Raw genomic sequence first — 230,686 nt, forward strand, 5'->3', positions numbered from 1 at the left:
TATCGATATTGGGGGCGCGGAGAAATTACTTGGCCGTGGTGATATGCTATTTTTAGGAAACGGCACGTCTAAACCAGTTCGTGTACAAGGTGTATACGTATCAGATGATGAGATTGAAAGAACAGTTGATCATGTGAAAAAGCAAATGAAGCCAAATTACTTATTTAAGCAAGAGGATTTATTAGCAAAATCAGAGCAGAGTGAGTCTGAAGATGAACTATTTTTTGATGCATGTCAATTTGTTGTAGAGCAAGGGGGAGCGTCCACATCTTCTGTACAGAGAAAATTCCGCATTGGTTATAATCGCGCGGCACGTCTAATTGAAGAGATGGAATCGCAAGGGATTATTTCTGAAGGAAGAGGAACGAAACCGAGAGATGTCCTTATTTCTGAGGATGAATTCGCCGCTATGCAGGAAACAAATGTATAGGAAACGGTTTTGCTGTATACTAAGAGAAAATGTTGGATAGTAAAGTAGGGAGTAAAGCGACATGAAAGAAATTGAATTAAAATTAAAAGGTGAAATAAATCGACTAACAAATAAAACATTTAAATTTGATGAACGTGTTGGAGAAGGCTGGTTCTCTGCCGTTTACTTTTTAAAAACTAGAGAAATCATTGAAGAATTTCGCCCGAAAAGTGTTGTAACAATGCAGTTTTTCCAAAAAGAACATGCAGTTCTTTGCGGAGCAGATGAGGTAATCGCATTGCTACAAACATTCGCCAAAAATCCTGAGGAATTAGAAATTCATTCTTTAAAGGATGGCGATAATATTAGTCCGTTTGAAACAGTTTTAACAATTCATGGTCCTTATGAATACTTTGGCTTTTTAGAAGGTGTAATTGATGGGATTTTAGCTCGTCGTACATCAGTTGCGACAAACGTATATAACGTTGTCCAAGCTGCACGTAGTGTAGATAAAGAAAAACCGGTTATTTTTATGGGAGATCGTGACGATCATTATACTCAACAAGCTGGTGACGGTTATGCGGCATACATCGGAGGTATGAGCGCACAAGCGACGCATGCAATGAATGAATGGTGGGGCAGAAGTGGTATGGGGACGATGCCTCACGCTTTAATTCAAATGTTTAATGGTGATGTTGTTGAAGCAGCAAAGGCATATCATAAAAAATTCCCAGAAGATGAATTAGTCGTACTAATTGATTACAACAATGATGTCATTACAGATGCACTTCGTGTAGCGCGTGAATTTGGATCAACATTAAAAGGTGTACGTGTAGATACGTCTCGTACAATGATTGATCAATACTTCATTCGTCACCCAGAAGTACTTGGAACATTCGATCCGCGTGGTGTAAATCCATCACTTATATTTGCACTTCGTAAGGCTCTTGATGATGAAGGGTTCCAACATGTAGATATCGTTGTAACTGGTGGATTTGATGAGAAGCGTATTCGTGAATTTGAAGCTCAAAATGTTCCTGTCGATATATACGGAGTAGGAAGTAGCTTATTAAAAATGAATATTGGTTTTACTGGTGATAACGTAGAATTAAATGGAAAACCAGAAGCGAAAGCTGGTCGTAAATACCGTCCAAATCCACGTCTAGAGCGTGTTCAATTGGAAACAAAAGAAGATATGTAAAAGCGAGAAAAACTGATAGGTGATTGACCCTATCAGTTTTTCTGTTATCATAGTATAGCGGCTTGTTTTTTGCTATAATAAATGTGTTATGGACATAAAAGAAGTACGTACGAGTTTATCACTGATAAGTGAATATAAAAAGAAATTCACTGCATCAGAAATGTATGATGATTACCAAAATAAGAAAAGATTCATATACTGTCTTATAGATAGGCCGTTGTATTAGTTCGAAATGTTGGAGGTTCTTTAAGATGACAGTTTACCATTTTGTAGGAATTAAAGGAACAGGAATGAGTTCATTAGCACAAATGCTTCATGACATGAAGCATACTGTTCAAGGGTCTGATTATGAAAAGCGTTTCTTTACACAAACAGCATTGGAAAAGCGTGGTATTTCCATCCTTCCTTTTGATAAAAATAATATTAAAGAAGGACAAGTGATTATCGCGGGAAACGCATTTCCTGATACACATGAAGAAATCGTAGCAGCAAAAGAATTAAATATCCCAGTACATCGTTATCATCACTTCTTAGGTGACCTTATGAATCAGTACACAAGTGTTGCAGTAACTGGTGCACATGGAAAAACATCAACTACAGGTTTGTTAGCCCATGTAATGCAAGGTGCACACCCGACATCTTACCTTATTGGAGATGGAACTGGGCATGGGGTAGAAAATAGTAAGTATTTTGTATTTGAAGCTTGTGAGTATCGTCGTCATTTCTTGTCTTACTATCCAGACTATGCAATCATGACAAATATCGATTTCGATCATCCGGATTATTTTGCAGACATCAATGATGTATTTAATGCATTCCAAGAGATGGCATTGCAAGTGAAAAAAGGTATTATTGCATGTGGTGATGATGAAGAACTTCAAAAAATTCAAGCGAAAGTACCTGTTATTTTCTATGGATTTGGAGAAGATAATGATTTCCAAGCACGTAACATTCAAAAGAGAACTGATGGTACTATATTCGATGTATTCGTTCGTAATACGTATTATGACACGTTCAAAATTACAGGATACGGCGATCACAGCGTATTAAATGCATTAGCAGTTATCGCGCTTTGCCATTACGAAGACGTTGATGTAGAAGCGGTTAAACATCAACTAACAACATTTGAAGGTGTTAAACGTCGCTTTAATGAAAAACCGATGGGAGAGCAAGTTATCATTGATGACTATGCACACCATCCGACAGAAATTAATGCAACGATTGAAGCAGCTCGTCAAAAACATCCAGAGCGTGAAGTTGTCGCTGTATTCCAGCCACATACATTCTCACGTACAGAAAAGTTCTTAGATGAGTTCGCAGAAAGCCTAAGTAAAGCTGACCAAGTATACTTATGTGATATTTTCGGATCAGCACGTGAAAACAAAGGTGAATTAACAATTGAAGATCTGCAAAAGCGTATTGATGGCGCAGAACTGATTACAGATACAACAACAGAGGTATTAAAGAAACATAAAAACGGCGTTCTTATTTTCATGGGCGCAGGTGACATCCAAAAATTCGAAGCAGCTTACGTAAAAGAAGTTCAAGTTGCAGAGAAGTAAGAAGCAAGACGCATAGCTATGGCTGTGCGTCTTTTTTATGCTGAATTTAGTCGGTAAGTTGATATATTATGGTGCATTTCTTTAATTTTAAATGTTAGAATAATAAGAAAACTAAAAAGGGGCTAAAAAACCATGTTCACACTTCGAGTAGATGACGAAATCGAACTACAACTATTAGAAAAACATTATAAAGAGGGACTATATGAATTAATAGATCAAAATCGTAATCATTTAAGAAGATGGCTTCCGTGGGTAGATGGGACGAAATCTGCTGATGCTTATGATGAGATTTTTCCGATGTGGTTAAAGAAATTTGCAGAGGGAGACGGTTTTGAAAGTGGTATACGCTACAAAGGGAAGCTCGTTGGGATGGTGGGCATTCACCCAGTAAGCTGGGGCAAGAAAGCGACGAGCCTTGGATATTATCTTGCAGAAGATGCTGGCGGAAAAGGTATTATGACGCGAAGTGTGAAGACTGTGCTTCACTATGCATTTGATAATTTAAAGCTGAATAAAGTTGAAATTCGTTGCGGTGTTGAAAATGCGAAAAGCCGTGCAATTCCAGAACGTTTAGGTTTTAAATTAGATGGTATTTTAAGAGATGAAGAATGGATATATGATCATTTCCAAGATATCGCTGTGTATAGTTTACTAGCTTCAGAATGGAAGAAGATTCGATGAACGAGAAGATTTGTATTATTCCGTATGAAAGTATGTTTCAAGAGGAAGTAGTAGATCTTATCGTTCATATTCAGCAAAAAGAGTACAATGTCCTTATTACGAAAGAAGAGCAGCCGGACTTACTAGAAATAGAAACGTTCTATCAAAGAGACAGCGGAAACTTTTGGGTAGCAATTTATGATGGTAAAGTAGTTGGAACGATAGCTTTATTAGATATTGGGAAGCATCAAGTAGCGCTAAGAAAAATGTTCGTGAAGAAAGAGTTCCGCGGAAAAGGATGGGGCGCATCAAGTATGCTACTTCAAACAGCAATTTCTTGGGCGAAGGAAAAGAATTTGGAAGATATTTATTTAGGAACAACAGTAAAATTTCTAGCGGCGCATCGCTTTTATGAGAAGAATGGTTTCCAAAGTGTGAGTATAGAAGAGTTGCCAAAAAGTTTTCCGGTGCTAGAGGTAGATAAGAAATTTTATAGGTATACTGTTTAAAAAGGTCATTCATAAATGGCCTTTTTTCATGAACTAAAATGGAAAACATGGTATAATTTGGTTAATGGGGGTGTGGGTATGAACTTTCCAATTCAGAGAAGTAAGTTAGGAATAATTTTCATTAGTATAACGTTAGCTTTTATGGTGATATATCCAATAGTTATGTTCTTTACAAGAAAAGGGGATTGGGCTTCAGCTCTAATTGGGATGGGATTATGTTTTATTGTAAATGTCCCTCTCGTTTGGGAAATGTTTATTAAAAAACATAAAGTAGAAAATGGTGTGCTAAAATACGGCGTTTTAAATGAAGATGTTGTATTGAAAGATATTATAATTATTCGCCAAGTTGGGAAGTCTCTTGAAATTACGACGAATGCATATAAGGTACATATGATTGGGATGCCGCAAGATATGAATGAATTCTTGGTGCTTATTGAGAAAGAAAATCCATATGTGAAAATAGAAATGGTAGGTAAGAAATGAAATATGTAAAATCTTTACCCCGCATTAACGGGCAGTAAGACTCCCACCTCAAAATTCGGCAGGAGAAAAGAAGTTAGGTGGGAGATCAACTGCCCGTAAAAGCCCGATTGGTTCAACTAATAATCAGTGGGGGATGAACAAAACCCCCACTGATTAAAGTTTCACTTTATTTTGTTTGGAAATTTTGCTGGTGCTTGCTATTTGCACTAGAGTATATATTAAATGGGACTTGCCTTTATATGTCCCAATATTAATAGGGATTATTGCAGTGACACTTTTATTTTATTTCCATTCGCAGCAAATGAAGAATGAGAAACATAGCTCTATATAGTGCAGGAGGATTAGAAATGAAAAAAATCTGTATGCTGTTTTTGTTGCTGTTAACCACATCTATTCTCTTAATAGGATGTAGTGCGAAGAAAGAGAAGTCTGATGTTAGCTTAGAAAAGGCACAAAAAATTGAAGTTGAATCCCTTATTGATTCGAGTGATAAAAAAACAATTACCGATAAGAAAAAAATCAAAAAGTTGTTTGAATCAATCAAAATGGATGAGTGGGAAATGGAATCGGCTCCTATGGATACTCCGCAAGGGAAAACGTTTAAAATGTATCAAGAGGATACACCGAAATTATTGGATTCGGGTAAAGATAAAAAAGAGTTACATGAAATTGGTACTATGACAGTATATAAAGATGTTCCTTATGTTGAGGTTGAATTGAAAATTAATAAAATAAAAAATAAAAATAGTTTTAAAGTACCAGAAGATGTAGCTAAAAAATTATTAGAGTATTAATGAAAAAGCGCTCGGATAGAATTCCGAGCGCTTTTCATATTATTTTAAGTTCTCTGGGTTTAAAGCTTCTAGTTCAGTTACAACGAAGCGTCCGTCTTTACGGATTAGTACGTCGTCGAAGTAAATTTCGCCGCCGCCGTATTCAGGGCGCTGAATGCATACTAAATCCCAGTGAATGTTCGAGTTGTTGCCGTTCCATGCATCATCATAAGCTTGTCCAGGTGTGAAGTGGAAGCTGCCATCGATTTTTTCATCGAATAGAATGTCTCCCATTGGATGTAAGATGTATGGGTTTACGCCGATTGCGAACTCACCAACGTAGCGTGCGCCTTCGTCTGTATCGAAGATTTTGTTAATGCGTTCTGAATCGTTTGCAGTTGCGTCAACGATTTGGCCATTCTCAAATTTAAGTTGTACATTTTCAAATGTATAGCCGTTGTAAGGTGATGGTGTGTTATAAGAAACTGTACCGTTAACAGAATCGCGAACTGGTGCAGAATATACTTCACCATCTGGAATGTTTAAATGACCTGAGCATTTAATAGCTGGAATGTCTTTAATAGAGAATGTTAAGTCAGTTCCAGGGCCAGTTAAGCGAACCTTATCTGTTTTATTCATTAATGTAACAAGGCTATCCATTGCCTTATCCATTTTACCGTAATCTAAGTTACATACCTCGAAGTAGAAGTCTTCGAAAGCTTCTGTGCTCATTTTAGCAAGCTGTGCCATAGAAGCATTTGGGTAGCGAAGAACAACCCAGCGTGTTTTCGGAACACGGATGTCTCTATGAACCTTTTTACCAACTGTTTGGCCGTGAACTTTCATACGTTCACTTGGAACGTCAGCTTGTTCGTTAATGTTATCACCAGAGCGAAGGCCAATGTAAGCATCCATATCTTTCATTACACTAGCTTCATATACAGCGATTTGTTCGAAATGTTCTTCAGTAGCACCCATTAATAAAGAGCGATCTACTTGATGATCTTTTAAAGAAACGAATGGGAAACCACCAGCTGCATATGCTTCTTTTACAAGTGCTGTTACAAGTTCTTTTTGTAAGCCAAAGTTTTCAATTAATACTTTCTCACCTTTTTGTAAGCGGATAGAGTAGTTAATTAAATTGTATGCTAACTTTTCAATACGTGGATCTTTCATATGTAAAGCCTCCCTACTAATTATGTATCCTCTCCTATTGTAACCTACTTAGTGGAATTTGTTGAATGATTTATGTTACAGTTAACGAATAAGTATGAAAATTCTAATGATAAGATAGGGATTAGAACGAAACGGAAAATGATTGTATAATAAGAGAAAGTATGAAAAAGATAAAGGAAGTGATGAAATGCAAGTTCTTTTATATGTAAGTGCGGCCATTATTGCAGTTGCTTTCGCTGTATTAGTAGTGTATGTATGCAGAACGTTGTTATCGGTTCAGAAGACGTTAGAAAATGTTGCAAGTACGTTAGAAGGTTTAGAAAAGCAAATGCAAGGAATAAGCGTAGAGACGGAGCAATTATTACATAAGACAAATGCGTTAGCTGATGATATTCAACAGAAGTCACAGTCGCTAAATAAAGTAGTAGAAGGTGTAGATGGAATCGGAACGACGATCCACTCTTTAAATACGAAGCTTCGCAACGTTTCAGAGTCTGTTACAGATGAAATTGAAAATAATGCAGATAAAGTGGCACAAGTTGTACAGTGGAGCAGCGCAGCAATTGAAGTATATAATCATTACCGTACTACGAGACAAGAGAAAAAGATTGAAAAAGAAGAGCGTAAACTTGAGAAAGCTGAGCAGAAGGCTGAAAAGAGAGAGAAGCGCTCTAGACTTCGCATGAGAGGTGAGTAATGATGAGTATGATGAAGATTGAAACAATTGAAGAACTTGAAGCTTTAGTAGAAAAGAACGAGCCTTACGTTCTTTTTAAACATAGTACGACATGCCCAATTAGTCACGGTGCATATACAGAGTTTCAAGCGTATTGCGGTGAAGAAAGAGAAGTACCAGCATATTACTTATACGTACAAGATGCGAGAGATGTTTCGAACCATGTTGCAGATCAGTACAGCATTAAGCATGAATCTCCGCAAGTGTTATACATAAAAGATGGAATGGTAGTATGGCATACATCGCACTGGAATATTAAAAAAGAAGCTTTAGAAGAGAATGTAAAATAGGGAGAGGCAAGCGAAGGGCTTGCTTCTTTTTTATTTTGTTGCAATATATTTAATGGTACACTATAGATACATTAAAACTAAGTAAATTGACTTTTGAAAGTGGGTTTTAAGCAATGAAGAAAATGGCGTTATGCATCGCAAGCTTAAGTTTATTACTGGGGGCTTGCAGCAATAATACTATTGAGAAGAAAGATGAAGTTGTACAGAAAGATACGAAAGAAAAAAGTATGATTCCAAGAACTGCTGTTTCTAAGGATTACTATAGAACTGTTATTCCTTTAAAAGAACAAAAGGTAATTAATACAGTTAATGTTCAAACTAATTCTAAACTAGATTTAGCAGAATATGAAAATGGTTTAATGGATATTGCTTCAAAACAATTCGATACAGAAAATTACGTATTACAATTAAATCAATATATTCCAGAGAAAACAATTGATGAATTAGTTACGAAACAAGCAGTACCGGTTGTGACTAATATTATCGAACAGGACTACTTCGGCAAACAGAATTCAAATGAACTAAGCTTATCTGGTGTTGTTATTGGGTTAGCTATGTCTTCAAGTGTATCTAATGAGGAAGCTATTTCTAAAGGCGCTGAAGTCGCTAAGGGGCTTATAGAGGCTATTAATAAAAATGATAAATATAACAAATCTCCAATTACGTTTGCTATATTCAAGCAAGAAAGTACAAGTTCTTTAAAGAATGGTACTTATATTTCAAGCGCTACTGTTCAGAAGAACGAGACTAACCTTGGAAATTGGGATACTATTGATGAAAAATCATATTCGTATCCTTCTCAAGAATTTGAGGGGGCACATGGAGAAGATAATGATAAACTAAAGAAATTTTCTGAAGCAATGAAGGCATTTTCTCCAGGAGATTATATCCCTGTTAATGCTAAGATTTCTTATAAGCAAAATAAGATGGATAAATTAAAGATGGATATTGTCGTTAAATATAACGGTAAGTCAGAATTAATGGCACTCTCTCAGATTGCTGCTCAAAGTATGTTAGAACAATTTCCTAAAGATGCTAAAGTTCAATTACAGATAAAGTCCGAGAGTAAAATTGAGGCTGTTATTATAAAAGAGAAGAACAGCGATAAACCGTTTGTTTCTTTCCTATAATGAAAAAAGACAGTATTTAAACTGAGGTTACTGAAAAAGTAAATACTGCGAAAAAAACATTACGAATTTCCTAAGACGTTGAAAGAAGAAAGGAGGTCATCACCTGTACATAGTAGGGAATGACCTCCTTTTTCTTATGAAGTGGCCTCTTTTAGTGCCCTCTTTAAAGTATCAGATTATTTTGATGTTATTCAAATTGGCGCTCGCAATATGCAAAACTTTGAACTGTTAAAGGCAGCTGATGCTGTAAATAAACCAATAGTATTAAAGCGTGGTGTATCAGCAACAATTGAAGAATTTATTAATGCAGCAGAATATATTATGGCAGAGGGGAATGGTAATATCATTTTATGTGAGCGCGGTATTCGCACATATGAAACAGCAACGCGTAATACGCTTGATATTTCCGCTGTGCCAATTTTAAAGAAAGAAACACATTTACCTGTCGTTGTCGATGTAACACACTCTACAGGGCGACGTGACCTTCTATTACCGGCTGCAAAAGCGGCTATGGCAATTGGTGTTGATGCTATTATGGCTGAAGTACATCCAGATCCAGCAGTTGCATTATCAGATGGAGTACAGAAAATGAACATTCCAGAATTCAATGAGTTTATGAAAGAATTAAAAGCATTCGGAAGTAAATTATAAAAAGATTTCTTAGTCTATGTAGCCCTTGTTACATAGATTTTTTACAAAAATTGACCTTTTTTGCATAAAAAATACGAAAATACGAGAAAAGAAGCGAATTTTTTCGAAACTTTTGCGGGAAAATATTGTATGACCCTGCGTTTTTATCGTATCATTAGTAAAAGGAAGAACTCGGGACGATTGTTGGCATCTGCAAATAGAGTTGATGTCTTTTTTTCATTCAAGTGAACCGATACATAAAAATAGATAACATAAATAGAAGGAGTGTGCGAAGAGATGAACGTAACAATCTATGATGTAGCGCGTGAAGCAAATGTTTCAATGGCTACCGTATCACGTGTTGTGAACGGTAACCCAAATGTAAAGCCTACAACAAGAAAGAAAGTATTAGAAGCAATTGATCATTTAGGATACCGCCCAAATGCGGTAGCACGTGGACTAGCAAGTAAGAAGACAACTACAGTGGGTGTTATTATTCCTGATATCTCAAATACGTTTTATGCAGAACTTGCTCGTGGAATTGAAGATATCGCAACAATGTACAAATATAACATCATTTTAAGTAACTCTGACCAGAACAAAGAGAAAGAGTTCCATTTATTAAATACGATGCTTGGGAAACAAGTGGACGGGATTGTTTTCATGGGTGAAGATATTACAGATATTCACGTTGAAGAGTTCAAAAAATCTCCAGTACCAATTGTATTAGCAGCGTCATTTGATGAGCAAAATGAAACGTCATCAGTAAATATTGATTATACACAAGCGGCTTACGATGCAATGAAGCATTTTATTGAGCAAGGACATAAACGTATCGGTTTCGTCTCTGGTCCTTTCATTGATAAAGCAGGAAGTGCGAAGAAGTTAAAAGGTTATAAAAAAGCTTTAGAAGAAGCAGGTATTTCATATGATGAAAATCTTATAATTGATGGAGATTACACATATGATTCAGGTATAGAAGCATTTGAAAGACTTTGGAGCATTGATGAAAAACCAACAGCGATCTTCGTATCTTCTGATGAAATGGCACTAGGTGTAATCCACGCAGCACAAGACGCGGGATTAAACGTACCAACTGATATCGAAGTGCTTGGTTTTGACAACACACGTCTTGCATTAATGGTACGCCCACAGCTTTCGACAGTTGTACAACCAATGTATGATATCGGTGCAGTAGCAATGCGTCTACTAACGAAATATATGAACAAAGAAAAAGTAGAAGATCACTCAGTTATCTTACCTCACCGTATCCAATTTAGAGATTCAACGAAGTAAGAATAAGAGAGCTCACAGCGATAGCTGTGAGCTCTTATTCATATTCAGGATAATAGTGTTTAACTACTGTATCTACACTTTCAGTTTTCTTAACATGTAAAAAGCGTGCATATAATTCTTTTCCTGCCTCAAATGGTGTGTCATCTAATTCGAAAACATGCAACACTTTTCTAAACGTCCATGTTACTTGCACATCGTACATATTATCGTACGTATCTTCAGACTGTATAGCTATCTTTTCACCTAGCTCGTGGGCTTCCTCTAAACTGTTCGCCTTAACGAGAATGATACTTTCTTCAAAAAGTGTATCGTGATTCTCTTCATAATGTTCATCAATTTTACTAGGATTAGGTTCACCTGAATGAACAGATTCAAATAATAATTTTACAGCGTACATATGAGGTCAGTCTCCTTATGCTGAATGTTTTACTTTATAAACAATACTCGCGATAAGTGAAGCCGGTATTGTAAATACGTTGCTTTGATAATGTATTTGGGATTCTTCATAAGACATTTTTTCGTAAAGTTCATCTTGTGACACGTTCATTTTTTTCTGTTTTGTCTTGAGCATCTTAATGTAGTTATACTGTATTGGGACGAGAATAATGAAATAGGCTAATACGATTAGTGAAATCCAGATCATTATGAATACTCCCTTGTAAAGAATTTATATATGGTAATCATATCAATTTATAGAAAAAATAACCATTTTTTTATGAGGGCTAATTTTCTTCTAGAAATGCGAATAGTTCTTCTTGGTTTCTTAAATTACAATCAATACATGTTTGAGCAATACATTTTAATCCTTGTAATAATGCGTTTATGTGCAAAGTATCGTACTGAATTATATTTCCCTCTACCAGCGTTTCGTCTTTTTCCAAGTTAATTGATATTTTTAGTACAGCTTTATTGCTTTGTAAATTTACAACTTCGATGCAAAAAAACTGTTTGTCTAAGTCAATCGTAACATAATCGAATCGCTCGACTAGCTCCAAGTTCCCCACGGTAGTATATTTCAAATGAAACCCTCCTTATTGTGTAAATAGTGTATTTTGTAAAGCCTTCGCTACAGTTGGGCTTATTCCTTGTTATATGTCACACAAGTGCAAATTTAACTATTATAGGGCAATGTCATGTATAATAGAAAGAAAAGGCTTGTGAGGGGGGGAGAAGAGATGATCGTTCTTTGGATAATTACGCTTTGCATGACCGCTATTTTTGCATATATGACGTTAAAACAAAATGGCTTAAAGCGATTTGTTCCAGGAAGTATTCTTGCAGGAATCGCCCTTATCACGTATGTAATTTCAATTTTTACTGAAAGTATTTCGATAGATTTAAGTACGAGTTTAATGTTTATCGGTATTACACTATTTGCAGGTAGCATTATGGTACTTATGGTTGCAGGTATTATTGCATTTATTCATATGAATTCGGAAATGTTATAGCATATAAAAAAAGGCATGTCCCGAGAGGGACATGCCTTTTATCCGTTCAATTATGCTCTATCTTTAGAAGAGTTTTGTTGTTTTAGTAAGTCGCGAATTTCGCCAAGAATTTCTTCTTCTTTTGTTGGTTCTGGAAGTTCTTCTTTCTTTTCTTCTTCTTCTCTTTTAGATGTTAGTTTGTTGAAAACTTTAACAAACATAAAGATAGCAGCTGCAATAATTAAGAAATCAAAAATAGTTTGGATGAAGTTACCATACATAATAGATGATTTACCGAATGTAAGTTTTAAATCTGTAAAGTTAACGCCGCCCAGTATCATACCAAGTAATGGTGTGATGATATCTTTTACTAAAGAACTAACGATTTTACCAAATGCAGCACCGATTACAACCCCGACAGCTAAATCGATTACATTCCCTTTGAACGCGAATTTTTTAAACTCGTTCCACATGTGTCAATCCCACCCTTTCCACGATTCATTATGAAATTTATAATTCCTATCAACATATTCTATAGAAATTTGTGATAGAAATAAAGAGGAAATGGGAATGAAAGTAAATTCTGAAAAATGTATCCGTTTTAATTTTTGCTTACAGCTTGTAGTAGAGATTGGAGCATTTGTTGAGATTTTAATCCTTCTAATCCATCTACAATAGGCTTTGTATCACCTTGTACACATTCGATAAAATGATGAACAGCATCTTCAAATCCGCGCTGCTTTAACGTTGTTTCCCATGATGGTGAACCACTTTGTGAAACGGAGTTTTCTTGCTCAATTTCAAATGTGTTCATATTTTTTACGCGAATGATTTTACCTGTCGTTACAAGTTCAATTTGTTCTAAATTTGTACCTGCATGGCGGTGCATCGCCGTAGAAAGTAAAAGTCCATTTGCAGTTGTATATGTATGATGTCCGTAAAGAAGTTCATTCTTTTCATTTATTTGCATCATATTGTGAACGACGTTAAGGTCATCATTAGCTAGCCAACGAGCAGTATCTACAATATGTAAGTAATCATCTAGCATAGTAAAGTCGTACGTATATGGCCCCACTTTATTTGTGCGGTGCTTTTCAATTCGAATCCATGAAATATCGTTAGCTTGCTCTTTGGCAGTAACATACATAGGAACGAAGCGGCGATTAAATCCAACCATTAACTTTCGATTATACTTTTCACTCATTTCTACTAGTTTTTCAGCCTGTTCAACTGTAGCTGCTAACGGTTTATCAACATAAACATCGATTCCTTTTTTCAGAAGTTCAGAAACGATTTCATAATGTGTAGCAGTTGAACTATGAACGAAAATTGCATCACATTCAGAAGCTAGTGTTTCCACAGAATGAAAGTCTTGAATACGATATTGCTCGCAAATTTGTTTTCTTTTATTAACATTAGGTGTAAACGCTCCCACAAAAGTCCAATCGCTTTCCTTTGTCAGTGTTGGAAGGTAAGCCTTTTGTGCAATACTACCTAATCCAATCATTCCAATACGAGGTTTGCTCATGTTTTTTCCCCCTATTATAAATATATAAGTTGTCTAGCTGTATAGCTATGTGACGAAATAACTGTAGCATAGACTTGGGAGAATGGCAAAAATAGATTTGAAAATGATACGTTTTTTATAGGGAATGAGCTTTTATTTATTTGTCGCTAATAAAATCTTCTCTATCTCTTCAAAGTTATGAGCACGAGCGTGCTCTAGCGGGGTAACATCATCATTGTCGGGAATGTTTACATCTGCACCGTGTTCAATCAGAAGGCGAATGACTTGTTGCTGTGTTTCATCTCCGTTGCTTAGTACGATGGCCTCCATTAAAGCTGTCCATCCGAGGTTATTTACATGGTTTACATCGATATTTGTTCGAGTGAGGAGTTCTTTTATAACATCAATATAGCCATGTTCTGACGCGGGAATAAGAGCTGTCCCTCCGTAACGATTCGTAAGCGCTGGATCCGCACCAGCATCAATCGTTAGTTTTAAAATGTCCAAGTAACCTTCTGCACCGGCGTATAGAAATGGATTGTTTTTCATATCATCTTGGATATTTACGTCAGCACCAGCGTCGATAAGAGCTTTGGCGGTTTTTACATCATTTTTGTATGTAGCAATCATAAGAGGAGTACGTCCTTTATTGTCTGTTATATTTATGACAGCCCCTTTTTTGAGTAATGATATAACAGTATTCGTTTCTTGTTTCTCAGTAGCTGTTAGTAGTGCTGTTTCCATGTTTGTCATCTCCTTTTTAACTTCTTGTTCTTGCGAGCACCCTTGTAAAAAAATTACGCAACATATCATGCTTAATGTTTTTTTGAACATAGAATTTCAACCTCCTTTTGTAAGCAGTGCGGCATCTTAATTTAAACTGTAAAATAGGAACATTAAATTTTTATAAACTGGCGCTAAAATTACTATAAAATCGCTTGAGTATTTGAACATATATTTTTATGCTTATGAATATGAAGGATGGGTAAAGTGAGGTTGTAAATGATGTCTATTAAAACAAGGTTTTTATTTTCTTATATCGCAGTTATTCTCGTCTCCATTACGCTCATTTTAGTTGCGGGATTTTTAATTGTATTTTCAATAACGGGCGACTTGGAATCAGTGAAAAATTTTTATAAAAGTTCTTACATTCAAAAGCCGATTACGCCAGAAGAAGAGAATGCTTTTCTTGAATTGAAACTAGCGGCAAAGCAACATCAATCTCAACTATTAGATGAATCGTTCATTTCACCAATTGAAAAAGAAGGTGTGAAAATAGTTGTAAGAAAGGGAGAAAACATTTCATATGCTTCAAAAGTGTTTGAAAGTTCGGCTTTAACGGAAGCACTCCCGAAATTTGAAGCGACAAATATTAATAGTCGGGGCACGACAGAATTAAATGGTACATTTTATCGATATGTAAAATTTGATTTTTATTTTCCGGAGAATGAAAAAGGGAGTATATTTGTACTAAAAGAGCAAAGTTCGTACGTAGACCTTACACAAAAATTATTTCCGATTTTGTTCGTAGCACTTTTACTGTTAGCTATTTTGCTCATTGGGTTAGTAAGTTATTTCGTCTCAAAAAGTGTGGTAAAACCAATCTTTATATTGAAAGATGCAACGGAGAGAATTAAAGAAGGGAATTTAGAATTTCAAATTCCAGTTACATCGCATGATGAAATAGGCCAATTAAATCAAGGATTTGAGGAAATGAGGAAGAAGTTAAAAGAGTCGATTGAAGTACAAACGCAGTATGAAGAAAATCGAAAAGAGCTCATTTCAAACATCTCCCATGATTTGAAAACACCGATTACATCTATTATCGGATATGTGGAAGGAATAAAAGATGGGGTAGCAAATACGCCAGAAAAAATGGATAAGTATTTAACAACGATTCATACGAAAGCAAAACATATGGATACACTCATTGATGAACTATTTTTATTTTCGAAGCTCGATTTAAATCGAGTTCCATTCCAGTTTGAAACGGTTGAATTAAATATGTTTATGCAGGAACTAATAGAAGAGATGCAGATGGATTTAAGTGAAGAAGGTATAGAAGTGTGCTTACAATTACATCCATCACCACTATATGTAACGGCTGATTGCGAAAAGATAAATAGAGTGATATCAAATTTAATTCATAATAGTGTGAAATACATGGATAAAGAAGAGAAGGAAATTGCTGTAACAGTATCGAGTGATAACGATAAAGTTATTGTGAAAGTGATGGACAATGGGGCAGGTATAGAATCTGATACACTTCCTTATATTTTTGAACGGTTTTATCGTGCAGAGCAATCGCGAAATTCTAGCACAGGTGGAAGTGGACTTGGCTTAGCGATAGCGAAGCAAATTGTTGAAGAACATGGCGGGGACATTTGGGCGGAAAGCGAGCTTGGGGAAGGCACAAGCATTTTCTTCTCACTGGAAAAAGTAGAGAAATGTGGTGAGTGAATTGAAAAAAATTTTACTAATAGAAGATGAAGTAAGTATTGCAGAATTACAGAGAGATTATTTAGAAATTAATGATTTTCATGTTGATGTTGAGCATTCTGGAGAGACAGGTTTACAAATTGCCCTGCAAGAAGACTACGATTTAATTATTTTAGATATTATGCTTCCGAAAATGAATGGATTTGAAATTTGTAAACAAATACGCGCTGTAAAAGATATTCCAATTTTACTTGTTTCGGCAAAGAAGGAAGATATAGATAAAATTCGCGGACTCGGATTAGGTGCGGATGATTATATAACGAAACCATTTAGTCCAAGTGAGTTAGTAGCAAGAGTTAAAGCACATATTTCTCGTTATGAAAGATTATCAGGAAATATGGTCAAGAAGCGTGATACATTATATATTCACGGGATTTCTATTGATCAGCGAGCGAGAAAAGTTTTTATAAACAATGAAGAAATCGCGTTTACAACGAAGGAATTTGATTTATTAACATTCTTTGTAACACATCCAAACCAAGTATTAAATAAAGAACAGTTATTTGAACGTATTTGGGGATTAGACTCAGCTGGCGATTTAGCTACTGTCGTCGTTCACATTAGAAAGCTACGTGAAAAAATTGAAAGAGATCCTGCTCACCCGCAATATATTGAAACAGTATGGGGAGCTGGTTATCGTTTTAATGTTTAATGTACCTGCCGAGTAATTGGCAGGTTTTTTATGTTATTCGAATAAAAAGGAAATAATAGGTAATTTGTGTTAATATATAAAGGGAAATAAAACATAGGAGAGCATGAGAGGGTGTGCTACATTTTGGGGGATACATTAAAAGATAATAAATCAAACAAGGCTTTAAAGATTGGAACTAATATCGTACTTATTTTATTAATTATTGGTGCAATACAAATGTTTTATGATGAAGATTCTACGAATGATCATTTCGGTGGGTTATTTATGATGGTCTTTTTTGGAATTAAAATAATTTCTAGTTTTATGATAAGTTTAAAAGAAGGAGATAAAAAGGCAGTATTACTTGATGTGGGTTTAGTGTTATTTCTTGTGTTCTTTTATTTGTTTTTAGTGTGAAATATTTCTTTTGAAAAAAGCTCATAGTCTTATAGAGGCTGTGAGCTTTCCTTAATAATAACGGTACTGGCGTAATGATTTATAAAATGTTTGAGTAGAAGAAGTAAACGGAGTTGCTTCTTCTAAAAAAGGATAATGGTTGCTGTTCTCAAATGGAATGAAGATAGAATTACATATGCCATCATGCATCTCGATAGAATATTGAATTGGGCACTGTACATCATGTCTTCCGCATATAATAAGGGTCTTTGTTTGGATGGAAGGTAAATTCTCTCTTAAATCAAATGACGGATATTCATTGGCGAAAGCATTCATCCGGCTAGCGGACATTGTTTTTTGGATTGGTTTACAAAAATAAGAGTTGTAGTTTTCGGGTTTATATAATGATAATTTTGTTCTCTTAGTAGATAGTTCTTTCCGTTCTTCACTTGTAAGGTGAGGGATTTTTAAGTTTTCGATGAGTTGTTGCATATAATAAAACTGCGGATGTACTGGGTTATAGATACAAAATGGTGTTTCGGTATAGTTACTTGCTGCGGCTCCGGCCACGACTAATGATTGTAAGGAAGTTAGATATGTAATCGCATATACAAGTCCAAGCATACCACCTGTTGAATGACCAGCGAAGTGCCATGTTGGAAGTTGTAAAGCTTCTCGTATTGCTTCTAAGTCGTGAATTGTTTCAATCATACTTAATTCGTTTTCTGTCTGGGCTTTTACAGAGCTACCAACGTCTCGTAAATTAATAAGGAATACACGATGCGTAGAAGTGAAAACATCCGCAAAGTAATCACCAGTTTCATTAAATTGTGAATAGTGATGTGTAATGCAAAGTGGTTCGCCATTTCCTTTTGTAAAGAGTTCGAATGTGCCACGTTTCGTGTGGATCATTTGTTGTGTCCACATAATATCACTCCTTTTTATAAGAGTTCGGGTAGTCCATTAGGAACTAAAAAATATCAGCGATTCGACATGGAATATCGACTTATCAATAAAAAACGACAATAATAGCAAACTATAAAAGAAAGGAGACCGTTCAAAAACGAGCCTCCTTTTCGTTTAGTACAAAGATTTTGTCATATTATTCCGAATAATTTCAAGGGATTTCGCTACAGTTAATGCATTCTTTTCTTCAATTTCTGGTTTACGGGGGATAGGTTTATACATGTTGTCTGGATCTTCCCATGTGAGGGGAAGTTCTGTTTCTGCTTGTCCTTTCCAAGCGTCAATCCATTCTGGAGGGAGATAACCTGAGATGTTTTGGATGTTGTTCATTTCGAGCCAAATAAGTGCCCAAGCTCTTGGGACGACGCGCCAGTGGTCATAGCCACCGCCGCCGACAGCGATCCAGCGACCATCGCAATATTCATTAGCGATTTCGCGAGCGAGCTTCGGTATTTCACGGTAAATGTTCATCGTTGCGCAAAGGTGTGTAAGTGGATCGTAATAATGTGCATCAGCGCCATTTTGCGTTAAAATAATATCCGGTTTAAAGTATGCTGCCACTTCTTTTACAACTGTTCGATATGAATCTAAAAACGATGCGTCCTCTGTAAAAGCGTCGAGCGGAACGTTAAAAGAATAATTATATCCATTTCCTTGTCCACGTTCATTTACTGCGCCAGTTCCAGGAAATAAATAACGCCCAGTTTCGTGTAATGAAATGGTGCATACGTTAGGATCGTCGTAAAAAGACCATTGTACCCCGTCACCGTGATGAGCATCTGTATCAATATATAAAACGCGTAAACCGTATTTCTTCTGAATATATTTCATTGCGATAGAGCTATCGTTATAAATACAAAAGCCAGATGCTTTACCACGGAAGCCATGATGTAAGCCGCCGCCTAAATTGAGGGCGTGCTTTACTTTTCCGGAAAGAACAGCATCGACAGCTGTTAATGTTCCGCCAACGAGTAATGCACTTGCTTCGTGCATATTTGGAAACATCGGTGTATCTTCTGTTCCGAGTCCATATGTCATCGCAATTGATTTTTCTAACTTACCTTCTCCAGCACGTTTTACCGCATTTATGTACTCCTCTGTATGAACGTAGGCAATCTCTTCATCTGTAGCCATCCGTGGCGCGATGACTTGAGAAGGAGAGATAAAACCGCTCTTTTGTAATAAATCATACGTGAGTGTGACGCGCAGTTGGTTAAAAGGATGATCAGGACTAAATGAATAGCCCCGAAAGTCATCCGAATAAATGAAGGCGCTACTCATGCTTGCATCCCCATTATGTTCGGCCATAAAACACGATAGCCTTCTGCTTCAAGTGCATCAATCACTTTTAGCGGATTCATCGTTTGAATGCGGAAAACGAGTACTTTATCATTCTCATCTTTTGCTGGATAGACGAGAACGCTCACGATATTTATTTGTAAATCACTAAAAATAGCAACAACTTTTCCGAGAATACCAGGTTCATTTTTTACTTGAATTTCAATTTGTGAACTTGGTTGATGTGCTCCTGTTAATTTCACTAACGTGTGCAGTACCGTAGATTCAGAAATGATTCCAACTAACTTTCCAGCCTTTGTAACAGGGAGACAGCCAATTTTATTTTCAAAAAATAAAGTAGCAATTTCCTCAACGAAATCAAGAGGATGGCAAGTCATAACAGGATGTTTCATAATAAGTTCAAGTGGTTGCTTCAGCATATCGAGTGAAACTTGTTCATCTAAAATAGACGGACTTGCATCTCTTACATCCCGATCAGAAATAATTCCTACGACATGATTATTTTGATCGACAATTGGAATGTGCCGAATGCCTTTCGTGCGTATCGTTCGGATTGCTGTTTCAATTGTATCGTTTGGATGCAGTGTCACTACATCTTGATTCATAATTTCTTCTACAATCATTCCAGTTGCCCCCTTTATTAATACATAAAACGATTGTGAAAACGTAGACGATCAAATGCTTGAATAGAATCCGTATCAACACGTTTACCGATGCGGACCATTAAACAGTTAGCAGGATGTGAACAAATTTCAGGATCATCTGTAGCCATCCATTGTAAGCCACCAGCATTCATCATTTTTTCCATTACTTTTCGGTACTCCCAAACATTTAAGCCTGTTTGTTTTAAATCCCAGTGCCAATAATATTCAGTCGTCAATATAATGTAATCCTCCATATGATCGTCCATCATTGAAACTTCTAATAAGTTTTTTCCGACAGAGCAACCGCGAAAGGCTGGGACAACTTCAATCGCCCCAAGTTCAATTAAGTTTTCAATCTTTCCTTCTGACCATCGCTCGAGCGGATCAGGATACAAGTATGTAACATATCCAACAATCGTTTGGTCATGTCTAGCAATAATGAGACGAGCTTCTGGTAATTTAGAAATTTCGACAATTGCTTTATATTGCTGCTCGGCAGGACGAAACGCAATTAAGTCTGGATGAAATTCATACATTTCTAAGTTATGTGTAGAGACAGGACCTTCAATAATTAAAGTGCCTTTCGCTGTTTTTAAGTTTCTGGCATTATATATTTTTTTATGAATCAATTTATTGCTCACCACCTTGAGGGTTTGTGAATCTATTAATATCGTACTTTATAATATATGCGATGTGAATCGAATTTTGTCATTAAAAATTTGTCTAAAAATCAACAAAAATACTGAAAATTTTAAATAATGTTATTATAATAGATAATAGAATACATAGGAGGGGGATGTAAAGTATGAAAGTGGAAACGCTTCCTGTCATTAAAGGAGAAAATAATTTGCCGAATTATGAAGAGGCATACGCGAATTTTAACTGGGAAGAGGTTAATAAAAATTTTACTTGGAATGAAACTGGCCGAGTAAATATGGCGTATGAGGCAATTGATAAGCATGCGAAATCCGATCGAAAGAATAAAGTAGCACTTTATTATCAAGATGGATCGCGAAAAGAGAAATATACGTTTAAGGAAATGAAGGATTTTTCTAATAAAGCAGGAAATGTCCTGAAAAATTATGGCGATGTTGAAAAAGGCGATCGCGTTTTTATTTTTATGCCGCGTTCCCCAGAATTATATTTCGCACTTCTTGGTGCAGTGAAATTAGGAGCAATTGTTGGACCATTATTTGAAGCATTTATGGAAGGCGCAGTTCGCGATCGTTTGGAAGATAGCGAAGCAAAGGTGTTAATTACAACTCCTGAATTGTTAGAGCGCATACCATTAAATGATTTACCAGCTTTAAAAACAGTCTTTCTTGTTGGAGATAATGCAGAAGAAGGCGGTAAAACTGTAGCGTTCAATCCTTTATTTGAACAAGCTTCAAAAGAATTACATATTGAGTGGTTAGGTCGTGAAGACGGTTTAATTCTTCATTACACATCGGGTTCTACTGGTAAGCCAAAAGGCGTCCTTCATGCTCAAAATGCAATGGTTCAGCACTATCAAACAGCGAAATGGGTATTAGATTTAAAAGAAGATGATGTATATTGGTGTACAGCTGACCCGGGCTGGGTAACTGGAACAGCTTACGGTATTTTTGCACCGTGGTTAGTAGGGGCATCAAATGTTATTTTAGGTGGACGCTTTAGTCCGGAAGCGTGGTATGAAGCGTTACAAGATTACGGTGTAACAGTTTGGTATAGCGCGCCAACAGCGTTCCGTATGTTAATGGGAGCTGGACAAGACGCAATTAAAAAATATGATTTATCACAAGTTCGTCACGTATTAAGCGTTGGTGAACCGTTAAATCCAGAAGTAATTCGCTGGGGTATGAATGCATTTGGACTTCGCATTCATGATACGTGGTGGATGACAGAAACAGGTGGACAAGTTATTTGTAACTATCCTTGTATGGAAATCCGTCCAGGTTCAATGGGGAAACCAATTCCAGGTGTGAAAGCAGCGATTGTTGATAATGAAGGAAATGAAGTGCCTCCATACACAATGGGGAACTTAGCAATTGGTAAAGGTTGGCCAGCTATGATGCGTGGAATCTGGAATAACCCACAAAAATATGATTCTTACTTCATGCCGGGAGATTGGTACGTATCAGGAGACTCTGCCTATATGGACGAAGATGGATACTTCTGGTTCCAAGGACGTATTGATGATGTAATTATGACATCAGGTGAGCGCGTTGGTCCGTTTGAAGTAGAAAGTAAATTAATCGAGCACGCTGCTGTAGCAGAAGCTGGTGTAATTGGCATTCCTGATCCAGTACGCGGTGAAATCATTAAAGCATTTATCGCGCTTCGCGTGGGATACGAACCGTCTGATGAATTAAAAGAAGAGATTCGTCAATTTGTGAAAAAAGGTCTAGCAGCTCATGCAGCGCCAAGACAAATTGAATTTAGAGATAAATTACCGAAAACGAGAAGTGGTAAAATTATGCGACGCGTATTAAAAGCGTGGGAATTAAATTTACCAACAGGCGATTTATCGACGATGGAAGATTAAGAGAGAAAGGTCTGAACGATGATACGTTCAGACCTTTCTTTTTTGTGATATTATAAACTTATATATACGTGTTGGGAGGGGAGAAGGAAATGAAAACAGAAAAAGAAAAGATGATCCAAGGGGAAATGTACATACCAGCTGATCCAGTTTTAGTACAAGAGAGGGAGCAAGCTCGTATATTAACAAGAAAGTTAAATGAAACATCAGAAGTGAAATTAGAAGAACGTAGTGCAATCGTAAAAGAATTATTCGGAACGACAGGAGATAATATTCATCTTGAATCTTCTTTTAGATGTGATTACGGTTATAACATTCACGTTGGCGAAAATTTTTACGCGAATTTTGATTGTACGATTTTAGACGTATGCCCGGTGACAATCGGAGTGAACTGTATGTTAGCTCCAGGTGTTCACATTTATACAGCGACGCACCCGCTTGATCCGATAGAACGCATAAGTGGATCAGAGTACGGAAAGCCAGTTACAATTGGCGATAATGTATGGATTGGCGGAAGAGCGATTATTAATCCGGGCGTAACAATCGGAGACAATGCTGTCATCGCATCTGGGGCTGTTGTAACGAAAGATGTGCCGGATAATGTAGTAGTTGGCGGGAATCCTGCAAAAATTATTAAAAAAATAAAATAATATTTGAACGAAGCGCCTTCCCCGTCTGTATACATTTATGAAAGAATAGATGAGGGAGGCTTTTATATGTCTAATAAGTTACTTCTTACTTTTGCTTTAATTGGAATTATAGTCGTATTTTCTTGTGGTCTGTTATTACCGATGCCGATTGGATTTAAAGTTTCAATGATTACAGTTGGAGTCATAATGATTGTTATGTTTTCAATCATTATTCCGTTTGATAGAAAACATATAGTACGGAAAAAAGGATATAAAATTGATTTTACAAAAACAAAAGTGTATTTTCGCTGGAATGTATTTGATACGATTTCGGCTTGTCTTGCAGTGTATGCATGCATATGCGTGCAAGCATTAAATATTTTAGTGTTAAGTGGTCATACAATACAAAACTCATATGTTCAATTTTTTACGCTTCAATCACAAGCGTGGATTATTGTCGCAAGTGTATATTTAATTTCCCGCATTTCGTTAACGTTAAAAGGAATAAAGGAGATCAAAAATCATGGCGCAGATTGGGATTGAGGAGGACCTCATGCTTGCGTACCAAAAGGGAGATAAGCAGGCTGGGGAAAAACTATACGTTTTAATTAAACCAGCGCTATATACATTTTTGTATCGCTTTAACCGAGATGAACAATTAAGTATCGACCTTGTGCAAGATACGTTTTTGACGTTAGAACGAAAGAAACATATGTATGAACCTGAAAAGGGTAAAATAAAAACGTATTTATTTCAAATCGGTTATCGTCTTATGATTAATAAATTAAATAGAAGAAAAAAGTGGAGGACGCTCTTACCATTTTTAGTACCAGTTCAGGAGGTAGAGTTTTCACAAGAAGACCGTCTTACTGTAAGGGACGCAATTTTGAAAGTTCCTGAAGAACAGCGAGCTGTCCTCATCCTTTTTTATTATCATGATATGCAGCAAAAAGAGATTGCAGAGGTACTGGATATTCCTGTTGGAACAGTGAAATCGAGACTTCATAACGGGATAAAGAAATTGAAACAATTGCTGGAGGTGGATGAAATTGAGCGAAAATCCTTTTAAGAATGAATATAAATTAAAGCAGCATTTAGATAGTGACCATGTAGAAATACCAGATTTTCCAAAAACGGTAAGTCGCTTCGATCGATTACTTGGATTTCTTGCTTCTCCGGCGAAAGATCCTGTGGAAGCGACGATTGGGAATGATTTATCGGTTTTGTTCCATGTATCGTTATTAGTTGGTGTTCCAGTTCTTTCTTTGCTGATAATACTATTATTAGTTTGAGTGAAAAACATACCGTATTTGAAAACGGTATGTTTTTTTGTTAGATCTAAAATTATTCCATTTATTATGGCGTTTTATGTTAATATATTAATGTTTAATGTGGAATAGAGGTGGGAAAAGTGAGACATTGTTCTAATTGTGGAAGAAAAATTCAAGATTACGATAATTATTGTAGCGGTTGTGGTCATTATTTAGAGAAAGTAAGAAAAGATGATTTCGTGACTGAAGTAGACAATAAAGAAAAATTACCTGTAAAGAGTAAGATGGCTATGTTATGGGAGCAAAAATTAGTAAAAAGAGGTTTGCTTGCTTTCTTAATTATCATTAGTAGTATTGTTCTTATTTATATGAATTCATCTCCGTTTAATACGATGAAAGGTTATTGGTATACGGAAAAATATCATAACTATATTCAAATTCGAGAAATAAACGATGAATATATTGAAATGGTCTTCTATGATAAAGGAAGAAAAGAAAAAGTTATTCAAGGAAATGTCGTAAATCATAAAAGAGATACTGTGAATTTCTACGTGACTGATCGCGGGAAAAATGTAATGACAACATTAGAATTAAAAGATGGAATGCTTTATTATTTTAGTCCAGAAGATACTGCTTCAGGAAGAATGGAATTTACAAAAGGGACGAAAGAGGAATTTAATAATTTCTATAACGTAAAAGACTTTTATAATTCGAATTAAATTTCCTATTTTCTTCAATTTGACACATACTAGTAAATAATGATATAAAGAAAAGTATATGAATAATTGAGCGTGGAAAGGGAGAAGTAGTGATCATTTCCCTGTTTTAGAGAGCTGATGGTCGGTGAAAATCAGCACATAGATGATCGCGAATTACGCCCCTAGAGCATCTTTTTTCGATTGAATTGTATTCAAAAGGGAAAAGACGGTGCTAAGCCGTTATAAAAATAAGGTGGTAGGCTTTTTTTGCCTGCAACTAGGGTGGTAACGCGATGATTAAAATCGTCCCTTATTTGAAGGGGCGATTTTTTTATGTTTTCAACCTTCACGCCAGTAATGAACTTAAAGGAGAGTATGTAGGACATGGGTATTTTACAAGATCTTGAATTTCGCGGGCTAATTAATCAGCAAACAGATGCTGAAGGATTAGAGCAATTATTAGAAAAAGAAAGCGTTAAATTATACTGTGGTTTCGACCCGACAGCGGATAGCTTACATATTGGTCATATGTTACCAGTATTAATGTTACGTCGTTTCCAATTAGCTGGTCACCAACCAATCGCACTTGTTGGCGGTGGTACTGGTATGATCGGTGATCCAAGTGGTAAAAAAGCAGAGCGTACATTAAATACGAAAGATACAGTTGCTTACTACACAGAAAGCATTAAAAACCAACTTTCAAACTTCTTAGAGTTTGAAAACGTGGAAAACCCAGCAACAATGGCTAATAACTATGATTGGCTTGGTAACTTAGATGTAATTTCATTCTTACGCGATATCGGTAAAAACTTCGGTTTAAACTATATGTTAGCAAAAGATACAGTAGCATCTCGTTTAGAGACTGGTATTTCATTCACTGAGTTTAGTTATATGATTTTACAATCATACGACTTCTTAAACTTATACCAACACCATAATTGCCGCTTACAAATCGGTGGTAGTGATCAATGGGGTAACATTACAGCTGGTCTTGAATTAATCCGTAAATCAGAAGAAGATGCGAAAGCATTCGGTTTAACAATTCCGCTTGTTACAAAATCTGACGGTACGAAGTTTGGTAAAACAGAGGGCGGCGCAATTTGGTTAGACCCAGAGAAAACAACTCCTTATGAGTTCTACCAATTCTGGATCAATACAGATGACCGCGATGTAGTTAAATACTTAAAATACTTCACATTCTTATCTCATGAAGAAATTCTTGAGCTTGAGAAGCAAGTAACTGAAGCACCAGAAAAACGTGCAGCACAAAAAGCATTAGGATCTGAAATGACAAAACTTGTTCACGGCGAAGAAGCGTTAGAGCAAGCAATTAAAATTTCAGCTGCATTATTCAGTGGTTCTGTAGCAGAACTTACTGCAAGCGAAATCGAGCAAGGATTCAAAGATGTACCATCTGTAGAACGTACTGCAGAAGATACAGTATTAATCGACTTACTTGTAGAAAGCAAAATTTCACCATCTAAACGTCAAGCACGTGAAGATGTAACGAACGGTGCAATCTACGTAAACGGTGAGCGTACACAAGCATTAGATTATGTTGTAACTGAAAACGACCGCATCGAAGGTAAATTTACAATCATTCGCCGCGGTAAAAAGAAATATTTCTTAATTCGTTACTAATCAAAAAAGAATTTAAAACAAATAGTACCCCGAATTGTAGGCTGAAAAGTCTATGATTCGGGTTTTTTTATTTATACATTTAGATTGCCTCATGATTTCTTTTAAATAGAATATGAAAAATTAATACGAGCATATAAAGTAAGCTAATTAACATAACGATAAATGCTGTTGGATAAAACTTTGCCGCATATATAAAGAAATCGATTTGATAAATATCTTGGTAATTTGAAACGGTACCTTTAAAGTGATTCGTAAACTTAGCGCTATATTTCCATTCATCAGGATAATCTATTAAATTACTCCCCTGATACCAACTTATAAGTGCTGAAGTAATAAACAACATAAATGAACTTCCGAGTTGAACCATTTGGTTTATTGTCAAAAAGAATCCACCTCCTATTTTATGGTTATTATAGCGTGCATTCGTATGCCTGTAACCTTTTGTTGTAATCTCCTTTTCGAGTTCATACGGAAATCACATGTAAGCGGTATGATAAACGTATAACAAATAGAAAGGAGTGGTAAAACAAAATGTCACTAGAAGCGCTCATTATTTTTTCTTTGCTAAATGCGGGTCAGCTTGCAGAGAACACGAAGGTTGATATACATAAAGAGCAGAAAGATGCTTATGTATATGTTCAGAAAGAGGAAAATAAATAATTTTATTTTATATATAAACGAAAAAAAGCCAATCCAGAGGATTGGCTTTTTGTCATTAACGAGAGTAGAACTCTACGATTAATGCTTCGTTGATTTCAGCTGCTAACTCAGAACGCTCAGCGTGACGAGTGTAAGTAGCTTCTAACTTATCAGCATCGAAAGTTAAGTATTCTGGTACGAAGTTGTTAACTTCGATCGCTTCTTTAACAACAACAAGGCTGTTAGATTTTTCGCGAACGCTGATAGTTTGGTTAGGTTTAACGCGGTAAGATGGGATATCTACGCGAGATCCATCAACCGTGATGTGACCGTGGTTTACTAATTGGCGAGCTGCACGACGAGTGCGAGCTAAGCCCATACGGTAAACTAAGTTGTCAAGACGAGCTTCAAGAAGGATCATGAAGTTTTCGCCGTGCTTACCAGGCATTTTACCTGCTTGGTCAAATGTGCGACGGAATTGACGCTCAGTCATGCCGTACATGTGACGAAGTTTTTGTTTCTCTTGTAATTGTAAACCGTATTCTGAAAGTTTCTTACGTTGGTTAGGACCGTGAGGACCTGGTGCGTAAGGGCGTTTTTCTAATTCTTTTCCTGTGCCGCTTAGAGAGATTCCAAGACGACGAGACAGTTTCCAAGCTGGACCTGTATAACGAGCCATAGTTGACTCCTCCTTTAAAAATGTTTTTATTTACGTAAAATAAAAACAGACGTAATCGATATTTACGGGCATTTTGTTTTCATGTACCTTCGCTCCAGCAGCAGGGAGTTACGAGATACACCTCCGCAGAGGAACAAAATACAAACGATAAACTCACATTACAAGGCTGCCTTTTTATTTTACACAAACGCTATTATATCTTTTACCCAGAGTTTCGTCAAGCGACTCCCTTTTTGTTTTATGCATATAAATTTTGGAAATTAACAAGAAGGAATTTAAAACAATATAAAAGAAAAGATAGAAACACAAATAAAACGCTTACATAAAATGTAGTAAAAACGTTCATCAGTTTTTTACTGGTGGATATGTGGCAATAAAGACATAAGGGGGATGTTTTTATGAAAAAGAAGCATATGGAGACAGCGTTAATTCATCACGGTTATACATCAGAGGAACATAAAGGAAGTTTAACACCACCTTTATTTCAAACGTCTACATTCACATTTGAGACAGCACAGCAAGGTGAAGCGAGTTTTGCGGGAGTAGATCCATCTTATATTTACTCAAGGCTTGGAAATCCAACTGTGAAATTATTTGAAGAGCGTATGGCTGTTTTAGAAGGTGGAGAGGAAGCGCTGGCGTTCGGTTCAGGTATGGCAGCCATTTCAGCAACGTTAATCGGTTTTCTAAAGGCTGGAGATCATATTATTTGTTCAAATGGATTATATGGGTGTACTTACGGTTTTTTAGAAGTATTAGAAGAAAAATTTATGATTACTCATTCGTTTTGTGATATGGAGACAGAGACTGATATTGAAAATAAAATTCGCCCTAATACAAAGCTCATTTTCGTTGAAACACCGATTAATCCAACGATGAAATTAATTGATTTAGAAAAGGTGATCGGGGTAGCGAAGCGCAATGACTTGCTTGTTATTGTCGATAATACGTTTTGTTCACCTTATTTACAAAGACCTCTTGAACTCGGTTGTGACGCCGTTGTTCACAGTGCGACAAAATATATTGGTGGTCACGGGGATGTTGTAGCGGGTGTAACAATTTGTAGAACGAAAGCGTTAGCTGACAAAATTCGTCCGATGCGAAAAGATATCGGCGGTATTATGGCGCCGTTTGACGCATGGTTATTGTTACGCGGATTAAAAACATTAGCAGTAAGAATGGATCGTCATTGTGATAATGCGGAAAAAATTGTATCGTTTTTGAAAAATCATGAAGCAGTAGAAGGTGTTTGGTATCCAGAAGGGGAGTTAGCATCCCGGCAAATGAAACGAGGCGGGGGCGTTATTTCTTTTTCAATTAAAGGTGGAAAAGAGGAAACACAGTCGTTTATCAATGACCTTCATTTTATTACAATTGCCGTAAGTTTAGGTGATACAGAAACGTTAATTCAGCATCCAGCGACGATGACGCATGCAGCTATTCCAGCTGAACTAAGAAATGAAATGGGTATTTTCGATAATTTAATACGCCTATCTGTCGGCTTAGAATCATGGGAAGATATCGTTTCTGATTTAGAACAGGCGCTAAAGAAGATATCTACTGTGAGTAATCAATAAAAAAGAGTGAGCTATCGGTTTCGTACGTTACGTACTTAATCGATAACTCGCTCTTTTCTTTTTTAAATATGTTTTAGGAGTGTTTCCACAAATTTTTCTAAATAATGCTGATCTACTTCATCGAAACGATTTTTTTCAGGACTATCAATATCAAGTACACCAATGATATTTCCTTCTTTCATAATCGGTACAACGATTTCAGAATTAGAGGCACTATCGCAAGCGATATGTCCTGGGAATTGGTGAACATCTGCTACAAGCTGCGTTGTTTTCGTTTCAGCTGCTACGCCGCAAACACCGCGTCCGAATGGAATACGTACGCAAGCTGGCATTCCTTGGAATGGTCCAAGAACAAGCTGATTTCCTTCTGTTACATAAAAGCCAACCCAATTAACGCGATCTAAAAATTGGTTTAATAATGCGGACGCATTTGATAAGTTTGCGACTACGTTCGGTTCGCCAGTTAATAATGCATCCAGTTGTTTAATTACTGTCTCATACTGTTTTTCACGAGAACCTGCATAACTTTCTTTTGTAAACATGGAAACAACTCCTTTTTTATCGAGATGTGTAAAATATTAGCAAAATACGATGTATTTCACATGACTTTGTCGATAGAAAATTAAAGGAATTTGTCTTAAAAGTCAAGAAATTTAAACTATAGCTGTTCAGTGAGGGGAAGTGAGCGCATGAAGCAGACGAGACAAAAGGTAATTGATGCGGCAATATCGTTGTTTAATACGAAAGGTTATGACGGGACATCGGTGCGAGACATTGCAAAGCGAGCGGATGTGAATGTAGCGAATATTTCATATTATTTTGCTGGAAAGCAAGGATTATTAGAACGGCTTATTACTGATTTTTTAGAGGGGTATATTCACGTAATTGAAACGTCATTTGAACAGAGAGAATATTTATCGGCTAAAGATGTGATGGTGCAAATGGTGCGCGGGATTTTACGATATCAATTTGATAATAGAGAACTGACACGTTTTTTTTATAGAGAGCTTTCGCTTGATACGACATTAATTCGTGAAGTGATGACTGTTTATTTTTCTAGAGAAAGATATTATATAGAGCAAATCATTAAACAAGGACAAATGAAGCAAGAATTTAAAAAGATATCTTTTACAATGTTTATGACGCAATTAAAAGGCATGATGAATATGCCGTTTTTATATCCACAATATATATCAGAGGTGCTACACTCGTTTCCATCTGAGACGTTTTTCTTAGAAATGTATACGAAGGAAATTGAGCAATGGATGGAACGAACATTATATAAAGTGAGTATGTATTATGAACTGCCAAGAGCTGTTCATATGTGAAAAATCCCCACCTAACGAACTGAGGTGGGGATTTTTATATGTTGTTTTCTTTGCCATAAATTGTTGCATAATAGTGCAATAATCGTTAATGAGGCGCCGACAATTTCTATGTTATCGACAGTATAACCTTGAAACATAGAACCGATAAGTGCAAGTACAGGAACTAAATTCATAAATAATATGCCGTTAATAGATGAAATATACCGATTTCCTGTGTTCCAGCAAAATACAGCGATAACGCCAGCAACAATCGACATATAAAAGAGTTCAAAACGAACGCTCATAACTGTATGCAGTGACGGTACAGAAATTATATTCGTGATTGTTAATGCAGTAACGGTTATAACGAGTGAAATAGAACCGAATAAACAAGTTAATGTTGTGTATCTAAGTGGTGACCAAGACTTGAAATTAGCACCGCCATTCGTGTAAATTACCCAGCAAGTAACGCCGCATAACATAAATATATTCGTTGATACGTGACTTGCAGCTCCGAATAATAAGTCAATATTTCCTTTTGAAATGACAAGCATAACACCGAGTAATGCAACGAACATACAGAGAAATGTGTAGTACCCTGGCCGGAGATTTTTTGTTATCCATTGTAATAACAGAGCGATAAGTGGCATAAGAGACTGAATCATAGCGGCATGAATTGCTCCGGAAGGTCCGGCAAGTTGTTGTCCGTAGAAAATGAGAAATCCATACCCAGCGAAACCGAATGTTCCGTAAAACAATAAAGAAAGTGTTCTTTTTTCTAAGCGGAGAGAATTTTTCCCTTCGATAATTAAGAGCAGAATAAGGAAAATAATAGCTGCTGATCCGTATCGGATAGTTGTGAAGAAGAATGGATCTATAAATTGCAAGGCATTTGCCATCACAGGAAACATAAATCCCCAAGCTGTTACAGCGAGTAAGCATAGAAGAGATCCGAGTAACATTTGTTTTTTGTCCAAGAGTATCATTCTCCTTTCTATTTCGTTATAGTAAGTTGATGAAATAAGTATAAAGAGTAATTCTTTGTAGAAGGAAATATCGATTTTTTATGGCGGTTATAACTTTTGGTTAGAGGTGTGTAGGATGGATTTGGAGGCAGTACGATCGTTTATTGAAGTAAAGCATACGCGAAGTTTATCAAAAGCGAGTAAGCTTTTACATATTTCACAACCAGCGCTTAGTAAACAAATTCAAAGATTAGAAGCTGACTTAGAGGTCACTTTATTAAAACGTTCCGCTCAAGGGGTAGAATTAACAAAAGCTGGAGAGTTATTTATAAAAAGCATGTTACCGATTTTGGAGCAAATAAATGCAGTGAAAACGGAAATGAAGGAATATCAAGAGAAGCGGAAAATTTCAATAGGTATATTACCGAGTTTAGCGGCTCATTACATATCAAAGTGTAAAGACTTATTAGAGGATACATATGAAATAGAATGGCAAATTGAGCATACGAAAGTATTAATGGAGTTATTTAAAGAGCGAAAAATTGAAGCGATGTTCATCGATTCAGTAGTAGAAGGTGCTACCTATATAAAAGAAATGCGGGAAGAAAAAATCGTTTGTGCTGTTTCGAATGATCATCCGTATAGAGCGAAACGGGTAATCCAAATGGAAGAGTTGCAAAATGAAAAGCTAATTGTATACCCAGAAATATGCGATGTAAGGAAAATGATTATGCATGTGTTTCAATGTATGGGTGCGAAGCCAATAATTGCAGTTGAAACATCTTATGCAGAACCGATGATTGCGATGGTAGGAGCTGGACTTGGTATAACATTGCTTCCGGAAACCGCTGTACAGCAAGCCGTAATACAAGGTAACGTGCGTGCGATTTCTGTAGAACCACCATTAATGCGAAAGATTTATTTCGTCTCTCATATGAAAGAGAGCTCTTTATCCTGCATTAACTGCCCGTAAAAGCCCGATTGGTGAGGGCTAATAATTAGAGGGGATAGACACCCACCTCTGATTAAAGTTTCACTTTATTGCATTCATTTGAGGACGGAGAATAAAATAAGCGGAATATTAAGAAAGATTGCATTTACATTTAAAGAAACATGAAATTTTAAAAAAAACTAGGTCAAAAACACGTCATTACATGGTATGATTAGAACATTGTTAGTTGTTAAATATAGGGGAATTCCCTTTTTATACATAATGCCTTCCATTTCATAAACGGAACGGACAAAAAAAGAGATATAACTAGGAGGCTTTTTTGCATGGATTCTATCCTGACGATCGTTATCATTGTAGTAAGCTCTATTCTAGTGCTGCTCATGATAGAGCTTGTGATAAGAAATCGTTCATATAAAGATATTGAAGCACTGGAGCAGTGGAAACAAGAGATAAAAGATAAACCTGTGGCAGATGAACTAAAGCGGGTAAAAGATTTAAATATGACAGGTCAAACAGAAGAATTGTTTGGTAAATGGCGTGAAGAGTGGGATGAAATTGTATCAACAACTCTTCCGAAAGCAGAAAAAGATTTAGGGCAAGCGCGAAAATTCGCCTCGCAATTCTCCTTCCGCAAAGCAAAGCATGCGATGAAAGAATCCATAAGTGGTTTAGATGACGCTGATAATCGTATTACAGACATTTTAAATGAATTACAGCAACTGTTAGAAAGCCATGAGAAAAATAGCTCGGAAATTGAAGGGTTACGTGATACATATCGTAGTATGAAAAAGAGCGTTCTTGCTCATCGACACATGTATGGAGTAGCTGAGCAAAAAATTGAAGAGATGTTAGATGTTGAATCCGAGAAGTTCAAAACTTTTGAAGAGGCAACAGATAATGGTGATTATTTAAAAGCGAGAGAAATTGTTATTAGTTTAGAAGAAGGTTTAGCAGGTTTAGAAATCGTTATTCATCAAATTCCAGATTTATTGGTAGAGTGTCAAGCGACATTACCAGTTCAGCTGGAAGATTTATTACAAGGCCATGATGATATGATAAGACAAGGCTATGTATTAGAGTATTTGGAAATTCCTAAAGAAGTCCGCGATATGACAACGCAACTACACACATGTTTAATGGATATACAGGAGCTTCATATAACGGAAGCAGCAGAAAAAGTAGAGAACTTAAAAACTCGTTTAGACAGTTTTTATGATCAACTTGAACAAGAAGTGCATGCGAAACATTATGTGGAGCAAAAAACACTGTCTGTTTATGAAGATTTAGAAGAAATTCGTACAGAAACAATTGAAACGAAAATAGAAACACAACTTGTGAAACAAAGTTATCAATTACAAGACAAAGACATTGAGTCACAAAAAGTAATTGAAAAGCAAATGCACATTTTAATGAAACGTTTTGAAGTGCTACAAATACGCGTTGCTGAACAAGATATTGCATTCTCTATTATTCGTGAGGAACTAGAAGAGGTTTATGAACAATGTGAAACTTTAAAAGTACTTCATGCAGAATATAAAGAAATGCTGCAAACGATGCGCAAAGAAGAATTTGAAGCACGTGAGAAGTTACAAGAAATGCGAAATACAATTTTTGAGACGAAACGTTTTATGCAAAAGTCGAATTTACCAGGTCTTCCAGAGAGTATTATGGAAGATTTACAAAAAGGGCAAATGGCGATGCAAGCTGTATATGAGCAATTAGAAGTAAAGCCGTTAAATATGAATACTGTAAATAGCAGTTTAGAAGAAGCATACACAGTTGTGAATGGTGTATCTGAAATGACGGAAGAATTGATTGGACAAGCGTATTTAGTTGAAAAACTAATTCAATACGGTAACCGATACCGCAGTCATGATGAGAATCTTGCAGAAAGCTTAAATTATGCGGAGAAATTATTCCGTGAATATCAATACGATGCAGCTTTAGAACAAGCGGCTTCTATATTAGAGCAACTTGAACCCGGTGTTGTTCAAAAAATAGCTGAATATGTAGACAATGAGCAAACCCTTTAATAAAGGGTTTGTTTTTTTGTGTAATTTTGAAGGCGATGTTGCTATAATGAATAGCGGAATACAGTAAGGTTGTTCGTTTCAAAATAAAGTGAAACCATAAGTGATGGGGTTTTATCCACCACTGATTATTAATCTTCACCACTCAGCATACCTGCAAATGGCGGGGGAAAATGTACACTTTTATATAAAAACGGAACCTTTGAGTAGTCTTAGCGTAATTACACGTATTTGTGATATGATTATATGATGTGATAGCGCTGAAAGGGGAAGAACGATGATCTATTTTGATAATAGTGCGACGACGAAGCCATATCCAGAAGCTCTTCAATCGTATGTAACGGTTGCGGGGAAATATTTTGGTAACCCTTCTTCTATTCACTCGCTTGGAGGAGAGGCAGAGCGTCTATTAACACAATCGAGAACGATTGCGGCACAGCTCCTTCACGTTAAACCTTCTGAAATTATTTTCACATCAGGTGGAACGGAAGGGAATAACCTTGCGATTAAAGGGATAGCGATGAGGAATCGTTCGCGCGGCAAACATATCATTACAACAAATATTGAACACGCGTCTGTGTTTGAGGCATATAAACAATTAGAAGATCTCGGTTTTGATGTAACATATTTACCGGTTAACGAGCACGGTGTTGTATCGGTAGAAGATGTAAAACGAGCACTTCGTGAAGATACGATTCTTGTGTCAATTATTCACGTGAACAACGAGACTGGAGCGATTCAGCCTGTTACTGAAATTGGAACATTATTATCGAACTATCCGAAAATAAGATTCCACGTGGACCATGTACAAGGGATAGGAAAAGTACCACTTGATTTATACGCTTCTCATATTGACCTTTGTTCAATATCTGGACATAAATTTCATAGCGTAAAGGGGACAGGTCTTCTTTACGTACGTGATGGTGTAAGATTAGATCCAATCTTATCAGGTGGTCAACAAGAGCTCAAGTATCGTTCAGGTACAGAAAATTTACCTGGTATTGTAGCGATGGTGAAAGCACTTCGTATGACGATGGAACAAGTGAAAGAAAAGGTAGTTCATTTGCAAAATTTACAAACAGAGCTGGTCCGTTTCTTTAAAGAGATGGAAGCTGTAACGATTAATACATCACTTGAATATGCGGCACCGCACATTTTAAATGTATCATTCGTCGGTTTAAAACCAGAAGTAGTCGTTCATGCTTTAGAAGAGCATGGTGTATATGTATCGACGAAGTCTGCTTGTTCTTCAAAAGCAAATGAAGTGAGCCGAGTACTAGTGTCAATGGGAGTACCGCACGCCGCAGCTACAAGTGCGATTCGCATTAGTTTAGCACCAGACAACACGATGGAAGAAGTAAAACAATTTGAAGGTATTGTTAAAGAGACAATGCCAAAATTATATGAAGTGATGAGGTAAAGAAATATGATGACATATGAATATATTTTAGTTCGTTATGGAGAGATGACGACAAAAGGAAAGAACCGTTCTAAGTTTGTAAGTACGTTAAAAGATAATGTGAAATTCAAATTGAAAAAATTCCCAAACATTAAAATTGATGCAACACATGATCGTATGTACATTCAGTTAAATGGTGAAGACCATGAAGCAATTTCTGAAAGATTGAAAGATGTATTTGGTATTCATAAGTTTAACTTAGCAATGAAAGTACCATCAGAATTAGAAGATATTAAAAAAGGTGCATTAGCAGCTTTCTTACAAGTAAAAGGTGATGTGAAGACATTTAAAATTACAGTGCACCGTTCTGATAAGCGCTTCCCAATGAAGACGATGGAGTTACTTCCAGAAATCGGTGGGCACATTTTAGAAAATACAGAGGATATCACAGTAGATGTTCATAATCCAGATGTGAATGTACGTATAGAAATTCGCAGTGGTTACAGCTATATTATGTGTGGTGAGCACATGGGAGCTGGCGGTTTACCAGTTGGCGTTGGCGGAAAAGTAATGGTACTTCTTTCTGGTGGTATCGATAGCCCGGTAGCAACGTACTTAACGATGAAACGCGGTGTATCTGTGGAAGCAGTTCACTTCCATAGTCCACCTTTCACAAGTGAGCGTGCAAAACAAAAAGTAATCGATTTAGCACAAGAGTTAACGAAATACTGTAAACGTGTAACACTTCACCTTGTTCCATTTACTGAAGTGCAAAAAACGATTAATAAAGAAATTCCATCTAGCTATTCTATGACAGTTATGCGTCGTATGATGATGCGTATTACAGAGCGTATTGCAGAGGAGCGTAATGCACTTGCAATTACGACTGGTGAAAGTCTTGGACAAGTAGCGAGCCAAACGTTAGATAGTATGCATACAATTAACGAAGTGACAAACTATCCTGTTATTCGTCCGCTTATTACGATGGATAAATTAGAAATTATTAAAATTGCAAATGAAATTGGAACGTATGATATTTCAATTCGTCCATATGAAGACTGCTGTACAGTATTTACACCAGCAAGTCCATCGACGAAACCGAAGCGTGAGAAAGCAAATCGTTTTGAAGCGAAGTACGATTTTGCGCCGTTAATTGAAGAGGCTGTAGCGAACAAAGAAACAATGGTATTACAAACAGTAGAAGTAGTGGCTGAAGAAGAAAAATTCGAAGAACTTTTCTAAACCCATAAATTACCACATTCAAATGTGCATGAAGTCATGTTGTTTATCACACTCTATACTCACAAGGAGGTGATACAACATGGCAAGCACAAATAAATTAGCAGTATCTGGTGCTCAAGCAGCATTAGATCAAATGAAATACGAAATCGCTCAAGAGTTTGGTGTTCAACTTGGAGCTGATGCAACATCTCGCGCTAACGGATCTGTTGGTGGCGAAATTACTAAACGTCTAGTTTCACTAGCTGAGCAACAATTAGGCGGTTACCAAAAATAATCCCATATACGATGGCTTAGAAAGAGCGGGTTCTCCCGCTCTTTCTTTTTTTGTCATTATTTATCGATAAATCGATATAAATTTATTCAACGGTTCGACATAAATATAAAAAAATTGTCAAAAGAAGAGGGTTCAAAATTTACTGAAAATTCTTTATTATATAAGAGAGGCATAGAAATAAAGGAGGATGTTTATGAAGAGAGAGGAATTGTTGGCGCCGCCGTCTTATAACTTAGTTTCGGAAATAGAGAAATATACGAATGATAAAGAGAAGCTTGCTTTAATTTGGCAAGATGATAAAGGGAATAGACGAGAGATTACATATTTTGAATTAATGCAAGGTGCGAATAGAATTGGAAACGCTTTTATAAAAAGTGGCTTACAAAAAGGGGACAAGCTCCTTATTATGATGCCGCGCTTAATTGAAGCTTACATGACGTATATTGCTGCGATTAAAGCAGGATTTGTCGTTATTCCAAGCTCAGAAATGTTGCGTAAAAAAGATATTGAGTATCGTATTGGGCACGGAGAAGTAAAAGCTATCGTAAGTTACGAACCGTATATTGGACAATTTGACGGCGTAGAAGCGGTGGAATCTCTTCAAAAATTCGTCTTGAGCGAGCGTTCAGTAGATGGTTGGACGAATTTAAAAACAGCATTAGAAACAGAAAGTGACATGTTAGAAATGGCGAAGACAGATAAAGAAGATATGGTCTTTTTATCTTATACGTCAGGGACGACAGGAAATCCGAAAGGTGTCGTTCATACGCATGCGTGGGCATACGCTCATTTACGTACGAGTGCCCCAAATTGGCTCGGAATTGAAGAGAATGATGTTGTATGGGCAACAGCTAGTCCTGGCTGGCAAAAGTGGATTTGGAGCCCGTTTGTAGCGACTCTCGGTTCAGGTGCAACTGGATTTGTATACCATGGTAAATTTGAACCGAAAACGTATTTGAGTTTATTAGGCGATAATAAGGTGAATGTGCTTTGTTGTACGCCGACTGAGTATAGATTAATGGCAAAGGTAGAAAACTTAAATGAGTATAATTTAGAAGCGTTACATAGCGCTGTATCAGCTGGTGAGCCGTTAAACAGAGAAGTCATTGAAACGTTCCAAAGGCATTTTGATATTACGGTAAGAGACGGTTATGGGCAAACGGAAAACACATTGCTCGTTGGGATAATGAAAGGGATGGATATTAGACCAGGATCAATGGGAAAACCAACGCCAGGAAACCATGTTGATATCGTAAATGAAGAAGGTATTCCGGTACAGGTAGGAGAAGTTGGTGATATTGCAGTTCACATTGAAACACCAGCCCTCTTTAAGCAATATTATAAAGATGATGAGCGCACAGCGATGCAATTCCGTGGTGATTATTATATTACGGGTGATAAGGCGAAAAAAGATGAAGACGGCTATTTCTGGTTTGAAGGCCGCGGAGATGATATCATTATTAGCTCTGGTTATACAATCGGGCCGTTTGAAGTAGAAGATGCACTTGTAAAACACCCATACGTAAGAGAATGTGCGGTTGTCGCAAGTCCAGATGAAATTCGCGGAAGTGTTGTGAAGGCATTTATCGTATTAAGAGAGAATATAGAAAAGAACGAAGAAACATTAATTCCAGTGCTCCAACAACACGTCAAAGAACTGACTGCACCATATAAATACCCTCGCAAAATTGAATTTGTAGATGAACTACCAAAAACGATTTCTGGAAAAATTCGCCGTATTGAACTTAGAAAACAAGAGATGGAACTACCTTCAAAATAATTTTGAAAATAGTGAAGTAAATAGTTGAATGAAATGTTACATGTATGATATTATAAAAAACGAACATAAGTTCGATTTTTATAAATTGAAAAAAGAGGTGTCCGTATGATTTTAGGTATTAATCCGTACTTAGTTTTAGATGGTAGTGGGCAAGAAGCTGTACAGTTTTATAAAGAGGCGTTAGATGCAAAAGTAGAAGTAATGCAAACTTTTGGTGATATGCCTGAAAATCCAGAATACCCGATTCCAGCTGAAGCGAAAGAGCGCGTTGCACATGCTACTTTAAAAGTTGGTAATACGGAGCTTATGATTTCTGATACATTCCCAGGTCAAGGGCATGTAATTGGATCTCAAGTAACAATCGCAATTCAAATTAGTAATGCAGAAAAGGCGAGAGAAGTATTCGATAAGTTACAAGAGGGTGGAGAAGTTATTATGCCACTTCAAGAAACTTTCTGGAGCCCAGCATACGGACAAGTAAAAGATAAATTTAGCATTGAATGGCAAATTACAACGAATCCTACTGAACAAAATTAATTTTTGGAAAAGCACCATTTTTAATCGAAATGGTGCTTTTTTTATACGCTTAAATTTCGTAGACTAAAGGAAAAAGGGGATGAATATATGGGAGAAATTTGGCATGGCGGAAGTATTTATACAATGCGAAAAGAAAACGAAAAAGTGGAAGCTGTTTACGTTGAAAATGGTGTCATTGTTGAATTAGGGGATAAGGAAGAGTTAGAAAAACGATATTCTGCGGAGGAGTTGTATGACTTAGAAGGAAAAACAATGATTCCAGGTCTCGTTGATAGCCATATGCATCTTATTGGGCATGGGGAGAGATTACTTCGTCTAGATCTATCAAATTGCAAATCTTATAGCGAAGTGCTTACCCTTGTTCAGAAGCGAGTAGAAGAAGCGCCAAAAGGCTCTTGGATTATCGGAGAAGGATGGAATGAAAATAATTTTACAGATACAAAACAAGTTCATGTACGTGATTTAGATGAAATCTCTAAAGAGCATCCGATTTTATTAAAGCGCGTTTGTCGTCACGTGACATGGGTGAATTCATACATATTGGAACAAGCGAAAATAACAGAAGCGGCGCAAGATCCGAAAGGCGGGAAAATTGGCCGGGACTCATTAAATAAATTAACAGGGCTTTTATATGAACAAGGACAAGAGTTAATTAAACATGTTCAACCTGAAATAGATGGAGCGTATTTGCAAAGAGCGTTGCAAACAGCGATTTCAGACTGCTGGCAATACGGGTTAGTTGGTGGACATACGGAAGATTTAAATTATTATGGCGGCTTTCAAAAAACTTACAATGCGTTTTCACACGTTATAAAAGAAATGCCATTTAAAGCACATTTGCTCGTTCATCATGAAGTAGCGAATGAGCGAAAAGAATATGAAGATGAGCACTATATTGAATTTGGGGCGATGAAGATTTTTTCTGACGGTTCTTTTGGCGGAAGAACAGCTTTATTGAGTGAGCCGTATGAAGATGCGCAGGAAACGAATGGAGTTGCGATTTTCTCACGTGAAGAGCTTGCAGGGTTAGTGAAGAAAGCACGTGATTTACATATGCCAGTTGCGATTCATACAATCGGTGACTTATCACTAGAATATGTCATTGATGCGCTTGAATTATATCCACCGGCAGAAGGATTACGTGACCGTATTATTCATTGCCAGCTTGCTCGTGAAGAGTTGATTGAAAGAATGAAACACTTGCCAGCTATTATCGATATTCAGCCGGTCTTTGTTTCATCGGATTTTCCGTCAGTGATTGAAAAACTAGGAAAGCATCGTCTTCGTTACGCATACGCTTGGAAGACATTGCTGGACGCAGGGTTACATTGCAATGGTGGATCTGATGCTCCAATTGAACAAGTGAATCCGTTTTTAGGTATATATAGTGCTGTTACACGTAGAAGTTTTCTTGATGGTGTATGTTATATGCCAGAAGAAAGATTAACGGTATATGAGGCTGTTTCTTTATTTACAACAGGAAGTGCGTATGCAATTGGAAAAGAAGCAAAGCGAGGACAAATTACAAAAGGATATGAAGCAGACTTTACGATATTAGACCGCAATGTTTTTGAAATTGAGGCGGAAGAAATAAAAGAAGTACAGGCCGAAATGACCGTCATTGATGGGGAGATTGTTTATAGAAAAGACGCTTGAAAATATATCAGCGATTATTAAAATATATCGACTTACCGACAAAAGCTGACAATAATGGCGATTGCATAGTAAGAGATGGCTGCCCACACCAATCGGGGTAAATAAATAACCCTCGAATTATGGAAATCCCATAATTCGAGGGTTATTTGATTACTATAAAAACGTTCTCTGTACTTTTTCCCAGAAGGAATTATTTTTTAATTTAACAGTTTTAATTTGTTTATCACTTAAACGAACAACGGCTTTTTCCACTTGTTTAATGCTAAGTGCTTCGTTATCCATTCCGATAACAGGATAATCATTGCCATCAGGTTTAAGTGTTAAAGTTAACGTACGCTCGTGATTTAAAAGGAACGGTGACCCGAGTGTACGGTATGTGTTGTTATTTAAAGATGCTAGTTCGCTTACTTGGAAACATGGGATAAGTGGATCGACAACTGCACCATGTAATGATTTATTGTAAGCGGTACTGCCTGTTGGTGTGGAGATAACTAATCCATCACCTCTAAATGTTTCAAAATGTAAATTGTCGACGTGTACATCTACGACAAATGTTTTAATGATGCTAGAGCGTAATGAAAATTCATTTAAACAATGGAAAGATGTACCGTGATCTACATCTACTTTAATTGTTGGATATTTTCGCACTTCAATTTCGTTTTTTGTAATTTCTTGAAGGGCTGTATCAACGTGATCGATATGGAAATCGCAGTAGAAAGAAATTTCATCTTTCGTAGAAATACCTGCGTATAAGCAATCTTCTCTAAAACCAGTTTTACGAACGGCTTGTAAGAAAGTTCCATCATCTCCAACGCTGACGATAGCGTTTGCATTTTTTGGATGATCTAATATGGTAAATCCATTTTCCTCTAAAATACGATATACTGGTTTCATTTTTTCAACGAGCGTTACTTTGTCATCACCATAAAAGAAAAATAAATTGCGACGATCTGCCATTATGTATCCCTCCACTGCAGTTAAATTTTCTAGTTTTAGTGCTGCATACCATCAATGGGTATTCTGAATGATATGCTCAAATAGTATATTTCGATATGAAATGTCAAAATCCCTTTTTATTTTTAGAAAAATTTTTATATTCAATTTTATCAAAGATTGTTTAATGTTGAATAAACTTGTCGATAATGGGTATGGAGTGAAAGGATGGTACGAATGAAATGGCTCGTAATTGGAATGATAATTCTTCTACTTTTTATTTTGCTAATACTATTATCGAAAATATCGCTTAAGGTGACGTTTTTATATTCAGAAATGGAAAAGCAATGTTTATTTCAAGTGAAAATATGGATGATTCGATATACGTTTGATGTATTGGAAAGAATTGAAAAACAGCAGAAAAAGACGGGGCAGAAAATCGAAAAAGCTGAGGCAGATGGCGGAGTAGATAATAAAATTATGGCACAACTTGATAGCATTGGAGAACTGATAAAAAAGCTTCAAGAAGTTCATACTATTGTTAAAGATTTTCTCAAAAGAGTGAAAATCAATAGTTGGAAATGGCATTCACAAATTGGAGCAGGCGACGCGGCTAGTACTGGAATTGTCACTGGATATGCATGGGGGACAAAAGGAATGGCTGCTGGAGTTGTAGGACAATATATGCATATTGTCGACGTACCAGAATTTGAAATTACACCTGTTTTTCAAGGGAAGGGATTTGCATCCAGATGTGAATTAACAGCTTCCTTTCATATATTTCGTACTGTGAAAACAGCGGTAAAATTACTCATGTTTATGAGAAAGCAAAAGTCTGGTATGACAGATAAATCTATTCAAGCATAGGGGGGATATAGAATGGACCATCCAATTCAAGGTTTAATGACAACAGCAATGCAGCACTTAAAACAAATGACTGATGTAAATACAATAGTTGGTGATCCAATTAAAGCGGCAGATGGAAGTGTAATTCTTACCGTTTCGAAAGTAAGTTTTGGATTTGCTGCTGGTGGAAGTGAATTTGGAAAAGTAGAACATTCTGGTCGTCATCCTTTTGGAGGAGGTAGCGGTGGTGGAGTTTCCATTAATCCTGTTGCCTTTCTCGTTATAAATGGAGATGGTGTGAAAGTTTTACATTTAGATAAACAAACACATGTCATTGACAAAATAATTGAATTAGCGCCACAAGCTGTTGATAAAGTGAAAGAAATGATGGATAAACGAAAAGAAGATGATCCGGAATTTCAAATTTAACGAGTAAAGAAGCTAATCAATGAATTAGCTTCTTTATTTTTTTGTAAATAAAGCGATTTTATTTGCATTATCGATGGGGACAAACTATGATTTACATTGTACATATTTTGTTTAAATAAGGGAGGATTTTTAAGTGGCAAATGTAACTTTTAAAGGTAACCCAATGACTTTAGTTGGAACAGAAGTTAAAGTTGGCGATCAAGCGCCTAACTTCCAAGTATTAGCAAATGACTTATCTCCAGTAAGTTTAGAAACATACAAAGGTGAAGTGAAATTAATTAGTGTTGTACCTTCAATCGACACAGGTGTGTGTGATGCACAAACTCGTCGTTTTAACGAAGATGCAGCAGGTATTGAAAATACGAAAGTATTAACAATTAGCGCTGATTTACCATTCGCTCAAAAACGTTGGTGTGCAGCTAACGGTTTAGAAAACGTTGCGACACTTTCTGATCACCGTGACCTTTCATTCGGTGAAGCTTATGGCTTAGTAATGAAAGAACTTCGTTTACTTGCTCGTGCGGTATTCGTAGTAGATAGCAATGACAAAGTAGTTTACGTAGAATACGTAAGCGAAGGCACAAGCCATCCAAACTATGAAGCAGCATTAGAAGCAGCTAAATTAGCGAAGTAATGTAAATGAAGACGACCTCTCATTAAAGTTTCACTTTAGAAGAGGTCGTTTTTTCTCATGTATTGTTAACTGAACCAATATATGAGAAAAGGCGTTACATCATAAACAACTTGAAGGGGAGCTCTTAAAAAGAGGTCGCTTTTTCTTTTTGGAAAAAATCACTTTGTGGTATGATATAAGTTATGTGTAAAAGAGAGAAGGAGGAATGTACGTGAGTCAGGCAGTAGAAACATTATTTTCTATTTTTGATTCTTCTACGGTAGTTTTACGTAAAGAATTAGATGTAACATTTTTAGAGGCGCTTGTAGAAACAGGTGATAACTTGTTTGAAGGAGCGATTTTACAAGAGGAATTATCCGAATCAACAATTGAAAGGTTGAATCGTGAATATAGTACGTTTAATGAAGAAACATATAAAGGGGAAGAAATTCGTAAAGCATTTCAGCTAGCCATTTTAAAAGGAATGAAAGAAGGCGTGCAAGCGAATCATGAAATGACGCCAGATGCAGTTGGAATGTTCATGAGCTACTTATTCCATAAATTTATGCAAGGGCAAAAAGAAATTACAGTTTTAGACCCTGCAATTGGAACGGGTAACTTAATGACTACAGTGTTTAATAGCGCCAAAGAAGAACTAGCAATGAGTGGATTTGGTGTAGAAGTGGATGAAGTGCTAATTAAACTTGCTTTAGTAAATGCGAATTTACAAAAGCATGCAATCGAATTCTTCCATCAAGATGGACTAGCACCACTTTATATCGATCCAGTTGATGCAGTCATTTCAGACTTACCAATTGGTTACTACCCAAATGAAATCGGTGCGAGTGAATATAAGTTAAAAGCAGATGAAGGAATGTCATATGCACATCACTTATTTATTGAACAAAGTGTGAAACATACGAAAGAAGGCGGGTATTTATTCTTCTTAGTACCAAACTTCATTTTTGAAAGTGATCAAGCGCCAAAGCTACATGCATTTATTAAAGAGACATGCTTTATTCAAGGATTGTTACAGCTACCTGTTTCCATGTTTAAAAACGAGAAAAATGCAAAAAGTATATTTGTTCTCCAAAAGAAAGGCCAGGATGTAACAATGCCAAAACAGGCACTACTAGTGGAATTACCTAAATTCTCTAACATGAAGGCTATGGAGAACATTATGGATCAATTGAATACTTGGTTTGCAACACATAAATAATACGATATATATGTAACAGGGTAAGTAATTAATGTAGTACAGTTGTATATGATATGTAATATTTTTTAATATATACAAGATTTAACTGAATTTTTTTGAAATCTGTAATATATTTTTTTTCTTGGTGTTACAATTTTTTCACTTGAAATATATGTCGGACGATGTTTAAATTAAAATCGTGAGTATAAAATTTACTGATGATGAAACGTTTTCATAATAAGTGAATTTAATTAGATAAAATCGAGCGGTTTGTGGAATGATCCACACAACTACCAAGAGAAAAAGGGGCGAAAGACTAGATGTCAAAAATCATCGCGATTAACGCAGGAAGCTCTTCCTTAAAGTTCCAATTATTTGAAATGCCAAGTGAAACAGTATTAACAAAAGGTTTAGTAGAACGTATCGGTTTAGAAGATAGTATCTTCACAATTACTGTAGATGGCGAAAAACAAAAAGAAATTACAAACATCCCAGATCATGCAGTAGCAGTTAACATGCTTCTTAAGAAATTAACTGAAAACGGAATCGTAAAATCTCTTGATGAGATTGGCGGTATCGGTCACCGTGTTGTACACGGCGGCGAAAAATTTGCTGATTCTGTTTTAATTGATGCTGAAGTATTAGCTGATATCGAAGAATTAAGCGATTTAGCACCACTTCACAACCCAGCAAACCTTGTTGGTATTAAAGCATTCCAAGAAGTACTACCAAACGTACCAGCAGTAGCAGTATTCGATACAGCATTCCACCAAACAATGCCGGAATCTGCATTCCTATACAGCTTACCATATGAGTACTATGAGAAATTTGGCATCCGTAAATACGGTTTCCACGGAACTTCTCATAAATACGTAACTGAGCGTGCGGCTGAATTATTAGGTCGTCCAATTGAAAGCTTAAGCCTACTTTCTTGTCACTTAGGTAACGGTGCAAGTATCGCAGCAGTAGAAGGCGGTAAATCTATCGATACTTCTATGGGCTTCACGCCACTTGCTGGTGTAACAATGGGTACACGTTCTGGTAACCTTGACCCTGCGTTAATTCCATACATCATGGAAAAAACAGGCCAAACAGTAGAAGAAGTAGTTAACGTATTAAACAAGAAGAGTGGTATGTTAGGTCTTACTGGTTACTCTAGTGACCTACGTGACATCATTGCGAAAGAAGAAGAAGGCGACCACCGTGCGAAAGTAGCACTTGACGTGTTCGTAAGCCGTATCCATAAATACATCGGTTCTTACACAGCTCGTATGAAGGGCGTTGACGCTATCATCTTTACAGCTGGTGTAGGTGAAAACAGTGCAATTATTCGTGAGCGCGTATTAGAAGGCCTTGAGTACATGGGCGTATACTTCGACGCAAAACGCAATAACGTATTCGGTGAAGAAGCATTCATCAGCTTCCCACACTCTCCAGTGAAAATTATCGTAATTCCAACTGACGAAGAAGTTATGATCGCTCGTGACGTACTACGTCTTGGAGATATTGGTTAATATATGAAAAGAAAGACGAGATCCTATAGGATTTCGTCTTTTTTCTTTTTGATATATTTTAAAATTCCACCTGGATATAATAATTTTTCCTTCTGAATGAATGCAGTAATGGGAACCCATTTTGCATAAGACGCTGTTTGTTCATCCTTTATATTCAGTAATTCCATTTCATATAGTGATGTGTCTAATAAACGCAAAGAATATAGTTGAATAATCTCATGACCAATTTCCCCATCTAGATGAAAGATGTTTTCTAAGCAACCTAAATAATTGGTAACTTCTATTTCTGTATGAAGCTCTTCTTTAAATTCTCGAATAATGGTATCTGCTGATTTCTCACCAAGTTCAATTGAACCGCCAAGAGGACGATAATATGTTTCGTCGCCTGTACGATATTCTTGTACGAGAAGTCGCTCTTGATGTATAGCAATGCCAAAAGCTTTTGCACGTGGATACATATGTATAATCACTCCTTATTTGTTTTGTATAAGGGTGATTATAATGTAGCTAAGTAGAAATTGATTACATATGTATTCGGATAGATGTTTGGACTTAGGTTGTAAATAAAGAACATGCGATGTACAAGCATATTTGTAAATATGATACAATAGAAAAAAATCGAACGAGGTGGTTGTTGCGATGCGATCGAAGCGAGAACAAGCCATTTTAGAAAATATAAAAGAGTGGGAAGGGCAATTAGTAGAGCAAGAAGCGACCGATTTTCAAAAGATGTTTGATAAGTGGTTGCATACTACAGTTGCAAAACTACCTGAGAAAAAACGAAAAGACTTTTTTACGAAAGCAGATGGATGGCTCTTTCATTTGCATGCGCTTATTCAAAGTTCACAATCCCAGTTAGATGCACGTAATCGTATTTTAGGAACGTCGAGATTATTTGATGAATCAATTGAGCAACTTGAAGATTTGAAGGCGTTATCTATTGATCAATTAACATACATAGCAGAGCAGCAAACAGCACGTCATCGTCTATATTCATTCGTACAAGGCGGAGCAACAGGTGCTGGCGGTCTATTATTATTAACGGCTGATTTTCCGGTTATGATTGCATTAAATGTGAAGGCTGTACAACTTATTGCGACATCATTTGGGCATGATGTGAACAAGCCGTATGAAATGATGCTTGCGTTAAAGGTATTCCATGCAGCATTATTGCCGGCGAGACTTCAGCAATATGCATGGTACAATTTACTGAGAGAACTTGAGCAAGAAGATTCATTTTTTTATGAAGGAGACGAAGAGGTGTTAAAGCCAGCTTCTACTGAGGTTGTGTTAAAACAAATTTTGAAGACATTTTCGATTTATGCTCTTCGTCGTAAATTATTCCAAGGCATCCCTGTAATTGGAATGGCAATCGGATCTACAGTGAATTATCGTTTAACAAGAAATGTTACTGAATTTGCGAATAGATTTTATCAAGTGCGCCACATAATCGAGAAAGAAAAGAGAGCATGAAAAAAAGCGAGAGGCCGAAGCCTTTCGCTTTTTAGTTTGTCGCATGTTTTTTTGACATTGGAATAGAAACGGGTTGCTTTGCTGCTTTCTTTTCTGTTTTTGGATAGTAAATTAAATCCAATGTTTTTGCCTGTACGGCAATCGAAAGAATAGTAAAAGCAATTTCTGTCCAATTTAAATAATATAATGAAAGCGCAAGAACAATCGCGTCAAAGACGAAGAAAATTTGCCCAATTGTAAAACGAGTTCGTTTACTTAATATAATTGTTAAAATATCGTCTCCACCGGTTGCACCGCCAAATCGCAATATAAAACCGAGTCCAATACCAGCTAACGCACCGCCAACTACTGCAGCTACAAATAAATTATTTGATAAATCTACCGTAAAAGGAGAATAATTTTCCATAAGGGAATAAAATACTCCGAATGCAAGTGAACCTAAGAATGAATAGCCAACCATTTTTCTACCTAAAAATGAAGCACATAGTAAAATAATAGGGATATCCATTACTACAGTTGAAATAGATGGTGAAATATCATAAAAATTTTGGATAAATAGTGCAATACCTACAAAGCCACCTTCTGTTAAGTGGTTTTGGAAGTGAATGTGATATAGCGCTGCTGCTAAAATAAATGAACCGATTAAAACCATAAAAACTTCTTTAATAATTTGTCGACTTTGGATGTTCCTCATCGTTATTCCTTCTTTCCGTAGTTAGTAGTCCTTTTGGTGTTGTAAACTAACTACGAGCTCACATGTAGCTTTCAGTTAGTTTACGTAAAACTAACTACGCTATATGTCGCTGAAGAAATAACGAATAATCCTCTCGTCCATCAATTCTCCCTACCTTCGTTTTAGTTTAAGTCTTAAAGCGACTAAACAAAACGTGGAGTAGGATTCTTCATTTAGCAATCCTGCTCTTCTTTGTTTTGTTTAGCTAGTAACAATTAAGTCCTAAACAAAACGCTATGTGTAAGAAGAGTCTTTTTTTTGCCAAATTATCCTTCGGGCAATCATAATTTCCCCACTCTCGTATTTTTTTTCGCTAGACTAAAGTATCTGAGCTGAAAAATACGCTACGTGTATGATTCGTCAATACGATGCCACATGCTCCTTCGAGCGATCATGATATCAAAATCCCTTCCTTCAAGATTTATATTATTATATCATACTTTCAAAAAATACATGCGGATGGAAACCGACAATAACCGGAGGGAATCTACAAAAAATGTTATGTTTAAATATTTTTGTAGAAAAGCCTAAGTGATTTTGCAGGATTGGACAGTTTTTAGAAGTTTGTCCAATAAGTAAGAAAAGAAGAGTTCTTATTCAATTGTATTGTTCTTATCACTTTTATCTTTAAAAAATGCATCCCAGCTAATCACACTTAAAAAAGTTAAAGCGATAATAATGAAAGCTCGCATAATTTTGAGGCCTCCTTTTGTACATAGTATATGAATAATTTGGCTCGGAATGTGTCATTTTTTTACAAGCTCTAACTATTATGAGAGTATATTAATATAGATAGATGAAGGGGAGAATGGAGATATGCTAAAAGACATGTTTAAAAGAAGAGAATTAACATGCGTTTCATGTCAGAAAAAGATTGAATATGAAGAAGAGCTAGTTGCTTTTGTGAAGTTGCCGAAAGAAAGAAGTATATTAGTAGGCCCGTTTGATGTATGTTTAGCAAAAACGGCGCAAGAAATATATTGCAAAGCTTGTTACGATAAAAAAGCATGACCCAAAGTAAATGAGGGCATGCTTTTTTCATTGATGTGCTTTTCCCTTAGATACATTTTGGGTTAGACGATACCAAAGCCAAAGATCGTTAATAATTGAAGCAAGATCGGCAATTTCTGAATTTAGCTTGCAAGAAATTTCGAAGTCTTCTTCGTTATTTAAGTGGTTTTGTTTCGCGTTAATATGGTGCTCAAGTTCCTTTATACGATCAGGTATTTTTCCGCGAACTTGCTCCCATTTTAATAAAATAGAATGCTGTGCTTGTTCAGAGATGTCTTCCCATTTTTCTTGTATGTTCGGCACTTCAATTCCTAGATGCTCATTGTATATAAAATATTTTTTCATAGACACCCCTCCATTTTCCTGCCTCTATTTTACATAAAAAAAGAAAGAAGTTCGACGGAATTGTTTGAAAAAAATTATAAATTCCCCTTGATTCATTTTATGAAAGGTGATAAAGTTTGGATTATTATAAGAAAAGATGAATATTTATTCTTTAGGGGGATGCAAAATGGAGAAGAAAAAAGTTGTATTAGCATATTCCGGAGGTCTTGATACTTCCGTTGCAATTAAATGGTTACAAGAGAAGAATTATGATATTATCGCGCTTTGCTTAGATCTAGGGGAAGGTAAAGACTTAGCGTTTGTAAAAGAAAAAGCACTTTCAGTAGGTGCAATTAAATCATATATGATTGATGTTCAAGAAGAATTCGCGAATGAATATGCATTGATAGCGATGCAAGCTCACACGTTATACGAAGGGAAATATCCTCTTGTCTCTGCATTATCTCGTCCGCTTATTGCGAAAAAATTAGTGGAAATTGCAGAACAAGAAGGCGCAACTGCAGTTGCACATGGATGTACAGGGAAAGGGAATGATCAAGTTCGTTTTGAAGTTTCTATTCAAGCGTTGAATCCATATTTAGAAGTTATTGCGCCTGTACGTGAATGGAAATGGTCACGTGAAGAAGAAATTGCATATGCAAAAGAAAATGATATACCGATTCCAATTAATTTAGATAGCCCGTTTTCAATCGATCAAAACTTATGGGGACGCAGCAACGAATGTGGAATTTTAGAAGATCCATGGGCAGCGCCGCCAGAAGAAGCATACGAGATGACATTAGCATTAGAAGATACACCGAATAAACCAGAGTTTGTAGAAATCGGATTTGAAGCAGGAGTACCGACGACTTTAAACGGCACTGCATATTCACTTTCAGAATTAATTAAAACGTTAAATGCACTTGCTGGAAAACATGGCGTTGGACGTATCGATCATGTAGAAAATCGCCTTGTCGGTATTAAATCTCGTGAAGTGTACGAATGCCCAGCGGCAATGACATTAATAACAGCGCATAAAGAACTTGAAGATTTAACACTTGTGAAAGAGGTCGCTCATTTCAAACCGATGATTGAGCAAAAACTAACAGAATTAATTTATAACGGTTTATGGTTCTCACCTTTAAAACAAGCACTCAATGCTTTCTTACAAGAAACGCAAAAAAATGTAACAGGTACAGTGCGTGTGAAATTATTTAAAGGTCATGCGATTGTAGAAGGACGTAAATCTGAGTACTCTTTATACGATGAGAAATTAGCTACGTATACTGCCCAGGATGAATTTAATCATGATGCAGCAGTTGGATTTATTTCATTATTCGGTTTACCTACGAAAGTATACAGCCAGGTGAATCAAAAGAAGGTGGAAGCGTGAGCAAACTTTGGGGCGGACGTTTTACAGAAGAAGCGGAAGCATGGGTTGAAGAATTTGGAGCATCCATCTCCTTTGATCAACAATTAGTCAATCAAGATATAAATGGGAGTATTGCACACGTAACGATGCTAGCAAAGCAAGGTATCCTTACGAAAGAAGAAGCAGAGAAAATAAAGATGGGGCTTCAGTATTTATTAAAAGAAGCGAAAGAGAATAAGCTCCAATTCTCAGTAGAAGCAGAAGATATTCATTTAAACATTGAAAAAATGTTAATTGAACAAATTGGCGAAGTAGGTGGGAAACTTCATACAGGCCGAAGCCGTAACGATCAAGTAGCGACAGATATGCACTTGTATTTAAAAGAAAAAGTAGAAGATATTATAAAAGCTACAAAACAATTGCAAACTGTTCTTGTTCATCAAGCGGAAAATAATATTGAAACAATTATGCCTGGCTATACGCACTTGCAACGTGCACAGCCGATTTCATTTGCGCATCATATTCTTGCTTACTTTTGGATGTTAGAGCGCGATGTGAATCGTCATGAAGATTCGTTAAAGCGTATTAACATTTCGCCATTAGGAGCTGGAGCACTAGCTGGTACAACATTCCCGATTGACAGAGAATATAGTGCGGAGCTTCTTGGATTTAATGGAATCTATGAAAATAGTTTAGATGCGGTAAGTGATCGTGATTTCATACTGGAGTTTTTAAGTAACTCATCTATGCTCATGATGCACTTATCACGCTTTTGCGAAGAACTTATTTTATGGAGTAGCCAAGAATTTCAATTTATTGAAATGAGCGATCAATACGCAACAGGAAGCAGTATTATGCCGCAAAAGAAAAATCCGGATATGGCTGAGCTTATTCGCGGAAAAACAGGCAGAGTATATGGCAATTTATTTAGCTTACTTACAGTAATGAAAGGATTGCCACTCGCTTACAATAAAGACTTGCAAGAAGATAAAGAAGGAATGTTTGATACAGTGAAAACAGTAGAAGGATGCCTTCATATTATGGCAGGCATGATTGAAACGATGACTGTAAACAAAGAAAAAATGGGGCAAGCTGTGACGCAGGACTTCTCTAACGCAACAGAAATTGCCGACTATTTAGCAAGCAAGGGACTGCCGTTCCGTCAAGCTCATGAAATTGTTGGGAAGTTAGTTCTACATTGCACACAAAAAGGAATTTATTTATTAGATGTACCACTAGAAACATATAAAGAAATGAGTCCGTTATTTGAAGAAGATTTATATGAAGTTCTTTCACCGTATGCGGCTGTAAAGCGCCGTAATAGTGCTGGCGGAACAGGGTTTGAACAAATCCAAAACGCTTTAGAGAAAGCGAAGGGGTTAGTTGGAGAGTTTGTTGGAAGTTAAATGATGTATGATATAGAAGGTAAGGTGCTTTTTTAAAAAGTACCTTACCTTTTTGTATTTAGACTTTTAGGTACGTATCTATCATTTCATAATTATTTTGCATAATCATAAAATGATGCTTCTCATGTATTGCTAATAGTTGAATAGATTGAATAAGGTTAGGGTAGTGAGCAATGGGGTCTAAAAATCCGATATGTCCTGCGATATTTTCTTCTATATTTTGAACTAGTTTTTTTATTTCATCTGTTTCACGTGAAAGTAATTCTTCTAATTCGTTTACATTCATAGAGTGATAGACTTTTTTTGAAGGGATTAAAATCCAAGGGGCTTTCATGCCTCTGCCGTGTTTTTCTTTATATTCGGCATAAATGTCATGTATGTCAGTTGCAAATGGGGCGTTTTTTCTTAGCTTGGCATAAGGGATAAGAGTGAAAGAGAATTTAATCGCTACTTTTAGCATCCTTGTAATTAAATATAAGTGATAAAAGTGCTCCCCAATAGACCATTTTCCGTCCTCTTTCCTATACCATAGTTGTTCTTGTGAAAGTGAATGAAGCTTAGGTAGGAACTGGTTTCTTTGCACATGTAATGTGTGAAAATGTTTTGAGATATTTTCAGATTTCATAGTAGAGCATCCTCTGTACCTATTTTTTCCTAATTATAACATTTTTCGTGTAGATTTAATTAAGCCTAGAACAATATGTTCTAGGCTTAAAGCTTCATTGATTAATCATACTTATGTCGATCTTCTGTGATACGAATATACTCAATATCCATTAAATCTCGAAACAGCGCACCATGACTTAGTTCAACGCCATGTTTTTCTTTAAAATGTGAGCATATTGTATTTAACATTTCAATCTCTTGCTCGTTGACATCTAAAATAATACGTTCATGATCTCCCATATAAATCCTCCTTTTCTAAACACATATATTTTGTCCGTCTATTTCTAAAAAATGTATGTTAACCTAATGTTAGGAAATAAGAAAGGAATGGAAGATGAGACGTATTTATTTCATCGGGTTAATTTTGTACACATTAATTGTGCTACATGTGGCATTCCCATCAATATTTTCATTTGAGAATGTAGAAACAGTGCATGTTGCGATATTTATCTTTACTCTATTTGTAGTAGATTGCTGTATTTCTTTATGGCTTTCGAAAAGAAAATATGTACAAGATAGAAAAGAAATGGAACGAAAAAAGAGAAAACGTTCATTTTGGACGATGACGTATTATTTTTCTTTAGTGATTGCTGCTGCCTATCTAAGTGAGCATATCCCGTTAGAAAGATTAAATATCGGATTTGGCGCAATGGTATTTTCCTATTATTTTTTCATGCACTTCCTTCCTTATATGAAAGAAAAGCGAGGAGAAGAGGAAGATCCGCTTGTAGAAGAAGCGAGGGAGCAAGAGCATGAGAGAATAGAAGAAGATATAAAGAAACTTGGAGAACAAAAATGGTATTTGAAATCCAAAATCATATATGTTCTTTGCTTTATTACGCCACCAATCGGTTATTTATATGTTTTCTTACTTCGTAAAAAATGACAGAAGATGCAAAGCAAACATACTTAACGGTTGCGACGATCATGATGGCGCTATGGTCTTTGAAATTCCTGCCACCTTATGTACTTGCCGTTGTCATTGTTGTGGTGGTTTGTCTTGTATTTATATTGAAATATGTGAAATGAAAAACACCAAGCCCAATATGTAATACTGACTCTAAAGTAAGTAAAGCTATATAAGATATACTACACGACGGCGCATGTTGTGTAACAATCTAGTTTTAAGGTGTATCAACACTTTGTTTGATACGCCTATTTTTATCACTATATTCAACCTTGTTATTACCACCTTTATTACTACATTCATCAAAGTGAAAATAAAGTCGTTTCTGTAACGCTGTAAGAAAGGAATAGCCTTTTTTAATAACTACATGCTACTGAATGAAGTCTTTCACTTATTGTTATAAGATGAAAACTAATGAAGTATATAACCAAGAAGAAAAACAAGAGCCTGTGTTATTAAACTAACAGATAGATTAAAGTAAGAAATGTTATACTATAATTTGCTTGTTCAGTAATAATAGGAGGGATAATAATGGTTCAATCAATAGTCCATATCGCATTAGTAGTAAAAGACTACGATGAGGCAATAGAATTCTATACAAAGAAACTAAATTTTACATTAGTCCAAGATATATATCAGCCAGAGCAAAACAAAAGATGGGTAGTGGTATCTCCTCCTGGTTCAGTCGGCACCACAATATTACTGGCTAGAGCATCTAAACCTGAGCAAGATTCCTTTATCGGTAACCAGTCAGGCGGCAGAGTTTTTCTTTTCTTAAATACTGACGATTTTTGGAGAGATTATAATGAAATGATTTCAAGAGGAATAGAATTTGTGAGAGAGCCGAAAGAGCAAGAATATGGAATAGTTGCAGTATTCAAGGATTTATACGGGAATTTATGGGATTTGTTGCAACTAAAAGACGACCATCCAATTGCTCAAAGAATTAAGTAGAATACAGTTTAAACTTGATTAAACAATCAATTGAAAAATGAGGATTTTGAAATCCATGCAAGAGTAGAGAAAAAACAGAGAAGATTTATTCCTATGAATAAAGGCATTTCGTGAAAAAAAGGAGTGGATTACCCACTCCTTTTTCGTTTATTATCATTGTTTAACAACATGTATTTATTGTTCATTCGAGCCTCGAACTTAATTTTTCCGTATCCTTCGGTAAAACATGTGGGCTTGGTGTTTTATCTATAAATTAAAGATCACCTTGCTCCTCATCACCACGAACAACAAGGACATCGCATTTCGCATAGCGAATAATATGTTCAGAGACGCTACCAATTAGGAAACGCTCAACAGCATTTAAACCAGTTGCACCACACATAATTAAATCTACTTTATGGTTTGGAGCGATTTCTTTTGAAATTTTAGATTTAGGATTACCAAATTCTAATACAGTTTCCACTTTTTCAAGGCCAGCTTCAAGCGCAGTTTTTTTGTAGTCTTCTAATAAGTCTTCTGCAAATAGATTTGCACGTTCGGCAATTGCACGGCTATAAGCTTCTACTGCTGAATATGCTTTTACATCAACGATATGAGCAATTGTTAATGTTGCATTGTTTCGTTTTGCAACTTGAATTGCTTTTTTAAACGCTTTTTCTGCTTCTTTAGAACCATCCACCGCAATTAAAATATTTGTATATGTATTATTCATAGTAAATTCCTCCCAATCATTTTTATAACTGTTTACAACTTAATTATAAAACAAATTTTGGTAATGTGCTTACCGGAAACGTTACAGAATTTTGAAAACTTTGTTTCAATTCATTTTAGTTGTAATTGGAGCGAGAACTTGTTACATATGAAGTATAGGAATTTAAAAGGAGGCATGTTTGTGAGACACGCGCTCATTACAGCCGGTACGAAAGGTTTAGGAAAGCAAGTAACAGAAAAGTTATTGGCTAAAGGATATTCAGTAACAGTAACATATCATAGCGATATAACTGCTATGGAAACGTTGAAAGAAACATATAAAAATATGGAAGAACGTCTACAGTTCGTGCAAGCTGATGTCACGAAAAAGGAAGATTTACATAAAATAGTAGAAGAAGCGATGAGCCGTTTTGGCAAAATTGACTGTTTAATTAATAATGCTGGTCCTTACGTATTTGAAAGGAAAAAATTAGTCGATTACGAAGAAGACGAATGGAATGAAATGATCCAGGGTAATTTAACAGCGGTGTTTCATTTATTAAAACTTGTCGTACCGATTATGAGAAGCCAGCAATTTGGCCGTATTATTAACTATGGATTTCAAGGGGCAGATAGCGCGCCTGGATGGATTTATCGTTCAGCCTTTGCAGCTGCGAAAGTCGGTCTTGTTTCTTTAACGAAAACAGTCGCATACGAAGAAGCTGAATACGGTATTACTGCGAATATGGTATGTCCTGGTGATATAGTTGGTGAAATGAAAGAAGCGACGATTGAAGAAGCGCGAAAGCTGAAAGGTAGTAACACACCAATTGGTAGATCTGGAACAGGTGAAGATATCGCAAGAACCATTTCGTTTTTATGTGAAGAAGATTCCGATATGATTACTGGTACGATTATTGAAGTAACCGGTGCTGTTGATGTCATTCATAGACATCGATAGAATTAAATAAAGTGAAGTTTCTAATAATGGGACAGTTTATCCTTTATACTGAGAGATACGGATAATACTGTCCTTTAATGTAATATTAAATCTATCGGAAAACTTGTACTGTTTTTTGTCAAATATTGAGATATTATGTTAGAATATAAGAGCGTAGAAAGCGCTTTAAAAAATGATTCAGGGGTCATTTCATAACTCAAGGGGGAACTAATAATGCGTATCGGTATTCCAACAGAAATTAAAAACAATGAAAACCGTGTGGCAATGACGCCAGCGGGAGCTGTACATTTAGTACAAAATGGTCATGAAGTTTTTGTTCAAAAAGGATCAGGTATAGGATCAGGCTTTACAGATGAAGAATACGTACAAGCTGGTGCGAAACTTGTTGAAACTGCTGAAGAAGCATGGAATCAAGATATGGTTATGAAGGTAAAAGAGCCAGTTGCAAGTGAATACGGTTATTTCCGCGAAGGTTTAATTTTATTCACATACTTACACTTAGCTCCAGAGCCAGAATTAACAAAAGCATTAATTGATAACAAAGTGGTATCAATTGCATACGAAACAGTACAATTAGACAATCGTTCTTTACCATTACTTGCACCAATGAGTGAAGTAGCTGGTCGTATGGCTGCGCAAATCGGTGCACAGTTCCTTGAGAAAAACAAAGGCGGAAAAGGTATTTTACTTGCAGGTGTTCCAGGGGTTAAACGCGGTAAAGTAACAATTATCGGTGGTGGTCAAGCTGGTACAAACGCAGCGAAAATTGCAGTAGGTTTAGGTGCAGATGTAACAATCATCGACTTAAGTGCAGAACGTCTTCGTCAATTAGATGACATTTTTGGAAACCAAGTAAAAACGTTAATGTCTAACCCGTACAACATTGCAGAAGCTGTAAGAGAATCTGATCTTGTAATCGGTGCAGTATTAATCCCAGGTGCAAAAGCGCCAAAACTTGTAACAGAAGAAATGATTCAATCGATGGAACCAGGTTCTGTCGTTGTAGATATCGCGATTGACCAAGGTGGTATTTTCGAAACAACTGACCGTATTACAACTCATGACAACCCAACTTATGAAAAACATGGTGTTGTTCACTATGCAGTTGCAAATATGCCAGGTGCGGTTCCACGTACATCAACTCTTGCATTAACAAACGTAACAGTACCATATGCAGTACAAATTGCTAACAAAGGCTATAAAGATGCTTGCTTAGGCAATGCTGCATTATTAAAAGGTATTAACACATTAGATGGCTATGTAACATTCGAAGCAGTTGCAGAAGCGCACGGCTTACAATACGCTGATGCGAAAGAGCTTCTTGAAAAAGCTCCTGCTTTATCATAATAGAAATAAAATAAAGACCTTTCCTTTGTAGGAAGGGTCTTTTTGTTTAAACTAATTATCTAATTTCTTCACAATTTTCAAACCGAACATCATTGTGAAGAAAAGAATTCCAAACAAGTAATACAGGGCATACTCAACTCGTATCGTCGAATTTTTGTCAGTGATATATAAAATAAATAGTATCGCAGAACCGATTAAATGAGAGAGACCGAAAATTTGCGCCATAAGTTTTAAACTCATCTTCTCGATTCTTTCATCCATCTCAGGTAATGGATATTTCTCGGAATCGTTCTTTTTTTTCTTAAAGAATATTCGTTTCACTACTAATAGTATCAAGGCTAAGAGTATGTATACGCCAGCGAATAGAAGGACAGAACGAATCTTTTCTTCATCATTACTATTGAAATAAAGAAAAGTTGAACCTAACAATAAAATGGTAAGATGCGAAATGAACTCTTGATTAAAAGTATTTTTCATTCTTTTTCCTCCCCAGTTTTATCTAATTGAAATAAATCTTCTACTTTACAGTTGAAAAACTCACATAATTTCAATGCTAATTCTAAACTTGGGTTGTATTTATTCTTCTCGATAGCGATGAGGGATTGTCTAGTGATTTGAACAGAGGAAGCTAATTGTTCTTGGGTGATGTCTCTAACGACGCGGAATTGTTTCACCTTATTTTTAATCAAATATACAAAGTCTCCTTTTTGTAAATTTGTTACATTTATCATATCCATTTTTAGGTAAAAAGTAAATGAAACTTTACAAAAAGTAAACAAAACTTTACGTGAAATATAGCTTGTTATAATGTTATTTTTTGTGATAATTTGGAATTAAATGAAAAATGAAAGTCAAAAGAGGGGATTCAATGGGAAGTAAAAAGAGGAAGAAAAAGCAAGCTAAGAGACAAAAATATATAAAGAAAAAAGAGGAACAGAACATACCGACTCCCAAAAAAGTAGTCCTTATGATAGAAAAAATATTTCGATATATTTGTATGTTCTTGTATGTGATTTTTTGCGTGTTTTTATGTGGGATGGTTAAAAATTTTGGGATAACTCCTAATGTTATTGAGGATATTTTAGGCGTTATACTTGTCGCGACAGAAGGAATTTTATTCTTTATAGTATTTGATAAAGTATGGCCTAGTCATGAAAGTAAGAAAGATAAGCAAAGAAAAATGAGCAAACAATCTTCATACGCTTCAAGCTCATCAAGTGGATTTGGTGATTACAGTAGTAACGATTGTAGCGGCTCAAGTGACGGTGGAGGAGATTGCGGAGGTGGTGGAGACTAAATTAGTTTTTCAGAAGAACGACTAATGAAAGGGTGGGACGAAATATGGAGACTGTGAATTTAATAGAATTAACAAAGGACATTCAAGATCAACATAAAAACTTCGTCGTTTCAAATGTGAATAGTCATTGCTTACGAATCGCTGTATTTACTGGTGAATATGATTGGCACTATCATTCTAATTCGGATGAATTATTTATTGTGTTAGAGGGAGAATTACTTATCGATTTTCAAGATGGAGAAACGGCGGTTTTAAAGCCAAATGATTCGATTTTAATTCCAGCATGCACGATTCATAGAACGAGAGCATTAAAGAGAACGGTAAATCTTTGTTTTGAAAATATAGAGGCTGATACGATTAAGGTGGAGCAATTATGAAAAAAATATCTGTAGCCGAGTATAGAAAAATCCTTCCGATTTTAGAAAGTCTTACAAGAACGACGACATTTGCTTATGCGGTATGTGATCAAATGATAGATGGTGAGGTTTTTGTAAACGAGTCATTAACAGCCGGGTTAATTATTACAGCTAATGGTATTTATTATTTGTTTGGTGATACTTATGATCAAAATTATAACGAAGATTTATTTTCATATATAAAAAAGGCTATTGAAAAAACAGAGAAGAGATTTACATTCTGCACTTCTAGCGAAGAATGGGAAATGATGATTGAAGAGCGTTTTAGTAATATGCTTCGGAACATCCCACGAATGAAATTTCAACGAGGGATTTTTGAAGAGAGAACACGAGTTGTAAACAAAAATACATATGAAGTGAAGCGTATTGATAGAAGAGATATAGAACGAAGTAGTGAATTTACAGAGGAGTACTACAAAGAATATTGGGGATCAAAAGAAACGTTTTTGAACGGTGGTTTTGGATTTTGTATAGAACAAGATGGGATAATTGTCGCTGAATGTGTTTCGATATTTAGCGGGAATGGATTTGCTGAAATTGATATTGCGACGCATGAAGCATATCAAGGGAAAGGATTAGCCCAAGCTGTTGCAACACGGTTCATTGAACATTGCATGCAAAATGATATTATACCGTGCTGGGATTGTTATGTAGACAATATTCCTTCGCAAAAATTAGCTAGTAAATTAAGTTTTTATAATCCAATAGAATATAGTTTGTTTGTACGTAAGAGAACGGGGGAATAAAAATGAATGTGGAGTTAATGAGATTTAAAGTGAAACAAGGTAAAAGTCATCGTGTAGATGAATGGATGCAGCTTCTTAATGACAATATGAAAGAAGTGCTTTTGACATTAAACGACGAAAAGATGTACGTAGAGACAATTTTCCGGGAAATAAGAGATGGAGAAGAATACTTATATTGGTATTCTGTGCAAGGAGAAGGCGGGGCTCTTGTCGAAAATTCTCATCATGAAATTGATAAAAAGCACTTAGCGTTTTGGTATGAATGTATTGATGAAGAAGTACCGTCTGTTGATATGAAAACAGAAGTTGTTATGATTCAAGATGTTGTGAAGGAAGCGATGAAATAATAGATTGGTATTTTATAACCGTAAAATGGTCATCTTTTTGGTCGGAATATATATTATTGGAGATGCTGTAGGATGAGAATTAGTAATAAATATATCACTCTCGATGAAATAGAAATAATAAGAAAACCCTTAAATAAATTGCATGAATATCATAATAATAAATCAAAACATTTTTCTGGCGATTATCCAAGAATGAAATTTGAGGAACGTATTGAAAATTATAAACAGAATTCAAAGTACGGAGAATATAGAATTGAATTATTAGTTGAGGCGGAAACAGATGATATATTAGGATTTTGTATAGCGTATAGTAAAAGTGTAAGCGGAAAGATTGAAGTTTTATTCGTTGATGAAAAATACCGAAGAAACGGATTTGGTTTGAAATTAATGAATAGTGCAGTGGAATGGTTTAAAGCGAAGAAGATAGATGAAATTGAATTAACAGTGGTGTACGGAAATGAAGCTGTATCGTTTTATGAAAAGCTGGGGTTTTATCCTCGTTCAATTATTATGGCAACTAAGTCATAACGATAGTATGGGGAAAGATGAGTGAGAGTTTTGTTTCAAAAAATGATTCATATGTTACTAAAGTATATGTGTAGAGCACATCAAAATAGATGTGCTTTTTATTAAGCTGTATTTGGATATCTTTAAGTGAAAATAAAAGGGGATATCAAGAATTTTTTAGGACAAAATATAAAGAAATACAAAACACTAAACCAAAAGAACTACCAATATACGGTGTAGTTGTAACAGGCAATACAGAGGATTTACAAAGTTTACAAGGAGCACCATATATTAAGGCTGCTGTTAGAGGTGTAACAGTTGAGAAATATTAATTACAAGTAATTAATTCGAATAATCAGAAAACTTATGTTATAATATGGGAAAAGGAGGTTTATATGAGGCAAATACATGGAGCAATTTATATTTACATAACAATGTTTTTCGTGGTGATATCCTATGGATTAGGGCACGTGTATTCGCATCCTATACTAACTTTTTTAAGCGGAGCATGTATGGCGTTTGCGCTTCTTGTCCACCTTTTCTCAGTTTGGATCGTGAAATTTCAAATAAATATTAGTGAAATAGAAGAAGGCACTTTTTGAGTGGCCTTCTTTTTTTAATAATATTAATGAAGCGTTTAGTACAATGACACAAACGTCAGAAATTCATAAAGGAGCAAAGGTTGAAATGAAGTCTTCTTGTGTAAGTTGTGCACCTCTATCTAAAGATGAACCGATAGAGGTTGTGATTAAATGGGATGATAAGTATGAAGAGAAGATGGTTTTAAAGCGGAAATAGCGTAGAGTGAGGGATTAAAAATGAATAGGAATATGAAAATTTCTATGTATATATTTTTAAGTGTATTTCTAATCATATTATCAGCGTGTACTACAAAACCAGTAGAGCGAGTAACGGTCAAAAAAGTACCTAAAGAAGGGTATGTCATATTAAGAAATGATACGGTATTTTTTGTCGGTGATAAAACGTTTAACACAAGAGTAGATTTGCAAAATTATATGGAACAACAAATGAATAAAGATCATCCATCAGATATAGTTCTGAGTTTTAAAGATAAAGATGCAAATAATAAACTAAAAACAGGGGATAAAATAAAAGTATGGTCTTCTCAAATACTTGAAAGCTATCCAGCAAAAATGATTGTAGAGAAATTTGAAATAGTAGAGAAATAGGAAAGGCAGCAATTACGCTGCCTTTTTTCTTATTTCACAAATTGTAATTCTTTCGGGAATTTCGTTAAAATTTCTGATCCATCTTTTGTGATGTAAATATCATCTTCAATACGAACGCCGCCTACGTTTGGTACGTAAATACCTGGTTCGATTGTGAAGACCATACCTTCTCTTAATAGAGACTCGTTGCCTTCTTTTACATCTGGGTATTCGTGTACGCTAATTCCAAGTCCGTGACCAAGGCGGTGTGGGAAGAAGTCTCCGTAACCTGCATCTGCGATAACAGAGCGAGCAGCGTTGTCAATTGCACCAAATGTAACACCTGGTTTACATGCTTCAACTGCTTGTAGTTGTCCGGCAAGTACAGTGTTGTAAATGCGAGTTTGTTCTTCAGAAATATCACCAAATGCTACTGTACGTGTAATGTCAGAGCAATAACCTTCAATGATTACACCTAAATCAAATAGTACGAAATCGCCGCGTTTCATTTTGTTTGCACCCGGAATACCGTGTGGAAGAGCAGAGTTTGCACCTGCTAATACCATCGTATCGAATGACATTTTATGGATGCCTTTTGTTTTCAATTCATGCTCAATAATTGCTAATACTTCTAGTTCGCTGCGATTTTCTTTAATTGCATTTACACCAACTTCAACAGCATAATCTGCCATTTTAGCTGCTTCACGTAAAATAGAAAGTTCTTTTTCATCTTTAATTAAGCGAAGCTCGCGAACTTTCTCTTCAGCTGATTTGAAAGCTGCATTTGGGAATAATTTTGTTAATTCTTCGTAACGCTCTACGTTTAAATGTTCTTTTTCAATTGCAACTGCATTTGCATCGATACCACGATCTTTAATTGCTTTTGCAATCATATCCCATGGTCTGTCCGTATCAGTAAATCCGATGATTTCATGTGCCCAGCCAGCGTTACGAGCTTGGCCTTCTTCCATTTTAGGACAAATTAAAATAGGTTCTTTTTCTTGGAATACAAACATACCAAGTAGTCTTTCGTGTGGTTCACAATGGAAGTTCGTCATGTAGAAAACGTTCGGTGTAGAAGTTAAGAACGCAGCTTCTACGTTTTTTTCTTTTAGCCATTGCATTAAATTTTCTAATCTAGCATTCATCGATTGGCACCCCCGAGATATTTAATTACAAATATAACTTTACATCGGAGGAAAGTGTTATGACAAGTAAATAGATGTTAGAAAAGACAGGGAATTGAGAAATCATGTAGAATAAAAAGTGAGAATGTGAATAGGGGAGGAATGTAATGATGAAAGTATCGTATCACGGGCATTCAGTTGTGAAAATTGAAACGAATGGAAAAGTTATTTTAATTGACCCATTTTTAACAGGAAATCCGACAACAGATTTAAAAGCTGGAGATGTAAATGTGGACGCAATTCTTTTATCTCATGGACATGGTGATCATGTTGGAGATACAGTAGAGCTTGCGAAGAAAAATAATGCAGTTGTTATAGCGCCGTTTGAACTAGCGACATTTTTAAGTTGGCAAGGTGTAGACACACATCCGATGCATATTGGTGGTTCGCATGAATTTGACTTTGGAAAAGTGAAATTTACCCAAGCATTCCACGGCTCTAGTTATATTGATGAAGAAAATAAGACGATTACATATACAGGCATGCCAGCGGGTATTTTGTTTACAGCAGAAGAGAAAACGGTATATCATGCAGGAGATACTGCTTTATTCTCTGATATGAAGTTAATTGGAGAACTTAATAATATTGATGTAGCATTTTTACCAATTGGTGATAATTTCACAATGGGGCCAGAAGATGCTGTTTTAGCTGCAAAATGGATTGGTGCGAAAACGGTTGTACCGATGCATTACAATACGTTCCCAGTTATCGAACAAGATCCATATCAATTTGTAGAAAAGCTACAAAATTGTACAGGGAAAGTATTAGAAGCTGGAGAAAGTATTACACTATAAAAAAGAAACCCTTCATTTGAAAAGACAAGTGAAGGGTTTTTTACGTGTGTAGTACAGCTTTTAAAGTTTGCACTTGTTTTGGTGATTCTTTTCTTTTTGGAAGTGGCTGTTCGGGTGTTTCATTCAACTCCATTGCAACTTTTTTTCCATCTACGAAAGCTAAAAATACAGCACCTACAACCTCTAAAAATTTTTTCATAATGTATTCGCTCCTTTGTTTCATTTGTTGTCTTAATTGTATATTGAAGCGTGTGGACAAACCATCGAACGAGATGACAATACCATTACATTGTTGTAATAGAATGACTGGTGTAATGTAAGGAGCATTTTGTTATAAAAAAAATAGTACAGACATACAAAGAGAGAGTGTAACAGTTTTGGAAATATAGTATACTGAAAATACAACACATGAAGAATTTAGGGAAAAGAAAGTATGGTGAAACCATTTGGCTACCAAACATAATCAAATTTTAGAACATATTAATAGCCTGCCAGTAGGGCATAAAATTTCTGTGCGGCAAATTGCGAAAGATTTAAGTGTAAGTGAAGGGACCGCTTACCGTGCAATTAAAGATGCAGAAAATAAAGGGTATGTTAGTACAATTGAACGTGTCGGAACAATTCGAATTGAGCAAAAGAAGAAAGAGAATATCGAAAAACTGACATATGCAGAAGTCGTTAACATTGTCGATGGCCAAGTACTTGGGGGCAGAGAAGGACTACATAAAACGTTAAATAAATTCGTTATTGGGGCTATGAAATTAGAAGCGATGATGCGCTATACAGAAGCGGGGAACTTACTTATTATCGGTAACCGTACGAACGCACATCAATTAGCATTAGAAACAGGGGCTGCTGTATTAATTACAGGTGGATTTGATACAGAAGAGCATGTGAAAAAGTTAGCAGATGAATTGAAATTGCCAATTATTTCGAGTAGTTATGATACATTTACGGTCGCAACGTTAATTAACCGTGCAATTTATGATCAACTTATTAAGAAAGAAATTGTACTAGTTGAAGATATTTTAACACCAATTGAAGAAACACTATATTTAAAGCCTAGTGACATAGTGCAGAAATGGCATGAGTACAATGAAGAGACGATGCATGGACGTTATCCAATTGTTGATGAAAATAAAAAGGTGTTAGGTATCGTAACTTCGAAAGATATGATTGGTGTTGCGAAAGAAACACCGATTGATAAAGTTATGACGAAACACCCTATTACGGTAAATGGAAAAATGTCTGTCGCAGCTGCAGCACGTATGATGGTGTGGGAAGGTATTGAATTACTTCCTGTTGTGGAGGATGGAAATAAATTGCAAGGTATCATTAGTCGTCAAGATGTACTTCAGGCGCTGCAAATGATTCAGCGTCAACCACAAGTTGGTGAAACGATTGATGACATTGTAACGAATCAATTTATGACGCCGAAAGAAGCAAAAAATGAGCATTTATATCAATTTTCAGTGACACCACAAATGACGAATTCAATCGGGACGTTATCTTACGGTGTATTCACAACAATTGTGACAGAAGCAACAAACCGCGTCATTCGTGCGCAGAAGAAGAGCGATTCAATTGTTGAGAACTTAACAATTTATTTCGTAAAACCGGTTCAAATTGATAATGTTGTATCGGTTCATCCGAAAGTATTAGAAATTGGGCGTAAATTTGGTAAGGTTGATGTAGAAGTACATCATGAAGGTAATGTTGTCGGGAAAGCATTACTTATGGTGCAATTGATCGATAAATAAAAAGATGGAACAAATCACTTTGGTTTGTTCCATCTTTTTTGTTTTATTGGGTTTGGAAGCTGTTGCTAAAGATGTGGAGGAGTCTTGGTGGGAAAGCAAAGGAATAGCAGGATATATGCGAGACGATTGTACGATTAAAAAACAGAATATTAGCTCATTTAGATTGTATACTGTGCTATAATTAGATTGTAAGATAATGGATGTCGGGAGGGGGATGCAATATGTCATCAGAAGTACTCTTTTTTGGTGGTATCGCACTATTTTACTTTCTTGTGATGATACCAATTCAATATTTATATTTACAAGGATTGCATGAAAAAAAGAAAAGGACAGGATTATCTCAGCAAGAATTATACAAACAGATGTCTTTTGAAGAAGAACAATTACATTTTCACGTGCAAGGTAATCTCTTTAATATACCATCTGCGTTTGTTGCACATATGATTTTGAAAGTTAAGGGACGTAAAAAAGCATCACAATATTGATGCTTTTTTTACGTTGTTTTATAAGATTCGGCTTCTTTGACTGCTAATGGTAGAAAGTGTTTATATTGGCGGAATCCATTAAATGTACTCGCGCTGCCAAGTAACATAAACAAAACACCAACGATAATACGGGCAGTTGAAAGTTCTAAAAAGAATTGGTTTATCCCAAAGAATAGGACGAATAAGCCGAGTGCCATTGCGGATTTTCCTGAGAGCCAACCTTTCTCCATTGGACGGTTTGTACGAAAGAATTTTGTTTTGTAGAAGAGGTACAACACAAATGAGATGATAATACAAAAGACAAATACTGGCATAATACACGCTCCCATCGATTGGTATACAAATAACATTTTAGAAAAAAGAAAAATCTAAACTTTCTAACTTTTATTATAAAGCAATTGTTCGCATGTATGAAATGTTTTCCGTTATAATGGGGGATAAAGTGAAACTTTAATTAGTGTGGGGGAGATCCCCTGTATTAATTATTAACCCTCATCAATCGGGCTTTTACGTACATCCGGGCTCCCGCCTTTGCCTCATTGTTTTCAATGCGTTTTGAGGTGGGAGTCTTACTGCACGTTAATGCGGGATAAAGTGAAGAAGTTGAATAAAAAGGAGATTATACATATGCATGAGCAAATTTTAGGAGCAATTAAAGAGTTTGATACAATTATTATTCATCGTCATGTACGTCCGGATCCAGATGCGTTAGGTTCTCAGTGTGGACTTGGTACAATTCTGCAAGAATCGTTTCCAGAGAAAAATATTTATATGGTTGGGTACAACGAGCCTTCTTTATCGTTTTTACGAGTAATGGATGATATTGAAGATAGTGTATATGAAGATGCACTTGTTATCGTTTGTGATACAGCGAACCAAGAGCGTGTTTGTGATCAGCGTTATGTAAAAGGAAAGATGTTAATTAAAATTGATCATCATCCGAATGAAGACCCGTACGGAGATATTACGTGGGTGGATACGACAGCTAGTTCTACAAGTGAAATGATTTATGAGTTTTACAGTTATGGAAAAGATAAAGGGTTAACGATTTCAAAGGAAGCAGCTCGCCTTATTTTAGCGGGTATTGTTGGAGATACAGGTCGTTTCTTATTCCCGAATACAACAGCGAAAACACTTCTTTACGTAAGTGAGCTTGTTGAAATGGATGTTAAATTTACGGATCTATACAATGAAATGTATAAGACAAAAGAAAAGATCGCTCGCTTAAATGGTTATATTTTACAAAACTTTACGATGGTAGAAGAAGGCGCAGCGTACATTAAATTAACGAAAGAGGTACTAGAAGAGTTTGATGTACTTTCTACCGAAGCATCTGCTGTTGTCGGAGCGCTTGGTAATATTGATGGATTAAAGGCATGGGTTCTATTTTTAGAGGAAGACGATGTTATTCGTGTTCGTCTTCGTTCAAAAGGACCAGTTATTAATAAGTTAGCAATGCAATATAATGGCGGAGGACATCCGATGGCTTCTGGTGCAAAAGCATCTTCTTGGGAAGAGGCGGATCGCCTGTTTGCTGATTTACGTGAGCTGTGTAAATAAGAAGTTGTATGTTGAACGAAAGAGAAGGAGAGGCGCTGAAGCCCTCCTTCTTTATTTTTCTTTCTCTATATCAATACTAATTTCAAGTACGGTATCAAAAGAGACTGTGTCTACTTTAAAGCGGTATATACGATCGTAATGTTTGTACGTTTTATTTTCGATGACTTTTTTGAGCAGGTCTTTATTTTTTGCGATGCTTTGAATGTTTTTCGTTAAAAGATGCTGGAGATCATTATGGATAGAAGTGGTCATGTTTTCAAGTGTAAGATTGTCTAAATCATATTTTTTTCGATTTATAATTTTTATTTTGATTTCTTGAATTGTTAAGAGCCGCTTATTTTCTGTGTTCAATTTCTCTTGGTCTTCGAGAAGGACGTGGAGTTTTGCTTCTTGTTTTTCGATAATTTCTTTTTGTTCTGCTATTTTACTAGCTTGTTCTTCTTGAAAAACACCGTATATGTACAAAAAAACAAACCAGCTCAACACTCCTCCAACAGCAGCACCAGCTAAAACTAAATACCACCTTTTTGCTGTATTGGCACTTGGTACTCTCATACATGTTCCTGCGTTAGCCATTTAATAATAATAAGACCTGTTTGCATACCACCAGTTGCGAAAAAAATAAGGAGAATTTGTTTTACGATATCTTTCATATCCCCGCCAAAGAAACTCCTTTCAAAGCTATAAAAGGTATCAAATGTTCCGCCAATCGCTGCAACGAGTGCCCAAATTCTTAAATTTTGGGCGAATTGATTAATGTAAGTTAGAGCCGGTTTTCCGATAAGAAATGCACCAAATCCGCCAATTAATGAACCACCAAGTATAACCCCAAAGGCAATAAAATAACTAATAATAAGCAGAGAGAAAAAAGTATGTTCTCTTACATCCATCGTCATTCCCCTTTCTTCTTCATATATATGGACAAAGTATAAGAAGTATGTTTTGATTTCCGCTTTCCTCATCACCTATAATAAAAGTAGTCAGATAGGTAAAGAGAGGGTACAACAGTGAAGTTTGTGCATTTACAATGTCAAACCGTTTTTAGTTTATTAAAAAGTGCTTGTAAAATTGATGAGCTTGTCATTCGGGCGAAAGAGCTTGGATTTTCATCGCTGGCCATTACAGATGAAAATGTTATGTATGGAGTCATTCCGTTTTATAAAGCATGCAAGAAAAATGGTATACAGCCTATTATCGGCTTAACAGCTTCTATTTTTAGTGAAGAAGAAGAAAGGTCTTATCCACTCGTCTTACTTGCTGAGAATGAAATAGGCTATCAAAATTTATTAAAGATTTCTAGCAGCATTATGACGAAGTCAAAAGAAGGTATTCCGAAGAAGTGGCTTGCTCATTATGCGAAAGGATTAATTGCAATTTCACCAGGGAAAGACGGAGAGATTGAACAGCTATTATTAGAAGGCAAAGAGAGTCAGGCTGAAGAAGTAGCTCGTACGTATCAAAATATGTTCAGCAATTTTTATATAAGTTTGCAGCATCATGCGATTCAAGATGAACTGCTTTTACAAGAAAAACTGCCTGAATTTATTAATAAGGTAAACGTTCCAGTCGTTGCAACAAATGATGTTCGCTATATTAATCAAAGTGACGCACTTGTTCATGAATGTTTATTATCTGTTGAAGGCGGAACGAAAATGACTGATCCAGATAGACCGAGAATGAAAACAGATCAGTATTATTTAAAGTCGTCGGATGAAATGGAAGCACTATTTTCTCATGCTGAGGAAGCGGTTCAAAATACAATAACAATCGCGGAACGTTGCCAAGTAGAAATTCCTTTCCATGTAAATCAACTACCGAAGTTTCCAGTTCCATCTAACGAGACGAGTGATATGTACTTGCACCGTGTTTGTGAAGAGGGCTTGCAAAAACGATATGGCGTACCGAAAGAAGCTCATATAAGACGTTTGGATCATGAATTAAATGTTATTTCTCGTATGGGATTTAGCGACTATTTCCTCATAGTATGGGACTTTATGAAATATGCACATGAAAATCATATTTTAACTGGGCCAGGCCGTGGATCGGCAGCTGGTTCACTCGTTTCTTACGTATTGGAAATTACAGATATTGATCCAATTGAATATGACTTATTATTTGAAAGGTTTTTAAACCCTGAACGTGTGACACTTCCAGATATTGATATTGATTTTCCAGATATAAGACGTGATGAGATGATTCGATATGTGAAAGATAAATATGGTCAGCTTCGTGTTGCTCAAATTGTAACGTTTGGAACTCTTGCAGCGAAAGCCGCAATTAGAGACATTTCTCGTGTAATGGGGCTCCCGCCAAGAGATATTGACATATTTTCAAAACTTATCCCATCAAAGCTTGGTATAACGTTAAAAGATGCATATGAGGAATCGCAATCGCTCCGTGAGTTTATACAAGGGAATCTTTTGCATGAGCGTGTGTTTGAAATTGCAAAACGTGTAGAGGGATTACCGCGTCATACGTCTATTCATGCAGCTGGCGTTATTATGAGCCAAGAACCATTAACGGGAAGTGTAGCGATTCAAGAAGGGCATAACGATGTTTATGTTACGCAATATCCAGCTGATGCATTAGAAGAACTTGGGTTGCTCAAGATGGACTTTTTAGGCTTACGTAATTTAACGTTACTTGAAAATATCATAAAGTTTATTGTGAAAAAAACTGGGAAACAAATTGATATAAGAAATTTACCTCTTCAAGATGAAAAGACGTTTCAATTGTTAGGAAGAGGGGATACAACAGGTGTATTCCAGCTTGAATCAGGCGGTATGCGAAATGTACTTCGTGGGTTAAAACCGAATGAATTTGAAGACATAGTCGCTGTTAACTCGTTATACAGACCAGGACCGATGGAACAAATTCCAACCTTTATTGAATCGAAACATGGGGAAAGACGAATTGAATATTTACATCCGGATTTAAAGCCGATTTTAGAACGAACATACGGCGTAATTGTATACCAAGAACAAATAATGCAAATCGCATCGAAGTTAGCTGGGTTTTCGCTTGGAGAAGCGGATTTACTGCGCCGTGCAGTGAGTAAAAAGAATCGTGATATTTTAGATCAAGAACGTAAGCATTTTGTTCAAGGTTGTTTGAAAAATGGATACGACGAGACATCTTCAGAACAAATTTACGATTTAATTGTAAGATTTGCGAATTACGGTTTTAACCGAAGTCACGCTGTAGCTTACAGTATGATCGGATATCAGCTTGCATATTTAAAAGCAAATTATACGCTGGAATTTATGACGGCGTTATTATCAAGTGCAATTGGAAATGAAGATAAGATTGTGCAGTATGTACGAGAAACGAAGCGGAAAGGTTTTCACGTTTTACCGCCGTCTCTTCAGAGAAGTGGTTACAACTTCCAAATAGAAGGGAATGCGATTCGATATAGTTTACTTTCGATTCGGAATATCGGAATGGCTACAGTGACTGCACTACTCGAAGAACGAGAGAAAAAAATGTTCGAAGATTTATTTGAGTTTTGTCTTCGTATGCCATCAAAATTTGTAACAGAACGAAATTTAGAAGCGTTTGTCTGGTCTGGATGTTTTGACGATTTTGGTGTTTCGAGGACGACTTTATGGAAAAGTCTCAAAGGAGCGTTAGAGTATGCAAATCTTGCGCGTGATTTTGATTTAGGGGATTCTGTTCCGAAATCAAAATACGTACAAGGAGAAGAGCTATCCTTTATTGAACAGTTAAATAAAGAGAAGGAAGCACTCGGTTTTTATTTATCTAGCTATCCGACAGCGCAGTATGCGGAGTTAGGAAAAGAATTAGAAATCCCATCTCTTGCTCAGGCGATGCGACATAAGAAAAAAGTACAAAGAGCAATCGTATATATAACGAGTGTGAAAGTTATTCGTACGAAAAAATTGCAAAAGATGGCGTTTATTACATTCTGTGATCAAAATGATGAAATGGAAGCCGTTATTTTTCCAGAAACGTATATACATTTTTCGCACAGGATAGAAGAAGGGGCAATTGTTTTAGTTGATGGTACGATTGAGCAAAGAAATCATAAGTTGCAATGGATCGTGAATGGACTATATCCACTAGAAGAAATGGATGCTTATGAAGAAATGAAAGAAGCATCTGTTTACGTGAAATTGCCGTCTCAATATGAAAAAAAGCTTGTAAATCAGGTTACAAAAATATTGTTTGACTATTCAGGTTTTGTGAAAGTACTAATTTATTATGAAAAGGAACATAAAATGGTACAATTATCTCGAAGTTTATCGATTCATCCAAGTGAAGAATGTCTAGGAGCACTTCGTGAAATTGTCGGTGACGAAAATGTCGTTGTGAAAATATAATGGACAATTTCCCTACACTTCGATTATTATAGTAGTAGTGTTCGTGGTCAGACCACTTGGAGAAATTGATATCAGCAAGAATAATTTGAGGAGAGTGGATAGTTTGTCAACACTTCGTGAAGAAGCACTTCACATGCATAAAGTGCATCAAGGAAAATTAGAAACTGTATCAAAAGTAAAAGTAGAAAATGCAAAAGATTTAAGTCTTGCATATTCTCCAGGGGTTGCAGAGCCTTGTAAAGAAATTTATGACGATAAAAGTAAGGTATATGAATATACAATGAAGGGAAATATGGTAGCAGTTGTGACAGATGGAACGGCTGTACTTGGTCTTGGTAACATTGGACCTGAAGCATCTCTTCCAGTAATGGAAGGTAAAGCTGTATTATTCAAGAGCTTTGCTGGTGTAGATGCATTCCCGATTGCCTTAAATACAAACGATGTAGATAAAATTGTTGAAACTGTAAAATTAATGGAGCCAACTTTTGGCGGTGTAAACTTAGAAGATATCGCAGCACCAAACTGCTTCGTTATTGAAGAACGTTTGAAAAAAGAGACAAACATTCCGATATTCCATGATGATCAACACGGAACAGCTATCGTAACAGTAGCAGGCCTTGTGAATGCGCTGAAGTTAGTTGGAAAGAAAATGTCTGACATTAAAGTTGTCGCAAATGGTGCAGGTGCAGCAGGTATTGCAATCATTAAACTTTTATATCGCTATGGTGTACGTGACGTTATTATGTGTGACCGTAAAGGTGCAATCTATGAAGGTCGTCCTGTCGGTATGAATCCGGTGAAAGATGAAGTTGCAAAATATACAAATAAGAATCGTATAGAAGGTTCTTTAGCTGACGTTTTACAAGGTGCTGACGTATTCATTGGTGTATCTGCAGCAGGTGCATTAACTGAAGAGATGGTTCGTACAATGAATGACGATGCAATTATTTTTGCAATGGCGAATCCAGTTCCAGAAATTATGCCAGAATTGGCAAAAGCAGCGGGCGCAGCTGTTGTTGGAACAGGTCGTTCTGACTTCCCGAACCAAGTAAATAATGTACTAGCGTTCCCAGGTATTTTCCGCGGTGCACTTGATGTACATGCGACACAAATTAATGAAGAAATGAAGATGGCAGCTGTACAAGCCATTGCGGAGCTTGTATCAGAGGATGAGTTGAATGCAGATCATATCATTCCAGCGCCATTTGACGCGCGTGTAGCGCCTCAAGTAGCGGCTTACGTTGCGAAAGCAGCAATGGAGACAGGAGTGGCTCGCCGTCAAGTAGATCCAAATGAAGTCGCTGAGAAAACAAAACAATTAGCGCTGATTGGTAAAGAATAAGCGAGGAATTTCCATTGACATCATCAAATACAAAAGTATATCTCGAAATTGTAAAAAAAATCCGTTCCATTATGGAAGAGGATTGTTTAGTAGCAGGGGATCGTTTGCCATCTGAGCGTGAGTTAAGTTCACGCTTAAATGTTGGACGTTCCTCTGTAAGAGAAGCATTACGTGCTTTAGAACTGGTAGGATTAATTGAAACGAGACGTGGTGAGGGGACGTTTATTCGAAACTTTTACGATAACGGTCTTGTACAATTAATTGCTCCGTTCTTGCTGCAAGATGAGAAAACAATTCGTGATTTATTACAAACAAAACAATTGCTTGAGAAAGATATGATTCGAATTGTATGTAATTTACCGAAAGAAACGTTTTCTAAAGTACTAAGTAAATTACACCAAGTGCTTGAAGAAAATGAAAGCTCAATTCCAATGCTTCATCAAACGTTTTTTAAAACACTTATTGAACAATTCGATAATTATTTACTATATCGCATTTGGATGATCGTAAATGATTACGTTGCAACTCTTTCTTGTGAAGTTTCAGGAGATTCTATTGAAATGTATAGAAAGCTTTATGCTACTTTGGAAGTGAAGCAAGAAAATGATGCACTAAAAATTTACGATGAATTAGTAGAGAATATACAGTTTCACTCGTAATGTATAAAATTTGTCGAAATGACCATGACACGTTATGACAAACATTCTACCGCATAGCGGTTAAAGTTAAACGTAAAGAGAGAGGTTATTAGACAGATTGAGAAGATAAGGCTAACATCAAACTTTGGTGTTAGCCCCATTTTCTTCTTACGCTAACCTTAGCTCTCAACGAAGGGGGTCAAATTGTGCTAAGAGATTTATTCGTGAAAAAGAAAAAGTACGCTGCAATACCTTCAGAACAAGTACGAAAAGATGTACCAGATGGTGTTATGACAAAATGTCCAAAATGTAAAAAAATCATGTATACGAAAGAGCTTCTGAAAAATTTAAAAGTATGTGTGAACTGTGGATATCATCATCCTATGAATGCATGGGAACGCCTTGATAGTATATTGGACGAAGGGTCATTCCGTGAGTATGACAAAGAAATGGTTTCATTAAATCCACTCGAGTTTCCGGGATATGAAGAGAAATTAGAGAACGATCGTAAGAAGACTGAATTGAATGAAGCGGTTGTAACTGGTGAAGGAACAATTGATGACATGCTTGTTGTTGTTGCAGTAATGGATTCTCGTTTTCGAATGGGCAGCATGGGATCTGTTGTAGGAGAGAAAATTGCCCGTGCGGTTGAAAAGGCATACGACTTACAAGTTCCATTTATTATCTTTACTGCGTCGGGTGGTGCTCGTATGCAAGAAGGGATATTAAGTTTAATGCAAATGGCAAAAACAAGCGTAGCTTTGAAAAAGCATAGTAATGCAGGAGGGTTATTTATTTCTGTTATGACTCACCCGACGACGGGCGGGGTTTCAGCAAGTTTCGCTTCACTTGGTGATTATAATCTTGCAGAGCCAGGTGCACTTATCGGATTTGCTGGTAGGCGTGTAATTGAACAAACAGTGCGTGAGAAACTGCCGGACGATTTCCAAACGGCAGAATTTTTACTAGAGCACGGTCAATTAGATGCGGTTGTGCATCGTGATGATATGAGAGAATCACTCCGTAAGATTTTAGAAGTTCATCAAGGAGGGGAAATGGCTGTATGGCAGAGTTAGAATTTGAGAAACCAGTTGTTGAGCTAAGAAATAAGATTCGTGAACTGAAAGACTATACGAAAAACAGCCAGATGGACTTCAGTGAGGAGATTCGTATTTTGGAAGACAAGCTAGAAAAACTAGAGGAAGATATATACGGCAATATGAAAGTATGGGACCGTGTTCAAATTGCTCGTCATGCAGAACGACCGACAACGCTCGATTATATTGAGCACTTATTTACTAATTTTTTTGAATGTCATGGAGATCGCCTATTTGGCGACGATGCAGCGATTGTCGGCGGCATTGCGAAATATAAGGGGATGCCTGTAACTGTAATTGGGCACCAACGCGGAAAAGATACGAAAGAAAATATTCGTCGTAATTTTGGGATGCCTCATCCAGAAGGATATCGAAAAGCACTGCGTCTAATGAAACAAGCGGAGAAGTTCAATCGTCCAATTATTTGTTTCATTGATACGAAGGGAGCTTATCCTGGTAAAGCAGCTGAAGAACGTGGACAAAGTGAGGCAATTGCCCGTAATTTATTTGAAATGGCGGGTTTAACTGTACCTGTTATTTGTATCGTTATCGGTGAAGGTGGTAGCGGTGGTGCGTTAGGTCTTGGAGTAGGAGATTACATTCATATGCTAGAAAATTCCACTTATTCTGTTATTACACCAGAGGGTGCGGCGGCAATTCTTTGGAAAGATGCTGGTAAAGCAAAAGAAGCTGCAGAAGCGATGAAAATTACAGCATTAGATTTGAAAGAATTAGGTGTAATTGACGAAATTATTCCAGAGGCAAAAGGCGGAGCGCATCGTAATGTTTTGAAACAATCAGAAAATATAGATTTAATGCTTAAGAAAACTTTTGAACAATTAAGCGGAATTTCGAAAGATGAATTAATCGAAAAACGTTATGAAAAATATATGAAAATTGGGCAAGTTTCGTTTTCAAACGCTTCCATTGGGATAAAATAAGAAAAGCGTGCGTTCCTCTTCGCGAATGCACGTTTTTATTATGAAAAGACACATCTTCTCCATTGTGTTTTTATATTTTTTCGTGTTATTTTATTATAAGGCAAATAATCTTTATGAGGTGAGTACAAATGAAACGTATTGGTGTATTAACAAGTGGTGGAGATTCACCTGGTATGAATGCTGCCATTCGTGCAGTTGTTCGTAAAGCGATTTTCCATGATATTGAAGTATATGGTATTTACCATGGATACGCTGGTTTAATTTCTGGTCATATTGAAAAATTAGAACTTGGTTCTGTTGGCGATATTATCCACCGTGGTGGTACAAAATTATATACAGCAAGATGTCCTGAGTTTAAAGACCCAGAAGTACGACTAAAAGGAATCGAGCAATTAAAGAAACATGGTATTGAAGGACTTGTTGTTATTGGTGGAGATGGTTCTTACCAAGGCGCAAAAAAATTAACTGAGCAAGGATTCCCATGTGTAGGTGTACCAGGTACAATCGACAATGATATCCCTGGAACAGACTTCACAATTGGTTTCGATACAGCTTTAAATACTGTTATTGATGCAATTGATAAAATCCGTGATACAGCTACATCTCATGAACGTACATATGTTATCGAAGTAATGGGACGTCACGCTGGAGATATCGCATTATGGGCTGGTTTAGCTGATGGTGCAGAAACTATCTTAATTCCAGAAGAGAAGTATGACATGGATGATGTTATCGCTCGTCTAAAACGCGGTAGTGAACGTGGTAAAAAGCACAGTATTATTGTTGTAGCTGAAGGTGTTGGAAGTGCAATTGACATCGGTAAGCACATTGAAGAAGCGACAAACTTTGATACTCGTGTAACTGTATTAGGTCACGTACAACGTGGTGGATCACCAAGTGCACAAGACCGTGTATTAGCTAGTCGTCTTGGAGCAAGAGCAGTTGAATTATTAATTGCTGGTAATGGCGGACGTTGTGTTGGTATTCAAAATAATAAACTTGTTGATCATGACATTATCGAAGCGTTAGCTCAAAAGCATACAATCGATAAAGATATGTATCAATTATCTAAAGAATTATCTATCTAATCGGCTTAATGTCGTGTATTTGGGAACGGTTTCATAATTTTCGGAGGTGCAATATGCGTAAAACTAAAATTGTATGTACTATAGGTCCTGCTAGTGAAAGTATTGAGAAATTAGAGCAATTAATGGAAGCGGGTATGAACGTTGCTCGTTTAAACTTCTCTCATGGTAGCCATGAAGAGCATGGAGCTCGTATTAAAAATATTCGTGAAGCTTCAAAGAAAACTGGTAAAACAGTTGGTATTTTACTTGATACAAAAGGTCCAGAAATCCGTACACATGACTTTGTAGACGGACAAGCTGAGCTTGTAACAGGTGCAGAAGTAATTCTTTCTACTGAACAAGTGTTAGGAACTGCAGAGAAGTTCTCAGTATCTTATGCTGGTCTTTATGATGATGTTGACCCAGGTTCTCGTATTCTAATCGATGACGGTCTTATCGAACTAGAAGTAATCGAAAAAGCTGATGGAAACATCCGTACAAAAGTATTAAACAGCGGAACTGTAAAAAATAAAAAAGGTGTTAACGTACCAAACGTAAGCATTAAGCTTCCTGGTATCACTGAAAAAGACGTAAAAGATATCGTTTTCGGTATCGAGCAAAAAGTTGATTTCATCGCGGCATCTTTCGTACGTAAAGCATCTGACGTATTAGAAATTCGTGAATTATTAGAAGGACATGACGCTCAATACATCCAAATCGTACCGAAAATTGAAAACCAAGAAGGTATCGACAACATCGATGCAATCTTAGAAGTTTCTGACGGTTTAATGGTTGCTCGTGGTGATATGGGTGTAGAAATTCCACCAGAAGAAGTACCATTAGTACAAAAGCGTCTAATCAAAAAATGTAACGTATTAGGCAAACCGGTTATTACTGCAACACAAATGTTAGATTCTATGCAACGTAACCCACGTCCAACTCGTGCGGAAGCAAGTGACGTAGCAAACGCAATCTTCGATGGAACAGATGCAATTATGCTTTCAGGTGAAACTGCTGCGGGTCAATACCCTGTAGAAGCTGTAACAATGATGGCTAACATTGCAGTGCGTGTTGAAAAATCATTACAATATGAAGATATGTTCAAAAAACGTATTAAAGAGTTCACTCCAACAATTACAGATGCAATTAGCCAATCTGTTGCGCATACAGCACTTGCTCTTGATGTAGCTGCAATCGTAGCTCCAACAGAAAGTGGACATACTGCGAAAATGATCTCTAAATACCGTCCAAAATCTCCAATCGTAGCTGTAACATCTGACGAGCAAGTAGGACGTCGTCTTGCACTTGTTTGGGGTGTACAAGCGTTTATGGCTGGAAAACGTGCAGCGTCTACTGATGAAATGTTAGATACTGCAATTCAAACAGGTATGGATGCAGGTTTAATCGGACTTGGAGATACTGTAGTAATCACTGCTGGTGTACCAGTTGCTGAAACTGGTACAACAAACTTAATGAAAATCCACGTTGTTGGTGAAGAAGTTGCTAAAGGGCAAGGAATCGGTCGTAAAGCTGCAAAAGGTAAAGTAGTTGTAGCGAAAACAGCTGCTGAAGCTGTAGCGAACGTAAACAAAGGTGATATCCTTGTTACAACAAGCACTGATAAAGATATGATTCCTGCAATTGAAAAAGCTGCTGCTCTAGTTGTAGAAGAAGGTGGCTTAACAAGCCATGCAGCTGTTGTAGGTGTATCAATCGGTATTCCTGTTATTGTTGGTGTAAACGGCGTAACAACAACTTTAAAAAGTGGCCAAGAAGTAACAGTTGATGCAGCGCGCGGAATTGTTTATAATGGACATGCGGAAGTGCTATAAGAAGTAATACGGAGAGAAGGATCGGAGTCCTTCTCTTTTTTTTACACAAAAAAGATCGAGATGGCTTTAAATACCTGAAATAGCTTCGAAAAACGTTTATTATAATGTTTGGTGGAAGAGGGTTATTCATCCTTTGTAAAGCTTGTATGAGCGTTGTAAGGGGGTATAATAAGGGGTTTTGTAAGGTGATGGTGGAAAGTGATACTTTAACCTTTTGAATGAAATATGAAGGGGTGCGAGCAATGAAGTGGTTACTATTCTTACTTATTGTAATACCGGCGATTGAGATTACCGTATTGATAGGATCGAGTCATGTAATAGGTTTATGGTCTACGTTCGCTATGATTGTATTTACGGGTATTGTGGGTGTATATTTGGCGAAAAGACAAGGGTTTAAAGTGCTTAGAGAGATTCAGTTTAGGTTAAATAGAGGAGAAATGCCGGGTGATACGGTTCTAGATGGTATTTTTATATTCGTGGGAGGTATTCTTTTAGTGCTACCTGGATATGTGACGGATATAATAGGTTTTATCTGTGTTGTTCCTGTAACGAGGGCTTTATTGAAGCCGGTTGTTATGAAGTGGATTGATTGGAAATTTAGAAAGAGAACTACTATTATTGTTCAGAAATAACGCGTAGATTATAGCGATCTGCGCGTTATTTTTTTTGTTTGCTATTTATGGTCAATTGTTAGCTTCCTGTTCTGGCTGGATTGTTCTTAGTTATTAAACGATAGGATAAAGAGGGGATCTTGTGAATGAAAAGTGTTACATTAGGATGATGTTCTTACTTGTAGTAAGAATCTACTAGTGAGCAGAAGTTAGATAGGAGAAGAAAAATTACTGATTAAAGGGTTCGTCTGCCTTGTTTTGTATATTTATTCATTTACATAAAAAGTAATAAATGTAAGTAATAATTATAAAGTGAATAGAATAAAAATGTATTTCTGACCTAAAATATGCGTTTTTATGCAAAAAACAAGAGAATTATCCGTTTTTAGGAAATTCTCTTTTAAATGTAGGTAGTACAAAAAGTACAGTGAATAATCAGTGGGAATTTCCCACTGATTACAGTTGATTTTTTGTTGTGTATGAATTAGAAAATATTATTTTGATGGTGAGCCCTTAATGAATTTCCATAAGTCGTGGAATACATGAGCTTTGTGTAATGTATTAAGTAGTACTAATATGACTGGACCGATGATTAATCCTAAAAAACCAAAGAGCTTAAAGCCGACAAATAGAGCGATGAGTGTCGCTAATGGATCGAGTCCAATATTAGATGAAAGTACTTTTGGCTCCATGATTTGTCTTTGGACAATCACGACGATGTATAGGATGAGGAGACCGATGGCGAATGCAGTATCGCCTGTGAAAAATACGTATATAACCCAAGGGACGAAGACAGCTCCAGTTCCTAAATACGGGAGTAAATCTACAACCCCTGTAATAATCGCGATAGTAATTGCGTATGGCACGCGTAATATTAAAAGGCCGATTAGTACAATGATAGTTGTCATAGATACGAGGGTAAGTTGCGCTTTAACAAAACCAAACAAAGCCTTTCTTAAATCGACAAAAATAGTTTTTCCGTATCCATGTACACGATTAGGTAGAAGTTTCCTTACTTTATGAGCAAGACGGTGCCAATCGTAACTAATGAAGAAGGTGGCTAATAAGATGAATACAAGGACAGTTAAAGTTGTTGGTAATGCACTAATGAAATTTGTTAATCCACTTATAATGGCGGTTAAAAGTTCTTTCATTTGTGTCGTTGCTTCGGTGCCTAAGTTTTGAATGTTTTGCGTAATAGTGTATCGTTGTGGTTCTCCAAGATGATTAAATTTAGAAATTAAATCATCATAGAGAGGCATAATATGATTAAGTGCAAATTGTTGGGCGAATGCAACGATATCTGGAAACTTCACTGTAACAATTTGTAGTAAGTATGTTGTGGCAGATATTGCTTCAGTTACAAGGTATGTAACAAGTCCGACGATAGCTCCGAATACGAGAATTAAGCTAACGAGTACCGCTAATGCGCGAGGAAATTGTAGTTTTTGATTAAGGAAGTTGACGACAGGGTTAATCAAATAAGCAAATGCAAAAGCGATAATAAAAGGGTAGATAAGGCCTGACATGTACAGCAATGCATAGAACCCAACTACCGTTGCTACAATGACAAATATGAGTCGTAATATCATATATAGTAAGTTTCGGTTCAAAGATGTATACCTCCCATTCCAATTTGGATTATCCTAATTCGTTCAACTTATAACGAGTGAGATTCACTGATCAAAGTTTCACTTTATGTTATAGTGGAATGATGGATTTAGCCTGCTTTTGCAGCGGATTAATGACTACAGAAGCTTGTTGGTGATGCTTCTACTATATGGTAAAAACTTCATTTTCTCTCCTTTTTATTTTACCTGTTTCTTATTATAAAAGAAAGGAGAGACATCCGCTTTTAAATGTATCTGCATGCTTTGTTTTTTTCTGGTTAAAGTCTTGTTTGTAATTTTGAAATGTATAAAAATCAATTCGTTTCTTTATTATAATTAATAAATATAATTCGATATAGCATGTATAACGATAGGTTTAAAGGTATTTTTGTTTGGAAACAAGTTCATTATTTTCAGAAAGGAAGTGCAATCATGATTAGTCAGTCAACGTTATTTTTATTCATACTACTTATTATAGGACTTATTGCTAAAAATCAATCGCTTACTGTAGCTGTTGGAGTGTTATTTTTATTGAAATTTACGTTTTTAGGAGATAAAGCTTTTCCTTATTTACAAACGAAAGGAATTAATCTCGGTGTGACGGTTATTACAATTGCGGTGCTCGTCCCAATTGCGACGGGGGAAATAGGGTTTAAACAACTCGGAGAAGCGGCGAAATCATACTATGCATGGATTGCTTTAGCTTCAGGAGTAGCGGTTGCTTTATTGGCGAAAGGTGGGGTGCAATTATTAACGACTGATCCTCATATTACAACCGCACTTGTTTTTGGGACAATTATAGCTGTAGCTTTATTTAACGGAGTCGCTGTAGGTCCATTAATTGGGGCTGGAATTGCCTATGCAGTTATGAGTATTATACAAATGTTTAAATAAGGAATTTTATAGTAATATAAAATTTTTGAATTCTTTCTGTTCACAAAAGTCAGATAATTGTTTATAATAGGATTAGAAACTTTGAAAAGTTACATAACAGCAGAGACTTTACACCAGATAAAATAAAAACAACATAAAACAATTTTATAATGATATTGTTTTATGTTGTTTTTATCATAAAACTCTTCGGAATTTATTTTCCTCACTAACTTGTTGTTCTGAGCGTGAGGATTCGGGGAGACATTCACGCTCATGCTTTCCATGTAAGTAATGGACAATAAGAGGGGAACATCGCAATAAATTTGCATGAACGTGCATTTTGCTTGCCTAAAGAGTGAACGAGCGTTCATAATTTATAAGGGGAGCAAATAGATATAAGGAGCAAGGTTGGGAGAATTTTCAGGAAAAGGAGAGAATGTCATGACTGTTATTCGAGGTTTAGAAGGGGTAGTAGCAACAACATCATCTGTGAGCTCTATTATTGATGATACATTAACTTATGTTGGGTATAATATTGATGATTTAGCGGAGAATGCTACATTTGAAGAAGTAGTGTACTTATTATGGCACCGCAAGCTTCCTAACGAACAAGAACTAGCGGAATTTAGTGAAACTGTATCTGAATACTATAAAGTACCAGGTGAAATTTTAACATATTTGAAACAAGTAGATTTAAAAATCGCGCATCCGATGTCTGTTTTACGAACTGCGATTTCCATGCTATCATTATACGATGAGAGCGCTGAAATTATGGATGAGAAGTCCAATTATTTGAAAGCGGTTAAATTACAGGCTCAAGTCGGAACTTTAATTGCGGCTTATGCAAGAATCCGTAAAGGTTTAGATATTGTTGAGCCGAGAAAAGATTTATCATTAGCTGCAAACTTCTTGTACATGTTAAATGATCGTGAGCCAAATGAAGTTGAAATTGAAGCTTTTGATAAGGCGCTTGTACTTCATGCAGATCATGAGTTAAACGCTTCTACATTTACTGCACGTGTTTGCGTAGCTACACTTTCAGATGTATATTCTGGTATTACAGCAGCAATCGGTGCATTAAAAGGTCCTCTTCACGGCGGGGCAAATGAAAATGTAATGAAGATGTTAACTGAAATTGGCGAAGAAGAAAATGTAGAATCATATATTCATAATGCTCTTCAAAATAAAGTGAAAATCATGGGCTTTGGCCACCGTGTGTATGAGCATGGTGATCCACGTGCAAAACATTTACGTGAAATGTCTAAGAGATTATGCGTGCTTTTAGGAGAAGAGAAATGGTATAATATGTCTATCAAAATTGAAGACATTGTAACAAAAGAAAAAGGTCTTCCACCAAATGTTGATTTCTATTCAGCTTCTGTATACCATTGTTTAGGAATTGATCATGACTTATTTACACCTATTTTTGCAATTAGCCGCATGTCAGGCTGGTTAGCTCATATTCTAGAACAATATGAAAATAACCGTTTAATCCGTCCACGTGCTGATTATAATGGACCAACACATCAAGTGTATGTTCCAATTGCACAACGATAAGCGAAAAACACTATTTCGATAGTAAAAATACGCTTTCAAAAGTCTGATTTTTCCGGGAAGATGTAATGATTAGAATATTTAAATTTGACTAACGGTTTGAACTGAGGGGTTATTCCCTCAGTTTCATACATATGAAATTTCAAACATGGGGGTTATCACATTGACGACAGGTGAAAAAATTACTGTAACTAATGGTGTTATGAATGTACCAAACAATCCGATTATTCCATTTATCGAAGGAGATGGAATTGGTCCTGATATTTGGGCTGCAGCATCTCGCGTAATAGAAGCAGCAGTTGAGAAAGCTTATGATGGTGAGAAGAAAATCGTTTGGAAAGAAGTGCTTGCAGGGGAAAAAGCATTCAACCAAACAGGCGAGTGGTTACCAGAAGAGACTTTAAATTTAATTCGTGAATATTTAATCGCAATTAAAGGTCCACTTACAACTCCAGTTGGCGGTGGTATTCGTTCTCTAAACGTTGCGCTTCGTCAAGAATTAGATTTATATGTATGTCTACGTCCAGTTCGTTACTTTGAAGGTGTTCCTTCACCTGTAAAACGTCCGGAAGATACTGATATGGTTATTTTCCGTGAAAATACAGAAGACATTTATGCTGGAATTGAATATGCACAAGGTTCTCCAGAAGCAGAAAAAGTTCTTGCTTTCTTAAAAGAAGCAATGGGTGTTAATAAAATCCGCTTCCCAGAAACATCAGGGATTGGTATTAAACCAATTTCAGAGGAAGGGACAAAGCGTCTTGTTCGTGCTGCAATTCAATATGCAATTAACGAAAAACGTTCTTCTGTTACATTAGTTCATAAAGGAAACATTATGAAATTTACAGAAGGTGCTTTCAAAAACTGGGGTTACGAAGTAGCGGAACAAGAATTCGGCGACAAAGTATTTACTTGGGCTGAATATGATCGCATTGTTGAAAAAGATGGAAAAGATGCAGCGAATAAAGCGATGGCAGACGCAGAAGTGGCTGGGAAAATCATCGTAAAAGATTCTATTGCAGATATCTTCTTACAACAAATTTTAACTCGTCCACGTGAGTTTGATGTTGTTGCAACAATGAACTTAAACGGAGACTACATCTCTGATGCACTTGCTGCGCAAGTAGGTGGAATTGGTATTGCACCTGGTGCAAACATTAACTATGTGACTGGACATGCTATCTTTGAAGCTACACATGGTACAGCTCCAAAATATGCAGGTTTAGATAAAGTAAACCCATCTTCAGTTCTTCTTTCAGGTGTACTATTATTAGAGCACTTAGGATGGAACGAAGCTGCGAATTTAGTAACTGATTCAGTTGAGAAAACAATTGAATCAAAAGTAGTAACTTATGATTTCGCACGCTTAATGGAAGGTGCAACAGAAGTGAAATGTTCTGAGTTCGCTAATGAACTTATTAAAAACATGGATGTAGCGATAATCAAAAACGCATAATTAAAGCGGGGGGTAAATTATGACAATCAAACGCAAGAAAGTTTCAGTCATCGGTGCAGGATTTACAGGAGCAACAACAGCATTCTTATTAGCACAAAAAGAACTTGCAGATGTTGTATTAGTGGACATTCCACAGCTGGAAAATCCAACAAAAGGGAAAGCGTTAGATATGTTAGAAGCGAGCCCAGTACAAGGTTTTGATGCTAACATTATTGGTACATCTGATTACGCAGATACTGCTGATTCTGACGTTGTCGTTATTACAGCTGGTATTGCGCGTAAGCCTGGTATGAGCCGTGATGACTTAGTAGCAACAAACTCTAAAATTATGAAAAGTATTACGCGCGACATTGCAAAACATTCACCAAATGCGATTATTGTTGTATTAACAAATCCGGTTGATGCAATGACATATTCTGTATTTAAAGAAGCAGGATTCCCGAAAGAGCGTGTTATCGGTCAATCGGGCGTATTAGATACAGCTCGTTTCCGTACATTCATTTCACAAGAATTAAATCTTTCTGTGAAAGACATTACAGGATTTGTTCTTGGTGGACATGGTGACGATATGGTACCTCTTGTACGCTACTCCTATGCAGGTGGCATTCCGTTAGAAACATTAATTCCGAAAGAACGTTTAGAAGCAATCGTAGAACGTACACGTAAAGGTGGCGGTGAGATTGTAGGCTTATTAGGGAACGGTAGTGCATATTATGCGCCAGCAGCTTCTTTAGTTGAAATGACAGAAGCAATCTTGAAAGATCAACGCCGTGTATTACCTGCTATTGCATACCTTGAAGGTGAGTATGGTTATAGTGACCTTTACTTAGGGGTACCAGTAATTCTGGGTGGTAACGGAATTGAAAAAATTATTGAATTAGAACTTCTTGAAGATGAAAAAGAAGCGTTAGATCGCTCTGTAGAATCTGTACGTAACGTTATGAAAGTTCTTGTTTAATAATTAAATATAAGCGGAAAAAGATTCGGGGCCCCGAATCTTTTTCTACTATATATTGAAATGTTTTTTTGAAATAATATGAAAACGCTATCATTTGGTGTATCCTATAATGAAACTATAGACGTATACTATATATTGCCCTCATCATAGTAAATTTCGGATAAGGTATCGCTTTTAGTAGGATAATAAGGTGAAAAAATCGGAGGGGGTTGTAACATGTTAAAGAAAAAAGTTCAAATTGGTCGTAGAATGGATGAAATTACAGTAGGAGAGAAATTATCTATCACTGAAAAAATTGAGGATAAAGATTTGTTATTGTACTTAGGGTTAACGAATGATGCCAATCCATTATATATTCAGCATGATTACGCATCCCAAACTCCGTATGAAAAGCCGATTGTACCAAGCATTATGCTAACGGGGCTGATTACAACGGCGGTTACGAAATATTTACCAGGTCCAGGTAGTCATATTACTAGGAAGGACCTTACGTTCGTGAAACATGTTCACCATTATGAAACGTTACAAATCCACTTTGAAGTTGTGACTGTTTCAGAGGAGGAACATACAATTGATATGCTTGTATTTGCTCATGATGAAAAAGGAGAAACTGTTGTAAAAGGTTCATTAACAGTAACACCACCTTTTAAATCTGTTTCTATTATGGAAAAAGCATTAGATAATTTTTAAAACATGAAAGTTAGAATGATATAAAAGTAGCGCTAGTCATATTCTTATTAAGGATATGCTAGCGCTACTTTTTGTTTGGAAAGGGTGATATAACTGTGAAATGGGAAAGGGAAGACATTATTTTTGAAACGATAAGAGAAGCTGAAGTATGGGCCGATTCAATCGCGAATGAAATGTACGGGAAAGTATTTGATGGATATGAAACACCGGATTATAAAATAGCGTATGCTCTTTCGTTTTTCCTAGCGCAAAATCGAGATTTTATAGTTCATACGGAAGTGAGCTTTAAAAAAGAGAGAGCAATCTATAAAGTTTGGAAAAATCCTGTGTAGCTGAAGGTGAATCATAATTACTTCTATTTTCTCAATTTTACACAAACGAGCTCCATGAATAGACAATTATATTGAGGGGGACCTTGTTTTCTAGTATGATGAGAATAACGGGGAAAATACTAGGATGAAGAAGGTTTCAAGTCTATAACTTGGAGGAAAAGAATGAACAATCGTATTTTAGTAGTTGATGATGAGGAATTTATCTTAACTTTAATTGAATTTAATTTACAACAAGCTGGGTTTGAAGTTATAACAGCGATGGATGGAGAAATGGCGTTTCAAAAAGCGACAACAGAACGTCCAGATTTAATTATATTAGATTTGATGCTTCCGAAAATGGATGGTATGGAAGTTTGTAAAGAATTACGATTGCAGCGTGTTATGACGCCGATTTTAATGCTAACAGCAAAAGATGATGAATTTGATAAGGTGCTGGGTCTTGAGCTTGGGGCTGATGATTATATGACAAAGCCGTTTAGCCCAAGGGAAGTTGTTGCTCGTGTGAAGGCGATTTTGCGCCGTACGAAATTACAGCAAGAAGAACAAGTTTCGGAAGCACCAGATGAAGATAGTATCCTAATTGCAGAGCTTAAAATTTTACCGGAGTTTTATGAAGCGTACTTCCAAGGAAGGAAACTGGAATTAACACCGAAAGAATTTGAATTACTTGTTTATCTTGCGAAAAATAAAAGTCGTGTATTAACTCGTGATCAATTATTGAGTGCTGTATGGAATTATGATTTTGCCGGTGATACAAGAATTGTTGATGTCCATATTAGCCATTTGCGCGATAAAATTGAACAAAATACGAAAAAACCGACGTACATTAAAACGATACGTGGTTTAGGTTATAAATTAGAGGAGCCAAAAGGGGATGAATAAATTTCGTTCCAGGCTTCTTTTTACATTTGTTTCTCTTATCGTTTTTATTTTAGTTGGACTAGGTGTATTATTAGAAACTGTATTTGAAAACTACTATATAGACCATGCTAAAGAGAGAATGGTAAAAGAGACACAGTATGTTGCGGTATTAGCAGAAGAGCAAGGGTTTGATGCTGTTTTAAAAAAGCCTTATGTATTTGAAAAGTTAGAGGAAAAAATACCAGCTTCTATTATATTTGTGGATGAAAAAAAGAAAGTTCAATATAGCAGAGGACAACAATCTGCATTTAGCCAAGAGATGATTAAAGAACTTTCTTCTGAAACAGCAAAGCAAAGAAATAAAGTCATTACGAAAGAAGCAGATCAAAAGAATGAATTTTATCATGCGGTGTTCGTCCAGGATGTAGAAGGGAAACAAGGATACATTTTGGTGAAAAGTACAATTGATACTTTGAGGGACGTTCACCAAAAAACGTGGGGATTATTAATTATCGGATTTGTCATTGCTTGTCTCGTAGTTGTATTCCTTGGGGTGAAAATTACAGGGCAATATATTAGACCGATTGAATCAGTCACGAAAGTTGCGATTGAACTAGCGAAGGGTAATTATAAAGCGCGTGCATATGAAAGTCATTCGGATGAAACAGGAATGCTGAGTAAAGCAATTAATATTTTAGCGCGCAATTTACAAGAGATGACACTCGAACAAGAAATGCAACAAGATCGTTTGCACACATTAATTGAGAATATGGGAAGCGGAATGATATTAATTGATAGCCGTGGTTATATAAACCTTGTAAATCGTTCTTATAAGGAGACTTTCCACGTAACTGATGAAGAATATTTAAATCGTTTATATTATGAATCGTTTCATCATACGGAAATTATTGAGCTTGTGGAAGAAATTTTTATGACAGAAGTGAAAGTGCGTAAACAAATGTTATTGCCGCTTGGTATTGAGCGAAAGCATTTCGAGGTATATGGAGCGCCAATTATTGGGACGAACCATGAGTGGAAAGGGATTGTTCTCGTATTCCATGACATTACTGAGCTGAAGAAATTAGAACAAATGAGAAAAGACTTTTTAGCCAATGTTTCTCATGAATTGAAGACACCGATTACTTCTATTAAAGGCTTTTCAGAAACGCTCTTGGATGGGGCGATGGATAACAAAAGATTTTGTGAACATTTCTTGCATATTATTCTAAAAGAAAGTGAACGCATGCAAGGATTAATTGAAGATTTATTAGATTTGTCAAAGATCGAGCAACAAGGATTTAAGTTAAATATGGGTACGGTTGATATGAAGGGACTTCTTGAAGACATACACATGGTGCTTGATAATAAGGCAGGCGAAAAAGAAATCTCTTTACAAGTGAATGTATTAAAACGTGTTTCTGTCATTGGAGATCCAAGTCGTTTGAAACAAATCTTTATTAATTTAATTAATAATGCAATCGTATATACACCTGCTGGAGGCATTGTTTCTGTAGAGTTAGCAGAAGATAAATATAATGCTTATATAAAAGTATCAGATACTGGAATTGGTATTAGTAAAGAAGAAATCCCTCGTATATTTGAACGTTTTTATCGAGTTGATAAAGCGAGAAGTAGAAATACGGGTGGAACGGGTCTTGGTTTATCAATTGTAAAGCATTTAGTTGAAGCACATCAAGGTACGATTACAGTGGATAGTGAGGTTGGGGAAGGAACAACATTTACAGTTGTTTTACCAAAATCAGCCACTGAAAAATAGGATGAAGGATATTTACAATATATTAACAATGGCTTAATTAAATATTAATAAAGCTCTGTTAATATAATATATGAAAACCCCTTCATCCAAGGAGTAATTTTGGACGAGAGTAGTTATGCTATTCTCGTCACTTCCCTTTTATGCCAATGTAAGTCTGTTTATATATGATAGAAAAAAACCGTTATTTTTCTTCTCTCTATTAGTCATGTTAATATAGAGAGAGGAAAAGAACGGTTTTTTTTCTGTGGAAAAATCGTTTCAAATTTGTATGGGGAGGTTTGTAGTTTGGAAAAAAAAGTCGTATTAGTAGATGGTAATAATATCGCGTATCGTGCTTTCTTTGCACTACCGCTTTTAAATAACGACAAAGGTATACATACGAACGCAATTTATGGTTTTACGATGATGTTAATGAGAATACTCGAGGAAGAAAAACCGACGCATATGCTTGTGGCGTTTGATGCGGGGAAAACAACATTCCGTCATAAAACGTATAGTGATTATAAGGGAGGGCGTCAAAAGACTCCACCTGAGTTATCAGAGCAATTCCCGTTTATTCGTGAGATGCTTGATGCATTCAATGTACCGCGTTATGAGCTGGAAAATTATGAAGCGGATGACATTATGGGGACGTTAGCGAAAGAAGCGAGTGAGCAAGGGTTTCATGTGAAAGTTATTTCAGGAGATAAAGATTTACTGCAACTTGTTTCAGATAATACACTCGTTTGTATTCCTCGCAAAGGGATTACAGAAGTAGATGAATATACGAAAGAAGCTTTATTTGAGAAATATAGCTTATCACCAAAGCAAATTATCGACATGAAAGGTTTAATGGGGGATCAATCAGATAACATTCCAGGTGTACCAGGTGTTGGTGAAAAAACTGCGATTAAATTGTTAACACAATTTGAAACGGTAGAAGCGGTATATGAAAACTTAGATCAAGTAAGTGGCAAGAAATTAAAAGAAAAGTTAGAAGCAAATAAAGAACAAGCTCTTATGAGTAAAGAACTTGCGACTATTATTACAGACGCACCGATTACTGTGCATGTAGATGATATGGCATATAAAGGGTATGAACCAAGCGATTTAATTCCAATGTTCGAGAATTTAGGATTTACATCCCTTTTAAATAAATTAGGTGTTACACCGGAGGAAACGGCTCCAGCTGAATTAGATGATATTTCATTTGATATTGTAGAAGAAGTTACAGAAGAAATGCTTCAGCAAGATAGTGCGCTTATTGTTGAAGTACAAGAAGATAACTATCATAAAGCCGATATTCAAGGTTTTGGTATTCAAAATGAAAACGGTTGTTACTTCATTCCGGCCGATGTTGCTCTTAAATCAGATGCTTTTAAAGAGTGGCTTGCAAATGGGGAAATGAGAAAACATACATTTGATGCGAAGCGTGCTATCGTTGCCCTCAAATGGAATGGTGTAGATATTCAGGGAATTGATTTTGATTTATTAATTGCCGCTTATTTACTTGATCCAGCTGATACCGATAAAGATTTCCGTGCTGTTGCGAAAATGAAAGAAACACATGCGGTAAAATCTGACGAAGAAGTTTACGGGAAAGGTGCGAAGCGTGCTGTTCCGGAGCAAGAGGTAGTAGCTGAGCATGTAGCTCGTAAAGTGCATGTATTATATGATGTGAAGCAAACATTCGAGGAAGAATTAGAAAAGAATGAGCAATATGAACTATTTACAGAGTTAGAATTACCTCTTGCTCGTGTACTAGCTGACATGGAAGTGAAAGGTGTTACAGTTGATACGGAGCGCCTTCGTAATATGGGAGAAGAGCTTGCGGGTAGATTAAAGGAAATGGAACAAGAGATTTATGAGCTTGCAGGAACGGAATTTAATATTAATTCACCGAAGCAACTTGGGGTTATTCTGTTTGAAAACTTAAATTTACCTGTTATTAAAAAGACGAAAACAGGTTATTCTACGTCTGCTGATGTGCTAGACAAGCTTATGGATCATCATGCAATCATTCCGAAGATTTTACACTACCGTCAATTAGGAAAACTAAATTCTACATATATTGAAGGGTTATTAAAAGTTGTACATGACGATTCATCTAAAATTCACACTCGCTTTAACCAAGTGTTAACGCAAACGGGACGACTAAGTTCAACGGAACCAAACTTGCAAAATATCCCGATTCGATTAGAAGAGGGAAGGAAGATTCGTCAGGCGTTTATTCCTTCAGAAGAAGGATGGATTATGTACGCAGCTGATTATTCACAAATTGAACTTCGTGTGCTTGCTCACATTGCAAAAGATAAAGGTTTAGTTGAAGCATTCCAACATGACATGGATATTCATACGAAAACAGCTATGGATGTATTCGGTGTTGGAAAGGATGAAGTGACATCTAATATGAGACGACAGGCAAAAGCTGTAAACTTCGGCATTGTATACGGTATTAGTGATTACGGCCTTTCACAAAACTTAGGAATCACGAGAAAAGCGGCAGGGGAATTTATTGAAAGGTATTTAGAAAGCTTCCCTGGGGTACAAGAATATATGGCTGACATTGTAAAAGATGCGAAGCAAAAAGGATATGTTTCAACGTTATTAAATCGCCGTCGTTACATTCCAGAAATTACGAGTCGTAACTTTAATTTACGTAGCTTTGCAGAGCGGACAGCAATGAATACACCAATTCAAGGTAGTGCGGCTGATATTATTAAAAAGGCTATGATTATTATGGCGGATCGCTTAGAAGAAGAAGGCCTACAAGCTCGCTTACTTCTGCAAGTACACGATGAATTGATATTTGAAGCACCAAAAGAAGAATTAGAAAAATTAGAGAAGCTTGTACCTGAAGTAATGGAGCATGCAATTGAACTAGCGGTTCCGCTCAAAGTTGATTATTCTTACGGTCCAACTTGGTACGACGCGAAATAAGGAAGTGATGAAATGCCTGAATTACCAGAGGTTGAAAATGTTAGACGAACGCTTGAAAATCTTGTAACAGGAAAAACGATTGCAGATGTTATTGTAACTTATCCCAAAATAGTAAAACGACCGGATGATGCAGAAATCTTTAAAGACATGCTGAGAGGCGAGAAAATCGAGAATATAAAGCGAAGAGGTAAGTTTTTGCTTTTGTATGTAACGAACTATGTAATTGTTTCACATTTGCGTATGGAAGGTAAGTTTTTACTTCATCAAGAGGATGAGCCAATTGATAAACATACACACGTACGTTTCTTATTTACAGATGGAACTGAATTACATTATAAAGATGTGCGAAAGTTTGGTACGATGCATCTCTTTAATAAAGGTGAAGAGTTTGCTCAAATGCCTCTTGCTGATTTAGGACCAGAGCCATTTGATGCTGAATTGACACCGCAGTACTTACAAGAAAGATTACAAAAGACAAATCGCAAAATAAAAGTCGTATTATTAGATCAGCGTCTTTTAGTAGGGCTTGGAAATATATATGTAGATGAAGTATTATTCCGTTCGCAAATTCATCCAGAACGAGAAGCTGCATCTTTAACAGAAGAAGAAGTAGAAAGAATTTATGAGGCGACTGTTACAACGCTGGGCGAAGCGGTTAAGCGTGGCGGAAGTACAATTAGAACGTATATTAATTCGCAAGGACAAATTGGTTCGTTCCAGGAACTTCTAAATGTATATGGAAAAAAAGGAGAACCGTGTGTGACTTGCGGTACGATATTAGAAAAAACAGTTGTTGGCGGCAGGGGAACACATTACTGCCCAATTTGCCAACCTAGAATATAGAAAAGGGATAACATCGGATAGGCATTTGTCATATACATAGAGCAGAGCTATGTATAAGGGAGGAGCTTACCGATGTACCTTTATTTATCTCTTATTTTATTAGCTTTTACATTAAGCTTAGATAGCTGTAGTGTAGGGCTAACATATGGGTTAAGGAGCGTAAGAATTCCACTAAGATCAATTATGATTATCGGGATCTGTTCAGCAGCTGTCATGCTTGTTTCCATGGGAATTGGACATATGATCGCGAAAATATTTTCACCTGTTATCGCAACGCGTATCGGTGGGCTTGTTCTTATTGGAATAGGTATTTGGGTATTATATCAATTTTTTCGAAGTGATAAAAAAGAAGATTCGAAGCAAGAAGAGAAGGTTTGGAAACTAGAAATTGCTTCTCTAGGGTTAGTGATTCAAATTTTGCGGAAGCCGACTGTTGCGGATTTTGATAAATCAGGAACGATCTCTGCAGGAGAAGCACTACTTCTCGGCATTGCTCTTTCAGTAGATTCGTTTGGTGCTGGAATTGGTGCATCTTTATTAGGCTATACACCTGCGATGATGGCGATATTAGTCGCGGTTATGAGTTCTTTATTCTTATTTATTGGAATGAAGCTCGGTACGGTTTTATCGAATATGAAATGGTTACAAAAATTTACATTCCTGCCTGGGGTATTACTCATTATTATTGGAATTTGGAAAATGTAAGTATGGGCGTGGAACGTTAGTTTCGCGCCTTTTATTATGAGGAGGATTATTATGACAGTAGTAATTGGATTAACAGGAGGCATTGCAAGTGGAAAAAGTACGGTATCAGAAATGTTTCGTGAAATGAGTATACCGGTTATTGATGCAGATATTATTGCTCGAGAAGTTGTAGAACGAGGAAAACCAGCATATAACAAAATTGTAGAGGTTTTCGGAACGGAAGTGTTACAAAAAGATGGAGAACTGGATCGACCGAAGCTTGGAAGTGTCGTTTTCTATAATGAAGAAAAACGATTGCAGTTAAACGAAATTGTTCACCCTGCAGTGCGTGAAGAAATGAATGCACAAAAGGAGATGTACATAAAAGAAGGTATGCAAGCGGTTGTGTTAGATATCCCTCTTTTGTTTGAAAGTAAATTAACAAATCTTGTTGATCGTGTTTTAGTTGTAGCAGTTACGCCCAATACACAATTGGAACGTTTAATGAAACGAAATAACTTTTCAGAAGAAGAAGCAACGGCGCGTATTCAATCTCAAATGTCATTAGAAGAAAAAGTAAAGAAAGCAGATGAAGTAATTTATAATGATGGCACAATTGCTGAAACGAAAACACAATTAGCGGCTATTTTGAAAGAATGGAACATTATTGATTAAAAAATTGTGAAATTAATGAAAATGCTTAGTGACATATCTCCTTTTTGTGTTATACTATTATTGGGATTGGAGATAAATAGTATAACGCATTCAAGGGGGATAACATATTATGACTCGTGTGGCAATTAATGGATTTGGACGTATTGGGAGAATGGTGTTTCGTCAAGCAATAAAAGAAAGCGCATTCGAAATTGTAGCAATCAACGCAAGCTATCCGTCCGAAACGTTAGCACATTTAATTAAATATGATACAGTACATGGTAAGTTTGACGGAACAGTGGAAGCATTTGAAGATCATTTATTAGTAGATGGGAAAATGATTCGCCTTTTAAACAACCGCGATCCAAAGGAATTGCCTTGGAAAGAATTAGGTGTTGAAGTTGTAATTGAAGCAACTGGTAAATTTAACTCGAAAGAAAAAGCAATTCTTCATGTTGAAGCTGGAGCGAAAAAAGTTATTTTAACAGCACCTGGTAAAAATGAAGATGTAACAATCGTAGTTGGTGTGAACGAAGACCAATTAGATATTACAAAACATACCGTTATTTCAAATGCATCTTGTACAACAAACTGTTTAGCGCCGGTTGTAAAGGTGTTAGATGAGCAGTTCGGAATTGAAAACGGTTTAATGACAACTGTTCACGCTTATACAAATGACCAAAAAAATATTGATAACCCACATAAAGATTTAAGAAGAGCGCGTGCTTGCGGACAGTCTATCATTCCGACAACGACGGGTGCTGCGAAAGCGCTTGCAAAAGTTCTTCCGCACTTAAACGGAAAACTTCATGGTATGGCACTTCGTGTACCAACACCAAACGTGTCTCTTGTTGATTTAGTAGTAGACGTAAAACGTGATGTAACAGTTGAAGATATTAATGAAGCATTCAAAACTGTTGCAAACGGTGCGTTAAAAGGAATTGTAGAATTCAGCGAAGAGCCTTTAGTGTCTATCGACTTTAATACAAATACACACTCAGCTATTATTGATGGTTTATCTACAATGGTAATGGGTGAGCGTAAAGTGAAAGTACTTGCTTGGTATGATAACGAGTGGGGCTACTCTCGTCGTGTTGTAGATCTTGTAACGTTAGTTGTAGATGAATTAGCAAAACAAGAAAATGTACAACATATTTAAGTGAAATAGGGGGAGGGCAAGTGAATATTTGCCTTCTTTTTTTATTTTTTTCTGAAAAGAAAAAAATTATAGGAGTATATTTTCAAATAGTGGACAGACCAAAAAACGTTGTGATTACTGTATTTGTGAATCATTTATTTTTTTTGGGGAAAAGTAAAGAGGAAATTATGACAGAAAATCGAAAAAACTGTTGTTGCAAAATGAAAATAAACAAAGTATACTAACACTCGTAAACTTAAGAGCTGAGGTACGTAGTCACTACTTAAAGGGTTAGGACCTCTCTGGACTAACTTTCCCCCGTGGTAGTGGAGCAAGCCAAATTGCAAATTAGTTTTCAATTCGAACAGTTAGAATAAATTTACAAGGGGGAACTGTAGAATGGATACTATGGATACGATGGGTCGTCACGTGATCGCTGAACTTTGGGATTGCGATTTCGACAAGCTTAATGACATGCCGTATATTGAACAATTATTTGTGGATGCAGCACTGAGAGCTGGTGCTGAAGTGCGTGAGGTTGCTTTCCATAAATTTGCACCACAAGGTGTAAGTGGAGTAGTAATTATCTCGGAATCACATTTAACAATTCATAGCTTTCCGGAGCACGGTTACGCAAGTATTGATGTTTATACTTGTGGGGATCGTATTGATCCAAATGTTGCTGCAGAATATATTGCAGAAGGTTTAAACGCGAAAACGCGTGAGAGCATCGAGCTTCCTCGAGGCACTGGTAGCTTCGAAATTAAGCAGAGAGAAACAAAAGCTCTTTAAAAAAGAACATAATTGATTTAAAATGTAAAGAGGTGTATAATGCACCTCTTTTTTAGTTTATATAAAATAGGATCACGATATGTAATAACTTAGAGTGGTCATTGTAGAAGAATGAGTTATATAATATTGTATATATATTTTCACATGTAGGTGAGTAGCGAAGAATAAAGATTATATTGTAAAGGAGTGAATGAATTGCGTTGTCCATCCTGTTTTCATAATGGCACAAGAGTGTTAGATTCGCGTCCGGTAGACGAGGGGCGCTCTATTCGAAGAAGAAGAGAGTGTGAAAGTTGTTTAAGTCGCTTTACGACATTTGAAAGAGTAGAAGAATCACCTCTTATCGTTGTTAAAAAAGAAGGAACACGAGAAGAGTTTAATAAAGAGAAAATTTTACGCGGTTTAATTAAAGCGTGTGAAAAAAGACCTGTATCTTTAAGGCAGTTAGAGGAAGTAACACAAAGTGTGGAGCGTGAACTTCGTAACTTAGGTATATCAGAAGTGAAAAGTGATATGATTGGTGAAATTGTTATGGAAGAACTTCGTGATATTGATGATGTTGCTTACGTACGTTTTGCTTCTGTGTATCGTCAATTTAAAGATTTAAATGTATTTATTGAAGAATTAAAAGATATACTGCAAAAAGAGAGAGAGTAGAAAGAACCTCTTTATATACTGTAAGTAAACGAGATAAGAGAGCTAGAAGCGGAAGCTAATAGCTCTTTTTCGCTAATAAATTATATAATAAGGATAGAACGAGTGAAATATAGGTTAGATTGGATGAGAGAAAGGAAAAGCAAGAATGGAAAAACAGTCATGGATGGAGCTATTGCCGATTGATCGTTATAAAGTAAGTGCAAAAGGGTTGTTACATAATTACGACCGGAAAGTATTAACGATGTTGTATCAGCCGTTAATAGGTAGTAGAGCTTTTAGCTTATACATGACGCTATGGGGAGAGTTAGAGCAAGATCGTGTGTTTGGAAAAGAGAATACACATCACTCCCTTATGGTGACTATGCAAATGCAACTTCCTGAAATATATGGGGAACGAGTAAAGTTAGAAGCGATTGGTCTTTTAAATGTATATATTAAGAAAGAAAAAGATATTCGAATGTTTATATATGAATTGCAACCACCTTTATCTCCGAAGCAGTTTTTTGATGATATTGTTTTAAGTATCTTTTTATATAATCGCTTGAGTCGGACAAAATACAACCAAGTAAAGCAATATTTCTTAGAGGAAGAATTCGATTTTGCTTCTTATGAAAATGTTACGCGCTCCTTCAACGATGTATTTGATTCGTTTAACCCAGGTCAGTTTGAACATGCGCAAGAAGAACTGCGTATCCCGAAAACGACAACTATGCCAAATAACGAGAATGGGGATGCACCGAAAGTTTGGAATGATTTCTTTGATTTCTCTTTATTTGTAGACGGACTATCAGCGCTTGTTCCTAAAAAGGCGATTACAGATCAAGTGCGAGAATGTGTCATTACACTCGCTTATGTGTACGGTGTGGATGTGTTATCGATGCAAAATATCGTTCTTGGCGCAGTGACAGAGAGGCAAACTATTGATATCGAAAGGCTTCGGAAGGGAGCACGCGATTGGTATCAATTTGAAAATGGTCAAGCACTACCTGTATTAAGTGAAAGGGTGCAACCTCATGCTGCTCGTACAATGAAAGAGAAAGAGCCATCTACGCAAGAAGAGATGCTAATGAAGCAGTTAGAGGAAATCTCGCCAAAACAACTATTGAAAGAGATTTCAGGCGGTGCAGAGGCAACGAAAGCGGACTTGCAAATCGTTGAGGATGTAATGATAAATCAAAAATTAACGCCAGGGGTTGTGAATGTACTTATTTATTACGTTATGCTACGCTCAGATATGAAGCTTGCTAAAACGTATGTCGAGAAGATTGCTGGACATTGGGCACGAAAAAAGGTCGGTACAGTAGGCGAAGCAATGGCGCTAGCGAAAGAAGAGAATCGTCAATATCAAGAGTGGGCCGAGACGAAGAAGAAAGGCCGAACAGCTAAGAGAACGGTGCGTAAAGAAATGGTGCCTGATTGGCTTAAAGAAGAACCGAAAGAACAAGCGAAAGAAACTGTGGAAAATGACGTAAGTGTGGAAAAAAAGGCAAGTATGTTAGAAGATGAACGAAAACGATTAGAAGAAGTATTGAAAAAATATAAGCGTGATTAATAGAAGAGAATGAACGCTCTTTGAGGTGAGGAAATGGAGCATATTCAAAATTCGTTTGCGAAGTTAATGGAAAATAAAAACTTTAAAAATAGATATGAAGTGTTAAAAGCGGAAGTAATGGCGCACCCACGTGTGAAAGAATTTATAGACGAACATAAAGGTGAAGTAACGACTTCGATGATTGAACGAAGTCTTGTGAAGTTATATGAATACATTGGACAAAGTGTAGGGTGCGCTGATTGTCCAAATTTAGGGTCATGTAAAAATATGCTGCAAGGATATGAGCCGAAGCTTGTCATTCAAGGTAAGATGATTGATATTCAATACGATCGCTGCGTAAGAAAAGTAGCGTATGATGAGAGAAAGAAACATGAAAAACTCGTTCAAAGCGTGTATATGCCAAATGATATTTTACAGGCGTCTATGGAAAACTTAGACCCTTCAGGTTTAGATGCACGTATTGAGGCGATTGGTGCAGCGAATGAATTTTTACGTGCATATGAACCAGGGAAAAAAGTGCAGGGCTTATATCTTTACGGTAAATTTGGTGTAGGGAAAACATATCTTTTAGGGGCGATTGCAAATGAGCTTGCTCTAAAGAAAATAAGTTCGATGATTGTATACTTCCCGGAATTTTTACGTGAAATTAAAAGTTCGATTCAAGATAATACGATTGGGGAAAAGATTGATGCGGTAAAACGCGTACAAGTATTAATGTTAGATGATATCGGAGCGGAAGCAATGTCAAGTTTTGTACGTGACGATGTTCTCGGTGCGATCTTGCAATTCCGTATGTTAGAAAACTTACCGACGTTCTTTACGTCTAACTTTGATTTCAAACAGTTAGAACATCATTTAACGTATACACAGCGCGGTGAAGCAGAAGAGATGAAAGCGGCCCGTATTATGGAACGAATTCAATATTTAGCGAAGCCAATTTCTATTGGTGGAAAGAACCGTCGTCATAAGTAAAGAGTAAGCTGAGAAGCTTGCTCTTTTTTATCCCGCTATTGGCGGGCAGTAAGACTCCCACCTCAAAATTCGGCTGTAAAGCAAAGAAGTTAGGTGGAAGCCCTGCTGCCCGTAAAAGCCCGATTGGTGCGGGCTAATAATCAGTGGAGGATGGACAAAACCTCCACTGATTAAAGTTTCACTTTATTTTAATCATTTTTTCAGAGTAGCTTGTATCATTTTTTTCTCCCTCCCTTAATATATATAAAATTAGCAAGCCATATCGAGTGGATGTTCTAACGATGGGAGATAGGTTTCTACTAAGAGTGAACTTCCATAGATCGGACTCTTATAGGATTTGTAACGTATAGGTGCAATCCTTTAGAGCGGGGATAAAAGGGGGGACAAAAGTGATTGAAATTTGCTTCGAAGAAAAAAATGATGCTGTGCACGTATACAGACAACTAACGAAAAGAACGGAATCCTTATATAAGGAAACAAGTGTATATTTAAACGAACAAAAGGTTGTTATTCATATACCATTATGTGAATCGAATTATATTGAAAAGGTTTTATTGCCAGTATTACTATATTTCATTATGAATGTGAAACAAAATGAATGGATTCATACCATTTTAAAGGAAAAGTTTTTTTATGAAGAACAAGAAGAGTGTCATCAAATATTGCATATGGCACATGAGATTTTAAAGGAAAGAAGAAAAGGAGTAGTTCGTGATTTAACACGTCAAAAATTTGAATCTTATATTGCGTCGTCTTTGAATGATTGGCTTTGTGATCCGCTCTCATTCTCGTTTTCATCATACGTTCGTTTTCGTCTTCGTACATACAGGGAAATGGTAGCTAAGCTTGCTGAAGTTGCAATTGATGAGTATAAGATGGAGCAGGAATATCAAATGTTCATTGAGACACTTCGCCAACAAGTAAGTAGCCGGAAATCACGTTTGTCCTGTGTACATCTTATTTTTGATGAAAGTTTTATTTTCTATGATGATAAAGGTAGACGTTTAAAACAGGAGAAATTGGTTCAATATATAGATGAAGAATTATTAAAGAAACAGGATGTATATATCGATACGAAAGTAATTGCACCACTTCTTTCTATTTCGCCGAAAAAGATTTATTTATATACGAAAGAACAAGATCATAATATGATTATTACTTTGCGAAATGTATTTCAGGAACGAGTGCAACTACATGGATTACATGAATTTGAGCGCAACGTGAAAAATTTAAAAAATAAAGGTAACGCCCTTGATTTTCTAAGTTTTTGAGCATATAATTACCTACATAAATGAAATATATTGAAATGTCATGATGAGGACATGAGTAGTTTTCTACGATTTTCAGAGAGGGAAGCCTTAGGGTGTGAGCTTCCTAGTACGGGATAATTACTTACCACCTCTAAACATTAGCAGTGAACGATTTTTCTAGTAATTGCTAACGGACAACACCGTTATGTTGAACTTGAGCAATTAACAATCATGTTAATTGGAACAAGGGTGGAACCACGAATTCAACACTCGTCCCTTTTTACGGGATGAGTGTTTTTTATTTTGAGAAAAAGAGGAGTGACCAGTGATGGCAGATGTAGTTAAAATTACTTTCCCTGATGGAGCTGTGAAGGAGTTTCCAAAAGGCGTAACAACTGAAGAAATCGCAGCTTCTATTAGCCCAGGCTTAAAGAAAAAAGCTGTGGCTGGAAAATTAAACGATGAGATGATTGATCTTGTTACACCAATCGAAGAAGATGGTGCAGTTTCTATTATTACATTAGATTCTGAAGATGGCTTATACATTTTACGCCATTCAACTGCCCACCTTTTAGCACAAGCGTTAAAACGTTTATATAAAGATGTTAAGCTTGAGCTTGGCATTGGTCCAGTAATCGAAAATGGCTTCTACTACGATATTGATATGGAAGAAGCAATTACAGTTGAAGACTTCAAGAAAATCGAAAAAGAAATGCAAAAAATCGTAAACGAGAACTTAGAAATCGTTCGTCATGAAGTACCACGTGCAGAAGCACTTCGTCGCTTTGAAGAAATCGGCGATGAGTTAAAATTAGATTTAATTAACGATCTTCCAGAAGATGCAGTTATTTCAATCTATGAGCAAGGCGAATTCTTCGACCTTTGTCGTGGTGTTCACCTTCCATCTACAGGGAAAATTAAAGTGTTTAAATTATTAAGCGTAGCGGGTGCTTACTGGCGCGGCGATAGCAATAATAAAATGTTACAACGTATTTACGGTACTGCATTTGTTAAGAAAGCAGAATTAGATGAGCACTTACGTATGCTTGAAGAAGCAAAAGAGCGTGATCACCGTAAATTAGGTAAAGAATTAAAACTATTTACTAATAGCCAAAAAGTAGGACAAGGTTTACCACTTTGGTTACCAAAAGGTGCAACAATTCGCCGCATTATCGAGCGTTATATCGTTGATAAAGAAGCAAGCTTAGGTTATGATCACGTATACACTCCAGTATTAGGAAGCAGAGAGCTTTATGAAACTTCTGGTCACTGGAACCATTACCGTGATGGCATGTTCCCATCAATGGAAATGGATAATGAAGAATTAGTTCTTCGTCCAATGAACTGCCCTCACCATATGATGGTTTATAAAAATGATATTCACAGTTACCGTGAATTACCAATCCGTATTGCGGAACTTGGAACAATGCACCGCTATGAAATGTCTGGAGCATTATCTGGATTACAACGTGTACGCGGAATGACTTTAAACGATGCGCACATTTTCGTTCGTCCAGATCAAATTAAAGAAGAGTTAAAACGTGTTGTAAACTTAACTTTAGAAGTGTACAAAGATTTCGGTTTAGAAAACTATTCATTCCGTCTATCTTATCGTGACCCAGCAGATACTAAAAAGTATTATGCAGATGATGAGATGTGGGAAAAAGCACAAGGTATGTTAAAAGAAGCTATGGATGAAATGGGTCTTGATTACTATGAAGCTGAAGGTGAAGCGGCATTCTATGGTCCAAAACTTGACGTTCAAGTTCGTACTGCTCTTGGAAAAGACGAAACACTTTCAACTGTACAATTAGACTTCTTACTTCCAGAACGCTTTGAATTAGCTTACGTTGGTGAAGACGGTAAACAACATCGTCCAGTTGTAATTCACCGTGGCGTTGTATCAACTATGGAACGTTTCGTAGCCTTCTTAATTGAAGAATACAAAGGCGCATTCCCAACTTGGTTAGCTCCAGTTCAGGCGCAAGTAATTCCAGTTTCTCCGCAAGTACATTTAGACTATGCAAAGAAAGTACAAGATGAATTACGACGTGCTGGTATCCGTGTTGAATTAGATACTCGTGAAGAGAAAATTGGTTACAAAATCCGTGAAGCACAAATGCAAAAGATTCCGTACATGCTTGTAGTAGGTGACAATGAAGTTACTGAAAATGGCGTTAACGTACGTAAATATGGTGAACAAAAATCAGAAACAATCGCATTAGATGCGTTTGTTGACATGATTAAAGTAGAAGGAAAACGATAAGAAAAAGCCGCGGTATACCGCGGCTTTTTTATGTATTATGAAAAAGAAAATCTAGAAAAAATAACCAAACAATACTTATCATAAAAAAGTATTGCAAGTATGCTAGTTGTTTGTTACAATATTTCTTGTTGTTAGTAAAACACATCGCGTCTTCTTGACAGACGTCATGTCCTATGATAAACTCATCAAGGATAATAGAATATGGTTTTGACAAGTAGAAGCACCCGCTTCTCACCTGATGGACGCATTCGCAGTTAGCAGGTAAATGTATTTCTTACTAAAGATATTACAAGTGTGGGTGCCGTGTGCCCGCACTTTTTTTGTTCGGGTTCTACAATTGCAAAACGTATTCTAAGAAAACCTTGGAGGTGGCTTACTATTAGCAAGGATATGATGATTAACGAGCAAATTCGTGCACGTGAAGTACGCTTAGTTGGCGCAAACGGCGATCAACTTGGAATCAAGTCTCGTAATGACGCTTTAGACTTAGCTGCAGGTCTTAATCTTGATTTAGTATTGGTTGCTCCAAATGCGAAACCGCCAGTATGCCGCATTATGGACTACGGTAAATTCCGCTTTGAGCAACAGAAGAAAGAAAAAGAACAGCGCAAAAATCAAAAAGTAATTAGCATGAAAGAAGTTCGTTTAAGTCCAACAATTGATGAACATGACTTTAACACAAAACTTCGTAATGCTGTCAAGTTTTTAGAGAAAGGCGACAAGGTTAAAGCGTCAATTCGCTTTAAAGGACGTGCCATTACTCATAAAGAAATCGGTCAACGTGTTTTAGATCGCTTCTCAGAAGCTTGTGCTGAAGTTAGTACAATTGAATCTAAGCCTAAAATGGAAGGACGCAGTATGTTCTTAGTTTTAGCACCGAAAAACGATAAGTAATAGATAGAGGAGGAAATACCTATGCCTAAACAAAAAACTCATCGCGGCGCTGCAAAGCGTTTCAAAAAGACTGGATCTGGTAAACTGAAGCGTTCTCACGCTTACACAAGCCATTTATTCGCTAACAAATCTACAAAAGCTAAACGTAAACTACGTAAAGCTGGTGTAGTTAGCGCTGGTGACTTCAAACGCATTCGTCAAATGCTTGACAACTTAAAATAAGTTCGGCTGATATATAGAACAAACTAGGAGGTAATATTATGCCAAGAGTAAAAGGTGGTACAGTTACTCGTCAACGTCGTAAAAAAGTTATAAAATTAGCAAAAGGTTACTACGGTTCTAAGAGTACATTATTTAAGGTTGCTAACCAACAGGTTATGAAATCTCTAATGTATGCATTCCGTGACCGTCGTCAAAAGAAACGTGACTTCCGTAAATTATGGATTACACGTATCAACGCAGCAGCTCGTATGAATGGTCTTTCTTACAGCCGCTTAATGCACGGTTTAAAAAATGCTGGCATCGAAGTTAACCGCAAGATGCTTGCTGACTTAGCTGTTCATGACGAAAAAGCTTTCGCTGAATTAGCAACAGTTGCAAAAAACAACATTAACTAATTAATTAGTTGAAACCTTAGAAGATTTTTCTTCTAAGGTTTTTTTATTTACATTCATTGTAAATATTCAATGATTTGCAAAATCCTTTACTTATTATCGTTATCGATATGACAAAATCAATGCGAAAACTATAGCGATATAGAAGAATATGTTTATAAAGTCGGGAGAATCCTCCTGGCTTTTTTTATTTATGCTCCTTTGGAAAGAAGAGTATCTTTCCTAGCAGAAACGACACTGCTATAATGGAGAGATGATATGGAACTTTCATCAGATGAATAATCTAAGAACGATGATTGAAACGTATTTGTAAATTAAGGACAAGCTATTTTGGAAAGAGGTAAATAGCTGACTTATTAATAAGAAACGAAAAATAATAATGAACTTTGAGATGAAACAACATTGTTGCGTAAAATGCGATGTTGGAGGAGGACAATAGAATGGACTTACTACAACTATTTAAACTACAAAAAGAATTAGATGACCGTATTGTGAAAGAACATGACTTACAACCGAAAAAATTGTTAAAAGAAAAAATGTTAGCTCTTCTTGTAGAAATTGGAGAACTTGCAAATGAAACACGTTGTTTTAAATATTGGAGCAATAAACCAGCATCAGAGCGTGAAGTAATATTAGAAGAATACGTAGATGGTTTGCATTTTATCTTATCAATCGGAATCGATTTAGGAATTGATAAAAACTTCTTATTCTATAAATGTGCACAAACGAATAAAACACAAGTGGAAATTTTCTTAGACACATATGCGAAAGTAATTCGTTTTACAGATCAACCATCTATCACGAACTATATTGAATTATTTACAAGCTATCTTCGACTTGGACAAGCACTTGAATTTGAACAAGAAGAAATTGAAAAAGCGTATTTAGATAAAAATGAAGTAAATCATCAGCGTCAAACACAAGGATACTAATTTAATTTTTGAATATTTCAATTTCCTTTTGTATAATAAGGTGACTGAAGAAAAAGGAGGGTGTTGGCAATGACAAAATTAGACGCGACATTGACAATGCTAAAAGAGTTAACAGATGCACGTGGTATTGCTGGTAACGAGCGTGAACCACGTGAAGTAATGAAGAAATATATTGAGCCGTTTGCGGACGAACTTTCTACTGATAATTTAGGAAGTTTAGTTGCGAAAAAAGTTGGGGAAGAAAACGGCCCGAAAATTATGGTTGCAGGTCATTTAGATGAAGTTGGCTTTATGATTACGCAAATTGATGACAAAGGCTTCCTTCGTTTCCAAACAGTTGGTGGCTGGTGGTCACAAGTTATGCTGGCACAGCGCGTGACAATTGTAACGCGTAAAGGAGATGTAACAGGTGTAATTGGTTCAAAACCACCACACATTTTACCTCCAGAAGCTCGTAAAAAGCCAGTTGATATTAAAGACATGTTTATCGATATTGGTGCTTCTAGCCAAGAAGAGGCAATGGAGTGGGGCGTAAGACCAGGAGATCAGGTTGTACCTTACTTTGAATTCCAAGTAATGAAGAATGAAAAGATGTTACTTGCAAAAGCATGGGATAATCGAATTGGTTGTGCAATTGCAATTGACGTATTAAAACAATTAAAAGATGAAAAACATCCAAACGTTGTATACGGCGTTGGGACTGTACAAGAAGAAGTTGGTCTTCGTGGTGCGAAAACATCTGCAAACTATATTAAGCCAGATATCGCATTCGCTGTAGATGTTGGTATTGCTGGTGATACACCAGGTGTAACGGCAAAAGAAGCGCAAAGTAAAATGGGCGATGGACCGCAGATCATTTTATATGATGCTTCTGTTATTGGTCATACAGGTTTACGTGACTTTGTAGTTGATGTTGCTGATGAATTACAAATTCCATACCAGTATGATTCTGTAGCCGGCGGTGGAACAGATGCAGGAGCAATTCACATTTCTGTAAACGGTATTCCGTCTATGGCGATTACGATTGCGACACGCTACATTCATTCTCATGCGGCAATGTTACACCGTGATGACTATGAAAATGCAGTGAAGTTAATTGTAGAAGTTATTAAACGTCTTGATAAAGAGGCTGTACATAACATTACATTTAATTAATAGAAAAAAGCGAAGGATAACCTCCTTCGCTTTTTCCATTTTTAAAACGGTCTTTCTAACCCTGCTGCAGTATGGGCTCCTAAAATAATTAAGCGAGTTAATTGCATTGCCATGAAATGTGGGGTATAAATCATGCCTCTTTTTAACCATGACATAATCATTCCGATATGAGCGCCTGTAACATAACTAATAAGAATATCACGAGGGACCATAAGGTCTTCATCATCTGGCTGGGAAATAGATAAGCTTAATGTTAAATGTGTTTGAATTGTTTTCATCATTTTATAAGAATAGTTTCCAGTTGCCTTATCGCCGAGCATAACGTTATAGAAATTAGTATTTTCTGCGATATGCTCAAACAAAGCTAAAAAAGTTGGATGCGGTGAATCAAAAGTGAGCTGAAAATCTTCTTTATTTCGATTTTGTGGTTTAATTACTTCAGCTAATTTTTCTAGCATTTCTTCTATGCTTTTGTCTAATAAATCATATTTATCATGGTAGTGGCTATAAAATGTAGCGCGATTTACAGGGGCACGTTCCGCGATATGTTGCACAGTTACATTTTCGAAGCCCTTTTCGCCTACTAAAGCGACAAAAGCATCCTGTATGAGTTGTCTTGTTCGTTTTACACGTGGATCATTTGTATTTTTAATAGACATTTTTACTTCACCTCGTTTAATTTTTTTAACTTAAACAACACATATATAGTGTAATGTTGCTTAAACAACATATAGGTTTAAATTGTTGGTTGTAGATTCGGGATAATTATTTATAATTATAAATGATAGTCCTTTAGAAATCAGCACCGCTAGGATGCAGACAAAACATAGTTTGCGTCGTAAAAGGTGTGCTTTTTTTGTTTAAAGGTTAATATAATTAACAATTAAACAATATAAACAATAAGGATGTAAATAGTTTAGAAAAAAATTATATGCGATATAAGGAGAGGAATGCAATGAATCAGTTTCGAAGAATGGTAATTATCAACATTATCACATTAATTGTATTAGTTGGCGGCGGTATCGGCGGTTATTACTACTACAATCAAGCAGAAAATTATTTAAAAACAGACAATGCAAAAATTGACGGAAAGGTAATTCCGATTGCATCACCAGTAGCAGGTAAGTTAACAGACTGGAAAGCTGAAGTAGGAAAAAACTACAATGAAAACGATAAATTAGGTGCTGTCACTGTAGCGGGAGCAAATGGTGAACAAACAGTAGACGTAACAATTCCGCAAAATGCTACAGTTGTACAATCAAATGCAACAACAAATGCGTTCGTTGGAGCAGGTAGCCCAATTGCATACGCATTTGATATGAGTAATTTATGGGTAACAGCAAACATTGAAGAGACAACTATTGATGATGTTCAAAAAGGCCAAACAGTAGATGTGTATGTAGACGCATACCCAGATACAACGTTAACAGGGAAAGTAGAACAAGTTGGATTAACAACAGCGAATACATTCTCGATGTTACCATCAAGTAACGCAACAGCGAACTATACGAAAGTAAAGCAAGTTGTACCAGTTAAAATTTCTTTAGATCATAGTAAATCAGTAAATATTGTTCCTGGAATGAATGTGTCAGTTCGTATTCATAAGTAAGGGGGAGATGAGATGTCCTCAATTGCAATTGTAGGATATGCACTATTTTGTATAATCGTCTTCTTCCTTGTAAATCGTCTTTTACGAAAGAAAAAAACGAATATGGGAGAAGAACAAGTCCCAGCCGTAAGTAAAATAGAGGTAACTAAAGCAGAAACAGAACTTGAACAAAAACAAGAAATAGAAGCTTCTAACGTAGTGGAATTAGAAACAGGAAAGCAAGAGCAAGTAAAGCAGGAAAAAGAAATGCTGAAGAGACAATTGCCGGTAGAGAATGTGAATGTAAAGGCAGTTGTAGCTGTATTAATTCTTGGTATGTTCGTTTCTATTTTAAACCAAACAATCATTAATGTTGCATTGCCTCCATTAATGAACGAATTTAACGTATCAACTTCAACGGCCCAATGGTTAATTACAGGCTTCATGCTTGTAAACGGAATTTTAGTACCGATTAGTGCCTTTTTAGTTTCACGATTTACGTATCGTAAATTATTCGTAGCGGCAATGTTATTTTTCACGGTAGGATCTATCATTTGTGCTACATCAGGTAACTTTACAATGATGATGACGGGCCGCATTATTCAAGCGGTCGGTGCAGGTATTTTAATGCCGGTTGGTATGAATATCTTCATGACATTATTCCCGCCTCATAAGCGCGGAGCAGCGATGGGATTACTAGGGGTAGCAATGATTTTAGCGCCAGCTATAGGACCAACTGTAACAGGTTGGGTAATTGAAAATTATAGCTGGAACTTAATGTTCTACGGTATGTTTGTGATCGGTTTAATTATTACGTTCTTATCTTTAAAATTCTTCACACTAGCACAGCCGGTGTCTAAAACTAAGTTAGATGTATTTGGTGTTATTAGTTCAAGTATTGGACTAGGTAGCTTATTGTACGGATTTAGTGAAGCTGGAAATAATGGCTGGACTAGTGCAGAAGTTATTATAACACTTATCATCGGTGTCATTGGTTTAGCAGTATTTATTTGGAGAGAGTTAACAACGGACAATAAAATGCTTGATTTACAAGTGTTTAAATATCCAACGTTCACTTTCACATTAGTAATTAATGCAATCGTAACGATGGCATTATTCGGAGGTATGTTATTACTTCCAGTATATCTGCAAAATATTCGCGGCTTTACGCCGATGGAATCTGGTCTACTACTCCTTCCGGGATCATTAATTATGGGGATTATGGGCCCAGTTGCAGGTAAACTATTTGATAAGTATGGTATTCGTCCGTTAGCAATTGTCGGATTAGCCATTACAACATTTGCGACATATAAATTTACAACGTTATCAATGGATACACCGTATAGCGTTATTATGACGGATTATATTATACGTTCAATTGGTATGTCATTCATTATGATGCCAATTATGACAGCTGGTATGAACGCATTGCCGATGAAATTAATTTCTCACGGTACAGCAACGCAAAATACGTCAAGACAAGTAGCTGGTTCAATTGGAACAGCGATACTAATCACACTTATGACGCAACAAACTACTGCTCACGTAGCGGATTATGGCAATATGTTAACAACGTCAAACCCAATTTTAGTTGATAAAGTACACGGTATGGGCCAAAGCTTAGCGGCATTAGCCGGGTCAGCTCAAGCAGGAGATGCGATGAGTACGCAACTATTATTCGGACAAATTTCAAAGCTATCTGCAATTAACGGTATTAACGATGCCTTCTTAATTGCAACGATATTAGCAGGTATTGCTTGGGTGTTATCGTTCTTCTTACCATCAGGCAATAAACGAAATAGAAAAGCAGGGAATTAATTTCCCTGCTTTTCTATGTTTTTATGTAGTTAAATATAAAAGATGATAAGCAGTCAAAGAGCATAATCCCGTTATAAACAAAATTATCCCCATAGAACGAATATGTGTGAATTGTCTTCCGCTTATAATAGCTAATAGTCCAGCTAAAGAGAAGAGACACCAATATAAAGTTCCTGAAATGGGGAGCATCCGCTCTAAATCTATTCCATAACCTATACAAATGATAGGAACAACGATAAGCAATATGCTAATCAATCCTGCTATGAATGTAAAAAAATTTCGATATTTAATTCCAGCAACAATTAAAAAAATGCCCACGATGACTTCACATAGCATCAAAATAGGGCCTAAGATAATCCAAACTAACAATCCGGTAACTTCCATGTGTAATAACTCCTTAACGAATGAAATATGAATCAGGCATAGACATGAGCTGATAACAAATAGCTGCGAACAGTCCTACCGAGAAAATAATGAATCCCATATTACGTATACTTTTAATTTTTGAAGGTGCCCCATTAATCCCTGCTAATAAACCAGCTAGAGAGAAAAGCACCCAATATAGAACCGCTGGAATATGAAGAATATCCTCTCCGCTTATACCTTTGTTCAAAAAAATAAAAGGCATTATAACGAATGAGCAGCAAATAATCCCCATTAAAATAGCAAGGAATTTACGATGAATAATTCCGGTTACCACTAAAAAAATACCACCAGCAATTCCGCACAACATGAGAAGCGGCATAAAAATCATCCAAATAATACTGAACATATACAAACTCCTTTATATTAATTAAGTAATATTTTACTACATGAGGTTTATTTTGGATATCTTTAATGAATATGAATAACTTGATAGGAATGTATGGATGATGTGTTATTAGCTCTTTGAAAAGCTAGGGGATAGTGTGATGGGAGAAGAGTTTGAAGCTGTTATAAAAGAGTAAAGAGAGGTAGCGTGATGATACCTCTTTTTTACGTTGAAAAGGCGATTATATTAGTCAAAATATGTAATAGTATAGCTGGAATAATAGATTTAGTTTGTTTGTACAATAAACAAGCAAATATTCCCGTCATAAATGCGCTAACCATAATTCCCACAGAGTACGTATGAGCAATACCGAAAATTAAACTTGAGAGAATTACAGCTGGCCAAATGGTAAACTTCTCTTCGAAAAAACGAAGAAGAATACCTCTGCACACAAGCTCTTCAAAAATAGGTGCAAAAATCCCACCAGCTAGAAGTAAGAGAAGTGGATAGTGCTCTAGTGTTGAAAGTTGCAATGCATCAGACTGTTCTTGTACGGATGAAGGGAATGATTTATCTAATACAAACATATCTACAAACAGGGTGAGTACATAATAAATGAGAACATAGATGTACATCTGAAAAGATTTTAAAACTCGAAAATCGAATGTGGGTAATACTAGTTCTTTCAGTGGTTTATATTTCATGATATATACGATTAGTAAAAGTAGGGCAACTAATTCATAACTTACATTTTCTATAGATTCAAGCAAAGGTTTATTTGTATCTGGGTTAATGTATCCATATAACTCAATAGGTAAAAATGTAAAGAGTATATTTATTAATGAGAGACATGGAAAGAGAATGAATAAAACTCCAAGAAATTGTAACCATGACATGGAGTTTTTCTGTTCGTGTGGAATTTGTGCAGCGGGTTGCATATGTTCAAATCACCTCTTTATATTTATATATAAAATTATAGTTGATTTGAATTTGGAATGTTACGTTTAAATATTACATACAAGATTTAAATTTGAAATATTCCGTGTGTTTTTTAGGGGGAAATAATAAAAGAGGTATCACCCTATAGTGATGCCTCTTTCTCAATGATAACTATGTTCTGCTTTGGGATTCGATTTCGATTGCTCTATTTGTAATTCACGCTCTACCAATCGGTCTAATTGCTGAATTGCTTTTAGTGCCTTTTCATAAGAAATAGTTCGGTAATGGTGTGCTCCGCCCGGTTCTTCATCGGCTTCATCTGCCCACTTAATAATGTTTTGTAGAGGTGTTCTTTCAAGTGATTGTTCTACTAGGAAAGAATCAGTATGCAATAGAATTGCAACAGAAATTTCTTTTGCTAGTTTTGGATGTTCTCCTAGTCTAATAAGCAACTTGTGAGCTCTTTCCGCTCCTTTAATTGCATGTATATCATTCTTTTTATATAAGTCATAGTCCCATTCGCCGCCTGTGTACCATGTATGATGTCCGATATCGTGAAGGAAACCAGCCTTTGTCGCAGCATCGACTGAGGCGTGATGCTTTTTGGCTAAGTGAAACGCATGGTAAGCGACAGCGATCGCGTGGACCATTCCAGAACGATTTACATATTTTTGTGTAATGTGGTGTTTAAAAATTTGTTCAAGCGTAATACGGTGCATAAAACATTCACTCCTTTTATCTAATGGTGTATATGAAGAAAATCGATCGGTTTAAATGTATTTTGAACATTGTACTCCATCAATCAGCGTTAGTAAAGTAGAAATGTTTAGGAGAAGAAAAATTTTATAGACATAAAAAGATCACCTTAATTTTTTCTAAGGTGATCTTTTTATTGTTTATTTTTTTAATCCTTGCTCCAGTGTTCCTAACATTTCGTGTTTTTCATTTTCATCAGCATTTTTCCAAATGACTTCGAATAAAACGCCAAGACCTGGAAGCATTTTTTCTTCACCGCTTTGAATTGCATCGACAATCGTTTCTTGTAATTGGTCTTGTGAATTTCCAGATACATTTGCTAATACAGCGCCGCGTAAATTAAAACTCATTATCTTCACCTCTTCTTCAGAATTGAAACTGACGTTAGTTTTTGTTCTTTTTTATGTAAATATGTATGAAAAATAGGCTATAATGATAAGACAAGAAGAGAGGGAAATACATATTATGAAAAACATTGATTCAGTACAGAACCCGCGTGTGAAGCAGTGGAAAAAGCTGCAGACGAAAAAAGAGCGCGATAACAAAGGTTTATTTTTTGTAGAAGGATTCCATTTAGTAGAGGAAGCGTTAAAGGCAGGAGTTGTAACAGAACTTATCGTTTCAGATCAGACAGATCTTCCGAAAGATTGGACAGTTAATGATGTTGAAATGTATATTGTGCCTGAAGCAATTGTAAAAGTACTTCGCGAAACAGAAACAACGCAAGGCGTATTTGCTGTTTGTGAGAAACATGAGAAAGAAGTAGCTCTTACTGATGGGAAATTTCTTTTATTAGACGGCCTTCAAGACCCAGGTAATTTGGGAACGATTATTCGTACAGCTGATGCAGCTGGTATTCATGCCGTTGTGCTTGGAGAAGGGTGCGTTGATGTTTATAATAGTAAAGTATTACGCTCTACACAAGGTTCTATTTTTCACTTACCGATCGTAAAAGGGAACTTAGAAGAATGGGTAGACAAGTTAAAAGAAAATAACGTCCCTGTATATGGAACGGCTCTTGAGAATGGAGTTCCATTTGGTGAAGTAACACCGGCTGGAAGTTTTGCATTAATTGTAGGAAATGAAGGAAGCGGCGTACGCCAAGAAATTCTTGCGAAAACGGATCAAAACCTGTATATTCCGATTTACGGCGGGGCAGAATCATTAAATGTTGCGGTTGCAGCAGGGATTTTAACGTATTATTTACAAAGCCCAGTTGCGAACAAATAAAAAACTTCTTATAATAAGTTGAAGTATATGTTTGTAATGAACATACAATAAAAGTTAAATAACGAAAAACGTTGATAGAGAAGAGTAGCTTACAAAATCGCCATATAGGGAGAGAGTGCCGTAGACTGAAAGCATTCTTATGGTAGATGGAAGTGAATTCACCTCTGGAGTTGGCGCCAGGACCATTTATATGTAAAGGCGTTCCGGTCAGAATTGATCGTTATAACTAATGAGTGGGCAGACATGTTCTGTCAATTTAGGGTGGTACCGCGAATTTACCTCGTCCCTTTTTGGGAGCGAGGTTTTTTTATTTTTAAAATTAGGAGGGTTCCAAATGGAAGCACGTTTAAAAGAGCTAAAGCAAAAAGCGTTAGAGCTTATTGAAGAAGCGAAAGAGCTAAAGGGCTTAAACGACGTACGCGTAGCGTATTTAGGGAAAAAAGGTCCAATTACAGAAGTATTACGCGGCATGGGAAAATTATCAGCAGAAGAGCGTCCACGTATGGGAGCATTAGTAAATGAAGTACGTGAAGCGATTCAAACGCGTCTAGAAGACAAAATTGGCAACTTAGAAAAAGCAGTAATTGAGGCGAAATTAGCTACTGAAACAATTGATGTTACACTGCCAGGTCGTCCTGTTGAAACAGGTTGTCACCATCCGTTAACAGCAGTTGTTGAACAAATTGAAGATGTATTCATCGGTATGGGTTATGAAGTAGCTGAAGGAACAGAAGTAGAAAAAGACTACTACAACTTCGAAGCATTAAACTTACCGAAAGATCACCCAGCGCGTGATATGCAAGATACATTCTATATTACAGAAGAAACGTTATTACGTACACATACATCTTCTGTGCAAGCACGTACGATGGAAAATAATAAAGAAAAAGGCCCAATCAAAATTATTTGTCCTGGTAAAGTGTATCGCCGCGATGACGATGATGCGACACATTCACACCAGTTCATGCAAATTGAAGGTCTTGTAATTGATAAAAACATTCGTATGAGTGATTTAAAAGGTACACTGCAAGTATTCGTGAAAAAGATGTTCGGTGAAGACCGTGAAATCCGTCTTCGTCCAAGTTTCTTCCCATTCACAGAGCCATCTGTAGAGATGGATATTTCTTGTATGATGTGTCACGGTAAAGGTTGCGGCACTTGTAAAGGAACTGGCTGGATCGAAATTTTAGGCGCAGGTATGGTTCACCCGAACGTACTTGAAATGGCTGGTTATGATTCAAAAGAATATCAAGGTTTCGCATTTGGTATGGGCGCAGAACGTATCGCAATGTTGAAATACGGCGTAGATGACATTCGTCATTTCTATACAAATGATGTACGTTTCTTACAACAATTCAAACGAGCGTAAGGGAAGGAGAGGATAAATATGTTCGTATCATATCGTTGGTTACAAGAGTATGTAGATATTAAAGATGTAACAGCACAAGAACTAGCAGACAAAATCACGAAAAGTGGTATTGAAGTAGAAGGTGTTGAAGTATTAAATAAAGGTGTAAAAGGTGTTGTAGTTGGTCACGTATTAGAATGTGAAAAACACCCAGAAGCTGATAAATTAAGCAAATGCTTAATCGATATCGGTGAAGAAGAGCCAGTTCAAATTATTTGTGGAGCTGCTAACATTGCAAAAGGTTTAAAAGTACCAGTTGCAAAAGTTGGCGCTGTACTTCCTGGTAACTTCAAAATTAAAAAAGCAAAACTACGTGGTGAAGCTTCTCACGGCATGGTTTGTGCTCTTCAGGAGCTTGGCATTGATGGGAAATTAGTTTCAAAAGAATACGCAGATGGTATTTTCATCTTCCCAAGTGACGCTGAAGTTGGTGCAGATGCACTTGAAATTTTAAACTTACATGATGAAGTACTTGAGCTTGGTTTAACACCAAACCGTGCAGATTGCTTAAACATGTTAGGTGTTGCATATGAAGTAGCTGCTATTTATGGCCGTGAAGTAAAACTTCCGGCTATCGACTTACAAGAAACAGCAGAAAAAACTTCTGACTACATTTCTGTAAGTGTAGAAGCGAAAGAAGAAAACCCATTATATATTGCAAAAATGGTGAAGAACGTAAAGATTGGTCCATCACCAATGTGGATGCAAACGCGCCTTATGGCAGCTGGCATTCGTCCAATTAGCAATGTAGTTGATATTACAAACTACATTTTAATGGAATACGGTCAACCGTTACATGCATTCGATTACGATAAATTAGGTTCAAAAGAAATCGTTGTTCGTCTTGCAAAAGAAGGCGAAAAAATTGAAACGCTAGATGATCAAGAGCGTACGTTACAAGAACATCATCTTGTAATTACAAACGGTACAAAAGCTTTAGCTGTTGCTGGTGTAATGGGCGGAGCTGATTCTGAAGTTACAAATGAGACGGTAAACGTTTTAATCGAGTCTGCATACTTTGCAGGTCAAACTGTACGCCGTACATCAAAAGACTTAGGTCTTCGTAGTGAATCAAGTGCACGTTTCGAAAAAGGAATCGACCCAACACGCACATTTGAAGCGATTCAACATGCAGCTGCTTTAATGGCAAAATACGCTGGCGGTGAAGCACTTGAAGGTGTAGTAGAAGCTGATAACTTACAAGTAGAAGAGCGTACAGTATCTGTTACAGCTGAGAAAGTCAACCGTGTATTAGGTACAGATATTTCTGCAAGTGAAATGGGTACAATGTTCACAAACTTAAAATTCCCATTTACAGAAGTAGAAGGAACATTCCATGTAAATGTACCAGCACGTCGTCCTGATATTACAATTTCAGAAGACTTAGTAGAAGAAGTAGGTCGTCTGTACGGTTATGATCACATTCCAGTTACATTACCTTCTGGAACGATGACACGTGGTAAATTAACATCAGCACAAACGAAACGTCGTAAAGTACGCCGCTTCCTAGAAGGCGCTGGTTTATATGAAGCAATCACGTATTCATTAACAAGCGCTGACAAAGCGAAACAATACATGGTTGAGCCGAATGAAAAAGCTCCTGTAAATCTTGCGCTTCCAATGAGCGAAGAGCGTAGCCAACTTCGTTTAAGCTTAGTGCCACAATTGTTAGAAGCAGTTTCATACAATGTTGCACGTAAAAACGACAGCGTTGCTTTATATGAAGTAGGTTCTATCTTCTTACCAACTGAAGCAGGAGAGCTTCCGAAAGAAGAACAACATCTTGCAGGTGTTATGACAGGTCTTGCTCTTCACCATGCATGGCAAGGTGAGAAGAAAGTTGTAGACTTCTTCGTTGTGAAAGGTGTGCTAGAAGGATTATTCGACGTACTAGGCGTTGCAAACCAAATCACATATGCACCAGCAAAACGTGAAGGTATGCATCCAGGCCGTACAGCTGACATCGTATTAGATGGTGAAGCAATCGGGTTCATCGGTCAATTGCATCCGGAAACAGAAAAACAATTAGATGTGAAAAATACATTCGTATTTGAATTATCTCTTGCAAAAGTATTCGGTGCAGACGCTGAAGAAACTTACTACTCAGCAATTCCACGTTTCCCATCTATGACACGTGATATGGCTGTTGTAGTAACAACAGAAACAAAAGCTGGTGAAATGAAGCAAGTCATTGCTGAAGCTGGCGGAGAACTTCTAAAAGAAGTAACACTATTCGACTTATACGAAGGTGAAAAAATGGAAGAAGGCAAGAAATCACTTGCATTCTCTATGAACTACTTCGATGCAGAACGTACATTAACAGACGAAGAAGTAACAGAAGCACATAGCCGTGTATTAACAGCGGTAGAAGAGAAATTTGGTGCGGAGTTACGTAAGTAATTGAAAATTGCCGGATTTAATTCCGGCAATTTTTTTATTGGAGCGGTTGTCGAGTGTTATCGGTAATTCGATATATTATAAAAATCGCCGATATATAGCAAGGTATCTTGCATCTTTCCCTCGAATGTAGTACATTAATTTTAGTTTAACAAAACGAAAGACGATGATAAGGAAAAGTAGTATATACTATAATCCAAAGCGAGTCAGGGGCGGTGAGAGCCTGATGAGGCGGTATATGTGAAGAACACCTTGGAGTTGCTAACCGAAATTGAAACTTGTATTCAAGAGTAGACTTAGACGGGAATCCGGCCTGTTACAAACCGGGAAGTATGTATTACATACGAGTTAAAGTTGGTCTTTATGACAAATTGGGTGGTACCGCGAAGTTTAACCTTTCGTCCCTTTATGGATGAAAGGTTTTTTTGTATTTAAATATATCAGCAAAGGAGAATTTTACTATGGAAAACACATTAGTAAAAAGTCTGTATAGAGATACAGATAAATACGCAGATCAAACAGTACAAGTATCAGGTTGGATTCGGAACTTACGTGATTCAAAAGCATTTGGTTTCATCGAATTAAACGACGGTAGCTTCTTCAAAGGTGTTCAAATCGTTTTCGATACAGAATTAGAGAACTTCAAAGAAATTGCAAAGCTTCCACTTAGCTCTTCAGTTAAAGTAGAAGGTAAAGTAATTGCAACGCCTGGAGCGAAGCAACCATTTGAAATTAAAGCAGAAAAAATTGATATCGAGGGCTTATCGGATTCTGATTACCCACTTCAAAAGAAGCGTCATACGTTTGAATACTTACGTACAATCGCTCACTTACGTCCAAGAACAAATGCATTCTCTGCAACGTTCCGTGTACGTTCTATCGCAGCATTTGCGATTCACCAGTTCTTCCAAGAGCGTGGTTTCGTACATGTTCACACACCAATTATCACTGGTAGTGATACAGAAGGTGCAGGGGAAATGTTCCGCGTAACAACGCAAGACTTAAACAACGTACCAAAAGGTGAAGACGGACAAGTTGACGAATCAAAAGACTTCTTCGGCAAAGAAACAAACTTAACAGTAAGTGGACAGCTGAATGCTGAAGCTTATGCGTTAGCGTTCCGTGATGTGTACACATTCGGACCTACATTCCGTGCAGAAAACTCAAACACAACTCGCCACGCAGCGGAGTTCTGGATGGTTGAGCCTGAGATTGCATTCGCTGAATTAGGCGATGTAATGGATCTTACAGAAGATATGCTGAAATATGCAATGAAATACGTACTAGAGCATGCACCAGAAGAAATGGACTTCTTCAACAGCTTCGTTGATAAAACAGTTCTAGAGCGCATGAACAACGTAATCAACTCTGACTTCGGTCGCATCACTTATACAGAAGCAATTAAAGTACTTCAAGAATCAGGTGCTGATTTCAAATACCCAGTAGAATGGGGTATTGACTTACAAACAGAGCATGAAAGATACTTATCAGAAGAAATCTTCAAACGCCCTGTATTCGTAACTGACTATCCGAAAGACATTAAAGCGTTCTACATGCGTATGAACGAAGATGGTAAAACAGTAGCTGCTACTGACCTTCTAGTTCCTGGAATCGGCGAATTAATCGGCGGTAGCCAACGTGAAGAAAGAATGGACGTTTTAGTAGACAGAATTAAAGAATTAGGTATGAACGAAGAAGACTACTGGTGGTACTTAGAACTTAGAAAATACGGCGGTACAAAACACGCTGGATTCGGTCTAGGTTTCGAGCGCTTCCTAATGTACATCACTGGTATGGCTAACATCCGTGACGTAATTCCATTCCCAAGAACTCCAGGTTCTTCAGAATTCTAAAATGTAAAAAAGCGAGAGGATTTCCTCTCGCTTTTTTTATTGGAAGGGGTGTAACTACAAGCCGAATTTTATAAAGTATTTCACGATTGGAAAAGATGTTGTTCATAGTTCCCTTCCCACTTCATATATAAGTAAAACGAATGCGACATTTATAGGGAAGGGGTTTTTGTACAATGGGAGAAATTCCAAGTCATACAAAGTGGACATTGCGTGACAAGTATATAGTAATTACTGGTGCAACAAGTGGTATTGGATTAGCGGCAGCTAAGGCATTTGCGGAGCGCGGTGCCAAGCTAGGAATTATTGCACGCAACGAGGCAAAAGCGAAGGATGCTATTACTCAAATTAAGGATGTAACGAATGGGAATGTGGTGGTAGATTTATTTCTGGCTGATATGGCTTCCCAACAATCTATACGCCGGGTAGCTACTGACATTTTAGAAAGGTGTCCGAGAATAGATATATTAGTGAATAATGCGGGTGCTTTATTTCAAACAAGGCAAATTACGGAGGACGTTTTGGAGATGACCTGGGCGGTAAACCATTTAGGTCCATTCTTACTCACTAATTTGTTGTTGGAGCGTTTAAAAGAAAGTGCTCCTGCTCGTGTTATTACCACCGCATCTCATGGTCACAAAATGGCTAAAAAGGGAATTGATTTCGGTGATTTAGATGCAGAACAACTGTATCGCGGTGTTAAGAAGTTCATGGGCGGTCCTACAATGCGTTATGCTCAAACAAAACTAGCTAACATTTTATTCACCTCTGAATTGGCACAGCGGTTGGAGGGAACGGGTGTTAGTGCTTATAGCTTTGACCCGGGGCTAGTGAATACGAATTTTAACCAGGACAATGGTCTGGTTGCTCGCTTAACTATGGCAGCAATGAAACCTTTCTCTCGTACACCCGAGGAAGGTGCTGAAACTTTAATATGGCTAGCAGAATCAAATGGATTCATTGACCATAGTGGTTATTACTATGCCGATAAGCAAATAGGAAAAATGTCTGAAGCTGCCTTGGATAAGGATGCCGCAAAACGTCTATGGGATATTAGTGAAAAACAGACAGGAGGATAAAAGAGTAGCCAGTATATGTTCAGATTGTTACGCTGAATAGTTTTTTACTCTTAAGTAAAAAGTAATCTTGGGGGTGATTGTAATGAGTAAGAAAGTGAAAACAGACCATTCTAGATCAAGCTTAGGTTCTTCAGAAGTAGAAGGACAAGGTACGACTACGCATGAAACGGGTTCTTATAAAGTACCTTCATCAAATAAGAAGCAGAAACGAAGCTAACATAAAAAGGGAGAGTCTTGGCGGCTCTCCTTTTTTATATGTATTACATCTTGTTGTTATGAATCTCTTGTGTAATCTTATCTACATCTTTGTCTAATCGATCTAAATAGAAAAGCCACAGTAAGCTCATGAGCACGTAATAGATGGCCATCACACAAAGATTATCAGATATATTTTCGAATGTGGATTTAGTAGTGAAAAAAGCTCCCCAAATGGTAGAAATAGTGAGGTAAGAAAGTGGGCCCACGAGGTGTACTAAAACATATAATAACTTTTTAACTTTTACAGCATTCATAGGAATTCCCTCCTTATGTAAACAATCCTCTTTTTCTAATCATAAATTCGAGTTCCTCACAGAAGTATTGTAGTTTTGCTGGATTGTGTATTAACAAGAGAGCATCGTGTTTCCCGATGAACTTTCGAATCCGAAAGTTTAATAAGAAAGATCGACCATAGCGCTCTATTAAATCGTTGAACGGTGGTTGTTCACTGAGTAGTGAATGTTTTCTCTAATTTTGAACTGTCTTTCGTGTGGATCACCTAGTAAAATATTTAGAATCATTTGTAGAAGTAGCAATGGGACCCTCTCCTTAGTTCAAATAATCTGTATATTTATATTGTAACAAAAATATAAGGGCGATAGTAGGATGAAACAAAAAACAGGAGTTTGTAGGCTCCTGTTTTTGTCGATACTATTTTAGTAAGCGAAAGGCCTTTTCCGTATTAGCAAAATGCAGTTTCACAAACTCAGGTAATCTCTCTTTACCAAGCTTTTGAATTAATTTAGCAGCGGCAATATCAACTTGTTTACCAGCACCTTTTGGAAGTGGCATACCAGCTTTTTTACTTAGTTCATCAAATTGTTTTACGAATGAGTAACGAGCTAAAATGGAAGCAGCAGCTACTGCTAAATGGACGCTTTCGCCTTTCGTAGCGAAATACACATTTTCACGCTGTACCTGTTTTTGTTTCGCTAAATATTTATAGTATGTATCAGGCTGTGTAAATTGGTCGATTAAGATGCCTTCTGGTTTTGTAGGTGCAATTTTTGCCAATAAGTTTGTAATTGCTTTATTATGCAGTAAAGCTTTTAGTTTACCTTGGTTGTTTCCTTTGTCAAATAGCTCATTATATTTTTCATTGTGAAGAACGAGAGAGCTGTAAGGAACAACGTGAAGGAGTTGTTTTGCAATCTCAGCAATTTGAGCATCGTTTAAGTTTTTGGAGTCTTTTACACCAAGTTCTTTTAAAAGTGGAATTTGCTTCGCATCCACATATACAGCAACTACTGTCATTGGTCCGAAGTAATCACCAGTACCTACTTCGTCTGATCCTAGAATAGACATTGTACCGATGGAAGCGGGCGGCGCATAACGATGTGAATCAACCGATTTTTTCACATCTGATTTCGGTGTTTGAGAGACAGTTTGCCAACGAGCAGCTTCAGCTTCAGCACGGCCTCCTTGGAACATTACTTTTCCAGATTTATACGCTGTAATCGTGCAAGATGGCACCTTTGCCATGAAGACACCGCCTTGCGGAATTTTCGGGCTAAGCGCTTGTTTATACTGTTGTTTCATGTCTTCAATTGCACTAGAACTTGTTTGTATTACGATAGAATTTGACAAAATGGTCGCTCCTTTTTTAATATTGTTATTTTTATCATATCGGATTGTTCTTTCTGTTTCCATATTATGATGGTTCATGGTATGATAAACTTTAGGATTCTGTACGTGATTGGAGGCCGGTGAGTTGTCACAACAAAAGGGAAATAAAAGTCGAATTAATGTAGAAATATATGGTCAACAATATTCAGTTGTTGGCGATGAAAGTACAAGTCATATCCGCATGGTAGCAGCGATTGTGGATGATAAAATGCGCGAACTCAATGCCAAGAATCCTTCGCTTGATACGAGTAGACTAGCGGTATTGACGGCGGTAAACGTCATACACGATTACATAAAATTAAAAGAAGAACATGAGAAATTGAAAGAAAGTATGACACAAAAAGGAATTGAATAGCATGATTGATATTATTATCATTTTACTGCTTGTTATGGGATTCTTCCTCGGTTTACGCAGAGGATTTATTTTGCAACTTGTAAAGTTAACAAGCTTTATTATCGCATACCTCGTTGCATACTGGTACTGTAAAGATTTAGCGCCAGCACTTGCGAAAATTATTCCGTATCCATTTGATAAGAATGTTTCTGTTCCAGAATGGATAGATGCGAATAATATTGAGGGTGTCTTCTATCAAGCAATTGCGTTTATTGTATTATTTATTATTACAAAAATCGCACTTTCACTACTTGGTAATTTACTGAATATGTTTGCAGAAATCCCAGTTTTAAAGCAAGTCAATGCGGTTGCTGGGGCACTTCTTGGCTTTTTAGAAGTGTATATCATTCTGTTTGTCTTAATTATTGTTGGATCAATTCTTCCAATTGAACAAATACAAACACCATTACAAAAATCATCAATTAGCAAAATAATTGTAGACGATACACCGATTCTTTCTGAAAAGGTGAAGGAACTATGGCAGACAGGTAGCAGAGTGTAACTTCTCTTTTTTCGGAAAGAGAAGTTTTTTTCTATGAAAGAAAGGCGGGGTAATGATGAAAGTGAATAAAAAACAAGTTATCAAATTACTAGAGACAATCGGCCTGTTTATGGAACTGAAGGGCGCGAATCCATTTAAAATATCTGCATTCCGTAAAGCGGCGGCAGCACTAGAAAGTGATGACCGTAGTCTTTCTGAAATTGAAGATTTCACAAAGATTCCAGGTATCGGAAAAGGAACGGCAGCAGTTATTCAAGAATATATAGAATCGGGAACATCTGAAGTACTACAAGAACTTGAAAAAGAAGTACCAAGCAGTTTATTACCACTATTAAAACTACCAGGCCTTGGTGGTAAGAAGGTGGCTAAGTTATACAAAGAACTTGGTGTTGTTGATATGGAAACGTTAAAAGCTGTTTGTGAAGAAAATAAAGTACAAGCTTTAGCGGGATTCGGTAAGAAAACAGAAGAGAAAATATTAGAAGCAATTGATCAAGTAGGCTCTCGTCCAGAGAGGTTACCAATTGCGATGGTATTGCCTATTGCCGGGGAAATAGAGGAGAAATTGTCGAATGTTGCTGAAATAATTCGTTTCTCACGCGCTGGTAGTTTACGCCGTGTTCGTGAGACAGTGAAAGACTTAGATTTCATCATTGCAACGACAGAGCCAGCAGTAGTACGTGAACATTTACTACAATTTGATAATATGATTGAAGTGATTGCAAGTGGAGATACGAAAGTATCTGTTCGTCTTCAATATGAATATGATATTTCAATTGATTTCCGCTTAGTAAAACCAGAAGAATTTATTACAACTCTTCACCATTTCACAGGATCAAAAGACCATAACGTAAAAATGCGCCAAATCGCGAAAGATAGAGGCGAGAAAATTAGTGAATATGGTGTGGAAATCTTAGAGACAGGTGAAGTGAAAACATTCGAAACAGAAGAAGCATTCTTCGCCCACTTTGGCCTTCCATTCATCCCACCAGAAGTGCGTGAAGATGGAAAAGAAATTGAATTAATTAAAGAGTATCCGAACTTAATTCAGTTCTCTGATATACAAGGTGATTTACATATGCATACAACGTGGAGTGACGGTGCTTTTTCAATTGAGGAAATGGTACAAGCATGTCGTGCTCGTGGGTATAAATTTATGGCAATTACTGATCACTCGCAATACTTGAAAGTAGCGAACGGTTTAACGAAAGAGCGTCTTCGTGAACAAGCGAAAGAAATTGAACGTATGAATGAAAAGTATCCAGACATTACAATTTTGCGCGGAATCGAAATGGACATTTTACCAGATGCGACACTTGATTTTGACGATGAAGTATTAGCAGAACTAGATTATGTTATTGGAGCGATTCATTCTAGCTTCTCACAAGACCGTGAAACGATTATGAAACGTCTTCGCACTGCACTTGAGAATAAGCATGTCACGATGATTGCTCATCCGACAGGACGTCTTCTTGGGCGCCGCGAGGGTTACGATGTAGATACAGATTTATTAATCCAGCTCGCAAAAGAAACAAATACAGTTTTAGAATTAAATGCAAATCCAAACCGTCTAGATTTAAGTGCAAAATTATTAAAACAAGCACAAGATGCGGGTGTAAAAGTAGCGATTAATACGGATGCTCATACACTTGAAATGTTAGAAGATATGGAAACAGGTGTAGCAGCAGCGCGTAAAGGTTGGATTCAAAAAGATAACGTAATTAACACATGGGATATTGAACGTTTATTAGACTATATTAAACGTAATAAGTAATACAGGGGGGACCTGCAACATGTTAGAACGAACGTTGCGTGTATTAGAATACAATAAAGTAAAAGAACAATTACTTGAACATACAGCCTCTTCACTTGGGCGTGATAAAGTGAAGAATTTAGTGCCAAGCACAGATTTTGAAGAGATTGTGGAACTGCAAGAAACAACGGATGAGGCAGCGAAAGTTATCCGTTTAAAAGGACATGTACCACTTGGAGGGATCTCTGATATTCGTTCAAATATTAAGCGTGCGAAAATTGGAAGTATGTTAAGTCCTCATGAATTAATTGAAATCGCAAGTACGATGTACGGTAGTCGCCAAATGAAACGTTTCATTGACGATATGATTGACAACGGCGTTGAGCTTCCAATTTTAGAAACACATGTCGCGCAAATTGTGTCTTTATATGATTTAGAAAAGAAGATTACAAATTGTATTGGTGACGGCGGTGAAGTAGTCGATAGCGCAAGTGACAAATTGCGTGGTATTCGTAACCAAATTCGTACTGCGGAAAGCCGTATTCGTGAGAAATTAGAAAACATGACGCGTTCTTCAAACTCGCAAAAAATGTTATCAGACGCAATTGTAACGATTCGTAACGAACGCTACGTAATCCCGGTAAAACAAGAATACCGCGGCGTATATGGTGGTATTGTTCACGATCAATCTGCTTCTGGACAAACGTTATTTATCGAACCGCAAGTAATCGTGGAATTAAATAACGCACTTCAAGAAGCACGTGTGAAAGAAAAACAAGAAGTAGAACGCATTTTAATGATGTTAACGGAAGAAGTAGCAATGGAAGCTGATATCGTTCTATCAAACGTAGAAGTAGTTGCAAATCTTGATTTTATTTTTGCAAAAGCTCTTTATGCGAAGCGAATTAAAGCGACGAAGCCAATCGTAAATAATGAACGCTACATGGATTTAAAACAAGCACGCCATCCGCTTATCAATCCGGAAATTATCGTACCAAATAACATTATGCTCGGTAAAGACTTTACAACAATCGTTATTACAGGACCGAATACAGGTGGTAAAACAGTTACACTGAAAACAGTCGGTATTTGTGTCTTAATGGCGCAATCTGGTCTTCATATTCCGGTAATGGATGAATCAGAGATATGTGTATTTAAAAACATCTTTGCTGATATCGGTGATGAGCAATCGATTGAACAAAATTTAAGTACATTCTCTTCTCATATGGTAAACATTGTAGATATTTTAGAAAAAGCTGATTTTGAAAGTTTAGTCCTATTTGATGAATTAGGTGCTGGGACAGATCCGCAAGAAGGGGCTGCACTAGCAATTTCAATTTTGGATGAAGTATGTAACCGTGGTGCTCGCGTTGTTGCAACGACGCATTACCCAGAATTAAAAGCATATGGATACAATCGTGAGCAAGTTATTAATGCGAGCGTTGAGTTCGATGTGAATACATTAAGTCCAACGTACAAATTATTAATAGGTGTACCAGGACGTAGTAACGCCTTTGAAATTTCGAAGCGCCTTGGTTTGTCTGATCGCGTTATTGATCGCGCTCGTAACCATATTAGTACAGATACGAACAAAATCGAAAATATGATTGCAAAGCTAGAAGAAAGCCAAAAAAATGCAGAGAGCGAACGAAAAGAAGCGGAAGAATATCGTAAGCAATCTGAAAAACTTCATCGTGAATTACAGCGTCAAATTATTGAATTTAACGATGAGCGCGATGAAAAATTATTAAAAGCGCAAAAAGAAGGGGAAGAAAAAGTCGAAGCTGCGAAGAAAGAAGCAGAAGGCATTATTCATGAACTTCGTCAATTGCGTAAAGCACAGCTTGTAAATGTGAAAGACCATGAGCTTATTGAAGCGAAGAGCCGTTTAGAAGGGGCAGCGCCAGAGCTTGTGAAGAAACAAAAAATAAATGTGAAAAATACAGCACCGAAACAACAATTACGACCAGGTGATGAAGTAAAAGTGTTAACGTTCGGTCAAAAAGGTCAATTGCTTGAAAAAGTAAGTGATACAGAGTGGAGCGTACAAATTGGTATTCTGAAGATGAAAGTGAAAGAATCCAATATGGAATACATTAATACACCGAAGCAAACTGAGAAAAAAGCAGTCGCAAGTGTGAAGGGTAGAGATTATCACGTGTCGTTAGAGCTAGACCTTCGCGGTGAACGTTATGAAGATGCAATGATGCGCGTTGAAAAATATTTAGACGATGCACAGCTTGCAAGCTATCCTCGTGTGTCAATTATTCACGGTAAAGGAACAGGAGCGCTTCGCCAAGGTGTACAAGATTACTTGAAGAAACATCGCGGCGTGAAAACCTACCGCTACGGTGACATGGGCGAGGGAGGCCTAGGTGTAACAGTTGTTGAATTAAAATAGCAAACAACCAAACAAAAGGGGAAACCATTATATGTTTATGGACAAACTTGCAAAAGTATTGTTAGCTTGTTGCGGAATATTTTTGGTAATTGGGGTTATTTATTTAGTTGTTTTTGCGAAGTAAAGGAGCGTCAATCCATGGCATAATGATATTGCCATGGATTGACGCTTTTAATCTATAAGAAAAGGAATAAAACATGAAAATCAACCAATACATAAGCGAAGCAAAATCCTGCTCAAGACGTGAAACAGACCGTCTTATTAAAGCAGGCCGCGTGGCTATTAACGGTGAAATATGTACACACGGTACAATCGTGAGCGATGGTGATATTGTAACGATTGATGGACAGGTTATTGCAAAAGAAGAGAAAGAAAAGGTGTATATTGCCTTTCATAAACCAGTCGGAATTACTTGTACAGCAGCTGATCATATTGAAGATAATATTATTGATTATATCAATTACCCAGAGCGAATCTTTCCTGTTGGACGATTAGATAAAGCGTCGGAAGGACTTATTCTATTAACGGATGACGGCACGATTGCCAATCAAATTTTACACGGAGATCATGAGCACGAGAAAGAATATGTTGTCACAGTCGATAAACCTTTTACAGATTGGTTTATTAACGAGATGTCCAGTGGTGTAAAGATTAAAGATGGGATGACGAAGCCATGTAAAGTGACGAGAGTCGATCAATCTACATTTCGCATCGTCTTAACGCAAGGAATGAATAGACAAATTCGTAGAATGAGCCGTGCTTTCGGGTTTACTGTAACAAAGCTAAAGCGAGAACGCATTATGAATATAGAGCTAAATGAGCTTGAAGTAGGAAAATGGCGAAACATTACAGCGGAAGAATTAGAAATATTAATAGGTCAGTTATAGGGAGAAAAAGTTTTCTCCCTATATTTTTTTGTCAGAAAAAATAAAACTATTGATTTTTTAAAAAATAGCCCATATAATAAAAAACAACAAGTTTCGACAAGATATTTTATAAAAGTAATGATGAGGACATGAGTTGTTTTCTACGATTCTCAGAGAGGGAAGCCTTAGGCTGTGAGCTTCCTAATACGAAAAGACAAGCTTACCACCTCTAAACTTCAAGAGTGAACTGCATGCATGATGCATTGTAATTCTTGGCGGATAAAACCGTTATCAATTTACACGAGCTATAAAATGAGCTTATTTTGTTATAAATTCATTTTATTAGAATAAGGGTGGAACCACGATTTCAGCACTCGTCCCTTTGTTAGGGACGGGTGTTTTTTGCGTTCTTTTACGGGGAAGTATGCTTGAAAGAGGATATGTGACGGATTTTAATTCAGAATATTTTGTTAATTTACTATTTAGGAGGTTAGTAGAAATGAAATCATCTTTAAAGTTTTCTGAGATGTTCGCAATAAGTTTAATGCTATTTGCACTATTTTTTGGCGCAGGTAATATGATTTTCCCACCAGCGTTAGGACAAGGTGCTGGAACTGATGTATGGATTGCGTTGTTTGGTTTTATCGTAACAGGCGTTGGATTGCCTTTATTAGGGGTAATTGTTATAGCTTTAAAGGGAGATATTAATGAGCTAGCGGGACGTGTACATCCTATATTCGCACTTGTTTTTATCACTGCAATTTATTTATGTTTAGGCGTATTCGTAAGTGTTCCACGTACAGGAACAGTTGCTTACGAAATGAGTGTTGCACCGTTTTTACCAAGTGAAATAGCTGGTCAATCATATCCACTTGTTATCTTTACACTTATTTACTTTGCAGTAACGTTCTATTTAGCTTTAAACCCATCGAAATTAGTGGGACGCATCGGTAAAGTGTTAACTCCAATTTTGTTAGCTGTTATTGCAATTATCGTAGGTAAAGCACTTATTACACCAATTGGAGAATTTGGTGCACCGACAGAAGCGTATAGTGCTCCGCTCTTTAAAGGCTTTATTGATGGGTATTTAACTTTAGATGGACTTGCAGCACTTGTATTCGGAAATGTTGTAATTAATGCTTTAAAAGGAAAAGGCATTACAAATAAAAATAGTATTGCGAAAGTAACAATCTTTGCAGGATTTATTGCAGCGCTTGGTTTATTACTTGTGTATTTAGCACTTGCTTACCTTGGTGCTTCTAGCGTTTCACTTGGAATGGGAGTGAACGGGGGAATTATTTTAACAAACGTCGTTAATCATTTATTTGGTAGTTACGGAACTTTATTACTTGGTATCGCAATTACAGCAGCATGTTTAACAACTTCTGTAGGTATTGTTGCTGCTTGTGGAGAATACTTTTCTTCCTTATTACCGAAGCTTTCATATCAAAAAGTTGTTTTCATTTTCTGTGTATTAGCATTTATGGTAGCAAATCTTGGTTTAACTCAGTTAAACGCATTAGCATTACCAATCTTAATCGCAATTTATCCAATTGGGATCGTACTTATTGTATTGTCACTCGTTGAAAACTATGTTCGTCTTCCATTATCGATGTATGTAGGCGGTATTGTAGGAGCGTTCGCGATTAGCTTCTTTGATGGATTACACAATGCGAATCTTCAAATTGCGGCATTAGCACCTATTTTAGATAAGGTTCCATTATATAGTGTAGGGATTGGTTGGTTGGTTCCCGCTATAGTTGGTGTAGCGATTGGTTATGTAATTTCTATGTTCAAGAAACAAGAAGTTGCTGTAGAAAAATAGAGAAAAGAGGCTTTCTATAATAGAAAGTCTCTTTTTTTGTAGAAAAAGTCATACATAGAGAAATTCAGATATTAAAAAATTTATACGTAATATAGTTGACAAAAAATTTAACAGTAGGCTAAGATTGACTTAGTTGTGGAAATGTTGGAAGGGAAGTGACGGGAGCAAGGGAAGAGGTTTTCTATGACTATATCATTTTTGGAAGAAGGGGTGATAGAACAATAGAATAGGTAGTTTATTTTTTTTGTAGTCTGTTGAGAATGATAATCAGTAAAGTGATTGAATTATTTTAGAGTTCTTTTTATAGGGAATATTGAGGGATATTATATTTTTTGACCTCTAGTGAGAATGATAATCAACGATGCTTATATTACATAAAGTAATGACAATTAAATAAAGGTAGAAGAGATTATTTTTTTCTTATAAATTGAGAATAATTATCATTTTCAAATTATAAAACGAAAGATAAACAAGGAGGAAGTAAGCAAAATGAGAAAGTTTTCAGTATTACCCGCATTTATTATAACGTTAGTATGTATGCTAGCTTTTCTCGTAATGCCATCTGGACAAGCTTCAGCAAAATTAGCTGACGGTACTTACGATATTAACTACGTTATCAAAAAGGCGGAAGATGATTCGGCTTCAATGGCAAATGATTATTTTGAAAAACCAGCTAAGTTAATTGTAAAAAATGGTGAGATGAGAGTACAAATTCCAATGAATCATAGTGCTTGGATTACAGAATTCAAAGCACCAGAGAATGGTAATTTCGTTGATTCAAAAGTAATTAGCAAGGACGAAGCAGCAGATAAAAGAACGGTTGAATTTAAAGTTGATGATTTATCTAAACCGTTAGGAGTAAAAATTCATGTTGTTGTACCAAGTGCAAACTACGACCATCATTACACAATTCGTTTTGCATTTGATGCAAACGTAAAAGCTGTAGGTGGCGATAACAATGCAGCAGCTGTAACAAAAACGGATGATCAAACTAAAAAAGATGGACAAGTAAAAGAAGAGCAAAAGAAAGAAGAGAGTAAAGAAACACACAAAGATGCAAATAAAGGAACAAATGAAAGTGGCAAGGCTGAAAAAATAGATAACCCAAAAACAGGTGATGATGCCCGCATTGGATTATTTGCAGCGTTACTTCTTATTTCAGGCGTTTTCTTAATTCGTAAAGTGAAGCTAAATAAATAAATATTTCGAAGGGCGATGAATATATGTTTAAACAATTTAAAATGATTATTGCTGTATTTGCTGTTTTATTTACGTTTATCGCAACACTAGGTTTACAAGATGCAAAAGCTGCTACCCAATTAACTGATGGAAAGTATAATATTGCTTTTACTGTGTGGAAAGGCGATAAAGATGAAGCATCTAGAATGAATGGTTATTTTGAAAGCCCAGCAACATTAACAGTTAAAAATGGAAAACAATACGTTTCATTTAAAGTGAAAGATAGTGCTTCTATTAAGAGTGTACAAGTGGAGAAAGATGGCCAATTTGTAGAAACAACTGTGTTAAGTGAAAACAAAAAAGAGAATACTAGAGTCGTAGAATTGGAAGTCGATGACTTGTCAAAAAAACTAAACGGCAAGGTGAAAATTAACATCCCAATTATTAATTATAACGCTTCATATGATATTCGTTTTGTATTTGATGGGAACAGTATTAAATAATTGGAAATTTCTTAAAGAGGAGAGTCATTCTATTGAACAGGTATTTGAAAATTGTTGTTGCAATGTTTCTAACGATTTTTACATTCGTATCAACGCTACAACCACTTGCAGTTCAAGCAGCTACAACTTTAGCTGACGGTGAATATTCAATTGGTTTCAAAGTTTTGAAAGATACATCAGATGAAGAATCAATGATGAATCAATATTCTGTAAGCCCGGGGACTTTGAAAGTGAAGGATGGGAAAAAGAAAGTATCCTTTACGTTGACGCATAGTTCATGGATTACGAAGTTTGAAACAGAAAAAGGTAGTCAATTCGTTGATGTAAATGTAGTTAGTGAAGATAAAGAGAACGATACAAGAGTTGTAGAATTTGATGTAGAAGATTTAGAAAAAATATTAAATGCAAAAGTAAAAGTTGATATTGATGCTTTTAATTATCATCATTACTATGATATTCGTATTTCATTCGACCAAAATAGTATTACACCAATTCATGTAGAAAAACCAGATGAAAAAGAGGACCCAGCTAATAAGCCAGATCCAAATGAAAATCCGGATCCAAGTCAGAAGCCCGACCAAAAGCCTGACTCAGATCAACAACCAAATTCTAACACAATTAAAGATGGTGCGTACAGCATTCCATTTAAAGTGTTAAAAGATAAAACAGATGAAGAATCTAAAATGAATACTTACATGGTAAATCCAGGAGTATTGAAAGTAGAAAATGGTAAGAAAAAAGCGATTGTAACACTAAAAAGTAGCTCATTAATTAAAAATTTCCAAACGGAAAAAGATGGTGCATTTGTTGATGCAAAAGTAGTGAGTGAAGATAAAGAAAACGATACAAGAGTAGTAGAATTTGATGTAGATGATTTATCAAAAAAACTAAATACAAAAGTATTTATTGAGATGGCATCAAGAAATTATAAACAAACTCATGACGTACAACTTGTATTTGAGCAAGACAAACTTGAACCAATTAAAAATGAAGATAAACAACCAGACGGAGACAAACAGCCAGATGGAGACAAGCAACCAGACGGAGATAAACAACCAGACGGAGACAAACAGCCAGATGGAGACAAGCAACCAGATGGAGGCAAGCAACCAGACGGAGACAAACAGCCAGATGCTGACACAATTAAAGATGGTGAATACAGTATCGGTTTTAAAGTGTTAAAAGATAAAACAGAAGAAATTTCAATGATGAACACATATACGAAGAGCCCAGGCGTATTGAAAGTGAAAGATGGTAAGAAATATGTATCCTTCACATTAACGAATAGCTCATGGATTACAAAGTTTGAATTCGAGAAAAATGGTGCATTTGTTGATGCGAACGTATTAAGTGAAGATAAAAAAACTGACACAAGAGTAGTGGAAGTAGAAGTAGCTGATTTATCGGGAAAATTAGATGCAAAAGTGAAAGTAGATATCGATTCAATGAATTATCATCATTTCTACGACATTCAATTTGCATTTGATAAAGGTAGCATTCAGCCTTTAGACAATCAGGGCGGAAACGACAATCAAGGCGGAAACAATAACCAAGGTGGAAACGACAACCAAGGAGGAAACAATAACCAAGGTGGAAACGATAACCAAGGTGGAAACAACAACCAAGGCGGAAACAATAACCAAGGCGGAAACGATAACCAAGGTGGAAACGATAACCAAGGTGGAAACAACAACCAAGGTGGAAACGATAACCAAGGTGGAAACAACAACCAAGGCGGAAACAATAACCAAGGTGGAAACGACAACCAAGACAATAACACAATAATTGATCCCAATGCTCTTAAAGACGGTGAATACAGTATTGGTTTTAAAGTGTTAAAAGATAAAACAGAAGAAATTTCAATGATGAACACATATACGAAGAGTCCAGGAGTATTGAAAGTGAAGGATGGTAAGAAATATGTATCCTTCACATTAACGAATAGCTCATGGATTACAAAGTTTGAGTTTGAAAAGAATGGCTTGTTTGTCGATGCGAAAGTATTAGGTACAAATAAAGAGCAAGATACAAGAGTAGTGGAAGTAGAAGTAGCGGATTTATCGAAAAAGTTAAATGCGAAAGTGAAAGTGGATATTGATGCGATGAATTATCATCATTTCTACGATATTCAATTTGTATTTGATAAAGGTAGTATTAAAGCTTTAGGTAACCAAGGCGGAGACGACGACCAAGGTGGAAACGACAACCAAGGTGGAAACGACAACCAAAGTGGAAACGACGACCAAGGTGGAAACAACAACCAAGGTGGAAATAATAATCAAAATGGACAGACAACAGTTGATCCGAAAAATTTAAAAGACGGTCAATATGATGTTGCTTTTAAAGTGTTAAAAGATAAAACGGATGAGATTTCAATGATGAATCAATACGTTGTAAATCCAGCAAGATTAACAGTGAAAGATGGCAAAAAATATGTTGCGGTAACACTGAAAGATAGTACTTGGATTACGAAGTTCCAAACAGAAAACGCTGGCGCGTTTGCTGATGCAAAAGTAGTGAGTGAAGATAAAAATGCAAATACGAGAGTAGTAGAATTTGAGATTGATGATTTATTTGCGAAATTAAATGCAAAAGTAAAAGTAGATATCGATTCAATGAACTACCATCATTTCTACGACGTGCAAATTCAATTTGATACAAATAATATTGGTGCAGTAGGAACTATTAAAGAGGATCCAAAAAACGATCCAAAGAATGATCCGAAAAACCTGGTAATTGCACCGAAAGTAGATAATGTAAAAACAATTGTTACTCCTGATTTTAACCGAAATGCAGACGGTAAGAAGCAAAACGAAAATGTGAAGAACGATACGAAAAAAGAGAAAAACTCAAAAACAGCAGATACAGCACAAATCGGATTGTATATGTTGCTATTACTAGGATCACTTGCTTTATTAGTTCGTAAATATAAAGCGGGTAGACTGTAAAATTTGGAGTCTTGATGCATGAAACCGTGCATCAAGACTCGTTTCATATTGTACTGAAAGGAGTGGTGATTGAGAGTGAAGAAAATCATGAGTGTATTAATGGCTATCATTCTTTTATTTAGTATAGCTGGGTGCTCATCACCAAAAAAAGAAACGGCGAAAAAGGTAAAGAGTAATAGTGAGGAACGTGTTATTGCTACGACAGTTGCTGTGACTGAAATTATGGATGCATTAGAAGTAGATTTAGCAGGTATTCCCACAAGTTCTAAAACTTTGCCAAAGCGCTATAAAGGTTTACCTGAAGTTGGGAATCCGATGAGTCCTGATATGGAAAAAGTAAAATCAATGAAACCATCAGAAGTATTATCTGTTACAACGCTTGAATATGAATTGAAGCCAGTTTTCAAGGAAGCCGGTATAAAAGCAAACTTTTTAAATTTAACGAGTTTAAAAAATATGCAAAACTCAATTACAAATTTGGGTAAAAAATATGGGCGTGAGAAGCAGGCAGAGGTAGTTGTAACAAAGTTTGATAAAAAGGTTGCTGACATTCAAAAACAAGTAAAAGGGAAAAAAGAACCGACAGTTCTTATTTTACTTGGAGTGCCTGGAAGCTATTTAGTAGCAACAGAACACTCCTATATTGGGGATTTAGTAAAACAACTAGGTGGTAAAAATATCGTACAAGGTGAGAAAGTAGAATATTTAGCTTCTAATACGGAGTACTTAAAAAAAGCTGATCCAGATATTATTTTACGTGCAGCGCATGGTATGCCAGATGAAGTTGTGAAAATGTTCGATAAGGAATTTAAAACGAACGACATTTGGAAGCATTTTGCCGCAGTTAAAAATAATAGAGTGTACGATTTAGAAGAGCGTTTATTTGGAACGACGGGGAATTTAGCGGCTATTGAAGCTTTAGATGAATTAAAGAAAATGATGTATCCATGATGCATGTATAGATAAAGGAAGATTGAGATGAATAAAAAAATTTGGAGTTTCTTCATCGTCACAGTATTACTAGTTATTATGACTACTGTATCCGCTGTGAAAGGTAGTTTAGAAATAGGTGTCATTGATCTTTTTCAAGGTATATTTACAGGGACAAATGAAGATGTTGAAGTCATTAAAGATTTACGTTTCCCGCGCATAATTATTGCACTTTTCACTGGAGCGGCGCTTGCTGTTTCTGGTGTGCTTTTCCAAGCAGTTATGAAAAATCCACTTGCGGATGCTGGGGTTATCGGGATATCTTCAGGGGCCAGTTTTATGACGCTTGTTATCATTACACTATTTCCTCAGTTCTTTTTCTGGACACCACTATTCGCGTTTTTAGGCGGTGCGTTTGCTTGTTATCTCGTATATGCGTTTTCTTGGAAATCAGGTTTAAGTCCGTTACGAATTATTTTAATCGGTATAGCGATAAATGCGATGTTTACTGGTTTAAATGAATCTTTCGTTACGATTTGCGGATATTTCATTAAAAGTATTAAACAGACGACAACATCTAATATAACGATGAAGACATGGAGCGATGTGGAAGTACTTGTTACATATGGATCAATCGGTCTCATTCTTGCACTGTTTGTAGGGGCATGGTGTAATTTATTATCTCTACAAGATAAAACGGCTAAAAACCTTGGACTTCACGTGACGAGGGTACGCCTTATTATTTCGGCCATTGCGGTCCTTTTAGCAGCTGTATCAACTGCGATTGCGGGCGTTATCGCTTTCGTTGGATTGCTTATCCCGCATATTTCAAGGCAACTAGTTGGATCAGATCATAAAGTACTTATTCCATTTTCAGCCCTTGCAGGTGCTTTATTAATTTTAACTGCAGATACAATTGGCAGGCTAATCGTACCGCCTAATGAAATTCCAGCGGCAACGATTATGGCAGTTATCGGTGGTCCGTTCTTAATATTCTTGCTTAGAAAGAGTGATCGAGTTCATGGAAATTAAAAATGTAACCTTTTCTTATGATAATGTAACGGATCGTTTAAAGTCTGTTAGTAGTGAAATAGAGGTTGGAAAAATTACAACAATTATTGGTCCAAATGGTTGTGGAAAATCAACATTACTAGGTGTTATGTCGCGAAATCATGATCCCCGTAGTGGAGAGGTAATGCTAGATGGGAAAGCTATTAGCCAGTATAAGCCGAAAGAGTTTGCTAGAAAGCTAGCGGTCGTTCATCAGCAAAATGAGGCGCCAGCAGATATTACAGTTGAGAAATTGACGAGTTTTGGGCGTATGCCATATAAAAATATTTTTTCTACACAAACGGATGAGGATAGCGAAGCAATCGAAAGAGCATTGACGTGCACGAGACTACAAGATAAGCGTGATAAGCCAATACACGCATTATCTGGTGGAGAAAGACAACGTGTTTGGATTGCGATGACTTTAGCGCAAAATACGCCCATGCTGTTTTTAGACGAACCAACGACGTATTTAGATATTTACTATCAGCTTGAAATATTAGAGTTAGTGAAAGAGTTAAATGAAGTACATGGTTTAACGATTGTTATGGTATTACATGACATTAATCAAGCAATCCGTTATAGCGATCATATTATCGTTATGAAAGATGGAGAAATAGTTATGAAAGGTACGCCAAATGATGTTGTAACAGAAGATATGATTAAGAGCATATATGGTGTAGAGGTCGTTGTGAAATGCGATGAAGATACAGGATTGTATATGGTACCAATGGGGATTTGATAGGCGGTTAAATCCCTTTGGAAATCCGTTTTGAGGTGATAATTTGAGCGGCAAGAAAGAAAAGAAAAAGAATTCCTTTTTTCAAAGAATACTTACAGTTGCTTTTTTAGGCATCTTTTTCTACTCCGTGTATGAATTAGGCGGGGTGTTCATGGATTACTATGAAAATCGTAAAGTAATGGCTGAAGCACAAGATATTTATCAAAGGAGTCCGATGGAAGAAAAATCATCAGATGGAGCAGTACGTGCGCAGTTTCAAGCCTTACAAAAAATTAATCCAGAAATAGTTGGCTGGATTACGATGGATGATACGCAAATTAATTATCCGATCGTTCAAGCGAAAGATAATGATTACTATTTATACCGTAATTATAAAGGTGAAGATATGAGGGCAGGCAGTATTTTTATGGATCATCGTAACGATGTGAAATCTCAAAATCGAAATACGATTTTATACGGACATCGTATGAAAGACGGCTCTATGTTTGGGAGTCTTAAAAAAATATTAGAAGAAGATTTTTTTATGTCTCATCGCAAATTGTATTACGATACTTTGTTTGAAGGATACGATGTAGAAGTATTTTCAGTATATACAACGACAACTGATTTCTATTATATTGAAACTGATTTTGGAAGCGATGGGGACTATGCATCTTTTCTAGAAAAAATTAAGGAAAGGTCACTCTATAAAACAGATACAAAAGTGACAGCGGATGATCAAATTTTAACACTTTCTACGTGTGATTATGCACTGGATCCAGAGGCTGGTAGACTAGTCGTGCATGCGAAGTTGGTGAAAAGAAATTGAAAAAAGAAAAGGTATAGAAGTAGAGAAGATGTATTACCTCTCATACTTCTATACCAATTATTAAAACCGAAGTTATTGAGCCGCAGCAATTGGCATACGGACAATTTTAACATCATAGAATGAGATTTTATTATCGATAATAAAATCTGGTAATCCACCACGATGTGAATGCGCATCTTTAAAGGCTGTACTCTTCGTCCAACCTTGGAAATCTTCTTTAGCATTCCAACGAGTACTAATCGTTACTTCGTCATAATCAACTGTATTTTCAGTTAGAAGAACTTCTAATCCTAAGAAACCAGGCATCGTTTCAACTTTACCTACTTTATTAAAGCGCTCAATTAATTTATGTGCGTCACCTTTCGTAATTTTAGATGTATTTGTAACAATAATCATTTCTCTATTCCTCCTATAAACCTATCATTATTTTCATCGTTTCATATACATTAAATGATAATGAAAATCATTTTCAATGTCAATGGTAATGCTGAAATAAATAAGTTTTTTTTCGATTAAGCGAGAGGATGAGCTAGTTGTACTAGCAAAGCAATAATATGGTATAGTGAAACGAGGCTTTTTTTCAGCCTCGTTTTTTACATTGCTTCCTACTAATTAGAAAGCATTCAAATGGAAAGGAAGACATTACATGCGATCTGAAGTAACTATAAAAATAAAACCGAAGTTTATAAAAGAAATTAAAAGTGGATATCCACTTATTTTAAAAGATGCAATTCAAAATTTAAATGATGTACGAGAAGAAGGAACAATCATCAATGTAGTAGATGAGAAGAACCAATTCATCGGAAAAGGCTATTATGGAAAACAAAATAAAGGGTATGGTTGGATTTTAACTAGAAAAGAGAAGGAGGAAGTGAATCAATCTTTCTTTGAAAGTAAAATCAAATCTGCTTTACATAAACGAAAACATTTTTATAAATCAAATGATACAACAGCATTTCGTGCCCTAAATGGTGAGGGTGATGGCCTTGGTGGTTTAATCATCGATTATTATGACGGTTATTATGTAATAAGTTGGTATAGTGAAGGGATTTATACTTTCCGCGATGAAATTGTAGAAGCACTCCAAAAAGTAGCGAACTTTAAAGGTATCTATGAGAAAAAGCGTTTTGATACGAAAGGGAAATACATTGAAGATGACGATTTCGTAGCAGGAGAGCGCGGTGAATTCCCGCTTATCGTAAAAGAAAACGGTGTAAACTTTGCTGTATATTTAAATGACGGGGCGATGGTGGGTGTATTTTTAGATCAGCGTAACGTTCGAAAACAAATTCGTGATAAATATGCACAAGGAAGAACTGTTTTAAATATGTTCTCTTATACAGGAGCGTTCTCTGTATTTGCAGCACTTGGCGGCGCAAGTAAAACAACAAGTGTTGACCTTGCTAATCGTAGTTTAAGTAAAACGATTGAGCAGTTCAGTGTAAATGAAATTGATTACGAAGCACAAGATATTATTGTAGAAGATGTATTTCTATATTTCAAATATGCAGCTAAGAAAAAGATGAAATTTGATATGGTGGTACTTGATCCTCCAAGTTTTGCACGCTCAAAAAAATATACGTTCAGTGCAGCGAAAGACTATAAAAATTTATTAAAAGAAACAATTGCCATTACAGAAAATAACGGTGTTATCGTTGCCTCTACAAATTGTAGCGCGTTCGATATGAAAAAATTTAAAGGCTTTATCGATACTGCATTTAAAGAAATGAACGGTAAGTATAAAATATTAGAAGAACATTCTTTACCGGAAGATTTCCGTACAATTGATCAGTTTAAAGAGGGAGACTATTTAAAAGTAGTTTTCATCGAGAAAATTAAAGGTTAATAAAGAAAAAGGAGCTCAAGTTTAAATGAGCTCCTTTTCTTATTGAATGATATTTTGGACTCTGCCAACTTGCCCATCCTGCAATCGTACTTTAATGCCGTGCGGATGAGAGGGTGAGTTAGTTAGAATATCTTTTACAATTCCTCTTGTTAGCTTGCCTGTACGTTGATCTTGTTTTAATACAATATCAACTTCAAGACCTGGCGCGATGTTAGATCGTTTTTGCCCGTTCATTTATACACCTGTACGTCTACGTTGGTTGTTTGTTTTCTTCGTTTGTTGGTTTTGTAATTTTTTCGTTTCTTGACTTTGATTTCCATTATTTGAGCCGTTTCCATTTCCTTGCTTTTTCTTCGCAAGTTGTTCGCGCATTAAATCAGCTAAGCTTACTTTTTTGTTTTCTGACATGATAAGTCTCCTTTATATAAAGTTAATTATGAACAATCGTAGTGAATTTCATCATATCATTGTTAGGGAAGGAAGGGAAGTTGGTTTGAAAATTCATATAATTCTTTCCAGCATTCATTCGTTACGATACAATTGAATTGTTAATGTTTGTAAAAAAGGGGATAGAAATATGTCACATCATATTTTATTAGTTGAAGATGACGTCTCAATTCAAGAGATGGTTGAAACATATTTAATAAAAGAAGGCTTTCAAGTTACAATCGCATCTGATGGAGAAGAAGGAGTTAACGTATTTTTTAAAGGTTCATTTGATTTGATTATCCTCGATATTATGATGCCAAAGTTAGATGGTTTAGAGGTTGTACGTATTATTCGGGAGAAGAGTGCACTGCCGATTTTAATGATGTCGGCAAAAGATACAGATGTTGATAAAGCTGTTGGGTTAGGACTTGGAGCAGATGATTACATTTGTAAGCCATTTTCTATGATTGAATTGGCTGCACGTGTAAAAGCAGGTATTCGGAGGTCTACGAAATATTCGGTTACAGAAACAACAGAAAAGATGATTCAGATTGGTGATTTAACAATCGATCCAATTAATTTTACTGTGGAAAAAAACGGAAAGTCGCTCAAGCTTACTTTAAAAGAATTTGAGATTTTAAAACTGTTCGTAAAGAATCAAAATCGTGTATTTACAAAAGCGCAAATATATACGTTAGTTTGGAATGAAGAGTATTACGGTGACGATAACGTTATAAATGTTCATATGAGAAGATTACGTGAGAAAATTGAAAGTGATCCATCTAATCCAGAATACATTAAAACGTTATGGGGCATCGGCTATAAGTTGGAAGGGATGTAATATGGTCAATCTGTTAATTGGTATTATTTTTATATTGTTATGTGTTATTTACATACAGTATAAAATGAGAAAAACTAGCAGCAAAAATTTACGGTACACATATGAAAAATTAGAAGGTATTGTAAATGAAAAAACAGGTGAGAAGTTACTCATTATGACAGATGATCTAGAATTGCAAAAGTTATTAGTGGCAATTAATCATTTATTAGATGCAAAACAGAAAACGAATGCAGATCATGCGAAAGTGGAAATTTCGATGCGAAAAATGCTTTCAAATATTTCACATGATTTAAAAACACCACTAACAGTTATTCTTGGATATGCAGAAATGTTAAATAAGGATAAAACGATAAATGAGGAAGAGCAGCAAGTACTACTTGAAAAGGTACATGTGAAAACGCTGGAAGTGATGGAACTGATTCATAAGTTTTTTGATTTGGCAAAATTAGAATCTGGTGACAAGGCAATCGAGATGACAAAAGTAAATATGAATGAAGTTTGCCGCGAGAAGATTTTATCTTTTTATGATTTAGTGACGAAGAAAGGTTTTCATGTTCATATCGATATACCAGAAAGAAATATATATGCACTTGGAAATGTAGAAGTATTGGGCAGAGTGTTGAATAATTTAATTTCAAATGCGATTACATATGGAGACGATGGAAAGAGACTCGGTATGACTTTAAGAGATGATGAAACGAACGTGTATATAGACGTATGGGATACAGGAAAAGGAATTGATGAATCTCATATTGATAAAGTGTTTGAGCGTATGTACACACTTGAAGATTCGAGAAATAGATTGTACCAAGGAAGCGGTCTAGGGTTAACGATTACGAAAAGGCTTGTGGAAGCTATGGATGGAAAAATTCATCTTTCTAGTAAGCCGTATGAAAAAACGATTTTTACAGTTGTATTAGCAAAGATACAGTTTTAGCTTGTAGAGCAGTAGATTCTACAAGCTTTTTTTCAGCGTAAGGAATTTGTAAGGAACAGGTAAGAAAAAAGAGATTTCCGTTGTCTATTATAGAAATATAGAGTAGTGCGAAAGGGGAAAGTGACATGACATATATATTAAAAACGAACCGGTTAACGAAAGTGTTTAAAGGAAAAGAAGTTATTTCTAGTGTTAACATGCATGTGAAAAAAGGAGAGATTTACGGTTTTTTAGGACCGAACGGTGCTGGTAAAACAACGATTATGAAAATGATTACAAATTTAATAAAACCGACGAGCGGTGATATTGAAATTTTCGGTGAGAAGTTAACAGACACATCTTATGAAGTATTAAAAAGAATGGGGACAATTATTGAATATCCAATCTTTTATGATAAATTAACGGCGAAGGAAAACTTAGAATTACATTGTGAATATATGGGATATTACGATAAAGACGCAATTGACCATGCTTTAAATTTAGTGAAACTGCACGGTATAGATAATAAAAAAGTAAAAGATTTTTCATTAGGAATGAAACAACGACTCGGTATTGCAAGGGCGATCATGACAAAGCCAGAATTACTCATTTTAGATGAACCGATTAATGGTTTAGATCCAATTGGTATTAAAGAGTTACGAGACTTATTTAAAATGCTTTGCAAAGAATATGGCATTACGTTATTAGTTTCTAGTCATATTTTAGGTGAGATGGAACAAATGGCAGATACAATCGGTGTTATTCAAAATGGAAAACTAATAAAAGAAGTTTCAATGAAGAGTATTAACGGAAAACAAACAGAGTACATTGAAATCACTGTTCCTGACGTAAAACGTGCAGCTTATATTTTAGAAGATAAACTTGGTATAAAAAATTACAAAATAATGAGTGGAAACATGATTCGTATTTATGAAGTGGCGGCGACGCAGCAGGCAATTTCAAAAGCACTTATTATGAACGATGTAGAAATTGAAAGTATTAATAAGAAACATAGTTCCTTAGAAGAGTATTTCTTAAATGTAATGGATGGAGAGGGCATTCATGCCTAGTGGATTGTTAGTGAATATAGTAAGTGGATTGATCGTAATGTTCATAAGTGGGATTTTATATTATAGAAAACCTGAGCGGAAATGGATTTTAATTTTATTAGTGATAGGAATGTTAAGCGTAGTTACTGCTGGAATTAGAATGTTAGTAGCGTAGAGGCAGTTATATAAGGAATGGAGGCATAGTTTACATGTTTAAATTAATGAAGCTTGAATGGAAGAAACATCAATTATCTAGTTATTTTAAAAGTGTAGCAATTTGTATTATAGCAATTTTCACCGTAGTAAACCTCATGGCGTTGGGAGCGAAAGACGAGGTAGATGGGCTATTCTCTGACTTCACGCAACAAATGGTTTTAATAAACACTGTTATTAGGATAACATTCATTATTTTTAGTTCGGTCATTTTATCACGTTTAATAATTGATGAGTATAAGAACAAAACAATACAACTATTGTTTATGTACCCACTGCAAAGAAAAATGCTAATGAGGGCGAAATTAACAATTGTTTTTTGTTTTTGTTTTGTGAGCACGATTATCGCTACTTTCAGTATTAGTTTACTCGTATATTTTGTGAGTCCAATGATGGGGCTAATTGAAACGCCAGCTACGATAGGTGAAATAATAGCTATCGTTCCAGCTACTTTTATAAATGCATTTATGATATCTGGTATAAGTTTAATTCCTTTATTTTTTGGGATGAGAAAGAAATCGACACCGACAACAATTACTTCTGCAGTAATAATTGGGATGCTAATTAATAGTAACTTTGGTTCTGGAAACGGTCAAGTAAGTATGTTTAATTTTATCGTTATCCCAATAGTGCTCTGTTTATTAGGGATTTTTATTAGTTATCTTTCATATCGTAAAATCGACAAGATTGATGTGGCGTGAAGCAAGCTTAAAACAACAACGAACTGGGGTATGAATAGTGAAAAAAATAATAGTAATTGCAATTTTAAGTTAATTTCAGTGGCTTACATGAAAGGAGGACTATCATGCTACGTCTTATGAAGCTAGAATTGAAGAAGTTTAAGCTCGGATGGTATGTGAAGAGAGCGGTTATTGCGAATATCGTTATACTGGCACTACTAATCTTCGTTAGTATCGTTGCTCAAATAGAAGGGGATCCAAAAATAAGGGATCCGCAGATAATTTTGTCGATGGCTAGTGCGTTAGTAAGAGCAACATTTATTATTTTTGGTGGCGTACTAATAGCCAAGTTAATAATTGATGAATATAAAAGTAAAACAATACTACTCATGTTTTCTTATCCAATTAACCGAAAGAAAATGATGGCTAGTAAGTTGGCTATTACAGCGACATTAACATTTATAACAGTTATTTTATCGAACATTTTAGTAGTAGGAATTTTCTTTGGGATAGATAGTTATTTTTCAATTCTTCCTAATTCATTCACAGTAGATCAATTGATTCAAGAAGGGATAAATCTTATTCCTTTAGCCATTGCCACGGCAGGAATAAGCTTAATTCCTCTATATTTCGGGATGCGTAAACGTTCTGTGCCAGCTACAATCGTTTCTTCTATTATCGTTGTATTAATCGCAATTAATAACCCGCCCATATTTCCTATAGCGACGTTTCTTCCTCTTCAATTCACATTTGCAGCGATTGGAGTTGCGATTGCATATTACGGAATTAAAAATATAGAGAAGGAAGATATAACAGTATGACAAGAATACGTAAAAAAGAGTTGGCGTTATACCAACTCTTTTTTGTATATGTATGCTTCGTTACTACTCTGTAAATTTATAGTGTTTGCTTAAATACTCTTGCACTCCTGGAGAAATGTTAAAGTTATTAGGACCTTTATATTCGATAGTAAACTCTCCATCTTCAATTGTTTCAAAGGCGATTGCATAGCTATTCATTTTAGCATCGTAAGAAGTATTTTTGACTTCTGCATCTAGATCAAAGTATTTTGTAATATATTCTTTTGATTCCGTAACTGCTGTTTGTTTTCCCCAAGGGGTACCATAACTTGTGAAATAAAGAGATACACCGATAACTCCAATGATAGAAGTTAGTAAGAGAGTTCTTATTGTTATTTTTTTGTTTTTTGTATTCAATTTAGTTCCCTCCAATTAATATGAATTTATCTTAACGTATTTTCTCATAAAATACCATTTAGTAGAAAATAGTTTCACATGAAACAAGTTACAGAAAAAGACAAGGTGCATAAACACCTTGTCTTTTTCTGTCGTTACATTTGGGGAGCTTCCATTCCAGTAGCAGCCCATTCTTCTTTTGCAGGACCATAAACGCCAGGGACTGTTAAGCCAGCTTGACGCATTAAAACAGTCATCTGTCCGCGGTGGTGATTTTGATGATTGATGAGTGTCATTAAAAATATAGAATTCGGCATAGGACGACCAAAGAAGTTATTAATAGTAGCTAAGTCTTTATCAGTCCACTCACTTTGAAGTGCTTCAATAAAAGCCGTATTCACTTTGCGATACCCATCTGCAATTGTTTTTGCTGAAGTTGGTACAGGATAATCTTTCGTTTCTCCTTCAAACTTAAGTCCTGTCCCTGATAGCATAACAGGAAGTGCTGTAACGATATGCCAAGCGACTCTCCCTAAAGTCCAGTGCCCAGGTGCAATTTCCTGTGATAAAGATTCATCAGTTAATACATCGAGCATCTTTTGAGTAGACTCAGCCTCGTATGTCCATGATTGTAGAAAACCTTCAATAGTTTGGTACATATTTATCCCTCCTAGTTATGTTCATAGGTTACATTCGTGAAAAAAAGATAGTTTCCTTTTAACCTATCAGAACGAATAAAAAAGAGGCTTCTCATATTAAGAAGCCTCTTTTTTTAACCAACCTTCTTCCCACTCTTCCTCATCAACCATAAGAAATAAGGTGCTCCAAGTACAGCAACGACAAGGCCAGAAGGGATTTCTTTCGGATATGCAATCGTTCGTCCGAGTAAATCAGCAACGGAAAGAAGGATTGCTCCAAACAGTGCTGAACAAACGAATAGTCTTTGATGATTCATGCCAACAACGATCCGCGCTAAGTGCGGTGCAACAAGGCCTAAAAAGGCGATAGTACCGACAGCAGCGATATTGACTGATGCAAGTAGTGTCGCTAAAACAATTAGAGCAAGACGCGTTTTATTTACAGGCTGTCCGAGTCCGGTTGCTAAATCATCGCCAAGCACAAGAACGTCGAGTTGTTTCATTAAGAAAAATATAATTGGTACGAGAATCAGCGATGGATATAGAATGATATTTTCTAAGTGATTCCATCCTCTTGCATAAGTACTGCCTGACAACCACGTTAAAGCAGCAGCCACGTTTAAATTCGCCCTAACGATAAAGATTTGAATAATCGCTGAACCGAGCGCCGAAATGCCAATTCCTATTAAAGCAAGAGCTGTTGGACTAAATCCTGATTTCCATGAGAAGAAAAGGACAATTCCAACTGCAAGTAGTCCACCAATAAATGCACCAATTGGTAGGAAGAAACCAGGAAGTGCAGGGAAGACATACATAATGGTTAAAGCACCAACACCTGCTCCCGATGAAATACCAATAATAGAAGGATCAGCAAGTGGATTTCGTAATATACCTTGGAAAACAAGTCCGCTTATCGCAAGACATGCTCCAGCAATAGCGGCAACGAGCATTCTTGGTAAACGAAGATTCATCATCATATTTTTATCAAATTGTGTTAATTGTCCTGTTATGACATTTGTAATACTTTCGATATAAGAGTTGCTACCGATTGCAACGCCAAGAGAAATCGTCACAATACAAAGCATGATAGATATAATGATTACCTTTTTATAAGAGTAATAGCGAGAACTAGCTCCAGCTGCATTAGCTCCATTATCATTCATATATTGTTTCGATTTCATCATGCGATACACTAAATAAATAAGCCAAGGTGATCCAATCATTGCTGTAACTGCCCCAACAGGTAATTCTGCACCAGTTGGATCAATTAATCTACCAACAACATCTGCTCCTAGTAATAATATTGCTCCCCATAAGAATGAGGAGAGAAGGAGGGTAAAGTGTTGACGATAACCAATAAGGCGCATTAAGTGTGGTGCAACTAAGCCGACAAACCCAATCGGTCCAACAACAGTTACAATTACTGCTGTTAAAAAGATTGCAGCGATGAACGCGATAAACCGTGTTACTGCGGTTTTCTCTCCAAGTGAAACAGCTACATCATCGCCGAGTAAGAGGATATTAAGCTTACGTGACATGAATAGTAAAACTAGGAAAGAAAAAATAATGAATGGAAATGCGAATTGAACACCGTTCCAGTTATTTTGAATAAGGGACCCAGCTCCCCATAAAAACAAACCGGCTGTTTCATTTTCATAGAAAAGTTGCATCGTTCCAGTAAAAGCTGAAAGCATTAATGTAACGACCATACCAGCTAAAGCCATACGAAGTGGAGTGCCTTTTTTTCCGCCAGAAATACGGTACACAAATAAAGCAGTAATTGCACCACCGATAAATGTGAAAAGAAGAGAGTTAATTTGTAACCCTTTCGGTAAAAAAATAGTAGCGGTTACTAGAAAGAAATATGCACCAGAATGAATTCCCATTGTACTGGCTTCAGCAAGTGGGTTTTTCGTTAAAGTTTGTAAAATGACCCCAGATGCAGCAAGAGCCCCTCCAGCTAAAATAGCAATTACAGCTCTAGGTAATCGAAGCATGATTAAAGTTTGATGTTCTAGGGATTGGTTCGGTGAGATAAGAGCATCGATAATCATACTATAGGAAATGTTTGCTTGCCCTTGTCCGATATGAATAAAGAAAAGGAGGAGCAAGAGAGCTGCTCCTCCTCCGAATACAAGACTTGCTCGAAGTGTATGTTGTAAGCTATTCATCGTTTCATCACTTCTTCGCAGTCATTACATCTGCTACTTGTTTTGCTAAAGATTTTGCAGATTCAGGACCACCGAAAATCCAAGTGTCGCCTTTTAATTTATACATTTTGTTTTCTTTTTTGAACTTTAACTCTTCCCAAGCAGGGTTACCTTTTAATTGAGTATCAAAAATGTTATCTTCATCAGCTACAATGTAAATGAAGTTGGAATCTTGTACACTTTGTAATGATTCTACAGTTGTTTGTTTAAAACCATCTGCCTCAGATTTACCTGGTTCAAAAGTATTTGTTAAACCTAATTTTTTTGTAACCTGTAAAGCTGTAGAATTGTCAGTTAAAATACGGAATGTTGGCACATTTTTAGCTGTAAATGCTTGTGCCATTGCAATGTTTTTATCTTTTAACCCTGCTTTGTCAATTTTTGCTTTTGCATCAGCAAATGTTTTATCCATATCAGCTAATACTTTTTTACCTTCTTCTTCTTTTCCAACTGCTTTTGCAATTTGTTTAAATGTTTCTGTCATTTCTGCAAAGTGATCGTTATTGCTTGTTGATGGATCAAACATAACTGTTGGTGCAATTTGTTCTAATTCATTTTTAATAGCTTTACTACGGAATGATGCAGTGATAATTAAATCTGGTTTTAGACGGCTAATTTCTTCTAAATTCGGTTGTTGACGTGTTCCTACATCTACAACATCTTTACTTGGTTTTGTTTCTGTATTTACCCATTTATTATAATTCTTAATGTCTGCCATCCCTACTGGCTGAACACCAAGTGCTAATAAGTCTTCTGAATATACCCACTCAAGTACAACAACTTTTTTCGCTGGTTTATCTAACTTTGTTTCCCCTTCAGCATGTTTAATTGTTATAGCTTGATTTTTATTGTCCGCTTTTGTTTCTTTTTTCTCTTCTTTCTGTTGTCCGCATCCGACAACGAATAGAAGAACTACCATGAAAATGCTAAGAATTTTCTTCATCTTCTGCCCCCAAATGAATTATTTTATATGCAATGCACGATATTGAAAATCGTTATCAATTACAACAACCAAATCATACTATGAGGATATTTTAAGTGTCAATATTTTTTAAAAATTTCGACGAAAAATAACGAATTATACGAATTTTGATATATGAGATTGAAATCCATATGTGTATGAAAAATGCAGAAAAGGAATTTCGTTTAAGCAGGAAGGCGAATGTACAAGCAAAAAGAGAGAGTGTCGCATGTAATAGTTACTAGAATATACGGAATAAACCTGTGTTTATCTCCATTGATGAAAGTTTCTTTTTATTATTCGGTAGATGTATTTTAATTCGTTGTTTATATTTAAACGATTGAATTTGAAGGAAGGGATCAACATGTCTTCATGGCGCAATGATACGAATGGATATTGTGGGTGTAATCAAAACGGTGTACATGTTGATTCATGCTGTTTTAGTTGCGATGGGACAGTTCCTAAGCTTGGTCCAACAGGTCCAACGGGAGCGACAGGAATAATGGGAGCAACAGGCCCAACAGGTGACACAGGTCCAACGGGAGCGACAGGAATAATGGGAGCAACAGGCCCAACAGGTGACACAGGTCCAACGGGAGCGACAGGAATAACGGGAGCGACAGGTCCAACGGGAGCGACAGGAATAACGGGAACAACGGGAGCAACAGGTCCAACAGGAGCGACAGGAATAACGGGAGCAACAGGTCCAACGGGAGCGACAGGAATAATGGGAGCAACAGGCCCAACAGGTGACACAGGTCCAACGGGAGCGACAGGAATAACAGGAGCGACAGGAATAACGGGAGCGACAGGTCCAACGGGAGCGACAGGAATAACGGGAACAACGGGAGCAACAGGTCCAACAGGAGCGACAGGAATAACGGGAGCAACAGGTCCAACGGGAGCGACAGGAATAACGGGAGCAACGGGAGCAACGGGAACAACGGGAGCAACAGGGCCAACAGGAGCAACGGGAGTGACGGGAGCAACAGGAGCGACAGGAATAACGGGAGCGACAGGAATAACGGGAGCGACAGGAATAACGGGAGCAACAGGTCCAACGGGAGCGACAGGAATAACGGGAGCAACGGGAGCAACGGGAGCAACGGGAGCAACAGGGGCAACAGGAGCAACAGGAGCGACAGGAATAACGGGAGCAACAGGTCCAACAGGCCCAACAGGCGAAACGGGAGCAACAGGCACAAGTATAACGGCAACATACGCGTTTGCGAATAATACGTCGGGTACGGCAATATCAGTATTACTTGGTGGAACAAATGTCCCGCTTCCAAATAATCAAAATATCGGTCCAGGAATTACAGTGTCTGGGGGGAACACAGTATTTACAGCTGCAAATGCAGGGAATTATTATATTTCATATACAATTAATATAACGGCTTCATTGTTAGTCAGTTCGCGAATTACAATTAATGGCGCACCGCTTGCTGGGACTATCAATTCCCCTGCATTAGCAACTACATCATTTAGTGCAACAATTATTACGACTCTTGCGGCGGGGAGTGCAATTAGTTTGCAGTTGTTTGGTTTATTAGCTGTAGCAACATTATCAACGACTACACCTGGTGCCGTTTTAACGATTATAAGATTAAGTTAAGTAACGTGAACTCTCTTGTTTTTTTAAAATTAGGAGAGTTTCTACATATAATTAAGAAGTTAATGAAGTAAAGCATAGTTATATAAAAGTCAGAATATTATGATTGTAACGTTGTTATGACTATAATATAATGAAAACAACCATCATGAATGAACATTCATTTATTTTTTATGTATTTGAAGGGGGAATGAAGGTGGAAAAACCTTGGTTGAAAAGTTATCCAGAGGAAATTCCTAGTACTATTTCTTATGATATTCAGCCACTTCATGGATATTTAGAGAAAACAGCTTCTCGTTATCCAGAAAAGAAAGCGCTTCATTTTTTAGGCAAAGATGTTACATTTTCAGATTTCCATGACAAGGTAAAGAAGTTTGCGAATTATCTTCAAAGGCTTGGTGTTGAAAAGGGAGATAGAGTTGCGATTATGTTGCCGAATTGTCCGCAATCTGTAATCGGTTATTATGGTACTTTGCTTGCGGGGGGGATTGTAGTACAAACGAATCCTCTTTATACAGAAAGAGAGCTTGAGTACCAACTTCATGACTCGGGGGCAAAAGTCATTCTTTGCCTTGATTTAGTGTTTCCGAGAGTTACTAATGTTCAAAATGCCACAAAGCTGGAGCACATTATCGTAACTCGTATTGCAGATTTCTTACCATTTCCTAAAAATTTACTTTATCCATTTGTACAAAAAAAGCAGGCGAATCTTGTTGTGAATGTGTCGGAAAGCGAAACGATTCATCTATGGAAATCAGTAGAAAGGGAAAGTACTGCTGATGTTGAGGTTCCCTGTGATCCTGAAAATGATCTAGCTCTTTTGCAGTATACGGGGGGAACGACAGGATTTCCAAAAGGGGTTATGCTGACGCATAAAAACCTCGTTTCGAACACTTTAATGGGAGCACATTGGTTATATAATTGTAAAGAGGGAGAAGAAGTGATCCTTGGTGTCCTTCCGTTTTTTCATGTGTACGGAATGACAGCTGTAATGAATTTAAGTATTATGCAAGGGTATAAAATGGTGCTTATTCCGAAGTTTGATATGAAAATGGTTTTTGAAGCAATTAAAAAACATAAAGTTACACTATTTCCAGGAGCGCCGACCATTTATATTGCTCTATTAAATAGCCCTCTTTTAAAAGAATATGATATTTCTTCTATTCAGGCTTGTATTAGTGGCTCTGCACCGCTTCCTGTAGAAGTACAGGAGGAGTTTGAGAGCGTTACAGGTGGTAAACTAGTAGAAGGTTATGGATTAACGGAGTCATCACCCGTTACACATGGGAATTTCTTGTGGGAAAAACGTGTGCCAGGAAGTATTGGGGTACCGTGGCCAGATACGGAGGCAATTATCATGTCACTTGAAACAGGAGAGGCATTACCTCCAGGTGAAATCGGTGAAATAGTTGTTAAAGGCCCACAAATTATGAAAGGGTATTGGAATAAGCCAGAAGAAACGGCGGCTGTATTGCAAGATGGCTGGCTTCATACAGGTGATGTAGGATACATGGATGAGGATGGCTTTTTCTATGTGAAAGATCGTAAGAAAGATATGATTGTTGCTAGCGGTTTTAACGTATATCCTCGTGAAGTAGAAGAAGTGTTATATGAACACGAAAAGGTGCAAGAAGTAGTGACGATCGGTGTTCCTGATCCGTACAGAGGGGAAACTGTAAAAGCATTTGTTGTTTTGAAAGAAGGCGCTGAATGTTCTGAAGAGGAATTAGATCAGTTTGCACGTAAATATTTAGCGGCTTATAAGGTACCGAAAGTATACGAGTTTAGAGATGAATTGCCGAAAACGACAGTAGGGAAAATTTTGCGCCGCGTCCTAATAGATGAAGAGAAGAGAAAGAATGAGGATGAGCAAACGGGCTAAGGCCCTTTCTTTTTGAAAAAATAGGATTGACACTTTTCTAAATAGTCAGTATTATAAGAATATGAATGACTATTCATTCAGTCATCTTCTTGAAGGGGACAGTAAAGTGAAGAAAAATAGACCGAAATACAATCAAATTATTGATGCGGCAGTCATTGTGATTGCGGAGAATGGATACCATCAAGCGCAAGTTTCTAAAATTGCAAAGCAAGCTGGGGTAGCTGATGGCACGATTTATTTATATTTTAAAAATAAAGAAGATATATTAATATCCTTATTCCAAGAGAAGATGGGAGAATTTGTTGAAACAATTCGTCAAAAAACAGCAGGAATTGAAAGCGCTATAGCGAAGTTATTCATGTTGGTAGAAACGCACTTCTTGCTGTTATCACAAAATGATCCTCTTGCTATCGTTACGCAATTAGAGCTAAGACAGTCCAATCAAGACTTGCGCCTTAAAATAAATGAAGTATTAAAAGGCTACTTACAAGTTATGGATGAGATTTTAGAGACAGGTATAAAGCAAGGTGAGTTTCAGGCGGACTTAAATGTTCGTGTGGCAAGACAAATGATCTTTGGAACAGTAGATGAAGTTGTGACCAATTGGGTAATGAGCGATCATAAGTATGATCTGGTCGCACTTTCAAAAACGGTACATGGGCTACTTATTGCAGCTTGTGGTTATCGTCAATAATGGGAGGGATCATGTTGAAATTCCTATCTGTAAGAGTTGAAGACCATATTGCGGTGGCGACGTTAAATCACGGGCCAGCGAATGCGATGTCTTCACAAGTTATGCATGACGTTACTGAGTTAATTGACCAAGTGGAAAAGGATGATAACATTCGTGTTGTTGTTATCCACGGTGAAGGGCGATTCTTCTCAGCAGGAGCAGATATTAAAGAATTTACATCTGTTACTGAAGCGAAGCAAGCGACAGAATTAGCACAGCTTGGACAAGTTACGTTTGAGCGTGTTGAAAAATGTTCAAAACCAGTTATCGCGGCAATTCATGGAGCGGCACTTGGCGGCGGCCTTGAGTTTGCTATGTCTTGCCACATGCGCTTTGTAACTGAAAGTGCAAAACTTGGTTTACCTGAATTAACACTTGGATTAATTCCTGGTTTTGCAGGTACACAGCGCTTACCACGTTATGTTGGGAAAGCGAAAGCTTGTGAAATGATGTTAACGAGTACACCAATTACTGGTGCAGAAGCATTAAAATGGGGACTTGTTAACGGAGTGTTTTCTGAAGAAACACTTTTAGACGATACACTTAAAGTTGCAAAACAAATTGCTGGAAAAAGTCTAGCAACAACTCGTGCTGTGCTAGAGTTATTGCAAACGACAAAATCGTCTCATTATTACGAAGGTGTACAGCGCGAAGCTCAAATCTTCGGTGAAGTATTTACGAGTGAAGATGGAAGAGAAGGTGTAGCAGCGTTTTTAGAAAAACGTAAGCCTTCGTTTAGTGGTAGGTAGTTCAATTATTTTTTTAATATAAATTAACAGAATTTTAAAATTGATAGAATCTTTCTGAAAAAATAAGGGGGTAAATGGAATGAACATCTACGTACTCATGAAACGAACATTTGATACAGAAGAAAAAATCGTAATTAAAAACGGTGCAATTTACGATGGCGAAGCGGAATTCATCATCAACCCTTACGATGAATATGCGATTGAAGAAGCAATTCAAGTAAGAGACGCACAAGGTGGAGAAGTTACTGTCGTAACAGTTGGTGGCGAAGATAGTGAGAAAGAACTTCGTACAGCATTAGCGATGGGCTGTGATAAAGCGGTATTAATTAATATTGAAGATGATGTTGAAAATGGCGATCAGTTTACAACAGCAAAAGTACTTGCTGAATATTTAAAAGATAAAGATGCAGATTTAATTTTAGGTGGAAACGTTGCGATTGACGGTGCATCTGGACAAGTTGGTCCACGCGTAGCTGAAGCGTTAAATATTCCGTACGTAACGACAATTACAAAACTTGAGATTGACGGTACAAACGTGAAGATTGAGCGTGACGTTGAAGGTGATACAGAAGTTATTGAAACGACATTACCAGTTTTAGTAACAGCACAACAAGGTTTAAACGAACCGCGTTATCCATCGCTTCCAGGTATTATGAAAGCGAAGAAAAAGCCGCTGGAAGAAGTAGCATTAGATGATTTAGATTTAGAAGAAGATGATGTGGAAGCAAAGACAAAAACAATTGAAATCTATTTGCCTCCTAAGAAAGATGCAGGAAAAGTGTTACAAGGCGAGCTGCAAGATCAAGTAAAAGAACTTGTATCGTTGCTCCATACAGAAGCGAAAGTAATCTAATAAAATACGAAATTATATATGCAGGAGGGAAAATCTATGGCTCGTAAAGTATTAGTAATGGGTGAAGTTCGTGACGGATCGCTACGTAACGTTTCGTTTGAAGCGGTAGCAGCAGCAAAAACAATTGCAGAAGGCGGTGAAGTGGTAGGTCTTCTAGTTGGAGACAGCGTTACCTCTTTTGCAAATGAATTGATTCATTACGGTGCAGATCGCGTTGTGACAGTTGAAAATGATAAATTAAAATCATATACATCTGATGGTTACGCACAAGCGTTTTTAGCTGTATATGCTGAAGAAAAGCCAGAAGGTATTGTATTTGGACATACAGCACTTGGTAAAGATTTATCACCAAAATTAGCAGCGAAACTTGAAGCTGGTCTAATTTCTGACGTAACTGCTTTAGAAGTTGAAGGTGGAAATGTTATCTTCACTCGCCCGATTTACTCTGGTAAAGCGTTTGAGAAGAAGATTGTAACAGATGGTATCTTATTTGCGACAGTGCGTCCAAATAACATTGCAACTCTTGAAAAAGACGAGTCTCGCACAGGTGACGTGTCTTCTATTACAGTAGATGTGAAAGATTTACGTACAATCATTCAAGATGTTGTCCGTAAAACTGCAGAAGGTGTTGATCTTTCAGAAGCGAAAGTTATTATCGCTGGCGGACGTGGTGTGAAGAGTGAAGATGGATTTAAGCCATTAAAAGAGTTAGCTGATGTACTAGGTGGCGCTGTTGGAGCATCTCGTGGTGCTTGTGACGCTGAGTATTGCGATTACTCATTACAAATTGGTCAAACGGGTAAAGTAGTTACGCCAGATTTATACATTGCATGCGGTATTTCTGGTGCGATTCAGCATTTAGCTGGTATGTCTAACTCAAAAATAATCGTTGCAATTAATAAAGATCCAGAAGCAAGTATCTTCAAAGTAGCTGACTATGGTATTGTCGGTGACTTATTCGAAGTCTTACCTCTTTTAACAGAAGAGTTTAAAAAGTTAAAAGTACATTCATGATTTGAGTACCCTTGAGTTCCAAGTGAAGTACCCCTATATATAGAAAAAGGTGAGGGATCCCCTGTCCCTCATCTTTTTAGTATTTCATCCATATTTTTATATAGTATAAAGGAACATTTTTTTGTTACAATACATAACGATACATATTATTCGCCACGTATATAAGTTAATGATATACTCTTGGTAGAATATACTTGAAGGAGGAAATAAAATGGCAATTATAAACGCAAATGACCAAAGCTTCGCAGCTGAAACTAGCGAAGGTGTTGTATTATTAGATTTCTGGGCACCTTGGTGTGGACCTTGTAAAATGATCGCTCCTGTATTAGAGGAAATCGATTCAGAATTAGGCGAAAAAGTAAAAGTAGTAAAAGTAGACGTTGATGAAAATCAAGAAACTGCTCGTCAATTTGAAGTAATGAGCATTCCAGCTCTTTTCGTATTAAAAGACGGTAAAGTAGTTGATCAAGCGTTAGGTTACAAACCGAAAGAAGCATTAGTAGAATTAGTTTCTAAACACTTCTAAAATAAAGAAGCTGCCATTTGGTAGCTTTTTTTATTTTCTTTTTTACAACCTTTCCGTTACAATAAAAGAACGTATGTTGGGTGTTTTGGCATAGTATGTTTTTATGTGAAAATAAAAATGATAAGCATGTAGAAATGGAGGGAGACGAGTGCACGAGCATTTAAAAGAGAAGTTAGCAATTTTGCCCGATCAACCTGGTTGTTATTTAATGAAGGATAAGCAGGGAACGGTTATATACGTCGGAAAAGCAAAGGTACTCAAAAATCGTGTGCGCTCGTACTTTACTGGTTCACATGATGGGAAAACACTTCGGCTTGTTGGAGAAATTGTTGATTTTGAATATATTGTGACTTCCTCAAATTTGGAGGCTCTTATTTTAGAGTTAAATTTAATAAAAAAATATGATCCAAAATATAATATTCAATTAAAAGATGATAAAACATATCCTTTCATTAAAATTACAGCTGAAAAACAGCCACGCTTACTCATTACGCGAAACGTAAAAAAGGATAAAGGAAAATATTTTGGCCCTTATCCGAATGCGCAATCAGCTCATGAAACGAAAAAATTGCTAGATCGAATGTATCCGCTTCGTAAATGTTCAAATATGCCAGATAAAGTTTGCTTATATTATCATATGGGTCAATGTTTAGCGCCTTGTGTGAAAGAAGTAACGGAAGAGCAAAATAAAGAAATTGTAGATGAAATTATTAAGTTTTTAAATGGTGGACATAAAGAAATTCGATCAAAATTAGAAACAAAGATGTATGAGGCTTCCGAGAAACTAGAATTTGAACGGGCGAAAGAGTTGCGAGATCAAATTGCTCATATTGATGCAATTATGGAAAAGCAAAAGATGATTATGAGTGATTTAGTGGATCGTGATGTGTTTGGATATGCAGTTGATAAAGGGTGGATGTGTGTTCAAGTTTTCTTCGTTCGAAAAGGAAAGTTAATTGAGCGCGATGTTTCCATGTTCCCGATATATGATGAACCTGAAGAGGGTTTTTTAACTTTTATCGGTCAATTTTATGAAAACAGTAGTCATTTCAAGCCGAAGGAAATTGTTGTTCCAGGAAGTATAGATTCGGAATTAGTAGAGCGCTTTTTAGAGGTTGAAGCGACACAGCCGAAGCGTGGGAAGAAAAAAGATCTTGTGGAATTAGCAAATAAAAATGCAAAAATTGCACTAGAAGAGAAATTTCACTTAATTGAACGTGATGAAGAACGGACGATTAAAGCTGTTGATAATTTAGGGAAGCAACTCGGGATTGAAACACCATATCGTATTGAAGCGTTTGATAACTCGAATATTCAAGGGACAAATCCTGTTTCAGCAATGATTGCTTTTATCGATGGGAAACCAGCGAAGAAAGAATATCGGAAATATAAAATTAAAACGGTCCAAGGGCCAGATGATTACGAGTCTATGAGGGAAGTTGTGAGACGCCGTTATACGAGAGCATTAAAGGAAAATTTACCTTTGCCAGATTTAATAATTATCGATGGGGGAAAAGGACATCTCGCGGCTACAAGTGATGTTCTTGAAAACGAGCTTGGATTATATATTCCAATGGCAGGACTTGTAAAAGATGAAAAACATAAAACATCACATTTAATTATTGGGGATCCGCCTGAGCCTGTTATGCTTGCGAGGAATAGCCAAGAGTTTTATTTATTGCAGCGCATTCAAGATGAAGTGCATCGATTTGCAATTACATTCCATCGTCAATTACATGGGAAATCTGTTATTCAATCCGCGCTGGATGAAATTCCGGGAATCGGTGATAAACGAAAAAAGGTATTGCTAAAACATTTTGGTTCATTAAAAAAGATGAAAGAAGCTTCCATGTCGGAATTTGTCGAAGCGGGTATGCCGAAAAATGTAGCGGAGACAATTTATACTTATTTAACAGATAAGAAGACGTTGTAGTTTACAATGTCTTCTGTTTTTTGGTATAATTTCTGAAGATTTAAAATAAACACACCTGAATGAATATACAAAAAAGTCAACTAAACTTATATGTCTAGTTGACTGTAAGTAGATGCTACACTTCAATGAGATCTTTTATATCCCATTTAACAAGAAATGTAATAGAGTCTGAACGTTTTTTCTGTTCCTCATAGGACTCTGCAACGACGTTTCTTTGTCTTTGAATTTGCTCAGCGATAAATCCAGCTTCTAATTGATAAGATGAATGTCTTTTTTGTTTTTGACGCTCAGTAATAAGTGTACCTTTAAGTTGAAACTGCATTTCACGACGTTTATGTTCAACGATGCTTAAAGTGCCCCAACCAGCTTTTTCAAAAAACTGAATGACTTCTTCAATTGTTTCTAGCGGATATTTTCTCGCAAGGTTTCTACCGGCCCAGTATAAAATACCATCTAAATCGTTACCAATTAAATCAGTTAGTAATTCTTCACGTAGCAATTCATAAGCGAAGGCGTTCAATGAAACATCTTCTAAAGATGTTATATCGATTGTATTTTTGCTCACAATATTCCCCTCTTTCTATAGGGATTATTATATAACATTTTTCATTTATAAAAACAGATTTTTCTTTGGGGAAATCTGAATATATAAGAAAAAAAAAGAATTGGCAAATTATATGCAAATTATGTATACGTTTTCTTGACGCTTCGACAAAAATAGGGGTAAAATGAACTTGGAATCAAATTATGCTGAAATATTTCGAATAATTTTTTCAGTTTTTCTTATGCCAATAGTGAAAAAACATTATTGTTGTAAATTAATCTGAAAACAGCAGTCAAACATTCAAGGGGGTAATGGGGACATGAAAGGCCGCGAGTATACGTTTCGTAAGTGGCACTCATTAATGGGGGTCATCCCGGTTGGTGTCTTTTTGACGCAACATTTAATTGTAAACAACTTTGCAACAAGAGGAGCAGAGGCTTTTAACAAAGCTGCAGGCTTTATGGAGCTCCTTCCATTCCGGTATGCGCTAGAAATTTTCATCATCTTTTTACCTATACTGTACCATGCTATATATGGGTTATATATTGCATTTACAGCTAAGAACAATGCGGTATCTTACGGCTATTTCCGTAACTGGATGTTCGTCTTCCAACGAATTTCAGGTATCGTTACGCTGATCTTCATTTCTTGGCACGTCTGGGAAACTCGTATTCAAGCATTGTTAGGTAAAGAGGTAAACTATGATATGATGGCAGATATTTTAAACAACCCATTTATGTTTGGTTTCTATTTAGTTGGTGTTGTTTCAACAATTTTCCACTTTGCAAATGGACTATGGACATTCTGCATAAGTTGGGGAATTACAGTATCTCCACGTTCACAAAGAATCTCTACTTATGTAACATTAGCTATTTTCTTAGGTCTATCTTATGTAGGTGTGAGTGCATTATTAGCGTTCATCGATCCACAGCTAGCAAACCAGTAAGGAGTGGGAGAGCATGAAAGGGAAACTTATAGTAGTCGGCGGTGGCTTGGCCGGCTTAATGGCAACGATTAAAGCGGCAGAAGCAGGAGTAAATGTTGAACTATTTTCTTTAGTACCAGTAAAACGTTCACATTCTGTATGTGCCCAAGGTGGAATTAACGGTGCCGTAAATACAAAAGGTGAAGGGGATTCTCCATGGATCCACTTTGACGATACAATTTATGGTGGGGACTTCTTAGCGAACCAACCACCAGTTAAAGCGATGTGTGATGCAGCACCTGGTATTATTCATTTAATGGACCGCATGGGTGTTATGTTCAACCGTACGGAAGAAGGACTTCTTGATTTCCGTCGTTTCGGTGGAACACAACATCACCGTACAGCATTTGCTGGGGCAACAACTGGTCAACAATTACTATACGCATTAGATGAGCAAGTACGTCGTCATGAAGTAGCAGGACTTGTAACGAAATATGAAGGTTGGGATTTCTTACGAGCTGTTGTGGATGATGAAGGTGTGTGCCGAGGAATCGTCGCGCAAGACTTACAAACTATGGAGATAAAAAGTTTCCAAGCTGATGCCGTGATTATGGCAACAGGGGGCCCTGGTATCATCTTTGGAAAATCAACAAACTCTATTATTAATACAGGTACAGCAGCATCTGCTGTATATCAACAAGGTGCATATTATGCGAACGGTGAGTTCATTCAAATCCATCCAACAGCAATTCCTGGAGACGATAAGTTACGTCTTATGAGTGAATCTGCACGTGGTGAAGGTGGACGTGTTTGGACGTATAAAGATGGTAAGCCATGGTACTTCTTAGAAGAGAAATATCCAGCTTACGGAAACCTTGTACCTCGTGATATTGCAACACGTGAAATCTTTGATGTTTGCGTAGAGCAAAAACTAGGTATTAACGGTGAAAACATGGTGTACTTAGATCTTTCTCATAAAGATCCGAAAGAACTAGATATTAAACTTGGTGGAATTATTGAAATCTATGAGAAATTTACAGGTGATGATCCTCGTAAACTACCAATGAAAATCTTCCCAGCTGTGCATTATTCAATGGGCGGATTATGGGTTGATTATAAGCAAATGACAAGTATTCCAGGTTTATTTGCAGCAGGTGAGTGTGATTATTCTATGCACGGTGGTAACCGCCTTGGTGCCAACTCACTATTATCAGCAATTTACGGTGGTATGGTAGCAGGACCGAACGCGATTGAGTATATGAAAGGTCTTTCTAAATCATCTGATGCTGTTTCAGCTACTGTATATGAGCAAAATGAATTAATCGAAACAGAGAAATTTAACAATATTTTAACGCTTGATGGTAACGAAAATGCATATGTTCTTCATAAAGAGCTTGGAGAATGGATGACAGATAACGTTACAGTAGTTCGTGAAAATAAAAAGTTACTAGAAACTGATGCGAAAATTGAAGAGTTAATGGCGCGTTACAAACGCATTAACATTAACGATACAGCGAGATGGAGTAACCAAGGTGCTTCATTTACACGCCAACTTGCAAATATGTTCGAGTTAGCACGTGTTATTACGATTGGCGCATATAACCGTAATGAAAGCCGCGGAGCGCATTACAAACCAGAATTCCCAAATCGTGATGATGCAAACTTCTTAAAAACTACGATGGCAAAATTTGAGGGAGAAGGAAGTGCACCAGCATTCCATTACGAAGAAGTGGATGTTTCATTAATTAAACCACGTAAACGTGACTATTCCTCAAAACATGATGTAGCTGCTAAGGGTGAAGAGAAGGGGGATAAGCAACATGTCTGAGAAAACAATCCGCCTCATCATTACGAGACAAGATGGACCAGATGCACAAGAGTTTGATCAAGAGTTTGAAATTCCATATCGTCCAAATATGAACATTATTTCGGCACTGATGGAAATTCGTCGTAATCCTGTCGATTCAAAAGGAAACCAGACGACTCCGATTGCATGGGATATGAACTGTTTAGAAGAAGTATGTGGTGCTTGTTCGATGGTGATTAACGGAAAACCACGTCAATCATGTACAGCTCTTATTGACCAGTTAGAACAACCTATCCGCTTAAAGCCGATGAAGACATTCCCGATTGTACGTGACTTACAAGTTGACCGTAGCCGTATGTTTAATGCGTTAAAACGTGTTAAAGCTTGGATTCCAATCGACGGTACGTACGATCTAGGACCAGGTCCAAGAATGCCAGAGAAAAAGCGTCAATGGGCATATGAACTTTCAAAATGTATGACATGTGGTGTTTGTTTAGAGTCATGTCCGAACGTAAACAGTAAATCTGATTTTATTGGACCAGCACCGCTTTCACAAGCGCGTTTATTCAACTCGCATCCAACTGGTGAAATGCATAAAGCAGATCGCTTGCGTGCAATTATGGGTGATGGAGGACTTGCAAACTGTGGTAACTCTCAAAACTGTGTGCAATCATGTCCGAAAGGTATTCCATTAACAACTTCAATTGCAGCATTAAACCGTGATACAACAATTCAATCGTTCAAAGATTTCTTTGGTAGCGACAATAACTATTAATAAATATTGCCTCTTCGTGTTGAAGAGGCAATATTTATAAGTTTATTTTTCTGTTTATTCTGTTTATTTTAAGGGCGAAAAGGAGAGGGAACGATGAAGAGAATTTCTTATATTGAAGACTTTGAGCAATGGGAGAGTGGTTTTTTATTTTATAATCCTGTCAAAGTTCGTTTTGGTGAAGTAGATATGTTTGGACATGTAAATAATGTCGTTGCTTTTACATATTTTGAAGAAGCTCGTATCGCATTATTTAAAGAACTTGGATTTATGCAAGAATGGACACATGAATCATCAGAAACGATGATCGTTGTTGCAGATTTACAATGTAATTTCATTAAGCAAATTTATTTTGATGAACAGTTGAAAGTATATGTAAAAGCGGGGTCAGTTGGGAATTCTTCTTTAGATCTGCATTATATGGTGAAAAATGCAGAAGGAGAAGTTTGTTTAGTTGGACGCGGTATGATGGTCCAAGCATCGAAAAAAACTGGAAGAGGCGAACCGTGGCCTGAGGAATGGAAGAAATTATTACAATAATAGAATAAAAGAAAAATAAGAGAGCGATTCGCTCTCTTATTTTTTGTCCTTCGTTGCCTCTTCTAATGTTAGGTGGTGCTTATATATGTATGCGGCATATGGATTGCCAACGTAGCGTAAGTGCCACGGTTCGTATGAATACTCTGTTGTCTCTGTTTTATCCTCTAAATAACGAATGACAAATCCGAACTCATGGGCATGTTCTGCAACCCATTTTCCTTCTGCTGTCTCTCCGAAGATTGGTTCTAATTGGAATTTAGCAGATTTTGAGCTAATATCCATCGCTAGACCAGTTTGATGCTCACTTGTTCCAGGAATTGCACTTACCGAATCAGCCTCAGCTTTTCCTTGGCGCTTAATATATGTATTATGTAATGACTGTTGGCGTTTGTAAGAACGGTAACCTGAAACTGCTGTAAGTTCTAGACCCTCTTCTTTTGCTGCTTGGAACATTTTTTCAAGAGCGTCTGCAGCATCTTTGCGAAGTAATGTTTTCTCTTTATCTTTTGGACTAGTAAATGGTACGTTCGGTTTCGTTAAATCTTCTGGAATATATCCATCTGGTAATTTACGATGTTTATTGACTAATACAAGAGCAGAATCTGGATTTGTTACAACGGAAAATTTATCATCTAGTTTCTTTGCAGTATGATCAGCTTTTGGAAAAGCAGGGATTTCTTCTTTTGGATGGTTATTATGCTTTTGACTTTCGACAGCTTTCGCCTCGTTTTGCAGTGGTGATTTAGAACCAAAGTAAGCGAAAGATGTGATACCGATTACAATAGTAGCGGCAGAAATAATTATTATCTTTTTCATGATACCTTGTAATCACTGTCCTTTCTTAATAAAATATGTATCGTTTTTATTATAAGTCTAGTTTATTGAAAAAGAAATATAAGAGTCATAACGTAATAGAAATGCAAAGAAAATGTCAGAAAATGTGTGAAATTGTAGTATTTTTTCATATAATTCATTTCTTATCTTTCATGAAGCTCATTTTTTATGTAATATATGTATATAAGAAGATGTAGCGATTATAGAGAATAAAGGACTTCTTGTATAGACTAGGAGTGAATGGGAATGGATTTTGCAACAATTATTGGAATCATTTTAGGAGTATTAGCGGTAGTCGTAGGGATGGTCGTCAAGGGCGCTGACATAACAGCCTTACTAAATCCTGCCGCAGCACTAATTATTTTCGTCGGTACATTTGCTGCAGTGTGTATTGCATTTCCGATGAATCAACTAAAAAGAGTTCCAAAATTATTTAAAGTTCTTTTTGGTTCAAATAAAAAAGATTTAAGTTATGAACAGTTACTAGAATTATTTGTCCATTGGACATCTGAGAGTAGAAAATACGGTATTTTGTCTTTAGAACAACAATTAGATAAAATTCAAGATGAATTTCTTTTGCGTGGTATGAAGTTTGTGATTGACGGTGTATCTGCAGAAGACTTAGAACAAATTTTAGAAGCTGAATTAGAAGCAATTGAAGAAAGACATGCAAAAGGAGCTACTATTTTTTCGCAAGCTGGTACATATGCACCTACATTAGGGGTTTTAGGTGCTGTTATTGGTCTTGTAGCTGCACTTGGAAATTTAACTGATATTGAAAAGCTAGGACATGCTATTTCAGGTGCGTTTATTGCAACGATTTTCGGTATTTTTTCAGGTTACGTATTATGGCATCCATTTGCAAATAAATTAAAGCAAAAGTCTGCTGCTGAATTAGAGAAGAAACGTTTAATTATTGATTGTTTATTAATGTTACAAGAAGGTACATATCCGTTTATTATGAAGAACCGCATTTTAGGTGCACTTTCTGCAACTGAGCGTAAAAAGCTAGAAAAAGGAGCAGAAAAAAATGCGGAGTAAGAAAAATAGAAGAGGCAAAAAGAAAAAACATGATGAGCATATCGATGAAACTTGGTTAATTCCATATTCTGATATGTTAACGCTGTTATTTGCATTGTTCATCGTATTATTCGCAATGAGTAGTATAGATGCTGCGAAGTTTAAACAGATGGCAGTTGCTTTTCGAAGTGAGTTAGCCGGTGGAACAGGAAATAAAGAATTTTTAAGTGATCAAAAACCAAATGAGGAAAAAGAATTATCAGCAAGTAGCCTTGAGGCAGAACAAGCAAAAAAACAAGCGGAAGATAGAGCTAAAGAAAAAAAAGAAATGGATGAGTTGAAAGCATTACAAAAAAAGATTGATCAATATATTAATGAGAAACAACTATCCTCTTCTTTTCAAACTAAGTTAACTGAAAAAGGCTTAATGTTAACGATATTAGAAAATGTACTATTTGATTCAGGGAAAGCAGATGTGAAGTTGGAATCGTTAGGGATTGCAAAAGAGATGTCTAACCTACTTGTTTCAGCGTCACCTCGTGAAATTACAGTGTCGGGTCATACAGATACGGTTCCTATTGCAAATGCTCAGTTTGCATCAAACTGGGAGTTAAGTACACAGCGTGCAGTTAATTTTATGCAGGTGTTACTCCAAAATAAAGAATTGCAACCAGAAAAATTTAGTGCAATTGGTTACGGAGAATACCGTTCAATTGCACCAAATGATACACCAGAAGGAAAAGCGAAAAATAGACGTGTAGAAGTATTTATTTTACCTTTAACAAGAAATATGCAATAAAAGAGGATGGCGAAGGCCATCCTCTTTGTTATTTTGCATCAAATGATTTTAAATTGTCACGACGAATTTTATCTTTTTCTGCATCTGATTTTTTGAAATCATAGTCATATAAAGCGCCTTCCCAATCGCCATACATCGGATTAGGGAAAATGATGAATTTCTCACCAAATTGTGCTTTTGAATCTGCGACTGTTTGATTGCGATCTTTTACAGACTTTCCATCAAAACCAGTGAAATCAGATAAGTTGTCACCGAAGAATAGGACGATTTCATGTGTTTGAGAAACAAGTTCACGACGCTTTTCTTTCCCTTTTTCTTTCGGGTCTTGTAGTAATATATGTTCTTTCGTCGCTTGAGGAGCACCTACGCGCTCAAGGTTTTTAATTGTTGCATCTAGTTGATTTGTTTTACGATTTGAGATGTAGTAAATATCTACACCTTTAGACTCTGTATATTTTAAGAAATCAATAGCGCCTGGAAGAGCTTCAGCTTCAGCCTTATTAATCCAATCGTCCCATTTATAAGGATAGCCTTTTCCTGTTTTTACGCTCATTGCTTGATGAGGACTGTTATCTAAAACAGTTTCATCTAGATCAAGTACGATAGCAGGTTTTTTTTCTGTCCCTTTTGCAAGAGCTGCATCAAGCTTTAATTGACCAATATTGTAGCCTTGGTAGTAAAGTGCTTTCGTTTCACCAGCAGTTTGATACCATAAATCAGCCATCAATTGCTGGTCTGTTAATTTTACTTTCTCTTCTTTTGCCACTGTTTTCTCAGCTGTTCCTGAACATGCTACAAGCGATGTGGAAAGAACGGCTACAGATAATAAAGTGGTAATACCCCTCTTCATCTTCATATGTATCCTCCTTGATGTTAGAAAATCATTTTATATTATATATTAAAATATAATATTTTTCGCATTTTTTTTTATGAACATTTGCATATTGTCTTTTGTATATATAGTAGTTTGTCCTATAGTAGATAAGATGAATAAAAAAGATGTGATAAACAGTAAGTGGTTGAAGAAAAGGAATGTATGTAAGAAGATGGAATAAGGTTACTATATGCTGTTTTAAACAATCATATTATGAAACTGAGAATGCTATTGAAGGGGAGGATATATACATTGAGTTTACAAATTCAAAACTTAACAAAAATATTCGGAGAATCTAAAGCAGTTAATGGTTTGCAAATCTCGTTACCGAAAGGTGAAGTGTTAGGGTTACTTGGCCGAAATGGTGCAGGGAAAACAACGACAATTAAAATGTTACTAGGTTTATTAACGCCAAATGAAGGTTCTATTACGTGGGATGGAAAATCATTTGGTGATAGCGGGGTAACAATTGGATATTTACCAGAAGAAAGAGGACTATATACAAAAAGTAGAGTAATAGATCAGTTGCGATATTTTGGTAGATTAGAAGGAATGACGAAAAAAGAAGTGGATCTTGCAATTGATCATTGGTTAGAGCGCTTAGCAATTCCAGAATATAAATTTAAAACAGCTGGAGAACTTTCAAAAGGGAATCAGCAAAAAATTCAATTGATAGCTGCTCTTCTTCACAATCCAGAACTCCTTATTTTGGATGAACCATTTAGCGGACTTGATCCAGTTAATGCTGGAATGCTAGCTAGTATTATTGGAGAACAAGTACAGGGCGGAAAGACAATTATTTTATCAAGTCACCGTATGGAGCAAGTAGAGGCTTTTTGCCAACATGTATGTATTTTGAAAAAAGGTGAAGCAGTTGTAGAAGGACAGTTAAGTGATATTAAGAAGGAATACGGTTTTCGTAATTTAACGATTGAAGATATAGCAGAGAATGAAAAGGGATTAGAAGCTATACATGTTCCGTATGAAAAACAACAAGGCCTTCTTTATGTAAAAGTACAAGACGATGCAGAAGCTCTAAAGATTTTGCGACAATTGCAAGAACAAGGTGTTAGCTTACGACAATTTAAAATGCTAGAGCCAACGTTGAACGAAATCTTTGTAGAGAGGGCGAAATAAAGATGCGTAAATTTTCTCATGTATTTTCATTTTATTTTAGGGAAGCGTTTTTATCTAAAAAATCATTAATTACGAGTGCGATTTTATTTTTGGTTGTGTTTGGGATTTTTGCATTTAATCATTTTACTTCAGGCGATGATAAAAATAAGGATAAAGATAAAATTGCAGTTGTAGTAGAGAGTTCCACATACAAAGTACAAAAAGAAGAGCTAAATAAGTTATTGCCATCAGCAAAAATAACGGTCGGTTCAAAGGATGATTTTGATAAACTGCATAAACAAGTAGAAGAAGGCGATTTAGATGGTCTATTCCATGTGACGGAAAAGAATGGGGCTCCAGCAGTTACATATATGTATAATGGATTTCCAAGCCAAGCAACTTCTGCGATTATGGCAGGCTATTTAAAACAACAATATACAATGGTGACGATTGCAAAAAATAATGTTTCACCAGAAATTGCACAGCAACTACAAACAGAAATTCAAGTGAAGCAAGAAGCGATAAAAGACCGTACTTCTTCTTTCGGTATTGCATATTTCTTTACATTCGCTTTGTATATGTTTATTGTAGCTTTCGGAAATACAATTGCAATGAATATTGCATCTGAAAAGGCGTCACGTGTAATGGAAGTAATGCTTCCGAAAGTAAAGCCTCTTACGATGATGTATGCGAAAATTTTGGCGGTTGTTTCAACGGCGTTATTACAACTTGTAATATTGGCGTGTGGTTATCTTATTCCTTATTTGTTAGGTTGGGTCGATTTAGAAAGTGCATCATTATTTGGTGTTCCAATTGACTTTACAAAATTAGATGCAAAGGTTATAAGTATGTTTCTTGTTTATTTCATTACGGGGTATTTACTTTATGCGATGATGTATGCTGCGGCTGGAGCTGTTGTTTCTAAGACAGAGGATTTGCAAGCTGTATCTTTCCCGGTAATGATTTTGATCATGGCTGCATTCTTCATTAGTATTAAATCATTAAGTGATCCGAATAGTACTATTGTTGTTGTAAGTTCGTATGTTCCGTTTTTCACACCAATGGTTACCTTCTCGCGGATTGTAGCTGGTGAAGCAGGTATGTTAGAGATTATGATAACATTAGTAGTTTTATTGGCGACGATTGGTATATTAAATGCTATTACAAGCCGCATCTACGTAAACGGTGTAATGAATTACTCCGACAAAGTGAAGTTTAAAGATTTAGCGAAATTTATAAAGCGTCAATAATGGTAGAAAAGCATGATTTTCTAATGGAATCATGCTTTTTCTTTATGTATAAATTAAAAATAGTATATAATAATAAGAGTCGTCTTTTAATAGAATGAATAAAAAGGAGGGTGTGCAGATGGGAATTAGTAGTCGTTTTACAGTAGGTGTTCATATGTTAACGTTACTTGCAATAGATCGAAACTCTCGCTGTACCTCTGAATGGATTGCTGGTAGTGTGAATACAAATCCAGTTGTGATTCGTCGCATTACAGGAATGTTGAAGAGAGCAGGACTTGTTGATGTACAAGCTGGTAAAGGTGGTACGACACTTGCTCGTGATTTAGAAGAAATTACATTACTTGATGTATATAAAGCAGTGGAAGTTGTAGAAGAAGGACATCTATTTTCTTTCCATGAAAATCCCAACATTGAATGTCCAGTAGGAGCTAATATTCAATCAGTATTAGAGATTGTTTTAATACAATCGCAAGAAGCGATGGAAAACGTACTTGCAAATGTAACGGTAGAGCAGTTAGTTACAAATTTAAAGTCTAAAATTAAAGAATAAAAAAGCGAGCTTCCTCATAATGAGGGCTCGCCTTTTTTTATTCAGAAATATTGAAAATTCTATTTTTCAGTATTTAAAATGAATTTACCTACAATAGCTGCTACGATACCACCAAGAATTGGTGCAACGATGAATACCCATAATTGAGAAAGAGCTTCTCCGCCAGCAAATAAAGCTGGTGCGATACTACGAGCAGGGTTAACAGATGTTCCAGTTAACGGAATACCTAATAAGTGAACTAACACTAATGTGAAACCAATTACTAATCCAGCTAAAGAAGAACTTCCTTTTTTACCTGTTACAGCAACGATAACTAAAACAAATACGAAAGTTAAAATAAATTCAACTAAAAATGCTCCAGATAAACCAAGAGTTCCAAAACCATTTTGTCCTAAATTATCTAAAGGTGTTTTAGCAGAGCGTAAAATTGTTACTAACGTTGCAGTTCCTAATAAACCACCTAAAATTTGAGCTAATACATAATAACAAAGTTCCATAGCGTTCATTCTTTTGTTGATGAACATAGCTACTGATACCGCTGGGTTAATATGACATCCAGAAATTGTTCCAATGCTATATGCCATAGCCACGATAGATAATCCGAAAGCCATTGCGATACCTAAAGTTCCGATTCCTTCAATTCCGCCGCCAATGACAGCTACTCCAGTTCCGAATAATACAAGTACAAATGTACCAATAAATTCAGCGATTGCTTTTTTTAACATAATTTACCTCCTATTAATGCACATGAAACGTATTATAACATAGGTTTTAGTATAAATAGCTAATGAAATACTATTCTGATAAGGCGAAATAGGGGGACAATAAAAATAGATATGGTTCTATGAAGAAGAACCATATCTATTTTTATGCTGATTTTTTTGTTTAATGACTGGAACAGAACGGTTTAAAACACTATTTACGACCATTCCTAGCATGATAATCATCATCCCAATCAGTGACAGACCACTAGGGAATGAGCCATTTAAGAAGATAATTTCACCAAGCACGGTAAAGACCATCGTTCCAGCTTGTGTTGCTTCAACAGCTCCAAGTAAAGCAAGATTGTCTTTTGCTAAGTCAGTAGCGAAGAAGAATGTCATCGTCGCAATGACTCCGGAACATAATGCTAATAAAAATCCTTGCAACATTTGACTTGATGATGGAATACCAGTAGTGGAAAATCCGTATATACCAAGTAGAATTGTGATAGGGAGACTTCCAATTGCCATTCCTAATACACGTTGGAATGTATCGAGACGTCCACCAACAAGTTCCATCATTTTTCGGTTACCGAACGGATATAAGAAAGCCGCTAATACGACAGGTAAAAATCCCGAGATGAACTGAGTCATTGTAATATGACCTGCTGCAGTCGCTTGCATACAAATTACACCAAGTAAAATAAATAATGCTACATATAAACTGCGAAGTGGAATTTTTCCACGTACAAGTTTTGTACCTGATTTCGTTTCTATTTTAACGAAAAATAATGGTGATAGTAGTAAACCTGCTAATATCGTAACTTGCCAAGTTCCAGCAACGAGCCAAGCTGGAGAAAAGACAGCTGCAAAACTTAATAAAGAATAGAAACCAATACCTGCAACGGAACCCCATCCGATCCATGCTAATGGATGTTTCTTTAACTCTTCCCATAAAGCTCCTAAGTTTTTGCGAAATAAAACGATAAGGAATAAAATAGGGAGAGCAAATAAAAAACGGAAGGAAGCTGTCCAAGCCCAGCTTGTTCCAGATACGTTCATTGCTCTGTTAATAATAAAGGTTGCAGAAAAAAAGGCCGATGATAAAAGACCTAGTAATATTGCGCGCATGAAGTATGGCACTCCTTTCGGAATTGAGTATTTATGTATAGTATAATATACTTAAAGTGAATAAAAGTAAACTATTTTATATTTTAAGGTGGTTTTTATATATGAAAGAAAATGAAGATATGCAAACGAAAGAAGTAATTCAGCAAGTAGGTCAGTTATTAAGACAAATTCGAAATGAACAAAAATTAAGTTTAGAAGATTTAGCCCAAAAGACAGGTGTTAGTAAATTAACGTTAGGAAAAATTGAAAGAGGTGAAACGAATCCAACATTAGCTGTCATCTGGAAAATTACGAAAGGGTTATCGATTCCTTTATCGAGATTAATGGTTGTTGGAGAACCTGTAGCTGTTGCGCGCTGCGGAGAAGGATTTGCAGTAGATGTAGGACAAGCATGGTATTTAGAAACGATGTTCCGTTACACGAAAGAAACAGGGATGGAAATGCACCGAGCTTGTTTAAGAGCGAATAGTATATATGAACCTGAAGCTCATCATGAAGGAGCAATTGAGCTTGTAACAGTAATGAAAGGGAAAGTATTTATTCAAGTGGAGAATGATGTATACGAATTAAATGAGTTTGACTCCATTCAATTTGAAGCGAATAAGAAACATAGTTATAAAAATGAAGAAGATGAAGTGGCGGTATTACATTTAACGATGAAATATTCTTCATGAAAAAATCACCTATAGAAAAGAATTCTATAGGTGATTTTTTATATGCTCTTCTTAAGTATATGGAATGATACCAGTTAGTACGCGCGTGGCATAAATAATAAACAAATAAAATAAACTAAAAATCCTGTTCCGAAACATAAAACTGCAATAACCCAAAGGATACGAATGAGAGTAGAGCTAATATCAAAATATTCTCCTAAACCACCACATATACCAAATAGCATTTTATCAGTTTCGGATTTATATAACCTCTTCGACATATTATGATCCTCCCTTTTTTATATCACCGCTGTTATGTATGAGTGATACAGTATTCTTTTATTCTATATGGAAATTTATGAGAAGACTATTAGGTTATATTACATTTTTTTGTGAAAGGGCAATATAGCGTATTAATTGTCTTAATTTTCAGTTGATATTAAAATGAGGGTGTGACGTATTTTCTAATATAAGGTGGGGAAATGATAATGACATTGTATTGGTTGACTAATGTAAAGCTTGAAACAGGTTATACATATGAAGAAGCGAAAATTTTACAAACGGAAACGGAGATATGCAGTCTTCTTATTGAAGATGGGCGAATTAAAAGAATTATATCGGGAATCATTCACGAGGAAGGGACATTAACTTTTGATGCTAATCGTTTATTAGTTTTACCAGCTTTTGAAGAGATGCATATTCATATTGATAAAACATATTATAGTGGACCTTGGAAAGCTTGTATGCCAGCAGAAAATATTTTTACACGTTTTAATGAAGAGAAAACGATTTTACCAAAGCAATTAGCAACTGCTCAAGACAGAGCGGAAAATATGCTAGAGTTATTGCTTCGAAATGGCGCAACAAATATTAGAACGCATTGTAATGTGGATCCGGTTATTGGACTTGGTAATTTAGAGGCAACGTTAGCTGCATTAGAAACATATAAAAATCGGATGTCTGGTAGAATCGTTGCTTTTCCGCAACATGGATTATTACGCAGTAATTCTGTACAACTTGTGAAAGATGCGATGCGTATGGGTGCGAATCTAGTCGGTGGAGTGGATCCAGCTACAGTGGATAATGATATCGAAAAATCATTACATACGATTATGGACATTGCGGTAGAGTTTAATGCGGATGTTGATATTCATCTGCACGATGCGAATAATCTTGGAACGTTTACAATGAAGAGATTGGCAAGCTTAACGGAAGAAGCAGGATGGCAAGGTCGTGTAACAATTAGTCATGCGCTTGGACTTGGAGGTGTTACTGATAAAGAGGCTGAAGAAGTTGCAGAAAGATTAGCAGCCTTGAAGATTGATATCACTTCAACCGTTCCAATAGGCAAACAAGTAATCCCAATTCCATTACTAGATAAAAAAGGTGTTAAAGTTTCATTAGGCAATGATAGTATTACAGATCATTGGTCTCCGTTCGGCACAGGTGATATGCTGCAAAAGGCAAATCGATTGGCAGAACGGTTTGGTTGGGGTGATGAAAGGTCTTTAGGGAAAGCTCTTCGTTTTATTACTGGAGGGAAAGAAACATTAAATGATGAAGGGAAACGAGTATGGCCGAATGTAGGGGATGAGGCAAGTTTTGTTTTAACGAATGCAACATGCGCCGCTGAAGCAGTAGCTCGTCAAACAGAGAAGCGTGTAGTTGTATATAAAGGAAATATTGTTATAGGGGATTTAGATCAAGTGAAATCTAATAATCTTGTATAGGGGAATCGTTTAGACGTTTTTAGAAGGGTTCTAATTGTGAAAATAGAACCCTTCTTTTGTGTTCAGTAGAAACAGGATAACGCTATACTTCCTTATAGGAAAGCTAGAAGGGATGAAAAATTTGGACAATCAACATAATCAAAATCATATTATGGGAACTTTGCAATGGTTTATTTTTTTATTAGCAAACTCAATCGCGCTACCAATTGTCGTTGGCGGATTATTTCATCTTACGACGGAAGAAGTATTTTATTTAATGCAGCGTACGTTTTTCGTAGTTGGTATATCTTCATTTTTACAAGGATGGCTTGGACATAAGCTTCCGATTGCGGATGGACCAGCTGGATCTTGGGTTGGTGTATTTACCGTGCTAGCTTATGCAACTGTAGGGCAGGATCAATTACATAGTACGTTGCAAATTTTAGAATTAGGAATGATGGTTGCGGGAGTTGTTTTAATAGGACTAGGAGTAACGGGGTTTATCGGGCGTATTTTATTTTTATTTACGCCGCTCGTGACAGGGGCATTTTTACTTTTATTATGCTTACAATTAAGCGGTGTGTTTTTAAAAGGAATGCTAGGAATTACAGCTACTGTTTCTCAAATCGATGGATTTACAGCAATAATCGCGTTTAGTATATTTCTGTTCGTTACTATACTATCTAATTTTGGAAAAGGTTTTGTCAAAAGTTATGCAGTTTTAATAGGATTAATTAGTGGATGGATTATTTTTCTAATTGCAGGGAAAGTGACGATTCCGTCTCAAGTAACTCATTTTGTGCAACTTCCACATATATTTGCTTGGGGACTTCCAAAATGGAATACTGGCATGGCAGTATCAAGTTTTGTTATGGTATGTATTTTAGTTTCAAATACAGTGGCAGCTATTATAGCAATTAATCAAGCTACCATTCAAAAAGCAACAATTGAACAAAAACAGTTGAAGGATGGTACGTGGGTTGGAGGGATTTCACATATCATTTCCTCCGTATTTTCAACTGTAGGTGTCGTGCCGTTACCAGCAACGGCAGGATTTATACGCTTAACAAAACAAAAATATATACGATCGTTCTTAATGGCATGTGTGCTACTAGTCGTTATGTCGCTTTTTCCAAGTATTATTCGTTACTTAGCATCGTTACCATCCGCTGTTGCATCTGCAGTTTTAATGGCTTCGTTCGTACAGCTAATTGGAATTGGGTTAAATAATATAAAACAAGTGGAGCTTAATGAAAGGAATGTAACGATTTTAGGAGTTGCGATATTATTTGGTTGCGGTGTTATGTTTTTACCGTCTGGAGCACTCCAATCTTTGCCTTCTGTTATGCAATATATATTTGGAAATGGTTTGTTTGTAGGTACTGTTGTAAGTATATTGCTGGAACAAATATGGCGCATTAAAAAGTAAGCGGATAAAATGAGTGCACGCACTGTATAAAAGTCTAAAATAACATCAGAAATAAAGCCCATTTTCATTCACCACCTGCACATTTCGTTCATACAATATCTTGACTAAATAAACACCCAACTTACACATATACAGCTCTGGCTTAAGCAAGGAGGGTTATACCAGTTGAAGGAAAAAGCGTATCAATCTAAACCGTTACTCACAAAGAGAGAAAGAGAAGTATTTGAATTACTGGTTCAAGATAAAACGACGAAGGAAATTGCAGGTGAACTTTTTATAAGTGAAAAAACAGTACGTAATCACATCTCAAACGCAATGCAAAAGCTAGGGGTTAAAGGACGTTCACAAGCAGTTGTAGAGCTTCTTCGTATGGGAGAGCTCGAGCTATAAGAAAGCAGCCGACTTTTATACAAAGAGTCGGCTATTTTTCTGTTTGTTTCACGCTCTATATGAATGATAATAATGTCTCATACATAAATAGGTGGTAAGGAGGGGATATGTTGAAAAGGATATTGTTAGTTTCAACAAGTGCTCATGATATGAATGGACACCCGACTGGTTTGTGGCTTGAAGAGCTCGCGGCTCCTTATAATTTATTTAAAAAAGCTAAGTTCGATGTTGATATTGTGTCGATAAAGGGAGGTAGAGTGCCTATTGATAGAGTGTCTATTCCGAATGGCATACCTCGTGAATTTAAGCATGTTGCTTCTTTATTGCAAAATACGAAGCCGATCTCAACTGTTCATTTTTCGGATTATGATGCGGTTTTATTTGGTGGTGGGCACGGGGCGATTGTGGATTTTCCGGGGAATCCATATGTAGCAAATTTGATTGAGAATATGAATAACAATAACCGGATTGTAGCGGCTGTTTGTCACGGAGTAAGCTCTTTAGTTGGTGTGAAGAATAAAGATGGTTCGTTCTTTAGTGCGGGTAAGCGTATAACAGGTTATACAAATGATGAAGAAAAAGCTGTACATTTAGAAAAGCGAGTGCCGTTTTTGCTAGAAAGTAAATTGAAGGAAGAAGGAGCTTTATTTTATGTAGCTCCTAATTTCACATCACATGTTGTATTAGATGGGCATTTAATTACAGGACAAAATCCACAGTCTAGCGTGGAAATAGGTAAGGTTATAAAAAGAGCTGTAAATAAATTATAGAAAAAGTACCCGCTACTAACAAAAGTAGTGGGTATTTTTATGTATAGCGTAGATTGAAAATGTAATAAACTAAAAAGACGTAATGAGTATAATAACTTCATTTATAATCATTCATGAATTTGCTATACTATTTTGTATGGACAAAAGGGGAGGCTCTTTTAATGAGAAAAGTTGCGTGTGCAAATACTTATATTAATAAAATAAAGCCTGTTATTAGAAAAACGAGTTTTAGTCAATTGAAAATAGATGAAATTGCGAAATATATGGATATTAGTAAAGCTACTTTATATAAACGTTTTTCTTCGAAAGATGAGATTATTGAAGCAGTGGTAGAGGATTTCATGAACTATCTTCTTGAAGGTGATGCGGATAATCAAGATGAAAGTATGTCTTTTGCAGAACGTTTCCAAAAGACGTTTATCCATTCTTTAAAATGTGTGACATATATTTCTGATGTCTTTTTACAAGATTTGAAAGAGTCATATCCACATTTATCGGATCAGTTAGTCGCTGCACAACAAAATCGTAATCGTAATTTACAAATGTTTTTTGAATCAGGCATGGAACAAGGGTACTTTAATAAAATGAATGCGCAATTATTTATGGTGCAAGATGATGTGATGTTAAGACGCATTATAGATCACTCTTTTTGTATTCAGTACGACATTACGTTAAAGCAAGCGATACTTGATTTCTACAATTTGAAGAAGTATCAATTGTTTAAACCGAAATTTTTAGATGCAGTTGATGATTCTAAAATTGAAAAAGAAATTATAGCTAATTTACAAATGATTTCGTAAAAAAAGCAGATTTCCCTTAATATAAGGAAATCTGCTTTTTTAGTACATATTATTTTTGCAACTGTTTTAATACTAATTCCGCTACTGGACCACCTGAAGCAGGATTTTGACCAGTGATAACACGATTATCTTCTACAGCGTAAGCTTCCCAAGGTTGTGCAGCCTTTTCGTAAAGCCCTCCATTTTTAATGAGTTCATCTTCTGTTAAGAATGGAACAAACTGATCCAATTCCGCTAGTTTTTCTTCTTCATTTGAGAATCCTGTTACCCTTTTACCGCTAATTAAACGTTTTCCATCACTTAATGAGATATGAAATAAACCAGCTGCTCCGTGACAAACAGAGGAAACAATTCCGCCGTTTTCATAAATGTTGCGGCTAATATTTTGGAGTTCTTTGTTTTCTGGGAAGTCCCAGATAACGCCGTGACCACCCGCGTAATAAATAGCAGCGTAGTCTTCTTGATTCACTTCGCTCGGTTTCATTGTAGAACCGAGGCGATTCATAAATTCTTTCTTTTGATACCATTCCCAATCAACGTTTTCTGCCATTGCTAAACTATGTGGATCAATCGGCGTATAGCCGCCTTGTGGACTGACGTAATCTACTTCGTAACCAGCTTCTTCAACTTTTTTAACGAAATGTACAGCTTCACCAAGCCAAAGCCCAGTAGCGCGATTTAAGTTTGGATATTTTTCTACACTTGTTAATACGATTAATATTTTTTTCTTCATCATACTCCTCCTCAATACTGTTTCTTCTATATAAAGGTTCTTTATTTAATCAATTTTATGAAGTTAGACATTGCAAATTTGAATAATCATTTCAGTCCTCTTTATATCGGATTCGAAATTAGTGTATAACAATCTTTGAACAAAGTAAACTAAAAACACTAAATTAGTTTACTTTGTATATTTTCCGTTGACAAACTGTAATGCTGAAACTATGATAGTTCAATGGATATCGAACAACATACATGTTTCGTTTCAAATTCAGTTTGTTGCGCAATAAAGTGAAACTTTAATCAGTGGGGGTGTTCATCCCCCGCTGATTATTAGCCTTCACCAATCGGGCGTTTACGGGCAGTGGATCTCTCGCCTAACTTCTTTGCCTCAGCTGAATTTTGAGGTGGGAGTCTTACTGCCCGCAAATAGCGGGATAAATTATCATCTTTTATACATTTGATGAAGTTGTTTAGTAGTGATAAAAGAGCTAAACAACTTCATTTTTCATCTATAGTTTGAAAGTTTTAAAACTACAATTAGGAGAGGTGTTACACGTGGGGGAAGGTACAAGTAACCATTCAAAATGGTTTGTTTTCACATTATATTTTATTGTTTTGTTAGGACCGATGAACGCAGTTTTATTTAATGTAGCGTTAGAGGATATTGCTAATGATTTATCAATTAGTCAATCGAAAGTAAGTTGGATTGTAGTAGGGTATTCTTTAGTTGTTGGTATTGGTTCAATGGTATATGGGAAACTAGCGGATCGTTACAGTGTAAAAAAACTATTAATTATTTCAATCATCATATTTGTAGTTGGGTCCATTATTGGATTTGTAAATCAATCTTATGCGATTGTTATTTTCGCAAGATTAGTGCAGGCGAGCGGGGGAGCGGCATTTATTGCACTTAGTATGATTGCAGTGGCGAAATTAGTTGCTCCTGCTGAAAAACCAGGAGCGTTAGCGATGATTAGGTCTTCTATTGCATTAGCAATTGGTATTGGTCCGTTAGTTGGTGGAGCAATTACGAATACGTTAGGCTGGCCGTATTTATTTTTATTTATGGTTATTTCAGTGATTGGGATTTTCTTACTTGTGAAATTTATGCCGGAAGAAGCACAGCATACGGATGAAGAGTTTCATTTTGATTACATTGGAGCGGTGTTATTATTTGCATTAATTGCGACCGTTTTATTAGGCGTAAATATTAATAGTTGGCTATTTGTGCTATCTGTTGCTTTCTTATTTTTATTCACGGTTCGTATGAAGAAAGTAGAGTATCCATTTATTGACATTGAGTTGTTTACAAATAAACCATTTCTTCGTTTAATAGCGGTTGGATTTATAATTAATGTGGCGCTATGTGCTAGTTTGTTATTATTGCCATTACTGCTAGGGAGAGAGCACGACTTGTCTCCGTTCGTTATCGGAATTGTATTGTTTGTTGCATCTCTCTTTGGGATTGTATCTAGTTTTATTACCGGAAAGATTGTTCCTTCGTTTGGGAATGTGAGAATGATTAATGTAGCGTCTGTAGTTATGATTGTTGGCTTTTTACTTTTAGGGCTTATTCCGAATGGGAACTTTATTGTTATTTTAGTGGCGGTTATTTTAACATTTATGAGTTATTCGGCAATTCAAGTATCATTAAATACACTTATACCAAAAACGTTAAATTCTGCGAAAGTTGGAGTTGGTCTTGGATTGTACAACTTAATCAACTTTTTCGGGATGGCGTTTGGGCCCGCTGTAGCGAGCAAAATTATGGAGGCTACAAATAGTTATCGTTTAAATTTTATGTTAATTGTAGTTTTAATTTTAGCCCATTTTGTCTTATTAATAGGGATGTCTTCTGTTCAGAAAAAGATGGTGCGATGAATATGTGCTTTATCATAGAAGAAACCGACTTTCATATAGAAGGTCGGTTATTTTTCTGTCTTGCAAATTATGAAAAAAAGGAGCAAAATAAAAAAGGTCCTGATCTATACAGGTACAAATGAAAAATTTTATACAGGGGCACTTTAAGTTAGCGAACTTAAAGTGTGTAAAATATAATGATAAACATAAAATAAGATGATGAATGAGAAAACGGGTGATTAAGTTGAATAGAGCGATCGGTGTTATTGATTCAGGAGTGGGCGGTTTAACAGTAGCGAAGGAATTAATTCGTCAGTTGCCGAAAGAGCGTATTATATATTTAGGAGATACAGCACGTTGCCCTTATGGCCCGCGTTCTCGTGAAGAAGTGCGTCAATTTACGTGGGAAATGACGGAGCATTTATTAGATTTAAATATCAAAATGTTAGTTATTGCGTGTAATACAGCAACTGCGGTTGTGTTGGAAGAAATGCAGAAACAGTTGCCAATTCCAGTAGTTGGAGTTATTCATCCAGGATCACGTACAGCTTTAAAAGTGACAAATACGTACCATGTTGGGATTATTGGAACGATTGGAACAGTAAAAAGTGGTGCCTATGAAGAGGCGCTAAAGTCTATTAATAACCGTGTTATGGTAGAAAGCTTAGCGTGTCCACCTTTCGTTGAGCTTGTAGAGAGTGGGAATTTCGAAAGTGAAATGGCGTATGAAGTTGTAAGAGAAACATTGCAACCGTTGAAAAGTACTGACATTGATACACTTATTTTAGGATGTACACATTATCCGATTTTAGGTCCTGTTATTAAAATGGTAATGGGAGATCAAGTACAATTAATTAGTTCGGGTGATGAAACAGCGCGTGAGGTAAGCACGATTTTATACCATAGTAAGATGTTAAATGAGGGAGAAGAACAAAGTGATCACCTCTTCTTAACGACTGGTAAAATAGGTCTGTTTAAAGAAATTGCATCAAAGTGGTTCGGCCAGCCGATTGAAAACGTGAAGCATATTAATTTAGAAACAGAATAGTAGTAGATTCATATAAGAGAACCCCTGAGAAATCAGGGGTTTTTTCTGTATAAGTAGCCATAGCTTGTTCTAAAACATGAAACAGCTCGTATACATAATAGTACAAACTTAGATTCTAGGGGGGAATGGCATGCCTAAATCCACTTTTAAATGGGTTGTTGGTGCTACTGTGAGTGTGATTTTATTATCAGGGTGTGGCTTATTAAATCAAGAGAAAGCGACAGAACAAATTGATCCACCGAAAAAAGTTACGTATACAGAAGGTGAAAAGAAAGAAACCGCTAAAAAAGATAAACAAGGGCAAACAGTAAATAGAGAGTTATACCTCGTTGATAAAAATGGATATGTCGTACCGCAAACTATTGCAATGCCTACTCCGAAAGCGAATGAAGTTGTACAGCAAACGTTAGAGTATCTTGTGAAAGATGGACCAGTCACAAATTTATTGCCAAATGGATTTCGAGCAGTCCTTCCAGCGAATACGACGATGACCTTGAATTTGAAAAAGGGCGGGACAGCAGTAATTGATTTCTCTAAAGAAATGAAAAATTATTCAAAAGAAGAAGAGCGTCAAATTGTTGAATCAGTAGCGTGGACTTTGACTCAATTTACAGAAATAAAACAAGTGCAGTTCCAAATAAATGGTGAAAAGTTAGCGAAGATGCCTGTTGCGGGTACACCGATTGGTGAAGGTGTAAGTCGTGCGAATGGAATTAATTTTGATGATGAACAAGTAGCGGATGTAACGCATACAAAACCGGTTACACTTTACTTTATGGCGCAAAATAATAATAAGCAGCAATATTACGTACCGGTAACACGGCGCGTTGCAGAAGGAAAAGAAAATGATTACGCGACAATTGTGGATGAGCTTGTAAAAGGTCCGATTCAAGGATCGCTACTAAATGATTTTAATCCAGGAGCTAAGCTTATTACGAATCCGAAAGTACAGGACGGAAATATTACATTAAACTTTAATGAAAATATATTTGTGAACCCAGACAAAAATATGATTTCAAATTATGTGTTGAAATCGTTAGTCTTATCTTTAACGGAAAAACAAGGTGTGAAAAATGTTTCTATTGAAGTGAATGGGAAAGCAAATCTTATGGATGAGAAAGGTGAAAAGTTAACAAAACCTGTTGATCGTCCACAAAACGTGAATACAGGTAGTTTTTAATCGCGAATAATTTGATATACTTATGTAAGAAAGGGGAATTGCTTTTTGAGTTCCCCTTCTTTTATTGTTATACATATCGTACATTTAAATTTGGCTATACTAATAAGAGTAGTTATGAGGGGGTTATTTTTATGCGAGTAGATGGTAGAGGAAAAGCAGAGCTACGCCATATACATATTCATACAAATTATTTAAAACATCCAGAGGGATCGGTACTAATTGAAGTTGGGGATACAAAGGTAATTTGTTCAGCGACAATTGAAGAGCGTGTACCGCCGTTTATGCGCGGAGAAGGAAAAGGATGGGTAACAGCAGAATACTCAATGATTCCACGTGCGACAGAGCAACGTACAATCAGGGAGTCAAGTAAAGGGAAAGTAACAGGGCGCACAATGGAAATCCAGCGTTTAATTGGACGAGCATTACGTGCGGTTGTTGATTTAGAAGCGCTTGGCGAAAGAACGGTTTGGATTGACTGTGATGTAATTCAAGCGGATGGCGGAACGAGAACAGCTTCAATTACAGGTGCTTATGTAGCGATGGTATTAGCTTTTGAAAAATTATTGCAAGCAGACAAAGTATCTAAAATTCCGGTGAAAGATTATTTAGCGGCAACGTCAGTAGGTATTGTTGAAGAACAAGGTGTCGTTTTAGATTTAAATTATGCTGAAGATTCTAAAGCAGACGTTGATATGAACGTTATTATGACTGGAAAAGGTCAGTTTGTTGAAGTACAAGGAACTGGAGAAGAAGCGACGTTTAGCAGAGCTGAATTAAATGAACTGCTTGATGCTGCTGAACAAGGCATTTTCCAACTTGTTGAAAAGCAAAAAGAAGCATTAGGTGACATCGTATCTCATATAGAGTAGAGGTGGAAAATATGAAGCAAGTTGTTGTAGCGACGAAAAATCTTGGGAAAGTACGTGAGTTTGCTGATTTGTTTGAGAGATTTGACTTAGAAGTGAAATCTTTACACGATTTTCCTCATATTGAAGAAGTCGAAGAAACTGGTGAAACATTTGAAGAAAACGCAATTTTAAAAGCGGACAGTCTTAGTAGACAGTTGAATTCCATCGTAATTGCGGATGACTCTGGTCTTATTGTAGATGCCTTAAACGGGAAACCAGGTGTATATTCAGCTCGTTTTGCTGGAGAGCCGAAAGATGATCAGGCGAATATAGATAAAGTGTTACAAGAGTTAACTGACATCAATTTAGAAAAACGTACAGCTCGTTTTTACTGTGCGTTAGCAGTTGCTTTTCCTGAAGTGGATAAAGAGCCGGTTATTGTAAACGGAACGTGCGAAGGGAAAATTCTAGAACAGCGCCGCGGGGAAAATGGTTTCGGATACGATCCGATTTTTTATGTAGAAGAATATAAAAAAGCGATGGCTGAGCTAAGTTCGGATGAGAAAAACGCAATTAGTCACCGCGGACGCGCTCTTCGTAAATTAGAAGAAAAAATCCCAGAATGGTTTTTAGAAGAATAAGGGAGAGAGATTGATGAAAGCTTTAATCGTAAGCGATAGTCATAGCTCTGTGAAGGAATTACAGCAGTTAAAAGAGAAGTACGAAGAGAAAGTAGATGTCATGATTCATTGTGGTGATTCAGAGTTAACGTCTGCTCACGAAGAGCTGCAAGGTTTCCATGTTGTAAAAGGGAATTGTGATTATGCTAACTTTCAAGGTGAAATTGTAACTGATGTAGATGGAATTCGTTTCTTAGTTGTACACGGTCATCGTCATAATGTAAAAATGACGTTACAAACGTTAGCGTATCATGCAGAAGAAGTAGGAGCGCAAGTAGCATGCTTTGGACATTCTCATGTATTAGGGGCAGAATTAATTGATGGGATTTTATTTATTAATCCAGGAAGTATTTTGCTCCCACGCTCTCGTGTGGAAAAAACTTTCGCTTTATTAGAAATGGATGAAAATCATATAGAAGTTCGTTTTGAAACATTAGACGGACAGCTGGTGGAACAAGCAATTTTTAAAAGAGGATAAGGAAAATTATCCTCTTTTAAAAAAGTGTTGACTTTATAAGTAGTTATGAATATAATAAATATTGTCGATAGGGCAACAGCGCTAACGAAGAAAAATAAAATAACATATGCGGGTGTAGTTTAGTGGTAAAACAAGAGCCTTCCAAGCTCTGGTCGAGAGTTCGATTCTCTTCACCCGCTCCATGTCCCAGTAGCTCAGCAGGATAGAGCAACGGCCTTCTAAGCCGTCGGTCGGGAGTTCGAATCTCTCCTGGGACGCTAAGAAAACCTTGTTATCTTTTGATAACAAGGTTTTTTGTTTGTCTAAAAATTGATGTATGTGCAAGAGGTGTGAAAATACTACAATGGAATATATGATAATGAGTATATAAAGTAGATTAAAGTACATTAAAAACAGAGCACCGTTTATGCGCCCTGTTCCTCTTATTTAACTTAAAGAATCAATAGGTTTATGGTGGAACTCAAATCCATATCCAGATTCTCCTAATTGTTCACTTACAATGTTATAAAACTTTTTCCCATAAAAACTAAGTTCATTCTGCGAATACACTTGTATAATGAATTGTGTTCTTCCTATTGTACTTGGAACTTTTTCATGGATTTCATCACTTTCAATGAATCCTAAATATGTATTGATTTTGTCTTGTAGAAGTAAAATGTGCTCATCGTCAAGTTCTTCGCTTTTATTCCACTCTAAAGCATCAAAGATTGTTAAGTACACATTATCTTTATTATCCTCGTCTATTAAAACTAAATCGACTTGATCCGTATCGTGTAATGCCATATAAAAGCCTCCTTATTCTTCTTTTCTTATTACATTTATTTTCGTTGGTGGAATCTCTTCTAAATGTTCAAATGGTGGTTTGTTCCTACTTTTAACAATTGCACCTGATTCCGCAATTTCGGGGAAGGCTTTTTTCTGATTTTTAGTAAGGGGTGCAGTAGGTGACGATTTTAACTCCACTAAGTCAATCTTACCATTTGCGTCCTTGCCTCCTATATCTATACGAGTGCGTACGCCCGATTTTGTTTGTACGGTTATTTGTTCATTCAATTCAGATTTAGGTTTTTATTGTTTTATAACCTCGAAGATTTTTGTTTCGTATTCTTTACCTGCTAAGCTATTAGCTTTTAAAGTTTTCCGTTGTTTTTCTAGTATGGCTGCTGCATCTATTGCATTGGAAACTTTTTTGGCGCCTTTGACTACTTTTATTCCCTTACCAACAGGAGTAAGACCCGCAAAAACCATGACACCAGCACCAGTGCGTTCCCACCGTGAAAGTTTTTCGCCAGTGTCGGGGTCAATACCTTCTATAACGCGTCGTACATCATATTCACCCGATAACTCGCCCGCTAGGTCTCTAGTAACTTTCTCTAAGGATATGATATCCCCTATAATGCTATCTACGAATGCAGCGCATACTTAGCAATCGTTTATAACGATACAAACAAAATGCAGCAGCAAGGGATCGCATCGTTTAGCGTAACTGGCGTCGGCTCATTCACATTCAAAGAAAATAACGTTTCTAGTGTGATTGGGCAGCCGTTATCGGAACTTATCCCCGACAGTGTGTTACAATTAAACGAAGCGGAAAGCGAGGATCTCCAATTGACTGGACGTGTGATTAGTTGGACAGTTTAAGAAGGTTGTATAAAAAGGGAGATGGCGCAAAGATGGCGAAATCAAAAGAGAATGATTTAACGGAGAAATTGGCAGAAGGTCACCGGAAATATGGTGACGGCAACTTTACAGTACAGAACATCGGTGATGAAACTAACCCGAATTGGGCTGTCGTAAAAAATGTGAGAAAGGGATCGGCAGGCATTCGCGAAGAGGAAGATATATTAAGACTGCGATCAAAATATATAAAATAGTGCGGAAAGGTACGCCGAGATTCGCATTTTAAGACGATTATTTTTTATTCCGTGGATAAGGGGGATTCATCTAAATGCGTCAGAATTTTCGGTAGGGAATCGATAGAACAAAAAGGCATTCAACATTGATGTAGAACTACTATATAGCGTATAATAGTAAAACAAAAACGGTCAGTTGACCGCTCAAATGAACGTTCAGCAAACGATGAAAGAATCGTTTATATATCGTAGGTAATTGACGGGTCGGGAGTTCGAATCTCTCCTGGGACGCTAAGAAAACCTTGTTATCTTTTGATAACAAGGTTTTTTGTTGTTTTAAATTAGTTATTAATAAATTTTTCAAAGACAAAACCGTAATCTTTCACGTTATATTGCTTTTTCGTATCAACGAGCCAGTTAAAGGCGATATCGTTCATTTCTTTAAACTGTTCTGCTAAATTTACTTGTGCATTTGAAATACGGCTGAAAGCGTTAGATGCCATATCTAAACTTTTATGTGCATACTGCAATGTAATGTCGTTGTCGTATGAAATTTCTTCGATTTTAAGAAGAGCCTTATATAAATCTTTTAATTCTTCAATATGTTTTTTATGAACATCAATTGAGTAATGCTCATCTCCCATTTGAAATTTAATTTCTACATCTAAATCAATCGTTCCTGCAGTTTCGAGTGCTACGTTTTTAATTTGATATTTACTATAGCTAAAGCGGCGTAATGTACGTTTTTTGCTTGTGGCACTTGTACCATCTAGATGAATTAATCCTTTGTTTGTGAAACAATATTCATCCGATTTTGATTTAATAAGAAAGTAAATTTTCTCCCCATCTTCATGCATCACGTAATCATCAGCATCAACCTTATCATAATCTTTTGGTGTAATGACAGAACCTACATCGCTTAAACCTAAAACATCAGCAGCCATTTTTTTGAACATATATAATCCCCCTTATAAATTAAATTCTTAATTGTACAAAAATATAATATCATGATTTGAAGTCTTTTTTTGAAATCTTACAATTCTGTAAGGTAAGTGTAAGGAAGTTCGATGGTAACAAATTACTAATCCTCTATAATGAAGATAACAACGATAAATGAGGAGGAAGAGATGATGAAAGGATTAATCGTAACGGGTTTAACAGTAGCTTTTGGGTTTGTGGCGTATGAAAAGTTAACATATGTAATTGATGTTGTAAAACATTTAGTAGCGTAGAAAAAACTGCGATGAGAGGGAAAGGGAATGAGTGAATGAATGGAATGGTTATTTGGAATTATAGGTACTTGTAGTGTAGTGTTATTGTTCTTTGTCCCGAGTGGTATACTTAGTTCGACAACAAGTTTGTTCTTTTTAAGTTTGTTTGCTTGTACGATGCTTATTATTATGTTTTTAATGAAGCGAAGTAAACCGATCTTCTATTTTAGCATGATTGTTATGGCAATTATTGTTCTCCAAATTATTACCCTTGTTATATACCCCACAATTATAAAAGCTTTCCATTAATGATGAATCCTCTGCGTCTGTTGCTGAGGGTTTTTGTTTGTGAAAAATGAATTTCATTTAAAAGTTTGTTGCTTTTTTCGTTATAAAAATAGAATATTCCTATATTTCAAATAAATAATTTTGGAATGTTGTGTTCTCATTAAGCATTTGATATATTTACTTTGAAGATCATTAAAATCTAGAAAAAAGAGGCGGACGTATGGATAAAAAAGAAAATACGGTCGTATTGTTTCCACAACTATCAGAACGCTATATTGATAAAGGTTTTTTAGCGTTGAAAGAGCGGGAATTCGAAGATGCATTGCGCTGCTTTGAAATATTACGTCAGTATAATGCAGAAACGGAACAAACAGAATTAGCTTCCGTTATTTGTTTGCTAGAATTAAAACGTATGGAAGAAGCGAAAGAAAAATGTGAGCAGTTGCTTGAAACAGGAGCTGTATTATTTGGTGATATTCTTGAAACGTATGTAACTATTTTAGTTCAAACAAATGATTATGAAGGTGTCGTCGAAACTGTTGAGGAAGTTTTGCAAACGAAAGATATAATTCCTGAGCAAAGGGAAAAATTGGCGCAGCTTGCTTTATTTGCGCAAGGGATGCTGAGTGAAGAAGATATACCGCTAGTGGATTCGAATTTTGAATTGGGAGAATTTACCGATGGTCTTTTTGGAGAAAACTTTGGTCAAAAGCTAAGAGTGATCCAGAAACTTTCGTTAAAAGACCTGGATCTCGCACTTCCTACTTTAAAGAAATTTTTAATAGACGAAGATCAGCACCCTTATTTAAAAACTTCTATTTTGTATAAAATGGTAGAAAATCAAATAGAAGAAGAGATTGAAGTAGAGAAGTTTGGAAACACGATAAAGGTCATTCCAGCATTTGCAGGTCATAATGAGGAGCAATCCGATAAAATTATACATAAATTCTCAAATCGATTAGAGCAAAATTATCCAGATATATTTAGTACAATGGTTACATACTGGAAAGAATTACAAATTAGTATTTTCCCATTCCCTCTATTAATGGATAAAGTAGAAATTTGGGCTGCCGTCTTAGAGAGAATTGGAAGAAAGCGTTTCGGATTGGCTATTGATGAAGAAGAACTTATGACAGCATACAATATTGAGTTTGAGGAATTTCATATTGCCTATCAATGGTTACTGCGCATTGAAAGAGAAGGGTATTTGCCCGTATAATTATGAAAAAGAATCGTTCAGTTATTGAAACGAGCACATTCTATGTTATAATGTAAGGGTTGCAAAAGGCAGAAATCTGCCTGTTTGTAAGAGAAGAGGAGTATAATTCTCTTACTTAATATGTTTCATATTAGTCTCGAACAAAATATACCGTAGTTGTCTTTTAGACAATTAATAGATTGGAACATTGTATCTGAAAGCTTTTGCTAGAGGATTATTTGTACATTTGTTATTTCAAAAAAGAGATAATAAAAATCTTAATCTATAGAGGTATGTGCATACATTATTATAGTTGGAGGGAAAGAATAAATGTCTACAAAATGGGAAAAATTAGAAGGTAACGTTGGCGTTTTAACAATCGAAGTTGATGCTAAAGAAGTAAATAACTCTATCGACGCTGCATTCAAAAAAGTAGTAAAAACAATTAATGTACCAGGTTTCCGTAAAGGAAAAATGCCTCGTCCATTATTCGAACAACGCTTTGGTATTGAATCTTTATACCAAGATGCTTTAGATATCATCTTACCAAAAGCATACGGTGAAGCAATCGATGAAGCTGGTATCTTCCCAGTTGCTCATCCTGAGATTGACATCGAGAAATTCGAAAAAGGCCAAAACTTAATTTTCACTGCAAAAGTTACTGTAAAACCTGAAGTTAAATTAGGTGATTACAAAGGTTTAGCAGTAGAAAAAGTTGAAACAACTGTAACTGACGAGGATGTAGAGAACGAAGTAAAAGCTTTACAAGAGCGTCAAGCTGAACTAGTTGTTAAAGAAGAAGGAACTGTTGCAGATGGTGATACAGCTGTAATCGACTTCGAAGGTTTCGTTGATGGCGAAGCATTCGAAGGCGGAAAAGGCGAAAACTATTCTCTTGCAATCGGTTCTGGTACTTTCATCCCAGGTTTCGAAGAGCAAGTAATTGGTCTTAAATCTGGTGATTCTAAAGAAGTTGAAGTATCATTCCCAGAAGAGTACCATGCTGCTGAATTAGCTGGTAAACCAGCAACATTCAAAGTAACAATTCACGAAATCAAAACAAAAGAACTTCCTGAGTTAAACGACGAGTTCGCTAAAGATGCTGACGAAGAAGTTGCAACTCTTGATGAATTAAAAACAAAACTTCGTACAAACTTAGAAGAAGGCAAAAAGCACGAAGCTGAGCACAAAGTACGTGACGAAGTAGTAGAATTAGCTGCTGCTAACGCTGAAATCGACATTCCAGAAGCTATGATCGACACTGAGTTAGATCGTATGGTTCGTGAATTCGAGCAACGTTTAAGCCAACAAGGTATGAACCTTGAGCTTTACTACCAATTCACAGGTACTGACGCTGACAAATTAAAAGAGCAAATGAAAGAGGATGCACAAAAACGTGTAAGAATCAATCTTGTTCTTGAAGCTATCATTGAAGCTGAAAACATCGAAGTTACTGAAGAAGAAGTAACTGCAGAAGTTGAAAAAATGGCTGAAATGTACGGTATGCCAGTAGATGCTATCAAGCAAGCTCTTGGAAGCGTAGACGCTTTATCTGAAGATCTTAAAGTGCGTAAAGCTGTAGACTTCTTAGTAGACAACGCTGCATAATAAAATAACAAGGCGCGATTTTAATCGTGCCTTGTTTTATAAATATAGAAATATATTTATAAAACTTTTCGATGAAGAAGGAAAAGTTCCTTTGTAAGTCGAATATACATATTTCAAAAGTTTTAAAATTTTTTTATTTGTACATAACTAGTCATATTATTTGTATTTCTCGCCACGTAGTGACATAATATGTATTTACATACGATACATTTATCGTGTACATACGAAGGCAAGAGATTAGCACTTTGTAAGGGGTGTGAAAATATGTTTAAATTTAATGATGAAAAAGGTCAATTAAAATGTTCTTTCTGTGGTAAAACACAAACGCAAGTTCGAAAGCTAGTTGCTGGTCCAGGTGTTTACATTTGTGACGAGTGTATCGAGCTTTGTACTGAAATTGTACAAGAGGAGCTTGCGAAGGACGAAGAAGTAGAATTCAAAGATGTACCGAAACCGGTAGAAATTCGTGAAATCTTAGATGAGTATGTCATCGGACAAGATAACGCGAAAAAAGCACTAGCGGTAGCGGTATATAACCATTACAAACGCATTAATTCTAACAGCAAAATTGATGATGTAGAATTGGCGAAGAGTAATATTTCACTTATTGGGCCAACTGGTAGTGGTAAAACATTATTGGCACAAACATTAGCGCGTATTTTAAATGTTCCATTTGCGATCGCGGACGCAACATCTTTAACAGAAGCTGGATATGTAGGGGAAGATGTAGAAAACATCTTACTAAAATTAATCCAAGCAGCTGATTATGATGTAGAGAAAGCGGAAAAAGGAATCATTTATATTGATGAGATTGATAAAGTGGCACGTAAGTCCGAAAATCCATCAATTACACGTGATGTATCTGGTGAAGGCGTACAGCAGGCACTTCTGAAAATTTTAGAAGGTACTGTAGCAAGCGTTCCACCTCAAGGTGGTCGTAAGCACCCGCATCAAGAGTTTATTCAAATTGATACAACGAACATCCTATTCATTTGTGGTGGAGCGTTTGATGGCATCGAGCCTATTATTAAACGTCGCCTTGGTGAGAAAGTAATTGGATTTGGTGCTGAGAAGAAAAATGCTGATGTAAATGAGAAGCATGTTTTATCTCACGTTTTACCAGAAGATCTTTTAAGATTCGGTTTAATTCCGGAGTTTATCGGTCGTCTTCCAGTTATTGCGAACCTGGAGCCGCTTGATGAAGATGCTCTTGTAGATATTTTAACTAAACCGAAAAATGCACTTGTTAAGCAATTCCAAAAACTATTGGAGCTTGACGATGTTGAGTTAGAGTTTGAAGAAGGTGCACTAGTTGAGATTGCGAAAAAAGCAATTGAACGTAAAACAGGTGCTCGTGGACTTCGTTCTATTATTGAAGGCTTGATGCTTGATGTAATGTTCGAACTGCCATCTCGCAAAGATATCGAGAAGTGTATTCTTACGAAAGAAACAGTAGCTGATAATGAACCGCCGAAATTGGTGTTACAAGACGGTACTGTACTTGATACAAAAACATCTGCATAATGCGAAGAAGAAACAGCAATTTTTATAATTGCTGTTTTTCTTTATGTTTAGCACTATTCCTCCCAGGAAATACTAAAAGGTAAAACATAGCGGGAGGAAATGAATTATGAGCTGGACAAATATATTTTTACTTGTTCAACTTGTTTTTGGCGTAATTGTCGGATTGTATTTTTGGCACTTACTTCGAAATCAGCGAACACAAAAAGTTTCAATTGATCGAGAATCGAAAAAAGAATTAGAGCAGCTTCGTAAAATGCGTGAGGTTTCTTTAACAGAGCCACTTGCGGAAAAGGTACGTCCTACATCCTTTATAGACATTGTAGGGCAAGAAGACGGGATTAAGTCGTTAAAAGCGGCTCTTTGTGGTCCTAATCCGCAACATGTGATCATATACGGTCCGCCAGGTGTCGGAAAGACAGCGGCAGCACGCCTTGTATTAGAAGAAGCGAAACGAAATCCGAAATCTCCATTTCGTACAAATGCAACATTTATCGAACTTGATGCAACGACAGCTAGGTTTGATGAGCGTGGTATTGCGGATCCATTAATTGGTTCAGTGCATGACCCGATTTATCAAGGAGCAGGTGCAATGGGGCAAGCGGGTATCCCGCAACCGAAAAAAGGGGCTGTAACAGATGCGCATGGTGGTATTTTGTTCATTGATGAGATTGGTGAATTACATCCAATTCAAATGAATAAAATGCTAAAGGTGTTAGAAGATCGGAAAGTATTTTTGGAAAGTGCGTACTATAGTGAAGAAAATTCGATGATTCCAACGTATATACATGATATTTTTCAAAAAGGTTTACCTGCAGATTTTCGCTTAGTTGGTGCAACGACACGTTCACCAGAGGAAATTCCTCCTGCAATTAGGTCGCGTTGTTTAGAAGTGTTCTTCCGTGAGTTAGACACAGAAGAAATTCAAAAAGTAGCGAAAAATGCAGCTGACAAAGTGGAAATGCAAGTAGGTGAGAACGGTATCGAAATGATTGGAATGTATGCAAGAAATGGACGAGAAGCAATTAATCTCGTGCAAATTTCTGCTGGCATGGCGATAAATGAAGAACGACCTTTCATTAAAGATGAAGATATTGAGTGGGTTGTTCATTCTAGTCAGCTTACACCAAAGTACGAAAAACGTATTTATCCAATTCCAAGAATCGGTCTTGTGAACGGGCTTGCTGTATATGGGCCGAATACAGGTGCGTTATTAGAAATTGAGGTAACAGCTATTCCGGCGAAAGATAAAGGGTCAGTAAATGTCACTGGAATTGTAGAAGAGGAAAGTATTGGTAGCCAAACGAAATCGATTCGTCGAAAAAGTATGGCGAAAGGTTCTGTTGATAATGTGTTAACAGTACTTCGTTCTCTAGATGTGTTGCCAGAAGGGTATGATATACATATTAATTTTCCTGGTGGTATCCCGATTGATGGTCCTTCAGCAGGTATTGCTATGGCAACAGGTGTCTATTCAGCAGTGCATCGTACGTATGTGAATAATGAAGTAGCGATGACAGGTGAGATAAGTATCCACGGAGAAGTGAAGCCTATTGGTGGTGTGTACGCAAAAATAAAAGCTGCGAAAAAAGCGGGAGCTAAGAAAGTCATCATTCCGGCTGAAAACATGCAACCATTTCTGTATACAATAAAGGGAATTGAGATCATCCCTGTTCGCAAATTAAAAGAAGTATTTGAATTAACATTTGTGCAGGAAAATATGCATCGTGAGCTTGATGCACATACTGCTTTGGATGAAACAGATGCGCAATCAATGTGAGAATATACAATAATAAAAATTTGCCAGACTTCGTTTAAGTTTGTATGCTTAAGCGGAGTCTTTTTTCTTTTCGTGAGGCACAAAAAAACAGGGGATTTACAATTGCGAAGAATCTCTGCAATTGCATCTAGATGTATTGTAATATAAAATAGTTGAACAGGAGTTTAATTTATTATGGAGGTGCTATGTCTAGTATGAATACGAATGAAAGAATTGTGCCCCTCCTACCATTAAGAGGCATTCTCGTATATCCAACGATGGTTCTGCATCTTGATGTAGGACGTGATAAATCGATACAAGCACTAGAGCAGGCGGCAATGGATGAAAATATCATCTTTTTAGCAATGCAAAAAGAAATGAATATCGACGATCCGAAAGAAGATGACATATATAGTGTAGGTACAGTGGCGAAAGTGAAGCAAATGTTAAAATTGCCGAACGGTACGCTTCGTGTCCTTGTAGAAGGTTTACATAGAGCAGAAGTAGTAGAGTTTATCGAAGAAGAAAATCTGGTACAAGTTTCTATTAGAACAGTAACTGAAGAAGTAGAAGATGATTTAGAAGAGAAGGCTCTTATGCGTACGTTACTGGAGCATTTCGAACAATATATTAAAGTTTCGAAAAAAGTTTCAAATGAAACATTTGCAACGGTAGCTGATGTAGAAGAACCCGGAAGACTAGCTGATTTAATTGCTTCTCACTTACCGATTAAAACGAAGCAGAAACAAGAGATTTTAGAGATTGTATCTGTGAAAGAACGACTACATACACTTATTTCAATTATTCAAGATGAACAAGAGTTACTTAGCCTAGAAAAGAAAATTGGACAAAAAGTGAAACGTTCAATGGAGCGCACGCAAAAAGAATATTTCTTACGTGAGCAAATGAAGGCGATTCAAACTGAACTTGGTGATAAAGAAGGCAAGAGCGGGGAAGTTGAAGAACTTCGTGAGAAAATTGAACAGTCGGGAATGCCTGAAGAAACAATGCAGGCTGCACTGAAAGAATTAGATCGTTATGAAAAGTTACCTGTAAGTTCTGCTGAGAGTGGTGTAATTCGTAATTATATTGATTGGTTATTAGCTCTCCCATGGACAACGGCAACAGAGGATATGATTGACCTTGCTCATTCGGAAGAAATTTTAAATAAAGATCATTACGGTCTTGAAAAAGTGAAAGAGCGAGTACTTGAATATTTAGCTGTACAGAAGTTAACGAATTCATTAAAAGGACCAATTCTTTGTCTAGTAGGACCTCCTGGGGTTGGGAAAACTTCGTTAGCACGTTCTATTGCAACATCGTTAAATCGTAATTTTGTACGTGTTTCTCTTGGTGGTGTGCGTGATGAATCTGAAATTCGTGGTCACCGTCGTACATATGTAGGAGCGATGCCAGGACGTATTATTCAAGGTATGAAAAAGGCGAAAACAGTTAATCCAGTCTTCTTATTAGATGAGATTGATAAAATGTCTAACGATTTCAGGGGAGATCCATCAGCGGCGTTACTTGAAGTATTAGATCCAGAACAAAACCATAACTTCAGTGATCATTACATTGAAGAGCCATATGATTTATCGAAAGTTATGTTCGTTGCAACTGCTAATACACTTGCAAGTGTTCCGGGCCCATTGCTTGACCGTATGGAAATCATCTCGATTGCTGGCTATACAGAACTTGAAAAGGTGCACATTGCTCGTGAGCATTTATTGCCGAAACAATTAAAAGAGCACGGCTTGCGAAAAGGTAATTTGCAAGTACGTGATGAAGCACTTCTTGAAATTATTCGTTATTATACACGCGAGGCTGGTGTTCGTACGTTAGAGCGTCAAATTGCAAAAGTTTGCCGTAAAGCAGCAAAAATTATCGTTACAGCAGAACGCAAGCGCATTGTTGTAACAGAGAAAAATATTGTTGATTTACTTGGTAAGCATATATTCCGTTATGGTCAAGCTGAAAAAACAGACCAAGTTGGTATGGCAACAGGTTTAGCTTACACAGCAGCGGGCGGCGATACACTTGCAATTGAAGTGTCTGTAGCGCCAGGAAAAGGGAAATTAATTTTAACAGGGAAACTTGGGGATGTTATGAAAGAATCCGCACAAGCCGCGTTTAGCTATATTCGTTCTCGTGCAGAAGAACTTCATATTGATCCGGATTTCCATGAGAAAAACGATATTCATATTCATGTTCCAGAAGGAGCAGTTCCAAAAGATGGACCGTCAGCAGGTATTACGATGGCAACGGCACTTATTTCTGCACTAACAGGTATTCCTGTAAGTAAAGAAGTTGGTATGACAGGTGAAATTACACTTCGTGGTCGTGTATTACCAATTGGTGGTTTGAAAGAAAAAACATTAAGTGCTCACCGCGCGGGATTAACAAAAATTATTTTACCGGCGGAAAATGAGAAAGATTTAGATGATATTCCAGAGAGCGTAAAAGAAAACCTTACGTTTGTGCTTGCATCTCATTTAGACGAAGTATTGGAGCACGCATTAGTAGGAGTGAAACAATGAAAGTAACAAAAGCAGATATTGTAATTAGTGCCGTTAAACCGGAACAATATCCAGACAGTGATTTACCAGAAATTGCCTTAGCAGGTCGTTCTAATGTCGGGAAGTCTTCCTTTATTAATAAAATTTTAAATCGTAAAAAGTTAGTACGTATTTCTTCTAAACCAGGAAAAACGCAAACACTGAACTTTTTCTTAATCAATGAAATGATGCATTTTGTTGACGTTCCAGGTTATGGATATGCGAAAGTATCTAAAACAGAGCGCGCGGCATGGGGCAAAATGATTGAGACTTACTTTACAACACGTACGCAATTAGACGCAGCTGTATTAGTAGTTGATTTACGTCATCAACCAACAAAAGATGACATTATGATGTATGATTTCTTAAAGCATTATGAAATCCCAACAATTATTATTGCAACGAAAGCCGATAAAATTCCGAAAGGGAAATGGCAAAAGCATTTAAAAGTTGTAAAAGAAACGCTTGCTGTTGAAATTGGCGATGAAATCGTTCTATTCTCTTCTGAAACAGGACTTGGAAAAGAAGAAGCATGGAAAGCAATTCATAAAATGACAAAAACAAAAAACGCGTGACGAATGTCGCGCGTTTTTTTATTTACTAAACTTTTAGCGTACGTTTAATGTAACTTCAATATTTCCTCTTGTTGCTTTAGAGTAAGGGCATACACCGTGAGCGGCTTCTACAAGTTCTTGTGCTTCGGCATGAGAAACACCAGCAACATGTACGTCAAGTACAGCAGATAGTCCGAAACCACCATCTGTATCTTTACCGATAGAAACGTGTGCAGTCACTTCTGTACTTTCCACCTTCATACGTTTTGTACGAATTACAAGTTGCAATGCGCTATCAAAGCAAGCTGCATAACCAGCTGCAAATAATTGTTCTGGATTTGTTGCCTCTCCACCTGCACCGCCTAGTGCTTTTGGCATTTTTACATCAAGATTTAATATGCCATCATCTGAAACTACCTTACCGTTTCTTCCACCTGTTGCTGTTACTGAAGCAGTATATAATTTATCCATGTTTATTCCCCTTTTCTATCATTAATTGTTTTCATCGTTTCAATTAGTTTATTTAATTGGATTAGTAAAGAACGATATTCTTGCTCTGTAATTCCTAAGTTGGTAGCCATTGTTTTTGGTAATGAACAAGCTTTTTCTTTTAAATCTTTACCTTGTTCCGTTAATTCAATACAAACTTTTCGCTCGTCTTCTTTTGAACGAATGCGTTTTACAAGGTTTAATGATTCCATTCGTTTTAACATAGGTGTTAACGTACCAGAATCTAAAAATAGACGTTCTCCAATTTCTTTTACTGTTAGTCTGTCTTGTTCCCACAGTACGAGTAAAGTAATGTACTGGGGATACGTAATGCCCATTTCCTCTAAATAAGGTCGGTAAAAACGGGTAACCTCTCTAGAACAAGCATAAATAGAAAAACAAAGTTGGTTATCTAGATGCAAAGAATCTTCTGTCATGAATAACTCCTTTCTTTTTAAGTTGTGCACAATTTAATTTTGTAAAATCAATATAACGAAAAATAAAGACAATGTCAAATGCATTGCATTGAGAAAGTGAGTACTATATTTTGGAACAATCATACATATTTTCCTTCATGATGAAAGAAGATAGAAAAGATGATGTTATAATTAATATGGAATAGTTTCCATCACTTGATTATGAGGACTTTTTTTGGTAACGTACAAATAGAGTTATTATTTTATAATCATTATAAAGTAGAAAATTCTTTGTTAAACTTACTGAAGCTCCTTTATTACATATGGAGAATAAATAAAAAATAATCAGTTGTTCACACGATTGTCAGATTCATAAGAGGAAAGTTGTATTATGATAGTAGATAAAGTGATAAAACGGGTGAAGGGGGACATGCTGCGTGCATATTCTTGTTGTTAGTGTAAATTATCGAACAGCCCCTGTAGAATTTCGTGAGAAACTCACATTTCAGGCAGCAGAGCTAGAGCAAGCAATGACTACATTACAAAACCAAAAGAGTGTGCTAGAAAATGTCATTGTATCAACTTGTAATCGCACTGAAATTTACGCTGTTGTCGATCAATTACACACGGGACGGTATTACATTAAGAAGTTTTTAGCTGATTGGTTTCAGCTTGAAATAGAAGAAGTCGCACCATACTTGTCTATTTTTGAACAAGATGGCGCAATAGATCATTTATTCCGCGTAACGTGCGGTTTAGATTCTATGGTTGTTGGAGAGACGCAAATTTTAGGTCAAATAAAAGATAGCTTTTTAGAAGCACAACAAGTAAAAGCGACAGGTACAATTTTTAATGAGTTGTTTAAGCAAGTGGTTACGTTAGCAAAACGTGCGCACTCAGAAACAACGATTGGTGAAAGTGCGATGTCTGTTAGTTATGCTGCTGTTGAGCTCGGAAAGAAAATATTTGGCGATTTAACAGATTGTCATGTGCTTATTCTTGGTGCGGGTAAGATGGGTGAACTTGCACTGCAAAACTTATACGGAAGTGGAGCTCGTAAAGTAACAGTTATGAATAGGACGCTTACGAAAGCGGAAGTGATGGCTGAGAAATATATGGGACATGCAAAGCCTTTAAGTGAATTGCAATGTGCATTATTAGAAGCGGATATTTTAATTAGTTCAACGGGTGCATCAGAATATGTCATTACGAAAGAGATGATGACGAAAGTAGAGAGAATGCGCTCTGGTCGTCCGTTGTTTATGGTTGATATTGCAGTACCACGTGATATTGATCCTGCGATTGATGAATTAGAAGGCTCTTTCTTATATGATATCGACGATCTGCAAGGTGTAGTTGAAGCAAACCGTGCTGAACGTTTAAAAGAAGCAGAGAAAATTCAATTTATGATTGAAGAGGAAATGGTTTTATTTAAAACGTGGTTAAGTACGCTTGGTGTTGTACCGCTAATATCTGCTCTTCGTGATAAAGCGCTAGCAATTCAAAGTGATACGATGGAAAGCCTTGAGCGAAAAATACCAAACCTTAGTGATCGTGAGAAAAAAGTAATTAGTAAACATACGAAAAGTATTATTAACCAATTGTTAAAAGACCCCATTTTAGTAGCTAAAGAATTAGCTGCTGAAGAGGGAGCCGGCGAAAAATTAGCTTTATTTGCGAAGATTTTTGATTTAGAAGTGGAAGAAGCGGGAAATACGGAAGAAGTAGAACATAAAAGAGCGTGGACACCATCCGTTCCATCTTTATAACTTGGAAGGATGATCGGATGAGTTTTTTTAATAACAGTATTATTTATCATATTGCAATTATTTTATATGCTTGTAGCATTAGTTTATATTTTATAGATTATTTCCAAAGTAACCGAAAGGCGAACCGCTTTGCTTTTTGGTTACTTTCGATTGTATGGGTTCTGCAGTCTATCTTTATGTTGCTTAGGGCTACAGATTCAGAAACGAATCCTATTTTAACTTTATTATCAGGGATTTATTTTTATGTTTGGTTATTGATTACGATGTCATTAGTCATTAATCGATTTATGCGCATTGACTTTTTAGTCTTTTTTACAAATGTTGTAGCATTTGGAGTAAGCGCTTTTTCTATTTTTACACCGCTCGGAAAGATGTCGCCAGTACTTGCAGAGCAATTAGTTTCAGAACTTGTATACGTGCATGTCGGTATGGCGATTATTTCTTATGCAACGTTTACTGTATCGTTTATTTTTTCTATTATGTATTTATTGCAATATCGGCTATTAAAAAAGAAAAAGTGGAATGCGAGATTAAGAAGATTAGGAAATTTGCCGAAGCTTGAATCTATGTCTTACGGATTAAATTTATTTTCTGTTCCGTTTTTCTTATTAGCAATTATATTAGGATGCATATGGGGATATACAAAATTGGATAATTTCCATTGGTATGATACGAAAGTAATCGGGTCTTTTGTCGTTCTATTTACATATTGCGTGGGCTTATATTTAAGAGCGGCAGATGTGTTGCAAGGTAAGAAAATTGTGCAGTGGAATATCGGGGCATTTCTCGTAATGCTAGTTAACATTTTTCTATTAAGCAGTTTATCTAATTTCCACTTTTGGTATTTATAATGAGGAGAGAGAATTATGCGCAAAATTATTGTAGGTTCACGAAAGAGTAAACTAGCATTAACACAAACAAATTGGTTTATCGATCAATTAAAAGCGCTTGGTTTACCATATGAATTTGAAGTGAAAGAAATCGTCACAAAAGGTGATGTTATTTTAGATGTTACTCTTTCAAAAGTAGGCGGAAAAGGTTTATTTGTAAAGGAAATTGAACACGCGTTACTTACGAAAGAAATTGATATGGCTGTACATAGTATGAAAGATATGCCAGCTGTACTTCCAGATGGATTAACGATTGGTTGTACACCAAAGCGCGTTGACCCTCGTGATGCTTTTATTTCTAAAAACGGAGAATCGTTTAAAGACTTAGCAGAAGGTGCGATCTTAGGGACGAGTAGTTTGAGACGTAGTGCACAACTACTAGCTGCGAGACCAGATTTACAAGTGAAATGGATTCGCGGGAATATCGATACACGCTTACGTAAGTTAAAAGATGAAGATTACGATGCAATTATTTTAGCGACAGCTGGACTGCAGAGAATGGGCTGGGACGGGGAAGTTATTACAGAACATTTAGATGAAACTTTATGTGTACCAGCCGTAGGACAAGGTGCATTAGCGATTGAATGTCGTGAAGATGATAAGGATTTACTTCAGTTGTTAGCACATATTAATGATGCAGTAACAGAAAGAACAGTGGCTGCTGAACGAGTATTTCTTCATAAACTTGAAGGTGGATGCCAAGTTCCAATCGCTGGATATGCAACTCTTAAGGAAAATGATGCAATCGAATTAACAGCGCTTGTCGGTTCTATGGACGGTTCTGTTTTATTGAAAGAGATAGTAGTAGGCACTGATCCGAAGCAAGTAGGATTAGAGGCTGCGGACCGTTTAATTAAACAAGGAGCAAAAGAGCTCATTCTTGCTGCAAATAAGGAGCAACAATAAATATGGATGCTCTCGCTGGCAAAATAGTATTGGTTACACGTGCCCAGCATCAAGCGAAACAAATGAGTGTAGCAGTGAAAGAAAGGAGCGGAATTCCATTGGAAATTCCGCTTTTGCGTATGGAAGGCACATCTCATAGGCAAATTCAACGTATAACAAGGCAACTACATTCGTATGACTGGGTTATTTTTACGAGTAAAAATGGTGTAGCTTTTTTTCTAGATGGTTTAGAAAAAAAAATACCATTAACTATTAAAATCGCTGCGGTAGGCGTGAAAACAAAATTAGAGTTAGAAAAAAGGGGCTATCAAGTTCATTTTGTTCCGACCTCATTTGTTGCAGAAACATTTGCCGAAGAGTTTCTAAAAGAATTAAGTGGAAACGAGCGTATTTTATTTCCGAAAGGGAATTTAGCAAGAGATGTAATCCCGGTTAAACTTAGGGAGTTTGGTGTTTTTCTAGATGAGCTAATCGTATATGGTACGAAGGTGAATGTAGAGAAAAAACAAGAACTTATAACAGCATTGAAATTAGGGGAAGTAAATATTATTACATTTACGAGTCCTTCAACTGTTGATAGTTTTGTTCGTTTACTTGAGGGAACAAACTGGAGAGAATGGACGAAAAAATGTACAATTGCTTGTATAGGGCCTATTACGGAAAAAGAGGCGAACCTTTATTTTTCGAATGTTATTGTGCCAAAAGAGTACACTGTAGAAGCATTGCTGCAATGCATTTGTGAATCTATAAAATAAAAGAATGGGGATAGAAATCTATGAATTCTTTACAATTTAATCGTCATCGTCGTCTAAGACAAAGCGGAGGCATGCGTGCACTTGTGCGTGAAACATTTTTACATACAGAAGATTTTATTTATCCTATTTTTGTATTAGAAGGAGAAAATACTCGTAATGAAGTTCCTTCTATGCCAGGCGTATGTCAAATGTCTTTAGATTTATTGCGAGCTGAAATGCAAGAGGTCGTTGATTTAGGTATTCGTTCTGTTATTGTATTTGGTTTACCTGCTGAAAAGGACGAAGTTGGATCATCAGCATATTGTGAGCATGGAATTGTACAGCGTGCAATTAAGCAAATTAAAGATGAGTTCCCAGAGCTAGTAGTAGTTGCAGATACATGTTTATGTCAATTCACAAGCCATGGTCATTGCGGTGTTATTGAAGATGGCGTTATTTTAAATGATGAGTCTCTTGCAGTTCTTGCAAAAACAGCTGTAAGTCAAGCGAAAGCAGGGGCAGACATTATTGCACCATCTAACATGATGGACGGATTTGTAACGGCAATTCGCCATGCATTAGATGAAAATGGTTTCGCGCACGTACCAGTTATGTCGTACGCTGTGAAATATTCATCAGCATTTTATGGACCATTCCGTGATGCAGCGCATGGTGCGCCGCAGTTCGGTGACCGTAAAACATATCAAATGGACCCAGCTAACCGTATGGAAGCATTCCGTGAAGCAGAAACAGATGTAATGGAAGGGGCAGATTTCTTAATTGTAAAGCCAGCTCTTTCTTATTTAGATATCGTTCGTGATGTGAAAAATAACTTTAATTTACCAGTCGTTGCTTATAACGTAAGTGGTGAATATTCGATGATTAAAGCGGCAGCGCAAAATGGTTGGATTAATGAAAAAGAAGTTGTACTTGAGAAATTAATTAGCATGAAACGCGCAGGAGCAGACTTGATTATTACGTATCATGCAAAAGATGCAGCAAGATGGTTACAAGAAGGAGGCGCTAAATAATGAAAAAGTTTGATAAGTCGATTGCGGCGTTTGAAGAGGCTCAAGATTTAATGCCTGGAGGCGTAAATAGCCCTGTTCGTGCCTTTAAGTCTGTTGGTATGAATCCGCTGTTTATGGAGCGTGGAAAAGGCTCTAAAGTATATGATATCGATGGGAATGAATACATCGATTACGTATTATCGTGGGGACCTTTAATTCATGGTCATGCGAACGACCGTGTTGTTGAGGCTTTAAAAGCTGTTGCTGAAAAAGGAACAAGCTTTGGTGCACCAACAGAAATTGAAAATAAATTAGCGCAGCTTGTTATCGAGCGTGTACCATCAATTGAGATTGTGCGTATGGTTAACTCTGGAACAGAGGCGACAATGAGTGCATTGCGTTTAGCTCGTGGTTACACTGGCCGTAACAAAATTTTGAAATTCATTGGTTGTTATCACGGCCATGGTGATTCTTTATTGATTAAGGCAGGTTCGGGTGTGGCGACGCTAGGTTTACCAGATAGCCCTGGTGTACCAGAAGGTGTAGCGAAAAATACGATTACAGTAGCGTATAACGATTTAGAAAGTGTAAAATATGCTTTCGAACAATTCGGTGATGACATTGCTTGTATAATTGTAGAACCAGTGGCAGGGAATATGGGTGTTGTTCCCCCACAACCGGGATTTTTAGAAGGACTTCGTGAAGTGACAGAGCAAAACGGTGCACTACTTATTTTTGATGAAGTAATGACAGGATTCCGTGTTGCTTATAATTGTGGACAAGGTTACTACGGCGTAACTCCTGACTTAACTTGTTTAGGTAAAGTAATCGGTGGTGGCTTGCCGGTAGGAGCATACGGTGGTAAGGCAGAGATTATGCGTCAAGTTGCACCAAGCGGACCGATTTACCAAGCGGGAACATTATCGGGTAATCCACTTGCAATGACAGCTGGTTATGAAACGTTAGTACAGTTAACGCCAGAATCATATGTGGAATTTGAGCGTAAAGCAGAAATGTTAGAGGCTGGACTACGTAAGGCAGCTGAAAAGCATAATATCCCTCATCACATTAATCGTGCAGGTTCTATGATCGGTATTTTCTTTACAGATGAGCAGGTTATTAATTATGATGCAGCAAAATCTTCAAACTTAGAATTCTTTGCGGCTTACTATCGTGAAATGGTAGAACAAGGTGTATTTTTACCACCTTCTCAATTTGAAGGTTTATTCTTATCAACAGCACATAGTGATGCAGATATTGAGGCGACAATTGCGGCGGCCGAAATTGCAATGTCAAAATTAAAAGCATAATTTCTTAGAGAAAATCGCTCTCCATTAGGGGAGCGATTTTTTTTATTCATAAAGTAGCCTTAGGGAACATAAATCTGTAATGACATATAGTTTGGGAGGGGGAAAAGAAGTGGCAACAGATCATTCATTACGATTTTCATTAAAAGAATCTGTTTGGTTCCAAAAGGGACAGGAAGTCGAAGAACTTTTGTCAATTTCGTTAGATCCAGACGTTGAGATAGAGGAGCTCGATCATGAAGTTATCGTGAGAGGGCAATTAGATTTAACGGGAGAGTACGTTGCAAGGCAAGATGATTCAGCTTATTCATTAAGAGAGCTATCACCAGCAAAGGCAATTGATTATGTAGAAACAAGGGCAGACGGGGTTAATGAGCTTGTCCATTCCTTTCCGCTCGAAATATCAATTCCAAGAAATCGAGTGAAAGTAATTGAAGAATTATATGTATCAATCGAGGAATTTGATTATGAATTAAAGGAAAATGGTTGCTTACAACTATTAGCGGATATATCTATTACAGGTTTATGTGACGAAGAAAGAACTGAGGATGAAGAGGAAGAGACGGCGTATGCCGAGTTGGAAGCTGATTCAGCTGAAGAGGATGAAAGTAGACCTGCGCAGCACGAAGAAGTACCAGCCTATAAAGAATCAGATGGATGGGAAGATTATGCATTTGAACCGTTTCAGCTAGAAGAAAGAAAAGAGCAAGAAATAGAAGAAGAGGAATTAGAAGAACATGAATTTGCGGGGCGTGAAGAGGAGAAAGAAACGACGCCACAATTTGAATTGTTCGGGCGAAAAAATTTCAAGAAAGAAAAAGCGAAAAAGCAGGAAGAACAAGAGGAAGAAGCATATTCACAGCGAGATGAAAATGCACTTTATTTAACGAAATTATTTACGAAAGAACCAGAAGAAGAATTTACGAAGTTAAGAATGTACTTCGTACAAGAAGGAGATACAATTGAATCTGTTGCAGAACGTTATGAAACGACTGTGCAAAACTTATATCGTGTAAATCAATCAGAAGATATATATTTAACTACAGGGCAAATTATATATATTCCTGTTTCAAAAGCAAAGGTGAAATAAGTGAGTGAGTTTTTTCACTCGCCTCTTTTCTTAGAAGCTATGTTTTGAATAAGAAAGGGTTATTCGTATGGATATTGAATTACGAAATCGCTATGAACCCATTGTGAGGCAATATAGATTGGACACTCAGCATATGGAAGAGCACGGAAGTGTAATGAAAATTTATACGAATCAAGGTCCGTATGCGTTAAAGAAAATAGAAGATAGAAAATTAGAGCGGAATAATTTTTTGCACCATATTCAATATTTGAAGGAGAAAGGTTTTTCGAATTATGTACCTATCTATCATGCGACGGACGGGAATTATGTTTTAAGTGATGGGACGTATAGTTATTATTTAATGCCTTGGTTAGAACGTGCGGAAGGAAATGGCGAAGATAATGATCAATACCATAAGATGTTTCAAACGCTCGGAACGTTGCATCAAAAAACGGTGAAAGAGGAGACTTATACAGAAGAAGATTTAGAAAAACATTATACAAATATATCCGACCGTTGGGAAAATGATGGTGAGATATTAGAAGAGTTTCTTGTAGAATCGGAAGCGAAGTGGTATATGTCTCCATTTGAATTACAATATTGTACGTATTATCACCATGTTATGAGGGCGCGTGAGTTCGCAACGAAACAATTGAGTGAATGGCATGATGCAATGAAAGAAAAGGAAACAACACGTACTACTTTCGTTCATGGGAATGTATCGCTTAATCACTTTTTATTTGATTATGAACGAAACGGTTATTTTATTAGTTTAGAAAAGTCTCATTTTGCTACACCAGTACAGGATATCGTTAGCTTTTATTCAAGGTCTTTAAACACATATCCAATTGCGCGGAGTGACCGCTTTGAATGGTATGAAATGTATCAAAAAAATTTTCCATTTACGAAAGAGGAGCAGCTTCTTATGTTTGCGTATATGACGTACCCGTCGCATTTTATTCGGCAAATTCAGTCGTATACGAAAAGAAGAAAGAGTCGTAATGAAGAAAATGAGCTCCGCGGGGTGAAAAGCCTCCAGCAATCGCATTGGCTCGTTAGCAATACAGAATATTTCCTTTCGCAATTACAAGCTGCCCAGCAAGGGAACGGATAAAGTAAAACTTTAATCAGTGGGGGTTTTGTTCATCCCCCACTGATTATTAGCCCGACTCCCACCTAACTTCTTTGCTCAAGCCGAATTTTGAGGTGGGGTTCTTACTGCCTGCAAATAGCGGGATAAAGAAGATAAGTAGGGAGAACCCTGCTTATCTTTTTTTTATTAGTTACGTAAAGAGATAAAGGCCGTAGTTTCAAATTTATCTTGACGAATAAGGTTTCGTTTTTTACACTATTGTATATAATAATTAACAATCACATAAATGCATTGAAGGGGAAGAGTATAACATGAAACGTCTTCAGAGAGGGGAACCATTGGCTGGGAGGTTCTCTAGATAGTTATGTTAGAAGGTAGCCCTGGAGCATCTTTTCTGAACGGAATGATTCTCATTAGGAAAAGACGGATTTGTCCGTTATCAAATTAAGAGTATAAGCAAATTCTGAATTTGTTTGTAAATAAAGGTGGTACCGCGATGTCCCTCGTCCTTTTTTGGATGAGGGGCATTTTTTATTTTAAGGAGGGAAAATAATGTCAAACACGGAAAAGAATTTACCAACTAAATATGATCATATGTCCGTTGAAGAAGGCCTTTACAAGTGGTGGCTTGAAGGCAAATATTTCGAAGCAACAGGAGATGAGAAGAAACAACCATATACAATTGTAATTCCACCTCCGAACGTAACTGGTAAGTTACACTTAGGTCACGCTTGGGATACGACGCTTCAAGATATTTTAACTCGTACAAAGCGTATGCAAGGTTACGATGTATTATGGCTTCCAGGAATGGACCATGCTGGTATCGCAACACAAGCGAAAGTAGAAGGAAAACTTCGTGAAGAAGGTATTTCACGTTACGATCTTGGCCGTGAGAAATTCCTTGAAAAAGCTTGGGAATGGAAAGAAGAATACGCTTCTCACATTCGTCAACAATGGGGGAAAGTTGGTTTAGGACTAGACTATTCTCGTGAACGCTTCACATTAGACGAAGGTTTATCTAACGCTGTTAATAAAGTATTCGTTCAATTATATGAAAAAGGCTTAATTTACCGCGGTGAGTATATCATCAACTGGGATCCAGCAACACGCACAGCTCTTTCTGATATTGAAGTAATTCATAAAGAAGTTCAAGGTGCATTCTACCATATGAACTATCCGTTAACGGACGGTTCAGGTCACATTCGCCTTGCAACTACTCGTCCAGAAACGATGCTTGGTGATACAGCGGTAGCAGTTCATCCAGAAGATGATCGTTACAAACATTTAATCGGAAAAACAGTTACACTTCCAATCGTAGGCCGTGAGATTCCGATTATTGCTGATGAATACGTAGAAAAAGACTTCGGAACAGGCGTTGTAAAAATTACACCAGCTCATGACCCGAATGACTTTGAAGTAGGTAACCGTCATGACTTACCACGTATTTTAGTAATGAACGAAGATGGAACGATGAACGAAAAAGCTGGTAAGTACAACGGTATGGATCGTTTCGAATGCCGTAAAGAGTTAGTGAAAGACTTACAAGAAGCTGGCGTATTAGTAGAAATCGAGCCTCATATGCACTCAGTAGGTCATAGTGAGCGTAGCGGTGCAGTTGTTGAGCCTTACTTATCAACACAATGGTTCGTAAAAATGGCTCCACTTGCAGAAAAAGCGGTAGAACTTCAACAAAAAGAAGAAGAAAAAGTAACGTTCGTACCAGATCGTTTTGAAAACACATACTTACGTTGGATGGAAAACATTCATGACTGGTGTATTTCTCGTCAATTATGGTGGGGTCACCGCATTCCAGCTTGGTATCATAAAGAAACTGGTGAAGTATACGTAGGCACAGAAGCACCAGCGGATATTGAAAACTGGAATCAAGATAACGACGTACTTGATACTTGGTTTAGTTCAGCACTATGGCCATTCTCAACACTTGGCTGGCCGAATGAAGATGCAGCAGACTTTAAAAAGTTCTATGCAACAGATGCTTTAGTAACTGGTTATGACATTATCTTCTTCTGGGTATCTCGTATGATTTTCCAAGGTTTAGAGTTTACAGGAGAGCGTCCATTTAAAGATGTATTAATTCACGGTTTAGTTCGTGATGAACAGGGACGTAAAATGAGTAAATCTCTTGGTAACGGTATCGACCCGATGGATGTTATCGAGAAGTACGGTGCAGATGCAATGCGTTACTTCTTATCAACAGGAAGTGCACCAGGCCAAGATTTACGTTTCAGCATGGAAAAAGTAGAATCTACTTGGAACTTCATTAATAAAATTTGGAACGCATCACGTTTCGTATTAATGAACATGGATGACATGAAGTATGAAGAAATCGATTTAACTGGTGAAAAATCAGTTGCAGATAAGTGGATTTTAACTCGCTTAAACGAAACAATCGAAAGTGTAACACGTAACATGGATAAATATGAGTTCGGTGAAGCTGGTCGTTCATTATACAACTTCATTTGGGATGATTTCTGTGACTGGTACATTGAGATGGCGAAACTACCACTATACGGTGAAGATGAAGCAGCTAAAAAAACAACTCGTTCTATTTTAGCTTACGTATTAGACCAAACGATGCGTCTATTACACCCATTTATGCCGTTCGTAACAGAGAAAATTTGGCAACATTTACCGCATGAAGGCGAGTCTATTACAGTAGCAGCGTGGCCAACAGTTCGCGAAGATTTACAAGATAAAGAAGCGGCAGCAGAAATGCACCTTCTAGTTGATATCATTCGCTCTGTTCGTAACATCCGTGCGGAAGTAAATACACCAATGAGTAAAAAAGTTCAAATGCAAATTAAAGCAAAAGATGAGGCAGTACTAGCTCAGCTTACGAAAAACAGTTCTTACATTGAGCGTTTCTGTAACCCAAGTGAACTAACAATTAAGATTGATTTACAAGCGCCAGAAAAAGCGATGACTGCAATCGTATCAGGTGCAGAGTTATTCTTACCGTTAGCTGATCTTATCAATCTTGATGAAGAGAAAGCGCGCCTTGAAAAAGAACTTGAGAAGTTCGATAAAGAAGTAGAACGTGTACAGAAGAAACTTTCTAACCAAGGATTCGTAGCGAAAGCTCCTGCAGAAGTTATTGACGGAGAGCGTGCGAAAGAACAAGATTATCTAGAAAAACGCGAAGCGGTTCGTCAACGTCTAGCTGATCTTGAAAAATAAAAATGTTTTTCAGAGACTCACTATATTGGTGAGTCTCTTTTCTTTGCGTATAATAGAATTACGAAGTTTGTCTTTTGAAAGGGGAATAGAAAACGTGATACATACATACGAAGAAGCACTAGGCTGGATTCATAGCCGATTGAAATTTGGGATAAAACCAGGACTAGAAAGAATGCAATGGATGTTAGAAGAACTCGGAAATCCAGAGCGTCATATAAAATGTGTTCATCTTGCCGGCACAAATGGAAAAGGTTCAACTTTAACATATATGCGCTACATGTTAGAAAGCGCGAAATATAAAGTAGGATCGTTTACATCGCCTTACATAGAAACATTCAATGAACGTATTAGTGTAAACGGAATACCGATTGCAGATGAAGAGATTGCAGAACTTGTAAATATGGTAAAGCCAGTCGTTGAAAAATTAGATGAGACGGACTTAGGAGAAGCGACTGAGTTTGAAATCATTACAGTAATGGCAATTTGTTATTTCGGTAAAGTTAATTTCTGTGATGTTGTTTTATTTGAAACGGGGCTTGGGGGAAGATTTGATTCTACAAATGTTATTCATCCGGTTCTCACAATTATTACGAATATCGGTCACGATCATATGCATATTTTAGGCAATACAATAGGAGAAATTGCATATGAAAAGGCAGGAATTATTAAGTCTGGTGTGCCAGTTATTACTGGTGTGAAAAATGAAGAAGCATTACAAGTAATTCAAAAAGTTGCTAAGGAAAATCATGCAGGCTTATATGAATTTGGAAAACAGTTTACAACATTACATAAACATTCTAATGAAGATGGGGAACATTTTGATTTTGCTTGTCCATTCGCCTCGTTTGAAAATGTTCGGATTTCCATGAAAGGTATTCATCAAGTAGGCAATGCAGCGCTAGCGCTTATGGCAGTAATGTATTTAAAAACATATTTATCATTTTTAATTAATGAAGAGGAAATGAAAGCTGGCTTACAAGAAGCCTATTGGATTGGTCGATTTGAAAAGTTACAAAGTAATCCAGATATTATAATAGATGGTGCTCATAATCCAGAAGGTATTGAAAGTCTTGTAAAAACAGTAGAGGCACATTACAAAGATAAAAATGTAATAGTTTTATTTACAGCTCTTGGTGATAAACAATTGCATAACATGGTAGGGCAACTAGATGCAATTGCAGATGAAATTATTTTTACAACATTCGCCTTTGATCGTGCTATTTCTGCTGACAAGCTTGCTTCGTATTCACAACAAGAGTCAAAATTAGTTTTTGAAAATTGGAAAGAGGCAATTGATACAAAGGTTGATATGATTGGAGAAAATGATGTCTTTATCATAACAGGTTCTCTGTATTTCATTTCCGAAGTTAGAAAATATATTCGCGGGAAAAACTAGATAGTCTTTGCTATCTAGTTTTTTGTTCTACAAATGAAGTCAAATGCATACATATAAGATAATAATATAGGGTTATTTGACGAATTCCTCTGACAAATATCTCGTTTTTTTATGGAATGAATATGATATGATGCGGACAACGACAAGAGGTGAGGTGTGAGTGTATGGACAAGCAATCACGAACGATCTCGGTGAAAGTAAATGGAACAGAAGCGAAGTATGAGGAAAAAAAGAAGGATGAGTTTGACTGGATGGTAGTAGAAAGTGAAAGGTCACAAAACGTTGTGCCTTTTAAAAAAACAAAGACACTACCTATGGAAAAGTACAGAAAGAAATGGAGTAATACAATAATCGCAATCGTTGCAACTGCAATAATTATCGGTACTGCATTCGGGATGGGGATGATCCATTTATTAACTGGACAAGGGACGACAGGAGAAGGTAAGGTAACGGCTTCGAAGCAGACAGGTAATGAGGAACAAAAGGTGGGCGGAACGGTAGAACAAACAGCAACACCAAAGGAGGAAAAACAAAAAGCGCAAGTAGGAGCTGCATTAGAACCAATGAAACTATTTTTTGTTCAAGGAGGGCTTTATTCCTCTGAAGAAAAAGGACATGCTGCTATTGAAGAGTGGAAAAGTAATGGGGGCGTGGCTGCTTTGAAACCGAGTGGTGATAAGTATGCGTTAGTTGTTGGTATTACGAGCGATGAACAGGCTGTTAATCAATTAATAGATCAGTATAAGCAAGATGGTGTTTCGGTTTTGAAAAAAAATTGGGATATTACAGATAAAGCATTGCTCAAAACGGATAAAGAAGTGGGTGGGTTTTTAGCGAAAGTGCAGCCATTATATACTCATTTAGCAAAGTATGTGTCCAGTGTACAAACTAGTGGGAAAAGTAATCCGAAAGATGTAGAGGTAATTGGAAAAGAATGGAAAGTTATTGAAAAGGAAGGAAAGAGTATGAAGCGTGAAGATGCGAAGAAGCTTTATACGTATACGTCAGTAGCGGTGCAAACGATTAAGGAAGGGAAGAGCGATAAGGAATCTGTAGCTAAATTAAATCAAGTTATTATTGATGGATTACTTTCGTACGAAAAAATGGTTTCACAAAAAGTGAAATAATAAGATAATGATGAAGGGGAAAGAAGTACATATACTTCTTTCTTTTCTTTTGAATTTAGAGCAAAGTGCTTTCTGTATGGGCAGAATATAATCGTATTTAAAAAGAACTATTATTTTGTTTAGAGAAAATGATATTTCTAGAATTTGTGGGGAAACTATTCCTTTGATACGATTGATTTGAATTATTCTGCTTCATGTGAGAAGGGAAGGAGAAAATATGAAGAAAATTATTTTAGCTTCAGGATCACCTAGGAGGAAGGAACTGCTTGAATTAGCTGATGTGCCATTTGAAATCGTTGTTAGTGAAGTAGAAGAGACGATTGGTGCATATTCATCACCTTCTGATATTGTTATGTCGCTTGCTTTGCAAAAAGCATCTGCTGTGGCAGAAAATCATAGTGATCACGTTGTACTAGGTGCAGATACAATTGTTACATATGATTCACATATTCTTGGAAAGCCGTCTAATGAGGCTGAGGCGAAAGAAATGCTACAATTATTATCAGGGAAAACACACGAAGTATACACAGGTGTTGCAATTATATCGAAAGAAAAAACGGTAACTTTTTATGAACGTACAGAAGTAACATTTTGGGAATTAACAGACGAGGAAATAGACGTATACGTTGCATCGAAGGAACCACTTGATAAGGCAGGAAGCTACGGAATTCAAGGTAAAGGATCTATTTTTGTTCAACATATTCAAGGGGACTACTACAGTGTAGTTGGATTGCCAATTGCACGTCTTGTCCGGGAATTAAAACAATTTGATATTGATGTAACCCATGCGTAAAATTGCATGGGGTTTTCTTTGAGAGAACAGGTAAAAGGGGTGGAGAGATGAACGGTATTCGTGATGTTGTCAGAGAAGAACAGCCACGGGAGCGTTTATTATTAGAAGGAACAGGGAGTTTATCAAATCGGGAGCTTCTTGCAGTGTTACTCAGAACAGGTTCTAAAGAAGAGACAGTTTTAAAGTTGTCAGATAAAATTTTACATCACTTTGATGGTTTACGTATGTTGAAAGATGCAACGTTAGAAGAGTTAATCAGTATTCATGGTGTTGGGATTGCAAAGGCATCTCAGCTTATGGCCGCTTTTGAACTAGGTAGAAGAATGGTACGTTTAGAGTATCAAAATCGATATAGTATTCGAAGCCCAGAAGATTGTGCGAAATACATGATGGAAGAAATGCGCTTTTTACAACAAGAGCATTTTGTTTGTTTATATTTAAATACAAAAAATCAAGTTATACATAGGCAAACGATATTCATTGGAAGTTTAAACACGTCAATTGTACACCCAAGGGAAGTCTTTAAAGAAGCGTTCCGCCGTGCAGCAGCCTCTATCATATGTCTTCATAACCATCCCTCAGGAGATCCTACGCCGAGCCGAGAAGATATTGAAGTAACAAAACGTTTAGTAGAATGCGGCCAGATTATCGGAATTGAAGTGCTTGATCATATTATAATAGGTGACCATAAATTCGTGAGTTTAAAGGAAAAAGGTCATATTTAAGACTATGCTTTTTACTTATTTTGTTTTATAATGTGATTTATGAGTTTTTTGTAGAAAATTATCTGCAAAAAGGATATAGATATAAAAAACGTACTGTTTTTATAATATAAAATAAGAAAAAAATGAGTCCGTGAAAACAAGAAAGGAAGATAAATAATATGTTTGGATTTGGTGGCTTTACTCGCGATCTTGGAATAGATTTAGGAACTGCGAACACGCTTGTATATGTAAAAGGAAAAGGTGTAGTTTTACGTGAACCTTCAGTAGTAGCATTACAAACTGATACGAAACAAATCGTTGCTGTAGGTAGCGATGCAAAACAAATGATTGGTCGTACACCAGGAAACGTAGTAGCACTTCGTCCGATGAAAGACGGTGTAATTGCTGATTATGAAACAACAGCAACAATGATGAAATATTACATTCAACAAGCTCAAAAATCAAACGGCTTCTTCTCACGTAAACCATATGTAATGGTATGTGTACCGTCTGGTATTACAGCTGTTGAAAGACGTGCAGTAATTGATGCGACTCGTCAAGCGGGTGCTCGTGATGCATATCCAATCGAAGAACCATTTGCAGCAGCAATTGGTGCGAACTTACCTGTTTGGGAACCAACTGGTAGTATGGTTGTTGATATCGGTGGTGGTACAACAGAAGTTGCAATTATTTCTTTAGGTGGTATTGTAACAAGTCAATCAGTTCGTGTTGCTGGTGATGATATGGATGATTCAATCATTCAGTACATTAAGAAAAGCTACAACTTAATGATCGGTGAAAGAACAGCAGAAGCATTAAAATTAGAAATCGGTTCTGCAGGCGAGCCAGAAGGTATTGAACCTATGGAAATTCGCGGTCGTGATTTAGTAAGTGGTTTACCAAAAACAGTACTTATTCAACCAGAAGAAATTGCAGATGCATTAAAAGATACAGTAGATGCAATTGTAGAATCAGTTAAAAATACGTTAGAAAAAACTCCACCTGAATTAGCGGCAGATATTATGGACCGTGGTATCGTATTAACTGGTGGTGGGGCATTACTACGTAACTTAGATAAAGTTATTAGTGAAGAAACAAATATGCCAGTTCTTGTTGCAGAAGACCCATTAGATTGCGTAGCAATTGGAACGGGTAAAGCATTAGACAATATCGATCTTTTCAAAACTGCTGCTCGATAATATTGCAAAATAAAAATCAGTAAAATTAAGAGGGTGTGAACGTGCCACAGTTTTTCTTAAACAAAAGATTAATTGTTTTGTTAGTTAGTATTATTCTTCTCGTGGCATTGATTGGAATCTCATTGAAAGAACGGAACAGTTTAACATGGCCAGAGCAGTTTGTTAAAGACACTGTTGGTGTTGTAGAACGTGTATTCCAAAAGCCAGCGAATTATGTTGCCGGATTCTTCGAAAACGTAGAAGATGTAAAGCGCACGTATGAAGAGAATAAAAAGCTGAAAGCAAAATTAGATACTACCGCAGATTTATCTGGAGTAGTGAAAAATTTAGAGGATGAGAATAAAAAACTACGAGAATTAACTGGTAAAGAAAAGTCCCGTGGTGATTATACGGAAGTACAAGCTAGTGTGGTTTCTCGTAATCCCGATAAATGGTACGATTTAGTTGGAATTGATAAAGGAGCACAGCAAGGGATCAAAAAAGATATGGCTGTTGTAACTCCGAAAGGTTTAGTTGGACGCGTAAAAAGTGTATCTCAGTTTACATCATCAGTGGAGTTGTTAAGTTCGATGAGCCGAACAAACCGTGTTTCTGCTATTGTACAAGGACAAGAAAATATCTTTGGATTGATTGAAGGTTACGATAAAGAAAAACAACTACTTCTTTTCACAAAGATTAGCTCTGATGCACAAGTAGAAAAAGATCAACTAGTTGTAACATCTGGACTTGGTGATATCTTCCCTAAAGGTCTTGCGATTGGGAAAATTGTTGATGTTCAGCCAGATCCATACGGCTTAACAAAAACAGCTTATGTAAAACCATCCGCTGATTTGAATGATGTAGAGCATATTATAGTTGCAAAACGTGATATGCCTACAGCGTCGTTAGAATAGGAGGGAGAGAAGAGATGATGACGATTTTAAAAAGAGCAGCTCTTCCTCTTTTGCTCCTTTTTGTTTTTTTATTTGAAAATATGTTCTCTACTGTTGTTCCAACAGACGTCTTTTGGAAAGGCAGTATAGCAGCACCGCATTTCTTTATAATTGTGTTATGTTTTATTACAGTGTATAATAGTCCGATTCAAGGGATTTACTACGGACTATTATTTGGTTTCTTATTTGATACCGTATACACAGAACTGGTCGGAATATATATTTTTGCTTATCCGATTTTAGCTTATTTAGTTTATAGTGCGATGAAGGTATTGCAATTGAATTTATTTATTGTTGTTTCTATCGTATTAGCTAGCATTGCAGCATTAGAGTATTATGTGTATGGGTTTTTAACTTTGTTAGGACGTACTCACATGTCAGCGTCTGTCTTTTTCACAGATCGTCTCCTTGCTACTTTATTGCTAAATGGAATTTTCTTATTAATAGTTTGTTTCCCACTGAGACGATATTTAGTGCGTCTTTCAAAAGCGATAGAAGAAAAAGAAAAAAGGATTTTCTGATTTTATGTCGAATTGAATCGGTGGGGTGAACTTTAGTGGAAGAAAAAAAGCAACAAAATGTAACGATAAAAGGGACAAAAGATGGAATAACACTTCATTTAGATGATTGCTGTTCATTCTCTGAGCTACTAAAAGAATTGGATGAAAAGCTTTCTACACATTACTATGAGAGTGACGGACGTTCTTTAATTGAAGTGCGTGTTAAAGTAGGAAATCGCTATTTAACAGAAGTACAACAAGAAGAGATTCGTACGTTAATTCGCAATAAGAAGAACCTTGTTGTGGAATCAATTGAAAGTGATGTTATAACAAAAGCAGAAGCAATAGCTTGGAAAGAAGAAACAGAAATTGTCCCTATTTCCAAAATTGTTCGCTCTGGACAAGTGTTACATGTAAAAGGCAATTTATTATTAATTGGAGATGTTAATCCAGGCGGAACGGTTATCGCTGGGGGGAATATTTTTGTCGTGGGATCATTAAGAGGAATTGCACATGCGGGGTATGCTGGAGATTCAGAAGCTGTTATTGCTGCATCTATTATGAACCCTATGCAACTCCGAATTAGTGATGTGACAATGCGGGCTCCGGAAGAGAAAGAAGACGGAGCAGAGGCGGCAGAATGTGCGTACATTAATGAGAATAATCACATTGTTGTCGATCGCCTGCAACTTCTCACTCATCTTAGACCTAATTTAACAAAGTTAGAAAGGGGAATTGTATAGCTGTGGGAGAGGCAATAGTAATTACATCTGGAAAAGGCGGAGTAGGTAAAACTACAACGTCTGCGAACATTGGTACAGCCCTTGCGTTATCTGGAAAAAAAGTGTGTTTAATTGATACAGATATCGGTTTACGCAATTTAGACGTAGTAATGGGGCTAGAAAATCGTATTGTATTTGATCTTGTTGATGTCGTTGAAGGGCGTTGTCGTTTACCTCAGGCTCTTATTAAAGATAAGCGTTTTGATGATCTTTATTTATTACCTGCAGCACAAACGAGCGATAAATCGGCGGTAACACCGGAACAAATGGATGAATTAATACAAGTATTACGTCAAGATTATGATTACATATTAATTGATTGTCCTGCGGGGATTGAGCAGGGATTTAAAAATGCTGTAGCAGGTGCGGATAAAGCAATCGTTGTAACAACACCAGAAGTATCCTCAATGCGTGATGCGGATCGTATTATCGGGCTTTTAGAGAAAGAGGATATTGAACCACCGAAACTTGTCATTAACCGTGTGCGTAGTCATATGCTTCATGAACAGGATATGTTAGATGTTGATGAAATCGTACGTACACTGTCAATCGAGCTTCTTGGAGTTGTTGAGGATGATGATGAAGTTATTCGTGCTACGAATACAGGTGAACCTGTAGCACTGCAACCTAGTGGGAAAGCAGCAATAGCTTATCGTAATATTGCAAGACGCTTGTTAGGTGAGAATGTACCATTACAAGCATTTGAACAAGAAAGAGTATCGGTATTTACAAAGATGAAAAATTTCTTTGGAATCCGTTAAAAGCACTTCGCGTAAATGCGGAGTGCTTTCTTTTTTCTTCGCATGAATATCTTCCTTCTATAACTCATACATATGTACAAACTGTATATAACTGTTTCTATTTGAATAAGGCTAACTAAAGAAAGGAGACAGTATGAAGAATAGACGTGTGGAAGAAATTAAAAAGCGGATTGCGAAAAGGAAAGCAGAGCAAGAAAGGATGGAGGAAGAGAGGTATTTTGCGGGAGGAGATTTTGATAGCGAAACGGTCTTTATTGAAGAGGGGGAGAAGGAAATTCATCCTCTATTTCGAAAGGAAGTTTTTCTCTTCAAAGTTTTGCTATCAGCAATATTAGTTCTTTCAGTTGCTATTTTATTTAAGAACGCACCTTCTTCTTTTGATGGTACTAGAGCTGTTACAGAAAAAGTTATGCAAGAAGAATTTCAATTTGCTACTATATCGAAATGGTATGAAAAACAGTTTGGAAAACCTCTCGTGTTCTTTTCTCCAAATGAGAAAAAAGAAGAGGCTATTCAGCAAAAGGATTATGCGATTCCTGCCTCTGGAAAGGTGATGCAAGGATTTCAAAAAAATGGTCAAGGTGTATTTGTTCAAACGGCTACAAATGCAACTGTAGAGTCAGTAAATGAAGGTATAGTTGTTTTTGCGGGTAAGAAAGAGGAACTTGGAAATACAGTTCAAATTCAGCACGCTGATGGCACAGAGTCTTGGTACGGAAATTTAAACGATATGTCAGTGAAGTTATATGATTACGTTTCGAAAAAACAAAAAATCGGAACGGTGAATAGTGATGAAAATAATAAAAACGGTAAATTTTATTTTGCGATGAAAAAGAATGAAAAATTTATTGATCCTATTCAGGTGATTTCATTTGATTAAATATAGAGATGTTTTAACAAAAATTACAGTACATCCATTGTTTTGGGTTATTATCGTTATTGGTATTTTTACAGCACGTTTTAAAGAGTTACTATTACTATTTTGTATTGTTTTAGTTCATGAACTTGGGCATGCTTTTGCCGCTGTATATTATAATTGGCGGATTAAACAAATTCAGCTTTTGCCGTTTGGTGGCGTAGTTGAGATGGAAGAGCATGGGAATAAATCATTAAAAGAAGAATTAATTGTCGTTATAGCTGGGCCAATTCAGCATATATGGATGATTGTGGTCGCTTATATTTTGTATCAGGCGGGCTGGGTAACTGATGATTTGTACCATTTCTTTGTGTGGAATAATGTCATTATTTTAGGGTTTAATTTATTGCCTATTTGGCCACTTGATGGCGGAAAAGTATTATTTAATGTATTATCATATCGTTTTCCGTATTTACAAGCACATGAAAAGATGATGAAATTGTCATGTGTTTTTTTTAGTGTAATATTAGGGTGGCAGTTACTTTGGAATAGTAATAACATTATGATGTGGGTATTACTCGTTTTTCTAGCGATTTCTTTATATCAAGAATGGAAACAAAGACGTTACGCATTTATGCGTTTTTTATTAGAACGTTATTATGGAAATAAAAGAGATATTGAAAAGATTGCACCTATTGAGGTCAAAACAGAAGATCGCTTGTATACGATTTTCACAAAATTTCGCAGAGGATATAAACACTCTATTATCGTCCATGGAAAATATAAAGAGCATTATACATTGGATGAAAATGAATTGTTGTATGCGTATTTTGCTGAAAAACGAACAACCTCATCTGTTGAAGAATTAATTGGTTAGTGTTGACGATGACACTAACCTTTTATATTGTAAGGAAAAGAAGTGAAAAGTGAGGAAATAATTTTGAAGACGTTATATATAGATTATACTGGTTCGGAAAAGCGTGTTGCGATAGAAGAGAAGCAAAAAGTTGTCGAGCTTTTATGGAAACGGAATGAAGAGCAGGAAGTTGTCGGACATATTTATGTTGGGCGTATCGTAAGAACAATTGCTGGAATGAACGCAGCCTTTGTAAATATCGGGTTAGAGAAACATGCATATCTTTCATACGATGATGTACCATCTTCATATCGCATACATGAAGGACAAGCGATACTTGTACAAGTTGTGAAAGAGGCAATCGATACGAAAGGGCCAAAATTAACGGCGAAGATAGAATTTACTGGGAAGTATGTCGTTTATATGCCGTATGATGAAATGCGCGCTGTTTCTCGGAAAATAAAAAATAATAAAAGAAGACAACAGTTAATCGGAATTGAAGTGGAAGGAACGGGTGGATACATTTTCCGATCTGCTTCTGAAAAAGGGACAATCGATGAAATACAAGCTGAAATGCAAGGGCTGCAGCAGTTATATGAAGAAGTAAAAAGAAAAGAAAATCAAGGCAAGGCACCTTTACTACTTCATCGACCAGCGACGTTTTTAGATCGTGTATTTCAGGAGAACCCGATTGAAACGATTGAAAAAGTAGTTGTAGATACGAGAAGTATAGTAAAAGAATTAGAAGAAAAAGTAGGGAAAGAAAGAGTATCCTTTTATAATGAAAAATCTTCGATGTTTAATCATTTTGGAATAGAGCGTGAAATCGAGAAAGCACTTCAAAAAATTGTTTGGCTGCCAAATGGTGCCTATCTAATTGTGGAACAAATGGAGACGATGACTGTAATTGATGTGAATACGGGTAAGTTTACTGGAAAACAAAACTTACAAGATACGGTACTTCGCACAAATGAAATGGCTGCCGAAGAGATTGCACGTCAATTAAGACTCCGTGATATTGGCGGTATGATATTAATTGATTTTATTAATATGAAAAGACGGGAAGATAAAGAGAAGGTAAGAGAGCGCCTCATAGCTGCTATGCAAGATGATCGCACGTATACAAGAGTGCTTGGGTTTACAGAGTTAGGTATTTTAGAGATGACGCGTAAGCGCAAGAAACATTCGTTACGTGACGTATTATTAGAAGAGTGTGCGCCTTGTAAAGCGACAGGTTACGTTATATCTAATGAAACAATTGCGTATGAGCTAGAGAGAGAGCTTATTACTTATGGTAATATAGAGGATGAAGCTGTATTGATTGGTGCTTCAAAAAAAGTACAAAAAATATTTTTACAAAAAGAATTACAAAAAAATATTCCATTTGAAATTTATTTCAAAGATGATATTATCGAAAAGTACGCTATTATCCGTTTTGGAAGTAAGAAAGAAATTGTAGAACGGAAAAAATAGTTAGCAGAACATTCATTGACAATAGTTAATGATTCATGGTAACATCTTTATGTTATAGTTTATAGCACCTAAACTGCTATATGCTACAACCGCACAAGACAGGTTCCTTAAAGGCATTTTATGTCTACCTCGTTTTTGGCGAGTCTTAGTAATTAAGAGGAGGTGCAAGTATGTACGCAATTATCGAAACAGGTGGAAAACAAATTAAAGTTGAAGCTGGTCAAGCAATCTACATTGAAAAATTAGATGTTGAAGCTGGTGAAACTGTTACTTTTGACAAAGTTCTTTTCGTTGGTGGCGAAAACGTGAAAGTTGGTAGCCCAGTTGTAGAAGGTGCAACAGTTACTGCGAAAGTTGAAAAACAAGGTCGCGCTAAGAAAATCATCGTTTTCAAATACAAAGCGAAAAAGAACAATCGTAAGAAACAAGGTCATCGTCAACCTTACACTAAGCTAGTAGTTGAAGCTATCAACGCTTAATTCTGGTTAAGATGATTAAGATTACGATAAGTCGCACGAAACTAGGAAGTATCCAATCATTTAAAATGACTGGACATGCCAATTATGCGCCACATGGACAAGACCTTGTCTGTGCTGGAACTACAGCGGTCGTGTTTGGTTCTATAAATGCAGTGGAAGAACTTTGTAAAGTGCAGGCAACTATTGAACTCGGAAGTGATGGCGGATTCTTAACGTATGAATTGCCTAATGATTTAGACGTTCATGCAGCAGAAAAAGCACAGATACTTTTAGAAGGATTGGTTGTTTCGCTTAAGACGATTGAACTTGATTACGGAAAGTATATCCGTTTAATAGAAAAAGTGCAGGAGGTGTAACGTATGTTAAGATTAGATCTTCAGTTTTTCGCATCTAAGAAAGGTGTAGGTAGTACAAAGAACGGTCGTGACTCTCAGTCAAAACGTCTTGGTGCTAAACGCGCAGATGGTCAAACGGTTTCAGGTGGTTCAATTCTTTACCGTCAACGCGGTACAAAAATTTATCCAGGTGTTAACGTTGGTCGTGGTGGCGATGACACTTTATACGCGAAAGTTGACGGCGTAGTACGCTTTGAGCGTCTTGGTCGTGACCGCAAACAAGTGAGCGTATATCCTGTTGCTCAAGAAGCATAAGAACTCACGGAAAACTCTAACCTGAGTGCAGGTTAGAGTTTTTCTATATTAAGGGGTATCTAAATGAATGAAAAATGGACAATTATAGATGCGTTGCGCCATTCAAGACATGATTGGCTCAATCGTTTGCAGATGGTTAAAGGAAATCTTTCCCTTGGAAAAGTGGAAGAGATTCATAGGCTCATCGATCGTTTTGTCCAAGAAGCGAGACAAGAATCCAATCTGATGGGGCTATCAATGCCTTTATTTTCAGAGTGGATTTTAACATATAATTGGAAACAGCAACCGTGCTTATTGGAGTACGAAGTATTAGGGAAATTACATAACTTATCTCATCTAGATGAGACTGTATGTACATGGACGAATCAGTTTTTCTTAATGCTTCAGCATAGTTTAGACGTATATGTTGAAAATTATGTTTGTATCACAATTGAATGTGACGCGGAGAATGCTCGTTTCTTTTTTGATTTTCGTGGAAAGCTAACGAATGTAGAAGAACTACAAACGTGGCTTGCGAACCAAAACAATAAATGGTATTCCATTTCTTATACAGTACGAGACGAAGAAGTCTCAGTTGTATTACAACTAATCGAAAAAAGTGTGGTGAAATAATGTTTGTAGATCAGGTCAAGATATATGTAAAAGGCGGCGACGGTGGTAACGGAATGGTTGCGTATCGTCGTGAGAAGTATGTACCTAAAGGTGGCCCAGCAGGTGGCGACGGTGGTAAAGGTGCAGATGTTGTTTTTGTTGTTGAGGAAGGCTTACGTACATTAATGGACTTCCGCTACCAACGTCATTTCAAAGCTGATCGCGGTCAGCACGGAATGAGTAAAGGTCAGCACGGTCGTAAATCTGAAGATTTAATCGTAAAGGTTCCACCAGGAACAATAGTGAAAGATGAAAAAACAGGTGAAATTCTTGCTGATTTAGTAACGCATGAACAAACAGCTGTAATCGCAAGAGGTGGCCGTGGTGGCCGTGGTAACTCACGTTTCGCAACAGCGACGAACCCAGCGCCAGAAATCGCTGAGAACGGGGAACCAGGTCAAGAACGTGATGTTACGCTAGAACTTAAAGTGCTAGCAGATGTTGGACTTGTTGGATTCCCAAGTGTAGGTAAATCTACATTATTATCTGTTGTATCATCAGCGCGTCCGAAAATTGCAGAATATCACTTTACAACAATCGTTCCGAATCTTGGTGTTGTTGAAACTGGTGATAACCGCAGCTTCGTTATGGCTGACCTTCCTGGACTAATTGAAGGCGCACACTCCGGCGTTGGACTTGGACACCAATTCTTACGTCATATCGAACGTACACGTGTAATTGTGCACGTTATCGATATGTCTGGTTTAGAAGGACGTGAGCCATATGAAGATTATGTCACAATCAATAATGAACTAAAAGAATACAATATGCGTTTAACTGAGCGTCCACAAGTTGTTGTTGCAAACAAAATGGATATGCCAGATGCAGAAGAAAACTTACAAGCATTTAAAGAAAAATTGGGAGACGAAGTAAAAATTTTCCCAATCTCAGCTGTAACGAAACAAGGTGTTCGTGACTTACTATTTGAAGTAGCGAACTTATTAGAAACAACACCAGAATTCCCAATGTACGATGATGTAGAAGAATCTGAAGCAAGTGTAATGTACAAATTTGAATCTGAATCTAATTTTGAAATTACACGCGAAAGTGATGGCACATTTGTTATTTCTGGTTATGATATTGAGAAAACATTCAAGATGACAGACTTCTCACGTGATGAATCTGTACGCCGATTTGCTCGTCAAATGCGTGGAATGGGTATTGATGAAGCCCTTCGTGCACGTGGTGCAACAGACGGAGATATTGTAAAAATTCTTGAATATCAATTTGAATTTATCGATTAAGACTGCCGAAATATGGCGGTCTTTTTTTTTTGCTATTTGAGTCCAGTAAAGATCTGATTCGTATAGGTGAACCATAAGTCGGTATAGGAAAAAATCCCCATTGATTAAAGTTTCAATTTATAATAGAAAAAGGAGTGATTTTAGAAGAATATTTTATGGGGAGAAAAGGAACATGTATAAAATATTAATTGTAGAAGATGATGAAAAAATTGCAGAGATATTAGAGGAGCATTTAGAAAGGTATGGATATCAATCTTTCAGAGTAGGCGATTTACGTCATATAAAAGATGAGTTTGTAAAAGTAAGTCCTCATCTTGTGTTACTTGATATTAATTTACCATACTTTGATGGCTTCTACTGGTGCCGCCAAATCCGCATTGTATCGAATGCGCCAATTATTTTCGTTTCTGCAAGGACAGGGGAAATGGATCAAGTGATGGCGATTGAGAATGGCGGGGATGATTATATTACAAAGCCATTCCATTTAGATATCGTAATGGCAAAGGTGAAGAGTGCACTTCGCCGCGGGTATGGTGAGTATGCTTTGGCCGCGGAAAGTGACTGTTTAGGTGTTAATGGATTATTATTATTCCCATCACAGCACACAGTAGAGTGGAAAGGGCAACAAACTGAACTTACAAAAAATGAATTTTATTTATTAGAATGTTTAATGAAACAAGCGAATCAATACGTGACACGTGAAGAGTTGTTAGAGGCTTTATGGGATGAAGTAGCTTTTGTTGATGATAATACATTAACTGTGAATGTAAAGCGTGTAAGGAAGAAACTTGAGGAGTTAGGCATTAAAAATGCAATTGTCACAAAGCGTGGATACGGTTATGCTCTTCTTACTGAGTGGGGCGAAGGGCATGAAGGTTAAAAGCTACCTCATAGACCGTTTTTCCTTAATCCTTTCTTACATTATAAGCCTTTGTTTATTTGGGCTCGTATTGCAGTTGCAAAGCCTTTTAGAAAAGCGTGCGCTGGACTGGAGTACATGGTTATACGGACTTTTATTAGGGACAGTTGTGTTTAGTGTATACCTTATTTACGATTATCGAAAACGAAGTGTGTTTTTAAAGAGAATAGAACAGTATATTGCCGGTGGACATACATTACACGACTCTTTACTTATCGATACTTCTTATACGTCAGAACAAGAACTGGTCGTTGAAGCGTTTACGCTATTAAGGCAGCAATATATGAATGAAGTTCATAAACAGCATGCAAAAGAGCAACAGCAAATGATTTTTATGAACCAGTGGATCCATCAAATGAAAACACCAGTATCCGTTATTGAATTATTGTTACAGAAATACGGTAAGGAACACCGTGAAGCAAGGGGAACGATTGAAAGTATTCGTGAAGAAAATAACCGTATTTTAAATGGGTTAGATTTAGCGTTACATATGGCAAGGTTAGATCAATTTTCGAAAGATTATAAAGTAGAAGTAGTAAATGTTATAGAGGTCATTCGAGATATTATTAATGAAAATCGAAAGTCGTTCATTCAATCTTCTGTATTTCCGAAAATAATGTTTGAAGAAGAGACTTGTATGGTTGCGTCTGATGGAAAGTGGCTTAGTATCGCCTTGGGCCAAATTGTTGTGAATGCAATTAAGTATACAAAAATTTCAGAAGCAGAGAAAAAAGAAATTCAATTTCAAATTGAAGAGAAGGATCAAAAGGTATTACTACATATTAGAGATAATGGAATTGGTATTCCAGAGCAAGATGTAAAGCGTATATTTGATCCGTTCTTTACGGGAATAAACGGCCGTAAAACAAGGGAAGCGACAGGGATGGGTTTATATATTACGAGGGAAATCTGCGGTAATTTACATCATGGAGTGTATGTACAATCAACGGAAGGGGAAGGAACAACAGTTACGTTCCAATTTGCAAAAGATGAAGAATATCATACATTAATGAGAAAAATGACAAAACTGTAAGATAACAAAACGTTTTGTAAGGGAAATCACTCGTTTCTTTTTCTTATTTTTCTTATAGTAAATGTAAGAAGAAAACACGTAGGGGGATTAGAAATGAGTGTTCTTGAAGTAAAAGGGTTAACAAAGGTGTATCAATCAAAAGGTTCAGTAGCGACGACTGCTTTACATGATATAAATTTTAAAATTGAAGAGGGCGAATTTGTAGGAATTATGGGGCCTTCAGGGAGCGGGAAAACAACGCTTTTAAATTTATTAGCGACAATTGATAAGCAAACTTCAGGTCATGTGCTTGTAAATGGTGAAGAAATTAATCAAATGCGCGCTGCAAAATTGGCGGAATTCCGCCGTACACATTTAGGATTCATTTTCCAAGATTTCAACTTACTTGATACGTTATCCATTAAAGAAAATATTATTTTGCCGCTTGTAATGGCGAAGAAATCTGTAAAAGAAATTGATGCGAAAGTACTTGAAATTGCGAGGTTTTTAAACATCGAAGAAATTTTAAATAAAAAAGTATACGAAGTATCAGGCGGACAACAACAACGTGCAGCTGCTGCAAGGGCAATTATTCATGACCCAACATTAATTTTAGCGGATGAGCCAACGGGAAACTTAGATTCGAAATCAGCGAAATCATTAATGGGAGCACTTCAAGATTTACATGAGCAAAAGAAAGTAACGATTGCAATGGTAACGCATGATCCGGTAGCGGCTAGTTATTGTGAACGTATCCTCTTCATACGTGATGGAGAGATCTTCTCAGAAATACATAAAGGAAGAACGAAACAAGCCTTTTTCCAAGAAATTTTGGACGTACTTGCGATGCTAGGGGGGGAATATCATGAACTTTCGCCAGCTCGCGCTTAACAATGTAAAAGGAAATTGGCGTAATTATAAAGCGTTCCTTATTAGTAGTTGTTTATCGATTGTCGTATTTTTCATGTATGCTTCCTTCATTTATCATCCAGATGTCGTAAGCGGTAATATTAGTATGAAGACGATGATTTCAAAAGGATTAGAATCGATGAATTATATTGTAGTCATCTTCTCAGCACTCTTTATTTTATATGCGAATTCAACGTTTTTACGAGCAAGAAAAAAAGAATTCGGTTTATTAACATTAATAGGTGGAACGAAGTCTCAGCTCGGTAGAATGATTATATTAGAACAACTTATGTTAGGTAGTATTGCAATTGTAGTAGGTATTGGGATTGGCATGCTTTGCTCAAAATTATTTTTCCAAGCACTAAGTGTATTACTAAAAATTGATAAAACACTTCCGTTCGTATGGAATAGTAAAGCAATTTTTATTACAGCTGGTGTGTACTTTATTCTCTTCTTAATTCTATCATTGTTTAGCGTTTGGACAGTAGGACACTTACAAATTATTGATTTATTAAGAGAGGCAAGAAAACAAAAAGTAGAGCCTTTTGCATTTACATGGTTAGGTGTAGTCGGTATAGGCTGTATTATTGCGGCATATATACTTTGTTTCCAAGTAACAATTATGAATTTTATTATGTATTTCTTACCGATTGTAGGACTGACAATTGGCGGAACGTATTTACTATTTACACAAGGTAGTACAGTTGTATTAAAAGCATTGCAAAAACGAAAACAATCTTTTTATACATATCCAAATATGTTCGTACTAAGCAATCTTATTTACAAAATGAAAGATAATGCTCGTTTTCTATTTGTAATTTCTATTATTACGGCGGTTGTTTCCTCAGCAGTTGGTACGCTTTATGTATATTATGAAAATATGAGTGCAAAAACGGTAGAGCTTACGCCACATGCTATTTCATATGAGGAAAAGGGGTTAAATACGCATAGTCTTATTAATGAAGAAAAAGTACAAGAGATTGTAAAAAAACATGGGTTTGAAGATGCACGAAAAGTAACCTACGTAAAACTACCTGCAACACAGAAAATAATGTTGTTTAACAGTGAACGTGAAGTACCAATGACGATTATTTCAGAAAAAGAATATAACGCAGAAGTGCGTGAACAAAAGAAAGAGCAAATTACAGAGGTTCATAATGCACCAGGTAGTGCGACGATGGTTATGGTTGATGCAGCAAATGAACTTATGAAAATAGATCGTACGAAACCGTATGAATTTACAATTAATGGACAAAAGCAGTCTGTTCAATTAAATGAGCCAACGTCATATTCTGTTTTTAACGATAGCGAATATCTTATTGTGAATGATCAAGATTTTGAGAAGTATGCAAAGCTCGTACCAGATGAAGAAAAGACGAAATATTACGGTTATTATATTGAAGACTGGAAAAGTACGGAAGACCTTGTGCTAGATTTAAAAAAGGAAATTACACCAGAAAAGCAAGGGGAATTGAGAAACTCAGTGTTTGCTTATAAAGATATAAGAGAAGGTGGAGCAATTACAATGTTCATCGGTTTCTTCGTAGCAGTACTGTTCTTCTTCTTCGCTTGTAGCATGACATACTTTAAATGGTTTAACGATAAAGAACAAGATCGTATTCAATTTAAGTCATTAAAAAGAATTGGTATGACAGATAAAGAAATTCGTAAAATTGCAATTCGTCAAATGGGAGTTATTTTCTTTATCCCGATTTTAATCGGTGCAATTCATAGT

Annotated in this window: 241 protein-coding genes, 2 tRNA genes, 5 pseudogenes and 8 other annotated features (2 of these 256 only partly in view); of the genes and pseudogenes, 190 read left to right on the plus strand and 58 right to left on the minus strand. The window is 36.6% G+C overall.

What is annotated here, in order from left to right:
• From QCI75_RS03855 to QCI75_RS03885, 7 genes are all read left to right on the plus strand, one after another.
• Positions 1–430: the 3' end of a DNA translocase FtsK gene (locus tag QCI75_RS03855; RefSeq protein WP_353759983.1), read on the plus strand. It extends 3,788 nt beyond the left edge of the window; only the last 430 of its 4,218 coding nucleotides appear in the window; its start codon lies off the left edge, out of view; it ends in the stop codon at positions 428–430.
• Positions 431–491: 61 nt separating this feature from the next.
• Positions 492–1,610 (plus strand): nicotinate phosphoribosyltransferase, encoded by a 1,119-nt coding sequence (locus QCI75_RS03860; RefSeq protein WP_353759984.1) that lies wholly within the window; start codon positions 492–494, stop codon positions 1,608–1,610.
• Positions 1,611–1,861: 251 nt separating this feature from the next.
• Positions 1,862–3,172 carry a UDP-N-acetylmuramate--L-alanine ligase gene (gene murC, locus QCI75_RS03865; protein WP_199671854.1) on the plus strand — a complete coding sequence of 437 codons (1,311 nt, stop codon included), beginning with the start codon at positions 1,862–1,864 and terminating at the stop codon, positions 3,170–3,172.
• Between the two features lie 132 nt (positions 3,173–3,304).
• Positions 3,305–3,853, plus strand: a complete 549-nt coding sequence (locus tag QCI75_RS03870; RefSeq protein WP_144504684.1) for a GNAT family N-acetyltransferase — start codon at positions 3,305–3,307, stop codon at positions 3,851–3,853.
• Complete coding sequence (locus QCI75_RS03875; protein ID WP_144504686.1) at positions 3,850–4,341, plus strand: GNAT family N-acetyltransferase; 492 nt, start codon at positions 3,850–3,852, stop codon at positions 4,339–4,341. Before QCI75_RS03870 ends, QCI75_RS03875 begins: the two co-directional genes overlap by 4 nt.
• Positions 4,342–4,419: 78 nt before the next feature.
• Complete coding sequence (locus QCI75_RS03880; RefSeq protein WP_144504688.1) at positions 4,420–4,824, plus strand: PH domain-containing protein; 405 nt, start codon at positions 4,420–4,422, stop codon at positions 4,822–4,824.
• Positions 4,825–5,171: 347 nt separating this feature from the next.
• Positions 5,172–5,618 carry a hypothetical protein gene (locus tag QCI75_RS03885; protein ID WP_144504690.1) on the plus strand — a complete coding sequence of 149 codons (447 nt, stop codon included), beginning with the start codon at positions 5,172–5,174 and terminating at the stop codon, positions 5,616–5,618.
• Positions 5,619–5,657: 39 nt separating this feature from the next.
• Here QCI75_RS03885 and QCI75_RS03890 read toward each other — a convergent pair whose 3' ends face one another.
• The gene (locus tag QCI75_RS03890) at positions 5,658–6,773 is read right to left on the minus strand and encodes an aminopeptidase (RefSeq protein ID WP_144504692.1); all 1,116 of its coding nucleotides are present in this window, start codon (positions 6,771–6,773) and stop codon (positions 5,658–5,660) included.
• Between the two features lie 187 nt (positions 6,774–6,960).
• Between QCI75_RS03890 and QCI75_RS03895 the strand changes: the two genes are divergently transcribed.
• The 5 genes and pseudogenes from QCI75_RS03895 (at position 6,961) to ccpA (ending at position 10,855) form a co-directional block, all read left to right on the plus strand.
• Positions 6,961–7,470, plus strand: coding sequence for a DUF948 domain-containing protein (locus QCI75_RS03895; RefSeq protein ID WP_012261840.1), 510 nt, complete (start codon positions 6,961–6,963; stop codon positions 7,468–7,470).
• Positions 7,471–7,472: 2 nt separating this feature from the next.
• Positions 7,473–7,799, plus strand: coding sequence for a bacillithiol system redox-active protein YtxJ (gene ytxJ, locus QCI75_RS03900; RefSeq protein ID WP_033712295.1), 327 nt, complete (start codon positions 7,473–7,475; stop codon positions 7,797–7,799).
• 113 nt (positions 7,800–7,912) lie between these two features.
• Positions 7,913–8,929: a CamS family sex pheromone protein gene (locus tag QCI75_RS03905; RefSeq protein ID WP_144504694.1), complete on the plus strand. Its 1,017-nt coding sequence runs from the start codon at positions 7,913–7,915 to the stop codon at positions 8,927–8,929.
• Positions 8,930–9,067: 138 nt separating this feature from the next.
• Positions 9,068–9,580, plus strand: a pseudogene (locus tag QCI75_RS03910) (bifunctional 3-deoxy-7-phosphoheptulonate synthase/chorismate mutase); the annotation flags it as partial.
• 276 nt (positions 9,581–9,856) lie between these two features.
• Positions 9,857–10,855, plus strand: a complete 999-nt coding sequence (ccpA, locus tag QCI75_RS03915; protein WP_098780320.1) for a catabolite control protein A — start codon at positions 9,857–9,859, stop codon at positions 10,853–10,855.
• Between the two features lie 34 nt (positions 10,856–10,889).
• Here the strand turns inward: ccpA and QCI75_RS03920 are convergent, their stop codons facing one another.
• The 3 genes from QCI75_RS03920 to dhp61 all read right to left on the minus strand — a co-directional run bounded on the left by QCI75_RS03920 (position 10,890) and on the right by dhp61 (position 11,874).
• Positions 10,890–11,252, minus strand: a complete 363-nt coding sequence (locus QCI75_RS03920) for a DUF4288 domain-containing protein (protein WP_144504696.1) — start codon at positions 11,250–11,252, stop codon at positions 10,890–10,892.
• Positions 11,253–11,267: 15 nt separating this feature from the next.
• A complete protein-coding gene (locus QCI75_RS03925; RefSeq protein ID WP_144504698.1) occupies positions 11,268–11,498 on the minus strand; it encodes a DUF3949 domain-containing protein in 231 nt (76 codons plus the stop codon).
• Positions 11,499–11,577: 79 nt separating this feature from the next.
• Entirely contained in the window at positions 11,578–11,874 is a 297-nt protein-coding gene (dhp61, locus tag QCI75_RS03930) for a protein Dhp61 (RefSeq protein WP_002112307.1), read from the minus strand.
• Positions 11,875–12,030: 156 nt separating this feature from the next.
• On the opposite strand from dhp61, the gene QCI75_RS03935 reads away from it, so the two are divergent.
• Positions 12,031–12,303 (plus strand): DUF3917 domain-containing protein, encoded by a 273-nt coding sequence (locus QCI75_RS03935; RefSeq protein WP_144504700.1) that lies wholly within the window; start codon positions 12,031–12,033, stop codon positions 12,301–12,303.
• Positions 12,304–12,353: 50 nt separating this feature from the next.
• Here QCI75_RS03935 and mscL read toward each other — a convergent pair whose 3' ends face one another.
• From mscL to QCI75_RS03950, 3 genes are all read right to left on the minus strand, one after another.
• Positions 12,354–12,755, minus strand: a complete 402-nt coding sequence (mscL, locus tag QCI75_RS03940; RefSeq protein WP_144504702.1) for a large-conductance mechanosensitive channel protein MscL — start codon at positions 12,753–12,755, stop codon at positions 12,354–12,356.
• Positions 12,756–12,883: 128 nt separating this feature from the next.
• The gene (locus tag QCI75_RS03945) at positions 12,884–13,810 is read right to left on the minus strand and encodes a Gfo/Idh/MocA family protein (RefSeq protein ID WP_353759986.1); all 927 of its coding nucleotides are present in this window, start codon (positions 13,808–13,810) and stop codon (positions 12,884–12,886) included.
• A 132-nt stretch (positions 13,811–13,942) separates the two neighbouring features.
• Positions 13,943–14,623 carry an ankyrin repeat domain-containing protein gene (locus QCI75_RS03950; RefSeq protein WP_144504706.1) on the minus strand — a complete coding sequence of 227 codons (681 nt, stop codon included), beginning with the start codon at positions 14,621–14,623 and terminating at the stop codon, positions 13,943–13,945.
• Between the two features lie 171 nt (positions 14,624–14,794).
• Here QCI75_RS03950 and QCI75_RS03955 point away from each other — a divergent pair, with 171 nt between their 5' ends.
• The 3 genes from QCI75_RS03955 (at position 14,795) to QCI75_RS03965 (ending at position 17,336) form a co-directional block, all read left to right on the plus strand.
• Positions 14,795–16,249: a sensor histidine kinase gene (locus tag QCI75_RS03955; RefSeq protein WP_144504708.1), complete on the plus strand. Its 1,455-nt coding sequence runs from the start codon at positions 14,795–14,797 to the stop codon at positions 16,247–16,249.
• Between the two features lies 1 nt (position 16,250).
• Positions 16,251–16,940, plus strand: a complete 690-nt coding sequence (locus QCI75_RS03960) for a response regulator transcription factor (protein WP_144504710.1) — start codon at positions 16,251–16,253, stop codon at positions 16,938–16,940.
• A gap of 123 nt (positions 16,941–17,063) precedes the next feature.
• The gene (locus QCI75_RS03965) at positions 17,064–17,336 is read left to right on the plus strand and encodes a hypothetical protein (RefSeq protein WP_144504712.1); all 273 of its coding nucleotides are present in this window, start codon (positions 17,064–17,066) and stop codon (positions 17,334–17,336) included.
• 51 nt (positions 17,337–17,387) lie between these two features.
• Here the strand turns inward: QCI75_RS03965 and QCI75_RS03970 are convergent, their stop codons facing one another.
• The 4 genes from QCI75_RS03970 to acuA form a co-directional block, all read right to left on the minus strand.
• The gene (locus QCI75_RS03970; protein WP_353759987.1) at positions 17,388–18,242 is read right to left on the minus strand and encodes an alpha/beta fold hydrolase; all 855 of its coding nucleotides are present in this window, start codon (positions 18,240–18,242) and stop codon (positions 17,388–17,390) included.
• Positions 18,243–18,395: 153 nt separating this feature from the next.
• Positions 18,396–19,562 carry an acetoin utilization protein AcuC gene (gene acuC, locus QCI75_RS03975; protein ID WP_144504716.1) on the minus strand — a complete coding sequence of 389 codons (1,167 nt, stop codon included), beginning with the start codon at positions 19,560–19,562 and terminating at the stop codon, positions 18,396–18,398.
• A complete protein-coding gene (locus QCI75_RS03980) occupies positions 19,559–20,203 on the minus strand; it encodes an acetoin utilization AcuB family protein (RefSeq protein WP_000634566.1) in 645 nt (214 codons plus the stop codon). The genes acuC and QCI75_RS03980 overlap by 4 nt, the downstream gene beginning before the upstream one ends.
• 17 nt (positions 20,204–20,220) lie before the next feature.
• Positions 20,221–20,853 (minus strand): acetoin utilization protein acetyltransferase AcuA, encoded by a 633-nt coding sequence (acuA, locus tag QCI75_RS03985; RefSeq protein ID WP_002112293.1) that lies wholly within the window; start codon positions 20,851–20,853, stop codon positions 20,221–20,223.
• Between the two features lie 176 nt (positions 20,854–21,029).
• Here acuA and acsA point away from each other — a divergent pair, with 176 nt between their 5' ends.
• From acsA to tyrS, 7 genes are all read left to right on the plus strand, one after another.
• Positions 21,030–22,748 (plus strand): acetate--CoA ligase, encoded by a 1,719-nt coding sequence (gene acsA / locus QCI75_RS03990; protein ID WP_144504719.1) that lies wholly within the window; start codon positions 21,030–21,032, stop codon positions 22,746–22,748.
• Between the two features lie 89 nt (positions 22,749–22,837).
• Complete coding sequence (locus tag QCI75_RS03995; RefSeq protein ID WP_353759988.1) at positions 22,838–23,395, plus strand: maltose acetyltransferase domain-containing protein; 558 nt, start codon at positions 22,838–22,840, stop codon at positions 23,393–23,395.
• A gap of 66 nt (positions 23,396–23,461) precedes the next feature.
• A complete protein-coding gene (locus QCI75_RS04000) occupies positions 23,462–23,917 on the plus strand; it encodes a hypothetical protein (RefSeq protein ID WP_144504723.1) in 456 nt (151 codons plus the stop codon).
• On the plus strand, positions 23,898–24,443 hold the full coding sequence (locus tag QCI75_RS04005; protein WP_144504725.1) for an RNA polymerase sigma factor: 546 nt from the start codon (positions 23,898–23,900) through the stop codon (positions 24,441–24,443). Before QCI75_RS04000 ends, QCI75_RS04005 begins: the two co-directional genes overlap by 20 nt.
• Positions 24,424–24,666 carry a hypothetical protein gene (locus QCI75_RS04010; RefSeq protein WP_353759989.1) on the plus strand — a complete coding sequence of 81 codons (243 nt, stop codon included), beginning with the start codon at positions 24,424–24,426 and terminating at the stop codon, positions 24,664–24,666. The genes QCI75_RS04005 and QCI75_RS04010 overlap by 20 nt, the downstream gene beginning before the upstream one ends.
• A gap of 110 nt (positions 24,667–24,776) precedes the next feature.
• The gene (locus tag QCI75_RS04015) at positions 24,777–25,364 is read left to right on the plus strand and encodes a zinc ribbon domain-containing protein (RefSeq protein ID WP_353759990.1); all 588 of its coding nucleotides are present in this window, start codon (positions 24,777–24,779) and stop codon (positions 25,362–25,364) included.
• A 64-nt stretch (positions 25,365–25,428) separates the two neighbouring features.
• Positions 25,429–25,657: a binding site (T-box leader), on the plus strand.
• 70 nt (positions 25,658–25,727) lie between these two features.
• A complete protein-coding gene (tyrS, locus tag QCI75_RS04020; protein ID WP_144504731.1) occupies positions 25,728–26,984 on the plus strand; it encodes a tyrosine--tRNA ligase in 1,257 nt (418 codons plus the stop codon).
• A gap of 79 nt (positions 26,985–27,063) precedes the next feature.
• Here the strand turns inward: tyrS and QCI75_RS04025 are convergent, their stop codons facing one another.
• Complete coding sequence (locus tag QCI75_RS04025; RefSeq protein WP_353761490.1) at positions 27,064–27,351, minus strand: YjdJ family protein; 288 nt, start codon at positions 27,349–27,351, stop codon at positions 27,064–27,066.
• Positions 27,352–27,515: 164 nt separating this feature from the next.
• Here QCI75_RS04025 and QCI75_RS04030 point away from each other — a divergent pair, with 164 nt between their 5' ends.
• Positions 27,516–27,644 (plus strand): hypothetical protein, encoded by a 129-nt coding sequence (locus tag QCI75_RS04030; protein WP_002112286.1) that lies wholly within the window; start codon positions 27,516–27,518, stop codon positions 27,642–27,644.
• Positions 27,645–27,699: 55 nt separating this feature from the next.
• On the opposite strand, the gene rpsD is transcribed toward QCI75_RS04030, so the two are convergent.
• Positions 27,700–28,302 (minus strand): 30S ribosomal protein S4, encoded by a 603-nt coding sequence (gene rpsD / locus QCI75_RS04035; protein WP_098778696.1) that lies wholly within the window; start codon positions 28,300–28,302, stop codon positions 27,700–27,702.
• A 398-nt stretch (positions 28,303–28,700) separates the two neighbouring features.
• Here rpsD and megL point away from each other — a divergent pair, with 398 nt between their 5' ends.
• The gene (megL, locus tag QCI75_RS04040; RefSeq protein WP_144504735.1) at positions 28,701–29,879 is read left to right on the plus strand and encodes a methionine gamma-lyase; all 1,179 of its coding nucleotides are present in this window, start codon (positions 28,701–28,703) and stop codon (positions 29,877–29,879) included.
• 62 nt (positions 29,880–29,941) lie between these two features.
• Here megL and QCI75_RS04045 read toward each other — a convergent pair whose 3' ends face one another.
• Complete coding sequence (locus QCI75_RS04045; protein ID WP_002067564.1) at positions 29,942–30,421, minus strand: GAF domain-containing protein; 480 nt, start codon at positions 30,419–30,421, stop codon at positions 29,942–29,944.
• Between the two features lie 147 nt (positions 30,422–30,568).
• On the opposite strand from QCI75_RS04045, the gene refZ reads away from it, so the two are divergent.
• Complete coding sequence (gene refZ, locus QCI75_RS04050) at positions 30,569–31,207, plus strand: forespore capture DNA-binding protein RefZ (protein ID WP_144504737.1); 639 nt, start codon at positions 30,569–30,571, stop codon at positions 31,205–31,207.
• An 11-nt stretch (positions 31,208–31,218) separates the two neighbouring features.
• On the opposite strand, the gene QCI75_RS04055 is transcribed toward refZ, so the two are convergent.
• Complete coding sequence (locus QCI75_RS04055; RefSeq protein WP_353759991.1) at positions 31,219–32,163, minus strand: DMT family transporter; 945 nt, start codon at positions 32,161–32,163, stop codon at positions 31,219–31,221.
• Positions 32,164–32,287: 124 nt separating this feature from the next.
• Here QCI75_RS04055 and QCI75_RS04060 point away from each other — a divergent pair, with 124 nt between their 5' ends.
• The 8 genes from QCI75_RS04060 to QCI75_RS04095 all read left to right on the plus strand — a co-directional run bounded on the left by QCI75_RS04060 (position 32,288) and on the right by QCI75_RS04095 (position 42,021).
• Positions 32,288–33,124, plus strand: coding sequence for a LysR family transcriptional regulator (locus QCI75_RS04060; protein WP_353759992.1), 837 nt, complete (start codon positions 32,288–32,290; stop codon positions 33,122–33,124).
• 302 nt (positions 33,125–33,426) lie between these two features.
• On the plus strand, positions 33,427–35,136 hold the full coding sequence (gene ezrA / locus QCI75_RS04065; RefSeq protein ID WP_144507343.1) for a septation ring formation regulator EzrA: 1,710 nt from the start codon (positions 33,427–33,429) through the stop codon (positions 35,134–35,136).
• A gap of 274 nt (positions 35,137–35,410) precedes the next feature.
• Positions 35,411–36,553 carry a cysteine desulfurase family protein gene (locus QCI75_RS04070; protein ID WP_070145119.1) on the plus strand — a complete coding sequence of 381 codons (1,143 nt, stop codon included), beginning with the start codon at positions 35,411–35,413 and terminating at the stop codon, positions 36,551–36,553.
• Between the two features lie 6 nt (positions 36,554–36,559).
• Positions 36,560–37,774 carry a tRNA uracil 4-sulfurtransferase ThiI gene (gene thiI / locus QCI75_RS04075; RefSeq protein ID WP_000989278.1) on the plus strand — a complete coding sequence of 405 codons (1,215 nt, stop codon included), beginning with the start codon at positions 36,560–36,562 and terminating at the stop codon, positions 37,772–37,774.
• A gap of 79 nt (positions 37,775–37,853) precedes the next feature.
• On the plus strand, positions 37,854–38,048 hold the full coding sequence (locus tag QCI75_RS04080) for an alpha/beta-type small acid-soluble spore protein (protein ID WP_000168891.1): 195 nt from the start codon (positions 37,854–37,856) through the stop codon (positions 38,046–38,048).
• Positions 38,049–38,241: 193 nt separating this feature from the next.
• On the plus strand, positions 38,242–39,828 hold the full coding sequence (gene mbcS / locus QCI75_RS04085; protein WP_097833079.1) for an acyl-CoA synthetase MbcS: 1,587 nt from the start codon (positions 38,242–38,244) through the stop codon (positions 39,826–39,828).
• Between the two features lie 105 nt (positions 39,829–39,933).
• Positions 39,934–40,365, plus strand: coding sequence for a VOC family protein (locus tag QCI75_RS04090; RefSeq protein ID WP_353759993.1), 432 nt, complete (start codon positions 39,934–39,936; stop codon positions 40,363–40,365).
• An 87-nt stretch (positions 40,366–40,452) separates the two neighbouring features.
• Complete coding sequence (locus QCI75_RS04095) at positions 40,453–42,021, plus strand: amidohydrolase (RefSeq protein WP_353759994.1); 1,569 nt, start codon at positions 40,453–40,455, stop codon at positions 42,019–42,021.
• 153 nt (positions 42,022–42,174) lie between these two features.
• On the opposite strand, the gene QCI75_RS04100 is transcribed toward QCI75_RS04095, so the two are convergent.
• Positions 42,175–42,978 carry an NAD kinase gene (locus tag QCI75_RS04100; RefSeq protein WP_144507340.1) on the minus strand — a complete coding sequence of 268 codons (804 nt, stop codon included), beginning with the start codon at positions 42,976–42,978 and terminating at the stop codon, positions 42,175–42,177.
• A gap of 204 nt (positions 42,979–43,182) precedes the next feature.
• Here QCI75_RS04100 and QCI75_RS04105 point away from each other — a divergent pair, with 204 nt between their 5' ends.
• From QCI75_RS04105 to ackA, 5 genes are all read left to right on the plus strand, one after another.
• Positions 43,183–43,821 (plus strand): DUF2953 domain-containing protein, encoded by a 639-nt coding sequence (locus tag QCI75_RS04105; RefSeq protein ID WP_144507339.1) that lies wholly within the window; start codon positions 43,183–43,185, stop codon positions 43,819–43,821.
• A 12-nt stretch (positions 43,822–43,833) separates the two neighbouring features.
• Positions 43,834–44,229 (plus strand): GerW family sporulation protein, encoded by a 396-nt coding sequence (gene ytfJ / locus QCI75_RS04110; protein ID WP_000350003.1) that lies wholly within the window; start codon positions 43,834–43,836, stop codon positions 44,227–44,229.
• A gap of 133 nt (positions 44,230–44,362) precedes the next feature.
• Positions 44,363–44,863, plus strand: coding sequence for a thiol peroxidase (gene tpx, locus QCI75_RS04115; RefSeq protein ID WP_105586836.1), 501 nt, complete (start codon positions 44,363–44,365; stop codon positions 44,861–44,863).
• A 211-nt stretch (positions 44,864–45,074) separates the two neighbouring features.
• Positions 45,075–46,061 carry a class I SAM-dependent methyltransferase gene (locus QCI75_RS04120; protein ID WP_144507338.1) on the plus strand — a complete coding sequence of 329 codons (987 nt, stop codon included), beginning with the start codon at positions 45,075–45,077 and terminating at the stop codon, positions 46,059–46,061.
• A gap of 299 nt (positions 46,062–46,360) precedes the next feature.
• Positions 46,361–47,554 (plus strand): acetate kinase, encoded by a 1,194-nt coding sequence (gene ackA, locus QCI75_RS04125; RefSeq protein ID WP_144507337.1) that lies wholly within the window; start codon positions 46,361–46,363, stop codon positions 47,552–47,554.
• 23 nt (positions 47,555–47,577) lie between these two features.
• On the opposite strand, the gene QCI75_RS04130 is transcribed toward ackA, so the two are convergent.
• A complete protein-coding gene (locus QCI75_RS04130) occupies positions 47,578–48,012 on the minus strand; it encodes an NUDIX hydrolase (protein WP_353759995.1) in 435 nt (144 codons plus the stop codon).
• A 181-nt stretch (positions 48,013–48,193) separates the two neighbouring features.
• On the opposite strand from QCI75_RS04130, the gene QCI75_RS04135 reads away from it, so the two are divergent.
• Complete coding sequence (locus tag QCI75_RS04135) at positions 48,194–49,027, plus strand: EcsC family protein (RefSeq protein WP_353759996.1); 834 nt, start codon at positions 48,194–48,196, stop codon at positions 49,025–49,027.
• Between the two features lie 31 nt (positions 49,028–49,058).
• On the opposite strand, the gene QCI75_RS04140 is transcribed toward QCI75_RS04135, so the two are convergent.
• On the minus strand, positions 49,059–49,721 hold the full coding sequence (locus QCI75_RS04140) for a YitT family protein (protein WP_144507335.1): 663 nt from the start codon (positions 49,719–49,721) through the stop codon (positions 49,059–49,061).
• Positions 49,722–50,576: 855 nt separating this feature from the next.
• Here QCI75_RS04140 and QCI75_RS04145 point away from each other — a divergent pair.
• Entirely contained in the window at positions 50,577–50,771 is a 195-nt protein-coding gene (locus tag QCI75_RS04145) for a hypothetical protein (protein WP_144507334.1), read from the plus strand.
• Between the two features lie 27 nt (positions 50,772–50,798).
• On the opposite strand, the gene QCI75_RS04150 is transcribed toward QCI75_RS04145, so the two are convergent.
• Positions 50,799–51,116, minus strand: a complete 318-nt coding sequence (locus tag QCI75_RS04150; protein WP_353759997.1) for a radical SAM protein — start codon at positions 51,114–51,116, stop codon at positions 50,799–50,801.
• 166 nt (positions 51,117–51,282) lie between these two features.
• Here QCI75_RS04150 and QCI75_RS04155 point away from each other — a divergent pair, with 166 nt between their 5' ends.
• Both QCI75_RS04155 and argH read left to right on the plus strand, forming a co-directional pair.
• A complete protein-coding gene (locus QCI75_RS04155; RefSeq protein ID WP_131232605.1) occupies positions 51,283–52,488 on the plus strand; it encodes an argininosuccinate synthase in 1,206 nt (401 codons plus the stop codon).
• A complete protein-coding gene (gene argH, locus QCI75_RS04160) occupies positions 52,485–53,873 on the plus strand; it encodes an argininosuccinate lyase (RefSeq protein ID WP_353759998.1) in 1,389 nt (462 codons plus the stop codon). The genes QCI75_RS04155 and argH overlap by 4 nt, the downstream gene beginning before the upstream one ends.
• A gap of 58 nt (positions 53,874–53,931) precedes the next feature.
• Here argH and QCI75_RS04165 read toward each other — a convergent pair whose 3' ends face one another.
• Positions 53,932–54,498: a DinB family protein gene (locus tag QCI75_RS04165; RefSeq protein ID WP_353759999.1), complete on the minus strand. Its 567-nt coding sequence runs from the start codon at positions 54,496–54,498 to the stop codon at positions 53,932–53,934.
• 101 nt (positions 54,499–54,599) lie between these two features.
• Positions 54,600–54,779, minus strand: a complete 180-nt coding sequence (locus QCI75_RS04170; protein WP_070145106.1) for a ProA domain protein — start codon at positions 54,777–54,779, stop codon at positions 54,600–54,602.
• A gap of 94 nt (positions 54,780–54,873) precedes the next feature.
• On the opposite strand from QCI75_RS04170, the pseudogene QCI75_RS04175 reads away from it, so the two are divergent.
• Both QCI75_RS04175 and QCI75_RS04180 read left to right on the plus strand, forming a co-directional pair.
• Positions 54,874–55,568: pseudogene (locus QCI75_RS04175) on the plus strand (hypothetical protein).
• 409 nt (positions 55,569–55,977) lie between these two features.
• Positions 55,978–56,400, plus strand: a complete 423-nt coding sequence (locus QCI75_RS04180; protein WP_000250789.1) for a VOC family protein — start codon at positions 55,978–55,980, stop codon at positions 56,398–56,400.
• A 253-nt stretch (positions 56,401–56,653) separates the two neighbouring features.
• Here QCI75_RS04180 and QCI75_RS04185 read toward each other — a convergent pair whose 3' ends face one another.
• Positions 56,654–57,112 carry a universal stress protein gene (locus tag QCI75_RS04185; protein ID WP_001066676.1) on the minus strand — a complete coding sequence of 153 codons (459 nt, stop codon included), beginning with the start codon at positions 57,110–57,112 and terminating at the stop codon, positions 56,654–56,656.
• 147 nt (positions 57,113–57,259) lie between these two features.
• On the opposite strand from QCI75_RS04185, the gene QCI75_RS04190 reads away from it, so the two are divergent.
• Together QCI75_RS04190 and ald are read left to right on the plus strand one after the other, a co-directional pair.
• Positions 57,260–58,051 (plus strand): SDR family oxidoreductase, encoded by a 792-nt coding sequence (locus QCI75_RS04190; RefSeq protein WP_144508634.1) that lies wholly within the window; start codon positions 57,260–57,262, stop codon positions 58,049–58,051.
• Between the two features lie 213 nt (positions 58,052–58,264).
• Positions 58,265–59,398: an alanine dehydrogenase gene (gene ald, locus QCI75_RS04195; RefSeq protein ID WP_144508627.1), complete on the plus strand. Its 1,134-nt coding sequence runs from the start codon at positions 58,265–58,267 to the stop codon at positions 59,396–59,398.
• A gap of 51 nt (positions 59,399–59,449) precedes the next feature.
• Here ald and QCI75_RS04200 read toward each other — a convergent pair whose 3' ends face one another.
• Both QCI75_RS04200 and QCI75_RS04205 read right to left on the minus strand, forming a co-directional pair.
• Entirely contained in the window at positions 59,450–59,875 is a 426-nt protein-coding gene (locus tag QCI75_RS04200) for a hypothetical protein (RefSeq protein WP_144508628.1), read from the minus strand.
• Positions 59,872–60,135, minus strand: coding sequence for a helix-turn-helix transcriptional regulator (locus QCI75_RS04205; protein WP_141554606.1), 264 nt, complete (start codon positions 60,133–60,135; stop codon positions 59,872–59,874). The genes QCI75_RS04200 and QCI75_RS04205 overlap by 4 nt, the downstream gene beginning before the upstream one ends.
• Positions 60,136–60,266: 131 nt before the next feature.
• Between QCI75_RS04205 and QCI75_RS04210 the strand changes: the two genes are divergently transcribed.
• The 9 genes and pseudogenes from QCI75_RS04210 (at position 60,267) to QCI75_RS04250 (ending at position 63,901) form a co-directional block, all read left to right on the plus strand.
• On the plus strand, positions 60,267–60,695 hold the full coding sequence (locus tag QCI75_RS04210; protein WP_144508629.1) for a hypothetical protein: 429 nt from the start codon (positions 60,267–60,269) through the stop codon (positions 60,693–60,695).
• Between the two features lie 44 nt (positions 60,696–60,739).
• Positions 60,740–61,072, plus strand: a complete 333-nt coding sequence (locus tag QCI75_RS04215; RefSeq protein ID WP_144508630.1) for a cupin domain-containing protein — start codon at positions 60,740–60,742, stop codon at positions 61,070–61,072.
• Entirely contained in the window at positions 61,069–61,857 is a 789-nt protein-coding gene (locus tag QCI75_RS04220; RefSeq protein ID WP_144508631.1) for a GNAT family N-acetyltransferase, read from the plus strand. The genes QCI75_RS04215 and QCI75_RS04220 overlap by 4 nt, the downstream gene beginning before the upstream one ends.
• Positions 61,858–61,859: 2 nt before the next feature.
• Positions 61,860–62,204 carry a DUF6176 family protein gene (locus tag QCI75_RS04225; protein ID WP_144508632.1) on the plus strand — a complete coding sequence of 115 codons (345 nt, stop codon included), beginning with the start codon at positions 61,860–61,862 and terminating at the stop codon, positions 62,202–62,204.
• A gap of 72 nt (positions 62,205–62,276) precedes the next feature.
• On the plus strand, positions 62,277–62,732 hold the full coding sequence (locus tag QCI75_RS04230; RefSeq protein WP_353760000.1) for a GNAT family N-acetyltransferase: 456 nt from the start codon (positions 62,277–62,279) through the stop codon (positions 62,730–62,732).
• Positions 62,733–62,851: 119 nt separating this feature from the next.
• Positions 62,852–63,043 (plus strand): annotated as a pseudogene (locus tag QCI75_RS04235) (anti sigma factor C-terminal domain-containing protein); the annotation flags it as partial.
• A gap of 63 nt (positions 63,044–63,106) precedes the next feature.
• Positions 63,107–63,313 (plus strand): hypothetical protein, encoded by a 207-nt coding sequence (locus QCI75_RS04240; protein WP_144508996.1) that lies wholly within the window; start codon positions 63,107–63,109, stop codon positions 63,311–63,313.
• Positions 63,314–63,356: 43 nt separating this feature from the next.
• Complete coding sequence (locus tag QCI75_RS04245) at positions 63,357–63,509, plus strand: hypothetical protein (RefSeq protein WP_186321012.1); 153 nt, start codon at positions 63,357–63,359, stop codon at positions 63,507–63,509.
• A gap of 20 nt (positions 63,510–63,529) precedes the next feature.
• A complete protein-coding gene (locus QCI75_RS04250) occupies positions 63,530–63,901 on the plus strand; it encodes a DUF3221 domain-containing protein (protein ID WP_144508995.1) in 372 nt (123 codons plus the stop codon).
• 29 nt (positions 63,902–63,930) lie between these two features.
• Here QCI75_RS04250 and pepQ read toward each other — a convergent pair whose 3' ends face one another.
• A complete protein-coding gene (gene pepQ, locus QCI75_RS04255; RefSeq protein ID WP_070145095.1) occupies positions 63,931–65,028 on the minus strand; it encodes a Xaa-Pro dipeptidase in 1,098 nt (365 codons plus the stop codon).
• A gap of 149 nt (positions 65,029–65,177) precedes the next feature.
• On the opposite strand from pepQ, the gene QCI75_RS04260 reads away from it, so the two are divergent.
• Positions 65,178–65,861: a metal-dependent hydrolase gene (locus tag QCI75_RS04260; protein ID WP_144508997.1), complete on the plus strand. Its 684-nt coding sequence runs from the start codon at positions 65,178–65,180 to the stop codon at positions 65,859–65,861.
• Positions 65,862–65,901: 40 nt separating this feature from the next.
• Here the strand turns inward: QCI75_RS04260 and QCI75_RS04265 are convergent, their stop codons facing one another.
• A complete protein-coding gene (locus QCI75_RS04265; protein WP_186321013.1) occupies positions 65,902–66,060 on the minus strand; it encodes a hypothetical protein in 159 nt (52 codons plus the stop codon).
• A 247-nt stretch (positions 66,061–66,307) separates the two neighbouring features.
• Between QCI75_RS04265 and QCI75_RS04270 the strand changes: the two genes are divergently transcribed.
• Positions 66,308–67,621, plus strand: coding sequence for a DRTGG domain-containing protein (locus QCI75_RS04270; protein WP_002034295.1), 1,314 nt, complete (start codon positions 66,308–66,310; stop codon positions 67,619–67,621).
• A 221-nt stretch (positions 67,622–67,842) separates the two neighbouring features.
• Entirely contained in the window at positions 67,843–68,106 is a 264-nt protein-coding gene (locus QCI75_RS04275; RefSeq protein WP_144505192.1) for a DUF3949 domain-containing protein, read from the plus strand.
• Positions 68,107–68,114: 8 nt separating this feature from the next.
• Here the strand turns inward: QCI75_RS04275 and QCI75_RS04280 are convergent, their stop codons facing one another.
• On the minus strand, positions 68,115–68,420 hold the full coding sequence (locus QCI75_RS04280) for a YtpI family protein (RefSeq protein ID WP_002129367.1): 306 nt from the start codon (positions 68,418–68,420) through the stop codon (positions 68,115–68,117).
• A gap of 313 nt (positions 68,421–68,733) precedes the next feature.
• On the opposite strand from QCI75_RS04280, the gene QCI75_RS04285 reads away from it, so the two are divergent.
• Positions 68,734–69,666: a DHH family phosphoesterase gene (locus tag QCI75_RS04285; protein ID WP_222123993.1), complete on the plus strand. Its 933-nt coding sequence runs from the start codon at positions 68,734–68,736 to the stop codon at positions 69,664–69,666.
• Between the two features lie 51 nt (positions 69,667–69,717).
• Here QCI75_RS04285 and ytrI read toward each other — a convergent pair whose 3' ends face one another.
• Both ytrI and QCI75_RS04295 read right to left on the minus strand, forming a co-directional pair.
• The gene (gene ytrI / locus QCI75_RS04290) at positions 69,718–70,221 is read right to left on the minus strand and encodes a sporulation membrane protein YtrI (protein WP_002145421.1); all 504 of its coding nucleotides are present in this window, start codon (positions 70,219–70,221) and stop codon (positions 69,718–69,720) included.
• The gene (locus QCI75_RS04295) at positions 70,218–70,631 is read right to left on the minus strand and encodes a YtrH family sporulation protein (protein ID WP_002005839.1); all 414 of its coding nucleotides are present in this window, start codon (positions 70,629–70,631) and stop codon (positions 70,218–70,220) included. Before QCI75_RS04295 ends, ytrI begins: the two co-directional genes overlap by 4 nt.
• Before the next feature lie 42 nt (positions 70,632–70,673).
• Between QCI75_RS04295 and dnaE the strand changes: the two genes are divergently transcribed.
• The 8 genes from dnaE to QCI75_RS04335 all read left to right on the plus strand — a co-directional run bounded on the left by dnaE (position 70,674) and on the right by QCI75_RS04335 (position 81,555).
• Positions 70,674–74,006: a DNA polymerase III subunit alpha gene (dnaE, locus tag QCI75_RS04300; RefSeq protein WP_353760001.1), complete on the plus strand. Its 3,333-nt coding sequence runs from the start codon at positions 70,674–70,676 to the stop codon at positions 74,004–74,006.
• A gap of 133 nt (positions 74,007–74,139) precedes the next feature.
• A complete protein-coding gene (gene ystJ / locus QCI75_RS04305; RefSeq protein ID WP_165763976.1) occupies positions 74,140–75,348 on the plus strand; it encodes an NADP-dependent malic enzyme in 1,209 nt (402 codons plus the stop codon).
• Positions 75,349–75,362: 14 nt separating this feature from the next.
• Positions 75,363–76,007, plus strand: a complete 645-nt coding sequence (locus QCI75_RS04310) for a FadR/GntR family transcriptional regulator (protein ID WP_144505186.1) — start codon at positions 75,363–75,365, stop codon at positions 76,005–76,007.
• 185 nt (positions 76,008–76,192) lie between these two features.
• Entirely contained in the window at positions 76,193–77,062 is an 870-nt protein-coding gene (gene accD, locus QCI75_RS04315; RefSeq protein ID WP_098778166.1) for an acetyl-CoA carboxylase, carboxyltransferase subunit beta, read from the plus strand.
• Entirely contained in the window at positions 77,050–78,024 is a 975-nt protein-coding gene (gene accA, locus QCI75_RS04320; RefSeq protein ID WP_000818787.1) for an acetyl-CoA carboxylase carboxyl transferase subunit alpha, read from the plus strand. The genes accD and accA overlap by 13 nt, the downstream gene beginning before the upstream one ends.
• A 128-nt stretch (positions 78,025–78,152) precedes the next feature.
• A complete protein-coding gene (gene pfkA / locus QCI75_RS04325) occupies positions 78,153–79,112 on the plus strand; it encodes a 6-phosphofructokinase (protein ID WP_002173722.1) in 960 nt (319 codons plus the stop codon).
• Positions 79,113–79,165: 53 nt separating this feature from the next.
• A complete protein-coding gene (gene pyk, locus QCI75_RS04330; RefSeq protein WP_144505183.1) occupies positions 79,166–80,923 on the plus strand; it encodes a pyruvate kinase in 1,758 nt (585 codons plus the stop codon).
• 242 nt (positions 80,924–81,165) lie between these two features.
• Positions 81,166–81,555, plus strand: coding sequence for an FxsA family protein (locus QCI75_RS04335; protein ID WP_098778162.1), 390 nt, complete (start codon positions 81,166–81,168; stop codon positions 81,553–81,555).
• A gap of 473 nt (positions 81,556–82,028) precedes the next feature.
• On the opposite strand, the gene ytvI is transcribed toward QCI75_RS04335, so the two are convergent.
• Positions 82,029–83,147 (minus strand): sporulation integral membrane protein YtvI, encoded by a 1,119-nt coding sequence (ytvI, locus tag QCI75_RS04340; protein WP_098778161.1) that lies wholly within the window; start codon positions 83,145–83,147, stop codon positions 82,029–82,031.
• Between the two features lie 429 nt (positions 83,148–83,576).
• Between ytvI and QCI75_RS04345 the strand changes: the two genes are divergently transcribed.
• The 24 genes from QCI75_RS04345 (at position 83,577) to QCI75_RS04460 (ending at position 108,967) form a co-directional block, all read left to right on the plus strand.
• Positions 83,577–84,038, plus strand: a complete 462-nt coding sequence (locus QCI75_RS04345) for a DUF441 domain-containing protein (protein ID WP_098778160.1) — start codon at positions 83,577–83,579, stop codon at positions 84,036–84,038.
• Between the two features lie 387 nt (positions 84,039–84,425).
• A complete protein-coding gene (gene citZ, locus QCI75_RS04350) occupies positions 84,426–85,574 on the plus strand; it encodes a citrate synthase (RefSeq protein ID WP_144505180.1) in 1,149 nt (382 codons plus the stop codon).
• A gap of 160 nt (positions 85,575–85,734) precedes the next feature.
• On the plus strand, positions 85,735–87,027 hold the full coding sequence (gene icd, locus QCI75_RS04355) for an NADP-dependent isocitrate dehydrogenase (RefSeq protein WP_002088934.1): 1,293 nt from the start codon (positions 85,735–85,737) through the stop codon (positions 87,025–87,027).
• 19 nt (positions 87,028–87,046) lie between these two features.
• Positions 87,047–87,985 (plus strand): malate dehydrogenase, encoded by a 939-nt coding sequence (mdh, locus tag QCI75_RS04360; RefSeq protein ID WP_070145081.1) that lies wholly within the window; start codon positions 87,047–87,049, stop codon positions 87,983–87,985.
• A 216-nt stretch (positions 87,986–88,201) separates the two neighbouring features.
• Positions 88,202–88,675, plus strand: coding sequence for a MaoC/PaaZ C-terminal domain-containing protein (locus QCI75_RS04365; RefSeq protein WP_098778157.1), 474 nt, complete (start codon positions 88,202–88,204; stop codon positions 88,673–88,675).
• Positions 88,676–88,770: 95 nt separating this feature from the next.
• Positions 88,771–89,007, plus strand: a complete 237-nt coding sequence (locus QCI75_RS04370) for a hypothetical protein (RefSeq protein ID WP_105586803.1) — start codon at positions 88,771–88,773, stop codon at positions 89,005–89,007.
• A gap of 162 nt (positions 89,008–89,169) precedes the next feature.
• Positions 89,170–89,889, plus strand: a complete 720-nt coding sequence (gene phoP, locus QCI75_RS04375) for a two-component system response regulator PhoP (protein ID WP_144505176.1) — start codon at positions 89,170–89,172, stop codon at positions 89,887–89,889.
• Positions 89,882–91,645, plus strand: coding sequence for a sensory box histidine kinase PhoR (phoR, locus tag QCI75_RS04380; RefSeq protein WP_144505174.1), 1,764 nt, complete (start codon positions 89,882–89,884; stop codon positions 91,643–91,645). Before phoP ends, phoR begins: the two co-directional genes overlap by 8 nt.
• A gap of 285 nt (positions 91,646–91,930) precedes the next feature.
• Entirely contained in the window at positions 91,931–94,564 is a 2,634-nt protein-coding gene (gene polA, locus QCI75_RS04385; RefSeq protein ID WP_144505172.1) for a DNA polymerase I, read from the plus strand.
• Positions 94,565–94,576: 12 nt separating this feature from the next.
• Positions 94,577–95,407: a DNA-formamidopyrimidine glycosylase gene (gene mutM / locus QCI75_RS04390; protein WP_144505170.1), complete on the plus strand. Its 831-nt coding sequence runs from the start codon at positions 94,577–94,579 to the stop codon at positions 95,405–95,407.
• A gap of 72 nt (positions 95,408–95,479) precedes the next feature.
• Complete coding sequence (gene ytaF, locus QCI75_RS04395; RefSeq protein WP_353760002.1) at positions 95,480–96,112, plus strand: sporulation membrane protein YtaF; 633 nt, start codon at positions 95,480–95,482, stop codon at positions 96,110–96,112.
• Positions 96,113–96,163: 51 nt separating this feature from the next.
• The gene (gene coaE / locus QCI75_RS04400) at positions 96,164–96,766 is read left to right on the plus strand and encodes a dephospho-CoA kinase (RefSeq protein WP_144505168.1); all 603 of its coding nucleotides are present in this window, start codon (positions 96,164–96,166) and stop codon (positions 96,764–96,766) included.
• A 109-nt stretch (positions 96,767–96,875) separates the two neighbouring features.
• Complete coding sequence (locus QCI75_RS04405) at positions 96,876–97,904, plus strand: glyceraldehyde-3-phosphate dehydrogenase (protein WP_016096022.1); 1,029 nt, start codon at positions 96,876–96,878, stop codon at positions 97,902–97,904.
• Positions 97,905–98,291: 387 nt separating this feature from the next.
• Positions 98,292–98,675, plus strand: a complete 384-nt coding sequence (gene speD, locus QCI75_RS04410) for an adenosylmethionine decarboxylase (protein ID WP_002003660.1) — start codon at positions 98,292–98,294, stop codon at positions 98,673–98,675.
• A gap of 195 nt (positions 98,676–98,870) precedes the next feature.
• Positions 98,871–99,332: a transcriptional regulator NrdR gene (gene nrdR, locus QCI75_RS04415; protein WP_001203686.1), complete on the plus strand. Its 462-nt coding sequence runs from the start codon at positions 98,871–98,873 to the stop codon at positions 99,330–99,332.
• Positions 99,333–99,477: 145 nt separating this feature from the next.
• Positions 99,478–100,884 carry a replication initiation and membrane attachment family protein gene (locus tag QCI75_RS04420; protein WP_144505164.1) on the plus strand — a complete coding sequence of 469 codons (1,407 nt, stop codon included), beginning with the start codon at positions 99,478–99,480 and terminating at the stop codon, positions 100,882–100,884.
• A 33-nt stretch (positions 100,885–100,917) separates the two neighbouring features.
• Entirely contained in the window at positions 100,918–101,856 is a 939-nt protein-coding gene (dnaI, locus tag QCI75_RS04425) for a primosomal protein DnaI (RefSeq protein WP_144505162.1), read from the plus strand.
• 389 nt (positions 101,857–102,245) lie between these two features.
• Complete coding sequence (gene ytxC / locus QCI75_RS04430) at positions 102,246–103,127, plus strand: putative sporulation protein YtxC (RefSeq protein ID WP_144505160.1); 882 nt, start codon at positions 102,246–102,248, stop codon at positions 103,125–103,127.
• A gap of 31 nt (positions 103,128–103,158) precedes the next feature.
• Positions 103,159–103,387, plus strand: a binding site (T-box leader).
• A gap of 47 nt (positions 103,388–103,434) precedes the next feature.
• Positions 103,435–105,372, plus strand: a complete 1,938-nt coding sequence (gene thrS / locus QCI75_RS04435) for a threonine--tRNA ligase (RefSeq protein ID WP_000786076.1) — start codon at positions 103,435–103,437, stop codon at positions 105,370–105,372.
• 206 nt (positions 105,373–105,578) lie between these two features.
• Positions 105,579–105,699, plus strand: a sequence feature (ribosomal protein L20 leader region).
• Between the two features lie 63 nt (positions 105,700–105,762).
• Positions 105,763–106,266: a translation initiation factor IF-3 gene (infC, locus tag QCI75_RS04440; protein WP_002015470.1), complete on the plus strand. Its 504-nt coding sequence runs from the start codon at positions 105,763–105,765 to the stop codon at positions 106,264–106,266.
• A gap of 21 nt (positions 106,267–106,287) precedes the next feature.
• Positions 106,288–106,488, plus strand: coding sequence for a 50S ribosomal protein L35 (gene rpmI / locus QCI75_RS04445; protein ID WP_001125945.1), 201 nt, complete (start codon positions 106,288–106,290; stop codon positions 106,486–106,488).
• Positions 106,489–106,526: 38 nt separating this feature from the next.
• On the plus strand, positions 106,527–106,883 hold the full coding sequence (gene rplT, locus QCI75_RS04450) for a 50S ribosomal protein L20 (RefSeq protein WP_001138364.1): 357 nt from the start codon (positions 106,527–106,529) through the stop codon (positions 106,881–106,883).
• A 437-nt stretch (positions 106,884–107,320) separates the two neighbouring features.
• The gene (locus QCI75_RS04455) at positions 107,321–107,812 is read left to right on the plus strand and encodes a dUTP diphosphatase (protein ID WP_000365057.1); all 492 of its coding nucleotides are present in this window, start codon (positions 107,321–107,323) and stop codon (positions 107,810–107,812) included.
• A gap of 69 nt (positions 107,813–107,881) precedes the next feature.
• Complete coding sequence (locus tag QCI75_RS04460) at positions 107,882–108,967, plus strand: M42 family metallopeptidase (protein WP_002173699.1); 1,086 nt, start codon at positions 107,882–107,884, stop codon at positions 108,965–108,967.
• 41 nt (positions 108,968–109,008) lie between these two features.
• On the opposite strand, the gene QCI75_RS04465 is transcribed toward QCI75_RS04460, so the two are convergent.
• Positions 109,009–109,626, minus strand: coding sequence for a TetR/AcrR family transcriptional regulator (locus QCI75_RS04465; RefSeq protein ID WP_000023663.1), 618 nt, complete (start codon positions 109,624–109,626; stop codon positions 109,009–109,011).
• 296 nt (positions 109,627–109,922) lie between these two features.
• Here QCI75_RS04465 and QCI75_RS04470 point away from each other — a divergent pair, with 296 nt between their 5' ends.
• Both QCI75_RS04470 and QCI75_RS04475 read left to right on the plus strand, forming a co-directional pair.
• Positions 109,923–110,576 (plus strand): HlyD family secretion protein, encoded by a 654-nt coding sequence (locus tag QCI75_RS04470; protein ID WP_001071405.1) that lies wholly within the window; start codon positions 109,923–109,925, stop codon positions 110,574–110,576.
• A gap of 12 nt (positions 110,577–110,588) precedes the next feature.
• Entirely contained in the window at positions 110,589–112,373 is a 1,785-nt protein-coding gene (locus QCI75_RS04475) for a DHA2 family efflux MFS transporter permease subunit (RefSeq protein ID WP_353760003.1), read from the plus strand.
• Between the two features lie 21 nt (positions 112,374–112,394).
• On the opposite strand, the gene QCI75_RS04480 is transcribed toward QCI75_RS04475, so the two are convergent.
• From QCI75_RS04480 to sspI, 5 genes are all read right to left on the minus strand, one after another.
• Positions 112,395–112,757 carry an ammonia permease gene (locus tag QCI75_RS04480; protein ID WP_144505154.1) on the minus strand — a complete coding sequence of 121 codons (363 nt, stop codon included), beginning with the start codon at positions 112,755–112,757 and terminating at the stop codon, positions 112,395–112,397.
• Positions 112,758–112,770: 13 nt separating this feature from the next.
• Positions 112,771–113,145 carry an ammonia permease gene (locus QCI75_RS04485; RefSeq protein WP_144505152.1) on the minus strand — a complete coding sequence of 125 codons (375 nt, stop codon included), beginning with the start codon at positions 113,143–113,145 and terminating at the stop codon, positions 112,771–112,773.
• A gap of 203 nt (positions 113,146–113,348) precedes the next feature.
• Positions 113,349–114,062 (minus strand): CPBP family intramembrane glutamic endopeptidase, encoded by a 714-nt coding sequence (locus QCI75_RS04490; RefSeq protein WP_144505150.1) that lies wholly within the window; start codon positions 114,060–114,062, stop codon positions 113,349–113,351.
• A 162-nt stretch (positions 114,063–114,224) separates the two neighbouring features.
• A complete protein-coding gene (locus tag QCI75_RS04495; RefSeq protein ID WP_144505148.1) occupies positions 114,225–114,782 on the minus strand; it encodes an HD domain-containing protein in 558 nt (185 codons plus the stop codon).
• A gap of 177 nt (positions 114,783–114,959) precedes the next feature.
• Complete coding sequence (gene sspI, locus QCI75_RS04500; protein ID WP_000009511.1) at positions 114,960–115,169, minus strand: small acid-soluble spore protein SspI; 210 nt, start codon at positions 115,167–115,169, stop codon at positions 114,960–114,962.
• Between the two features lie 82 nt (positions 115,170–115,251).
• On the opposite strand from sspI, the gene QCI75_RS04505 reads away from it, so the two are divergent.
• The 6 genes from QCI75_RS04505 (at position 115,252) to QCI75_RS04530 (ending at position 123,000) form a co-directional block, all read left to right on the plus strand.
• A complete protein-coding gene (locus QCI75_RS04505; RefSeq protein WP_144505146.1) occupies positions 115,252–116,049 on the plus strand; it encodes a TrmH family RNA methyltransferase in 798 nt (265 codons plus the stop codon).
• Positions 116,050–116,111: 62 nt separating this feature from the next.
• Positions 116,112–116,340: a binding site (T-box leader), on the plus strand.
• A 43-nt stretch (positions 116,341–116,383) separates the two neighbouring features.
• Entirely contained in the window at positions 116,384–117,418 is a 1,035-nt protein-coding gene (pheS, locus tag QCI75_RS04510; RefSeq protein WP_000388220.1) for a phenylalanine--tRNA ligase subunit alpha, read from the plus strand.
• Positions 117,419–117,436: 18 nt separating this feature from the next.
• Positions 117,437–119,857, plus strand: a complete 2,421-nt coding sequence (gene pheT, locus QCI75_RS04515) for a phenylalanine--tRNA ligase subunit beta (RefSeq protein WP_144505144.1) — start codon at positions 117,437–117,439, stop codon at positions 119,855–119,857.
• Between the two features lie 154 nt (positions 119,858–120,011).
• Positions 120,012–120,263, plus strand: a binding site (T-box leader).
• Between the two features lie 52 nt (positions 120,264–120,315).
• Positions 120,316–121,707, plus strand: coding sequence for an asparagine--tRNA ligase (asnS, locus tag QCI75_RS04520; protein WP_002122931.1), 1,392 nt, complete (start codon positions 120,316–120,318; stop codon positions 121,705–121,707).
• Positions 121,708–121,880: 173 nt separating this feature from the next.
• On the plus strand, positions 121,881–122,783 hold the full coding sequence (locus QCI75_RS04525) for an SDR family oxidoreductase (RefSeq protein WP_353760004.1): 903 nt from the start codon (positions 121,881–121,883) through the stop codon (positions 122,781–122,783).
• 82 nt (positions 122,784–122,865) lie between these two features.
• Positions 122,866–123,000, plus strand: coding sequence for a YuzL family protein (locus QCI75_RS04530; RefSeq protein ID WP_144506949.1), 135 nt, complete (start codon positions 122,866–122,868; stop codon positions 122,998–123,000).
• 43 nt (positions 123,001–123,043) lie between these two features.
• Here the strand turns inward: QCI75_RS04530 and QCI75_RS04535 are convergent, their stop codons facing one another.
• The 3 genes and pseudogenes from QCI75_RS04535 to rnhC form a co-directional block, all read right to left on the minus strand.
• A complete protein-coding gene (locus tag QCI75_RS04535; RefSeq protein WP_144506948.1) occupies positions 123,044–123,295 on the minus strand; it encodes a hypothetical protein in 252 nt (83 codons plus the stop codon).
• A 13-nt stretch (positions 123,296–123,308) separates the two neighbouring features.
• Positions 123,309–123,577: pseudogene (locus tag QCI75_RS04540) on the minus strand (hypothetical protein).
• A gap of 115 nt (positions 123,578–123,692) precedes the next feature.
• Positions 123,693–124,628 carry a ribonuclease HIII gene (gene rnhC, locus QCI75_RS04545; RefSeq protein ID WP_144506947.1) on the minus strand — a complete coding sequence of 312 codons (936 nt, stop codon included), beginning with the start codon at positions 124,626–124,628 and terminating at the stop codon, positions 123,693–123,695.
• Positions 124,629–124,752: 124 nt separating this feature from the next.
• Here rnhC and zapA point away from each other — a divergent pair, with 124 nt between their 5' ends.
• The 13 genes from zapA to srtB all read left to right on the plus strand — a co-directional run bounded on the left by zapA (position 124,753) and on the right by srtB (position 140,568).
• Complete coding sequence (gene zapA, locus QCI75_RS04550) at positions 124,753–125,022, plus strand: cell division protein ZapA (RefSeq protein WP_002112165.1); 270 nt, start codon at positions 124,753–124,755, stop codon at positions 125,020–125,022.
• Between the two features lies 1 nt (position 125,023).
• Positions 125,024–125,563 (plus strand): CvpA family protein, encoded by a 540-nt coding sequence (locus QCI75_RS04555; RefSeq protein ID WP_002015450.1) that lies wholly within the window; start codon positions 125,024–125,026, stop codon positions 125,561–125,563.
• Positions 125,564–125,618: 55 nt separating this feature from the next.
• Positions 125,619–127,337: a DNA polymerase/3'-5' exonuclease PolX gene (polX, locus tag QCI75_RS04560; protein WP_002088901.1), complete on the plus strand. Its 1,719-nt coding sequence runs from the start codon at positions 125,619–125,621 to the stop codon at positions 127,335–127,337.
• A gap of 19 nt (positions 127,338–127,356) precedes the next feature.
• Positions 127,357–129,717, plus strand: coding sequence for an endonuclease MutS2 (locus QCI75_RS04565; RefSeq protein ID WP_353760005.1), 2,361 nt, complete (start codon positions 127,357–127,359; stop codon positions 129,715–129,717).
• 197 nt (positions 129,718–129,914) lie between these two features.
• Positions 129,915–130,604: a 23S rRNA pseudouridine(2604) synthase RluF gene (locus tag QCI75_RS04570; RefSeq protein WP_144506945.1), complete on the plus strand. Its 690-nt coding sequence runs from the start codon at positions 129,915–129,917 to the stop codon at positions 130,602–130,604.
• Between the two features lie 108 nt (positions 130,605–130,712).
• Positions 130,713–130,968, plus strand: a binding site (T-box leader).
• A 114-nt stretch (positions 130,969–131,082) separates the two neighbouring features.
• The gene (gene brnQ6, locus QCI75_RS04575) at positions 131,083–132,408 is read left to right on the plus strand and encodes a branched-chain amino acid transport system II carrier protein BrnQ6 (RefSeq protein WP_144506944.1); all 1,326 of its coding nucleotides are present in this window, start codon (positions 131,083–131,085) and stop codon (positions 132,406–132,408) included.
• 489 nt (positions 132,409–132,897) lie between these two features.
• Complete coding sequence (gene isdC, locus QCI75_RS04580; protein WP_144506943.1) at positions 132,898–133,608, plus strand: heme uptake protein IsdC; 711 nt, start codon at positions 132,898–132,900, stop codon at positions 133,606–133,608.
• Between the two features lie 23 nt (positions 133,609–133,631).
• On the plus strand, positions 133,632–134,090 hold the full coding sequence (locus QCI75_RS04585) for an NEAT domain-containing protein (RefSeq protein WP_353760006.1): 459 nt from the start codon (positions 133,632–133,634) through the stop codon (positions 134,088–134,090).
• Between the two features lie 32 nt (positions 134,091–134,122).
• Positions 134,123–137,038, plus strand: coding sequence for an NEAT domain-containing protein (locus QCI75_RS04590; protein WP_353760007.1), 2,916 nt, complete (start codon positions 134,123–134,125; stop codon positions 137,036–137,038).
• A gap of 69 nt (positions 137,039–137,107) precedes the next feature.
• On the plus strand, positions 137,108–137,989 hold the full coding sequence (gene isdE / locus QCI75_RS04595; protein WP_144506941.1) for a heme ABC transporter substrate-binding protein IsdE: 882 nt from the start codon (positions 137,108–137,110) through the stop codon (positions 137,987–137,989).
• Positions 137,990–138,016: 27 nt separating this feature from the next.
• Positions 138,017–139,000 (plus strand): FecCD family ABC transporter permease, encoded by a 984-nt coding sequence (locus QCI75_RS04600; protein ID WP_144506940.1) that lies wholly within the window; start codon positions 138,017–138,019, stop codon positions 138,998–139,000.
• Positions 138,990–139,760, plus strand: a complete 771-nt coding sequence (locus QCI75_RS04605) for an ABC transporter ATP-binding protein (protein ID WP_002145471.1) — start codon at positions 138,990–138,992, stop codon at positions 139,758–139,760. Before QCI75_RS04600 ends, QCI75_RS04605 begins: the two co-directional genes overlap by 11 nt.
• Positions 139,761–139,803: 43 nt before the next feature.
• Complete coding sequence (gene srtB, locus QCI75_RS04610; protein WP_353760008.1) at positions 139,804–140,568, plus strand: class B sortase; 765 nt, start codon at positions 139,804–139,806, stop codon at positions 140,566–140,568.
• Positions 140,569–140,640: 72 nt separating this feature from the next.
• Here the strand turns inward: srtB and isdG are convergent, their stop codons facing one another.
• Complete coding sequence (gene isdG / locus QCI75_RS04615) at positions 140,641–140,964, minus strand: heme oxygenase (RefSeq protein WP_002112144.1); 324 nt, start codon at positions 140,962–140,964, stop codon at positions 140,641–140,643.
• A gap of 250 nt (positions 140,965–141,214) precedes the next feature.
• Between isdG and QCI75_RS04620 the strand changes: the two genes are divergently transcribed.
• Positions 141,215–142,414, plus strand: coding sequence for a class I SAM-dependent rRNA methyltransferase (locus QCI75_RS04620; RefSeq protein ID WP_144506938.1), 1,200 nt, complete (start codon positions 141,215–141,217; stop codon positions 142,412–142,414).
• 39 nt (positions 142,415–142,453) lie between these two features.
• On the opposite strand, the gene QCI75_RS04625 is transcribed toward QCI75_RS04620, so the two are convergent.
• Positions 142,454–142,648, minus strand: coding sequence for a YwbE family protein (locus QCI75_RS04625; RefSeq protein ID WP_063262677.1), 195 nt, complete (start codon positions 142,646–142,648; stop codon positions 142,454–142,456).
• Entirely contained in the window at positions 142,649–142,822 is a 174-nt protein-coding gene (locus QCI75_RS04630; RefSeq protein WP_002112138.1) for a hypothetical protein, read from the minus strand.
• Between the two features lie 169 nt (positions 142,823–142,991).
• On the opposite strand from QCI75_RS04630, the gene QCI75_RS04635 reads away from it, so the two are divergent.
• From QCI75_RS04635 to QCI75_RS04660, 6 genes are all read left to right on the plus strand, one after another.
• On the plus strand, positions 142,992–143,684 hold the full coding sequence (locus tag QCI75_RS04635) for a response regulator transcription factor (protein ID WP_144506936.1): 693 nt from the start codon (positions 142,992–142,994) through the stop codon (positions 143,682–143,684).
• Position 143,685: 1 nt separating this feature from the next.
• Positions 143,686–144,621 (plus strand): HAMP domain-containing histidine kinase, encoded by a 936-nt coding sequence (locus QCI75_RS04640; RefSeq protein ID WP_144506935.1) that lies wholly within the window; start codon positions 143,686–143,688, stop codon positions 144,619–144,621.
• A gap of 125 nt (positions 144,622–144,746) precedes the next feature.
• Positions 144,747–145,670, plus strand: coding sequence for an ABC transporter ATP-binding protein (locus QCI75_RS04645; RefSeq protein ID WP_144506934.1), 924 nt, complete (start codon positions 144,747–144,749; stop codon positions 145,668–145,670).
• Positions 145,663–145,824, plus strand: coding sequence for a hypothetical protein (locus QCI75_RS04650; RefSeq protein WP_186320913.1), 162 nt, complete (start codon positions 145,663–145,665; stop codon positions 145,822–145,824). Before QCI75_RS04645 ends, QCI75_RS04650 begins: the two co-directional genes overlap by 8 nt.
• Before the next feature lie 34 nt (positions 145,825–145,858).
• Positions 145,859–146,563 (plus strand): ABC transporter permease, encoded by a 705-nt coding sequence (locus tag QCI75_RS04655; protein ID WP_144506933.1) that lies wholly within the window; start codon positions 145,859–145,861, stop codon positions 146,561–146,563.
• A 104-nt stretch (positions 146,564–146,667) separates the two neighbouring features.
• Positions 146,668–147,363, plus strand: coding sequence for an ABC transporter permease (locus tag QCI75_RS04660; protein WP_144509149.1), 696 nt, complete (start codon positions 146,668–146,670; stop codon positions 147,361–147,363).
• A 63-nt stretch (positions 147,364–147,426) separates the two neighbouring features.
• Here QCI75_RS04660 and QCI75_RS04665 read toward each other — a convergent pair whose 3' ends face one another.
• The 4 genes from QCI75_RS04665 to QCI75_RS04680 all read right to left on the minus strand — a co-directional run bounded on the left by QCI75_RS04665 (position 147,427) and on the right by QCI75_RS04680 (position 151,529).
• The gene (locus QCI75_RS04665) at positions 147,427–147,759 is read right to left on the minus strand and encodes a YfjL-like protein (RefSeq protein WP_001093305.1); all 333 of its coding nucleotides are present in this window, start codon (positions 147,757–147,759) and stop codon (positions 147,427–147,429) included.
• A gap of 134 nt (positions 147,760–147,893) precedes the next feature.
• Positions 147,894–148,397, minus strand: a complete 504-nt coding sequence (locus tag QCI75_RS04670; RefSeq protein ID WP_016120862.1) for a DinB family protein — start codon at positions 148,395–148,397, stop codon at positions 147,894–147,896.
• Between the two features lie 113 nt (positions 148,398–148,510).
• Positions 148,511–150,547 (minus strand): Fe(3+)-hydroxamate ABC transporter permease FhuB, encoded by a 2,037-nt coding sequence (fhuB, locus tag QCI75_RS04675; RefSeq protein ID WP_353760010.1) that lies wholly within the window; start codon positions 150,545–150,547, stop codon positions 148,511–148,513.
• A gap of 7 nt (positions 150,548–150,554) precedes the next feature.
• A complete protein-coding gene (locus QCI75_RS04680) occupies positions 150,555–151,529 on the minus strand; it encodes an ABC transporter substrate-binding protein (protein WP_353760011.1) in 975 nt (324 codons plus the stop codon).
• Between the two features lie 382 nt (positions 151,530–151,911).
• Here QCI75_RS04680 and QCI75_RS04685 point away from each other — a divergent pair, with 382 nt between their 5' ends.
• The 8 genes from QCI75_RS04685 to uvrC all read left to right on the plus strand — a co-directional run bounded on the left by QCI75_RS04685 (position 151,912) and on the right by uvrC (position 160,849).
• Positions 151,912–153,162, plus strand: coding sequence for a BclA C-terminal domain-containing protein (locus QCI75_RS04685; RefSeq protein WP_353760012.1), 1,251 nt, complete (start codon positions 151,912–151,914; stop codon positions 153,160–153,162).
• Between the two features lie 193 nt (positions 153,163–153,355).
• Positions 153,356–155,041 (plus strand): long-chain-fatty-acid--CoA ligase, encoded by a 1,686-nt coding sequence (locus QCI75_RS04690; protein WP_353760013.1) that lies wholly within the window; start codon positions 153,356–153,358, stop codon positions 155,039–155,041.
• A 106-nt stretch (positions 155,042–155,147) separates the two neighbouring features.
• Positions 155,148–155,735 (plus strand): fatty acid metabolism transcriptional regulator FadR, encoded by a 588-nt coding sequence (locus tag QCI75_RS04695; protein WP_425290595.1) that lies wholly within the window; start codon positions 155,148–155,150, stop codon positions 155,733–155,735.
• 11 nt (positions 155,736–155,746) lie between these two features.
• Complete coding sequence (locus tag QCI75_RS04700; RefSeq protein WP_000911298.1) at positions 155,747–156,523, plus strand: enoyl-CoA hydratase; 777 nt, start codon at positions 155,747–155,749, stop codon at positions 156,521–156,523.
• Positions 156,524–156,602: 79 nt separating this feature from the next.
• Complete coding sequence (etfB, locus tag QCI75_RS04705; protein ID WP_144507479.1) at positions 156,603–157,376, plus strand: electron transfer flavoprotein subunit beta; 774 nt, start codon at positions 156,603–156,605, stop codon at positions 157,374–157,376.
• Between the two features lie 36 nt (positions 157,377–157,412).
• On the plus strand, positions 157,413–158,390 hold the full coding sequence (etfA, locus tag QCI75_RS04710; protein WP_353760015.1) for an electron transfer flavoprotein subunit alpha: 978 nt from the start codon (positions 157,413–157,415) through the stop codon (positions 158,388–158,390).
• 211 nt (positions 158,391–158,601) lie between these two features.
• On the plus strand, positions 158,602–158,916 hold the full coding sequence (gene trxA, locus QCI75_RS04715; RefSeq protein ID WP_000974757.1) for a thioredoxin: 315 nt from the start codon (positions 158,602–158,604) through the stop codon (positions 158,914–158,916).
• 148 nt (positions 158,917–159,064) lie between these two features.
• Positions 159,065–160,849, plus strand: coding sequence for an excinuclease ABC subunit C (gene uvrC, locus QCI75_RS04720; protein ID WP_353760016.1), 1,785 nt, complete (start codon positions 159,065–159,067; stop codon positions 160,847–160,849).
• 115 nt (positions 160,850–160,964) lie between these two features.
• Here uvrC and QCI75_RS04725 read toward each other — a convergent pair whose 3' ends face one another.
• Positions 160,965–161,414, minus strand: coding sequence for a YslB family protein (locus tag QCI75_RS04725; protein WP_144507486.1), 450 nt, complete (start codon positions 161,412–161,414; stop codon positions 160,965–160,967).
• A gap of 298 nt (positions 161,415–161,712) precedes the next feature.
• On the opposite strand from QCI75_RS04725, the gene sdhC reads away from it, so the two are divergent.
• The 4 genes from sdhC (at position 161,713) to QCI75_RS04745 (ending at position 165,437) form a co-directional block, all read left to right on the plus strand.
• The gene (gene sdhC / locus QCI75_RS04730) at positions 161,713–162,339 is read left to right on the plus strand and encodes a succinate dehydrogenase cytochrome B558 (RefSeq protein WP_002015407.1); all 627 of its coding nucleotides are present in this window, start codon (positions 161,713–161,715) and stop codon (positions 162,337–162,339) included.
• 13 nt (positions 162,340–162,352) lie between these two features.
• A complete protein-coding gene (sdhA, locus tag QCI75_RS04735; protein ID WP_144507489.1) occupies positions 162,353–164,146 on the plus strand; it encodes a succinate dehydrogenase flavoprotein subunit in 1,794 nt (597 codons plus the stop codon).
• Positions 164,139–164,900, plus strand: a complete 762-nt coding sequence (gene sdhB, locus QCI75_RS04740) for a succinate dehydrogenase iron-sulfur subunit (protein WP_002088861.1) — start codon at positions 164,139–164,141, stop codon at positions 164,898–164,900. The genes sdhA and sdhB overlap by 8 nt, the downstream gene beginning before the upstream one ends.
• Before the next feature lie 93 nt (positions 164,901–164,993).
• Positions 164,994–165,437 carry an acyl-CoA thioesterase gene (locus QCI75_RS04745; protein ID WP_353760017.1) on the plus strand — a complete coding sequence of 148 codons (444 nt, stop codon included), beginning with the start codon at positions 164,994–164,996 and terminating at the stop codon, positions 165,435–165,437.
• Between the two features lie 36 nt (positions 165,438–165,473).
• Here QCI75_RS04745 and QCI75_RS04750 read toward each other — a convergent pair whose 3' ends face one another.
• Positions 165,474–166,253, minus strand: coding sequence for a M15 family metallopeptidase (locus QCI75_RS04750; protein ID WP_353760018.1), 780 nt, complete (start codon positions 166,251–166,253; stop codon positions 165,474–165,476).
• Positions 166,254–166,517: 264 nt separating this feature from the next.
• Here QCI75_RS04750 and motA point away from each other — a divergent pair, with 264 nt between their 5' ends.
• Both motA and motB read left to right on the plus strand, forming a co-directional pair.
• Positions 166,518–167,312, plus strand: coding sequence for a flagellar motor stator protein MotA (gene motA / locus QCI75_RS04755; RefSeq protein WP_144507497.1), 795 nt, complete (start codon positions 166,518–166,520; stop codon positions 167,310–167,312).
• Positions 167,302–168,090 (plus strand): flagellar motor protein MotB, encoded by a 789-nt coding sequence (gene motB / locus QCI75_RS04760; RefSeq protein ID WP_098775514.1) that lies wholly within the window; start codon positions 167,302–167,304, stop codon positions 168,088–168,090. Before motA ends, motB begins: the two co-directional genes overlap by 11 nt.
• A gap of 28 nt (positions 168,091–168,118) precedes the next feature.
• Here the strand turns inward: motB and QCI75_RS04765 are convergent, their stop codons facing one another.
• Positions 168,119–168,946 carry a 5'-nucleotidase, lipoprotein e(P4) family gene (locus tag QCI75_RS04765; RefSeq protein ID WP_144507499.1) on the minus strand — a complete coding sequence of 276 codons (828 nt, stop codon included), beginning with the start codon at positions 168,944–168,946 and terminating at the stop codon, positions 168,119–168,121.
• A gap of 270 nt (positions 168,947–169,216) precedes the next feature.
• Between QCI75_RS04765 and QCI75_RS04770 the strand changes: the two genes are divergently transcribed.
• From QCI75_RS04770 to QCI75_RS04780, 3 genes are all read left to right on the plus strand, one after another.
• Positions 169,217–170,101 carry an ABC transporter ATP-binding protein gene (locus QCI75_RS04770; protein ID WP_144507212.1) on the plus strand — a complete coding sequence of 295 codons (885 nt, stop codon included), beginning with the start codon at positions 169,217–169,219 and terminating at the stop codon, positions 170,099–170,101.
• Between the two features lie 2 nt (positions 170,102–170,103).
• On the plus strand, positions 170,104–171,330 hold the full coding sequence (locus tag QCI75_RS04775; RefSeq protein ID WP_144507211.1) for an ABC transporter permease: 1,227 nt from the start codon (positions 170,104–170,106) through the stop codon (positions 171,328–171,330).
• A gap of 118 nt (positions 171,331–171,448) precedes the next feature.
• On the plus strand, positions 171,449–171,880 hold the full coding sequence (locus tag QCI75_RS04780) for an Rrf2 family transcriptional regulator (protein WP_098775518.1): 432 nt from the start codon (positions 171,449–171,451) through the stop codon (positions 171,878–171,880).
• Positions 171,881–171,939: 59 nt separating this feature from the next.
• Here the strand turns inward: QCI75_RS04780 and QCI75_RS04785 are convergent, their stop codons facing one another.
• Complete coding sequence (locus tag QCI75_RS04785) at positions 171,940–172,605, minus strand: MIP/aquaporin family protein (RefSeq protein WP_000913206.1); 666 nt, start codon at positions 172,603–172,605, stop codon at positions 171,940–171,942.
• A 117-nt stretch (positions 172,606–172,722) separates the two neighbouring features.
• Entirely contained in the window at positions 172,723–173,712 is a 990-nt protein-coding gene (locus QCI75_RS04790) for a DMT family transporter (protein WP_353760019.1), read from the minus strand.
• Positions 173,713–173,813: 101 nt separating this feature from the next.
• On the opposite strand from QCI75_RS04790, the gene QCI75_RS04795 reads away from it, so the two are divergent.
• A complete protein-coding gene (locus QCI75_RS04795; RefSeq protein WP_353760020.1) occupies positions 173,814–174,386 on the plus strand; it encodes a helix-turn-helix domain-containing protein in 573 nt (190 codons plus the stop codon).
• Positions 174,387–174,460: 74 nt separating this feature from the next.
• Here QCI75_RS04795 and QCI75_RS04800 read toward each other — a convergent pair whose 3' ends face one another.
• Positions 174,461–174,646, minus strand: a complete 186-nt coding sequence (locus QCI75_RS04800; protein ID WP_088079439.1) for a PspC domain-containing protein — start codon at positions 174,644–174,646, stop codon at positions 174,461–174,463.
• A 207-nt stretch (positions 174,647–174,853) separates the two neighbouring features.
• Here QCI75_RS04800 and QCI75_RS04805 point away from each other — a divergent pair, with 207 nt between their 5' ends.
• The 5 genes from QCI75_RS04805 to QCI75_RS04825 all read left to right on the plus strand — a co-directional run bounded on the left by QCI75_RS04805 (position 174,854) and on the right by QCI75_RS04825 (position 179,463).
• A complete protein-coding gene (locus QCI75_RS04805) occupies positions 174,854–176,095 on the plus strand; it encodes an amidohydrolase family protein (protein ID WP_353760021.1) in 1,242 nt (413 codons plus the stop codon).
• A gap of 112 nt (positions 176,096–176,207) precedes the next feature.
• Entirely contained in the window at positions 176,208–177,503 is a 1,296-nt protein-coding gene (locus QCI75_RS04810; protein ID WP_353760022.1) for a purine/pyrimidine permease, read from the plus strand.
• Between the two features lie 165 nt (positions 177,504–177,668).
• Positions 177,669–177,893: a spore germination transcription factor GerE gene (gene gerE, locus QCI75_RS04815; RefSeq protein ID WP_000659484.1), complete on the plus strand. Its 225-nt coding sequence runs from the start codon at positions 177,669–177,671 to the stop codon at positions 177,891–177,893.
• Between the two features lie 107 nt (positions 177,894–178,000).
• Positions 178,001–178,663, plus strand: a complete 663-nt coding sequence (locus QCI75_RS04820; protein ID WP_144507205.1) for a type 1 glutamine amidotransferase domain-containing protein — start codon at positions 178,001–178,003, stop codon at positions 178,661–178,663.
• A 161-nt stretch (positions 178,664–178,824) separates the two neighbouring features.
• Entirely contained in the window at positions 178,825–179,463 is a 639-nt protein-coding gene (locus QCI75_RS04825; protein ID WP_144507204.1) for a TetR/AcrR family transcriptional regulator, read from the plus strand.
• 49 nt (positions 179,464–179,512) lie between these two features.
• On the opposite strand, the gene QCI75_RS04830 is transcribed toward QCI75_RS04825, so the two are convergent.
• Positions 179,513–180,196, minus strand: a complete 684-nt coding sequence (locus QCI75_RS04830; RefSeq protein WP_144507203.1) for a type 1 glutamine amidotransferase domain-containing protein — start codon at positions 180,194–180,196, stop codon at positions 179,513–179,515.
• Between the two features lie 545 nt (positions 180,197–180,741).
• Here QCI75_RS04830 and QCI75_RS04835 point away from each other — a divergent pair.
• From QCI75_RS04835 to QCI75_RS04870, 8 genes are all read left to right on the plus strand, one after another.
• Positions 180,742–182,067 carry an MFS transporter gene (locus tag QCI75_RS04835; protein ID WP_353760023.1) on the plus strand — a complete coding sequence of 442 codons (1,326 nt, stop codon included), beginning with the start codon at positions 180,742–180,744 and terminating at the stop codon, positions 182,065–182,067.
• A 214-nt stretch (positions 182,068–182,281) separates the two neighbouring features.
• Positions 182,282–183,094 (plus strand): glutamate racemase, encoded by an 813-nt coding sequence (gene racE, locus QCI75_RS04840; RefSeq protein WP_337692288.1) that lies wholly within the window; start codon positions 182,282–182,284, stop codon positions 183,092–183,094.
• Positions 183,095–183,224: 130 nt separating this feature from the next.
• A complete protein-coding gene (locus QCI75_RS04845) occupies positions 183,225–184,274 on the plus strand; it encodes a GerMN domain-containing protein (protein ID WP_098775525.1) in 1,050 nt (349 codons plus the stop codon).
• 131 nt (positions 184,275–184,405) lie between these two features.
• Positions 184,406–185,143, plus strand: coding sequence for a ribonuclease PH (gene rph / locus QCI75_RS04850; RefSeq protein WP_002145515.1), 738 nt, complete (start codon positions 184,406–184,408; stop codon positions 185,141–185,143).
• Between the two features lie 11 nt (positions 185,144–185,154).
• Positions 185,155–185,763, plus strand: coding sequence for an XTP/dITP diphosphatase (locus tag QCI75_RS04855; RefSeq protein ID WP_144507200.1), 609 nt, complete (start codon positions 185,155–185,157; stop codon positions 185,761–185,763).
• A gap of 13 nt (positions 185,764–185,776) precedes the next feature.
• Entirely contained in the window at positions 185,777–186,280 is a 504-nt protein-coding gene (locus QCI75_RS04860; RefSeq protein WP_144507199.1) for a metallophosphoesterase, read from the plus strand.
• Positions 186,281–186,388: 108 nt separating this feature from the next.
• A tRNA-Gly gene (locus tag QCI75_RS04865) sits at positions 186,389–186,462 on the plus strand.
• Between the two features lies 1 nt (position 186,463).
• Positions 186,464–186,537: transfer RNA gene (locus tag QCI75_RS04870), tRNA-Arg, on the plus strand.
• Positions 186,538–186,706: 169 nt separating this feature from the next.
• Here QCI75_RS04870 and QCI75_RS04875 read toward each other — a convergent pair.
• Entirely contained in the window at positions 186,707–187,063 is a 357-nt protein-coding gene (locus QCI75_RS04875; protein ID WP_353760024.1) for a DUF6572 domain-containing protein, read from the minus strand.
• Positions 187,064–187,075: 12 nt separating this feature from the next.
• Positions 187,076–187,660, minus strand: a pseudogene (locus tag QCI75_RS04880) (pre-toxin TG domain-containing protein); the annotation flags it as partial.
• Between the two features lie 72 nt (positions 187,661–187,732).
• Here QCI75_RS04880 and QCI75_RS04885 point away from each other — a divergent pair.
• Together QCI75_RS04885 and QCI75_RS04890 are read left to right on the plus strand one after the other, a co-directional pair.
• Positions 187,733–187,921, plus strand: a complete 189-nt coding sequence (locus QCI75_RS04885) for a hypothetical protein (RefSeq protein ID WP_081086009.1) — start codon at positions 187,733–187,735, stop codon at positions 187,919–187,921.
• A gap of 32 nt (positions 187,922–187,953) precedes the next feature.
• A complete protein-coding gene (locus tag QCI75_RS04890; protein ID WP_144505777.1) occupies positions 187,954–188,154 on the plus strand; it encodes a cytoplasmic protein in 201 nt (66 codons plus the stop codon).
• Between the two features lie 320 nt (positions 188,155–188,474).
• On the opposite strand, the gene QCI75_RS04895 is transcribed toward QCI75_RS04890, so the two are convergent.
• Positions 188,475–189,089 (minus strand): PH domain-containing protein, encoded by a 615-nt coding sequence (locus QCI75_RS04895; RefSeq protein ID WP_002112079.1) that lies wholly within the window; start codon positions 189,087–189,089, stop codon positions 188,475–188,477.
• Between the two features lie 315 nt (positions 189,090–189,404).
• Between QCI75_RS04895 and QCI75_RS04900 the strand changes: the two genes are divergently transcribed.
• The 7 genes from QCI75_RS04900 (at position 189,405) to ysxC (ending at position 198,848) form a co-directional block, all read left to right on the plus strand.
• Positions 189,405–189,653, plus strand: a complete 249-nt coding sequence (locus tag QCI75_RS04900) for a hypothetical protein (protein WP_001983650.1) — start codon at positions 189,405–189,407, stop codon at positions 189,651–189,653.
• 199 nt (positions 189,654–189,852) lie between these two features.
• The gene (locus tag QCI75_RS04905) at positions 189,853–190,851 is read left to right on the plus strand and encodes a hypothetical protein (RefSeq protein WP_353760025.1); all 999 of its coding nucleotides are present in this window, start codon (positions 189,853–189,855) and stop codon (positions 190,849–190,851) included.
• A 309-nt stretch (positions 190,852–191,160) separates the two neighbouring features.
• On the plus strand, positions 191,161–192,438 hold the full coding sequence (gene tig / locus QCI75_RS04910; protein ID WP_002112071.1) for a trigger factor: 1,278 nt from the start codon (positions 191,161–191,163) through the stop codon (positions 192,436–192,438).
• 264 nt (positions 192,439–192,702) lie between these two features.
• Positions 192,703–193,962 carry an ATP-dependent protease ATP-binding subunit ClpX gene (gene clpX, locus QCI75_RS04915; protein WP_000472285.1) on the plus strand — a complete coding sequence of 420 codons (1,260 nt, stop codon included), beginning with the start codon at positions 192,703–192,705 and terminating at the stop codon, positions 193,960–193,962.
• A gap of 106 nt (positions 193,963–194,068) precedes the next feature.
• Positions 194,069–195,739, plus strand: a complete 1,671-nt coding sequence (gene lonB, locus QCI75_RS04920) for an ATP-dependent protease LonB (protein WP_144505775.1) — start codon at positions 194,069–194,071, stop codon at positions 195,737–195,739.
• Between the two features lie 185 nt (positions 195,740–195,924).
• Positions 195,925–198,255 (plus strand): endopeptidase La, encoded by a 2,331-nt coding sequence (gene lon, locus QCI75_RS04925; RefSeq protein ID WP_144505774.1) that lies wholly within the window; start codon positions 195,925–195,927, stop codon positions 198,253–198,255.
• Positions 198,252–198,848, plus strand: a complete 597-nt coding sequence (gene ysxC, locus QCI75_RS04930; RefSeq protein ID WP_098775532.1) for a ribosome biogenesis GTP-binding protein YsxC — start codon at positions 198,252–198,254, stop codon at positions 198,846–198,848. Before lon ends, ysxC begins: the two co-directional genes overlap by 4 nt.
• Before the next feature lie 33 nt (positions 198,849–198,881).
• Here the strand turns inward: ysxC and QCI75_RS04935 are convergent, their stop codons facing one another.
• The gene (locus QCI75_RS04935) at positions 198,882–199,298 is read right to left on the minus strand and encodes an organic hydroperoxide resistance protein (protein ID WP_002015349.1); all 417 of its coding nucleotides are present in this window, start codon (positions 199,296–199,298) and stop codon (positions 198,882–198,884) included.
• A gap of 2 nt (positions 199,299–199,300) precedes the next feature.
• Positions 199,301–199,753, minus strand: coding sequence for a MarR family winged helix-turn-helix transcriptional regulator (locus QCI75_RS04940; protein WP_144505773.1), 453 nt, complete (start codon positions 199,751–199,753; stop codon positions 199,301–199,303).
• Positions 199,754–200,169: 416 nt separating this feature from the next.
• On the opposite strand from QCI75_RS04940, the gene hemA reads away from it, so the two are divergent.
• From hemA to QCI75_RS05090, 30 genes are all read left to right on the plus strand, one after another.
• The gene (hemA, locus tag QCI75_RS04945; protein ID WP_002112063.1) at positions 200,170–201,501 is read left to right on the plus strand and encodes a glutamyl-tRNA reductase; all 1,332 of its coding nucleotides are present in this window, start codon (positions 200,170–200,172) and stop codon (positions 201,499–201,501) included.
• A gap of 17 nt (positions 201,502–201,518) precedes the next feature.
• Positions 201,519–202,352 carry a cytochrome c biogenesis protein gene (locus tag QCI75_RS04950; protein WP_144505772.1) on the plus strand — a complete coding sequence of 278 codons (834 nt, stop codon included), beginning with the start codon at positions 201,519–201,521 and terminating at the stop codon, positions 202,350–202,352.
• 15 nt (positions 202,353–202,367) lie between these two features.
• Positions 202,368–203,297 carry a hydroxymethylbilane synthase gene (gene hemC / locus QCI75_RS04955; protein ID WP_002199254.1) on the plus strand — a complete coding sequence of 310 codons (930 nt, stop codon included), beginning with the start codon at positions 202,368–202,370 and terminating at the stop codon, positions 203,295–203,297.
• 2 nt (positions 203,298–203,299) lie between these two features.
• A complete protein-coding gene (gene hemD, locus QCI75_RS04960; RefSeq protein WP_144505771.1) occupies positions 203,300–204,052 on the plus strand; it encodes a uroporphyrinogen-III synthase in 753 nt (250 codons plus the stop codon).
• A gap of 20 nt (positions 204,053–204,072) precedes the next feature.
• Positions 204,073–205,062, plus strand: coding sequence for a porphobilinogen synthase (hemB, locus tag QCI75_RS04965; RefSeq protein ID WP_144505770.1), 990 nt, complete (start codon positions 204,073–204,075; stop codon positions 205,060–205,062).
• Positions 205,062–206,351, plus strand: a complete 1,290-nt coding sequence (gene hemL, locus QCI75_RS04970; protein WP_105584364.1) for a glutamate-1-semialdehyde 2,1-aminomutase — start codon at positions 205,062–205,064, stop codon at positions 206,349–206,351. Before hemB ends, hemL begins: the two co-directional genes overlap by 1 nt.
• Before the next feature lie 79 nt (positions 206,352–206,430).
• Complete coding sequence (gene spoVID / locus QCI75_RS04975; protein ID WP_353760027.1) at positions 206,431–207,438, plus strand: stage VI sporulation protein D; 1,008 nt, start codon at positions 206,431–206,433, stop codon at positions 207,436–207,438.
• A 67-nt stretch (positions 207,439–207,505) separates the two neighbouring features.
• On the plus strand, positions 207,506–208,531 hold the full coding sequence (gene ysxE, locus QCI75_RS04980) for a spore coat protein YsxE (RefSeq protein ID WP_353760028.1): 1,026 nt from the start codon (positions 207,506–207,508) through the stop codon (positions 208,529–208,531).
• A 261-nt stretch (positions 208,532–208,792) separates the two neighbouring features.
• Positions 208,793–209,024 (plus strand) — a binding site (T-box leader).
• 38 nt (positions 209,025–209,062) lie between these two features.
• The gene (locus tag QCI75_RS04985) at positions 209,063–211,708 is read left to right on the plus strand and encodes a valine--tRNA ligase (protein WP_353760029.1); all 2,646 of its coding nucleotides are present in this window, start codon (positions 209,063–209,065) and stop codon (positions 211,706–211,708) included.
• A gap of 94 nt (positions 211,709–211,802) precedes the next feature.
• Positions 211,803–213,104: a bifunctional folylpolyglutamate synthase/dihydrofolate synthase gene (locus tag QCI75_RS04990; protein ID WP_353760030.1), complete on the plus strand. Its 1,302-nt coding sequence runs from the start codon at positions 211,803–211,805 to the stop codon at positions 213,102–213,104.
• A gap of 164 nt (positions 213,105–213,268) precedes the next feature.
• Positions 213,269–214,231, plus strand: a complete 963-nt coding sequence (locus QCI75_RS04995) for a stage II sporulation protein B (protein ID WP_144505765.1) — start codon at positions 213,269–213,271, stop codon at positions 214,229–214,231.
• 217 nt (positions 214,232–214,448) lie between these two features.
• Positions 214,449–215,024: a Maf family protein gene (locus QCI75_RS05000; protein WP_353760031.1), complete on the plus strand. Its 576-nt coding sequence runs from the start codon at positions 214,449–214,451 to the stop codon at positions 215,022–215,024.
• Between the two features lie 47 nt (positions 215,025–215,071).
• Positions 215,072–215,749, plus strand: a complete 678-nt coding sequence (gene radC / locus QCI75_RS05005) for a DNA repair protein RadC (RefSeq protein WP_098775544.1) — start codon at positions 215,072–215,074, stop codon at positions 215,747–215,749.
• A 158-nt stretch (positions 215,750–215,907) separates the two neighbouring features.
• Positions 215,908–216,927 carry a cell shape-determining protein MreB gene (mreB, locus tag QCI75_RS05010; protein WP_000466737.1) on the plus strand — a complete coding sequence of 340 codons (1,020 nt, stop codon included), beginning with the start codon at positions 215,908–215,910 and terminating at the stop codon, positions 216,925–216,927.
• 41 nt (positions 216,928–216,968) lie between these two features.
• Positions 216,969–217,820 (plus strand): rod shape-determining protein MreC, encoded by an 852-nt coding sequence (gene mreC, locus QCI75_RS05015; RefSeq protein ID WP_353760032.1) that lies wholly within the window; start codon positions 216,969–216,971, stop codon positions 217,818–217,820.
• A gap of 14 nt (positions 217,821–217,834) precedes the next feature.
• On the plus strand, positions 217,835–218,380 hold the full coding sequence (mreD, locus tag QCI75_RS05020; protein WP_098775546.1) for a rod shape-determining protein MreD: 546 nt from the start codon (positions 217,835–217,837) through the stop codon (positions 218,378–218,380).
• A 35-nt stretch (positions 218,381–218,415) separates the two neighbouring features.
• Entirely contained in the window at positions 218,416–219,102 is a 687-nt protein-coding gene (gene minC / locus QCI75_RS05025) for a septum site-determining protein MinC (protein WP_144505762.1), read from the plus strand.
• Positions 219,103–219,104: 2 nt separating this feature from the next.
• The gene (gene minD, locus QCI75_RS05030; RefSeq protein ID WP_098775548.1) at positions 219,105–219,902 is read left to right on the plus strand and encodes a septum site-determining protein MinD; all 798 of its coding nucleotides are present in this window, start codon (positions 219,105–219,107) and stop codon (positions 219,900–219,902) included.
• A gap of 133 nt (positions 219,903–220,035) precedes the next feature.
• The gene (locus QCI75_RS05035; protein WP_098775549.1) at positions 220,036–220,782 is read left to right on the plus strand and encodes a M23 family metallopeptidase; all 747 of its coding nucleotides are present in this window, start codon (positions 220,036–220,038) and stop codon (positions 220,780–220,782) included.
• Positions 220,775–221,635: a M50 family metallopeptidase gene (locus QCI75_RS05040; protein ID WP_098775550.1), complete on the plus strand. Its 861-nt coding sequence runs from the start codon at positions 220,775–220,777 to the stop codon at positions 221,633–221,635. Before QCI75_RS05035 ends, QCI75_RS05040 begins: the two co-directional genes overlap by 8 nt.
• Before the next feature lie 63 nt (positions 221,636–221,698).
• A complete protein-coding gene (locus QCI75_RS05045; RefSeq protein WP_353760033.1) occupies positions 221,699–223,087 on the plus strand; it encodes an Rne/Rng family ribonuclease in 1,389 nt (462 codons plus the stop codon).
• Positions 223,088–223,164: 77 nt separating this feature from the next.
• Positions 223,165–223,243, plus strand: a sequence feature (ribosomal protein L21 leader region).
• A gap of 14 nt (positions 223,244–223,257) precedes the next feature.
• Positions 223,258–223,566, plus strand: coding sequence for a 50S ribosomal protein L21 (gene rplU, locus QCI75_RS05050; protein WP_000270907.1), 309 nt, complete (start codon positions 223,258–223,260; stop codon positions 223,564–223,566).
• A gap of 11 nt (positions 223,567–223,577) precedes the next feature.
• Positions 223,578–223,922: a ribosomal-processing cysteine protease Prp gene (locus tag QCI75_RS05055; RefSeq protein ID WP_070144990.1), complete on the plus strand. Its 345-nt coding sequence runs from the start codon at positions 223,578–223,580 to the stop codon at positions 223,920–223,922.
• 3 nt (positions 223,923–223,925) lie between these two features.
• Positions 223,926–224,216 carry a 50S ribosomal protein L27 gene (gene rpmA, locus QCI75_RS05060; RefSeq protein WP_000944957.1) on the plus strand — a complete coding sequence of 97 codons (291 nt, stop codon included), beginning with the start codon at positions 223,926–223,928 and terminating at the stop codon, positions 224,214–224,216.
• A gap of 63 nt (positions 224,217–224,279) precedes the next feature.
• Positions 224,280–224,828 carry a Spo0B C-terminal domain-containing protein gene (locus QCI75_RS05065; protein ID WP_353760034.1) on the plus strand — a complete coding sequence of 183 codons (549 nt, stop codon included), beginning with the start codon at positions 224,280–224,282 and terminating at the stop codon, positions 224,826–224,828.
• On the plus strand, positions 224,828–226,111 hold the full coding sequence (gene obgE / locus QCI75_RS05070) for a GTPase ObgE (protein ID WP_002015378.1): 1,284 nt from the start codon (positions 224,828–224,830) through the stop codon (positions 226,109–226,111). Before QCI75_RS05065 ends, obgE begins: the two co-directional genes overlap by 1 nt.
• A 172-nt stretch (positions 226,112–226,283) precedes the next feature.
• Entirely contained in the window at positions 226,284–226,991 is a 708-nt protein-coding gene (locus QCI75_RS05075) for a response regulator transcription factor (protein ID WP_144505759.1), read from the plus strand.
• Positions 226,981–228,063, plus strand: a complete 1,083-nt coding sequence (locus QCI75_RS05080) for a HAMP domain-containing histidine kinase (protein WP_353760035.1) — start codon at positions 226,981–226,983, stop codon at positions 228,061–228,063. The genes QCI75_RS05075 and QCI75_RS05080 overlap by 11 nt, the downstream gene beginning before the upstream one ends.
• A 93-nt stretch (positions 228,064–228,156) precedes the next feature.
• Entirely contained in the window at positions 228,157–228,933 is a 777-nt protein-coding gene (locus tag QCI75_RS05085; RefSeq protein WP_002145597.1) for an ABC transporter ATP-binding protein, read from the plus strand.
• Positions 228,908–230,686, plus strand: the 5' portion of a protein-coding gene (locus tag QCI75_RS05090; RefSeq protein ID WP_353760036.1) for an FtsX-like permease family protein. Its footprint extends 144 nt past the window's final position; the window shows 1,779 of its 1,923 coding nt (coding positions 1–1,779); the start codon lies at positions 228,908–228,910; the stop codon falls past the right edge of the window. The genes QCI75_RS05085 and QCI75_RS05090 overlap by 26 nt, the downstream gene beginning before the upstream one ends.

It is taken from the genome of Bacillus cereus group sp. RP43 (genome assembly GCF_040459645.1).
GTDB lineage: Bacteria > Bacillota > Bacilli > Bacillales > Bacillaceae_G > Bacillus_A > Bacillus_A mycoides_C.

Excerpts from the sequence above, each read along its gene's own strand:
- clpX (WP_000472285.1), top strand. The coding sequence starts at position 192,703 with ATGTTTAAATTTAATGATGAAAAAGGTCAATTAAAATGTTCTTTCTGT.
- QCI75_RS04365 (WP_098778157.1), top strand. The coding sequence starts at position 88,202 with ATGTTAAAGAAAAAAGTTCAAATTGGTCGTAGAATGGATGAAATTACA.
- QCI75_RS04000 (WP_144504723.1), top strand. The coding sequence starts at position 23,462 with ATGTCTAATAAGTTACTTCTTACTTTTGCTTTAATTGGAATTATAGTC.
- QCI75_RS04555 (WP_002015450.1), top strand. The coding sequence starts at position 125,024 with ATGATTGATATTATTATCATTTTACTGCTTGTTATGGGATTCTTCCTC.
- ytaF (WP_353760002.1), top strand. The coding sequence starts at position 95,480 with ATGTACCTTTATTTATCTCTTATTTTATTAGCTTTTACATTAAGCTTA.
- hemB (WP_144505770.1), top strand. The coding sequence starts at position 204,073 with ATGAATTCTTTACAATTTAATCGTCATCGTCGTCTAAGACAAAGCGGA.
- speD (WP_002003660.1), top strand. The coding sequence starts at position 98,292 with ATGGATACGATGGGTCGTCACGTGATCGCTGAACTTTGGGATTGCGAT.
- QCI75_RS03885 (WP_144504690.1), top strand. The coding sequence starts at position 5,172 with ATGAAAAAAATCTGTATGCTGTTTTTGTTGCTGTTAACCACATCTATT.
- QCI75_RS04745 (WP_353760017.1), top strand. The coding sequence starts at position 164,994 with ATGAAGAGAATTTCTTATATTGAAGACTTTGAGCAATGGGAGAGTGGT.
- QCI75_RS04335 (WP_098778162.1), top strand. The coding sequence starts at position 81,166 with ATGAAGTGGTTACTATTCTTACTTATTGTAATACCGGCGATTGAGATT.
- QCI75_RS03995 (WP_353759988.1), top strand. The coding sequence starts at position 22,838 with ATGAAAACAGAAAAAGAAAAGATGATCCAAGGGGAAATGTACATACCA.
- ackA (WP_144507337.1), top strand. The coding sequence starts at position 46,361 with ATGTCAAAAATCATCGCGATTAACGCAGGAAGCTCTTCCTTAAAGTTC.
- refZ (WP_144504737.1), top strand. The coding sequence starts at position 30,569 with ATGAAGCAGACGAGACAAAAGGTAATTGATGCGGCAATATCGTTGTTT.
- sdhC (WP_002015407.1), top strand. The coding sequence starts at position 161,713 with ATGAAAGGCCGCGAGTATACGTTTCGTAAGTGGCACTCATTAATGGGG.
- QCI75_RS04490 (WP_144505150.1), bottom strand. The coding sequence starts at position 114,062 with ATGCAACCCGCTGCACAAATTCCACACGAACAGAAAAACTCCATGTCA.
- sdhA (WP_144507489.1), top strand. The coding sequence starts at position 162,353 with ATGAAAGGGAAACTTATAGTAGTCGGCGGTGGCTTGGCCGGCTTAATG.
- QCI75_RS04600 (WP_144506940.1), top strand. The coding sequence starts at position 138,017 with ATGAATAAAAAAATTTGGAGTTTCTTCATCGTCACAGTATTACTAGTT.
- acsA (WP_144504719.1), top strand. The coding sequence starts at position 21,030 with ATGAAAGTGGAAACGCTTCCTGTCATTAAAGGAGAAAATAATTTGCCG.
- QCI75_RS04220 (WP_144508631.1), top strand. The coding sequence starts at position 61,069 with ATGAAAAAAATATCTGTAGCCGAGTATAGAAAAATCCTTCCGATTTTA.
- QCI75_RS04785 (WP_000913206.1), bottom strand. The coding sequence starts at position 172,605 with ATGTTAAAAAAAGCAATCGCTGAATTTATTGGTACATTTGTACTTGTA.
- rph (WP_002145515.1), top strand. The coding sequence starts at position 184,406 with ATGCGAGTAGATGGTAGAGGAAAAGCAGAGCTACGCCATATACATATT.
- QCI75_RS04280 (WP_002129367.1), bottom strand. The coding sequence starts at position 68,420 with ATGCCAGTATTTGTCTTTTGTATTATCATCTCATTTGTGTTGTACCTC.
- QCI75_RS05000 (WP_353760031.1), top strand. The coding sequence starts at position 214,449 with ATGAAGAAAATTATTTTAGCTTCAGGATCACCTAGGAGGAAGGAACTG.
- QCI75_RS04420 (WP_144505164.1), top strand. The coding sequence starts at position 99,478 with ATGGAAAAACAGTCATGGATGGAGCTATTGCCGATTGATCGTTATAAA.
- QCI75_RS04045 (WP_002067564.1), bottom strand. The coding sequence starts at position 30,421 with ATGTTTACAAAAGAAAGTTATGCAGGTTCTCGTGAAAAACAGTATGAG.
- QCI75_RS04225 (WP_144508632.1), top strand. The coding sequence starts at position 61,860 with ATGAATGTGGAGTTAATGAGATTTAAAGTGAAACAAGGTAAAAGTCAT.
- phoP (WP_144505176.1), top strand. The coding sequence starts at position 89,170 with ATGAACAATCGTATTTTAGTAGTTGATGATGAGGAATTTATCTTAACT.
- QCI75_RS04080 (WP_000168891.1), top strand. The coding sequence starts at position 37,854 with ATGGCAAGCACAAATAAATTAGCAGTATCTGGTGCTCAAGCAGCATTA.
- QCI75_RS04465 (WP_000023663.1), bottom strand. The coding sequence starts at position 109,626 with ATGTCTATTAAAAATACAAATGATCCACGTGTAAAACGAACAAGACAA.
- QCI75_RS04275 (WP_144505192.1), top strand. The coding sequence starts at position 67,843 with ATGTCATCAGAAGTACTCTTTTTTGGTGGTATCGCACTATTTTACTTT.
- QCI75_RS04170 (WP_070145106.1), bottom strand. The coding sequence starts at position 54,779 with ATGGGAGATCATGAACGTATTATTTTAGATGTCAACGAGCAAGAGATT.
- QCI75_RS04205 (WP_141554606.1), bottom strand. The coding sequence starts at position 60,135 with ATGGATATGATAAATGTAACAAATTTACAAAAAGGAGACTTTGTATAT.
- QCI75_RS04765 (WP_144507499.1), bottom strand. The coding sequence starts at position 168,946 with ATGAAGATGAAGAGGGGTATTACCACTTTATTATCTGTAGCCGTTCTT.
- QCI75_RS04105 (WP_144507339.1), top strand. The coding sequence starts at position 43,183 with ATGGTACGAATGAAATGGCTCGTAATTGGAATGATAATTCTTCTACTT.
- QCI75_RS04625 (WP_063262677.1), bottom strand. The coding sequence starts at position 142,648 with ATGAACGGGCAAAAACGATCTAACATCGCGCCAGGTCTTGAAGTTGAT.
- QCI75_RS04900 (WP_001983650.1), top strand. The coding sequence starts at position 189,405 with ATGGAATGGTTATTTGGAATTATAGGTACTTGTAGTGTAGTGTTATTG.
- QCI75_RS03980 (WP_000634566.1), bottom strand. The coding sequence starts at position 20,203 with ATGATTGTAGAAGAAATTATGAATCAAGATGTAGTGACACTGCATCCA.
- QCI75_RS04150 (WP_353759997.1), bottom strand. The coding sequence starts at position 51,116 with ATGAAAAAATATTTTATATACAATGAGCATCTAGGAATTGAAGTGCCG.
- QCI75_RS03870 (WP_144504684.1), top strand. The coding sequence starts at position 3,305 with ATGTTCACACTTCGAGTAGATGACGAAATCGAACTACAACTATTAGAA.
- thrS (WP_000786076.1), top strand. The coding sequence starts at position 103,435 with ATGGCAGATGTAGTTAAAATTACTTTCCCTGATGGAGCTGTGAAGGAG.
- QCI75_RS03860 (WP_353759984.1), top strand. The coding sequence starts at position 492 with ATGAAAGAAATTGAATTAAAATTAAAAGGTGAAATAAATCGACTAACA.
- acuC (WP_144504716.1), bottom strand. The coding sequence starts at position 19,562 with ATGAGTAGCGCCTTCATTTATTCGGATGACTTTCGGGGCTATTCATTT.
- QCI75_RS04805 (WP_353760021.1), top strand. The coding sequence starts at position 174,854 with ATGACATTGTATTGGTTGACTAATGTAAAGCTTGAAACAGGTTATACA.
- QCI75_RS04645 (WP_144506934.1), top strand. The coding sequence starts at position 144,747 with ATGACATATATATTAAAAACGAACCGGTTAACGAAAGTGTTTAAAGGA.
- QCI75_RS04455 (WP_000365057.1), top strand. The coding sequence starts at position 107,321 with ATGGACTTACTACAACTATTTAAACTACAAAAAGAATTAGATGACCGT.
- QCI75_RS04995 (WP_144505765.1), top strand. The coding sequence starts at position 213,269 with ATGGACAAGCAATCACGAACGATCTCGGTGAAAGTAAATGGAACAGAA.
- spoVID (WP_353760027.1), top strand. The coding sequence starts at position 206,431 with ATGACATATAGTTTGGGAGGGGGAAAAGAAGTGGCAACAGATCATTCA.
- QCI75_RS05080 (WP_353760035.1), top strand. The coding sequence starts at position 226,981 with ATGAAGGTTAAAAGCTACCTCATAGACCGTTTTTCCTTAATCCTTTCT.
- tyrS (WP_144504731.1), top strand. The coding sequence starts at position 25,728 with ATGGGTATTTTACAAGATCTTGAATTTCGCGGGCTAATTAATCAGCAA.
- QCI75_RS04635 (WP_144506936.1), top strand. The coding sequence starts at position 142,992 with ATGTCACATCATATTTTATTAGTTGAAGATGACGTCTCAATTCAAGAG.
- QCI75_RS04060 (WP_353759992.1), top strand. The coding sequence starts at position 32,288 with ATGGATTTGGAGGCAGTACGATCGTTTATTGAAGTAAAGCATACGCGA.
- QCI75_RS03925 (WP_144504698.1), bottom strand. The coding sequence starts at position 11,498 with ATGATCTGGATTTCACTAATCGTATTAGCCTATTTCATTATTCTCGTC.
- QCI75_RS04895 (WP_002112079.1), bottom strand. The coding sequence starts at position 189,089 with ATGTTCAAAAAAATGGCTGCTGATGTTTTAGGTTTAAGCGATGTAGGT.
- QCI75_RS05085 (WP_002145597.1), top strand. The coding sequence starts at position 228,157 with ATGAGTGTTCTTGAAGTAAAAGGGTTAACAAAGGTGTATCAATCAAAA.
- infC (WP_002015470.1), top strand. The coding sequence starts at position 105,763 with ATGATGATTAACGAGCAAATTCGTGCACGTGAAGTACGCTTAGTTGGC.
- QCI75_RS04030 (WP_002112286.1), top strand. The coding sequence starts at position 27,516 with ATGTCACTAGAAGCGCTCATTATTTTTTCTTTGCTAAATGCGGGTCAG.
- QCI75_RS03950 (WP_144504706.1), bottom strand. The coding sequence starts at position 14,623 with ATGTTCAAAAAAACATTAAGCATGATATGTTGCGTAATTTTTTTACAA.
- thiI (WP_000989278.1), top strand. The coding sequence starts at position 36,560 with ATGATGACATATGAATATATTTTAGTTCGTTATGGAGAGATGACGACA.
- QCI75_RS04190 (WP_144508634.1), top strand. The coding sequence starts at position 57,260 with ATGAAGTATAGGAATTTAAAAGGAGGCATGTTTGTGAGACACGCGCTC.
- QCI75_RS04215 (WP_144508630.1), top strand. The coding sequence starts at position 60,740 with ATGGAGACTGTGAATTTAATAGAATTAACAAAGGACATTCAAGATCAA.
- QCI75_RS03935 (WP_144504700.1), top strand. The coding sequence starts at position 12,031 with ATGATCGTTCTTTGGATAATTACGCTTTGCATGACCGCTATTTTTGCA.
- QCI75_RS03875 (WP_144504686.1), top strand. The coding sequence starts at position 3,850 with ATGAACGAGAAGATTTGTATTATTCCGTATGAAAGTATGTTTCAAGAG.
- QCI75_RS04950 (WP_144505772.1), top strand. The coding sequence starts at position 201,519 with ATGAGTTTTTTTAATAACAGTATTATTTATCATATTGCAATTATTTTA.
- ytrI (WP_002145421.1), bottom strand. The coding sequence starts at position 70,221 with ATGAGAGTACCAAGTGCCAATACAGCAAAAAGGTGGTATTTAGTTTTA.
- QCI75_RS04405 (WP_016096022.1), top strand. The coding sequence starts at position 96,876 with ATGACTCGTGTGGCAATTAATGGATTTGGACGTATTGGGAGAATGGTG.
- QCI75_RS04780 (WP_098775518.1), top strand. The coding sequence starts at position 171,449 with ATGGGAATTAGTAGTCGTTTTACAGTAGGTGTTCATATGTTAACGTTA.
- QCI75_RS03890 (WP_144504692.1), bottom strand. The coding sequence starts at position 6,773 with ATGAAAGATCCACGTATTGAAAAGTTAGCATACAATTTAATTAACTAC.
- ysxC (WP_098775532.1), top strand. The coding sequence starts at position 198,252 with ATGAAAGTAACAAAAGCAGATATTGTAATTAGTGCCGTTAAACCGGAA.
- QCI75_RS04855 (WP_144507200.1), top strand. The coding sequence starts at position 185,155 with ATGAAGCAAGTTGTTGTAGCGACGAAAAATCTTGGGAAAGTACGTGAG.
- QCI75_RS04845 (WP_098775525.1), top strand. The coding sequence starts at position 183,225 with ATGCCTAAATCCACTTTTAAATGGGTTGTTGGTGCTACTGTGAGTGTG.
- hemD (WP_144505771.1), top strand. The coding sequence starts at position 203,300 with ATGGATGCTCTCGCTGGCAAAATAGTATTGGTTACACGTGCCCAGCAT.
- QCI75_RS04095 (WP_353759994.1), top strand. The coding sequence starts at position 40,453 with ATGGGAGAAATTTGGCATGGCGGAAGTATTTATACAATGCGAAAAGAA.
- obgE (WP_002015378.1), top strand. The coding sequence starts at position 224,828 with ATGTTTGTAGATCAGGTCAAGATATATGTAAAAGGCGGCGACGGTGGT.
- QCI75_RS04800 (WP_088079439.1), bottom strand. The coding sequence starts at position 174,646 with ATGTCGAAGAGGTTATATAAATCCGAAACTGATAAAATGCTATTTGGT.
- isdC (WP_144506943.1), top strand. The coding sequence starts at position 132,898 with ATGAGAAAGTTTTCAGTATTACCCGCATTTATTATAACGTTAGTATGT.
- QCI75_RS04885 (WP_081086009.1), top strand. The coding sequence starts at position 187,733 with ATGCAGCAGCAAGGGATCGCATCGTTTAGCGTAACTGGCGTCGGCTCA.
- QCI75_RS04890 (WP_144505777.1), top strand. The coding sequence starts at position 187,954 with ATGGCGAAATCAAAAGAGAATGATTTAACGGAGAAATTGGCAGAAGGT.
- ysxE (WP_353760028.1), top strand. The coding sequence starts at position 207,506 with ATGGATATTGAATTACGAAATCGCTATGAACCCATTGTGAGGCAATAT.
- QCI75_RS04620 (WP_144506938.1), top strand. The coding sequence starts at position 141,215 with ATGCGATCTGAAGTAACTATAAAAATAAAACCGAAGTTTATAAAAGAA.
- QCI75_RS04535 (WP_144506948.1), bottom strand. The coding sequence starts at position 123,295 with ATGAATGCTGTAAAAGTTAAAAAGTTATTATATGTTTTAGTACACCTC.
- ald (WP_144508627.1), top strand. The coding sequence starts at position 58,265 with ATGCGTATCGGTATTCCAACAGAAATTAAAAACAATGAAAACCGTGTG.
- pfkA (WP_002173722.1), top strand. The coding sequence starts at position 78,153 with ATGAAACGTATTGGTGTATTAACAAGTGGTGGAGATTCACCTGGTATG.
- mscL (WP_144504702.1), bottom strand. The coding sequence starts at position 12,755 with ATGTGGAACGAGTTTAAAAAATTCGCGTTCAAAGGGAATGTAATCGAT.
- QCI75_RS04565 (WP_353760005.1), top strand. The coding sequence starts at position 127,357 with ATGTTAGAACGAACGTTGCGTGTATTAGAATACAATAAAGTAAAAGAA.
- QCI75_RS04495 (WP_144505148.1), bottom strand. The coding sequence starts at position 114,782 with ATGCACCGTATTACGCTTGAACAAATTTTTAAACACCACATTACACAA.
- QCI75_RS04470 (WP_001071405.1), top strand. The coding sequence starts at position 109,923 with ATGAATCAGTTTCGAAGAATGGTAATTATCAACATTATCACATTAATT.
- rplT (WP_001138364.1), top strand. The coding sequence starts at position 106,527 with ATGCCAAGAGTAAAAGGTGGTACAGTTACTCGTCAACGTCGTAAAAAA.
- QCI75_RS05035 (WP_098775549.1), top strand. The coding sequence starts at position 220,036 with ATGAAGAATAGACGTGTGGAAGAAATTAAAAAGCGGATTGCGAAAAGG.
- QCI75_RS04630 (WP_002112138.1), bottom strand. The coding sequence starts at position 142,822 with ATGTCAGAAAACAAAAAAGTAAGCTTAGCTGATTTAATGCGCGAACAA.
- QCI75_RS04460 (WP_002173699.1), top strand. The coding sequence starts at position 107,882 with ATGACAAAATTAGACGCGACATTGACAATGCTAAAAGAGTTAACAGAT.
- ytxJ (WP_033712295.1), top strand. The coding sequence starts at position 7,473 with ATGAGTATGATGAAGATTGAAACAATTGAAGAACTTGAAGCTTTAGTA.
- QCI75_RS04570 (WP_144506945.1), top strand. The coding sequence starts at position 129,915 with ATGAAAATCAACCAATACATAAGCGAAGCAAAATCCTGCTCAAGACGT.
- dnaI (WP_144505162.1), top strand. The coding sequence starts at position 100,918 with ATGGAGCATATTCAAAATTCGTTTGCGAAGTTAATGGAAAATAAAAAC.
- QCI75_RS04875 (WP_353760024.1), bottom strand. The coding sequence starts at position 187,063 with ATGGCATTACACGATACGGATCAAGTCGATTTAGTTTTAATAGACGAG.
- QCI75_RS04660 (WP_144509149.1), top strand. The coding sequence starts at position 146,668 with ATGCTACGTCTTATGAAGCTAGAATTGAAGAAGTTTAAGCTCGGATGG.
- QCI75_RS04180 (WP_000250789.1), top strand. The coding sequence starts at position 55,978 with ATGGTTCAATCAATAGTCCATATCGCATTAGTAGTAAAAGACTACGAT.
- rpsD (WP_098778696.1), bottom strand. The coding sequence starts at position 28,302 with ATGGCTCGTTATACAGGTCCAGCTTGGAAACTGTCTCGTCGTCTTGGA.
- mdh (WP_070145081.1), top strand. The coding sequence starts at position 87,047 with ATGACAATCAAACGCAAGAAAGTTTCAGTCATCGGTGCAGGATTTACA.
- QCI75_RS04750 (WP_353760018.1), bottom strand. The coding sequence starts at position 166,253 with ATGAAAAAGATAATAATTATTTCTGCCGCTACTATTGTAATCGGTATC.
- QCI75_RS04485 (WP_144505152.1), bottom strand. The coding sequence starts at position 113,145 with ATGTTCAGTATTATTTGGATGATTTTTATGCCGCTTCTCATGTTGTGC.
- QCI75_RS04260 (WP_144508997.1), top strand. The coding sequence starts at position 65,178 with ATGAAAGTATCGTATCACGGGCATTCAGTTGTGAAAATTGAAACGAAT.
- QCI75_RS04135 (WP_353759996.1), top strand. The coding sequence starts at position 48,194 with ATGCGATCGAAGCGAGAACAAGCCATTTTAGAAAATATAAAAGAGTGG.
- QCI75_RS03955 (WP_144504708.1), top strand. The coding sequence starts at position 14,795 with ATGTCTATTAAAACAAGGTTTTTATTTTCTTATATCGCAGTTATTCTC.
- QCI75_RS04240 (WP_144508996.1), top strand. The coding sequence starts at position 63,107 with ATGAGGCAAATACATGGAGCAATTTATATTTACATAACAATGTTTTTC.
- QCI75_RS04005 (WP_144504725.1), top strand. The coding sequence starts at position 23,898 with ATGGCGCAGATTGGGATTGAGGAGGACCTCATGCTTGCGTACCAAAAG.
- QCI75_RS04200 (WP_144508628.1), bottom strand. The coding sequence starts at position 59,875 with ATGAAAAATACTTTTAATCAAGAGTTCATTTCGCATCTTACCATTTTA.
- QCI75_RS04145 (WP_144507334.1), top strand. The coding sequence starts at position 50,577 with ATGCTAAAAGACATGTTTAAAAGAAGAGAATTAACATGCGTTTCATGT.
- QCI75_RS04985 (WP_353760029.1), top strand. The coding sequence starts at position 209,063 with ATGTCAAACACGGAAAAGAATTTACCAACTAAATATGATCATATGTCC.
- QCI75_RS04505 (WP_144505146.1), top strand. The coding sequence starts at position 115,252 with ATGATAAGACAAGAAGAGAGGGAAATACATATTATGAAAAACATTGAT.
- ytfJ (WP_000350003.1), top strand. The coding sequence starts at position 43,834 with ATGGACCATCCAATTCAAGGTTTAATGACAACAGCAATGCAGCACTTA.
- radC (WP_098775544.1), top strand. The coding sequence starts at position 215,072 with ATGAACGGTATTCGTGATGTTGTCAGAGAAGAACAGCCACGGGAGCGT.
- QCI75_RS04860 (WP_144507199.1), top strand. The coding sequence starts at position 185,777 with ATGAAAGCTTTAATCGTAAGCGATAGTCATAGCTCTGTGAAGGAATTA.
- polX (WP_002088901.1), top strand. The coding sequence starts at position 125,619 with ATGAAAGTGAATAAAAAACAAGTTATCAAATTACTAGAGACAATCGGC.
- pepQ (WP_070145095.1), bottom strand. The coding sequence starts at position 65,028 with ATGAATGCTAGATTAGAAAATTTAATGCAATGGCTAAAAGAAAAAAAC.
- lon (WP_144505774.1), top strand. The coding sequence starts at position 195,925 with ATGTCTAGTATGAATACGAATGAAAGAATTGTGCCCCTCCTACCATTA.
- fhuB (WP_353760010.1), bottom strand. The coding sequence starts at position 150,547 with ATGAATAGCTTACAACATACACTTCGAGCAAGTCTTGTATTCGGAGGA.
- QCI75_RS04285 (WP_222123993.1), top strand. The coding sequence starts at position 68,734 with ATGCATGAGCAAATTTTAGGAGCAATTAAAGAGTTTGATACAATTATT.
- QCI75_RS05055 (WP_070144990.1), top strand. The coding sequence starts at position 223,578 with ATGATTAAGATTACGATAAGTCGCACGAAACTAGGAAGTATCCAATCA.
- trxA (WP_000974757.1), top strand. The coding sequence starts at position 158,602 with ATGGCAATTATAAACGCAAATGACCAAAGCTTCGCAGCTGAAACTAGC.
- QCI75_RS04830 (WP_144507203.1), bottom strand. The coding sequence starts at position 180,196 with ATGAAGAAAAAAATATTAATCGTATTAACAAGTGTAGAAAAATATCCA.
- isdG (WP_002112144.1), bottom strand. The coding sequence starts at position 140,964 with ATGATTATTGTTACAAATACATCTAAAATTACGAAAGGTGACGCACAT.
- QCI75_RS03920 (WP_144504696.1), bottom strand. The coding sequence starts at position 11,252 with ATGTACGCTGTAAAATTATTATTTGAATCTGTTCATTCAGGTGAACCT.
- QCI75_RS03895 (WP_012261840.1), top strand. The coding sequence starts at position 6,961 with ATGCAAGTTCTTTTATATGTAAGTGCGGCCATTATTGCAGTTGCTTTC.
- pheT (WP_144505144.1), top strand. The coding sequence starts at position 117,437 with ATGTTCGTATCATATCGTTGGTTACAAGAGTATGTAGATATTAAAGAT.
- rplU (WP_000270907.1), top strand. The coding sequence starts at position 223,258 with ATGTACGCAATTATCGAAACAGGTGGAAAACAAATTAAAGTTGAAGCT.
- QCI75_RS03970 (WP_353759987.1), bottom strand. The coding sequence starts at position 18,242 with ATGTGGACACAACAAATGATCCACACGAAACGTGGCACATTCGAACTC.
- hemL (WP_105584364.1), top strand. The coding sequence starts at position 205,062 with ATGAAAAAGTTTGATAAGTCGATTGCGGCGTTTGAAGAGGCTCAAGAT.
- QCI75_RS04070 (WP_070145119.1), top strand. The coding sequence starts at position 35,411 with ATGATCTATTTTGATAATAGTGCGACGACGAAGCCATATCCAGAAGCT.
- brnQ6 (WP_144506944.1), top strand. The coding sequence starts at position 131,083 with ATGAAATCATCTTTAAAGTTTTCTGAGATGTTCGCAATAAGTTTAATG.
- pheS (WP_000388220.1), top strand. The coding sequence starts at position 116,384 with ATGGAAGCACGTTTAAAAGAGCTAAAGCAAAAAGCGTTAGAGCTTATT.
- rpmA (WP_000944957.1), top strand. The coding sequence starts at position 223,926 with ATGTTAAGATTAGATCTTCAGTTTTTCGCATCTAAGAAAGGTGTAGGT.
- QCI75_RS04230 (WP_353760000.1), top strand. The coding sequence starts at position 62,277 with ATGAGAATTAGTAATAAATATATCACTCTCGATGAAATAGAAATAATA.
- sspI (WP_000009511.1), bottom strand. The coding sequence starts at position 115,169 with ATGAGTTTTAATTTACGCGGCGCTGTATTAGCAAATGTATCTGGAAAT.
- QCI75_RS04250 (WP_144508995.1), top strand. The coding sequence starts at position 63,530 with ATGAATAGGAATATGAAAATTTCTATGTATATATTTTTAAGTGTATTT.
- QCI75_RS04090 (WP_353759993.1), top strand. The coding sequence starts at position 39,934 with ATGATTTTAGGTATTAATCCGTACTTAGTTTTAGATGGTAGTGGGCAA.
- QCI75_RS04585 (WP_353760006.1), top strand. The coding sequence starts at position 133,632 with ATGTTTAAACAATTTAAAATGATTATTGCTGTATTTGCTGTTTTATTT.
- QCI75_RS04605 (WP_002145471.1), top strand. The coding sequence starts at position 138,990 with ATGGAAATTAAAAATGTAACCTTTTCTTATGATAATGTAACGGATCGT.
- QCI75_RS03905 (WP_144504694.1), top strand. The coding sequence starts at position 7,913 with ATGAAGAAAATGGCGTTATGCATCGCAAGCTTAAGTTTATTACTGGGG.
- mutM (WP_144505170.1), top strand. The coding sequence starts at position 94,577 with ATGCCTGAATTACCAGAGGTTGAAAATGTTAGACGAACGCTTGAAAAT.
- QCI75_RS04165 (WP_353759999.1), bottom strand. The coding sequence starts at position 54,498 with ATGAAATCTGAAAATATCTCAAAACATTTTCACACATTACATGTGCAA.
- accA (WP_000818787.1), top strand. The coding sequence starts at position 77,050 with ATGGCAGAGTTAGAATTTGAGAAACCAGTTGTTGAGCTAAGAAATAAG.
- QCI75_RS04940 (WP_144505773.1), bottom strand. The coding sequence starts at position 199,753 with ATGACAGAAGATTCTTTGCATCTAGATAACCAACTTTGTTTTTCTATT.
- QCI75_RS04245 (WP_186321012.1), top strand. The coding sequence starts at position 63,357 with ATGACACAAACGTCAGAAATTCATAAAGGAGCAAAGGTTGAAATGAAG.
- ezrA (WP_144507343.1), top strand. The coding sequence starts at position 33,427 with ATGGATTCTATCCTGACGATCGTTATCATTGTAGTAAGCTCTATTCTA.
- phoR (WP_144505174.1), top strand. The coding sequence starts at position 89,882 with ATGAATAAATTTCGTTCCAGGCTTCTTTTTACATTTGTTTCTCTTATC.
- QCI75_RS04820 (WP_144507205.1), top strand. The coding sequence starts at position 178,001 with ATGTTGAAAAGGATATTGTTAGTTTCAACAAGTGCTCATGATATGAAT.
- QCI75_RS04795 (WP_353760020.1), top strand. The coding sequence starts at position 173,814 with ATGAAAGAAAATGAAGATATGCAAACGAAAGAAGTAATTCAGCAAGTA.
- QCI75_RS04345 (WP_098778160.1), top strand. The coding sequence starts at position 83,577 with ATGATTAGTCAGTCAACGTTATTTTTATTCATACTACTTATTATAGGA.
- QCI75_RS04025 (WP_353761490.1), bottom strand. The coding sequence starts at position 27,351 with ATGGTTCAACTCGGAAGTTCATTTATGTTGTTTATTACTTCAGCACTT.
- asnS (WP_002122931.1), top strand. The coding sequence starts at position 120,316 with ATGGAAAACACATTAGTAAAAAGTCTGTATAGAGATACAGATAAATAC.
- QCI75_RS04655 (WP_144506933.1), top strand. The coding sequence starts at position 145,859 with ATGTTTAAATTAATGAAGCTTGAATGGAAGAAACATCAATTATCTAGT.
- QCI75_RS04670 (WP_016120862.1), bottom strand. The coding sequence starts at position 148,397 with ATGTACCAAACTATTGAAGGTTTTCTACAATCATGGACATACGAGGCT.
- lonB (WP_144505775.1), top strand. The coding sequence starts at position 194,069 with ATGAGCTGGACAAATATATTTTTACTTGTTCAACTTGTTTTTGGCGTA.
- motA (WP_144507497.1), top strand. The coding sequence starts at position 166,518 with ATGGATTTTGCAACAATTATTGGAATCATTTTAGGAGTATTAGCGGTA.
- mbcS (WP_097833079.1), top strand. The coding sequence starts at position 38,242 with ATGAAGAGAGAGGAATTGTTGGCGCCGCCGTCTTATAACTTAGTTTCG.
- QCI75_RS04790 (WP_353760019.1), bottom strand. The coding sequence starts at position 173,712 with ATGCGCGCAATATTACTAGGTCTTTTATCATCGGCCTTTTTTTCTGCA.
- rpmI (WP_001125945.1), top strand. The coding sequence starts at position 106,288 with ATGCCTAAACAAAAAACTCATCGCGGCGCTGCAAAGCGTTTCAAAAAG.
- QCI75_RS03880 (WP_144504688.1), top strand. The coding sequence starts at position 4,420 with ATGAACTTTCCAATTCAGAGAAGTAAGTTAGGAATAATTTTCATTAGT.
- QCI75_RS04130 (WP_353759995.1), bottom strand. The coding sequence starts at position 48,012 with ATGTATCCACGTGCAAAAGCTTTTGGCATTGCTATACATCAAGAGCGA.
- QCI75_RS05065 (WP_353760034.1), top strand. The coding sequence starts at position 224,280 with ATGAATGAAAAATGGACAATTATAGATGCGTTGCGCCATTCAAGACAT.
- QCI75_RS04140 (WP_144507335.1), bottom strand. The coding sequence starts at position 49,721 with ATGAGGAACATCCAAAGTCGACAAATTATTAAAGAAGTTTTTATGGTT.
- hemC (WP_002199254.1), top strand. The coding sequence starts at position 202,368 with ATGCGCAAAATTATTGTAGGTTCACGAAAGAGTAAACTAGCATTAACA.
- QCI75_RS04530 (WP_144506949.1), top strand. The coding sequence starts at position 122,866 with ATGAGTAAGAAAGTGAAAACAGACCATTCTAGATCAAGCTTAGGTTCT.
- QCI75_RS04100 (WP_144507340.1), bottom strand. The coding sequence starts at position 42,978 with ATGGCAGATCGTCGCAATTTATTTTTCTTTTATGGTGATGACAAAGTA.
- etfA (WP_353760015.1), top strand. The coding sequence starts at position 157,413 with ATGGCTCGTAAAGTATTAGTAATGGGTGAAGTTCGTGACGGATCGCTA.
- tig (WP_002112071.1), top strand. The coding sequence starts at position 191,161 with ATGTCTACAAAATGGGAAAAATTAGAAGGTAACGTTGGCGTTTTAACA.
- QCI75_RS04775 (WP_144507211.1), top strand. The coding sequence starts at position 170,104 with ATGCGTAAATTTTCTCATGTATTTTCATTTTATTTTAGGGAAGCGTTT.
- megL (WP_144504735.1), top strand. The coding sequence starts at position 28,701 with ATGAAAAAGAAGCATATGGAGACAGCGTTAATTCATCACGGTTATACA.
- coaE (WP_144505168.1), top strand. The coding sequence starts at position 96,164 with ATGACAGTAGTAATTGGATTAACAGGAGGCATTGCAAGTGGAAAAAGT.
- sdhB (WP_002088861.1), top strand. The coding sequence starts at position 164,139 with ATGTCTGAGAAAACAATCCGCCTCATCATTACGAGACAAGATGGACCA.
- ystJ (WP_165763976.1), top strand. The coding sequence starts at position 74,140 with ATGCATAAAGTGCATCAAGGAAAATTAGAAACTGTATCAAAAGTAAAA.
- QCI75_RS04480 (WP_144505154.1), bottom strand. The coding sequence starts at position 112,757 with ATGGAAGTTACCGGATTGTTAGTTTGGATTATCTTAGGCCCTATTTTG.
- QCI75_RS04685 (WP_353760012.1), top strand. The coding sequence starts at position 151,912 with ATGTCTTCATGGCGCAATGATACGAATGGATATTGTGGGTGTAATCAA.
- QCI75_RS05075 (WP_144505759.1), top strand. The coding sequence starts at position 226,284 with ATGTATAAAATATTAATTGTAGAAGATGATGAAAAAATTGCAGAGATA.
- QCI75_RS04185 (WP_001066676.1), bottom strand. The coding sequence starts at position 57,112 with ATGAATAATACATATACAAATATTTTAATTGCGGTGGATGGTTCTAAA.
- QCI75_RS04680 (WP_353760011.1), bottom strand. The coding sequence starts at position 151,529 with ATGAAGAAAATTCTTAGCATTTTCATGGTAGTTCTTCTATTCGTTGTC.
- QCI75_RS04525 (WP_353760004.1), top strand. The coding sequence starts at position 121,881 with ATGGGAGAAATTCCAAGTCATACAAAGTGGACATTGCGTGACAAGTAT.
- QCI75_RS04210 (WP_144508629.1), top strand. The coding sequence starts at position 60,267 with ATGGGAAGTAAAAAGAGGAAGAAAAAGCAAGCTAAGAGACAAAAATAT.
- QCI75_RS04810 (WP_353760022.1), top strand. The coding sequence starts at position 176,208 with ATGAAAAATTTGGACAATCAACATAATCAAAATCATATTATGGGAACT.
- mreD (WP_098775546.1), top strand. The coding sequence starts at position 217,835 with ATGATGACGATTTTAAAAAGAGCAGCTCTTCCTCTTTTGCTCCTTTTT.
- QCI75_RS04155 (WP_131232605.1), top strand. The coding sequence starts at position 51,283 with ATGGAGAAGAAAAAAGTTGTATTAGCATATTCCGGAGGTCTTGATACT.
- QCI75_RS03945 (WP_353759986.1), bottom strand. The coding sequence starts at position 13,810 with ATGAGCAAACCTCGTATTGGAATGATTGGATTAGGTAGTATTGCACAA.
- QCI75_RS04935 (WP_002015349.1), bottom strand. The coding sequence starts at position 199,298 with ATGGATAAATTATATACTGCTTCAGTAACAGCAACAGGTGGAAGAAAC.
- QCI75_RS04265 (WP_186321013.1), bottom strand. The coding sequence starts at position 66,060 with ATGAAAAAATTTTTAGAGGTTGTAGGTGCTGTATTTTTAGCTTTCGTA.
- ccpA (WP_098780320.1), top strand. The coding sequence starts at position 9,857 with ATGAACGTAACAATCTATGATGTAGCGCGTGAAGCAAATGTTTCAATG.
- etfB (WP_144507479.1), top strand. The coding sequence starts at position 156,603 with ATGAACATCTACGTACTCATGAAACGAACATTTGATACAGAAGAAAAA.
- QCI75_RS04475 (WP_353760003.1), top strand. The coding sequence starts at position 110,589 with ATGTCCTCAATTGCAATTGTAGGATATGCACTATTTTGTATAATCGTC.
- murC (WP_199671854.1), top strand. The coding sequence starts at position 1,862 with ATGACAGTTTACCATTTTGTAGGAATTAAAGGAACAGGAATGAGTTCA.
- QCI75_RS04905 (WP_353760025.1), top strand. The coding sequence starts at position 189,853 with ATGGATAAAAAAGAAAATACGGTCGTATTGTTTCCACAACTATCAGAA.
- QCI75_RS04825 (WP_144507204.1), top strand. The coding sequence starts at position 178,825 with ATGAGAAAAGTTGCGTGTGCAAATACTTATATTAATAAAATAAAGCCT.
- QCI75_RS04650 (WP_186320913.1), top strand. The coding sequence starts at position 145,663 with ATGCCTAGTGGATTGTTAGTGAATATAGTAAGTGGATTGATCGTAATG.
- mreB (WP_000466737.1), top strand. The coding sequence starts at position 215,908 with ATGTTTGGATTTGGTGGCTTTACTCGCGATCTTGGAATAGATTTAGGA.
- QCI75_RS04640 (WP_144506935.1), top strand. The coding sequence starts at position 143,686 with ATGGTCAATCTGTTAATTGGTATTATTTTTATATTGTTATGTGTTATT.
- motB (WP_098775514.1), top strand. The coding sequence starts at position 167,302 with ATGCGGAGTAAGAAAAATAGAAGAGGCAAAAAGAAAAAACATGATGAG.
- pyk (WP_144505183.1), top strand. The coding sequence starts at position 79,166 with ATGCGTAAAACTAAAATTGTATGTACTATAGGTCCTGCTAGTGAAAGT.
- QCI75_RS04700 (WP_000911298.1), top strand. The coding sequence starts at position 155,747 with ATGTTGAAATTCCTATCTGTAAGAGTTGAAGACCATATTGCGGTGGCG.